Source organism: Thermococcus indicus, assembly GCF_006274605.1.
In the GTDB taxonomy this organism is placed as follows: Archaea; Methanobacteriota_B; Thermococci; order Thermococcales; family Thermococcaceae; genus Thermococcus; species Thermococcus indicus.
On the sequence record NZ_CP040846.1, the window covers coordinates 165332 to 392519 of the forward strand.

Consider the following 227188-nt stretch of genomic DNA (forward strand, 5'->3'; position numbering starts at 1 on the left):
AAAGACGAGTAGGAAGCTAGAGAGAATGCACGATAAAGCGAAACTTCAGGCGAAGCACTACATCAATACTGCCGTTAGACAGACGGTTAAGAAGCTCTACGATTTGGGAGTTAGCAGAATTGTCGTTGGTTATCCTAAAGGCATTGCAAGGAGCTCTGATAAGGGCAAAAAGCAGAATTTCCTCCTCTCTCACGTGTGGCGGTTTAATTACGTGATTAAACGCTTGACTGAGGTCGCGGGGGAGTATGGTATTCGGGTTGTGGTCGTGAATGAGGCTTTTACTTCTAAAACCTGCCCCGTTTGCGGGAAGCCCCATGAAGGGGCGAGGTTTGTTCGTGGATTATTTAAGTGTCCCGCAACGGGACTTATCTTCAATGCTGACTTGGTTGGGGCGTTTAACATTTTGAAGAAGGCTGTGAAAACTATAACCCCAAACTTGGGCGGTTTGTATGCCCAAGAGAGGGGTAATTGGCCTAAGACCGGGCCAGAGGGGTTGAAAACCCGCTTTTTAGTGGGTTTGAGTGAGACCCCTCAAACCTCCCCGCCAATGGCGAGGGGTTAATTCGTTGAAACCCAGCTTAAAGCGGGGAGGAGGTCAGAAGTGGTCGATAATCATAACCAGCGCCCACAACACCCGGACGCTTAAGGGGATGGACACCCTGGATGGCATAAAGCTGGCCCTCAAATCGAGCATAGAGGCCATGATGGCGGGGATGAGGTGGGAGTGAGGTCACTCCTCCGGCAGGATGTAGTACACGTAGTGGGGCCTGCTGGTTATCTCGTCTATGAAGACCACCGTCCCGGTCTTCGGCGGCTTTAGGTAGTGGACTTCCCCTTTCTTCGTCGTCACGGCCGCGAAGGCGTCCCCCCTCCTCACGCGGTTGCCGACGTTGGCTATGATGGTCTTTGTATAGCCCTCCACGGGGAGGATGAGCAGCTCGTCGCCCTTCTTCAGGTATATCCTGGTTCTCCCGTCGGGGAGGATCAGTATAGCGTCGACGAGCATCCTTCCCTCCGTTCCGTCCACGTAGAGGTAGAACCTGTCGTAGACCTCCTTCGCCAGGAACTTCGCTCCCTCTGCCTCCACGAAGTCGGGAACCCCTTCATCCTTTCTCAGCCAGACCTCAACGCTTCCCTGGATTATCACACAGTCCCTGGTGACCTTTCCATCTTTGATGCACTCCTCCGCGGGGGCCTCCACGTAGAGCCTCGGCATCTTCTCCATGCTACCACCCAAGGTTTACCTCGGGGTAAAAGCTTTTAAACCTGCCCTTCGTACGGCCTTTGATAAAAATGTCCATCAGGGTAAAATTCGCGGCACTCTACGCCCTGCTCTTCACATTGATGACCCTCATGATGGGGTACAGCGTTAAAAACTCCGGGCTTCAGCGGAGCGAGGCCTCCTCCTTCAGCGTTCTGCTGCTTGCGATCGTTGTCGCGTCCCTGCTGGTCATCCTACTCGTTCTTCTGAGCTGGAGGGACCTCTCGCCGGGCAAGAAAAAGTATCCCGTTAACGTCAGGTCCTACCTGATGGCCTGGGCGTTCGCGATAGCAGGCACGGCGGGGATACTCTACTACCTGGAAAGAACCCGCGCGGCTAATGTGCCTTCCAACCTCACGTTAAACCGCTCCCTCAACAACACGACCGCCGGTGTTGCCACTCCCCCCGCCCCCGTTTACCACAACGACACCGTTTCAGCCGCCCCTCCCTCGGGGGTCCCCTCGAGCTACGTCCTCTACGGCGCGGCGCTTCTCTTTCTTGCGGGACTCGTTTACTTCGCCGTCCTCTACTACCGCGAGGCCCTCAGAAGGAGGAAGCTCAGGGAGATGAGGCTTAAGGCGGAACTCTTTGACAGGAAGGTGGAGGAGCTGGGCCTGGATATGTTCAGCGACCCGCGAGAGGCGATCGTTGGAATATACAAGAACGCCGTCCTCTGGCTGGAGATACTCGGCGTTCCCTATCAGGAGAGCTGGACCCACCGGGAGCACGCGGAGAGGGTTCAGGTTTTCAGGGAGCCCTTCAGGGGCATAACGGGGCTCTTTGAGAAGGCAAAGTACGCCCCGGAGAAGGTTACCTGGGAGGACGCGAAGAGGGCGCTCGAGCTTTACAGGAAGATGAGAGGTGCGGTCGATGAGGCTTCATAAGGCCCTCCTGTTTATTGGCTCCGTCCTGCTGCTCGCGGCCACGCTGGCCGGCTCCTACCTGGTCAGGTGGCTCGCTGTGCTTTTCCTTGGAGCGGTGCTCGCGTTCTTCCTGTTCGGTGTCGAGATAAAGGTGGCGAGGCAGAGGATAAGCCGCGGAGTGAAGGTCGAGAGGAAGACCGACGTGGACAGAACCGTTTCCCTCCTTCGGAAGGCCAGGACTGGGCGGGTTGCACGCTCCCTGGTGGAGGAGAAGATAGTGGAAATCTACGCCACCCTGTCCGACGACTACAACCCTACATATCACTCCCTCCTGACGAACCCGAACGAGGCCGTAAGGACCCTCCGTGCGGAGGGGGATTTCCTCGACAACCTTGAGAAGGCCCTTGAGATTGTGGAGGCTGATCTGAATGAGAGTGGAGGAGATACACGAGAAAGGTAACGCCGTCCTTGAGGAGGTCAAGAAAGCGATAGTTGGAAAGGACGAGGTGCTGAGGCTTATCCTGACCACGATACTCGCCGATGGCCACGTCCTGCTGGAAGATTTGCCAGGACTGGCCAAGACCCTGATGGCCAAGAGCTTCGCGAAGGCCCTGGGAGTCCAGTTCACCCGCGTCCAGTTCACGCCGGACCTGCTCCCGAGCGACATACTTGGGGTGAGCGTCTTCAACCAGAAGACCCTAGAGTTCGAGTTCAGGAAGGGGCCGGTCTTCACGAACGTCCTCCTGGCGGACGAGATCAACCGCGCCCCGCCGAAGACACAGAGCGCGCTCCTCGAGGCCATGCAGGAGAGGCAGGCCACGATTGAGGGGAACACCTACTCACTGCCCAGGCCGCTCATAGTCATAGCCACGCAGAACCCGATAGAGCAGGAGGGAACCTACCCCCTCCCCGAGGCCCAGCTCGACAGGTTCCTCGTCAGGCTTCGCGTTGGTTATCCCTCCAAGGCGGAGGAGATAGAGATACTCCGCAGGAGAATGGCCAGGAAGAAGGAGGAACCGGACGTTCGTACCGTCCTGAGCGCGGAGGAAGTAGTCAAGATGCAGAGGACGGTCGAGGAGGTCTACGTCAGCGACGCCATACTGGAGTACATAACCGACATCGTGACGGCCACCCGGGAGGACAAGAGGGAGATAGAGATAGGCGCCTCTCCAAGGGGAAGCCTGGCCCTGCTCAAGCTCTCCAGGGCCTACGCAGCCCTCAACGGCAGGGACTACGTGATTCCGGACGACGTCAAAGCCGTGGCAGTTCCGGCCCTGAGCCACAGGCTCATCCTCAAGCGCGAGCTGTGGTACACCAAGGTGAGCCAGGAGAGCATAATGGAGAAGCTCCTCGAGCGTGTTCCGGTTCCTAAATTCGAGTGAGGTGAAACGGTGCAGCCGGTTCCCAGAACCCCAACGCCCGTTGAACCCGGGAATGGGCCTGATGAAGGTGCGGGGCCAGAGGGGAGAATGGTTCCAACCGAGAAGGCGGAAGAGCTTTTCCTGGCCCTCTGGCTTCTCGTCCTCATCGCCTTCCTCCTGCTCCGCTGGGAGCTTGTCTATCTCCTCCTGCCGGCCCTGTGGTTGGTCTTCGTCGCGGTGTTCTTCTTCAAGCCCAGGATGGACGTCGAGCTGGAGAGGGTGATTCCCCACAACCGCTTCCTCGAGGGCACCGAGCTGGAGATAGTGCTCAGGATAAGGGCCGGCGAGAGAATTCCGAGCCTCAAGGTGAGGGAGGACCTCCCCGGGGGGCTCGAGCTGATAGACGGGAGAACCGAGTGGGTGCTGTCACTCAGAAAGGGCGAGCTGAAGGAACTTCGCTACCGCGTTCGGGTTAAGCGCGGAATCCACGAGTTCAACTGGGTCGAGCTGAGCTACCGCGACCCCTTCGGCTTCTTCCACTTCACGAAGAAGTTCGACCTCTACACCGAGCTCATAGGCGTTCCCATAATAGAGGACGTTCCAACGCCATACTCCACGAGGGGAACCAAGATAACCGTCGGCTCCCTCCCGAGCCCCAGGGTAGGCGAGGGCGTGGAGTTCCACGCCATCAGGGAGTACCAGCCGGGGGATCCGCTCAAGATAATCAACTGGAAGGCCACCGCGAGAACGGGGAGGATAATGGCCAACGAGTACGAGAGCGAGCGCAAGGTGGACGTGATATTCATCGTCGATGCTTCCTACACCGGGGAGCTGGTCTTTGACAACCTAGTCCGCGCCGCCGCTTCGCTCATGCTCAACGCCCTCAACAGCGGAACCAGCTTCGGCCTCCTTCTTGCTGAAGAGGTTCCCCTCTGGGTCCGCCCGGACTACGGTAAGAGGCACTTCTTCAAGTGCATCGACTTCCTCAGCACGGCCAAGCCCGACAGGAACAACATGATAGCCTACCAGGTTGAGCACTTGATACGTTCCCACTTCCCGCCGAGGGCACAGCTGGTCTACTTCTCCCCACTCCTTACGGAGGAGAGCAGGGAAGCGCTCAGGATAATGGCCTCCTTCGGTTACAACGTCGTCGTCATCAGCCCGAACCCGTACACCGCAGTTGAGCCGAAGAACCGCGAGGAGGAGCTGGCAATAAAGCTGCTAGGCCTGCAGAGGAAAGCCGTCTTGCGGAAGATGGCCGGCTACGGCGTGATAATCGACTGGGACGTCAGGAAGCCGCTGAAGGCCGCGATAGCGGAGGTGATTCAGGTATGAGGATAAAAAGAAGGCTCTACTCCCTTGCTCCCCTGGTTCTGCTCTTTATTCTGCTCGCCCTGATCGACCGCCGCACTCTCCTCCTGCTTCCCTTAGCTCTGATGGGAGTTCAGTGGTACTTCATTGGTTCCCTTTTCCTCGTCTCCGTGGGGGCGTTCCTCATCTACACGAGGACAGGCGGTCTCTACGGCCTGGCCGTTATGGCTCTGGCCCTTCTGGCCATAGAGATGGGTCACCTCGACAGGGAGAATGCTCCCCTGGAGCACTACGCCGTCCTCCTGGCGGCGGTTGGCCTGGCCCTTCCGTCTTACCTGCTGATGGCCTCGGTCTCGCCACTGCTGCCCAGGCTGGAGGTCACGGCCCTGGCCGCTGTCCTGCTGGTTGTGCTCTACGTCTTCGTCAGGCTGGCGACGGACTAGATGCTCCAGCTCCCCTTCTTCTTAAGCACCTCCCTGGCCCGCTCCAGTCCGAGTTTTACGCAGGTCTCCATGGGCTCTCCTTTGGCGTAACCCGCCAGAAATCCGCCGGCGAATGCATCTCCGGCCCCTGTGGGGTCCACGATTTCATTTTCATTTATGGGGAGCGCCGGAAACTCCCTGAACTCCCCGTCGTAGAGGAGAACTCCCCTCTCGCCCCTGGTCACGACCACGATTCCGGCGCCCCATTCGTGGAGAGCCGCCGCGGCCTCCTCGACACTCCCCGCGCGGGTCATGACGAGAGCTTCTCTCTCGTTGGGGAAGACCACCTCGGCGCGCGAGACGATTTCCCTCATGAGGTCCGTTTTCTCCCGGTAGTCGGCCATGTACGTCGGGTTGAAGTCGAGGCTTATCCTCTTCCCCTCGAGCCTCTTCAGGGCCTTCAGCTGCTCCTCAGGGGGGATGGGGGCGATGTGGAATATTCCCGCGGCCAGGTACTCCTCTGGAATCGGGGTCTCACCCATGTTCACCGCAACACCCATATCCACCGGGGCGTCCACGCTCCCGTCCTCGTGGTAGATCATGTAGATGTGAATTGTCTTCCCGGGCAGGATTTGAACGCCCCTCACGTCCAGGACGGAGGAGAGCTTTTCGAGCCATTCTCCCGGAAAATCCTCCCCCACCCTGGTCACGAGGCCCACTTTTGCGCCGGCTAGGGCGGCGGAGGTGGCCACGGCGGCCGCCGCTCCGCCCGGCATGTTCACCCTTCTCCCGTTGGGAAAGACTATTGTGTCTATAGAGACGTGACCTATGACGACGAGCTCGATCATTTTATCACCCCATCTAATTCTGGACACTGTGTCATTGAAGTTGACCCATTTATGTTGCCCCTGGTTTTAAGCCAAGCGGTGGGTATGTGAGGTGCTGACCTCCCCCTCGCCCTGAAGGGTGAGGGTTCCAGCGAGGAACCCCCTACCCAATTAGCGGAGAGGTTTGAGGGGTCTCATTTAGACCCAAAATAAAGCGGGTCTTCGACCCCTCCGGCCCGGTCTTGGGCCAATTACCCCTCCTCTGAGCGTAAAGACCGCTCAGATTAGGGGTTATGGTTTCCACCACCTTCTTCAAAATGTTAAAGGCACCAACCAAGTCAGCGTTGAAGATAAGCCCCGTTGCGGGACACAAATAAAGACCACGAACGAAACGGGCCCCTTCATGGGGCTTCCCGCAAACGGGGCAAAGCTTAGAAGTGAAAGCCTCATTCACGACCAAAACCTGAATACCATACTCTTCCGCAACCTCGGTTAAGCGTTTGATAACCGTATTGAACCGCCAGACGTGAGAGAGGAGGAAATTCTGCTTTTTACCCTTATCAGAGCTCCTTGCAATACCTTTAGGATAACCAACGATGATTCTACTAACTCCCAAATCGTAAAGCCTTCTAACCATTTGCCTTACTGCCGTGTTAATGTAGTGTTTTGCCTGAAGTTTAGCCCTCTCGTGCATTCTTTTAAGTTTTCTGCTCGTTTTCGCCCCACTCCTGTTGAGTTTTGACTGATAATCAGCAATTTTTCTTCTCCAGTAGAAGTCGATGCTTTTGAGAGGCTTTCCGTTCACGAGAAAGCTTTCTCCATTCTCCACATAAACTGCCATCAAGTTGTTAATCCCCAAATCAATTCCCGCTGAGAGATTCCCTTTTGGAGTTCTTGGAAGTTCAATCCACTCCCCACCCTCAAGTTTTTCCTCGACTGTGAGGCTGACGTGAGCATACCACCTTTTCTTAACGTTGTCATAAGTTATCTCTAACCGCCCTTGCTTGCTCTTCAAGTGTATTCTGCCCTTGAATTGAATTTCCAAGCGTTTGAACTTTCCAAGGCCTTTGAGGATTAACTTGTTTCCTTCACTCTTGTACTGGTCGTTTCTCAAAACGATTAAGGGCTTTCTCTTCCCGTCTTCTTTCAGGTAGTTCGGTGGTTTTGGTTTGAGCCAGTTAGAGAGTTCTCCATTCCGCTTTTTCCGAAGGAGCGAAAAGAAACTCCGCCATGCTTCAGCATTCTTCCTCGCTATTTGCTGGACGGTTGCTGAGCCGATTTCCTGTTTAAACTCTTCATAAACGGTTTTCTCGGTTTTATTGAAGTCCACGATTCTGTCCTGGAAGAATTGTTGTCTTCTTAGGAAGTTCACTCTATTCCAGACTTTGGCTCCAATGTCGGCTAACTCAGAAAGGATTTTTGCCTGCTCTTTTGATGGTTGGAGTTTGAGCGTTACTGTTCTCTTCATTTCAAAGTATGGTATGGTTTTTGGGCTTTAAAAAAGATTGCTTTTCCTGCTTAATGGCTGTTGGGTTGTTTACTGCATCCCCGCCGTGAACGGCGAGGCTTGAGAAAGAAAAAATGTGATGGATTACCACCCTCATAATTTCAACCTATTTTGGAACTTTTGGGATGTTTTTAATGGTTTTGTTTAACCAAAAGGTTTTTATATGGCCGTTTAACTATTAGTAGTTGGTGATTCCTTATGTCGAAGTTTGGTCTGTGGTGGGTTAGGTGGGACGGGAATCTCAGAACTTACGCCTCGAGGATGACCCTTGGAGGAAAACGGCCAACTTCTTACGATGAAGCCGTCCAGTGGTTTAAGAACAGGGGTTTTGATAGGGTAGTCTTCCTCAGTGGAGAAGGAAAGGGAATCAACTATACTGGAAACGGTTATGATGATGGGCTTCGCATGGCTTTGTGGCTCTCATCAAGGATCGGCAGCATGGATTACTACGTGCCGATTCCGTTCTACAAGTATGGGAGTAAAAAACCGAGGGATAACCCGTCCGAGGGATTCAATAATTCTTACTGGAAGGACTGGATTGACGGTGTCCTTAGTGTTGTTGACAGCAACAGGCTCGGCTTCTACTGGAGTTACGAGAGTTGCCTTCAAACTACTCCCAATGATAGCACCGGTGTGTCTGTTGAATTCATTCAAAAGATGTCCAACTACGTTCACGACCACGAGCAGGAACTGATTTGGATTCCAGCAACGGGTGGCAGAGGCGTGTCTTATTTAAATGACCCAAAATATGATGGAATTCTCAAGATTGGTAGCTACTTTGACTACGTTTTTGTCCAGCCTAATTACTACCAGTACTCAAAGCTAGATGAAGAAGGAAACCATGGTTTACCCTACACTTACGAGAAACTCGTCGAGAAAATCCGCTGGATTCACGAAGAACTCCCCTTGAAAATCAAGGAGCAAAACCCCAACTCCACGACAAGGGTCTCAATAGAAATGGAAGCCGACAGGACAGTACTGGAAATTCATTGTACCTGCCCAAGAGACTGCCCAGAAGGCATGAACTGTGATTCTAATATTCACACTTGTTATGAACACTGCAGAGATAACCATCCCCAAAAAGCAATCAATTATGCTCTGGATTACGTTAGAGCACTTCAAGACGTTGGCTGGAACCCCCAGGACTTAGCATACTACTTCAGCATAGATTTCAAAGTGATAGACATCCTTCAGGGATACTGCAGGAGGGAATTCAATGAGCCGTATGTTTAGTCTTCGCCTTTTTCTTATCCTCTTACTTCTAATCCCTCCTATCTCTTTTCATGGAGCCACTGCTTCCAGCACACAAACGTTCCAGGCGTATCAAATCACAATTAAAGGCGTTAGACCCCCAAGCACTGGAATTTCACCATACTTCATCATCACTGTGAAGCCCCACTGGAGAGCAAACGGTTCATACCCCGGTGAATACCGCCTCCTCTACCTCGCGTACTCCTCGTATTATAACATCACCAACTGGACCCTCCGATACGTGAACATCACGAACCTGCCGGGAGTCACCCACAAGCTTGGGAACGTAACCCTGCCCTGGCCGACGAACCGGTTCGACGTGTTTGCCTACCACAACGACCCGGTTCTGCACTGGTGGGCCGAGAACAACACCACTTACGATTACTTCCTCAATATGGGAGTACCAGTAGTCGTCAAGTACAAACCGTCCAATTTTCAGTTGATTGGACGCGTGGAAGGGGAATACGTTGTGTTCAGGGGTTTTAACACGACTTTCAAGGTTCCGGTGGAGGAGCTTTTAAAATACTACCCCAGGCATTTTCTGAATGACCTCGGAGGGATATTGTATTTTGACGTGGTTGACATCTGGAACGCTACCAATGCCTCCTTTATAACTTATCACAGAAAATGCTTTATCATTTACCCTCTGCGTTTGAGTTATTGGGAGACTAATGGAAGGGTCTACGTGGGTGTTAATTTTTCAGAGGGCGTTGAGTTAAAAGTCAACCAGTCAATTCCAATCCTTCTCTATTTGAACAACGAAACGTTAAAGCCGATAGTGGACGTTTTGGGATTAATCACGCCCCAGGGCGACCCCCTCAGAAACCTGCCAAATCCAATCATCGCAACGATTTCCCAAACTTGGATAACCCCAACTCCCGCTCACGAGATTTTCTCTGAGTTTTTCGATGATGATAGGTATCCGCGCTATGTCTCGCTTTTTTATTCCGTGGTTTCGAACGGTAGTTCCGCGGTTCTCGTTGTCACGATGAAGGAACCCGGGTGGATACCCTATCATTACTCCTACCTCGTCGTGAACGGTGTTCCTAAGTTCTTCAACCTCTCGCCCACCTGGAGGAACACCAGCAAACCCTGGTGCTGGCATTGCGAGTACAAGTTTGGCGTCTGGAAGGGACATTACGAACTCCTCTGGGAGTCGTCGTACAATAAGGGTGTTTACGTGCTCAACGGAACCTGCTGGCGGCTGGTTTCAGAGTCCCCTAAGGGTTTCCATGCCTCCAACGGTTCCGTGGCGAGGGGAGTTGTTGAGGGTAGCTATATGGTCTTCCGCTTTAACGGGACGACCCTTAGAATTCCGCTCCGAGAATTGGAGGAGTATTATCCTCCAAGGGTGTGGGAGTGGCAACTCATCGCGGCAAAGGACGGAAATGGCTACCTGATACTCCCTGCCGTGTGGTTTTATTACGGGAATTATTATTATGCAGGGGGTTCTAGTTTTGGAGTGGTGTGGGGTCCGGGGGATTTTCTTTTACCGGTGGATAATTCTTCCGGTGTTTACGCGCTGTATTACGTGAATGGGACCTTGAGGCCGGCTTTTGATTTGCTCCGGCTTATGGGTCCCCAAGGGGATTGGATGAGGAATCTGCCTGGCTTTAGGGTTCTGCCCAACCAGTATTTCAATTCGAGCGTGACTTTTGGAGTCTGCAGTGCTGGAACACAAACGCAAGCGGAGCGCACGAACACCTCAACCCGGACAGTTGGGAGAACTACTACTCCAACTTCAACAGGCACAAAAGAAAAAAGCATCTGTGGACCGGGGTTTATGGTTTTGCTTGCGGTCGTTGGTCTTCTCGCAGAAAGAACACGTAAGAGGGGGTAACAATGTCCAGACTGATGAGTTATCTTTCCTTCCTCGTGCTGGCGCTCCTCCTGTTCTTCCCCTTAACCTCGGCCCAAGAGGTTTACGAGGTTAAGTATGCTGTGATGTCCAACGGAAGCGACGCACTAATTCCCCTTCAGGTTCTCACCTACGAGCCATACTGTCCTCCCCTCTCGGGAATCAACTGCGCCAACGCAACCACCGGGGAGGTTCTTGGGGGAGAGGAACATCTCTTCTACTTCAATGGCTCCCAGCTCTACTTACTTAACTTCACCCCCGCGTTCAGAGCCCTTTACCCAAACTATAGCACTCTCCTTGACCAGTCCAGGGCCCTTTACCACTACACTCTCGGCCAGTCTCTTAATGGTGCGCGCTTCATAAACGGGAGCTGGTACCTGGACCTCACGTTCTACCCTCCGATGACGCATGTCCATGGCATCTACCTCTTCAATCCAAAAAACTTATGCATTGAGCCGGTCAATGTTAGCTGGCTTAAGCTCCCAAAGGGAAAAATCAGCGACGAGATAAACGGCTGGCGGATTGAGCTTCAGTCCCCGAGCTTCAAAAAATGGGACTACGCGAACGTGAGCGACGTGTGGGTCACGATGAGCGAGAACGCGCTGAGGTGGTCTCCTGGCCCCACTGAAGTCGTCAATTCGAGCGTTTTTCCGATTTACTTCCTCCTCAAAAAGGAGGGCCACGTGAAGAACATCACCCTCGTTTACCTTAACATGAACGTTACAAGGGACGACTTCGTCCCGCCGAACACCCCCGTTCCAGGCTACTGGTTCCCGGACAGTGTTAAGATAGCCAACGTGACGGTCTGCGAGAAGGCGAGCGCGAACACTGGCAAGACGGGTGAGAACGTCACGGCGAATTCAACGGACACTCCTCACACCCCACCAATCAAAACCACTCCCTCTCATCCCACCAGCACAAAAGAAAACAGCAAAATCTGCGGGCCGGGGCTTGTAACCTTGCTTGCCGTGATCCCGGTGCTCATGGGGAGGTTAAAAAGACGGGTGGAGTGAATCATTCCAGCCCTCGTTTAGATGGGCATCGAAAAGATTAAAAGAACTGCTCCCGAAAATTCTTCAAAGTGATGTGGGGTGGTTGCCATGGAGAGCGTCTTCCAGAACGAGACGGTAAAGGAGATTCTCGGCAAGTACCGCAGGATATGGGCGATAAACCACGCCCAGAGCGTCCTTGGCTGGGACATGGAGGTCAACATGCCCGGGGAGGGAATCCTCGAGCGCTCGGTGGCCCAGGGCGAGCTTTCCGTGCTTTCTCAGGAGTTCCTCCTCAAGCCGGACTTCGTCGAGCTGGTTGAGAAAGCGAAGGGAATCGAGAACCTCAACGAGTACGAGCGCGGCGTCGTTCGCGTCCTCGACCGCTCAATAAGGATAAGCAGGGCCTTCCCGCCGGAGTTCCTCAGGGAGATGAGCGAGGTCACGAGCCAGGCCACCAAGGCCTGGGAGGAGGCAAAGAAGAGCGACGACTACTCCAAGTTCGAGCCCTGGCTCGACAGGATAATCGACCTGGCGAAGCGCGCCGCTGAATACCTCGGCTACGAGGACGAGCCCTACGACGCTTTGCTCGACCTCTTCGAGGAAGGCCTGACCACCAGGGACGTCGAGAGGATGTTCGACAAGCTGGAGAAGGAGCTCAAGCCGCTCCTTGAGAAGATCATGGAAGAGGGTAGGGTTCCCCAGAGCCACCCGCTCGAGAAGGAGAGCTATGAGCAGGCCCAGATGGAGCGCGTGAACCGCTGGATCCTCGAGAAGTTCGGCTTCCCGCTCGGTGTCCGCTCAAGGCTTGACGTTTCAGCTCACCCCTTCACGACCGAGTTTGGGATAAGGGACGTTAGGATAACCACCCGCTACGAGGGCTACGACTTCAGAATGACCGTCCTCAGCACCGTCCACGAGTTCGGCCATGCCCTCTACGAACTCCAGCAGGACGAGAGGTTCATGTTCAGCCCGATAGTCGGTGGAGTGAGCCTCGGAATCCACGAGAGCCAGAGCAGGTTCTGGGAGAACATCATCGGCCGCTCCAGGGAGTTCGCCGAGCTGATATACCCGACCCTCAGGGAGAACCTGCCCTTCATGGCCAACTACACGCCCGAGGACGTTTACCTATACTTCAACATGGTCAGGCCCGACTTCATAAGGACCGAGGCCGATGTGGTGACCTACAACTTCCACATCCTGCTCCGCTTCAAGCTAGAAAGAATGATGCTCAACGAGGGTGTTAAAGCCAGAGACCTCCCCGAGCTCTGGAACGACGAGATGGAGAACCTCCTCGGCATAATGCCGAAGACCTACCGTGAGGGAATCCTCCAGGACATCCACTGGGCCCACGGAACGGTCGGCTACTTCCCGACCTACAGCATAGGAACGCTCCTCTCAGCCCAGCTCTACTACCATATGAAGAAGGACATCCCGGACTTCGAGGAGAAGGTTGCAAAGGCCGAGTTCGACCCGATAAAGGCCTGGCTCCGCGAGAGGATCCACAGGCACGGAAGCATCTACCCGCCGAAGGAGCTCCTCAGGAAGGCCATCGGCGAGGAGCTGAACCCGGACTACTTCATCAGGTGGGTGAAGGAGAGGTATCTGTGATTCAGAGCTTTGCCACTCTTATTTTATCTTCATGAACGCTCACGATTTTTCCTTTGAAGTCAATATCCAGCCCTAAGACTGCACGGAGTTTTGAGTAAATGTACTCAATGCTCTTCGGTGGAAACCTCAGAAGGATAAGTCCGGGAATTGTGATGCTCTCAACAAAAATAATCATTCCAAAATCTTTGTCGAACGTTATAAGGATTCTGTCCTCCCTGTTGGCAATCTGGGCAACTTCCTCGTCAGTTATGCCTCTCTTGACTTCGTAGATGGATGTTATGTCAAAACTCTCTGCTCTTAAGCGTTTGACAACAGGATAGGGTATGTTCTCGTCAGCCAGAAACTTCAACGTACTGCTCCTCCTTTAATATCATACTGGCGTACCTTATAGCCGCGAGTATGTCCTCTTTTGTCAGCTGAGGGTAGCTCTCAAGTATCTCCTCAAAGCTCCAACCGTTGGCGAGGAGCTCCAGTATGAGGTAAACCGGAATCCTTGTCCCCTTTATCACGGGCTTTCCGCCCATCTTCTTGGGATCTATCTCTATTCTTTCGTCAATCATCATATTCCTATCTTGGGGGTGGAGCTTAAAACGGTTTCCGCAACTCCCTTAAACCTCAACCCCAAGTTTTCGCTGGTGACAGGCTTGGAGGAGAACCGCTGGGTGCTTGAGAAAATCTTTGGAATCCTGAGCGAGGAGGAGTATAAAGCCACCCTGGAGGCTCTTGAAGATGTTGAGAGGAGCTTTGAGGAGTGGGAGCACCGGCTCAGGAACTCACCCTAACGGTTCCCCAACCCACGCCACCGGCTCGACCTCTATCGCCGCCACCCCGTACTTCCTCTCCTTCTCCTCAGAGTAGAAGCGCCTGTAGACCTTAACGCCCTCCTCGATGCTCTCAACTCCGGGGAGAACGTTCTCAAGGCCCTCCTTCTCCAGCATCTCCATGAACGACGAGTAGACCCTCACGTCCTTCACGACGCATACCAGCTTGTTCTCGAAGACTATCTCGTCCCCCGGTTTTATCCCCTGCCTCTTCTCGTCGTATAAGCGGCCTTCAATCCTCTTCCTCCCCTCGGCTATCGCCTTGAGGTACTCCTCTTGGAGGCCCATCTTCCACCTTGCCATTCTCTCACCTCACACGAGGTAGCGAACGATGCTCGGGCTTATCCTTATTAGCTTTGCGAGGAGTTTCGGCCTCCTGAGTATCGCCTTCGCGGTCTTCACGTGGTCGTCGAAGTCCGCCTGGCTCTCTATGACCTCCCTCGCCTCCGCGCTTCCGAGGACCTCGAAGACCCTCTCGATATCCTCCTGGCTCATCCCCCTGAATATCTTCCTGAAGCGCAGTCCGAAGCTTATCTGGTTCTTGATCGCCCCGCAGAGCTTTTCATAGCTCTCGGGCTTCCCGGTCAGGAGGGCTTCCCTGAGGGCACGGGCGCAGAGCATCCCGAAGACGATTCCCCCCGCGGTGGTCGGCTTTATCTGCAGCGCCGCGTCCCCGAGCAGCGCCACGTTGCCCCTCACCCACGGCTTTCTCCAGCCAAAACCAACCGAACCCGCCTTGAACTCGACTATTGAAGTGGGCTTGAGCATCCTCACCCTGAGAAAGCGGTTGAGGGCCTCGATGCTCCCGAGTGTTCCGACTCTAGCTAGCCCCTCGTTCACCGGCGCCACCCACATGAAGAAGTCCCCGTTCATGTCCTTGTTAACCCAGACCTCGACGAAATCCCGCCTGAACTCGCCAACGACCTCGACCTCGTAGCCGCTCAGGAACTCGGCCATGGCTTTGGCCCCGATGGCCTTGGCAACGGCGCTGTTAACGCCGTCCGCCCCGACGTAGAAGTCCGCCCCAATCTCAAGCCTCTCCCCCAGGTGCTGGAGCACGGCTTTTCCGTTCCTGAACCCCTTGAAAGTCGTGGCCATGTAGTAATCCACGCCCTTCCTGACGGCCCTCTCAGCGAGGCTCTTCTCCAGGGCTTTCCTGTCCACCAGGTACGCCTGGGGGGTTTTCCTCTCTATCTCGAAGCTCTGGATCCGTGAGTAAAAAACGGCCCCGCGGAGTTCGTTCAGTACGGCCTCCTCCGGGAGGCCAAGCCTCTCGTAGTTAGCCGCCCCGATGATGCCCGTGCAGGCTTTGCCTCCAAATGCACCCTTCTTTTCGACCACGGCAACGCTGAAGTCCCTGGCGAGCAGGTTCGCGAGGTAGTTGCCCGAGGGCCCGCCGCCGATGATGAGAACATCGTACTTCATCCTCACCCCTCGTCCGAAGTAGTTTTTAAACCCTAAAAACCTAACCTTCCCGGTGATTGGAATGAAGGTTCTCATAACGGGTTTTGAGCCCTTTGGGGGAGAGGAGATAAACCCGTCGTGGGAGGCCGTTGAGAGGCTTCCGGAGAACATAGGCGGGGCGAGGCTGATAAAACACCGGCTGCCGGTGACCTTCAGGGGAGTCAGGGAGATTCTGCCGAGGCTCATCGTGGAGGAAAGGCCGGACGTGGTCATCTTAACCGGCCAGGCCGGTGGTAGGCCGAACGTAACCGTTGAGAGGGTCGCGATAAACGTGATGGACAGCAAGATGCCGGACAACGAGGGCTTTGCTCCCGAGGACGAGCCGGTCTTTGAGGACGCCCCGGCCGCGTACTTTGCGACCCTCCCTGTAAAGGCCATCGTTGCTGCCCTCAGGAGGAAGAACATACCGGCCGGGGTTTCAAACACTGCCGGAACGTACGTCTGCAACGCGGCTATGTTCACCGCCCTGCACACGATAGCCGTCGCTGGAATGGAAACCAGAGCCGGCTTCATCCACGTGCCCTTTATCCACGAGCAGGCCCTGGAAAAGCCGAGGCCCTCTATGGCCCTGGAAACCGTAACGCGGGCATTTGAGGTCGCCGTTAGGACCTCGCTTGAGGTCTGAAACCTTTTTAAATCCTCTTTCCTACCCCCTACAAAGCCCATGAGGGTGAGGCCTATTCTAATCCTCGGCATTGACGTGATAAGTGAGAACCCCAAGAGGTTCGCGGTGGTGAGCTGGTTCAACGGCAGGCTTGAGCGGAAGGGGGAGTTCACGCTATACCGTCTTATTCGCTTCATCCAGTCCAAGAGGCCCGACATAGTGGCCATGGACAGCGTTACCGAGCTGGGCGATGACCTGAGGAAGTTTCTCCGCGCCCTTCCGAGCGGGACGAAGCTGGTTCAGGTTACCGGCCGTCCGGGTGAGCAGAGGAGCTTGCAGAGCCTCGCGAAGGAGCACGGCATAAGGGCCTTTGATAGGTTCGACCCCTACGAGGAGGCCAAGCTTTCCGCACTCCTCGCGAGCAAGGGGGTCGGCTACGAGGTTCTCGCCTTCGAGGACGAGGTGATAATCAAGGTAACCCGGGGGAGGAGCCACGGAAAGGGCGGCTGGAGCCAGGACAGGTACAGGAAGAGGGTTCACAACCTCGTTCGGGACAAGGTGAGGGAGATAGAGGACAGGCTCAGAAGGGCGGACATACCCTTTGACCTTGAAACGGAGGAAAAGGACTACGGCCTGGCCAGGGGGGAGTTCCGGGTCTACGCTTCCAGGGAGGAGCTGGCCGGCCTTATAAAGCCCACCCGCGGCGGGGACGTTGAGGTGAGGATTCAGCCCGTCGAAAGGGCTGAGCTCGGCTTCGCCCCCCTGAAAGGGGAGGAGGCGATACGGGAGAGGATGAGCATCATAGTCGGCATAGACCCCGGCATAACGGTGGGCATAGCCGCCATAGACCTCGACGGGAACATCGTGGCCCTCCACAGCGAGAGGAACATGCCGGTCGGCGAGGTCTTCCGCTTCATCAGCGAGGTCGGTCACCCGGTCATCGTTGCCACCGACGTCTCCCCCGCCCCTGGCTTCGTCGAGAAGATAGCCCGCTCCTTCAAGGCGAACCTGTTCGTTCCCAGGGAGAGCCTCCGCGTTCAGGACAAGAACGAACTGCTGAGGGACCTCGGAATAACCGTCGAGGATGACCACCAGCGCGACGCCTTGGCGGCCGCCTACAAGGCATACCTCCGGCTGAAGCCGAAGCTGGAACACATCGATGCCAAACTGCGCGAGGCCGGTCTGATAAAGAAGTCCGACGAGGTAAAGGCCCTTGTCATACAGGGATACAACCTCGGGGAAGCCATGCAAAGGGTTACCCTCCGCGAGAGGCCGAGGGAGGAGGAGAAGCCCGGGGAGGCCAGAAGGCAGGGCCCGGACGTTGAGCACTACCTCAGGAGAATCCGCGAGCTTGAGAGGAGGATCGAGTTCCTGGAGAGGGAAAACCGGGAGCTTAAGGGGATCATCCGTGAGCAGAGGAAGACCATAGGCAGGCTCGAGAGGAAGCTCGTCGATTACGACGAGGAAATCAGGCGGAAGGTTCTCCGCGAGAGGGAGCTTGAGGCCAAGGTGAAGCGCATCGAAACCCTTGAGAGACAGCTGAGGGAGGCCAAGGCGGTCATAGAGCGCCTGAGCAGGGACCTGGTGCAGGTAAAGCGCATGAACGTCGTGGAGCTTCGCGGTAGCGCGGTTCCGCTCAAGGTGATGGAGGTTCTGAGCTGGCGCGAGCTTGAGAGGATTGAGCGTGAGGTCGGGTTGAGGAGGGGTGATGTGCTCTTCGTGATAAATCCGGCCGGGGCGGGGAGGGCCATAGCAGGGGAGCTGGTTGAGAAGGGGATAAAGGCGCTCATCACCGAGAAGCCCCTTCCGGAGCCGGTGAGGGAGGTTCTCCGCGAGGCCCACGTGCCATTCTTCACGGGCGAAGAGCTTGACGTCAAGCGCGTCGATGAGTTCGCGGTGGTTGAGCGGGAGACCCTGGAGAGGGCCATCGATGGGCTCCTGGAGAAGTGGAAAGCGGAGGACGAGGAGAGGGAGGTCGAGCGGATGCTCCGCCTGGTTGAGGAGTACCGGCTGGAGAGGAAGAAGGAGCTGAAAAGGAAGGCCGAGGAGGAGTCAAAAACGGAACATCGGAATGCTTAAGTAGTTTGAAAATCGCCGGGGGTGTTGAGTATAAACCTGGAAGAAAAGACAGTTCTGGTATCAATGTCCGTGCTCGTCATCGGATTTTTCACCGGCCTCTATTATCGAAGGGTTGACCACATACTGAGGACTTCGTGGATGATGGCCTACCTCCTCGCCGTCCTCTGGCTTCCCCGGAAGCACAAACGGCAGAGTGGAACCCTCGGAGTCCTTCTCAGCCCCTTCTACAATGAGGGCATCACCGCCATAACATCGGTTTTTCTCGCCGTTCACGCGTCCCTGGTAAACGTTCCGTTCACGAGCATTGACCTCTTCAACGTGGCCTTCCGGGACGTGGACATGATAAGCCACTTCCTCGGCGGACTCGTCATCTGGCTCTTCCTCGTGAGCATCCTCAGGGGGCTTTTAACAGAGACCCCGTGGAGGAGGGTTCTCATCCACTCCTTCACGCTCCTGCTGGTAATAGGGGTGGGCTGGGAGGTAGCCGAGTGGGCGGGAAGTCACTTCACGGAGGGCATACTGAAGGAAACGACGCAGAACAAGGTGAGGGACGTCCTGATGGAACAGCTGGGCGCCCTCTTCGGCCTCTGGATGGTCACGAAGAAGGGCTATCCTTTCAGTCCCCGGCGGGGATGAGTGATAGGATCTTTTTTAAGGCCCTCAGGTACTCCCCGGTTTCCTTTGCTCCCTTCTCCGTTATCCTAACGGCCGTCCTGGGTCTGTCGGCGAAGACCTTGTAGAGCTCGATGTAGCCGGCCTTTTCAAGGGCCTTAAGGTGTGAGTCGAGGTTTCCCGGCGTTACCTCGAGCACCTCCAGGAGGTCCCTGAAGAGGGCCTTACCCCTTGGCAGGAGGTAGAGCATTATTCCTAGCCTTATCGGGTTGCCCAGGACATGGTTCCTGCTCAGCTCCCGCAGGGCTTCCATGCTATCACCGCTCTATTGCCCTGAAGGCCGAGTGGAGGTACCACATCACGGTAAGGGTGAACCCCAGTCCCACGATGAAGCCCGCCCAGGCCATCGCCCCGGCTTCCATCCTCATTGCAATGGGTATTCCAGTGGCGGGGATAAGAAAAGCCGGAATTATTTCACGCTCGGCTCCCCCGTATCTGGCAAAAACCAGCCACATGGCGAACACCGAGAATGCTATGAAGCTTAGAAACCCCATGGCCAGGCTCGCTTCGGCGTTCACCCCGAGGTGCATCCCTGGAACAACGCCCCATCCAAGGATTATTCCCGCAATCCAGGAAAGGGCTATTAAGATCCCGCCGAAGGTCGATGCTTCGGCTTCCCTGCCGGTAACCCTTCCCAGCTTTTGAAGGCGCTTCCACACCCTTCCGGTGAATCCCATTGCCACCACAAAAGCTACCGGCCAGTAGACCAGGTTGAACTGCCAGGAAGGTCTGAACACACCTATGATGACGTAGTAGAACAGCATCACCGAGAGCCAGGCCCCAAAGTTCATCGCCCCGTACATCTTTCCCGCCGCTATCAGCTTGCCCTCGACCCTCTCCAGAACGGTCTTCAACTCCCTAACTTCTTCCATGGTATCACCATTTATAGATGGAACGGCCGGCTATTTATAACGTGAGGTTTTTCTGAATCGCAGAACATCCCCAACTTTGATACAGAAAGTGAAGAATAGTTTTAAATACAGCATTAAATAAAACATATTGGGTGATACCATGGAGCTTTTAAGCACCGGCATTCCTGCTCTCGACAGGGCCCTGGGGGGCGGTCTGCTCGAGGACAGCAACCTCCTCATCGTTTACGATACGTACTCCAAGGGATGGGCCATTGCCTTTGAGATACTCAGGAATCGTATTCGTGCGGGAGATTTTGGGGTGATAATTGACTCGGTTCTCCCGATATCATCACTGGAGATGGAGCTCAGGGCCGCCGATTTTGACATTGCTTCGGAGGGCACGGCGGGTAATGTCGCGGTTATAGATGTGTTCTCTTCCTTTTACGGAATCGAATATCCGTACGATTTTGTATACACCGATGGGACGATGGATGCTGGCACGTTTTTACCGAAGTACAGCAGGCTCTACCGCCGCCTGCTGACCGAGCGCATCGGGGACAGGAGGCCGGTGGGTATAGACGTCACCATAGATGGACTGGCATTCCTGTTTGGTAAGGAGAATTTCCTGTCGGTCTTCCAGCGTCTTATCGCGGATAAGGAGAGGGCCAGGATAACCGAAACCCGGAAGCGTCCGATAAATATCTTCCTCCTCAACAGGGGGAGGGCTTCTAGCGACCTTGTGGCGTGGGTTTCCCTCTACAGCCAGTACGTCCTTGAGTTCAGCTCCAGCAGTGCCCCCTTTGAGGAGAGGATGGTCATCAGAAAATCGCCCCTCCCCGAGTTCAACCCGCTAAAAAGTCAGTATAGCTTCAGGCTCTGGGGTGGAAAGATTGAACTCAGTCCAATTCAGTCTAAATGATACCCGTTAATCCTGTGGCCGCACAGTACCCCCCCATGACGAGATTCAGAACTAACCTCCCGCCCTCGCCAGGCGGAGCTTCTCCATGAAGCGCTCTATCTCCCTTTGCTCCCCCTTTATCAGAACCCTGCTGAGGGGTATACCGTTTCTCTCCGTCTTCCCGAGGAGGATTAATCTAACCTCCGCCCCGCTCTTCCTTTTTATATCCTCAAGCTCCTCCGGTGGAATCACGGTCTCGATAATCAAGGAGGAACCTCCACAGGGGTATTATTTCGATTCCGTCTGTTTTCTTCTCTATGTCCCACGTTATCAACTTTGCTTTTTCCCACCCGAAGAGTCGTTTTGCTTTTTTCAGAGCTTTGAGTTCCCTTTCTAGTGTCTCCGGCCTCGAAACGTCGTAGCTCACCTGAATCAACGTTTCCTCCTCTGGCAGAACGAAGTCCACCTCCCAGTTCTCGCCGGAGGCGTAGTTAACCTCCCTACCCCTCCTCATGAGCTCGATGAAGACCGTGTTCTCCATGAGCCTGCCGATGTTATCACTGAACTTTACACTCAGGAACGTGAGGAAAGCCGTGTCCACGAAGTATATCTTCTTGGGGTGCTGGATTCTCAGCCTGACCTTGGGGGAGTATACTTCCACGGGAAAGGTGAAGTAGCACTCGTTCAGGTAGCGGAGGTAGTTGGCCAGAGTTGCCTTGCTGACCGAATACCCGAGGCTTCTCATGGTTCTCTCAGCTTTACTCAGGCTGAAGTACTCTGAGTTGAGAAGCAACCTGAGAAGCGCCCTCAGCTCCTCTGGGTTCCGTACCCGGTACCTTTCGACAATGTCCAACGCAATAATCGTGTTGAAGTAGTCCCTGACTATCATCCCTTTTATTTTTTTATCGTTGGAGAGGACAACCTCCGGAAATCCCCCGTAGAGAAGATACTCCCTAAGGAGGTTTAGGAGCTGGCTCTTCTTCCCGCTGAATTCGACTCTTTGTGGTATGTCGAAGTTTTTGAAGCGGAGGAACTCCTGGAAGCTCAGCGGGAAGACTTCGAATGTGAGAGCCCTACCCCTGAGCGATGTGGGTATCTCCCTGCTTGATAGCTTTGAAGAGGAACCACTCAGGAAGAGCCTCACGTCTTTCCTTGAGTCATGTACCCGCCTGACCCATGAGTCCCATCCCGGAATATTCTGGATTTCGTCTAGAAACAGGTAAAGCCTCTCCTTCTTCCCAAATAGCTCTTCGATTGTGGGGATAAGCTCAGTCAGCGTTTCGGTTCTCTTCTCTATTCTCTCGTCCTCGAAGTTGATGTAAAAAATCTCATCCTGAGGTATTTTCTTAGAAAGCCCGTTTATCAGCTGGAACATTAGGTATGTTTTGCCTGTTCTCCTGCATCCGGCGAAGGTGATGATCTTTCTTGGTCTTTCAGGAATCAAGGAGAAGTCGAAGTCCCTTTCGATTAGTTCCGGCGTCCAGTTTTCCTGCCACTCAACAATGACTCGCGCGAGGTTCTCGTTCATGGTAACGTTTACTAACCCAACATTTATAAAGATTGTTCAGTATACTGAACAGCCTTTTATAAATACTCGTTCAGTTAATCCACCCGGAACGTGAGTCCCTTCTCTCTGGCCTTCCTCTCGACCTGAAGGCGGAACTGGCAGGCCTTGCATATCTCTCCCGTCGTCGGCTGGCCGCATATCTTACAGCGGTTCAGCTCGCTCGTCCTTTTGGTGTACGTCCTCGCTATGAGGGGGAATAGCTTGTCGTAGCTCCTCAGTATCTGATACTTCGTCCCCGGATGCCTCTCCTCCATCTCGTTGATCCAATCCCGAATTTCGGCCCTGAAGGCCTCAACGGCGTAGGGGCACTCGCTGAAATCAACCTCTATGTTGTTGAGGACCGCGTAGAGAACTATCTCCTTCTCGGGAATCTCGCGGAGGGGCTTTATCCTGGGGACCAGCTCTGGGTGTATCTCCTCGTAGTAAGGGCCGGTCCTTCCGAGGCGTGCCACATCGCCGCGCAGTATGTTCATGATGAACATCTGAACCTCGTCGTCGAGGTTGTGGCCGACTGCCAGTTTGTCCGCGCCCACGTCCTTCGCCGCGTAGTTTAGGAGCCAGCGCCTCCAGACGCCGCAGTAGGAGCACGCCCCGACTCTCTCTCCCTTTTCAAAGCTCCCCATAATCTCAACGGTCTCGTCCAGGGTGAAGCCCATGTACTCCTTGAATGAATAGACCCTGTGCTCTATGCCCAGCTTCTCGGCGTTCCTCCTAGCTATCTCGACACTGGGAGGCCTGTACCCGGCTATTCCTTCGTCAATCGTTACGGCCACGAGCTCGAAGGGAAACTTCTCGCGCAGCTTCGCCAGGAGGTGCATGAGAACGACGCTGTCCTTTCCGCCGCTCACGCCCACGGCTATCCTCTCACCCTTCTCTATGAGGCGGTACTTCTTCACCGTCTCCTTGAACTTCTTCTCCACCATCTCGTTGAAGTGTTTCCTGCAGTAGTACCGCCCGGTGTAGCGCGCGTGGTAAACGGCCGGGCGATTGCACTTGGAGCACTTCATCTTTTCACCCTTTCCGGGTTGAAAAAGGTATTAAAAAAGTTAAGCCTCAGCCGATGAGGTTCCTCAGTGCCGGAAGGATGTTGAGCGCCAGCAGGAAGAGGCCCACCCCTATGGTGAAGTACCTGACCGGCTTCGCGACGTTCTCCGGCAGGTAGCGCTTGAACACGTCGTCCAGCATCCTCCCGCCGTCCAGCGGGACGAGCGGGAAGAGGTTCATAAGGCCGATGCCTATGTTGAGCACGTATATCCAATAGAATGTGAAGAACAGCGAGAGCACCAGCCAGTCGGCTCCAACCTTTGAGACCACGTTCTGCGCGGGGTAGATTCCTATGTAGCCCTTCTCAGGGTTATCCGGATGCGCCCCGAGCCTCAGCTGGAGGTTAATCTCTTGGCCTCCCCTGAGGACCGTGAGCGTGACGGTCTGGCCGGGCTTCGTCCCGTTCATGAAGTTTATGAAGTTCTCCATGTCCCTTATCTGAACCCCGTCCATCGCCACTATCACGTCCCCCTTCTGGAGAACCCCGTAGGCCGGGCCGTCGTCGAGAACCCCTGACACGAGAATTCCCGAAGGCTGAAGAACGGGGGATATTGCGAAGTTAAGGATCAAAACAGCCAGGAACGCCGTTGTAACGTTGGCGAGTGAGCCGGCTCCGTAAACCCTCAGCCTGGTGCGCAGGGAGGCCCTCTCAAGCTCCTCCTCGTCCGGCTCGACGAAGGCACCGGGTATGACGGCTAGGAGAACCAGACCCACGGATTTCAGCGGCAGGTTCTCGGCCCTTGCCACTATCCCGTGGCTGAGCTCGTGGACCACCATCACGACGGCGAGGGCTATCAGGCCGTACCAGAGGGGTATGGTTATCCCGGGGATGACGAGCTGAACCCCCGCCTGCTCACCACCCGTTTGGATGGTCTGCAGGGCGGTTCTGAGGAGGGCATAGAAGACGTAGACCATGCCCATAAAGCCGAGGGCGATTCCGACATCCGCGTAGACCTTCCAGAAGCGTCTGCTCCTGCGCGCGAGACCGTCGATGAACCCGAGCAGTCTCTTCGTTCTCCACATGGCGATGAAAAGATCAACCGTTAGGCCCTCCTCCCTCTCTTCCCGTCTTCCGAAGAGGGCGTAGAGGATAACCCAGAATGCGGCTATTCCTGCGATGACTGCGATGAGGGTGGTGTTCATTTGGGTCACCTAATGGGACTTTTCTATGGGGGTTTAAAAATATAATGTGGAAGGCAATCCTTATATTTTAGAACCCGGATATGTTTTTGGTGGTAGAATAAATGGATAATTCGAAAAAGAGGGGCAGCCTTGTTGTATTTACTCAAACATTCCCGCCGGAGAAAGGGGGCAATGCTTCTCGAATTGGTGATCTGTACAGGTATTTGAGAGCTTTCGGTGTTAATGTAACCGTGGTATCGGCGATTGAGACTTATCCCTTTGGGAATTTTCCGCGGGAATTTAAGCTTGCAAAACGAGAGGGGAACGTAATCAGGCTCTTCACTTATCAGCCATCAGAAAACGCATCAAGCCTTGAGAGGGTTTTGTACTATACGATTTTCCCGGTTCTTGCGGTTCTCTGGTTGATTCTGCGAAGAAACGAAGTGGATGCCGTTATGATAACATCCCCCCCACCGCAGCTGTATCTTGTGGCCTTAACTGCAAAACTTCTGAAAAAAAAGGTTATAGTTGATGTCAGGGATCTGTTCCTTGATGTTAGTGTTGGTTTGGGTTTTATAAAGCATGGAACTGTAGTTGAAAAATTATTTAGATTTTTGGAGTATAGTGCTCTAAATTTTGCCGATGCTGTGACTGTGGTAACTCCGATGATACGAAAGCGGCTGGCGGAAACATATGGGATGAACCCCGAAAAATGTTATATCGTTCCAAATGGCGTTGATCTGGATCTTTTTGGGTGTGACAAGCCGAGAAAGTATCCCAGAATGGTTTATGCTGGATACTTCGGGCATGCTCAGGATTTTAAAACCTTCCTGGAAGCTTATTCCCGCCTGGATGAAAAAGATAGGCTACCCATTATTCTGGCTGGTAGCGGGGAGACCCTCCAGGATGTGCTTGCGATGATTGAGAAACTGGGGTTGTCGGGATGGGTCAGATATGCTGGCATGTTACCCAGGGAGGAGGTCGTTAAACTTTTATGCTCTTCCCTGATTGGTGTGGCTCCAATAAAAGCCAACGAGAGTCTGAAATATGCCATTCCTTCAAAAATATATGAGTATCTTGCGTGTGGCCTTCCCTTTGTTGGGGTGGGACGTGGGGAAATTGAGCGGGTTGCCCTTGAGAGCAAAGCAGGGTGCGTTGGGGAGAATCCCACGGAAGTCATGGCATGCATGCTTAAAATGCTGGATTCAAACCTGTATAAGGCGTCTGCCTTGGGAAGAATTTATGTCATTCAGTACAGTCGGGAAAGTTCTGCAAAAAGATTACTTCGTGTCCTTGATTTAATAAAATCCAGTGATATATAATTTTGCTTTCCTAAATTTATCTTGCCGTGGGTGTGTTTTCTCGAAAATGCGTGATTCTTATATACCTGTTGGGGGTCTTTTTCTTGGGGAACCATGAGAAGTACAAGAACCCGGAGCTACATACTTGTAACCCCGGCCAAAAATGAAGAGAAATCGCTCCCCTTACTTGCCAGGAGCGTGATGAATCAGACAGTAAGACCCAAACTTTGGGTTATCGTGAATGATAACAGCACTGATGGGACCGGGAAACTGATTAAAGAGTTGTCCTCTAATCATGGGTGGATAGTTGGTTATGAACTGAGGGATCAATTTTTTGAATATGATTCTACATTTAGGTACTCTGTTGTAGTCAGAAAAGGGTTTGAGGTTGCTCGAAAGCTTGCCCACGAGAAGGGCATCCCCTACGGGTTTATTGCTCTGGTAGATGCCGATTTTATTTTGGAAAGAAGGTTCTTTGAGAAGGTTTTAAGGCAATTCACGAAAAATCCAAGGCTTGGGATCGCAAGTGGTGGCGTGTACATCCTGCGGGAGAAAAAGTTAACCTGGGAACGTACCAATCCAAATTTTGCCCGGGGCAGTCCTCGAGTTTTTAGGCGGGAATGTTTTAATGATATCGGGGGATATAGGGAGTTCTATGCTCCGGATGTTCTCTCCAATTATATGGCCCGAGTAAAGGGTTGGGATGTTAGACAGATTGTCAATGCTATTGCGGTCCAGACGAGGCCGACTCAGGAGAGGTATGGGTACTACAAGGCCGCGATTCGGAGGGGATACGTTAATTATTGCCTTGGGACTCCTGTTCGTACGGTTCTTTTGTGGGCACTTTACATGGGTATAACCGGCAGCCCTATTAAAGCCTCCGGATTTTTGAGGGGATATTTAGAAAAAATGCTTACAAAAGAGCATTGTATTGATAACGTTCGGGTTAGGGCCTTTGTTAAACGTGACATGAGCATTTGGAATAACATTGTTAAAATAATCTTAACAGAGACCGTGAAATAACCGACTAGTTCCTGTGCTTTGGGGATTTCATGATAATAAGCTTGAAGAGATCCTGGGGCCTTTCTATGAGTTCTCCCGTGTTACTGCTGAAAAATCCATGATCTGAGTGGTCTCCACCGCGTGGGTCTCCCGGAACGGGCTCCATTCCGTGGTCGGAGATTATGTAGAGAACGTCGCCCTCGTCCAGCTTCTCGGAGACGAGCTTCGCCAGCTTGTTGAGGTCGAGGTAGAGGTTCATGAGCTTGAGCTTCTTCCCTATGAGGAAGTGGGACACCTCGTCGAGGAACGGGGTGTACCAGAAGATAAGCTCGTAATCCTCCTCCAGGGCCTCCATCAGTGCTTTCCTATCTTTTTCGTAAGTCTTCATTGCGTACTCTATGAGTGGTTTAAGGTTGCCTTTTACTGCTTCCCCCATGGTAGCTTTAACCTCCGGTGTTGAGACGTTTCTTCCGTAGGATGGGATACCATTGGTCCAGGTTTTGTCAAAGTAGTCGAAGATTGTTTTGTATCTCTTTGTCCTGAGAAGATAATCGTAGGTTTTTTCAAAAGGGTTAGGAGCCACTATGTCTCCGATTTTCCGCCTGACATTTTCCGGTAGTATTTTGGCCCCAATTTTAACATAGAGGGGCTTTTTAATGTTCTTCTCGATGGCAGTTTCTTGGGCTATAAATTTTTGCCTCCTGATGAAGGGTTTCTCTATTTCAGGAACTCTTCTGCCGGTAATCATGGATGCCCATATTGGGGGGGTAACTATGACCCTGAAGTCTGAAAGATCTGTCTTGGTGTAAGCCCTTTGTTTGATATGGTGTAAATCCCACTCTCTGACTAGATTATATTCCAGTCCGTCGATTCCTAATATGATTATCCTTTTCATTTAACTCACCTCATCCCACCAGAAGTTTATTTCTCCTTTTTTAATCCGGTTTCGGTTTGAGAGGGCGAGCCACATGGCTTCAATCATGTAGATGACCTTGATAGCTCTCTCCTTTTTGAAGCCGGAAGTCACTAAGAGTATAGAGTGGAGCAGGAGGTCTCCCATCCTACCGAGAATGTAGATGACTTTATTTTTGGTGTTCTGATCGAAGAGCTTGTAGAATAAATACAGATGATAGACCTGTTTCATAGTTTCAAACTGCTTTGATGAAAGCCTCCCGGTAGGGGCCTCTCGATGTACTAACCTTGCGTGGGGAGTCTGGTAGAGTGAGGCTGGAAATAGTTTGTAGACCCTATATGAGAAATCTTTGTCTTCCCCTATTGCGTATCTCTTGAGGCGCTCGTCGAATTTGAGGTCTTTAAAGACCCCACTTAGATATGACATATTAGTCCCACTGAGGCTTTCTCGTGTTATCACTCTAGTAACCCGGTAGGGGATGATCTCGGAGAGAGAGGGGAGTTGCCTATGAACATTGACTTCATAGTATCCTCGCTGGAGGAGCCACCAGAGGAACTTCAGAAAACTGAACCTGATGAGCGGGTTGTTTGGGTTTATCCTATTGGTTATAAAACCTTGAACACCCATAGCGTTTGGATATTCCTCATACACTTTGATTAGGTTCTTTATGTAGTCTCTCTCAAGAACGACATCATCGTCGAGGAATAGAAGTATATCTCCTTTCCCTAGCTTTGCCCCTGTGTTCCGGGCATGGGGCAGACTAGCACCTGGGAGGGGAATATGTTTCACAGCGATTCCAGCATCTCGCATTTTCTTGAAGATGTTCTTGAACTCCTTATTAACTGCCTCCCATGAACCATCGAAGCTGCCGTTGATGATTATAACCTCTGTGGGACGGACTGTCTGTTCAATTATGGACTCAAGACACTCTTTGAACTCTTCGGGACGCTTGTAGAGTGTTGATATGATGACCGATACATGCATGGCATCACTACCAAAATGAGAACTTTGAAATGATTTAAAAATATAGCTGGGCAGATGTCGCAAACTATTTAAGTAGCCCCCATTAACACATGTTTTGAGTGTCATCGGAGGGAGAAAGCTGATGGGGTCACTCTCGTTCCTTGCTTCTGGAACCAATTATACCCTTGATCTAATCACTGCACACCTACATAATTTTAAAACCGATGGCACCGTAGTAATCTCTGGAACTCCTCGTTCCGGCTCTACGTGGCTTATGGAGCTTCTGGAATCTCTTCCAGAATACAAATCCATCTTCGAGCCATTTCATCCCTCTTGGTATCCTGAGTTTAAGAAGCTTGGCATACCATACGAACCATATGTTCCTGCACAGGGGGACTACCCAAAGCTGAGGACATATTTGGAAAAAGTTTTCACTGGCCGTGCCTATGCCCGCTTTCCTTACATGCAGTACCTTAGATTGGGGACTATAATCCGCCGTTTCAAGGCATCCAAGCTCCTCGTTAAGTTTGTCAGGGCAAACACAATGCTTCCATGGATAGCAAATACGTTCAATCTGCGGGCTATCTACTTCATAATCCGCCACCCCTGCGCCACGATAGCCTCTCAGCTTGCCACGGGCTTCTTCTCAAAGATAACCGTAGGCCAGCTCCTGAACGAGGTTAACAAGGTTCCAGAGCTTGCGGAGGATGAAGAGCTTGTCACGCGTCTGAGAGGGATCAATTCCGAGATAGAGCGCCTGGCTACCATCTGGGCCTTTGAGAACTACATTCCTCTGGCCTCCGAGAAACCGTATCCATGGTACACTGTGATCTATGAGCGTCTCGTTGTGAATCCAGAGGAGGAGTTGAAGGTAATTTTTGGATACCTCGGAGAGGAAGTGCCGGAGGGAGCCGTAAAGCGGATACAAACGCCCAGCAGAGTAACCAGGAAGATCTACGGAAAGGAGCATATAGGAACTCCTAGACAGCTCCTCAAGTGGCGCGAGAAGCTGAGCGAGAGACAGGTTAGGGAGATACTTGAGGTTGTCTCATGGTTCGGCTTAGACTTCTACACCGCGGAGCCTGAGCCAGATTATGACGCCCTCGGGACGTGGGGTGTAGTAGTTGGATAATCTCCATACGATCTGCTCTTCACCGAACGAAGGTGCCTCACTCATCTGAAAGGAAGCGGGAGAGGAGTCTCTTGACCGGCCCGAGCTTTACCCCTGTCTTGGATTCAATGGCATCGAGAAGCTCGATGTCCTCCACTTCCACCGTTCTCAGGCCCAGTATGGTGGCCAGGTAAACGAGGTAGCCAGCAACGGTGACCGGGATCGCAGTGAGCAGGTTATCCCTCACTCCCATCGCCGTCATCGCCACGGTCAGACCCAGTCCTGGGGCCAGAACCTTGATGTAGTTCCTCCCGAAGGGGTGTATCCCCGTCTTCCTGTGGAGCCACCAGGTTCTGTACAGGTTGGCGGTGACGTACGATACGGAAGTCGCCACCGCTGCTCCTTCTATGCCGTAGACCAGTATCAGCAGGACGTTCAGGGCCACGTTGGCGGCCGACGCGAAGATGTTACCGGTCATGTTTGCCCTTGGTTCCCCGACTGCTATGAGGCTCATTCCGTTGAGGCCCATCATCACGTGGAACATGAAGCCCGCCGAGAGTATCCTGAGGGCGGTGGCGGCGTCGGTGTACTTGGATCCGAAGAACAGGTTGATGGCGCTCTCGGGAAAGGCGAAGACGAAGAGGAAGACCGGGAAGGTCAGTATGAAGACCCACCTGGTGGTGGTGCGGTACAGCTTCCTGAGCCCATCGATGTCCCCATTCGTGAAGAAGGCCGTTGCTATTGGCATGTAGAGGAAGCCCATCGAGTTCAGGAAGAGGGGTAAAAGTCTCGCTATCGGCGCCGCGCCGTTGTAGAGGCCAACCGTGTCGGGGTCGAAGTAGTAGCCGAGCATCAGCGAATCCGTCCAGCCCATCACGTAATCGAGGATTCCGGTGAGCATTAGTGGAAGGGAGAACAGGAACAGTTCCCTCGCTATTCTCCAGTCGAGGATCGGCCTCCTCGGCAGGAAGCCGAGGCTGAGGGACTCGCGGACGAGAAGGGCCGAGGAGAGCACCTGGGAGAGGACGTAGGCGAGGAACACGAAGGTAAAACCCGCCCCGGTCAGGAGTCCAGTCACGAGAATGATCAAAAACAGGAGGGGTGGCAGGACGTTGCGGTAATACAGGTTCTCGCGCACTCGCCCATAGCCTCTGGAAACTGCAACGAGGAGCGCCGTCATGACCATGAAGGGCAGCGCGGGAGCGGCCAGCCGCAGGGTTTCCCCGAGATAGCGGTCGTTGAGGAGGGGAGCGATGTGGGGGGCCATGTAGAGAGTCACCGCAGTCATTATTAGAGAGGCTGTTACTGCCATTAGCAGGCCGGTGGTGATGAGCGCGGGAACTTCTTCCCGTTTTCCCTTTAGATTGCGGGATATCTCCCGAGGAAGACCGCTCTGGAGGCCCAGGAGAGAGATGGTCACAGCTATGCTCAGAACAGTGAGGGTCAGGGTGAACGAGCCGTACTGATACCTGTCAAAGTGGCGCGCTATTATTGCCCTGCTCAGAAAAGTGAGGAGCATTGAGATTACCGTGCCAGCTAGGACTATGCCCATACCCCGTGCAACCTTCTGGAGTGCCTTCCCAGTCTCGTCCAAGCTGCTCACCCATCGGGAAGTGTATAGAACGCTACCAGCAAAAATCCTGCGGTCAGGACTTTTTAAGTTTCCTCTTGCCAGTTCTATCTGTTACACTATTAAGGGGGTTCCTTGGAAACAATTTTAAGCCCTCCCGAGAACTTCAGAACGCGATGATGAGTGATGGGCGAACCGATTGATGAGGACGGAAAGGTGATCTCTGAGCAATCCTTTTAAGGCCCATCTTCAACCTTTTCCGGGATGATGAGTTCAGCCTTGCCTGAGGCTCGTGATGATGGAGTGACGGACTGACCGTCGGCTTATTTTTATTGCTCTTTTATTAGGTTAGTCTAATAAAATTGGAAAACCTAATAAAGTTAAATATCCAAATAGGGGACGGTAAGGCTTAAATATTGTGTGCATATGCACAAAATTGTGGTGATACCGTGGAGGAGGTGTACCGGCCCATCTGGGTCAGCATCCTTGGCAACGTTCTCCTTTCCCTGCTCAAGCTAGCCGTGGGTTTCATGTATTCCAGCATCGCCCTGATATCCGACGGCGTCCACTCCTTAAGCGACGTTATCACGAGCGTCATCGGCTACGCGGGCATTAGAATATCCTCAAAACCGCCCGACAAAAGCCATCCCTTCGGTCATTCCCGCTTTGAACCTCTGGTGGCGTTTTTAATCGGCGAGGCGCTTCTCATAGTGGCCTACGAGATAGGCCGTGATGCCGTTTACAGGATAATTGAGGGTGGAGCCATAGAAGTCAACTCCATAATGCTCGGCGTCACCCTGCTTTCGATACTCTCTAAGGAGCTCATGTTCCGCTATTCTGTCCACATCGGCAGGAAGCTCAACAGCCAGATACTCGTCGCCGATGCATACCACCACAGGAGCGATGCACTGAGCAGCGTTGCGGTTCTAATCGGTCTCGGTGCCCAGGAACTCGGTTTTATGTACGGGGATTCCATCGCGGGCCTCGTCGTCGCGGTCTTCCTCCTGAAGGTCTCGCTGGACATAATCCTTGAGAACCTCCGCTATCTGACGGGGCAGGCCCCGTCCTTTGAGGTCTGCGAGGAAATAAAGGAGCGTGCCCTGGGCGTCCCGAACGTTCTCGGCGTCCATGACCTGAGGGCTCACTACGTCGGCAGCAAACTGCACGTTGAGCTCCACATAGAGGTTCCCCCGGAGCTGAGCCTCAAAGAGGCCCATGACGTCAGCGAGGAGGTGAAGAGGGTTATAGAGAGCCTCCCCGAGGTTGAGGTCGCCTTCGTTCACGTGGACATAAAGGGGGTTACGGAGTGATGTCTCAGTTTTAGTATCGCGATATTAAATATCGTGTTATTAACGTCCCAGCATGATCTCCCGCAAATCCCCCAGGAACTCCTCCAGATGCTCCCTCCTGACGTGGGGCATCATGACGATCCTGATGTATCCCCTGTGGGCGCTCACGCCCCAGCCGCGCTTCTTAAGCTCCTCCTCGGCCTCTTCCAGGTTCCCTGCCCCGAAGGAAACGATGTTGAGAACCGGCTCGCGGATTAGATAAACGCCCGGGATTTTTTTCAATTCCGCGGCGAACCACCTGCTCAGCTCCATCGCTCTCCTCACGATCTCTTTGTAGCCCTCGAATCCGAGGTGCTTTATCATCGCCCACACCGCCAGCGCCTGTGCTCCGGGTCTCGTACCCGTTATCGTCGCCTGCCAGACCTTGCCACCTGCCAGATACGGCGCGGGAACGCTTATCGCCTCCAGGAACCGCTTCTCGCGGAATATTATCCCTCCCGCCGGGATGGGAACCATCCCCATCTTGTGGGGGTCTATGGTTATGCTCTTGACGCCCCTCAGCCTGAAATCGAAGTCTGGGATATCGTAGCCGAGCGCCTTTGCGAAGGGAATGACAAAACCCCCGAAGGCTGCGTCCACGTGGAGGGGAAGCCCGTAGTCCAGGGCCAGATCGCTCAGGGCCGGAATGTCGTCCACAACTCCGAGCCCGGTGGTTCCGGCGATTCCAACGATGCCTATCGTGTTGGAGGTTATCTTTTCCTCAACATCCCTCACGTCAACGGAGTGGTCCTCCCGCAGGTCCGCCCAGACGAGCCGGACCTTCAGCATCTCGCTCGCCTTGAGGAAGGAGAAGTGGGCGCTTCTGGGAAGTATGAGCTCGGGGTTCTCCACATCCGCCAGGTTGCGGAAGGCTCTCACAGCTAAGATGTTCGCCTCGGTTCCCCCTGAGACTATGTTCCCGTAGCCCTTTTCGAGGCCAAGAAGGCTGGACAGCATTGCTATTGCCTCTCTCTCCACCCTCTGGCTTCCAACGTGCAGTCCGGGGTCGCCCAGATTCCTGTCGATGTAACGCCGCACCACCTCCGCGGCGAAGGGATGGGGATGGGTGCACATCGAGCCGAGGATTCTGCCTGAATCAAAGGTCAGGTCCTCCGACGTCTTCTCCTCCAGCTCCGCCAGAACTTCCTCTTCGCTCGCTCCTTTCTTCGGGAACATGGTCTCACCAGCCTGCCCCTAGTTTTATCCCCTGAATTTAAGCCTTTGCCCTCTTCAGGTAGCCCTTGAAGAACACCGGTGTTGTCAGCGCGGTGAGCATGGAGACCGCTATGACGCTCGCGAAGAGAACCTGATCTATGAGGCCCGCGGAGAGGCCGAACGTGAGTATGGCCAGCTCTAGGCTTCCCCTGCCACCCATTCCGAGGCCTATCGTTACTGCGTCCCTCCAGCTCAGGCCGAAGAGCCTCGCACCGAGGCCGCAGCCGATGAGCTTGCCCATCACCGCCGCGAGGTAGAGAGCCGCTATAAGGGCAAGGCTTATGTCTGCCAGGGGCGGGTTGAACATCAGTCCAACGTAGATGAAGAACAGGGGTATGAAGAACTCGGTGAGAACGACCTGGAGGTCGTTTATGAGTTCGTTGAGCTTTATTCTCGTCACGACGAGCGGGTCCTTCCTCTCGCGGAGGCGGCTTATCGTCAGTCCGGCCAGATATGCACCTATTATCTGGTTCAGGCCGACCTTCTCAGCTATGATCGCAAGGGCGAAGGTCAGGATGAGCGTGAAGGTGAAGAACACGTTGAGGTTCCTGACGATGGAGTAGAACCACCTGGCCCTCTTGAAGATGTACTCAGATACCAGAAGCGTTGCGGCTATGAACGCGAATATCTTGACCGTCAGTATTCCAAAGGAAGCCGCGTCGAGCCCCCCTCCCGCCAGGGCGGTGATTATGCCTATGAGGTAAACCGCCATTATGTCGTCGGCAAAGGCTGCCCCCATGAGTATTGAGGAGACCTCGCGCTTCACCCTCTCCCTGACTAGGACGCCGCTGGTTACCTCTATTGCGGTGTTTCCGAGGGTCACTCCTATGAATATCGCGGCCGTAGTCCCCTTGCCGAAGGCCTCGACCGTGAGAAAGCCCAGGGCGAAGGAGAACGCCACGCCAAGGGCCGCGACGACCACCGCCTTCTTGGTGTTCTGGGCTATGGCCGAGAAGTTGCTCGTCAGCCCCATGTAGAGCATCATCATTATCAGTCCGAACTCAGCTAAAACCGCCAGGTCCTCGGTCGGCTCGATGACCCCGAGAACGAAGGGCCCCAGGAGTATTCCCGTGAGGACGTGGGCTATTATCGGGTGTATCTCCACCCTCTCAAAGAGCCACTCTATGCTCTTAGCCGTGACGAGAAGAATTGCTAGAGCAGCGAGAAAGTCCACTTCACTCCCCCCTCGTCAGCAGGGCCGCAAGCAGCCAGAGCACCATGAGTATTATCGCCAGTACGGCCGCGATTCCAGCGGCCCCCCTGCTTGTTCCGAATATTATCGGAACCGGGCCTATCATTATCACTCCCCCGCCCTCGACCTCCCCTTCGCCGCCGAGGGCAGAGACAAGGGTGCCTATGAAGACCAGCATGAAGCCGATGAATATCAGCGCCATCCCGCTCAGTATCAGCGTTTTCCCATCCATACGGTATGGGCTTCCAGTTTATCTTTTAAAACTTAGCGCTGGTACCCAAAGGGTTAAAACGACCCGTGGGGATTCTTTAATATGCTTGTGCTCGTTGACCTCGACGACACGCTCTGCAACACCTGGGAGGCCGGCAGGTACAGCGTTCTCCGTCTCATACCCTACCTCCTTAGGCGGAGGAAGTTCAGGGCGTTCTTCTACATTCTCACAGCTAGATACCGCGAGCTGGAGCAGTCGCGGGAGATTCATACCCTTGACTTCGACAAGATGGTGGAGAAGGTGATGGGTAAGGTCTACGCCAGAATCAGCCCGGACGAGTTGGACGAGATAACGGAACTGGTTGATAGAGTGTTCTTCTCCAATCTGAAGCTTTATCCGGACGCGGTTCCTTTCCTGAGCGGTCTCAAGGCCATGGGTGCGAGGCTCGTTCTCATCACGGACTCCTCCACCAAGTGGCAGAGGAAGAAGCTGGAGTACCTCGGTATAAAGGACTATTTCGACGCACTGATAATAAGCGGCGAAACCGGCCACAGCAAGCTTGAACCCCACAACTTCAGACTCGCCAGGCGTCTCTTTCCGGACGAGGAGATATACATGGTTGGAGACCGGGACGAGACCGACATGAGGGGGGGCAAGGAGATTGGGGCGACGACGATACTGGTTCAGAGGGGCTACTTCAGGGGGAGGCTCGCGAGGCACGCGGATTACGTGGTTAAGGACCTCATCGAAGCCCTGGAGGTGATAAAGCGTGAGCATGAAAAGCGAACTGAAGCGTAAGTCCCTTCACATGACCGGCCTCCTCGTTCCGCTCTCCTACCATCTGTTCGGCAGGGAGCTTACCCTCACGCTCATAGGCATCTCGTTCTTCCTCTTCGTCGTCCTCGAGCCCTTCCGGATAATAGAGGAGTTGAGGGACAACATAAAGAGGAAGCTGAGGATATACGTCGATGAGGACGTCATCGGAAGGGTTGAGGTTCTGGAAAAACACATAGAAGAGATAACCCGCTCCCACGAGCGCTACCGCGTCGCGGCCCACATCTACTTCGCCGCGGCATCTTTCATAGTGGTGTATTTCTTCCCTATGGAGGTGGCCGTTGGTGCCATAACGGTCGCGACCGTCGGAGACGCCCTGGCGGCCATAGTGGGCAAGTCTCTCGGAAGGCACCGCTTCTCCAGCGGTAAGAGCCTCGAGGGTAGTTTAGCCTACTTCCTGGCAGGAGTTGCCATGCTCTGGCCCCTCGTTGGCCTCCCCCTGGCCCTGGTTGGTTCCATAGCCGGAACGGTGGCCGAGTTCTACAACCTTCCGCCCGACGACAACTTCTCCAACCAGCTGGCGGTGGCGCTGGCCGTTTACCTGGCGGGGTTCGTCATCTGATTCGGCTGAAAAATCCAGAAAAGGGGAAGAAACGGGCGGTCACTCTACCGTGACCGTCGCGAACTGGGTGAAGGTGTCCTCGTCACCCCACTCCTGTCCGGGGTCGGTGTCCTTGACGGCGTCCTGGAGCGGCAGTGAATCGACGGCCGAGTCTCCGGCACCCTGTCCGGTGACGTAGGCGACGATGTTTATCTCCCCTGGCTTGACGCCGAGGGCTTCCCATGGAATCGCTATCTCGAGGGTCTGGAGACCGTCTTTCTGGTTGCCCGTGTACGCGTAGAATCCGACCCACTTGAGGTCTTCGTACCGCCATCCGGTTCCGTTCCACAGGGCGAGCTGGGCGCTGGTTATGGTACTTGTTCCGGGGTCTCCGAAGAACTCCCCGTTCCAGAAGAAGTAGAGCTGTGCATCTATTCCCCTGTCAAAGCTCACCTTTCTGCTCCAGCTGTCCTGGCCGGTGGTGTAGCCGCCATCCTTGTAATCGAGGGCTATGCCGTAGGAGATCCTCCACGAGGCCCTGTTCTCGGTGGTTATCGCTATGTAGAGGAACTGGTCGTCGTAATCGACGTAGAGGGCCTTGAGGTTCGCTCCGTCCTGGCCGTAGCCGGTCTCGTCAGCGGCTATGGACTGGACGTCCCAGTCATCGAGGTTGCCGTCTATGGTCTTGGTGAGGTTCTTGGAGAGTTCCTTAAGGTACTCGAGCCTTTCAAGGTTGCCCTCCTCGACGATTTTCTTCAGCTCCTCCATCTCATGCACTACCTTTTTCAGCCCGGTGTACGCGCGGAATATCTTAATGGACGCCCCCAGAGCGGCGTTTCCGTTATCGATGTTCTCCTTCCCATCGTTGTAGAGTTTGAGGAGGTCGTTCACGGTGTTCTCGTATTCCTCAACCTTCTGCCTTATTTCCTCCGGCAGGGTGGCGTTCCTGAAGTATTCGTCGAGTTCGAGGTAGCGTCCGTAGTCGTTCTCGAAGTGCCACACTCCGTAGTACTTGTTGAGGGACACGAAACCCCTCCAGAACTTCTGCATCTGCATTTTCCTGCGGACGGGAGTGTAGTCCACATCGTTTGCCTTCTCGATCATGCCGTTGGTCTCGATGTGGATGTAATAGTCGAGGTATCCATCCCTAACCTCGTCCCGGGTGGGCTTGTCGCTGAGGACATCAACGGCGTCGCTGATCTCGTCGTCGCTGAAGGGCTCTCCGAAGTTCCATACCCCACCTCCCCAGCTCAGGCCGGTCGCGACCTGGAAGCTGAAGTCTCTGGCGCTGTTGAAGACCTCCACAGGAATCTTGACCTCGACGGTGTTCGCCGAGAGGTTAACCCCAACGGCGGCCCCGTTCACGGTGATGATGTTGTTGTCCGGGTCTATGAAGTACAGCATGGACTCAACGTTTTCGCCGGCGGGCTCTACAGCGGTCTTCCCTGTGCACCCTGAGCACTTGAGGTTCACCGCCATCTGGATGTCCCATTCTATGACCGACTTCATGTCCATGCTGCCGGCGAAGCCACCGGCCTTTCCGCCGTCCTTGTAGTCTATCGGGACGGCTATGAAAGTGGCTCCGTCCGCCCCAAGCTCCATGTTGCTCATGTTCCTGAACCTGAAGAGGAAGTAAACGTAGTGGTCGTCCTTCGTCACCGCCACCTCCGTGAGGTCGGCGTGGCTGGAGGTGTGGTTGGTTTTATCGAGATACCTGTCGTTGTCAGTTCTCTGGTCGTTCTCGGCGTCCCTCCAGATGAACGTTCCGTTAATGACCGTGTACGTGTCGTTGGCCAGGTCGGCAGACGGCCAGTCGTCCGGATTGCCGTCAACCTCTATATTTCCGACCCATTCCACGTTAACGTCCATCGTGACGACGTTGTTGTCCTCGTTGGCCTCCTCGATGAGGTTGTCCTCGTCCACCGTGACCTTCAGCACGTACCTGCCAGTTTCGTTTGGTTTCCATGTGAAGGTGAACTCTCTCTCCTCGCCTGGCCCGAGGTCGACCGTCCAGTTGGAGATGAGCGTATCGTTGACGTATGCCCTGACCCTGGCGTCGGAGGCCGGAAGGGAACCGAGGTTTTTCACGGTGACGCGGTATTCGGTCGTTCTGTTGAGTCCCGCGATAGCGGGGCCGGTTATGCTGGCGGTGAGTTCGGGCACGGGAATGAACATCTCGAAGTCCGCCATCTCGGTGATAACGTCCGTGTCGTCCCATTCGTCCGTACTGTCTTCGGCGACACTTTCCTGCGGGAGGACATCAACGGCGGAACCACCCTCCCCTGTTACCCATGCGGCGACCGCGAATTTGCTGGGCATTCCTCCGATGGCTGACCATGGTACTGCGACTTCGAGGGTTTTAATGCCCGTTGAACTGTCTCCAGTGTAGTTATACTTTCCACCCATATCGGTCAGGCTCGGCCAGCTCCAGCCGCCCTCGTACGGGTTGAGCTGCGCGGCGGTTATTGACGCGCTCCCGTCGTCCCACCAGAAATAAACTTCATAGTCCAGCGCGTATCCATTGGAGAATTCTATGCCCCGCCCCCATGCGTCTCCTCCTGCCGTGTAGCCGTTTCCTGTCCCGGGATCGATGTCAATTCCGAAACCGTACGCCATTCCTCCGTTCTTGGTGTTGTTGGTCTCAATGGCAAGGTAGAGGTACTGGTCATCCCAGGAGACGTAGAACTTGCTGAGGTTGCCCACGTCAACGCCCGTACCCGTGGTGTCCTCGGCCGCCAGTTCGTTCTCGCTCCAGTCACTCAGGTTTCCATCGATGGTCTTGGGGGCGACGTAGAGAACCGCCATGCTGGTGAATGTGTCGGTGTCCCCCCATTCTCCGCCTATGTTGGCGTAGTCTATGGCCGGATCCACAGGAAGACTGTCCACCGCCGAACCCCCGCTTCCAGTGACCCACGCCATTACCGCTATCTTCTCAGGCTTCCCACCGAGGGCGCTCCAAGGTATCTTTATCTCGATCATCTGGAGGCCCGTTGAGGTGTTTCCTGTGTATGTGAAGCTCCCTCCGACGCTGGAAATGCCCTTGTAATCCCATCCGCTCCCAGTCCACGTGTTGAAGTTGTCCGTGCCCATTCCGCTGCTATTACCCCACCAGAAGTAAACCTCGTAGTCAAGAGCAAAGCCGCTCGAGAACTCGATGCTCCTTCCCCATGAATCTCCACCGGAAACGTAGCCGTTTCCTGTTCCCGGATCGACGTCGATTCCTATTCCATATGCCACGTTCCAGCTCTGGGTGTTGTTGGTTTTGATGGCTATGTACAGGTAGTCGTCATCCCATGAAACATAGAGTCTGTCTAGGTTGGCTCCTTCAAGTCCAGTACCCTTGCCCACCGCAACCAAATCGCTTGGAGTCCAGTCACTCAGGCTGCCGTCGATGATTTTAGTGCCGTACATGGCGCTGACGAGGCCGCTAAACGTGGGCACTAAACCAAGCAACAGAACGAAGGTTAACACAACTGCCGCCGTTTTCTTCACATCATCCACCTCCAGTGGGGGTAAATCCCCAGGGGTGTACGGTAGTCACCCGTAGTGAGTATTACGAGAAAAAGGTTTATATGCCTTTCTTTCCATATCACTGGTAGTGATAACAGCTTTGGTGGTGGTTGTCAATGGTGAACTTCATCTTCGGGATTCACAACCATCAGCCCCTCGGAAACTTCGGCTGGGTCTTCGAGAGCGCCTATGACAGGTCTTACAGACCATTCCTGGAGACGCTTGAGGAGTACCCCAACATGAAGGCAGCTGTCCATATAAGCGGCCCCCTCCTCGAATGGCTCGATGCCAACAGGCCCGAGTACATCAAGCTAATCCGCTCACTGGTGAAGAAGGGCCAGCTGGAGATAGTCGTGGCAGGCTTCTACGAGCCGGTTTTAGCCGCCATTCCAAAGGAGGACAGGATAGAGCAGATAACCCTTCTGAAGGACTTCGCGAAGAAACTCGGCTACGACGCCAGGGGCGTCTGGCTCACCGAGAGGGTGTGGCAGCCCGAACTCGTTAAGAGCCTCCGCGAGGCGGGAATCGAGTACGTCATCGTCGATGACTACCACTTCATGAGCGCCGGCCTGGCCAAGGAGGAGCTCTACTGGCCATACTACACGGAGGACGGCGGGGAGGTAATAGCTGTCTTCCCGATAGACGAGAGGCTACGCTACCTCATCCCGTTCCGCCCCGTTGAGAAGACCGTTGAGTACCTCCACAGCCTTGACAACGGTGACGAGAGCAGGGTCGCGGTCTTCCACGACGACGGCGAGAAGTTCGGTGTCTGGCCGGGGACGTACGAGTGGGTCTACGAGAAGGGCTGGCTCAGGGAGTTCTTTGACAGGATTTCGAGCGATGAGCGGATAAACCTAACGCTTTACTCCGAGTACCTCTCTCGCTTTAGGCCGAAGGGACTGGTTTACCTGCCAATAGCTTCCTACTTCGAGATGAGCGAGTGGTCCCTGCCGGCAAGGCAGGCAAAGCTCTTCGTGGAGTTCGTTGAAAAGCTCAAGGGGCAGGGCCAGTTCGAGCGCTACCGCGTCTTCGTCAGGGGAGGAATCTGGAAGAACTTCTTCTTCAAGTACCCTGAGAGCAACTATATGCACAAGAGGATGCTCATGGTGAGCAAGCTCGTCCGGGATAGGCCCGAGGCGAGGCGCTTTATCCTCAAGGCCCAGTGCAACGACGCCTACTGGCACGGCGTCTTTGGCGGCGTTTACCTCCCGCACCTCCGCAGGGCCGTCTGGGAGAATATCATAACGGCCAACACCTTTGTTTCCACTGGAAGCTTCGTCCGCGACATCGACTTCGACGGCCGCGACGAGGTATTCATCGAGGACGGGAACTTCTACGCGGTGTTTAAACCCTCCTACGGGGGAGCGCTCTTCGAGTTCAGCTCCCGGGGGAAGGCGGTGAACTACAACGACGTGCTGGCGAGGCGCTGGGAGCACTACCACGAGGTTCCCGAGTCCGCCACCCCGGAGGAGGAAGACGGTGAGGGCGTGGCGAGCATACATGAGGTCGGCAGAAAGATTCCGGACGAGATACGGCGCGAGCTTGCCTACGATGACCACCTGAGGGCAATCCTGCAGGACCACTTCATTGACCCCGAGACGACACTCGAGGAGTACCGTCTCAGCAGGCACATCGAGCTTGGGGACTTCGTGACGGGTGCCTATGACTACAGCCTCTTTGAGGGCGGCGTCACCCTCGAGCGTGATGGAATAGTTTCGGGAAGGCCGGCGAGGGTGGAGAAGACCTTCCACCTGGCAGAGGATGGCTTCGTCGTTGACTACACCGTGAGGAGCGAGGCCAAAGCCCTCTTCGGTGTCGAGCTCAACCTCGCGGTTCACAGCGTCATGGAGAGTCCAGAAGAGTTCGAGGCTGAGAAGTTCGAGGTGAACGACCCCCACGGCATCGGAAGGGTGAAGATAGAGCTCGACAAAAAAGCGAGGGTGTGGAAGTATCCAATAAAGACCCTCAGCCAGAGCGAGGCCGGCTGGGACTTCGTGCAGCAGGGCGTCAGTTACACGGTCCTCCTGCCGGTTGATGGGGAGCTGAGGTTCCGGCTGGGGTTCAGGGAACTTTGATTTTCACATTTTTATCGTCATTCCCTCGAGTTTCGGGTCCACCGACTTCAGCACCCTGAACTCGGTCGCCCTGTCCTTTCTTGAGATCTGAATGACCGTGGTTGCGAGGTCCTCCAGGAGCCTGACGACCGGCTGCCTCATGCTGTCTATGACGTTTGCCTTCAGGAAGTGTACTGACAGCCTCCTCTCATCGCCAACGTATTTGGATATGGCGCTGATTATGACCTGAACGTTCTTCGGGGAGAACTCCGATGCCACGAAGAGCTTCTCAAGGCCCACCACCGCGGTGAGGGTTGGACTCTCTGATTCGAGGATCTGGGTGTAGGTTTCCATGAACTTCTTTGCGAGGATCACCGGCTCGGAGATATCTCTTATCCATCCGACGACTTCCCCGGTTTTTATCGTGCCCCCTATCTTGATGACCGTTACCTCGTTCAGAACCCCGTCATCCAGGCCGGCGAGCCGCGCCTTGGCCTTCAGGATGTGGAGTGAGTCCAGGATGTCGATGACCACGACCTTGTATCCCCTGCCCTTGCCCCAGTGTATCACCTGGTAGAATCCAAAGTACTGGTCCCCGCTGTCCGTCCTCTCCATGAGGACTATCTCGCCCATCCTTAGCGATTCCCAGAGGTTCATCATGAGGCCGTCGGGTACGTTCATTTTTATCACCCACCACTTCTGGTATCGAGGATGTAAGAAAATATTCCAGCTGGCTTTAAATAGTCTTTTGTCTTACTCCCATCCCTCGAAAGCTGTCCTTCGGAAGGGAGAGGGTCAGAGCCGGAAGTTTATCGGCTCCTCCCTGCGCCAGAACCGGCAGAAAGAACAGACCTCACCGCTCGACGGCATGCCGCAGACCCTGCACTCCCTGAGGTCGGCCTCCTGGAGCTCGGCCTCGAAGAGTTCCTTCTTCCTGAGGTAGCCCTTCACGAAGTTTATCTTCGTCCCCGGCCTCTTTTCCTCCATCCCGTTGAGGATTTCCTTGTACTCTATCGTCGTGGCCCCGACCGCGTGGGGGCATTCCTCGATGTGGTACTCTATACCGTTGGCGAGGGCGTAAGCTACAACCTCCCTCTCGGTCAGCTCGTAGAGGGGCTTTATCTTCTTCACGAGCTTTCCGTTGAACTGCGCCGGCGTTATTGGTCCCTGTTTTGCCAGGTACTGCGTGTTCCAGTTCATCAGGTTGGCGAAGATGAAGCTCGCCTCGTCGTCGAGGTTGTGGCCGGTGGCGACGGCATCAAAGCCGTTGTCGTAGGCGAACTTGTTGAAGATGTAGCGCTTGGTCAGGCCGCAGTAGGAGCAGGTCGGTCTGCGCGTTCTCACTTCCCCGATGCCCTTTTCGAGGAGTTCCTTAACCCTGACGATGTGGAGGGGAACCCCGAGCTTCTCGCACTGTTTCTTTGCGTACTCCTCGCTCTTCTCGGAGTACTCACCGATGCCCAGGTTGATGTGGAGGCACTCGATGTCGTAGCCGAGCTTCTTGAGGACGTGGGCTGTAACGGCCGAGTCCTTTCCCCCGCTCACCACGACCAGAATCCTCTCACCGGGTTTTATCAGCTTGTAGCGCTCTATCGTGCGCTTGACCTTTCTCTCGAAGTACTCGGTGAAGTGTTCGGGGCACAGGTACATCCTCGGGTAGTGGAGTTTTATAAACGCCGGCCTCTCGCAGAACTTGCACCTCATGGGCATTTTCTTCCACCGAAAATAGAAGGGGGCTGAGGCTTTTAACGTTAATCCATGTCCCTTGTGAGTTCGGCGTTTTCCTCATCCAGATTTGGAGATTTCCTTACCCGAACAGTCCCGTCGTTATCTACTGCAACGACCCTGGTGAACGCCTCCTCAAGGAGGGCGAGGTACCGCTCCTCGGAGAGTTCTCTGTTCACAAAGTAGAATGTTTTTCTTGAGGTATTGCCCAGAAAGGTTGAAGCCAGATCCGCCAGATTCAGTATAAAGCGTGGAGAGTTGTCCTGCAGTGGAATCAGTCTCTCGGGATTCATGACCACCGTGATGGTCCCCGGATTCCGTTTGTAGTAATCCCGGATTCCACGGACGAACCTGCTCAGGAATATCGCGGGGTCATTGTGCGGATTCACCTCAAAGATTATCTCCCCCCAGTTCGACGTTCCACCTGCCTTTACCCTCTTTAGCCGGGGGATTTCAGCTCCGGCCAGCCTCAGCCAGCGCAGGACGGGCAAGAAGGAATCTATCACATCAACCACAAGTATTCTCTCCCATCCATGGACATCGCCAATTGCGTGCAGGAGGACAGGGTACGGGGAAACCGATGTGTGCTCTATGAGTACGGTCTCGCCGGGCTTTATTTCTCTCATGTACTCCTTGAGGTTCATACCAGCACCCCCGGCCTTTTTACTGTTTTCAATTCCCCTTTGACTATCTGCAAAACCCAATCCGAGTCCTGTTCGAGGCTCTTTCTGAGGTAGCGGGAGGCAATGTCCACGTTGAGGAACAGGAAATGTACCCGGTCACGAAGCGGTAGGAACTTCCTTGTTATGGTCTCGAAGTACCTTTCGAGCTTTGGGGGATCGTCTAGGAAGGTAAGCGAAAACTTTTCGATTCCGAGCACTATGGTGTGTTTCCTGCTCTCCAGGGGAACTTTCCTGACTATCCTCGCATAGTTCGCGAGGTGGTAGTCAAAGTCTTCCACAACCTCCACCTTCCCGACGACATTCCCGACGTTTATGGCCCCCCTTTCCTTTATTACAGGCACGTCCTCCAGATTTACATCAACGCCGGCGTACCTAAGGTTCTGGACAAAGATGTTCAGCGTGTCGTTTATGTCAACGATCAGGGGTGTTACTCCCCTTTCCCGCCACCCGGCAAGAATCCCGGCGAAAATCCGCTCGGGGTGGTCTAGGGAGGAGTACTCAAGAAGCAGTATGCCGTCATCGAGATCCAGTATCTCTCCAAGGATATCGTCCATATTAATCCCCACAGAGTTTTTGGAATTTGGAGCTAAAATATTTTTCTATCCGGCATTGGAGTATGACGGATTTCCTTTTGCTGTACTGCGGCTGGCTTCCGCCTGGGGCCTGCTTTCGAAAGAAAATGTAATGGGGAAATGGAAAATCGCGTGCTCGGCGGCAGCGAAAACTGTGGAGGGTTCGGATGCACGATTTAAATTTCCATCTCTTCGATGCTCTTCTTCCAGTTCCCGGGCTTCCTGAAGTCTTTCTCCGTGTACACTCCCTCTTTCTTGAGTATCCCCCTAGCGGCGAGCAGTCCCGTTGCCGCTGCATTAACTATGTCCCTGCTCAGGCCGGCACCGTCGCCGGCGGCGAAGATGCCCTCTATGCTCGTCTCAAGGTTCCCATCAACCTCGACCTTCATGGCGTAGTACTTGATCTCCGGCGCGTAGAGCAGGGTGTGGTCGCTCGCAACGCCCGGAAGAACGCGGTCCAGCTTCTCAAGCCCCTCTATGATGTTGGTCACGACTCGGTGCGGCAGGGCCATCGCTATGTCCCCCGGCGTGACGTGCCTCAGGGTCGGCTCGACGTCGCTCCTCTTTATGCGCGCCCACGTGCTCCTCCTCCCCCTCCTCAAATCCCCGAGGCGCTGGAGGAGCGGTTTGCCGCCGCCGATCGTCGTCGCGAGCTGTGCTATGCTCTTCCCGTAGGCGGTGGTATCTTCCACCGGCTCGGTAAGCTCTATCCTCGTCAGGAAGGCGAAGTTGGTGTTGTTGCTCTTCTTCTCGTGCATCGAGTGCCCGTTGACGCCGACGTAGGAGTCGTACTTCTCCTCGACGACGAAGCCGTTCGGATTGGTGCAGAAAGTCCTCACGAAGTCGTCGTAGGTGTCGGTGTAGATATGGAACTTGGGGTCGTGGTTTATGCTCGTTATCGGCTCCATCACTATCGCCGGAACCTCGACGCGGACGCCAACGTCGATCGGCCCGTGCCGCGCCTTCAGGCCAATTTTCTGGGCGACGTTATGGAACCAGTCCGCCCCTCCGCGGCCGGGGGCGACGATTATGTAGCGGGCGTTGATCGTGAAGACACTCTTTCCCCGCTTCACCTTCACCCAGCCTTTCCCGAACTCCAGGGCTTTGGTCCAGAGGAGGAACTCGACGCCCTTGCCCTCGAGGTGCCTCTTTATGTCGGCTATGACCTCGGGCGTCCTGTCAGAGCCTATGTGGCGCTGGATTATGGGGATGAACTTCACACCCGCCTGCGCCGCCCTCTGCTCCCAGTAGCGGATCTCCTCCGGGTTTCCCCTAAACAGGTTTCTGGGCGACCTGTGGCGCAGGAAAATCCTGTCAACCTCCCAGACGAGCTGCCAGGCGTAGTTCTCATCGTCGGTCAGCTCGCTCAGGTCACCGCCTATGTCCGGGCGGAGATTTATCGTGCCGTCGCTTAAGCCACCTGCACCGCCGACGCCGCTCATTATGTGGCAGGGCTGGCAGCCGATGCAGTAGCCGAGATCGTACATCGGGCAGATCCTCTGCTCGACGTTGCCGCCTTCCTCTATCACCAGAATCCTAAAATCGCCCTTCTCCGCCAGCTCGTAGGCCGCAAAAAGGCCAGCGGGGCCGGCGCCTATAATCACGACATCGTAGGTCTTTCCGTTTCCTGCTTCAGAAACCATATTTCCCTTGCCGAGTTCTATGGTTTCGGCCTTAAAAAGTTTTTGGCAAGTTCTTGGTTAACCTGTTGGGGACGCGCGGTATTTTTGACACGTAACACTCAAAGAAATCCCCGAAATCTTTAAACACTTTCGCACATTAGTGTTTAAACGTGGGGCGTATGGACACTTTGAATGCCGGGGAAAAGTCCCGTGAGGCCAAGTCGAAGAAGATACGAATAATCCACAGCAAGAGACGGCTCCTCCAGCTCAAGAGGAAGGAGGAGCTAAGCCACAACATCCGCTACATCTCCAAGGTCCCGGTGAGGATCGTCATGGACCGGGATTTCCTCATCCTCCATCCGAGTGATCCCCTCTCCAGACTTGTCCAGGAGCTCCGGGGCGAAGAAAGCTCCGCGGTCGTCACGGACGAGGAAGGGCGCCTCATGGGCTTCATCACGATGAAGGACCTCCTCCACTTTTTCGAACCTCCCCGGCGGTACTCCATAGTTGGCGTTGGTCTCCTGAAGAAGTACTCCGTAAACCGTGCCTCCAACGTTGCGGACATAATGGTTCGGAGGCCCGTAACGATTCACGTTGATGAGAACCTCGGCAGGGCGATAAAGGTCATGATAGAGACCGGAAAGCACCATCTCCCCGTCGTTGATGATGAAAACCGCGTCGTTGGTCTGCTCGAGGTCAAGGACATCATAAGGTTGATACGCATAGTGTCCTCGTGAACCGCTCGAATCCAAAGCGTCTAAGGGATGATAATCATGGACGTATTCCTGGAGCTGGCGCTGATACTCGTGGTTGCGAAGCTGTTCGGCTACCTCACCCTTCGGCTTGATTTTCCAGCAGCACTTGGACAGCTCCTGGGTGGAATCCTCATAGGGCCGTCCCTGCTGGACCTTGTGTCCTACGATGAGGGAGTGAGGCTCGTTGCCGAGCTCGGGGTCGTCATGCTCCTTTTCCTGGCCGGCCTTGAGACGGACATCGAGGAGTTCAAAAACGTGGGCGTCCCCGCTTTCATAGTGGCGGTTCTCGGCGTCATAATACCCTTCGTTCTGGGCTACGTCGGCGCTTTGGCCTGGGGCTATTCGGACATTCAGGCGCTCTTTCTCGGTGGAATCCTCACGGCCACGAGCGTCGGCCTCACAACGAGCATACTCATGGAGATGAAGAAGCTGAGGAGCCGCGTGGGAACGACGATTTTAGCCGCGGCCGTCGTCGATGACGTCCTCGGCATCATAATTCTGACGGTTCTCGTCGCCATGAACACGAAGGGCAGCGTCTATCCTGTGGACGTCCTTATAATCCTCGGTGAGGTCACCCTGTTCTTTATCCTCGGCCTCCTCCTCGGCAGTCCCGCCGTAAAGGAGGCCCTCCGGGCGTCCGAGAGGATAAACCTGCCCGAGACCATAACGGCCTTCGCCATAGCCATAATGCTCATCTTCGCCTCCATAGCCGAGCGGTTCCAGCTCGCTGGAATAACAGGCGCCTACCTAGCCGGCCTCATCGTGGCGGGCAGTGCCGAGGCAAGGGAGGTGACGGGCAAGACACTGACCATCGGTTACTCCCTCTTCATACCCGTTTTCCTCGTCAGCATAGGTGTCGAGACCGACATCCACGTTCTGGCCCACATCGGAGCTTTTGCCGGACTTTACGCGGTTCTGGCGATAGCTGGAAAGATAGTCGGCTGCGGCATCGGTGGACTGCTGACCAGGTTCAAGGGCAGGGAGGCCCTTCAGATTGGAATGGGAATGGTTCCGAGGATGGAGGTCGCGCTCATCATGGCCAACATCGGACTGAGGGAGGGTGTGTTCGACAGGGGGACGTTTTCGATACCGGTCAGCATGGTGATAATAACAACGCTTGTTACGCCTTTCCTCCTCAAGTGGGCGTTCTCGAGGGAGTGATATGGAGATACTCCTCCTGATGGCCTTGATGCTGGCAACGGCCAAACTCGTGGGCTACCTCTTCGAGCGCCTCGGTCAGCCGGTCGTTCTCGGGCAGATATTCGGGGGTCTCCTCATAGGGATATTCTTCGACACCAACCCGGTAATCGGCCAGTTCGCCAACCTGGGCGTCCTGTTACTCCTCTTTATAGCGGGCCTTGAGAGCGAGCTTGAGGAGTTCAAGCGCGTGGGCAGGCAGAGCGTGGTGGTCGCGGGTCTGGGAGTCCTTGTGGCGTTCGTCTTCGGGTTCTCGGTTGCTTACTTTTTCGTTCCTCTCCACGAGGCGGTTCTTTACGGCGCCATGATGACCCCGACGAGCGTCAGCATAACGGTGAAGGTTCTCATGGAGCTGAGAAAGCTAAACACCCGTGAGGGGACGACGATTCTTGCCGCCGCGGTTGTCGACGACGTCCTTGGAATACTCATCCTCACCATTGCGATATCCATGATCAAGGGCGGCGAGGTCAACTACGCGGCCCTCCTCGAGGTTCTGGTCTCGGTCTCGCTCCTCCTTTTCTTCTTTCTCTACTTCGGACCCGGCCTCGCCGACAGGGCGTTCCGCTTCATCTCGCGCATAGACCTGCCCGAGGCAGATACTGCTTTCGCCCTGATATTTCTGATAGCCTTCGCCTTCCTTGCGGAGCACCTGAACCTCGCATCGATACTCGGCGCCTACCTCACGGGCCTCGCCCTCGGCCAGAGCTCCAAGAAAAAGTCGATAATGGATCACATGAACGTCCTCGGCTACTCCCTCTTCATCCCGCTGTTCTTCGTCGAGGTCGGCATGAGGATAGAACTGGGCTACATCCTCCACGCAGGGGCCTTCGCGGTCCTCTACACCCTCGCGGCAATCCTCAGCAAGGTGCTCGGCTGTGGCCTCGGTGCCAGAGCTTCTGGGTTTGACTGGAACTCCTCCCTCAGGATAGGCGTCGGCATGATACCCAGACTGGGTGTGGAGCTGGCGATGCTGGCCGTTGCCATAGCCAGCGGCATAGTCGGCCCCGACGCCCTGACGGTGGCGATCCTCATGGTATTCGTCACGACGGTGATAACGCCGCCCCTCCTCAAGTCCCTCTACACCAGGTAACCCGAGTGCACACTTTATGGCATAGCTTTATAAAACCCTCACCGCAGTGGCGAACATGAGCGAGTGGCTTTCGATACTGAGCTCCGCACTCTTCATGCTCATCATGATAGACCCGAGCGATAAGATACTCTTGGTCAGCCTCCTTCGTGAGGACTTCCACATAGAGGACATTAGAACCCTTATCGTCAGGGCCAACCTCATAGGCTTTCTCCTGCTCTTCCTGTTCGCAGTTTCCGGACAGATAATCCTCCAGCAGATATTCCACATCGACATAAACGCCCTCCGCGTTGCAGGTGGCTTCGTGCTCTTCAAGATAGGTCTAGAGGCCCTCGAGAGCGGCGGAATGCTCACGCTCAAGAGGGAGAAGAACATACTGGCTTTGGCCGCGGTTCCGGTTGCCACCCCCCTGATAGCCGGCCCGGCCGCGATAACGACCGCGATAACCCTGACTGCCGAAAAGGGCCTCTACCACGCCACCGCGGCAGTGTTCCTTGCCATCCTGATGACGGCCCTCGTCATGTTCGTGACGCTGTACCTGATCAAGAACGTCAGCAAAACGACCCTCGGCGTCTTCATCAGGATAATAGGTATGTTCACGATGGCTATTGGTGCCCAGATGATGGTTCAGGGCGTCGTCGGGATATACCTCCTGATGACGTCTGCTGTCTGACGCCCGGGGAACGGGCAGGGCCAAAACTCTTGGGCTAACCTTTTAACCCCTTGAGCTTTTCCAGGAAAGGAGGGTTGAGAATGAAGGTAAGGCTTGAAAAGGTTAAGGGAACGCGAGATTTGCTCCCGGAGGAGATGGCGAAGAGGAGATGGGTTTTCGAGAGAATCCGCGAGGTCTTCGAGCGGTATAACTTTCACGAGGTTCTCACGCCCACCTTTGAGTACACCGAGCTCTTCAAGCTGAGGAGCGGTGAGGAGGTGGTCGAGCAGCTCTACGCCTTCGACGACAAGGGCGGGCGGAACCTCTCGCTCCGGCCGGACATGACGTCCAGCGTCGCGAGGCTCTACGTCAACGGCTTCCAGAACGCCCCGAAGCCCGTTAAATGGTACTACATGGCCAACATGTTCCGCTATGAGGAACCCCAGAGCGGCCGCTTTAGGGAGTTCTGGCAGGCGGGGGTAGAGCTCCTCGGAAGCGATAAAGTTGAGGCGGATGCGGAGGTCATAGCGCTTTTCGTTGAGAGCTACCTGGCGACCGGGCTCGAGGACTTCACCGTGAACATAGGCGACCGCGTTCTCCTCGACGAGTTCGCCAAGATGCTCGGCGTTGAAGATGACATAGGCCTGATGAGGCTCATAGACAAGAAGGACAAGATGAGCCGGGAGGACTTCGCCGGCGCCCTGAGGGAGTTCGGGCTGGACGATGGGAGCGTTGAGAAGGTCCTGGCGCTCGTCGAGATTAAAGGGAAGCCAGAGGAGGTTCTTCCGAGGGCGGAAGAGCTCTTCACGAGCGAGAAAGCTAGGGAGGAAATCAAGCGCCTCTACGAGCTGGTCGATTTGCTCGACGCCTACGGCGTCTCGAAGTGGATAAGGATAGACCTCGGCATAGCGAGGGGCTTCGACTACTACACGAGCATTGTCTTCGAGGCAATAGCACCGAACGACCTCGGCATAGGCTCGATAGGCGGCGGCGGCCGCTACGACAACCTTATCTCCGTCTTCGGCGGAAAGCCAACTCCGGCGACGGGCTTTGCCATTGGAATCGAGCGCCTCATCCCGATACTCGAGTGGAAGGGGCTCATCCCGGAGCCGAAGCTCAGACCCGACGTCTACGTCGTGCCCATAGGGAAGGACGTCGAGCTGAGGCGGGCCGCCGTTGAGATAACGAGCGCCCTGAGGGCCGCGGGCGTCAAAACCGACTGCGAGCTAACTGGAAGGAAGCTCAGGAAGGCACTAGATTACGCCGGAAAGCTCGAGGTTCCGTACGTCGTCCTCGTTGGGAAGAAGGACCTGGCGGAAGGAAAGGTCACGGTAAGGGACATGGAGAGCGGCGAGCAGATAACGGTCTCAAAGGAGAAGGTTGTGGGGGAGGTTCTGGGCCTTTTGGGCCTTTGAACTCACTTCTTCACCTCCACCCTGAACTCCCGCGCCTTTCTCTTCATCCTCCACTCCTCGAGCTTCCTCACGAAGGGGCAGCGGGAGCGCCAGTGCAGGTAGGCCTTCTTCAGCCTCTCCAGCATTTTCATCACCTAATATCCTCTCCTGATCTCATCGAAGTAATCCAAGAGTGCCTCCGCAATCTCCTGGGACTCGATTCTAACGCTCACCTCGTGATTCCAGTCCAGCGCGGCCTCGCTCCAGTTGTGGCTTCCGATGTAAACCACCCCTCCGTCTATCACCACCATCTTGGTGTGGAGGGTTGTCGAAGGTGAATCAAAGACCACATCGACCCCGTTGGAGCGGAGGTAGTCGTAAGTAACTTTGTTGTCCTCGATGCTGTTTTCGAGTACCACGTGGACGCTCACTCCCCTCCTTCTTGCCTCCACCAGCGCCCTTATCAGGTCGTTGGCGTGGTCGTGGCCATCAGCCGGGTCGTACTTCATCAGGAACATCGTGACGTAAACGCTCTCCCGCGCACCGCGTATGTCCTCGATGAGGCTCCTGTAATACGCATCGTCCACCAGCAGTTCCATTGGGGGAAGGTTTTCCTCAGTCTTCGAGTCTTTCAGAAGGCAGTCGCGGTACTTCTCGCGGAGTTCGCCTAAACTTTCACTCGTCCTGTCAAGCGTCGCGTTCAAAAGCCTTAGATTCTCCAGGCAGGCTGTTAGGTTTTTCCTCAGCTCCGTTTCGGCACTGTGGTTTACGATGTACTCCGTCTCAGTTACGGTGACGGTTTTTGTAATGGTCTTGGTTCTTTCCGATGTTACCGTCTTTTCAACGGTGGTGCTCCCGAGACAGCCCGCCACCGCGAGCATCGCTGCCACCAGTATTGCCGCGAGGTAGGTTTTTGACCGCATGAAGGGTCGTGGGAGAGTAGCCTTAAAGCTTTAGCGGGTGAAACCTTATTAACGTCCTCCTCCTACCTCGGGTGATTGGGATGATGAGTCTGGAGCCCCCTGATCGGTGAGGAGGTTTCGCGGGGCTGACCGAGATGATAAGAGAACGCCTCTGCCGGGAGTACCTGGAGGAAATCGACAGGCTGGAGCGCTCGCTCCGGGAGCTGGAGGATGAGCTTGTAGAGCTGAGAATGCAGCTGAACCTCAAGGTGGACGAGGCCAACAGGCTCGCCATAGAGAACGCGAGTTTAAGGCACAGGATTGAGATGATGGAGCGGCGTGAGAAACGGCTGGTTGAGTTCCTCCGGAAGTTGAAGATTCCCCTGATATACATCGACGAGGAGAGATTTGAGGACGTTGATGTGGACCTCGGTCCCGATTCGAAGGACTGAGGAAAACCTTAATAGCCCAACTTCCTTTTCTACTTCAGTTTAAGAGGTGAGGCTAATGAGCATGGACATGACCACGAGGATGTTTAAGGAAGAGGGGTGGATAAGGAAGCAGTGCCCCAAGTGCGGCAAATTCTTCTGGACGCTCGACCCGGACAGGAAGACCTGCGGTGACCCGCCGTGTGACGAGTACTCCTTCATCGGAAAGCCCGGAATACCGAAGAAGTACACCCTTGAGGAGATGCGCGAGAAGTTCCTGAGCTTCTTCGAAAAGCACGGCCACGGGAGGGTAAAGCGCTTCCCGGTTCTTCCCCGCTGGCGCGATGATGTTCTCCTCGTTGGGGCAAGTATAATGGACTTCCAGCCCTGGGTCATAAGCGGCGAGGCCGACCCGCCGGCGAACCCGCTCACCATAAGCCAGCCCTCAATAAGGTTCACCGACATAGACAACGTCGGAATCACGGGCAGACACTTCACGATCTTCGAGATGATGGCCCACCACGCCTTCAACTACCCGGAGAAGCCGATTTACTGGATGGACGAGACTGTGGAGCTGGCCTTCGAGTTCTTCACCAAGGAGCTCGGGATGAAGGGTGAGGACATAACCTTCAAGGAGAACCCCTGGGCCGGCGGAGGAAACGCGGGCCCGGCCTTCGAGGTGCTCTACCGCGGTCTTGAGGTTGCTACCCTGGTTTTCATGCAGTATAAGAAGGCGCCAAAGGACGCCGACCCCGCTCAGGTTGTGGAGATCAAGGGCGACTACTACGTCCCAATGGAGACAAGGGTTGTTGATACCGGTTACGGCCTTGAGAGGCTCGTCTGGATGAGCCACGGAACACCAACTGCCTACGATGCCGTCCTTGGCTACGTCGTCGAGCCCCTGAAGAGGATGGCGGGTGTGGAGAAGATAGATGAGCGCATCCTCATGGAGAACTCTCGCCTCGCGGGAATGTTCGACATCGAGGACATGGGCGACCTGAGGTACCTCCGCGAGCAGGTGGCCAAACGCGTCGGAATCAGCGTTGAGGAGCTTACAAAGGCTGTGCGGCCCTACGAGCTGATATACGCCATAGCTGACCACACCAAGGCCTTAACCTTCATGCTCGCCGATGGCGTTATCCCGTCCAACGTCAAGGCCGGCTATCTGGCGAGGCTCCTCATAAGGAAGAGCATAAGGCACCTCCGCGAGCTCGGCCTCGAGGTCCCGCTGGCGGAGATAGTGGCCATGCACATCAGGGAGCTCTCGCCGACCTATCCCGAGTTCAAGGAGATGGAGGAGGTCATTCTCGACATCATAAACGTCGAGGAGAAGCGCTATCATGAGACCCTCAGGCGCGGAAGCGACCTCGTGAAGCGCGAGGTGGCCAAGCTCAAGAAGGCCGGCAGGGATGAGATTCCACTCGAAAGGCTCCTCCTGTTCTATGAGAGCCACGGACTGACGCCGGAGATAGTTGCAGAGGTTGCACAGAAGGAGGGAATCAGGGTCGAGATCCCCGACAACTTCTACACGCTGGTCGCTAAGGAGGCGGAGAAGGCGGAGAAGAAGGCCGCCGCTGAATACGCCGTTGACTTTGAGCTGGTCAAGGACCTCCCCGACACGAGGACGCTCTACTACGAGGATCCGTTCATGAGGGAGTTCGATGCCGAGGTTCTCAGGGTCATAGACGACTGGGTGATTCTCAACCAGACCGCCTTCTATCCGGAGGGTGGTGGTCAGCCCTACGACACTGGTGTCTTGGTCGTTGATGGTGAGGAAGTTAAGGTCACCAACGTCCAGAAGATAGGGAAGGTTATCCTCCACAGGGTCGAGAGGCCGGAGCCCTTCAAGGAAGGGGCCAAAGTTCATGGAACGCTCGACTGGGACAGGAGAATCCAGCACATGCGCCACCACACCGGAACCCACGTCCTCATGGGTGCCCTCGTAAGGGTTCTCGGAAAGCACGTCTGGCAGGCCGGTTCACAGCTCCACACCGACTGGGCCAGGCTGGACATAATCCACTACAAGCGCATAAGTGAGGACGAGCTCAGGGAGATTGAGAGGCTCGCCAACAGGATTGTGATGGAGAACAGGAAGGTGACCTGGGAGTGGCTTCCGAGGACCGAGGCCGAGATGAAGTACGGCTTCCGCCTCTACCAGGGCGGTGTCGTTCCCGGAAAGACGATTAGAGTCCTTAAGATTGAGGACTGGGACGTCCAGGCCTGCGGTGGAACGCACCTGCCCAACACCGGTCTAATCGGCCCAATCAAGATTCTGAGAACCGAGCGCATACAGGACGGTGTCGAGAGGATAATCTTCGCCGCCGGAGAGGCCGCGGTTGACTGGATGCAGGAGACCGAGAGGCTTCTCAAGAGAACCGCCGAGACCTTCCGCGTCCCGCCCGAGAAGGTGCCGGAGACGGCCGAGCGCTTCTTCAGCGAGTGGAAGGAGGCGAGAAAGGAGGTCGAGAAGCTCAGAAAGGAGCTGGCCAAGCTCCTCGTCTACGAGCTCGAGGGGAAGGTCGAGAAGGTTGGGGAGGTTGAGTTCATCGGAGCCGTCGTTGAGGGCGCGATGGACGACCTCCGCGAGGCGGCGAACAAGCTCAGGAAGGAGAAGCGCGTCGTCGTCCTCATCAGCAGGGAGGGCCACTTCGTCGTTGCCGTTGGCGACGGCCTGGACGTAAAGGCCGGGGAGCTGGCCAGGGCGGTAACGAGTGTCGCCGGCGGCGGCGGTGGCGGAAGGAAGGAGCTCGCCCAGGGAAGAATCAAGAACCCGCTGAAGGCCGAGGAGGCTATTGAGGAGGTTAAGAGGAGGCTCGGCTGAGCCCAGTTCTTTCTTCCCTTCTTCCATCAGGGGAGTGATTTGCATCAAGGTCAAAACCCTGACACGTCAAATCGTCGCGCTCGCCGATGAGCTCGGTTTGAATGCGGTTCCCGAATACAGAACGCCCGACGGCACGAGGATAGACATCGCGATCCTTCGGGATGGGCGAAAGCTCCTCGCGATAGAGCTTGAAGCTTCCTTTAAGTGGTTCCCTCAAAGGCTCCTCTACGACGTTGTTAAGGCCCACCGGGCGGGTTTCCCGGAGCTTTGGGTTGTCACACCCTTCCACGGCAGCCCTGGATGGGTTCGGGGGTACGCTGAGGAGCTCGGGCTGACCCTCAGGATAATGGGAGAAGAGGAGGCAATTTCAAGGCTCAGGACTTGCTCTCCTTGCGGTACTTGATGTATATGACGTCCTCCGCATGCCACATGGGTATCTTGTCGCCGGTTATCAGTATTTCGGCCTGGCCCTTCTGGTAAACTATCTCTTTGGTAAGTTCCGGTGGGAGCTGGAACTGTACGTAAACTTCACCGGGGAGGCCCTCCTTCTCGACCTGGATCCTGAATTCGTCGCTGCCCCTGTAGCTCATATCTCCGTAGCGCACTAGGTACGAGGTTCCCTTGGGAAACGCTATCTTCAGCTCAAAGGAGTCCACGTGGGGCTCTATTCTCATGGTGAACAATCCGACGCCGTCCTTCGTTACGAATGTGACACTCTGGTTGTCAATGTAAAATACCTCCTTGTACTCTATACTGGCGGGTGGTATCTGGGCGGTGTGGAACGCGTAGGCCACCAGGGCTATGGTGATGACCGCCATGATTACCAGTACCTTGTTCACGAGTATCCCCCTCCATAAGACTCTCCCGGAAGGTTATTAACACTTTTGTGTAGGTGTTTACGATGATAAAATGAAACGTGTCGGTTTCAAAGCCCCGTCGGCTCGTCTATGAAGAGAACCTCCACGTCAAACTTTTCTCTGAGGACCTGCATCAGGGCCCTAACTCCGAGAGTTTCCGTCTTGTAGTGGCCTGCGACGAGGACGCTCTGGGGCAGATCGATGGCCGTCAGGTAATCTGCATGCGTGAATTCACCTGTTATGAGGAGGTCTATGCCCTTTCTGTGGGCCTCCTCCAGGGCGAAGGCCCCGGCGCCGCTCACGGCACCGACCGTTTTTATCTCCCTCGCCCCGAACCCGTAGGTCTTCACGGTCGTTCCGAGCTTCTCGGCGATTGTCTGCGCCACCTTCTCGATCGGCTGCGGCTCAGTGAACTCCCCATAGAAGCCCACGCTCAGCCCCCTGTACTCGCCGAAGGGTCCCCGGGGCTCAATGCCAAGAAGGCGGAGCAGCTCGACGTTGTTGCCCACCTCGGGGTGGGCGTCGAGGGGCAGGTGGGCGGCGTAGAGGTTTATCCCGCTCTCCATGAGGGCCTTCAGGCGTCTGTAGTGTATCCCGGTGATGTAGCCGAGACCACCCCATATCATGCCGTGGTGGACCACCATCATGTCGGCCCCGGCCTTTGCGGCCCTCTCGATCGTTCTTAGTGTTGTATCAACTGCAAAGGCGACCCTTTCGACCTCCGCCTTTCCCTCCACCTGGAGGCCGTTGCTCGACTTGTCTGGATAAGCCGAAATCTGCAGGTACTCGTCGAGGAAGGCAACGAGCTCGTCGCGGTTCATCCTTCACCCTCCAGCAGGTTTTTTATCCCATTCTCATCGAGGGGTATAACGTTTTCCGGAACGTTTCTAAACTTCCTCGCGATTAGGAGGTAATAAACCTCTCCCCTCCAGCCCGTTAGTTCGACTTTTCTTCTGAGCTCCTGGAGGAGCTTTTCAGCGTTTATGGCCTTTTTTCTCCACTTACACTCGCCGAAGATGGCCCTTTTTCCTTCGGGGTCAAGGGCTACGATGTCAATCTCGTAGACTTTTCTCTTTCCCCCCTCCCTGTAATGACCCCAGTGCCTTCCAATCCTCGAAACCTCAATTGGGAGAAGCCCTCTTTCGCCAGCCAGCCTTAGGAGTCCCCTGCAGGCGAAATCGAACCGTTTACCCACGTAATCGGGGAGGCTCCCTTTAACGTCTTCCCATAGCTTTTCCCGGTTTAGTTCGTACTCGCTCAGCCTCGGCTGTATAAATCGGAACCAGAAGTTTAGGAAGGGATGATTTATGTAGAGGACGCTCCCTTTTCCCAGGACTGCCCTGTCGTAATCGACCAGGCGGAAGTAGTTCACGAGCTCGTGAAGCTGTCTCGTTATCGAGGTTTCCTTCCTGTTCAGGTAGCCGGCAATCTCGCTGGGCGAAGTTGAGCCGTTAGCTATCGCTTCAAGGATGTCGTAGTAAATCCCTGAGCGCTTTCCAAACACCAGTGAGAGTATTCTCGGAACTTCTTCTTCGAGGGGCGCCGAATAGCTGAAAATAAGCTCATCAATAATTCTCTCAGCTTTCTCGCCCTCAATCCCCTCATCTTCAATGGCCACCCAATATCGTGGAAAGCCCCCGAAGATGGAGTAGAGCGTGAAGAAGTCGTCGAGGCTTTCTATCTCAACCTCTCTCGCCATCCCGTAGCTTCCCATGATGTCGAGGGGTTCGAGGCGGAGTTCCCTCTTTATCCTTCCGTAGAAGGGCTCTTTGGAGTCTTTGAAGAGTCGCTCAACCATCCCAATCGTTGAGCCCGTGAATATGAGGAGTATTGGCTTTTCCTCGTTCTCGTCCATGAACCGCTGGAGCGCCGGGTAAACGGAGGGTTCGACGAAGCGAAAGTCTTGAAATTCATCGAAAGCTACCGCACCATTAAACCGCTCAAAGAGAACCTCGAAGAGGTCGTCCCAGCTTTTGAGTTCTTCCCTCTTGGAAAGAATGCCTTTTTCCCTGAGGATTTCTGAGTACTCCCTCAAGAGCGAGGTGGAGCTTTTGCCCCGGTTCACGAAGAAGTAGAGGTCGTTTTCACTCAAGAATTCCCGGAGAATCCTTGTTTTTCCAACCCTCCTGAGCCCGTAGATGGCAACGCTGTAGAGCCTTTTCCGGGAGCGTTCCCTGGCCCTCTGAAGGACGTTCATCTCGCGCTCCCTGTCCACAAAGCGCATTCTATTCACCAACTGAATTATTCACTAAGTGAATATAAACCTTCCGCATGGTGTGGTCTCGGAAAGTATTTAAGAGTTCTTAGTCTTCGTGCCATCGTGTGGGAAGGGAGTTTCATTGTTGACCTTTGGGAGAGAATTTTTAGGGCACTGTCAAAGATATCCTGGTTTTACCTGGTTAAGCGTTTCTATCTTCGAGGAAAGGTTACCCATGATTTCGTTGATAAATGGGTGCTCGCCAACACCGTACTGTCAATTTTGGGAATTCTTGTTCTATATCTCATCCCCTCTCGCTGGGTTGTCTATTCTTTCATTGTATACGGTTCGATCCGAATCTTTGAGGTGATTGTGTATCAGGTGAACGTTCTTCTCTTCGATCCATACCGGGCCTATCGCGCTGGAAAGGAGTACTCGATAAAGTCTCCCATCCGGACGGTTATACTACTTCTTCACAATCTCTTGGAAATCATAGCGTGGTATGCCGTCGTATACATGGGCATCGCCATCTTAAATAACGGGGCCCTAACCCATGGTCCGGCGTTCTACTTCATGGGGAGTGCACTCTGCATGACGACATTCGACCCATCAATAAGTTCTGAGATAGCCCCGGGTACCGCTCTATCCATCATTAAGACTGTTGCATTCTTTGAAGTTGAAACGGGGATAATTATGACCGTTATTTCCCTTGCGAGGTTCTTGGGTCTTCTCCCTGATGTTTCCCCAAAGTCTTGAAATGGCAACGGCAAACCCTTTTAAAACCGAGCCTCAACTCCAGCAGAGAGGTGTTGAGATGGGCGAGAAGTTCCGAAAGGCCGTTGAGGAGCTCGCGAGGGCCGTCATGAACGGCGAGATAAAGGGCCGTGAGGAGCTCAACAGGTATAAAATAGTCGTATCCAGGAAGTATCATCTATCAAAGATTCCCGGTAACTCGGACATCCTTAAGGCCATCCCAGAGGAGAGGCGCGAGGAGTTCAGGGACCTGCTCAAGAGAAAGCCGACGAGAACGATAAGCGGCGTCGCTGTAGTCGCCATGATGACCAAGCCCTTTCCGTGTCCGCACGGGCGCTGCATCTACTGCCCAGGAGGGCCCAGCGTCGGCTCTCCCCAGAGCTACACGGGAAAGGAACCCTCCGCCCTGAGGGCCGTTCAGAGCGCCTATCATCCCTACATCATCATGATGCGTCGCCTTAAGCAGCTCACAGACATAGGGCACGACGTGGACAAGGTGGAGGTCATAATCCAGGGTGGCACCTTCCCGGCCGTTGATCTGGACTACCAGGAGTGGTTCGTCAAGTGCGCCTTCAAGGCGATGAACGACTTTCCATACTTCAGGGACATCGAAAACCTCGAGGAGAAGCTGATAAGGTTGATTGTGAAGAAAGACGAGTCCGTCCTTGACGAGGATCCGAAGTTCAAGGAGGCGTGGCAGAAAACACACGCAAAGCCCTACTACTACCTCGAAGACGAGCAGAGGAAGAACGAGAGGGCCAAAGTCAGGATGGTTGGTTTAACCATCGAAACCCGCCCGGACTGGGCCTTCGAGAGGCACATAGACAGAATGCTGAAGCTCGGGACGACGAGGGTTGAGCTTGGAGTGCAGACGATATTCAACTTCATCCACGAGAGAACCAAGCGCGGGCACGGAGTTGAGGAGATAGTTAAATCCACGCAGCTCCTCCGCGATGCGGGACTTAAAATCAACTACCACATAATGCCCGGCCTGCCGGGAAGCAACTTCGAGAGGGACCTCTACACCTTCCGCGCCATCTTCGAGGATCCCCGCTTCCGCCCGGACATGCTGAAGGTGTACCCCACCCTGGTTACCGCCGATGCACCGCTCTACCGCTGGTGGAAGGAGGGTAAATACCGCCCCTACCGCACGGAGGAGGCCGTTGAGCTTCTCGTCGAGGCCTACAAGCTCTTCCCCAAGTGGGTTCGCGTCATGAGAATCCAGCGCGACATACCCGTCCAGCTCATCGTTGACGGGGTGAAACACTCCAACCTCGGCCAGCTCGTCTTCAACGAGCTCGTGAAGAGGGGCATAAGACCGAGGGAGATCAGGTTTAGAGAAGTCGGCCACATGATGGAGAAGTTCGGGGTTCAGCCCGAGATCGAACACATCGAACTCCTCCGCGAGGACTACGAAGCCGCCGGGGGAAGGGAGATATTCCTGAGCTTCGAGGACACAAAGAACGATGTTCTTATCGGCTTCATCCGCCTCAGGATTCCGAGTGAAAAGGCCCACAGGAAGGAGATAAACTGCTGTCCCTCCTCTATAGTCAGAGAGCTCCACGTGTACGGCCCGCTCGTGCCGATAGGCGGAAAGCCGAAGTACGAGTGGCAGCACAGAGGCTACGGAAGGGAGTTGTTGGCGGAGGCCGAGAGGATTGCCCGCGAGGAGTTCGACGTGAAGAAGATGCTTGTCATAAGCGGGGTCGGCGTCAGGAACTACTACAGGAAGTTCGGCTACCGGAAGAACGGGCCCTACGTGGCGAAGAGGCTCGATAGGGGCTACGCGGACTTTGAGACGGGAGGCCACTTCGACGGGCACCTGAACACGTAGAAATGGAAAGGGAGATCAGCGCCTTCCGTATCTCCTCAGCAGGAGCCCCAGTACCAGGAGCGCTCCGAGGATTATGGCCAGCCCCAGGTACGTCTGACCGCTTCCTTTGCTCACGGTAACCCTGATGCTGGTCTCCTTAGTTTTCTGGTCGCTGATGGCGTTGAGGGTGATGAGATAGTCCCCGGCATCCACGTTCTCGGGAACCGCCACCTCAATTGTGAACTCTACTTCGTCGTCCCTTTCCAGAGATGGCACTTTCCGCGGCTCCACCTTTACGTTCCATCCCTTGGGAGCCTTGACCTCCAGCCCGACATTGGTCAGCGGGCTGGTGCCCGTGTTATACACCCTGACCGTGGTCTTCGCCTCGTCTCCAGCGTTCACCTTCAAGCTGTACCGTTCTAGAGTCACCGTCAGTCCGTAGCTGCCGGTCAGTCTTGCGGTGAGGTTTATCTCCCGCTCTTCACCGCTCCCCGCTGAGGCCACCCGGAGGGTCGAGCGGTACGTTCCGAGTTCCGCCGTGTCCGGGGGTATCAGGAGCACGTAAAGTTTTTTCTCCTCCCCTGACCTGACGTATGCGCTGGTTATCCCAGTGTGCGATGATGGGTCCTCCACCACCATTCCGCCCCAGTCTTGCGGTACGCTCAGGCTCAGTGAGTACGTATCGTCCTCCCTTCCGAGATTTCTCAGGATCACTTCGTAGGTGAAGACCCTTCCGAGAACCTGGCTCTTCGACGGCTCGGGAACACTGATGTCCATGTAGTAAGGCAGTCTGCGCATTCTTACCTGGAGTTCCTTTTTCCTGCCTGCCTTTATCTCGACACTCCTCTCAACGTCGCGGTAGGATTCCTTCGAGACCCTCACGGTGTAGTGCCCCTCTGGAGCTTCGATTGAGGCGGTTCCATCGGAAAGTGTCTTTGCTTCCGTCACAGTCTTCCCGTCCTGAATGAGCTCCACCCTGGCACCGGCCACGTAGGTTCCCGAGTCCTCATCCGTGACCCTGACCGACAGTGTGCCGTTTTCACCGGCGTGGGTTCTGTTCACGTAGACCCCAAGCGTCTCCTCAGCATTCCCAGCCTTCACCGTAACGTTGTACATGCCCACTGGGGTATCGCTGGGAACGCCTATGACCAGCCTCACGGTGCTCTCACCGGAGACCCTCACCGCACGTACCGGCTCTCCCCCCGCGAGGAACTTTGCGCTCCATTTCTCTGGAATCTCTGCACTCAGGGAGACCACTGTGGGCGATGGAGAACTCAGACGGAGCTGGAATGATACACTCTCCCCGGCTTCCACTTCCTTCACCGGATAATCACACTGGATTCCGACGCCTCCCTCCTTTACCGTGACGGTGAGCTTCAGCTGGCTTTCACCGGCGTGGAGGAGAACATCAAACCTGCCCGTTTTCGTGGACGTTTCAATGGCCACGAGAACCTGGGCACTCTCTCCGTGCCGCAGGTAAATGCCGGTGATTTCAGAACTCCCCTCCGTTATCCTGGCTCCCCATCCGGAAGGGACTTCCACGGAGAGGGGGACGAACGCGTCTCCTCCGTTGTTCCTCACCGTCACCGAGAAGGTCACCTGTTCCCCGGGTTTGGCTACCTTGCTGGGGAACTGGGTTTCCAGTGCTATGCTGCCGGGAAGGCTTTCCACGCTAACGCTGTCTCCGGAGAGTATGATATGAACCTCACCCTCCTCCGGCTTAAGGCTGCCCACCGTCATGTTCAGGCCTTCCGTAACCTTCACGGTGTCCCCGAATAGGAGAACGTACGTGGTTCCGTTTATCCTGAAGGCGGCTCTCCCATCGCCTGAAAAGTCCGCGAACTCTATGGGAATCCCGTTGACCGTCACGCTCTGCCCCACGCGAAGGGTTAGGCTGATGGTTTCAGCGGATGCCGCGGGTACGGCCAGAAGGAGGAAAAAAATGACTGCCGTGAGGGCCTTCTTCATCTCCATCACCTTATTTCCGCCCGTACGAATCCAAGATATGCCGCGACAAATCCTATTATCAGATACGCCAGCAGGAAGACGATTTCCCTCTTGGCGAAGGACAGGCTCTCGGTCAGGCTGTACGTCGGCTGTTCTGGGCCCTCCATTCCGGCGGAATACATCGCGTCCTCCCAGGATTGTGCGTGCGGGTTAAGGACATACTGCGCTATCTGCTGGAAGTCCGCCCTTGGGGACAGGCTGCTGACCGTTTCGAGGGTGTCAAAGTATTTCTTGCTCCACTCCTGTATCTGTTCGTCGTACTCCTCCCACAGCTTTTCATACGCCTGCAGCTCCTCGATGGTCACGTTCTCGGAGTAGTCCATGAAAGCCCCCTCGGGTGGCTGGGGCTGTGGTCCCGCCACGTGATCTGCCACGATTGGCGCCACGGCTTCAAACACCACCGTGACGGCCAGGAAGAGAACCAGGGCGTACATCAGGGCGCTGCCGCTGGACTTGGAGTGTGCCGAGAACGCAACGGCTATCCCGAAGAACACCAGCAGGTACAGGTAGGCGAAAAAGAAGTACACCGCCAGTCTGGTGATTGAAGTGCCGTCCACAGTGACCCCCATCCACATCAGCGTTCCCAGAACGACGAGGAACGTTATCACCACCGCTACCGCCAGTGTCATGGCTCCCCCGAGGAGTTTTCCCAGTATCACCTGATCCCTGTAGACAGGATGGCCCATGAGGACCTTGAGAGTCCTGTTCTCCCTCTCACGGGTTATCGCGTCAAAACCGAGCGCGAGGGCGAATATTCCCCCGATGAGTCCAAGGTAGTATGTGACCCCCCACATGACTTCGTAGACCTTTGGACTTTCCCCTTCCATGCCCCTCCAGGACATTATGCCCGTTTTTACCTGTGCCAGTGCGAGCAGGGTTATGAGAAGCAGAAACCCGAACAGAACCAGAAACCGCCTGCTGGTCATATAGTCACGGAACTCCTTGCTCGCTATTGCCCCTATCATTCGTCCTCCCTCCCGTAAACCAGCTCGAGGAATACCTCCTCCAGCGTTGGTTCATGCAGGTGAACATCGATGACGGTGTAGCCCATGTCCGTTAGTTCCTCCACCAGCTCCTCTCTGATGTCCCGGGATGCGTAGACGGTCAGTCTGTTGCTTCCCGCTTTGCGCCACTCTATCACTTCTGTGTTCAGGTCATTAAGAGCGAGCGGCTGCTTTGTTTCCACCGTTATAAAGACCCTCCCCTCAATGAATTTCCGCTTTATCTCCTCCTGGCTGCCGCTTATGAGGAGTTTTCCCCCGGATATTATCCCTATCTCATCGCTTACCTCCTCGACCTCGGGGAGGATGTGGGACGAGAAGAACACCGTTTTTCCATCTTTCTTCAATCTGCGTATCAGTTCCCTCATTTCCACCGCTCCCCGGGGGTCAAGACCGTTGGTCGGTTCATCGAGGAAGAGAACCTCCGGGTCGTTCAGGAGGGCCTGGGCCAGCAGAAGGCGCTGCTTCATACCGGTGGAGAATCCCCCCACCTTTCTGTCCGCGGCGTCTTCGAGTCCCACGAGCTCGAGCAGTTCCTTTGCCCTCTTCTTGGCATCTTCTTTGGGAATCCTGTAGAATTTGGATATGTACATGAGGTTATCGAAGGCCGTCAGATTGGGGTAGAGTCCGCCCTCCGCGGGCATGAACCCGCTTATCCTTTTGACCTCCACCGGCTTTTCCTGAACGTCTATCCCTGCCACGTAGGCCCTGCCCTCCGTTGGCTGAATGAGGCCCAGGAGAAGAAGTATCGTCGTTGTTTTGCCCGCTCCGTTTGGTCCCAGAAATCCGTAGACGGTCCCTTTTTTCACGGTTAGGTTTAGGCGATCCACGGCGGCAATGCCGTCATAAACTTTCGTGAGGTTTTCAGTTTCGATTATGTTCATCTTAATCACCCAACATAGTAGGAAGCTCACTTTAATATAAGCGTTTTGGTTTGGATAGGTTAAGGTAAACAATACTTATTTCGTACGTTGTCTTTGTGATGCGTTGGTTTTGCTTTAGTGTTCCTCCGCAGGGACAAGATAAAACATTTTCAGTTCAGTAAACCTTTTAAGCACCGCTGAACAAGCATGGACTGGGGTGTGTCTGAATGGAGAAGGATGGTAAACCCCGATTATCGTACGAGACAACCTTCAGGGTGAAGGTTCTCATCCTGGCCCTCATCTTTGGAATAGCTATATTCATGATAGTCTATTATCCCATCATCTCCCACCAGGTTGACCCGTTTAAAGTTGAGTCCCCCCGGGGCCAGATACTGCTCGCCCAGAACTTCTCCGTTGCAGGGATCAACTACACGAACGCCGTTCCGTTCACCGCCAAGAACAACGCCCTCGTCCTGGGGGGAAGTGATGAGCTGGACGAAACCCTGACGATTACCGTGTCCACACCGCAGTGGTGCGCTGATCTGTGGGTCTGGGGAGGCTCGGCCAACGGGTGGGTGAGGAAGTACGAGTGTGCGAGGGAACTCCAGCTGAGCAAGTACGCCTTCAACAGGGTTCCAATCCACGAGGCCAAGGAGATGGCCCGCTGGAGCCTGGAGCCGGGATACGTCATTGTTTTCCACAAGAACGGCCCGGTTAGGAGATATGAGCTCGTCAACTTCACCGTGACCTACGGGGGAGAAAGGGATTGGGGAGCCTTCAAAGTGTCCTTTAAAAGCTCGTGAGGTGTTCTCATGAAACTCTCCTATGAAACTGCCTTCCGCCTCAAGGCCCTCTCCGTGGCGGTACTCTTTGGCCTGGTGATATTCTACATCGTGTACTACCCGATAATATCCTACAACCCGGTGCCGTACGGCGTTGCCTCGCCCAAGGGGCAGCTGCTGCTCATGAAGAACATAACGTTCGGCGGCATGGAATGGGAGAACGCCGTCGATCTGTACAACAACCTGGTTCTGAAGGGCGACGAGGACTACGGGGACTACGTGGTTCTTGAGCTCAAGACCCCCGGCTGGTGCATGGACGTGGTCGTTTGGAGCGGGACCGCTTATGTTAGAAAGGCAGAATGTGTTAGAAAGGTCACTATATCCAGGTACACCTTCCGCATACCCCCCGGCTCATACTGGTACCTCGACGGCTCCTACCACCTGATACTCTACAAACCTGACGATGTTCCAGAGAACTACGAGATGGTTAACTTCACCGTCACCTACGGCCCGAAGTCCGACTGGGGGGCCTTTAAGGCGGCCTATCCAAAGAAGTGACATCAAAGAGGGGGCAAAGGAAAGTTTTTCCCTCCTTTCGCTTTCCCCTGGCTCATGCCTGAGCCTCTGGTTCCTTCTTCGCGGACCTTGCCCCGAGGGACAGCGCTATAAAGCTCGCACCGGCGACTATAAGCTCAATCGCCACAAAGAGGCCTATGACTTTTCTCTTCTCACAAGCCTCGTCCTTTAGGGCGGGGTGCAGTGTTTGATAAATTGGCCCTCAACGAGGAAAGCAACACTCTTTTAAAGCATAAAACCCGTACCATACTTTGAAATGAAGCGAGCAGTAACGGTAAAACTACAACCGAGCAAAGAACAGGAGAAAGTCCTCTTCGAGTTAGCTCACGCTTCAGCAATAGTCTGGAACAAGCTCAACTACCGGAGGCTCAAACAGTTTAAAAAATTTGGCAAAATAGACTTTTCAACAACTGAAAAAGAAGCCTATCACGAGTTCAAAAACTGGATTGGCGGCTCAACAGTTCAACAATTAGCTCGAAAGAATGCAGAAGCGTGGCGAAGTTTCTTCACCCTCAATCGGAAGAAAAAGAGTGATGAATTACCAGAATGGTTCAAACCAAGACCACCAAAATTCGTCAGGGAAAAGAACGGCAGAAAACTCTTCGTAATCCCCTGAGAAACGACCAGTATCGGATTAATGGGAACGTTATTGAATTGAGACGTCTCGGCAAGTTTGGGAAACTCAAAATCCAGTTTAAGGGCAGAATACACCTGAAGGGCAAGCAAGGGCGGTTGGAAATAACCTACGATCCGGTAAAGCGGAAGTGGTATGCTCACGTGAGCTTCACGGTTAGTGAGAAACTCGAAAATGGCGGGTGGGTTTCACTCCCAAGAACTCCAAAGGGAAGTCTCTCGGCGGGAATAGACTTGGGAGTGAACAATTTAATGGCGGTCTACGTTGAGAATGGGGAAAGCTTTCTGGTCAATGGAAGACCGTTAAAGAGCATTGATTTTTACTGGCGGAGGAAGATTGCCGAATACCAATCAAAACTCAACAAGAGTGGAGCTAAAACGAGTAGAAAACTCAAAAGAATGCACGAGAGGGCTAAACTCCAAGCAAGGCATTACATTAACACGGCGGTAAGAAGAACAGTGAAAAAACTTTACGACCTCGGTGTTTCGAGGATTATTGTGGGTTACCCGAATGGTATTGCAAGAAATTCTGACAAGGGTAGCAAGCAGAACTTTATCCTTTCCCACGTGTGGAGGTTTAATTACGTGATTAAACGCTTAACCGAGGTTGCGGAAGAGTATGGTATTCGTGTTGTTGTGGTAGATGAGGCTTTTACTTCGCAAGTTTGCCCTCTCTATGGCCAACGCCATCCTAATGCTCGTTTTGTTAGGGGTTTATTCAAGTGCCACAGGGAGGGCGTTGTTATGAATGCTGACCTTGTTGGAGCGTTTAACATTTTGAAGAAGGTTTTGGAAACCATAACCCCGAACTTGGGCGGTTTGCTTGCCCAAGGGAGGGGTAATTGGCCTAAGACCGGGCCAGAGGGGTTGGAAACCCACTTTTTAGTGGGTTTGAATGAGACCCCTCAAACCTTCCCTCCAATGGTGAGGGGTTAATTCGTTAGAACCCTCGCCCTCAAGGCGGGGAGGAGGTCAGGAACGGCAGTATGCCGAGACCGACGATACCGAGAACGAGCAGAACGATTCCCAGAACCAGGTACCACTGCCAGTGCGCCATCAGGCTGGCCACCTGCTTCCTGGCCATCTCCTCCCTGTATTCCGCAGGGGTCATTGGCTCCTTCTCCTCATCCCCGGCGGGTTCTTTAATCTCATCCATGGGTATTACCTCCAAAACTCTTTTTTGCAAATATGGTGTACACTTCAAACTCATAAAAACATTTCGTCGAATAGTTTTCGGAAGCATCCGGTGCATTTTTAACCGGTTTTTTGAACGTATTTCTATGAGGTTCAAACCGAGGCCTTTCACGGAGCCGGTACCCTTCAGGTGTCTCTACTGCCTAGACTGCTGCAGGGGGAGGCACATCTATCTAACTCTGGATGATATAGAGAGGATAGCGAGGGCTGGTCATGACCCCCAGGACTTCGTGACGTTCTCCGTTGAGGGAAACAAAATACGCTTCGTCCTCGCGGTGAGGGAGTGGGACCTGGGCTGCGTCTTCCACGACCCGGAGACCGGAAAGTGCCGTGTTCACGATGCGAACCCGATAATCTGCCGCATCTATCCATTCATGGTCTCCCGCAAGCCCCTCGGTGTTGATGGAGAGATGCCCTTTGAGTACATGGGTCAGAGGCTGTGGCTCTACTACGACGATAGCTGCCCGGGAATAAACGCTGAGGAGCCGGAAACGACGATAACCCCCGAGGAGATAGCGGAGCTCGGCCTCCGGTTCGAGAGGGAGTTCGAGAGAACGGACATGGACGGCTTTGTGAAGTTGCTCGACGAACTCGAAAGGTAAATATACCCCGAGTCTAAAATTTGCATTATGAACCGGATTGCGAGTTACGCGCTTCCCCTCTGCTTCATTATTCAGGCGGTGCTCAACCTAGTTTTCTATGGCTTTCCCTCCCTTATGTTCTCCGTCCTGGTTCCCCACGGACTTTTCGGGTACATTGCATGGGCCCTTCCCCTTCTCGTGCTCGGTTACTTCGCGACCGGAGTCCTCTCACTCTACGCTCTGTCCTTCCTCAGCGCTCGCAGGGGGAAACAGTTTGGGGCGGCATATTTTGGGATCGGTTCCGTCGGTTCGGCCCTGGTTCTCGTGGATGGAACTTACGAAACTCCCATGTTGTTGATTATCTTTGCCCTCTGGCTCGTTCTCTCCCTGATCGGGATCGTTCTCCTCTTCAAGGGCGTTGAAACCAGCAGGGCGCTATCCATTGTGGCGATGGTTCTCCTAGCCATATCGGCCGTTGTTAGTGCTTCCCTGGCTCAGTGGGTCGTCGAGGACTACTACGCCCACGTCCACATAGGGGAAATCCCCGAAAACGCCACCGTTATTGTAGCCTACCCTGAAAACGTCAGTCCTCCGAACGGGACGGGCTAAGCTTTTAAGCTCGGTATCGAGGCTGGAATCATGGAGAGGAAACTCAGGTACAGACGCGCTTCCTCGTGGGAATATGATTTAATCCTCCGCGAGGCCGAGAAGTACGGCGAGCTCAGGCACCACTTCTTTGCCGTGGTTGAGGGGAAATTCCGCGACGTCTACGCGGTAAATGAAACGGTCTGGGCCGAGATTGAGGGGATGCCCCTCAAACCCTACGCCTACGGAACCTTTGTGGGCACGATAAAGGTGGACAAAAACCTGGTCGAGAAGTTCTATCCCAACGTCGAGTTCTTCTACTTCGTCGACGTTATGAAGAACTATGCCGTTCTAACACCCAAGGCGGGATTCCTCTTCACGACCGGTAAGGACGTGCCCAGGAGCGGCGTGAGGAGGTACGACTGGCAGGGGACGAAGAAGCTGGTGATCTACGACGAGAACGGGATTATTCTTGGTATCGGCAGGATAAACCCCAAAAGCGGGAGGAAGTTCATTCTGAACGTTACCGACATAGGAGAGTTTCTGAGGAGGAAGCGCTGATTCAACAACCTTCCTTAACCGGTTAGGGGGTTGTGTAGAGAAAAGAAGACTAAAATTGAAAAAATGGATGAACTCATTTCAACGTCACAACTATGGCATAGCCGTTGGTCGTTTTAAGTCCCGTCATCCTTATCGTTCCTTTTTTGGTGTTGGGCGCCACTCCAACGTTCCGAGGCCTTTGAGTACGCTGGCGGGTTATTCTGTCTACAATCAATAATTTATCACCTCCTTATTATGTTCTTCTTTAGTAAAATACTTTTGTTTAATGAAAAACTTTATATATTTTAATGACATTGTAATAATGAAAACCTTCGATGGGGGTGGTACGTACGAAAAAGCTCGTAAAACTAAGCTTGCTCCTCTGTCTCGTGAGTTTAGTTTCCATAGCCAGCGTGTCCGCGTGGACCTCAAAGACCGTCATCCCGTCGTCTGGATGCTGGAGAATGTACGACCACGATGCGGATACCCCTCAGTGGAGCCAGGATGAGTGGGTCTGGGCCGGCGTCTCTGGATGGCTGAACATCTGCGACGGAAGAATAACCGTCGACACTTCAACCGTGAAACATGTTGCGTACTGGTCTGGTGTCAAGGTGGACAGGTCCAAGGTGCAGAGATATACTGGGGCCCGAGTCTCCTTCACAAAGATACCCTACGAGAGGTATAACGGCGATCCAGGAGAGGCTTTCGCGTTAATCCCCCACTTCTACAAGCACTGACTTGGGTGACGTCGCGTGCGGGGTAAAATAATGCTAACCTTTTATGTTTTGATTTTTTATTTGGGGGCTACCGCAGTATCGGCCACGCCAACCTGGCTTGAACCCGGAACCTACGTTACCTACGCGGTCATCGTTCCGAAGGACGCGAGGTTCGGGACGAACAGCGTCATGGTCAAGCTCGACATGCTCAACGAGCGCTCCTTCGAGGCGCTCTATCCCTACCTTGTTAAGGCGGAGGGACGGAACGTCTCGCGGGACGAGAACTACGTTACCCCTCTCTGGCCGACCGGAACCTCCTACCTCACCTTCAGGGTCCTCTCCGTGGACAACAACACGGCCAAAATCCTCGTCAGGCTTGAGCTCCACGATGTGGCGATTGAAAGGCCCGACCTCGCGAACGCGAGCGTGCTCGTGCTTTCCGAGGTTCTCACCCTTGACTTGAGGACCGGCGCCTACGTTATAAACGGCACGCCCGTTGGCAGGCCGAGCTTCTTCGTAGACCCCTCCAATCCGCCGGGCCCCGGCGCCGTCCTCCTGAACGTCACGGTTCCGGAAGGTGGAAACTGGGTGATGGGAGTCAAAAACCTGAGCTACTCCCGTTACAGGGACTTTGAAGTCCTGACGCACCTGCGCGCCTTTCATCCGCCGTTCATCTACCTCGAATCTGACGTGGTGAGGTTCAACCTCCACGGCCCGGACTACAGCTTCTCAGGGGGCACGGGCTTCTCGGCCCTCTACGACCCCTCTACCGGCCTGATGATAGCGTCCGACATGTTCTCAACCCCTCCCGAACTCGTTCTCATGGGTGTGGTTAGCTCCACGATAGAGGACGTGAACGCCTCGCGGGCCCTCCGCAAACTCCTCGCCGAGAACTCTAAGAAACGCTGGCTTCAGGGCTGGAACCTCTACGCGACCAACGTGGAGTTTCGGGATGAGGGCCCCTTCGAGAGGCCCGGCAGTCCCCTCGTGTACTACTTTGCCCTCTCCGTCCTCATAGCCATCGCGGTTGGCATCAGGGACCTTTGGAGGTGGGTTCGATGAAAATCCTCTGCTGGGAGCTTGAAGACCCGCTCAACTTAGCCGTCTTCGCCTTTGGCTTCCTGCTCATCGGAACTTCCCTCTTCCTCAGGGGAATTCGGGTCTCAAATCACTTTATGGTGTCCCCGCCGAGCGAGGACTTCATAAGGGCTTTCTCTTGGAGAGCCATGGGCATCAGCGTTCCCCTTCTCTCGGACGAAGTTTACACCGCCTTCATGCTGACGGCGGTTCTCCTGGCATCGCTCGTCCTGCGGAACGACAGGGACACGCGCTTCGCCCTCTCGCTCTACTCCCTCCCCGTAGGGAGAAAGAGGCTTGTTCTCTCCAAGGTTTTAGCCGTTTTCATAATGCTCTTCGTTGCATCTTTCGTCCCGTTCCTTCTGACCGTTCTTTACATCTTCGGCGACACAGGAAACTTCTTTCTCACGGCCTTCCTCTCAAAGGGCCTCCTTCCCTTATACCTGCTTTACTGGACACTGGCCGTTCTCTACGTGGTCGCGGTTTCCTCCCTTGTTGCCATGGGTTCCCCCAACACCTTCGTCTCGGTGATGGTCGGGCTCTCGGTTCTCTACCTGCCCCACTCGTTCGGAGTCTCTTCGTTGCCCCCGGCGGTTCTCAACTCGGCGATATTCCACGCCTACACTTCAGGCGTTTCTCCTTCCGGATGGTCCATGGAACTCCTCTCGTCCGCTTTCCTCCCCTGCGTTCTTCTCCCCCTTTTCCTCATTGCCCTGACTCTTTACCTCGCTGAAAGGAGGGACGTGAGGTGAGGCTCATCAGGCTCATCCTCTTCCTCGTCGCGGCCTTCACGCTGGTGGCTTTCGCTGTTCAGCACGCCGAGCTCTCCAAGCCCTACTCGGACTTCGCAGTTGGAACCTCCTGCTCGGTCGTCCCGTCGGCGAGGGTTCTCGTTCTCAACATGAACGGGCAGGGCAACTACTCCGTAACCTTCTACGACCCGGTGGAGGGCAGAGTCCTCTACTCCTCCACGCTCTTCGGTTCTGGAGGAGCAATCGTAACGCTCAACCACTCGGGCCCCTACTGTGTCGTGGTATCCTCGGAGGCACCTGCTTCCGTGGCAATCTCCGGCCGGGGGAGCTACCCGTCTTCGAGGGCCCTCTCAATTGAGTACCTCGTAGGCGGCACCTCGGCGCTCCTATTCGCCCTCCTGGGGGTGAGGAGATGATAATCCGTGCAGAGCACCTCACGAAGCGCTTCGGCCACGTAACCGCGCTCGACTCGGTGAGCGTTGGAATCGGCGAGGGCGTAACCCTAATCCTCGGACCCAACGGTGGGGGCAAGAGCACTTTTCTTAACCTCTGCGCCGGAACTTACAGGCCGACGGCCGGAACCGTCAGGGTGTTCGGCGGAGACCCGTGGGCAGATGAGAGGGTTAGGGCGAAGTTCGGCGTTTCCTTCGACCCTCCGGCGCTACCAAGGCACAGGACGGGCCGCGAGTGGCTTGAGTTCCTGGCCGAAATCCGCGGGGGTTCAATCTCCGGTATCGTTGAGGCTTTCTCCCTTGGGGGCTTTCTCGACAGGAGGATTTCAACCTACTCTGCTGGCATGGCGAAGCGCCTGAGCATAGCCTCAGCCTTTGTGGGCACCCCCGAGCTGGTTCTGCTGGATGAGCCGCTTGCGAACCTTGACTTTGACGCAATACCCGAAATTGCCGGTCTGCTGAGGCACTTTGCCTCCGAGGGCATCTCAATGGTTGTAGTTTCCCACATATGGAAGCCCTTCGTCGAGTTCGCCGACAGGGCGGTTGTTATAGCTGGAGGGAAGGTGAAGCTCGATGGCAGCGTTGAGGAGGTTGTTTCTGCTCTCAATCTTATTTAGCATGCTGTTCGTACCGTTCGCGTCCCCAACGCCGGTGCTCTTTGAATTCAGCGGTCAAGTAAAGGTTGGGGATTTAAACGCGACAGCTCCGACCGTGCTGAACCTGAGCACCGGGGTGTGGCCGGTTGAGCTGTCCGCCGGGAACGTCACTCTAATCTTTAACCTGAGCATTGGCGACGTGCCCCTCGTTGTGAGGGTGGACGAGCCTCTCCTGGACGGGGCCCTGAGCGGATTCTCGACCGCGACCGTTTTCTTAGATGGGAGAAAAGTCCCCGCGCCGGAGTCCGAGGAAACACCGTGTATGTTGGCTCCAAACTGGACCGCCGGGGAGGGTATGGACTCGGCGATGGGGCCATCAAAGCCCGTCCCGATGGAGACGGTTCTCTTCGCATCGTGCCGCGTGAGGGACTACCTCCTCCTTCCCAGCGGCCTGCCGGTGGCGGTTGAGTACGCGGGCGTTAAAAAATACTGCCTCGTCAAAATTTCGGCGGAGGGGGGCGGCTGGAGCTCCTATGGGGGCTGTTCCCGCCAGCCAGTTGAGAACGCCGTGGTTCCTCTCCCCGTGAGAATCCTCTCGAAGCCGGCCAACGCCACCGTTTACGTCAACGACTTTCACCTTTTCGGGGAGTGGTTTACCCCGATGAGGCTCTACCTGCCCTTCACTCCAGAATTGAGCTCTTACAGCATCTCGCTCGGCGCTAACGGCTACCCCTTTGTCTCCGGCGTCGTGGCTTCGGAGAAAAATCTCACCGTCTTCGCAGATCTCTCAGCACTGTCACGGGTGGTTTCGGTTCATCCGGAGAAGGGAACCCTCAAAGTCTCGACGAGGCCCTCCAACGCAAGTCTGGCGATTTTTGCGGGAAATCGGAAGGTTTTCTCCGGCAGGAGTCCGCTCAGGCTGGCCCTTCCCGCCGGGACGTACACCGTCAGCGCCTCCCTCCCGGGCTACGGGGGGATTGTGGAGAACGTGACGGTTCCGGTCAACGGAAGCGTCTCGCTGAACCTGACCCTCAGCCCCCTGCCGGCTGAGCTCAACGTTACCACCGTCCCGTTGGGAGCGGAGGTGAGGGTCGGGAACAGAACGTGCACCTCTCCCTGCTCCCTGAACCTGACCCCCGGTGTTTACAACGTTTCGGCCTCCCTTCGGGGCTACCTTCCAAATTCCACTCTCGTTCTACTGTCCCCGGGGGATTTACGGAACATTTCACTGCAGCTCGTACGGAGGCCTATCCTCAGAATCCTAACGTCGCCAGGGGGTGCCACCGTCACGGTTGGCGAAAAGAGGTGCCTCACACCCTGCAACATCTCCCTGATACCCGGTAACTACAGCGTGACCGTGGAAAAAGAAGGTTACGAGAAAGTCTTTCTCATGGTTTCCCTTCACGTTGGTGACGTGACCATGGTTAATGTTTCCCTGAGGGAAAGGCTTCCCCTCACGTCGTCATCCGAAACGGCCTCTCATGAAACCACCGGGACGGTGCCACGGTCTGTGGGGGGAGATTGGGAACCAGTGCTGGCAGTTCTTGCATTGCTAATTGTTGCGGCTCTGTTTATTAAAATACGGAGGGGAGGCTAATCTTGAGTCGGAACAGTTCCCTAATTCCCCGTAACTTTTTTAAGGTCTTGCCCCCATGAACTAATTGATAACAAAAAGTAACTAAAGGGGGTGATGCCCGATGGTGGGGAGGGTGAGGACGGGCATCCCCGGGATGGACGAGGTTCTCCACGGCGGAATCCCCGAGAGGAACGTCGTTCTCCTGAGCGGCGGTCCGGGGACTGGTAAGACGATATTCTCACAGCAGTTTCTGTGGAGCGGCATTCAGAACGGCGAGCCCGGCATATACGTGGCACTGGAGGAGCACCCCCTTCAGGTCCGGGGGAACATGGCGGGCTTCGGCTGGGACGTGAGGAAGTACGAGGATGAGGGCCTGTTTGCGATGGTGGACGCGTTCACCGCGGGCGTGGGAAAGAGCAGGGAGTACGAGAGGTACATCGTCCATGACCTGACGGATATCAGAGAGTTCATAGACGTCCTGAGAACGGCTATCAAGGATATCGGCGCCAGGAGGGTGGTGATAGACTCCGTCACTACCCTCTACATCAACAAGCCGGCGATGGCGAGGAGCATCGTGATGCAGCTGAAGAGGGTTCTCGCCGGTCTCGGTGTTACGAGCATACTCGTGAGCCAGATAAGCGTTGGCGAGAGGGGTTTCGGCGGGCCCGGCGTCGAGCACGGCGTTGATGGCATAATAAGGCTCGACCTCGACGAGATTGACGGCGAGCTGAAGCGCTCGTTGATAGTCTGGAAGATGCGCGGAACTAGTCACAGCATGAGGAGGCACCCCTTCGAGATAACGGACAGAGGAATCGTCGTTTACCCCGACAAGGTTCTCAAGAGGAAGGGAGTAATAGAACTCGAATGAAAAACCTGGAATGGGGGTGAGGAAAGATGGTGGAGGTTCCCCTCAACCCCCTCGGGAGGGAAGAGATACACAGGCTTGAGAGCGTGCTCCTCTTCGCGACGCTCTTCAGGCCGGAGGTCATAGAGCTCATCAAGGACCCTGCGGAGAGGCTGACATGGGTGGACAGCTTAGCGGTAGCGGCCGGGGCGATAGCGAGGGAGAAGGCCGGCATGACCGTCAGAGAAATCGCCGAGGAGCTCGGCAGGACCGAGGCGACGATAAGGAAGCACCTCAGGGGCGAGACCAAGGCCGGTCAGCTCGTCAGGGAGACCTACGAGCTCATAAAGGGTGGCAAGCTCGATGAGCTCGTTAGGAACGTCGAGGTTTTGGCAAAAGGTGGTCAGCTGGTTGCACTTGAGGAGTACGAGAGGCTCAAGAGGGAGAAGGAGGAACTCGAGGGGAAGGTCAGGGCCCTCGAGGAGGAGAACAGGGAGCTGAAGGCGAAGCTTGAGAACGTCAAGAGAATCCTGGACGACGCGCTGGACAGGGTAAAAGAGATAGAAAAGCTTCTATGAGACCTCTTATCCCTTCCCGTTCTTTCTGAGGGCCTCTTCCCACGTCATTATCATGTGGGTGTAGGTGTCGTCGTCCTCCTCGATGCCTCTCTTTATCTCGCTGACGTGGGCGTATTTGGCTTTGAACTGCTCGAGTATGTAATCGACGGCCTTCTCGGGGTCGGCCTTGGTGCCGCAGGTGTAGACGTCCAGAGCGGCGTAGCCTCTTTCAGGCCAGGTGTGGACCGAGATGTGGCTTTCGGCGACTATGACGACGCCGCTGACACCGGTCGGGGAGAACTTGAAGAAATAGCTTGACTTGACCTCCATATTGCTGACCTTGGCCGCGTCGAGGAATATCTGCCTTATCCTGTCAGCGTCACCGAGAACCTCAGGATCGCAACCTGCCGCTTCGACAACGTAGTGGAACCCGATGGTCTCTATCTCGCTCATGGTCTCTCACCTCTTGTTGCTCCTATTACGTACCCTTTTTAAAGTTAAGCCCTTGAGCGGGGAACTATGGACGGGCCGTTCTGCCGTTGAACTGCTTTGAATTGGCCTGGAATGCATTGAACTGTTAAATTCTGGCTGTTATTGAAATTTTCCGAAAGCTCCTGGGGGATTGGGCTTAGTCCCGATTTGAAGGCTATTTCATTAATTAAGCCCCCTCTCCGCCCCCGTTTGGTCTGCTCATCGCTGGCCATTTCCAGGCATGAACCACTAATTTTAAAACTCATGCTTCCAACTAACGACAAGTTTTGCAAAAACTAACGACGGGGTGAAGGTATGTCGAAGCCTAAAACTAAGGCAAAGCCCACGGCCGGTGACGCCGTGAGGGCAAGGAAACGAAAGAAGCTTGGCTTTCTGGCCGAGATGGAATACAAAAGAATGATCCTGTATCCGTTGGTGGTATTCCTTGTGGCTCTGATTCTGCTCGCGGTTAACTTCCCCACGCTTGGAATAGACCTCCAGGGCGGTGTGGTCGTCACCGCCTATGGAATCGATGCGAACCCCGATGAGCTCGCCAAGACCCTGAGCGCCCAGCTGGGAGTGGACGTGAGGGTCGAGAGCTTCACCAGCGTTGATACCAGCGGTATCAGGGTTTACGCTCCCGTCGGTACTGATCCCACGGAGATAATAAAGATACTGAAGCACGACTATCCCAACGCGGAGTACACCCACAGCGAGGTTCAGCCCACCTTCGGTAAAATCGCCCAGCAGCAGGGAATACGGGCCCTCGTCTTCGCGTTCCTCGCAATGGCGGTGGTGGTGTTCCTGTTCTTCAGGAACCTCGTGCCGTCGATGACCATAATCTTCTCGGCCCTCTCTGACATGACCATAGCCGTCGCCCTCATGGGCCTCTTCGGCATTGAGCTGACAACGGCCACGATAGCGGCCCTGCTCATGCTCATCGGTTACACCGTTGACAGCAACATCCTCCTGACCACCAAACTCCTCAGAAGGAAGGAGGACAGCGTGGATGAAGCATACCTGAGCGCGGTCTCTACCGGATTCACGATGAGCACAACCACCCTCGGCGCCCTGCTCGTGCTCTGGATCATATCCACCAGCCAGACCATCGACAACATTGCCATAGTCCTCATCTTCGGTCTGCTCGCGGACTTCATGAACACGTGGGTTCTTAACGCCGGCGTGCTGAAGTGGTACCTCTCAAGCCCGGCAAGGGGTGGTAGCGAATGAAGAGAAGAACCAGGAACCTTCTCCTCAACTGGAGGATAATCCTGCTCACCCTGTTCCTCGTGGGCTCCGTGGCCACCCTGGCCTTCAAGCCCCTGACGTTTGGAATCGATATATCCGGTGGCGTTGCCCTCGTCGCCCAGACGGAGCACCCCGTTGACAGCGATACGATGCAGCTCGTCGTCAGCTCGCTCCAGAAGAGGCTCAACACCCTTGGACTGAGGGACATCACCGTCGAGGCGCAGGGAGACCAGATAGTCCTCATCAAGGTCGCCAACGTCAGCACCGCGGAGGAGGCCAACCAGATAAAGTCCGTCATCGAGAGTCAGGGTGTGTTCTACATGGAGTTCAGCGGAACCGTGTTCGGAACCGGTGAGGACGTTGAGTACGTTGGAATATATCAGATAAAGCCCGACAACAGCTGGGCCGTTCCGTTCAGGATATCCAAGGGTGCCGCCGAGAAGTTCGCCGAACTCGCCTACGGTAAGAAGGGCTGGCCCGTTGACATGTTCCTCGATCCCCCGGTCAACTCCCTGATGGTGGTTCCGGACTCGGTTTACAGGCTCATGAACAGCACCGACTTCAACGCCGAGGCCCCGAACGCCCCGACCCTCATGGAGAGGATCGGCCAGGCCTTCAACGTAACCGTCGTCGCCTACGCCAACCAGAGCGCGGATGAGATAGCCAAACTCGCGGAGGGCAAGGATAAGATAGTCCTCGTCGATGTCCCGCAGGACCTGCAGACCCGGCTCGAGGGAATGAACCTCACGGTTCGCTATGTTCCGAGGGCCCCCGGCGAGAGCGATCACGCACTTATAGTAAGGGTTCTCGGTCTCTACGGCCCCTACTCCCTCGGTGAGGGTCTCACGGTCGGTGAACCCCAGCAGGACGTTCAGATCACCGGAGCCGCCCCGGACAGGCTCACCGCAGAGCAGGAGGCCAGCACGATATACACCGTTCTCAAGAGCGGCTCGCTTCCGGTCAAGCTCAACGTCGTCGGCATGGAGTTCATATCCCCGCGCCTCGGGGAGAACTTCAGGACCCAGGCCCTCTACGCCGGTCTCGCCGCCCTGATAGCGGTGCTCCTGATCGTATACTTCCACTACAGGAACTGGAGGATTGCCATCCCCGTCGCGAGCACCAGCCTCTTTGAGGTTGTAATAATCCTCGGCTTCGCGTCCCTCATAAACTGGAACCTCGACCTCCCGAGCATCGCGGGTATCATCGCGGCGATCGGTACCGGCGTCGATCAGCAGATAGTCATAACCGACGAACTCCTCAGCGGTGAGAGAAGCACCAGGATAACCAGGCGCGCCAGCGTTCTCAGGAGGATGGGAAGGGCGTTCTTCGTCATCTTCGCCTCCGCGGCGACGACCATAGCGGCCATGAGCTTCCTGCTGGTTTACTTCGTCGGAACGCTCAAGGGATTCGCCTTCACCACCATACTCGGCGTCCTCATCGGAATCCTCATCACCAGGCCGGCCTACGCGGAGATAGCAAAATACCTGCTCGGTGAGGACTGATGTTCGTCGTGATAATGGGCGCGGGAAGGGTCGGTTTCCTCGTCGCCAAGATGCTCGAGGAGGACGGCCACGACGTCACCATAATCGAGATGGACAAGGCGAGGGCCAAGGAGCTCTCCCTCCTCATCAACGGTTTGGTTATCGAGGGCGACGCGACCGACCCGAAGACCCTCGAGGAGGCCAACATCAAGCAGGCGGACGCCTTCGCGGCTTTGACGGGCAAGGACGACGCCAACCTGCTGGCCTGCATACTGGCAAAGCACCTGAACCCCAAGGTGAAAACCTCCCTCAGGCTGGGGAACCCCAAGAACAGGCGCATCTTCGAGGAGGTAACCGACCTCAAGCGCTACTTCGACTTCGTCATCAGTCCTGAGGAGATAGCGGCGGAGTACATAAGCAGGAACATAGTCACGCCGGGCTTCGACCGCGTCCTTTTCCCGAAGGAGGGCGCCGAGATAGTCCGCTTCACCATCGACGAAAACAGCGAGATAGCGGGCAAGTACGTCCGCGACCTCAAACTGCCCAGGGATGCGCTCATGATAGCCGTTTACGACGAGAAGGGCAACCTGATAATCCCGTCCGGCGACACGAAGCTCCCGGAGAGGGGTCAGGTCATAGTCTTCGCCAAGAACAGCATACTGGACAGCGTGAAGGGTCTCCTCGAAAGGAGAAAACCCAACAATGAAAGTTAATATGACATTCTTTTCAACTTTTATGTCCATCTCTGTTCTTTCCTCGTCATATCTTTGGCGTGGATGCCAAAAACTATTTAAACCGGTTAGGGAAGCCAAAAGCGACGTGTGAGGAAACCTGTTTTCAGGGTCATTGGGGGGCTAATCATGGAGGACGTCATCAAGCAGATTGTTGATGCAGAGAAGCAGGCCGAGGCACGCATCGAGAAGGCCAAGGAGGATGCCAGGGAGATAGTGCTCAAGGCCCGCGAGGAGGCCAAGCTTCTCGAGAGGGAGATAATACAGAACGCTGAGACTCAGGCGGAAGCCCTCGTCGAGAAGGCCCGCGCTGAGGGCGAGGAGGAGGCCAAAAAGGTCCTCGAGGAGGGCAACGCTGAGATAGAGGAGCTCAAGGTGAAGGCCACCAACAACTTTGAGAGGGCCATCTCGGCTGGTATAGCACTCGTGAGAGGGAGCTGACGATGTTCAAGCCTGAAGAGATGGTCAAAATAGAGGTCATCACGCTCAACCGCTACAAGGACAGTCTTCTCACCTACCTCCACGAGAACGGCGTGATTGAGATAAGGGAGCTCAGCGTTGACGTGGCCCAGAAGGACTCGCCGAACGAGTACCACAGGAAGGCCGCCTCGTACAGCATAACCATATCCAGGCTCGTCGATTTCCTCAAGGTGTACAAGAAACAGACTGGGGGCGGCATAAGGGAGTTTATCTTCCCGAGCGAGAGGGCGAAGAAGAAGTACCGGTACGAGGGAGTGGAGAAGCTCATCAAGGACGTTGAGGCGTTCCTGGCCACGGTCGAGCCCGAGATAAAGGCGGTTGAGGGCAAGATAACCTCCACCCAGACCGAGATCGAGAGGATAAAGAACGACATCGCGATTCTTGAGCTGCTCTCCGCGCTCAACCTCGACGTTTCGTACCTTAAATCAACGGGCATGCTTGAAATAGTCGTCGGTACCGTTGACAGGAACAAGTTCAGGCCCCTCGTTGAGGAGGTCGAGAAGGCCACCGAGGGAAGGGCCGTCGTCGTCTCCAAGGAGTTCAAGGACAAGGTTTTAGCCGTTTTCGCCTTCCTCAAGCGCGACTACGAGAAGGCCAACCCGATATTAGCTAAGTACTCCCTCGAGAGGCTCGAGGTTCCCGAGGGGGAGGGAACGCCGAAGGAACTCATAGCGGTTTACGAGGAGAAGCTCAAGAAAAAGGAGGAAGAGCTTGAGAGCGCCAGGAAAGATGCCGAGATGCTGGCGGAGAAGTACTACGACGACGTCGTCTTCTACCAGGAGCTGATGGAGAACGAGCGCGACAAATCCACGGTGCTTCCGATGCTCGCCAGAACCAACATGACCTTCGCTTTGACCGGCTGGCTCCCCAGGGCGGATGTTCCCAGGGTTCTCGAGGGAATAAAGAGGGTTACCGAGGGCAAAGCTTACATCAACGTCCGCGAACCGAGTGCGGAGGAGCTCGACGAGATTCCGATAAAGCTCAGGAACCCCGGCTGGGCGAGACCCTTCGAGATGCTCACCGAGATGTACGGCGTTCCCAAGTACGACGAGATAGACCCGACCCCGATAATAACCTTCACGTACTCGTTCTTCTTCGGCTTCATGCTCACCGACTTCATGTACGGTCTCATCATAGCCATAATCGCGGCGCTCCTCGTCAAGGGACACAGGAAGTTCAACGACGGCACCTACAAGTTCTCCTACACCCTGCTCATCAGTTCGTTCTTCACCATGATCATGGGCGCCATCTTCGGCAGCTACTTCGGCAACGCCCTCGACCTCGCTGGATTCACCGTCCCGCGCGTCTGGGACACCTTCCAGGACGCCCTCGTGGTGCTCCAGCTCGCCCTCGCGATAGGCATAGCCCACCTCTTCCTGGGTTACACCCTGGGCTTCGTGGTCAAGTTCAAGAACGGCGACAAGAAGGGTGCAGTACTCGACCAGCTGTCATGGATGCTCATTATACTTGGAATAGTCACCCTCGTGCTCGGAAGCGGCAGCCCGAGCGCCGGAACCGCCGGCAAGGCGCTCTTTGGAATAGGTCTGGTGCTCTTCGCGATAGGAGAGGTAGTCAACAACGGCGGGCTGGCGGTGCTGCTGATAATCTCGGACTTCTTCGGCTTCGTGGGAAGCTGGCTCAGCTACGCGAGGCTGATGGCGCTGGCCCTGGCGACGGCAGGAATAGCGATGGTCATCAACATCCTCGTGCAGATGGTCTGGGGTGTAAGCATAGGCCCCGTTCCAATAGGCATAGTCATAGGTCTCATACTCTTTGCCGGCGGCCAGCTGTTTTCGGTCGCCATCAACGCCCTCGGAGCGTTCGTCCACTCGCTCCGTCTCCAGTACGTTGAATTTTTCGGTACGTTCTATTCAGGTGAAGGTAAACCCTTCGAGCCCTTCAGGGCAAAAAGAGAAGTTTCCGAGTTGGAGTTTGAAGCTTAAGGAGGTGCATGAAAGATGGACCCGATAGTTTACGTATCCCTTGGTGCGGCCCTTGCGGCCGGTCTCGCCGGAGCCGCTTCGGCCTTCGGTGTTGGTATAGCAGGTGCAGCAGCGGCAGGAGTCGTCGCCGAGGATGAGAAGAACTTCAAGAACGCCCTCATCCTTGAGGGTCTCCCAATGACCCAGAGTATATACGGCCTCATCACCCTGTTCCTCATCCTGATGGTCTCGGGAATCCTCGGTGGCGGCTTCAAGTTCACCGACCCGACCAACATGGACAACGTCGTTAAGAGTGCCATACTCCTCGGTGCCGGTCTCGTGGTTGGTCTCACCGGCCTCTCGGCCATCCCGCAGGGTATCATCGCCAGCGCCGGTATCGGTGCCGTCGCTAAGAACCCGAAGACCTTCACCCAGGGAATCATCTTCGCCGCTATGGCCGAGACCATGGCCATCTTCGGTCTCGTCGGTGCCCTGATCATGATAGTTACCGGAGTCGGCTTCTGACTCCGTCCAAAACTTTCTTTATAGCAGCGAGGAGGAAGGAGGATGGATGGAGCAGAGCTGATCATTCAGGAGATAAACAGGGAAGCGGAGCAGAAGATACAGTACATCCTCAGTGAGGCCCAGAAGGAAGCGGAGCAGATCAAGGAGGATGCGAGGAAGAGGGCCGAGGCTAGGGCTGAGTGGATAATGAGGAAGGCCCAGACCCAGGCAGAGATAGAGAAGCAGAGGATAGTAGCCAACGCCCGCCTCGAGGTCAGGAAGAAGAGGCTCGCCGTTCAGGAGGAGCTCATCCAGGAGGTCATCACCGCGCTTCGTGAGAGGCTTGCGGAGCTTCCCGACGAGGAGTACTTCCCGATGCTCGTTGACCTTGCGGTTCAGGCGGTTGGGGAGCTCGGTTCCGAGAGCGTCGTCGTTCGCTCCAACGAGAGGACTCTGAAGCTCCTCTCGGAGAGGGCCGATGAGTTCAGAAAAGCCCTCGGCGAGAGGCTCGGCAGGGAGATCGAGGTGAGCCTCGGCGAGCCGGTTGGCACCATAGGCGGCCTCGTCGTCGAGACCCCCGACGGCACAGTCAGGGTTGACAACACCTTCGAGTCAAGGATAGAGAGGTTTGAAGGCGAGCTCAGGGCGGAAATAGCCAAGGCTCTCTTCGGGTGAGGGCGATGGAACCAGGAGCGGTGAGCGGAATACTGGACACTACCCTCGCAGTGGTGTTCACGTGGGTGGGATACAAAACGGCCAGGATAATCTGGAAATACACCCCCTACTCTTACCCCAACGCCAGGATAAGGGCGATGGAGGCGAAGCTCCTCACAGAGCAGAGGTTCAACGAGCTGGCCGAGAGCAGGACGCTCCAGAACTTCGTCGTCGGTCTTGAGGACACCGACTACAGGGATTACTTCGCCGACCTCTCGGGCTACGACGTTGAATCCATAGAGAGGGCCCTGGAGAGAGCCCTGGCCGGAACCTACGAGCTGATGGTTAAAATCCTCCCGAAGAGGTCCGCCCCCTTCTTCAGGCTCATGCTTGAGGAGTGGGACGTCAGGAACGTGGCGAGCGTCGTCAAGGCCAAGCTGGCGGGGGAGCCAGCCAGTGATTACGTCATCGAAATCGGAACCATGCTCCCGAAGATCAAGGCCATCGCAGGGGCCAAAACCATGGAGGAGATACTCGTCGTGCTCGAGGGCACCCCCTACGAGGAGCCCTACCAGAAGCTCATCCTCGGCGAGATAACCCCCAGGGAGTTTGAGACCGAGCTCTACAGGATGCACTACGGCAAGCTTCTCGGCTACGCCCTCTCCAGGAAGGAGGATGAACGCGTTATCCTCGAGGAGTTCGTCAGGCTGAAGATAGACAAGCTGAACATCCTGACGGTCCTCAGGGCCAAGGCCGCTGGAATGTCCGCCGAGGAGATAAGGCCAATGCTCATACCCGGCGGGAGCGTTAAACTCGACCCGCTCCTGCACGTGGACGACCTGAGCATGGCACTGGCGGAGCTGGACTCCACCAAGTACGGCCCGGTCATCAGGGACGTCAGGGAGGAGGTTGAGAGGGACCTGAGCGTCCTTGAGAGGGCCCTTGAGAGGCACATCCTCACGCGGGTGAACGAGTTCAACAGGTTCTACCCGCTCAGCGTGGCCGCGCCGCTCGGCTACGTCCTTCAGAAGGAGCGGGAAGTCAGGAAGCTCAGGGCCATAGCCAAGCTCATCAGCGACGGCCTCGAGCCAGAGAGGATAAAGGAGATGGCGGGTGATGCCGCATGAAGATAGCCGTGCTCGGGGACAGGGACACGGCGCTGGGCTTCAAGCTGGCCGGCGCCCATGAGGTTTATTCCTTTGAGGACACGCCTCTCGAGCTTGAGAGGCTCAGGAACAAGCTCAGGGAGCTTATCGAGAGGGGCGACGTGGGAATAATACTCATAACGGAGAGGTTCGCCCAGAGGGTTGAGATACCCGAGGTTACGCTTCCGATCATCCTTCAGGTGCCGGACAAGTCCGGCTCTAGGTTCGGCGAAGAGGCGATTAAGGAGATAGTTAGGAGGGCAATTGGTGTTGAGCTGAAGAGGTGAAAGGAAATGGGAAGGATAATTCGTGTTACGGGTCCCCTGGTCGTCGCCGACGATATGAAGGGCTCCAAGATGTACGAGGTCGTTCGCGTCGGCGAAATGGGTCTCATAGGAGAAATCATCCGCCTTGAGGGTGACAGGGCTGTTATTCAGGTCTACGAGGAGACTGCAGGTATAAGACCGGGTGAGCCGGTCGAGGGAACCGGTGCCTCCCTGAGCGTTGAGCTCGGTCCCGGACTGCTCACCGCCATGTACGACGGAATTCAGAGGCCGCTTGATGCCCTCAGGGACCTCAGCGGAGACTTTATAGCCAGAGGTCTCACCGCCCCGGCCCTTCCGAGGGACAAGAAGTGGCACTTCACGCCCAGGGTCAAGGTCGGCGACAGGGTTGTTGGTGGAGACATCCTCGGCGTTGTCCCTGAGACCAGCATCATCGAGCACAAGATCCTCGTTCCCCCCTGGGTGGAGGGTGAGGTAGTCGAGATCGCCGAGGAGGGCGACTACACCGTCGAGGAGGTCATTGCGAAGGTCAAGAAGCCGGACGGGAGCATTGAGGAGCTCAAGATGTACCACAAGTGGCCCGTCCGTGTTAAGAGGCCCTACAAGAACAAGCTCCCGCCGGAGGTTCCGCTCATCACCGGGCAGAGGACCATAGACACCTTCTTCAGCCAGGCCAAGGGTGGAACCGCTGCCATCCCCGGTCCGTTCGGTTCCGGAAAGACCGTTACCCAGCACCAGCTCGCCAAGTGGAGTGACGCCCAGATCGTTGTTTACATAGGCTGCGGTGAGCGCGGAAACGAGATGACCGACGTCCTTGAGGAGTTCCCGAAGCTCAAGGACCCGAAGACCGGAAAGCCGCTCATGGAGAGGACCGTTCTCATAGCCAACACCTCGAACATGCCGGTCGCTGCCCGTGAGGCTTCAATCTACACCGGAATCACCATCGCCGAGTACTTCAGGGACATGGGCTACGACGTCGCCCTCATGGCCGACTCAACGAGCAGGTGGGCGGAAGCGCTCCGTGAGATTTCGGGCCGTCTCGAGGAGATGCCGGGTGAGGAGGGTTACCCGGCATACCTCGCCAGTAAGATTGCGGAGTTCTACGAGCGTGCCGGCCGCGTCGTGACCCTCGGAAGCGAGGAGAGGGTAGGAAGCGTTTCGGTCATTGGAGCGGTTTCGCCGCCCGGTGGAGACTTCAGCGAGCCGGTCGTCCAGAACACCCTCCGTGTCGTCAAGGTCTTCTGGGCCCTCGACGCCGACCTGGCGAGGAGAAGGCACTTCCCGGCCATCAACTGGCTCAGGAGCTACTCGCTTTACGTCGACGCCATCAAGGACTGGTGGCACCAGAACGTTGATCCGGAATGGAAGGCCATGCGCGACAGGGCCATGGAGCTCCTCCAGAAGGAGGCCGAGCTCCAGGAGATAGTCAGGATAGTCGGTCCCGATGCACTGCCGGACAGGGAGAAGGCGGTGCTCATCGTCACCAGGATGATACGTGAGGACTTCCTCCAGCAGGACGCCTTCGACGAGGTTGACACCTACTGCCCGCCCAAGAAGCAGGTCACCATGCTCAGGGTTATCCTCAACTTCTACGACAAGACCATGGAGGCCGTGGACAGGGGCGTTCCGGTTGACGAGATAGCCAAGCTCCCGGTCAGGGAGAAGATAGGCCGTATGAAGTACGAGCCCGAGCTTGAGAACGTCAGGGCTCTCATGGATGAGACGAACGCTCAGTTTGAGGAGCTCTTCAAGAGGTACGGGGCGTGATGCCGATGCCGGGAATGGAGTACTCAACCGTTAGCAAGATTTACGGGCCGCTCATGATAGTTCAGGGTGTCAAGGGCGTCGCCTACGGTGAGGTCGTTGAGATAGAAACCGAGAGGGGCGAGAAGAGAAAGGGTCAGGTCCTCGAGGCCAGGGAAGACATGGCCATCGTCCAGGTCTTCGAGGGAACCCGTGACCTCGACGTCAAAACGACCCGCGTCCGCTTCACCGGAGAGACCCTCAAGGTTCCGGTCAGCATGGACATGCTCGGAAGGGTCTTCAACGGCATCGGAAAGCCGATCGATGGCGGACCGGAGATCATCCCGGAGGACAGGCGCGACGTCCACGGTGCTCCCCTCAACCCGGTCGCGAGGGCTTATCCCAGGGACTTCATCCAGACCGGTGTCTCTGCCATAGACGGAATGAACACCCTCATCCGCGGCCAGAAGCTGCCCATCTTCAGCGGTTCCGGTCTTCCGCACAACATGCTCGCCGCCCAGATAGCCAGGCAGGCGAAGGTCCTCGGCGAGGAGGAGCAGTTCGCCGTCGTCTTCGCGGCCATGGGTATCACCTACGAGGAGGCCAACTTCTTCAAGAAGAGCTTCGAGGAGACCGGAGCAATAGAGAGGGCGGTCCTGTTCCTCAACCTCGCCGACGACCCTGCAATCGAGCGTATTATCACCCCGCGTATGGCGCTGACGGTTGCCGAGTACCTCGCCTTCGACTACGACATGCAGGTGCTCGTCATCCTCACGGACATGACCAACTACGCCGAGGCCCTGCGTGAGATTTCCGCGGCGAGGGAAGAGGTTCCGGGCAGGCGCGGTTATCCGGGTTACATGTACACTGACCTGGCCACCATCTACGAGCGCGCCGGTCGTGTCAGGGGCAGGAAGGGTTCCATCACCCAGGTGCCCATCCTGACGATGCCGGACGACGACATAACCCACCCGATTCCCGACCTGACCGGATACATCACCGAGGGCCAGATAGTCCTCAGCAGGGACCTCCACAGGAAGGGTATCTACCCGCCCATTGACGTCCTTCCGTCGCTCAGCCGTCTGATGAAGGACGGTATCGGTAAGGGCATGACCAGGGACGACCACCCGCAGCTCAGCCAGCAGCTCTACGCGGCCTACGCCGAAGGAAGGTCGCTCAGGGACCTCGTCGCCGTCGTTGGTGAGGAGGCCCTCAGCGAGACCGACAGGAAGTACCTCAAGTTCGCCGAGCGCTTCGAGAAGGAGTTCGTCGCCCAGCGCTACGACGAGGACAGGAGCATCGAGGAGACCCTCGACCTCGGCTGGGAGCTCCTTGCCGAGCTTCCGGAGAGCGAGCTCAAGCGTGTCAGGAAGGAGTACATCCTCAAGTACCACCCCAAGTACAGGAAGAGGGAGGGCTGACCTCCCCTCAATCTTTAGGTGGTCGAGATGGCAGAGCTGCTCAACGTCAAGCCCACCCGTATGGAGCTCCTGAACCTCAAGAGGCGCATTAAGCTGGCCAAGAAGGGCCACAAGCTCCTCAAGGACAAGCAGGATGCCCTCATCATGGAGTTCTTCACGATATACGATGAGGCGCTCCAGCTCAGGGAGGAGCTTGGCAGGAAGATGGACGAGGCCTTCAGGGCCCTTCAGGCGGCGGAGACAGACGTCGGAATGCTCCGCCTCAGGGAGATAAGCCTCAGCGTCGAGCCCAACAGGGAGGTCGAGATAAAGCGGAGGAACGTCATGGGCGTTCCGGTTCCACTCATAGAGGCGGAATCCTTCAGGAGGAACACGAATGAGCGCGGCTACGCCTTCGTCTCCAGCTCCGCCAAGGTCGACCTCGCCGCCGAGAAGTTCGAGGAGGTTCTCGACCTGGCCGTCCGCCTCGCCGAGGTGGAGGAGACACTCAAGAGGCTCGCGAGGGAGATAGAGGTCACAAAGAGGCGCGTTAATGCCCTCGAGTACATCATAATCCCCCGCATGGAGGCCACGGTGAAGTTCATCAAGCAGCGCCTCGACGAGATGGAGCGCGAGAACTTCTTCAGGCTGAAGAGGGTCAAGGCCCTGATAGAGGCCAGGAGCGGCTCCTGAGCCGTTTATTGCATTCTTTTTCCCTCCGGGCGTTTATGTAGGTGGTTGTGTAGGCAAATCGCTTAAATATTCCTTCTTCGTAACTATCCCCCGGTGGTGAGGATGGGGGAGTACTTCATCGAGCCTGGCCTTGACCCGAGAAAGGACCACGTTCTCTACAGGGATGACGAACACATGGTGGTCTATCTCGGCACTCAGGAAGGGGGAGAGGACGTCGATGTCAACAGCTACCTCATAGTCAGCAGGGGTAAGGGCATCCTCATAGACCCTGGAGGGTACAAGATATTCTCCAAGGTCCTTGCAAACGCCTCCAAGTACGTGGATCCGAGGGACATCGAGTACGTCTACATCTGCCACCAGGACCCCGATGTTGCGGGAAGCCTTCCCCTCTGGAGGGAGGTCAGCAACGCGAAGATCGTTACACACTGGCTCTGGACGAGGTTCCTGCCCCACTTCGGCTTCGAGGATGCCAGGGCGGTCACGCATGAACTGCCTGACGAGGGTGAATCGATGGCATTTGGCGCAACGACCCTCGAGTTCATCCCTGCTCACTTCCTCCACAGTCCTGGCCACTTTACCATATACGACAGGAGAAGCAGGTTCCTCTTTAGCGGGGACATAGGCATAGCAATTCTCGATGATCCATACATCGTTGTTGAGAGCATGGAGCGGCATATACAGGCGATGAAACCAGTCCACGAGAGGCTGATGCCGACGAGCAGGGCCATAAAAGCCTGGCTCGATCGCGTCAGCTACCTTGACGTCGAGGCAATACTGCCACAGCATGGGGCGATTATACCGAAGAAGTTCATACCGCGCTTTTACGACTTCCTGAGAAACCTCAAATGCGGTGTTGACCTCTACCGCTGAGGTGGTACCATGAACGTCAGAAGCATCGAGAAGGCATCGAGCGCGCTGGCCCAGTCCGTTCGTATAAAGACCTCCAGCAGGGAGTCCAGTAAAATCATCAGCGAACTGGCCGAGGAGATAAGCGGGCAGTTCACGGAAAACAACATGATAATAATCGAAAACATCGAGAAGCTGTCCCAGGTGATGAAGGAACTTGAGAGGTTTCAGGAGGAGTTTTTGCCCTTCTTCGAGCGCTTTGAGGTCTTTGCCAGGGAATTCAATACCCTGGTCGAGAACCTTGAGTACGTTTCAAGGATAAGCGACTCGATAGCGGGTGTCGCCAAGCAGACGAACCTCGTTGCCCTCAACGCGTCTATAGAGGCTGCCCGCGCGGGTGAAGCGGGTAGGGGCTTCGCCGTCGTCGCCGATGAAATCCGCAAGATGGCGGTTCAGACGATGAACCTCGCCAAGGAGATCAAGGATTTCAACACCCGCGTCATGAGCCAGCTTGAAACCCTCCGGGATGCCCTGGCGGTCATGGATAGGATCAAGGAGGGAACGGAAATACTCGGCAGGGACATCGAGACCATGGTCGAGATAAGCTCCGTTCTCGACGAGATTTCCAGGGAGCAGGAGGAGATAGTCAACGATATCAGACGGCTCAAGGGAATATCACTGGCGCTGGAGAAGTTCGCGGATATGCAGGACAGGTACAACAAGGAGCTCGCGTCCCTCCTTAGGATGATGGTTAGTGAGTACGCGAAGGAACAGGAGGAATTGGGTAAATCGTGAGGTGCTGGTTATGACGGAAAAGCTTTACTATTCGGATCCATATGTTAGGGAGACCACCGCGAAGATCGTTGAGGTTAAGGACTTGGGCAACGGTCTCGTGGAGGTTCTTCTGGATAGGACGATTTTCTACCCCGAAGGCGGGGGCCAGCCCTCCGACCGGGGACTCATAGAGGGGGAAGACTTTGTTGTGGAGGTAACGAGGGTTAAAGAGCGGAGGGAAATCTGGCATGAGGGAACCATCACAGGAAGGCTTCCCCGGGAGGGTGAGGAGGTACGGCTCAGACTGGACTGGGAGTGGAGATACGAGAACATGAAGAACCACACCGGCCAGCACATACTGTCTGCGGTTCTTAAGAGGCTTTACAACCTCGACACGACCGGATTTCAGATCTTCGAGAACTACAACAAGATTGAGGTTAATGGTGAACTCGACTGGGGGATGATAACTGCCGCTGAAATAGAGGCAAACAGAGTAATCCTGGAGGGAATCCCGGTTACGATTGAGGAGTTTAAGTACCTCCCGGATGATATCGCCGAGACCCTGAGGAAGCACGTGAGCAAGGTCACCGACAGGGTCAGAATAGTCACTATCGGGAACGTTGACAGAACCCCCTGCGGCGGAACCCATGTGAAAAACACCTCAGAGATTGGCTTCATAAAGGTACTTCGTTTCTATAAGAAGTCCCGGGACCTCTGGCGCATCGAGTTCGTCTGCGGGAACAGGGCATTAAATCACCTTAACGAGCTTCTTAAGGATTACTGGGAATCCCTGGACGAGATGCCCAACAAGAACCGCCCCCTGGTCGAGCGCGTGGGGGAGCTTAAGGCGGAGATGGAAAGGCTCGAGGGGGAGAAGGACGACCTGAGGCGGGAACTCTGGAGGTGGAAGGCTAAGGCACTTCTGGAAGAGGCCCGGGAAATCGGCGGGGTGAGGGTGGTCTCGTACATAGAAGACGCCCCCATGAAGGACGCCCAGGCCTTTGTGGTGTACCTCGTGGACAAGAACCCGAACACGGTGGCCCTGGTGGCCGGGGAGAACTACGTGATATTTGCCAAAAATGAAAACATTGCGGGAATCTCAATGAAGGAGCTGCTCGGGGAGGTTCTGTCAGAGGCCGGTGGCGGCGGGGGTGGCAGTGAAGTGCTCGCAAGGGGAGGCGGCTTCAGGGCATCGCCGGAGGAAGTTCTGGAGCTGGCCCTTGAAAAATTGAGGGGGAAGCTTTCGACCTAACGTTTCCTTTTATCCCCTCGACAGGAACCTCTCCTCCAGCTCGCGGTTTATCAGGACGAAGGCGAGGGCGAAGACCACGAGGGCAAGGCCGATGGGCACTATCATCCACCATGCCATGCTGTATATCGCGTTCTGGCTCAGCACCATTCCCAGCATCGTTCCCCAGTTGAACCCAGGCGCGACCCTGAAGAAGCCCAGTATCGATATCAGCGCGATGACCTTCGGTGCGAAGAGCGACAGCTGGTAGATTGAGTACGGCCCGACTATCTTCAGTATGTGCCTCCTCAGCATCCACTTCCTGTCGGCGCCCAAACTTTCGGCCGCGGCCACGTACTCCCTGTTGAGTTCGGTCCTGACTATTGCCCCCACGTTCCTGGCTATCTTCCCGAAGAGCAGAAACGCCAGCGCCGGCACGAAGGCCCACACGGGTATCGTTATTCTGGCGTTGTAGGACACGCTCCCGGTCAGGGGTATGAGGGCTATCATGAGGGGTATGACGGGGATTATGGTGGAGAGCTTCGATATGGAATCCACGGCCGTTCCGGCTTTTCCCCTCAGTGAGGCGGCGAGGCCGGCGAGCGTTCCAAGGGCCACAGCTACCACCGCCGTGAGGTAGACGAGGATTACCGTCTGCCTCGCCCCCCACAGGAATGCCGCCCCGACGTCCCTGCCATAGGTGTCGGTTCCCAGGATGCCGTAGGTGGCGCCTACTATTTTGACCGTTGAGTTGATTGCTCCCTCGACGGTTATCGTGTAAACCCCGTGCTCCGGAACGACCTCCCCGCTCCGGTTCACGAAGAACAATGGCTTAAGTCCCATTCTAAAGGCCGTGTCCTCCATTCTGAACTCCACTCCGCTGTCTTCAGCTATCTCCATCAGCACCCCCCACTGATAGGCGAGGGAGACTTCATCGGAGGTTCCCCTGTAGAACTGGTGGCTCTCCCCTGAGGGCGTCGTCACCGTTACCGTCACGGGCCTTCCCTCGGTTCTGTTGAACTTCACTATTATGTCCTGGGGTGGCTTTGAGTACCTGAAGTCGTACTCGAAGGCCTGAAGGCCCGGCTGACTCTTTACAGGGGGCAGTTCCTCCGTTGGAGGCAGGCTCTTTCCGAAGAGGTTCACCCAGGAGGGCGGGACGAGCTTGGGGTTGTCCTTCCAGTAGAGGCCGTTGTACCAGTTCTCTATCTTCTCCTCGTTCACGAAGTAGGGGGCGATGAACGCTGCGATGGTGTATATCACGATGATGGCCACTCCCAGCCTGAGCTTGTTGGTTCTCATTGCCTCTCCCCTCCCGAGCGCGGGTCCAGGTGGAGGTACAGGCCCTCCATGACTACGGCGTTGATGAAGTAGAACAGCATCATCACTGCCGTCGCGAAGAACAGGATCTCGGGTGCGTAGGCAAAACCGAACCCGTCCCCAATGCGGGTCAGCCCGAATGAAATCGCCATCAGATAGCCGAGGCCGTGTATGTTGAATATAACCTCGATGAGCATCATCCCCGTCAGTATCTCCAGGAAGTTGTACGTCGTGAAGGTTAGGAACGTCGGGAGCGCCGTCCTGAGGAGCTTGCGCATTATCCTCCCTTCCGGCAGTCCCCTCGCGACGTCGTAGAGCACATAGCTGCTGTTGCGTTCGTTCACTATCATGTTCCTGACGTTGAAGGCGTACTCCCACAGGCTCGAGAACACCAGCGTGAGCACCGGAAGGGCCAGGGCCCTGAGGTAGGTGCTCGTGGATAGGGTTCCGTGCACCTCCGCCCAGTTGATGGTGCCCTCGAAGTTGATGGGGAACAGGGAGAGTTTCCAGTAGAACAGAAACAGGAACACCACGCCTATGAACCAGGAGGGCATGGCCGAGAAGGTTGGGGCCAGCACGGAGACCACCTTATCGACCCACCCCCGGTAGTAGCCTGCCCTCAGCCCCAGGAAAAGTCCTATCGCAAGGAGGAAGACCTCGGTCAGCACGAGGAGGGCGAAGCTCTTGACGACAAAACTTTCCAGGCTCTCCCCCCTCACCTCCGGCGGATCCCTTAGGAACTTCCATGTGGCGTAGAAGTAGCCGCCTATAGTGTCCAGCAGGCTACTGTCGTTTTTCGGGTAGAACTTGTAGACCTTTCCGAGGTCGTTCCTTTCAATCCGCAGTTCTCCACCCGCTATGACGGTTCCGACCACGAGAAGGGCGAGGAACAGGATTAAAAGATTCCTCGTGATTATCCCGGCAACGGCTCCGGCTTTAGCCATGTTCCCACCGGGATTGACATCAGTGTACTATTTAAAACATTTACGAGCCTGAGTAATTTTCGTCCGGTGGAAGAAGGAAATATAAATCAACGGTTCCCGGAAAATTAAACCATCACTCCGGGAAGAGCGTATTAAGCCCCAATTTCCGGTATACGAACTTTTTCTGCTCCGCGGGTACCACAGGCCTTGAGGTTTCACTCTCGGCCTTCTCCCTGTCCATGAGGCCGTAGCGAACCAGGGCGGCTATTCTGCGGTGCTCGAAGCTGTGGCCGTGCTTCTCCCAGTAGCGCTCCAGGGCTGGGCCAAGGACGAGGCAGTTGGTGGTGTAGCCGGGAAGCTCCGGAAACTCGAAGGGAAGCCTCTCGAGGATTTCGAGCCTCTCCCTCTCCGTCATCATGGAGAGGAGCCTTATCTGGGTCACCCCACCGCTCATGAGCCTGTACGGATGGTGGCCGAAGGGAAGCTCGTGGCCGGTGATGATGTACTTATAGCCGTTTTTGAGTGCGTACTTCCTCAGCTTCTCCATCGTTCTCTTGGAGCAGCGTCTGCAGGGCGATTCCCCCTTGAGAAGGGCCTCGCGGAAGATGTCGGAGTAGTCGTAGCGGAGAACCTTGAAAGGAACGCCCAGTGCCCTGGCAGTTCTTTCCGCGTTCTCTATGGCTTCCCTCGCCATCAGGCCGTGGTCTACCATAACGGCCTCCAGCTCCGGAACCTTGTAAACCTCCTTCGCCAGGTACAGCGCTACCGTGCTGTCCTTTCCGCCGGAGTAGGCAACGATTGCCTGGTCCACGCCCTTCATGAGCTCCTCGAGCTCTTTCCTTATCCACTCCCTGTCCATCGGGTGCCTCAGATAGACCTGGCACTCCCTGCAGATAGGTTTTCCATCGATGATGTCTATCTTCGCCGTCCTCTCGTCGTGAATGCAGAGTGAGCACTTGAGCATGATTGGGGGAGAGAATGGTAGTTTAAAAAGTTATTTTCCCAGCTTTAGGAACTTAGAGCGAAGTTTTTCAGGGGCTTCCTTGGCCGTTTTGACTGTTTCTTCGGTTTTTCTCTTACCCTTCTTTGTAGCGAAGAAGCCCACGATGGTAATCGCGTTTCCCAGCAGTATTCCGCGGTTGTTCCTGGCTATGAACCAGCCGAAGAGCAGGCCAAACGCCAGACCCGCCAGCCAGAGGGAGAGAATGAAGGTGTTAGCGCCCATCCCGTTGGGGCTGAGGGTTACGGAAAAGGCTTTGTAGGCGAGGGCAAAGGCGACGACGAAGATAGTTTCGAGCAGTATTGACAGCTTGGTCGCCATTCCGATTATTCTCAGAACCGCGCTGTCCTCGGTGTACTCCTCTATGATCCTCTGGTCGTGGAGGCCGTAGACGAGGGTTCTCGTGATGTTTGCCCCGCTCCTGAAGGCGAGAACGGCAAAGAGTGCCGCGCTCCAGCTGGTCCCCCGGAGCTTCCAGAACGCCCAGGCTCCAATGGCTATCCAGACCAGCGTGTAAATCCTCTCAACGCCCTTCTTCTCGTTCTCCGGAACCTCGAGACGGAGAACCTTTCTCCAGGCCATTCCTGCGAGGCTTCCGAAGACCCGCATCAGCATCAGGGATAGGTTGATGAAGAGGAACGCCGTCAGGAAGAGGAATGCGAAGAGCTCCCTTATCATACTGCCCCCCAGAGATATTGGAGGTTGGGGGATAAAAAGGTTTATTCAATCTTCTTCCTCTTCATCGCCGGCGCCACGTCCCTCGCGACGCGCCTCGCGCTGAATAACGTCAGGGGGTCCATCGTCCTGTAGATTGCGAGCTGGCAGCCGCTTACCCGGACGTCTATGTACTTCTTCGCCTCCATCGCCGCCTTCAGGTACTCCCTTATGCTCTCGGCCCGCTCGAAGTCGAGGCCCGCCTTTCTCAAGCGTTCAACGTTCAGCTCATGGATCGTGAGGGGCTGGAGCATCATCTCGTCTATTCCAAGGGAAGCTGCCAGCTCGGCTATCCTGGGTATGTCTTCGTCGTTTATACCTGGCATGAATATAGTCCTTACAACCGAGCGGGCGCTCTTATCTCTTCCAACTATCCTCAGGGCGTTCACGACGTTTTCAAAGGTGTCGGCGTTGGTGATTTTGAGGTGCTTCTCCCTACTTGCTGCATCGAGGCTTATCATGACCAGGTCGAAGTCGAGTTTACTCCACAGCTCCTCGGTCAAGAGCGAGCCGTTGGTCTGAAGGTCGAGCCTCGCCTCCGGAAATCTCTCGCGGAGCATCTTGTTCACTTCAACTATGCGCGGGCTTATGAGCGGCTCGCCGTACTGTGAAACGGTTATGGCGTACGGCCTCTCCCATCCGTAGTAGCCGGGCTTTGGGGCCTTCCCGAGTTTCACAGCAACGTTCGAGTAGCAGAAAATGCAGTCGTGGTTGCAGGCCGGCGTTAGCTCGTAGCTCGGGTGGTGAACCGGATTTGGGTTGCTTAAATCAAGCCCCTGGCATCCCTGACAGTGGGTGGGGAACTTCAAATCCCTCACGAAATTCTTTAGCAGCCTCGCCTCCTTGTTCTCAAGCCTCTGGGGCTCGACGCCCATGCTCCTCGCGAACTCCTCCCAGCTCATCTTCCTCATTCTCTCACCGGCCGGAGCTGAGAAAAGGGGTTTAAAAAGATGACTGGTCAGAGCAGTCCCCTCAGCTGGAAACCATCGAAAACGGGCCCGTCGCGGCAGACGAGGTACTTCCCGAGGTTGCAGGAGCCGCAGACGCCTATTCCGCACTTCATGTAGCGCTCCGCCGAAACCTGGACGTTTTCATAGTTCATGACATGGAGGGCGGCCCTCAGCATCGGCTCCGGGCCGCAGGTGTAGGCCCGGTCAAACTCCCCCTTTCTCTCCGCCAGCACATCGGTTGGAAAGCCTTTCCTCCCGGCCGAGCCGTCGTCGGTGGTGATTACCACATCGTCCACGTAGTTCTCGATGTCCATCAGAGCCAGCTCGTCCTTCGAGCGGGCACCGTAGATGAGGGTTATCCTCTCAAACTTGCTCCGGTGCTGCCTCGCGAAGGCGTAGAGCGGTGGAATCCCTATCCCGCCACCCACGAGGGCGACTCTTTTCCCCTTCGGCCCGAAGCCTCTTCCGTACGGCCCGCGGATCCAGAGATAGTCGCCTTCCCTCAGCTCGAAGAGTCTGCTTGTGAATGGCCCGACCCTCTTGACGACTATCAAGTCCCTCCAGGCCAGGCTGAAGGGTTTCTCACCAACCCCCGGAAGCCATGCCATTATGAACTGTCCCGCCCTGAATTCGAGCTTCTTGTCGAAGCGGAAGGCCTTGACGTCCCTGGCAACGTCCCAAACTTCCCTAAGCGCTACCCTTTCCAGCATTTATCCTGACCCCCTCCGGCTTTCCCACGATTTCATCTTCCTCCATAACAACCTTTCCCCTGAGAAGGGTCATCACTACCTTTCCCTTCAGCTTTCTTCCCTCCCAGGGGCTCCATTTAGCCTTCGTGTAGAATTCCTCCGGCTTAACCGTCCACTCCCTCTTGAGGTCCACCACCGTAAAGTCGGCGTCTTTGCCAACTTCGAGACCCTTGTTCCTTATTCCAAATATTTTAATCGGATTGGCGTGCATTTTCTCCACGATGTCGGAAAGCTCGAGCATTCCCCTGTTCACCGCGTCGAGGAGAAGTGCTACCTCCGTTTCCAGTCCTGGTATTCCGGCCGCCCCCGATTCCTTCTCCTCCAGCGTATGGGGTGCGTGGTCGCTTGCTATTATCGGAATCCTGGAAAAGTCCCTCCAGAGTGCTCTCCTGTGTTCCTCTTCCCTTAAGGGGGATACACCTTGAGGAGGGGGTTTTTCTCGAAGTCCTTCTTCGTTAGGAAGAGGTGGTGTGGCGTAACTTCGAAGCTAACCCTGGGAAGGTTTCTCCGCAGTATCGCCTCGATTCCGCCCGCGGTTGATACGTGGCAGATGTTTAGGGGCCTTCTGAATCTTTCGGCGGCTTTCAGAGCGCGTTTTATGGCGATTGTCTCGGCTTCCGGCGGTCTTTCAGGTTTTTTCTGGATTATTTCGGCGTCCTCGGCATGAACGCTTACAATCCCCGGGGCGCAGGAATAATCCCCTTCAAAATCCTCCGAAAAGACTCCCCCCGTTGAGGCTCCCATGAAGATTTTGTAGAAGTCTGCACCGGCCTTCACCGCATCCCCGCAGTTGTTTCTTATCAGAAAACTCAGGGCGTAGTCGGAGTACGCTTCCCTCTTGAACAGCTCTTTCCTCCGTTCAAACGTCTCAACGTCCAGAATGGGCGGCTGGGTGTTGGGCATGTCGAAGACAGTGGTTATCCCCCCGTGTAAGGCTGCCATCGTGCCTGTTTTAACGGTCTCTTTTTTTCTCTGATCAAAATCCCTCAGGTGGACGTGCACGTCTATCAAGCCCGGGAGTATGACCTTTCCACGGCCAATTTGAATGGTTTCTTCTCCCTTCAGCTCGCCCGTTGAGACGCGCAGAATCCTGCCGTCAGAAACCCCTATGCTCCCTTCTATCAGTTTCCCATCCGTCAGGAACCGTCCTTTCAGAACCAGGTCGTACATAGTGCCCGCACGCGTTTTGATGGGTTGGCATTTTAAGTTTTTTGCCTCGCTCGATGGGATGGGGTTCCTCAAAAAGGCTGCTAACGATTTTTTGGGCTTTCCCCACATTTGTGTGCCCTTTTTTGGGAATTTTATTGGGTTTACTATTTTTTGATGGTAGTAGGCGGACGTACGGTGTCACAATTGGCTAGGGACCATATGATAACTTTATTGAGGGCGATTGGCCGTATGTTCTCTTGTTTTCATCGGCGTTACTTTTACAAGAACGTAACCCTTAAATAGGCTTTCAATGTATATCCTCATGCCATTATACACCACATATGGCAATATTGCCAAAAAGTGAAGGAGGCAGTGGAGTATGAAGAAGGCTTTGGGATTGTTTATTATGGGTTTGATGTTGTTTAGTTTGTTTGCCATCCACCCGGTCAGCGCGGCGGACTACACGCCGAAGGACATACCCCTGAACAGCGACGAGGCCAAGGCCCGCTTTAAGGCCGACCTCCAGTGGTACCTCAAGTACGGTCACTTTGTCATCAGCAACGGTCCGTACATCCTCTCGATGTACTCTCCCGAGAACCTTTACCTCAAACTTGAGAAGTTTAATGGAAAGAGGAACGTTTTCAATGATGATCCCAAGCTCCCGAAGGATGGTTATGCCGACGTTATCGAGTACCAGGGTGTCCAGAACGAGGAGACCATAATTCTCCAGGTCGCCAAGGGTGAGTTTGACATTGGTCTCTTCGCCTTCGGTGCCAACAAGTACCAGGGTCTTGGAAGCGATGTTCTCGCCAACCTCAACCTCTACAAGAGCGCCAGCTCCTCCGTCGAGCTGAGCATCAACCCGTACAAGGACCCCGACCAGGACGCCCCGATAGTTACCGTCGGCGACAACGTTTACTTCAACCCGTTCGCCATCAGGAAGGTCAGGTTCGCAATGAACTGGCTCATCAGCAGGAACTACATCATCCAGAACATCTACCAGGGTAGCGGTGCCGCCGCCCTCAGCGGTATCACCCCGAGCGACCCGGCCGCCAAGTACTTCACCCCGGTTTACGATGCACTCCACCTCACCGCCGACGGCAACGAGGACCTCGCCCTCAAGATGATAAGCGAGGCCATGCAGGAGGCCGCCCAGCAGGTCGCCGCTGCCGGCCACACCCTTGAGAAGAAGGATGACGGCTACTGGTACTTCGACGACCAGCCGGTTGAGGTCAAGTTCGTCATCCGTACCGAGGACGAGAGGAAGGACATAGGCCTTTACATCTCCGACCTCCTCGAGAAGAAGGTCGGATTCAAGGTTGACAGGATGCTCCTCGACAGGCAGAAGGCCAGTGAGATAGTCTTCAGGAAGCCGATTAGCAATTACGAGTGGAACCTCTACACCGGTGGTTGGGGTGCCGGTGGTCTCGGAAGCATGTACCCTGACTGGCAGATCTACTACTGGTACTCACCGCTCGGCTACTACCCGAACTTCAACGACCCCAGGCACCAGCCTGACGTCAACGTTGAGGACGCCCTCAAGTTCATAGGCGACGGCAGCGTTACCGCAGGTCTGCAGAAGCTCCAGACCAAGTACTACACCAGCGAGGAGAGCCTTGGCCCGATACTCAAGTGGACCAACAAGGAGATCGGTTACCTCCTCCTCATGACCCAGTACACTGATCCTGAGACCAACACCACCATCGTCCTCAACAGCGCTGACCAGTACTGGGACCTCCAGAAGATAGGTATCACCATGGGTATCATGGACAGCGTCAGGATCTTCCTCGTTGAGAACTGGGAGTTCTACCCGGTTAACAAGCAGAGGGTCACCGACATCATTAGTGACGACAGCGTTGGTATCGCCAGCAGGTGGAGCATAATGAGCGCCAAGACCCCGGACAAGCACCTCAAGGTCGCCCAGTTCGCCTCAACCGGTGCCCTCTTCATGAGTGCCATCAACCCGGTCGGCGGTATCACCGACGTTTACAGCACCAGGCTCTGGAACCTTATCCGCGATAGGGGTGGCGAGATCAACTTCGATGGTATCTACGTCCCGTACAGGTGCAAGTGGACCCTTGAGAGGGGTGAGTTCACTGTTCCGGACGATGCCGTCATCTACAACCAGACCCAGGGCTGGATTGCCGCCCACGCCGGCGAGACCGCTAAGGTCAAGGTCACCGTCACCTGTGACATGGGTGAGTGGCAGAACGGTGTCAAGATGACCGTTGACGACATCAAGTACTACATCGCCTTCTACTACACCTGGGCTTACAAGGACACCCCGGACGACCCGTACTACGACAGCGCCCTGAGTGACACCGCCGCCACCTACCAGACCTTCCTCGGCTTCCAGTTCACCGACAACGGCTACGTTGTCTACGGTAACTACGTCCACCCGTTCGCTGATGATGTTACTGCCGGCAACTACATCCTCTACCCGAGCATGCCGTGGGAGATGTACTGGGCCATGGGTGAGCTCGTCGCCAACGGCGACGCCTACGACGCCAGCAGCAAGTACTCCTTCAGCAGCAGCGGTGAGGGACTCCTCCAGCTCGACCTCCTCACCAAGCAGCACGTCGATGACCTCGCCAAGGTCATCCTCAAGATCTCCGGCCTCACCTGGGACGACATAACCAGCACCACGACCACCACCGAGACCGGTCCGACCACCACCGCTCCGAGCACCACCACCTCGGAGGCTCCGAGCGGAGGTGAAGGCGGCAACACCACCACCTATGTCGTCGTTGGCCTGGTGATAATCATCATCGCCGCGGCCGCATGGTACTTCACCAAGAAGAAGTGAAGTAGTTTCATTCTTTCCTTCCTTTTTTGAAATTTTACCCGCGTTTCTGACGGTTCTTTCCAGGTTCCATAGTGCACTTCTATGAAAATGTGCACATCTATGCAGTAAGATATATAAAGTCAGTTTTACAATGTTGAAAAAGATACATTAAACACGAGCAACCTACGTGGGGGTGAAAAAATGGGGTATCTAAAGTACCTGGTGTTTAGAATTCTGAACGCCATCCTCGTTCTGCTGATTGTGACGTTTATTATCTCGGCACTCTTTGTTAAGGTTGCGGAACAGAGCAACCTGGCAAAGATGAACGATGAAATGATGCAATGGGACAGGACCACCGGTCAGAATATCCTGAGAACACAGGGTCAGGATGTATATGAGAAGGCGAAGGCAGAGTATGAGCAGTTCCTCAGGGAAAAGTACGAGCTCAACCTCCCGTACTGGCAGAAGGTCTACAACAAGGCCGTACGTACATTGAAGCTTGATTTTGGAACCACCACCACGCCCATCTTCGGAACCAACAACGTCTCCGACATCATCAAGGTTGCCGTTCCGAGAAGCATCCTGCTCTTCACCACTGCCACGATAATCGTTATCATACTCGGTATCTTCCTCGGCGTTAGGGCCGCGAGGCACGCCGGCAGTGTTTTCGACAGGGGTCTGTCCATCTTCGCACTGCTCACCTACAGTCTGCCAATGTGGTGGACCGGAATGATGTTCCTTCTGATCTTCGCCTTCAAGCTCGGCTGGTTCCCGCTCAGCTCGATGTTTGACCCGCAGCTCACCGGCTGGGAGCACGTTAAGGACGTTATCTACAAGCTCGCCCTTCCGGTCTTCACCTACGTCTTCGTTGTCTTCGGCGGCTGGGCCTGGACGACCAGGAACATCATGATAGGCACCCTCCAGGAGGACTTCATCATGGCGGCGAGGGCCAAGGGTGTCCCCGAGCACAAGATCATCTACGGCCACGCCCTCCGCGCCGCCGCCCCGCCGATAGTCACCATGATCATCTTCGCCCTCCTCGGTTCGCTCGGCGGTGCCATCATCAGTGAGCTCGTCTTCAACTACCCGGGAATGGGCAGGCTCTACTGGGTCGCCCTCCAGCAGAACGAAACCAACCTCCTCATAGGTCTGACGTACTTCTTCACGGTGCTCTACCTTGCGGGAGTCGTCCTCGCCGACATGGTCTACGGATTCCTCGACCCGCGTGTCAAGGTCGGTGCTTCCGCCAAGATGTGAGGTGATTCACGATGAGATGGGTCGACGTCAAAGAAGGATTTAAGGAATTCCTCGAAGAGTTTAAGAGGGAGAAGACCGGCATAGCCGGTGTCATTCTCCTCATCCTCCTCGTCCTCGTTGCTCTTACAGCGCCTTACACCACTATACCTGACCTCCCCGATAAGTGGAGGAGCTCCGCCTACTGGGAGGACAACCCCAAGAACGTTCCGCCGACCTGGTACAACATGTTCACCTCCCAGAAGCTCGTTCCCCAGGTGGCCTACTACAGCGACGAGCTCTCAATCACCCACCCGAGCAACACCGAAATCCTGATTGAGGCCCCTTACAGCTTTTCGAAGGGCTACTACCTCGGTCCTCAGGGAATCATCATAAGGAACATAAACGTGACCCTTAACCTGCCGTCCGAGGCTCCGACGTACAGCCTGTACCTTGAGAGGCCCGATGGAAAGACCGTTCCCCTCGTGGACAACAAGCCCCTCACGAGTTCCACCACCATAGCCGTCGGTAGGGACGCGGCGATCTCCGCCAACATCTACGTGTGGCTCGTCAACGTCACCGAGGGAAGGGAGCTCGACCCGCTCCAGGCGCAGATGGACCCGATAGTTATCATGAACATCAACACCCTCGTGTCCACGGCCTTTGCCAGGGTCGAGCCTGGAATGAACGCCCAGGACATCATAAACAACCCCGAGCCACTCTGGGGCGACTACAAGCTCGTCCTCAAGATCGACAACCCTGCCCCTGACCAGAACAAGGTCATCATCGATGACATAAAGATCACCTTCCTCGGTAGGAGCTACGGAACCATGGGTACCGACTACCTTGGAAGGGACCTCTGGGCAGGCATCATCTGGGGTAGCAGGGTCTCGCTCGTCATAGGTATACTCGTTTCCGTCCTCAGTACCGTCATCGGTCTCGTCTACGGAGTTACAAGTGCGTACCTCGGTGGAAACGCCGACGAGTTCATGATGCGTATCAACGAGATCTTCGCTTCAATACCGAGCCTGCCGATACTCATCCTCATAGGTGCCACGGTGGGACACGTGACCCTGATGTTCATAGTCCTGCTGCTGGTCATCTTCGGATGGATGGGAATAGCGAGGATTGCGAGAAGTATGGCCCTTCAGATCAAGGAGCAGACCTACATCGAGGCTGCCAGGGCCCTCGGTGCCGGAAACGGAAGGATAATCTTCAAGCACATACTGCCGCAGCTCCTGCCCTACGCCTTCGCAGTTATAGCCCTCAGCGTTCCGGGTGCGGTTATCGCCGAGGCTTCCCTGAGCTTCCTTGGTATTGGAGACCCGACGGCCGTTACCTGGGGACAGATACTCAACGCGGCCCAGGCGCAGGCGGCGACGACCAAGGGTTACTGGTGGTGGGTCCTTCCGCCCGGGCTTGGCATCGCTGTCGTCGGCCTGACCTTCGTCCTCATCGGTACGGCCCTCGATAAGATACTCAACCCGAGGCTCAGGAAGCTGTGAGGTGGTGTAAATGGTCAAGAACGTACTCGAAGTTAAGAACCTCAAGATGTATTACTTCACCAACAAGGGTGTCGTCAAGGCCGTCGATGACCTTACCTTCAACCTCAAGAAGGGTGAGGTGCTGGGACTTGCCGGTGAGAGCGGATGCGGCAAGTCCTCCCTCGGTTTTACCCTTATGGGAATGCCCACCGCACCGGGTAAGATAGTCGGAGGCAGCATCAAGATCGATGGCAGGGAGATAGTCGGTCTCCCCGAGGACGTCCTCAGGAAGGAGGTCCGCTGGCAGAAGATAGCCATGATATTCCAGGGTGCCATGAACGCCCTCAACCCGGTTTACACCGTCGGTCACCAGATGATCGAGCCGCTCCTCCTCCACAAGGGCATGAGCAAGGACGATGCCATTGACAGGGCCCAGAAGTACCTTGAGCTCGTGGGTCTCGACCCCGAGATCGTCTACCGCTACCCCCACGAGCTCTCGGGAGGTATGAAGCAGCGTGTCATCATAGCCTCGGCCCTCCTGCTTGAGCCGGAGGTGGTCATAGCCGATGAGCCGACAACGGCCCTCGATGTCGTTGTCCAGGCCCAGATCATCAACCTCCTGAAGAAGCTCAAGAAGGAGCTCGGTCTCTCTATGATATTCATCACCCACGACCTCAGCATCCTCGCCGAGATCAGCGACCGCGTTGCCATCATGTACGCGGGCAAGATCGTCGAGATTGGAGACAGCGAGAAGATCTACTACGAGCCGGCCCACCCGTACACCCAGAAGCTCCTCTCAGCCATACCGAGGCTCCACGAGGACATTGAGAGGCTTGAGTTCATCCCGGGACAGCCGCCCAACCTCATCAACCCGCCAAAGGGATGCCGCTTCAACCCAAGGTGCCCCTACGTTATGCAGGTCTGTAAGGAACAGGAACCCGAGCTGAAGGAAGTTGATAAGGACCACTACGCCGCATGCTGGCTGCTGTGAGGTGTGAGAAATGGCCGAGCCGGTACTTAAAGTTGAAAACCTCAAGAAGTACTTCCCCATCAAGAGAGGCTTCGTGGACACCATCAAGGGTGCCCCGCAGAAGAAGGTTCACGCCGTTGACGGCATAAGCTTCGAGATATACAAGCAGCAGGTCTTCGCACTGGTTGGTGAGAGCGGCTGTGGTAAGTCCACCACCGGAAAGCTCATCGTCAAGCTCCTCGAGCCGACGGACGGAAGGATATACCTTGAGGGCAACGACGTCACCCACGTCAAGACCAGGGAGGAGATACTCAACTACCGCAGGCATGTGCAGATGATATTCCAGGACCCATTCAGTTCGATGAACCCGCGCTTCAGGATATTCGACATCCTCGAGGAGCCGCTGCTCATACACGGCATCGGTGAAACCAAGGCCGAGCGCGAGGAGCTCATCTACAAGGCCCTCGAGATGGTCAAGATAACCCCGCCGGAGGACTACGTCGGCAGGTTCCCGCACATGCTCTCCGGTGGTCAGAGGCAGCGTGTGGCCATAGCCAGGGCCCTCATCCTCAACCCGACCTTCGTCGTCGCCGACGAGCCGGTCTCGATGCTTGACGTGTCCATCCGTGCAGAGGTTCTCGAGCTGATGAAGGAGCTCAAGGAGAAGATGGGCGTCACCTACCTCTACATCACCCACGACATGTCCACCGCCAGGTACTTCGCCGACTGGATGGCGGTCATGTACCTGGGCAGGATTGTAGAGATGGGACCGGTAGAGAAGGTCATCGACAACCCGCTCCACCCGTACACAAGGGCACTGCTCTCCGCCGTTCCGGAGCCCAAACCGGAGCGCAGGAACGTCATCAAGGAGCTGCCCATCAAGGGTGAGGTTCCCAACGCCGTTGACATACCGCCCGGATGCCGCTTCCACCCGAGGTGCATCTACGCCCAGAAGGGACTCTGCGACACCAAGCACCCGCAGCTCGTCGAGTACGAGCACAACCACTTCGCCGAGTGCCACCTCGTCGGCAAGTACTGATCTTCTTCTTTTCTTTACTCTGGGTGATGCCTATGGGAACGTTCAGGGATGCCATGGAGTACCCTCTTCTCAGGGCCGGTCTGATAATGCTCGTCCTCGCCCTCGTCATATCCGCGGCGGGTTTCTACCGCGTTGGCAAGGTTTACTCTGCCAGCGGAACCCTTGGGGAGGGAATGCACTACCTGGGTGATGATAAATTCGAGACTGAGTACCTGTACCACAACAGAACGCTGATCCTCTCCTCTTCGGGTGCCAACCTCTCCCTGCTTCAGGGGACCGAAATGACCAACTACACGCTTGTGAACCGCGAGATAACGCTCCACCCGAGCGAGAGGCCGGTGATATACATTTTTAACGGGAGCGTGAACTATACTTACAGCGCGACGGCCGTTGACTACCCCTACGCCATCTACTCGGTGGTGGCCTTCGTGCTGATGCTTGTGGGAGTCGTTATGGCTTTCATGGGGTACTCCCAGCTGCTGAGGGACGTGAAGGAGGGTAGGAGATGAGGGAGCTTGATTACAGCGCCGTCATTGAGAGGATAACCGGGTTCATAAGGGAGAGCGTTGATGGAGCCGGCGCCGATGGCGTCGTCGTTGGTATAAGCGGGGGCATAGACAGCGCCACCGTCGCATATCTCGCCGTGGAGGCCCTCGGAAAGGAGCGGGTTCTTGGCCTGATAATGCCCTACTACGAGAACCGCGACCTTGACGACGCCCGGCTCGTCTGCGAGAGCCTGGGGATTGACTACAAGGTGGTCAACATAAAACCCATCGTCGATGAGTTCGAGAGGGCCGTTGGGGGGCTCGACACCAGGAGCAGGGGAAACGTGATGGCAAGGACGAGGATGGTCCTGCTTTATGCCCACGCCAACGCCAAAAACTACCTCGTCCTCGGAACCAGCAACAGGAGCGAGGTTCTCACGGGATACTTCACCAAATGGGGTGACGGTGCCAGCGACTACGCCCCGCTCATAAACCTCTACAAGACCGAGGTCTGGGAGATAGCAAAGCTCCTTGGAGTTCCGGAGAGGATAATCAAAAAGAAGCCGTCGGCCGGCCTGTGGGAGGGACAGACGGACGAGGACGAGCTCGGGATAAGCTACCGCCTCCTCGACGAGATACTCTGGCGCATGATTGACCTTGGAATGGAGAAGGCTGAAATAGCGAGGGAGCTTGGAATAAGCGTCGAGAGGGTCGAATACGTCGAAAGACTGGTAAAGGGCAGCGAGCACAAGAGGCGCCTTCCGGTTGGCCCTGCCCTCTGAGGTGAGTCCATGAGGAGGGGATACCTCTTAGTTTTTCTAGCCGCGTCTAGCTGGGGTACCCTTGGGATATTTGCCAAGTACCTCGACGGCTTCGGCCTCAGCCCGTTCACGATGGTCTTTTACCGCGTTCTCTTCGCGCTGATGCTCCTCGGTACGTACCTTGAGCTCAGGGGGATTGGACTGTCCATAGGGAGGGAGAGGCTGAAGTTCTACGCCATCTACGGATTCTTCAGCATCTTCCTCTTCTACACCCTCTACTTCTACACCGTGACCATCTCATCGGTCTCCTTCGCGGTTCTCCTCCTCTACACCGCCCCGGTGTACTCGATAGTCCTGGGCAGGTTGATCTTCAAAGAGCCCCTGAGGAGGGAGAAGCTCATCGCCCTCTTCATGGTCATGGCGGGCGTAGTCCTCGTCAACGGTTCCGGGGCCGAGTTCTCGACCCGGGCGCTCCTCTTCGGCCTCCTGACCGGACTGACCTACGCTCTCTACGGGGTTCTGGCCAAGCTCGCGGTGAGGAAGGAGGAGCCCGAGAAGGCCCTCTTCTACACCCTCCTGTTTGGACTCCTGTTCCTCCTTCCCTTCACTGACTTCAGCGTCCCAACGGCGGCGGTTCCGTATCTCTTCGCACTGGCGCTCTTCCCAACGTTTCTCGGTTACATCCTCTACAACCACGCGCTGAAGGAGGTTGAGGTCAGCAGGGCCAGCATAGTTGCCACCATAGAACCCGTGGTCGCCATAGTCCTGGCGTTCGTTCTCTTTGGCGAGAGGCTGAGTGCGGCACAGCTCGCCGGCGCCGCCCTGATCATAGGGGGCTCAATGATAGTGCACATGGGGGAGAAGGAGGGGCCGAAGGAAGCCCGCTAGACGTGGAAGTACCTCTCGAGCTCCCACTCCGTCACCTTCTTTGTTTCCGGGGGAATGTCCCGTGAGGCCAGGTACTCCAGGTAGTCTTCCCACTCGCGTTCTTTGTACTCCACGAAGTTCCCGTAGGCACCGCCCAGGGCCTCCCTGACGACCCGGTCCCTCTTCAGCTCGTCAAGGGCCTCCCCGAGGCTTCCGGGCAGGGTACCTATCCCGAGTCCGGCCCTCTCGGAGTCTTCCATCTCGTAGACGTTTGCCTCGGTGTACGCCTCCGGCTCCAGCCTTCTTTTTATTCCGTCGAGTCCGGCCATTAGAACCGCCGCGAATGCCAGGTATGGGTTGGCGCTGGGGTCCGGACACCTGTACTCTATCCTGGCTCCGTTGCCCCAGAACGCGGGGACCCTTATCAGGGTGCTCCTGTTGCGGTAGCCCCAGCTGATGTAAACGGGGGCCTCGTAGCCGGGGACGAGGCGCTTGTAGCTGTTCACCGTCGGGTTCGTGACGGCTGAGAGGGCCCTCGCGTGCTTCAGCAGACCGCCGAGGAAGTGCAGTGCGGTCTCACTGAGGCCGTCCTCCCCGATGAACGCGTTCTCCCCGTCCCTCCAGAGGCTTATGTGGAGGTGCATCCCGTTCCCGGGAAATCCGTGGATGGGCTTGGGCATGAAGGTCGCGTATAAACCGCGCATCTCGGCTACCGCTTTGACGATGTATTTGAAGCTGACTATGTTGTCCGCCGTTTTGAGGGCCTCATCGTAGCGGAAGTCTATCTCGTGCTGGGACTTCCCGACCTCGTGATGGAGAACCTCCGGGACGAGGCCAAAGGCCGGCATGTAGAGCGCTATCTCCCTCCTCAGTGTGCGGGCCCTGTCGAGGGTGACGAGGTCAAAATAGCCCCCGCTGTCGGGGATGTGGAGCTCCCAGGTTCCGTTCTTTTTGAAGAGGTAGAACTCCGGCTCCGGGCCGATGTATGCCCTGAATCCCTCCTTCTCAAGCCTCTCGATCGCCGCCCTGAGCACCCCCCTCGGATCCGCGCCGTAGGGGCTTCCGTCCTTGTAGATGTATCCGTAGACCCTCGCTATTCCCTCCCACGGAACCTCTGCGTAGGTGGTCGGATCGGGCTTCAGAACGAGGTCGCTGTCCTCTATTCCCTGGAAGCCCGGAATTGAGGAGCCGTCAAAGGCTATCCCCTCCGCCAGCGCGTCTTCGTATCTATCCACGGGTATCTCCATGCCCTTTGGAACCCCGTTGATGTCGACGAAGACCAGCTGGACGAACCCCGGAGACCTTGCCCCATGACCAATTCCAACCGTGGAAATTTCGTTCATTTTTATCACCATTAACTGCTTTAACGTTCAGTTTTTATGCCAAATTACTGAACGAACAATCTGATAAAAGCCTTTTTACTGGATTTTTGTCACTATGACGAGCGGGTGTGTGGGACTTTCCCCCTTTGACAGCAAAATGTTCATCCCATTGTCAAAATCAGCTGAAATTTACATTTTAATGTTAAACAAAGCTTTTTGTGCTCCGGCCGTAGCCATAAACATGACAAAAGCGGAGGACATACTGAACCGCGAGATAGCGAGGATGAACCTTCACCTTCCCGCGCTTCGTCCCACCCTTTCCCAGCTCCTGGCGGAGGGGGAGCCAGGAGTTAGGCTCCGCGACGGGAGCTATCACTACTTCCGGCGCTCCGAGCTCGAGTACCTGAGGGGCCTTGTGGACGGTGATGAGTGCGAGCGCCTCAGGGTGCCCATAGTCCTGGAGATAAGCACCCTCCACAGGGGCTACTTCAGGGTCAGGGGGCGCATTGAGGTCAAGGTCATAGATAAAGTCCTTGGTAACTACAGCATCCTTGAGGAAAAGGACGAGGAGCTTTATCCCCGCTACCTGCTCCCGAGGATTAGACGGGCTCTCCCGACCACCACAACCTACGCGTTCATAGCGGAGTGATGACCATGGACGAGGACACCAAGGTTCTCAGGGACTACCTGACCTTCACGGTGCCCCACGTCACCGTGCTGGCGGGGGCCATTCTGGGCGTCATGATGATTCTAGGGGTTCCCGTTAACCTTGCCCTGGGGATTTTTGCCAGCCTGTATGGTGCAATGCTCCTGATCCTCGGTATGATAATCCGCCCCCACGTCTCAGGTATCCGTGCGTACTGGCTTTTTATTGCGTTCACGGTTTTTCTCATCCTCTCCGGGTGCTTTCTGTCCCTGTACGGTAGGTAAATTTATATCCAATTGGACTTAATAATGACCGGTGAGGTTTATGAAAAAGGCGGGCGTTTTACTGCTGTCCCTGTTGCTGCTTTCCACCGCTCACCTTGTCTCCGCCCAATCCGGACTTGTGACCTCCGACGCAATTTCGGTTGTGAGGGGCGACTACTCCGAGGGGGTACTGACTCTCAGGAGCACCGTTGGATTCACCTATCATGTAGTTAGCTACAGGGGTTTCCTGGTGTTTGATGAGAACATGAACCGTGTTAACGGGTTCAATTTCACAATCTCTCCGTCAGTGTTCACCGACTGGCAGGGGGGCGATACCCACACCGTGCGCTATCGGCTGGAGTGCCCGCGCAACGTCTCCCCCGACAATTACACACTTCGGCTCAATTTTATTGCATCGACGCAAAACGGCCTCATATATCTTGTTCCGGTTGATGTGGCCCTTACCGTGATGGGCTCTTCCCTAAAGTTTGGCGACGTCGAGGCCTACGTTCAGGGCAGGCCAGGCTCATCCTATGTTCTGAACGGGGAGACCATAGCTGTTTTTTCCCACGTCACCAACATCGGTCGCGGGAACGTCTCCGCGGTGGGGCAGGTCTCCCTGGTCAGGGATGGAAAAACCTACTTCTTCGAGAACAGGACGCTGACCTTCGTACCCGGGGACAACCTCGTCCGGTTTGAGGTGCCCGTCGGATACGACCTTCCCCCCGGGACGTACCGGCTCCACTATCTCCTCATGTACGATGGGGGCACCTACCGGTACTCCAAGGACTTCCCCGTAAAGTTCGGGGTCACGCTGGTGGGGATGTCCCTGAAATCCGATGAGGTGAAGGTGAACGAGGACAACAGGGCGTACGTGACGGTTCTCTCCGAGAGGCTCATCGGAATGAACCTGACGGTTGAGGCCTACCGTGACGGGGAGCTGATATCGAGGGCCGTGGAGCCAAAGGAGATTGGAGGGGGTACGACGGTTCTCGAAGTTCCCCTCCCAACGAACGTATCGGGCTCCATCACGGCCGTCATAAAACTGACCTTCGGTGAACGCCTGATAGGAGAAGGCAACGTTACCTACACCGTTTCGGCTCCCCCGGTGCTTGCAAACGTCTCCTACGAGAGGACCGCCAGCGATGAGGTGCTCTTCAAGCTCGCCGTCGAAAACCCTGGGGACGGGAGTGTGAACGGCGTTCTCACCTACAGGATATCCTCGGACGATGGGGTGCTGTACAAGGACTCCATAGAGGAATCCATACCCCCTGGGACCAGCGAGATAACGGTGAAGTTTGAGGTCCCCGTGGGGAAGACCGTCTACTACGAGTTTGCCCTCACCGCGGCGGGGGAGACGAGCACCGCGAAGGGAGAGCTCTACCTGGAGCCCCCTGCGCCGACGACCACGACCTCGTCCCCCACGCCCACGACCTCCTCCACCGCACCATCAAACACCACTACCATCGGCGGTGGCAGTGGTTCCAGGGGCCTCTGGATCGGCCTCGTGGCGGTGGCTTTCATCCTCCTGGCGGTGGGTGCCTTCTACTACCTGAACCGCTCGGAAGGAGCCAGAAAGAAGCGCGTCAGGCCAAAGCCCAGGAGGCGCTCCCCCCTGGGCAGGTTCAAGAGGCCCAAGAAGCCGGAGTTTAAGGAGAACAGGGAGCTTCCAAAGAAGAAGTGAATACCAAACTTTTTTATTCCCCTCTTCTCCATTCCCCTTCAGGCGAGGGGGTCGGGGACTCTCGGGGTGCTCCCGAGGAAGTTCCGCCCACCTCACCGGGGCCGCGGTGCCGCGAGGCACCTCCCGAGAGGGAGGGCAACGGCGCAGAAACGACACGTCCCGGCGGGTATGGGGATGAAAGCGGCGAAGGACCCGGCGACGGGCTCCGAGCTAACCCGCAGACGACCCGTCGGGGACCGGTGAAACGGCCGTCCCGCGGGGTGCAAGGCCGAGGGAGGGGCGATGAAGTCCCGGTGCGAGCCCCGTGGTAGGCCGCTCAGTCGAATGTCCCCTTGAGACAGAAGGCGGGCTACGACCCCCTCGCCCTAATGTCCAGCAGGGATGCGAGGAGTATCAGGGCCCCTCCGAGTGCCGTTCTAACCCCTGGAACCTCTCCGAATATCAGAAACGCGTACACCACGCGCTCATTGGGTCTAGATAGCTCAGCAGGGCCGCCTCGTTGACCTCCACCTCTTTGAGCCCGTCCATGTAGAGGAACAGCGCCAGAACGGTGTGGACTCCGACGAGGACGAGAACCGCCCACCAGGCCGGCTCCCCAACGCCTGAAACCGCCATAAACGGGGCGAGCACGAGCGATGCTATCGCGAGCTGGAGGAACGTCAGCGTTTTGCCGTCGATCCCGCGCAGGAATCTCCCGAGATTCGGTATCAGGGCGTAGAAGAAGGCCGCCGTCAGGGCTAGTAAGATTCCGACGAAGTCTCTGTTGCCCAAATCGATGTTCTGACCGCTCATGATCAGGATAAGCCCCGTGAATGCGGTGCCTATGAGGAGCCAGCTCTTCAGGCTCAGTCTCTCACCGAGGAAGCGCCACGAGATAACCGTCGCTATTATCGGCGCTATATAATAGACGAGAACCGCGTTGGCTATGGTGGTGTAGTTGAACGCCGTGAAGAGGAAAACCCAGTTTAAGGCGAGGGAAACGCCCAGTGCCGGGAGGGGCTTCCATCTGGCCCTCAGGAGTGGGGGGAGCGATTGGAGCCATTCATTCTTTCCGGCAAGGATGGCGAGGAGCAGGAGGGCGCCGAGGGACACCCTGAAGAAGGCGACCCCTAGGCCGGATAGGTTTGAGAAGCGTGCGAATATCCCCACGCTGCCCCATATCAGCATCGCCGTGGCGATTTTTATCCTTCCGTTCACAGTGCATCCCCGTGCTCTTCCAGCCATTCTTCGTAGGCTCCCCTGACCTCCTCCTTCCTGAACCCCGGAACCGCGTCCTCGAAGGGGTTAAACCTTTCGAGCTTTCTTTCATCCGAGCCGATGTAGGTCGTCACGAGTCCGACCTTCGAGTGCAGGCTCGACGGGAGGCGGAGGATTCTCTTAACATCGACCGTAACGCGGCCGTCAAAGTAGGCCTTTGAGAACGTGCTCGAGAGGGAAAACAGCCTTGTCAGAGTTTTGTAGCCTATCCCCTGGGGAAACGCGGTTAAGAGCCCCTTCCGCACGAAGCCCTCGTATATCTCCTCCCTGCTTCCCAGGACCTTCTCAACCTGGCCCTTTTTCAGGCCTATGTTGAATAGGTGGTTCTCGTTGGCCCTCCTTACAAAGTACCCGAACCTGAGCCGGAAGACCCTGTAATAGCCGGAGGAAAGCATTATCCTCCTGCTCTGGATGTCATCGAAAGTTATCTCCTCCGCGGCACTGATGTATGCCAGAACCTTTTCCCTGGCCTTGCCGTCGAGCTTTAACGCCCAGTCGTCCAGAACGCGGATGTGATAGCCCCTGCCGGAATAGATTACGTGGACATCCTCGAAGCCAAAGTCCTCCTTGAGAACCACGAGGGTGTCCCTCGCCAGCTCCTTCGCATCCTCGAGGCATATCGGACACACCCGGCCGTGCTCATGGAGGTGGGAGCACCTCCGCAGGGGCAGGTCCTTGGCGTCTATGTCGAAAACGAGCTCGGCCCCGAGCCAGCCCTCCATCTCCTTGGGCTCCTCGTAGAGGGCGACGCTGGAATAGACCGCGTAGGGGGCGGTTGTCTTTACGTAGTCCTCCAGGTCGCGGACGTCGAGGAAGACGTTCTTCCTGTCGCTCGGCCCCTCGCCGGTGTGGTCGAATCCGAACTCCCTGTTCTCGAGGTTTCTGACGATGAAATCGGGCAATCTCTTCGCGCTCCATTCCCGTCTGTAGTAGAGCGCCCTCTCCTCCTTCGTCATCTCCCTGAGGAGCTCACCCATTTTCCTCACCGCCGTCCGTTTCTCCACCCTCGCCTTCTCCCTTCCTTTCGAGGTAGAGCTTCCTGAGGTAGTAGGTCAGGGGGTTCTTGATGTTCCTGCAGTCCCTGTCCGGCCTGCAGAGCTCCGGCGCGTTGGCCCGTATCTTGGAGCAGTTGGGCGGGAAGTACCAGGTTGAGTTCCCGCTGTCCTCAAGGGTAGGGCTGTCCGTGAGGCCGAAGCCGAGGTGGTACCAGATGTTCTTTACCTCGTGGGGCTGGTCCTCGAAGAGGGGCGGTGAACAGCGGTTGCCGGCCTCGATGATCACGGGCAGTATCTCCCTCTCCACAACGCCCAGGTCGCTCACGCAGTCCCTTATCCTCACGTCCCTCCTGGGGGGATTAGGGCAGAGCCGGGCATAGCTCAGGAAGCTCGTCAGAAGAACGGTTATGGCGTAGTTCCTGAGGCCCGAGGGAACGCCGCCCAGGGCAATCTTGACGCACGGCGGGAACAGGTCGAAGCGCAGCGGTTGAGCCTCCGCTGAGCCCATCCTTTCAAGCCTCTCCTTGTAGTGCTCCCGCGCTATTTCGCCGAGCTTCTCGTAGAGCCGGAGGTAGTAGTCGGGCAGCTCGTCCCTTATCTCGTAGAGCAGGTTCACCGCCCTTTCGAAGTTCCTCTCGAAGGAGCGCTTCCACAGCTCAGTGGCCCCCTCCTCCGTAAGGTACGCGTATCCGTTCCGCACGTAGACCTCTTTGAGGGAGCCCTCCCACAGCTCCAGGAACTTTGACAGGTGTATCCTGTATCCCAGCCGCAGCTTCCTTCTCTCGTCGGGGGACAGCTCCTTGTGGTGGGTTCTCTCGAGTATGGTTCTGTCCCTTTCGGGGATTTCGCCGCCGGAAACCGCCTCGAGGGGTGTGGAAACCCCCACGAGCGTCCCTCTCTGCAGTATCCTCCGGTGGTATATCCTCAGGTTGGCCTCCCTGACTACCTCCCTCTCGAGGCCGTAAGGTGAGAAGGCCAGCGCCCCAAGTAGTGCGTAGAACGTGAGCAGATCCCGTATCCCCTCCAGCTCAAGGATGCCCTCGGGTATTTCCCCGGACTTTATCCAGCTAACCCTCTCGAGGGCGGCATCGATCCCAACGTACGATGGTATTATCATGAGCAGCTCGGTTATTCCACCGAACTCATCTTTAACGAGCCGCCTGGCCTCGGGCCCGAATGGATCCAGCATGGCTTCACCTCTTCAGGGTATTGGTCTCGATTATTGCCAACGGGCAAAAAAATGTTTTGTTGGAAAGGTATCCCGTTTCTCAGAGAATCTTTCCCATGAAAGAAAAATCTTGGACTTTATCCCACCAACGGAGGAGTGACGTGGGTGGAATTCCAAAAGTTTTATATTCTTTTCAATCCAGAAGTTATATTAGAGTGGGTGATCGGGTCAAAGCATTGCCAACTAGCGTTCAAGGGTGATTTAAATGGGGAGATACGTGGTGGAGAGGGTGAAGAGCGGCATCCCTGGCTTTGATGACTTAATTCAGGGAGGCTTTCCCAAAGGTACTACCGTTCTGGTCACTGGTCCAACAGGTAGTGGGAAAACGACTTTTGCAGTTCAGTTTGCGTACAAGGGAGCCGAGCTGTATAACGAACCTGCCGTTATCGTTACCCTTGAGGAGAGAGCTCAGGACCTCAGGAAGGAGATGGCCACCTTCGGGTGGGATCTCGAGAGGCTGGAGCGCGAGAAGAAGATTGCCATCGTCGATGGTGTAAGCGCGGTCGTTGGACTTCCATCGGAGGAGCAGTACGTGCTTGAGGGCAACCTTAACACGGAGGACTTCCTTCGCTACATCTACCGTGTCGTCAAGGCAATCAATGCCAAAAGGCTTGTGATCGACTCAATCCCTTCCATCGCCTTCAGACTGCATGACGAGTCCAGGATAAGGGAGGTCCTGCTCCAGCTGAACACTATCCTCCTGGAGATGGGTGTTGCTTCAATACTGACCACCGAGGCTCCCGACCCCGGAAGGGGTAAAATAAGCCGCTACGGTATAGAGGAGTACATTGCAAGGGGTGTTGTCCTTCTCGACTTCGTTGAGAAAGAGGTCGAGCTGAAGCGCTACCTCCTGATAAGGAAGATGCGCGAAACCAAGCACTCGATGAAGAAGTACCCCTTTGAAATAACCGAGGAGGGTATAGTGGTCTACCCAAGCGGTGAGGTGTACTAAACCCCATCTCTCACAGTACTTGAAGTTGGAGTAAGTTTTTTAAGGTCTGGTGGTTACTTTTTATCATGGTTACTGACAAAAGACTTGCGCTTGTATTGCTGGTAGGCTCCGCCGTGGTTTTAACTGCGCTGGCGGCCATGGGTGAAAGCCGGGTCGAGTCCAGCGCGTTCGTTGGCCTCTGCGTATATTCGGAGGAGGGCTTCTCCATCCTGACCAACGGCACGGAGAGCATCGGGGTCTATGCCTCACTCGACGTTGGAATGGTTTACCGGGTTACTGGAGTCCCGCACAACTCAACCTCAGGTCCACGGGTGAGACCCGAGAGCGTGGAACCCACGGAACCGACGTTCCCCCTTGACTCGGTGACCGGGGCTTACTGGCCCTCGCGGGGATACTACCTCCTCACACCCTCAAAGATACGGCTTGCGCTCCCGATAGAAGTGGCCAAGGGCGAAATGGTCATCGCCGAGGGCCTCTGGCACGGCGGGAAGTTCTACCCCATCCGCTACCGGCGGCTTGGTCTCCCCGACGGCCCCGTCGATGGGATGCCCTGGGAAGTGGAGGGAACCGTCCTCTACTCCGGCAGGCGGATGCTCCTCTGGAACGGCAGCGAGGAGATAGCTGTCTACCCTCCCTACGGCCTGGAGCTTGAGCCGGGCCAGAGAGTCCGGGTTCTTGGAATCGTCAGGCTTTACTCCAGGGTCTCCCTCTTCGTTGATTCCCGGGAAGACATCCATGTACTCGGAACCGCGGAGAGGAAACCCATCCAGGGCGCGCGGATAGGTGATACAGCCGTCGGCAACTGCACCGTCCTCGGAACGGGCCGCTCCCTGAAACTCGACTGCGCCGACCTGAGGCTCTACGGTTTCTCCGCCAGGGTTGGGGATTTGCTCCGCGTCGAGGCCTTGAGGAGGCCCTCCTCACTGCTCTGCCTCAACTGCACGGTGATGATGCCTAGGGAACTGCTTCCGAACTCCATCTGTAACTTCTCGGAGGGGAGCTTCGCCAGGATAAGTGGAAACGTCTCGTGGGTTAGGGTTTACAGGAGCGGCTTCGGCCTGGCCAACGTGACGAGCGGTAACTGCTGGGTGCTCCTCAAGCTGAGGAAGTCCCTGGGAATAAGGCTGGATGAAAACGAAACCGTCACCGCCTACGGCTTTTTCGCGACCTATCGGGACATGCCGGCCTTTGAGGTCGAGTCGGGTGATGACGTGTGCTCCGGGAACTGCTGACCGGCATAGCGGGTGGAACGCTCAGCGGCGTTTCGCCGGGAATCCACGTCAATACCCTGGCAGCATTTCTTTCGAGCGCCGGGATTCGCGATAACCTCGTCCTCTTCGCCATGGGCCTTACCCATACTTTCCTCGATGTGATTCCCTCGGCCTTCCTCGGGGTTCCCGACGAGGGGACGGCCCTTGGAATCCTCCCTGCACACAGGCTCGTTCTCAGGGGGCGGGCGATGGAGGTGGTGAGGCTGGCCCTGTGGGCGAGCTTCCTGGCCGTTCTGATGGCGATTCCCGCGATGCCCCTGTACCTCCATCTCGCGCCGCTGTACCGCCCTGCTGTGGGTCGCTTCCTCGTTTTTCTGCTCGCGGTTTTTCTGGTGCTGACGGAGCCCGGGCTGAAGAGGTTTTTCGCCCTCCTCGTGTTCTTTCTCTCAGGGATTCTCGGAATGCTGACCTTCAGACTGGGGCTCTCCCAGCCTTTCTACCACCTCTTCACGGGCCTGTTTGGGGTCCCTGTTATCCTTCTTTCGATCCTGGAAGAGAGGACGCGCCCGATAGATGCCGGGGACGGGGAGATTCTCCTGGATAGGGGCCGCTTTCTGGGCTTCTCGGCCCTGGGAACGGCACTGGGCATGGTGGCTTCGCTGGTTCCGGCCTTCACGGCCTCTCAGGCGGCCCTCCTCGGTTCCTTCCTTTCGAAGGACGAGCGTTCCTTCCTGACCGTCGTGTTCTCCGTGAACACGGCCAACTTTCTCTTCGCCTTCGCCAATTTCCTCTCAACCGGAAGGAGGAGAAACGGTATCGTGGCGCTGATGTTCCCCTTACCTGGGGAGGCCATGGCCTTCTATCTCCTGGTGGCCCTCTTCGTTTCGATGGCGGTTCTCCTCTATGGCGAGCTCCTCGCCGCCCTCATACTCCGTCTGCTCAGGTGGGTTCCATACGGGGCGCTCAACTCCTCTGTCCTCGTGATCCTCGTGGTTCTTTCGTATCTATTTGATGGCGTCACGGGTCTGATTGCTCTCTCAGGGGGCGTGATTATTGGACTGCTGGCGATGGTGCTTGGAGTCAGAAGGACGAACTGCATGGGGGTGCTGATGCTCCCCATAATAATCGGATAAGAAGGGGAAGAGGTTCAGACGGATTTCTCCTTCAGAATCTTCTGGAGCTCAACGTAGTCGGTTACGATTTTCTTGCCGTCGAGGGTGGTGAAGTATGCCTTCTTGACCTTCACCGTCTTCATTTCAGTGTACTTCATCTCGGGCGGATCGTAAGAACCAGGTTCGACGACCTCGTCCTCGATGACGTACGTTTCGAGGTCCGGCTGGCCGACGTATTTCCAGACCTCGTAGAAGACCTCTGGCTCGAGGTGGATTTCGCCGTCAATCTCTATCCAATCCGCCCCGGTTTCCTCAAGAAACTCTTTCACTACCTCGAAGTGCATAGAATCACCAGCATAGTATAGGACGCTAAGGGTTATATACCTATCGCCGAACTTCCACCGGTGGTGAGAGATGGCGAAGGTTATAGTTGACGCTCAGGCTGCGAGAGCGATAGGCAAGGGTGCGATGATAGTTTTCAAGAAGGGGGTCGTGAGAACCGAGGGCGAGATAAGGCCGGGTGACATAGCGGAGGTCTACACGCGCGGGGGTAAGTTCCTGGGCAGGGGATTCATCAACCCGAACTCCAACATCATGGTCAGGCTCATAACCCAGGACGAGCACACGGAGGTTAACAAGGAGCTCTTCCGCGAGAGGATCATGAGGGCTAACGAGTACCGCAAGAAGGTTCTCGGCTACGACAAGGCATACCGCATGGTGTACGGCGAGGCGGACTATCTGCCCGGCCTCATAGTTGACCGCTTCAACGAGATTGCATCCGTCCAGATTTCGAGCATAGGCATGGAGAGGTTTAAGCTCGACGTTGCCGAGGCAATAATGGAGGCCGAACCGGAAATCGAGACGGTCTTTGAGAAAAACACAGGACGCTCAAGGCGCAGGGAGGGCCTGCCGGAGATAGAGAGGGTTCTGCTGGGAAAGGAGAAGTACCGCACCATAATCGAGGAAGGAAAGGCCAAGTTCATCGTGGACATGCGCGGTCAGAAGACCGGCTTCTTCCTCGACCAGAGGGAGAACCGCATCGCTTTGGAGAAGTACGTCAAGCCTGGGATGAGGGTTCTCGACGTCTTCACCTACACCGGTGGCTTCGCAATACACGCGGCTGTTGCTGGAGCTGACGAAGTTGTCGCCGTCGACAAGTCCCCTTGGGCGATAAACATGGTGAAGGAGAACGCCAAGCTCAACGGCGTGGATGACAGGATGAAGTACGTCGTGGGGAGCGCGTTCCAGGTCATGGAGGACATGATAAAGAGGGGCGAGAAGTTCGATGTCGTGATCCTCGACCCGCCCGCCTTTGTCCAGCACGAGAAGGACCTGAAGCGCGGGCTCAGGGCGTACTTCAACGTGAACTACGCGGGCATGCAGCTCGTTAAGGAGGGCGGCGTTCTGGTCACCGCATCCTGCTCCCAGCACGTCGATATGCAGGCCTTCAAGGACATGGTTATTGCGGCCGCCGCAAAGGCCGGCAAGTTCCTCCGGCTCCTTGAGCCCTACAGGACGCAGGCCCCCGACCACCCGATACTGATGGCCTCTAAGGACACCGAGTACCTCAAGGCGCTCTTCCTCTACGTGGAGGACATAAAGTGATGTTCGGGACGATGAGGAGAATGCACCTCCACTGAACCCGGCAGCTGAATGATGAGAAAAAGGGTCCGAGTCCCGACCGAAATCCTTTTTTATTTGGTCGTTTGAACGGCCGAAATCACGGGAGTTCTGGTCGCCATAACGACCGATTATAGCTCAAGCATCAAACTGTGCCTCCACCGCGTTCCGGCCCTGAACTTCACGTCCCTTACTGAGTAGCCTAACTCTTTCCCCTTTTCCTCTATGGCCTCTATCAGCGGCTTCTTGTCCGGAAGGAATAGGGCAGCCTTGCCGCCGGGCTTCAAATAGTCCAGAGCCTCCTCGATAAGCCTCACCGAGAAGGCCTCGCCGTGTTCCCCTCCCCCAACGCCTTCCCTCTCTGTCAAAACGCCCCTCGTCGGCCTCTCGTAGTAGGGCGGGGCGGAAAAGATTACGTCGAACTTTTCCCCTTCCGGGACCACTCCCCTGATTATTCCACCGTCGCTCTTGATCAGCCTGACCTTCGCTCCGTTTCTCCTTATGTTGGCCTTTGCGTAGGCGAAGAACTCCTCGTCGAGCTCCGTGGCGGTAACGTCGCAGTTGAAGAGCTTCTCAGCCATGAGTGCCATCATGGCGGTATGGCCGGTTCCAATTTCCAGAACCCTCTCGCCCCCACGCAGGAAGGTCTTAATGAAGAGGTATCGCGAAACTGGGGTAGTCACGAGCCCGCGCGGGTGGTACTCTATCTCCAACCCAAAGAGGGCCTTCGCTATGGCTTTGTTGTACAGTATCCTCGCTTCCCTGTTCGAGAGGTCAAGCCTTCCGCGCTCGTCGAGGTATTCTTTCAGCTCCGGAAACAGCTTCACGGCCTCTTTTACCGGCAGTCCCAGTTTTCCGTCCTTCCAGGCTGGCATGGAAAAAGTTGGAGATGGGGCTTAAAAGCTCATTCCCTCGGATCCACCAGCCTGCCCATGAAGAGCACCGCTCCGGTTTCCCTATCGATGATCAGGAACAGGAACGGGTGGTCTGCCCTGAAGACTTTGTACTCCGGCTCCTCCCTCGGTGCAGAGGCGGCGAAAACTATAACAGCCGTCGCCGCGGCCGCCTCGGTGCCGTTCTCGGCGACGCTTATGAAGGTCTTGTGTATCACGTCGCTTATAAAGAGCCTCTCGGCATCGGTGATTCCCGAGAAGTTCGCCCCGTCGCTGAAGGCCTTCTCCATGCCCATGTCGATGAGCGGCTTCTTTAACGAGTAGCTTTTCTCAAACCTGAACTTCGGAACCGTCACGTCAACGAACTCCGGCTTCATGCTCCCCCTGAGCTCCCGGATGAACTCCGGCGTGAGCTTCCCCTCGATGCCGGATGGGGAGTTATCCCTGGGCAGTATGATGAGCATGCTCAGCCTTCCCCCTTCGTAGGGCATCTCGAGGGCCTGGAGCTCGTCGTTCTCGGTGTAGTTGAAGGTTGCCCTCTGGTGCATCATGGGGGCGGTTATTTTCTCGCCCGAGGCGAGGGTGAAGCTCTCGTTGGCCGTGTCCCTCGGGTCGAACCTGCTCGACCAGTTTGCCTTAAAGTAGATTGCGTTCGTTATCACGAGCCTCGTGTACTCGTTCAGCGCGCCCCTTGGAATCAGGTCCCTTATCCTGCCCCTCGTCTGTTCCTCGGCCCAGCGGTTTATCTCCTCCGCCGCTCCGTCCGGGTCTTTAACGAAATCAACGCTCCTCACGTCGCCCGTGTAGAACTCCCTGATTATCCAGAGGTACCGCCCGTTCACCGGGTACTCCTTCTGCACCCAGAGCGCGTTGGCGGTGCTGAGGACGTAGGGCCCGTCCGATGGATTCAGGGAGAGCACCAGGTATCTGAAGCCCGTCCACCTAACCTCATCGTTCCCCGGCAGATGCAGGACTTTTTCCATCTCCTCCCTCGTCGTTCCGTTGGCTCCCTCGTAGGCCATCGCCAGGGCAACCTCCACGCTGTAGGGCGAGAAGAATACGTTCCCTCCCTCCGCGCTCAGCTCGCGGTAGAGTTCGAAGGCAAAGGCGTTCAGGCCCTCAACGACCGGCCTTTCCTGCCCCTCCTCCAGAACATCGTACTTGGTCATCGGGGGAGTGAACGTTTTGCTCGAGGAATCCGGAGGAACCGTTGACGTTCCACCGCCTCCATTGGCTATACAGCCGGACGCAACGACAATGAATATAAGAATGGCCGCCAGTACGTACCTCATGCGGTTCACCCTGGGTTATCTTGGGCGGGATGATATAAATGGCTGGCGATGGTTTCAATCGAGTTTGAAACAAAATGGGAAGAAGGGTCAGAGAAGAGCCAGGGCGGCCATGACCTTGGCGTCCTCAACCATGTTCTTTATCCAGGCGTACTCGTTGGGCTGGTGGGCGGTTTCATCGAGCGTCGCCCAGACGACGGCCGGAATTCCAAGCTTCCTGAAGTAGGCCGCGAAGGTTCCGCCTCCTATTCCTCCGACCTTGGCTTCCTTTCCGCGGAGCTTCCTGAGCGCCTCCTGGAGGAGCTTCACTATCTCGCTGTTCGGGTCGGTTGGGGTCGGGGCGTCCATGCGCTGGAGGATCTCGAACTCTATCTCCGGCAGAACTTCGCCGTCGAACTCCTTCCTGTACTTCTCCCTGACCTCCTCGGCCAGCCTCTCGGCGTCGGCAAGGATATCGTCTATGCTGTACCTCGGCAGAATCCTGCAGTCGAAGACGACCTCGTGCTCACCCGGTGCTATGTTCGGGCTGTCGGCCGGGCCGCGAACCATCGTCGGCTCGAAGGTGCTCTCCGGCGGGTCGAACAGCTCGTCCCTCTCGCCGTACTTCTCATGGAGCAGCTTGTCGAGGTGGTAGGCGAAGTCGAGGGCGACGCGGTGGGCGTTCAGGCCTTTGTCGGGCATGCTGGCGTGAACCTGCTTGCCCCTGACCTTGACCCTGAGCCAGAGGATGCTCTTCTCGGCGACTTCGATGAAGGTGCCCTCCTCGTTTCCGCCGTCCGGGACGAGAACCAGGTCGTCCTTCCTGAACAGCTCCGGGTGCTCCCTCATGAGCCACTCGACGCCGTACTTGCTCCCGGTCTCTTCGTCGCTGACGAAAGCCAGGATGACGGTCCGCTTCGGCCTTATCCCGAGGTTCATCATTGCCTTTACCGCGTAGAGGGAAGCCACAAGGCTCTGCCCGTTGTCCTCGCTTCCCCTGCCGTAGACCTTCCCGTCCTTGACGACCGGCTTGAAGGGCTCGGTGACCGTCCACTTGCTCATGTCCCCGGGCGGAACGACGTCTATGTGGGTGAGGATCCATATCCGCGGGCTCTTCTCACCGTTCTGGCCGTAGTAGTAGGCGAGAATGCTCGGTCTGACTCCATTTTTCGCCCTCTCATCTGGTGCGTTGTAGACCTCGACCTTGTCGAAGGGCCAGTCTTTTATTATCTCAAGCAGCTTCTGCGCCTTGTCGTACTCGCCCTCGTAGCCGTAGTCCGGGCTTATGGCGGGTATCTTGATCAGTTCGACGAGGGCCTTCACCATCTCGTCCTGGAGCTTCTCAATCTCCTGCGAGACCTTCTCAAGGGCTTCGCTCATGGTTATCACCACCTCACTCTAATTCATTCGTTCTTTTAAACTCAATCAGATATCTCTTCGCCAGCTCGAAAAGAAACGTCACCAGGCGCTCGTAGAGGGGCTCCGCGTTCTCCCCAAAGCGTGCCTTCAGGGCCTTGCCTATCTCCTTCACCGTTCTCCTGCCGTCACACAGCTCCCACGTGTAGGCCCCCATCTCATCGAGCTCTATCCTCCTGTAGTCCCCGTGGAGCCTCCTGGCCAGAAAGTCCAGCTTTGAGTCCATGGGAATCAGGAGGTAGTACCTCCCTTCGATCTTCCTCAGCTCGATCTTCTCGTTGCGCACTGGAACGAGGTTCATGTACTCTTCCATGCTCATTCCTCCGGCGTTCAAAATTTAAAGGTTGGGAAAGAAAAGGGGAAATCACTTCTTCCTGCCCGTCATGTAGAGCCAGAGCGCTATTCCTGCAAGGAGGATAACTCCCAGGATGTTGCTGCTGAAGCCCGAGCTCGGTGCCACGCCTGCAACGATGAGGGCTGCGAAGAATATGCCCATGAGGGCCTCACCGGCGATGAGTCCCGCGGCGCCGAGGACGCCCGGGTCGGTCGGGTTCTCCCCTTCTTCGTTCCTGGACTTGGTGACGAAGTGCTTGACGAGACCGCCGATGAATATCGGAACGCCGAGGCTGAGCGGCAGGTAGATACCGACCGCGACCGGCATGACTGGGGTCCTGAACTTGGAGCCCTTCATGGCGAGTATCTCGTCGAGGATTATGAGTGCTATGGCTATTCCAGCGCCTATGTATATCATGTTCCACTCGAGGTTGCCGGTGAAGACACCCTCGGTGACCTTGGCCATGAGGAAGGCCTGCGGGGCGGCGAGAGCGTTTTCCTTGGCGGTTGGGGTTCCCGCTATACCGTAGGCCTGGATGAGCAGGTTGAGGACCGGGGCCATGACGAGGGCGGCGAAGAAGGTTCCGACCATCTCGAATACCTGCTGCCTCTTGGGGGTGGCGCCGACCATGTAACCGGTGGCGAGGTCCTGCATGGTGTCACCTGCTATTGCTGCTGCCGTACAGATAACGGCCGCGACGAGTATGGTCGCCGCCATGCCCTCCATCCCGCTGAGGCCGAGGGCCTTGAGGGCGAAGGCGGTGAAGAGCAGGCTCATGATGGTGATTCCCGAGACCGGGTTGTTGGATGAACCGACGACACCCGCGAGGTAGCCGGCTATCGAGCTTCCGAGGAAGCCGACGATGAGGAGTATCACCGCCATTATTGCCGCGATTCCCACCGAGCCGATGATGTGGAAGTAGAGCAGGAACAGCGGGACGACGAAGGCCGCTATGAGCACCAGCACGTAGTTGAGCGGGAGGTCCTCCTCGGTCCTGAGGATTGCCTCGCCGGACTGCTTCCTCTTGGCGACTTCAAGGCCGGCCTTGATGCCCCTCCTTATCGGGTTCCTGAGCTTGATGAGGCTCCAGAGACCACCGACGACCATCGCGCCGACACCCATGTAGCGGATCTTGGTGCTCCATATGGTCCACGCGAGGTCGAGCGGGCTGAGGTCGGTGTGACCCATCTGGCCGGCATAGATTGGGATGGCTATGAACCAGGCTATGGCGCCTCCGAGGAAGACAAGGAAGGCTATGTTGAGGCCGACGATGTAGCCGACAGCGATGAGCGCCGCGGAGAGGTCGCTTCCAAGGTAGTAGACGCGGGAGCCGACCATCTTGGCGGCCTCAACGGTTCCCGACCAGAGGCCCGAGCTTCCGAAGAGCTTGAAGAGGCCTCCGAAGATTCCACCGTAGAGTATCGGTTTGGCGTGGCTTCCTCCCCTCTCGCCGGCTATGAGGACCTCGGCGCAGGCCATACCCTCGGGGTACGGGAGCTTCTCCTCGACTATGAACGCCCTCCTGAGAACGATGGTGAAGAGCGCACCGAGGGAACCACCGAGCGCCGCTATGATTGTCACTATGTAGTACGGGAAGGTCGTGTAGTAGCCGAGGACTACGAGCGCCGGGAAGGTGAAGATTACTCCCGCCGCTAGCGACTCACCGGCTGAAGCAGCGGTCTGAACCATGTTGTTCTCCAGGATGTTCCTGTCCTTGAAGGCGAAGAGTATCGCCATCGATATGACTGCCGCTGGAATGCTGGCACTGACGGTCATACCTGCGTACATCCCGAGGTATGCGTTTGCTGCACCCATCACTATCGATAAAATAACACCCAGAACAAAGGCCTTAACCGTGTACTCCGGCAGAGACTTTTCGGGCGGTATGTACGGTTTAAACTCCATGGCTGCACCCCCATGGGTTGAGCATAATTAACTGATTACTATCAAATTAAAAACATTTTGCCGAGTCCTTGTTTTTAAAATTCTAAAGTCGAACCTTTACATTTTTATATTGCCTAAGGTTATATGGACTTCCTGTATGTTCCCATCTGATGGACATTGTGTTCCAGTCGAGTTGTGTGGATCTGCAATCATACACATGTGGCCAGAAAGTGCATGGCATTGTAGGGCAATGCCTTATATACTCTTGGAGTGATACTCCTACGTCTGCAAAAGAAAGCGGGGGTGGCGGTTTGATAGAGATTACCTTCCTTGGCAGCGGTGGTGGAAGGTTCATCACCATAACGCAGTTCCGCTCCACCGGTGGGTTCCATATTCGTGCCAGCAAGAACATCTACGTTGACCCGGGGCCGGGTGCACTGGTTCGCTCCTGGAGATACAAGCTCGACCCGAGGAGGCTGGACGCAATATTCGTCTCCCACAGGCACGTCGACCACTGCAACGATACGGAGGTCATGATAGAGGCCATGACAGGCGGGGCTTTGAAAAAGAGGGGTATGCTCATAGCATCGAAGAGCGTCGTGTACGGCGATGAGACACACACTCCTGCGGTCAGCAAGTACCACATGGACGTCCTTGAGAGCATCCACATACCCGAACCGGGAAGCAAGATAGCCATCGGTGATGAAGAGCTGATAATAACCCCCACCGTACACTCAGACCCCACGACGATAGGATTCCGCATGAAGACCCGCTACGGTGACATATCCTACATCCCGGACACGGCTTACTTCGATGAGCTCGTAGAGTGGCATGATGGTTCGAAGCTTCTGATAGCCGCCGTGACGAGGCCTAGGGATATGGGGATACCCTATCACCTGAGCACCGATGACATCGTCATGATGCTCAAGAAAATGAACGAGAAGCCAGAAGTTCTTGTGATGAGCCACATAGGGATGAAGATGCACTTCGCGAACCCCTACAAGGAGGCCAAGTACATAGAAACCGTCACCGGCGTTAAGACGTACGTCGCTAAGGAGGGCTTCAGGGTCATGGTGGAAAAGAACGAAATCTCGGTGAGAACTCTCAGACCCGCGAGGTTCGTTTAGCCCCTCTTATTTTTCATGGCTTCTTCAACGGCCTTTCTGACGGTTCCGTAGGCCAGTTTGAAGAGCTCATCGCGCCTCCTCTCGCTGGGGGCCTCGACAACGACGCGAATCTTCGGCTCCGTTCCGCTCGGCCTCACAAGGACCCACGAGCCGTCCTTCAGCTGGAGGCGGTAGCCGGAGATCGTCAGGATTTCCTTAACATCAGCCCCCAGCTTCTCTTCGAGTACTCTGTATGCCCTCTCCATCGCTTCTCTCTTGTGTTCGTCCGGGCACTTCACGTTCTTCTTGGTGAGGTAGTAGGTCGGTATCTCCTCCCTGATTATCTGGGAGAGCGGCTTTCCGCGCTCGTCCATGAGCTTTATGAGAAGCCCCATGGTCACGAAGCTGTCTATCCACGGCCCGAACCTCGGGTGGACTAGCTTCCACGGTTCAGCCGCGAAGATTGCCCCGTACCTCTTTATCCCGTCGTGCGGCTGGCCGAGGGGAATCCTCACCACCCTACCGCCGGCGTTCTCAACGACGTGGTCTATCCTTGAGCCGGTGTCGATGGAAACGACGACCGTTCCCCCGCCGTGTTCCTCCACGTAGAGCTTCGCGAAGAGCGCTATAACAGTGTCCTCGTTGATGTAATTCCCCCTCTCGTCGAACACCGCTATCCTGTCGGCGTCGCCGTCCTGGGCGATGACGAGGTCAACTCCAAGCTCCCTCGCCAGCTCCCCTAGGTAGGCTATGTTCTCGTACCTCGGTTCCGGCTTCCTTCCAGGGAAGTGGCCGTCAACGTGGGCGTTCACGCTCATCACTTTCGCCCCCATCTCGCGGAGCAGATAGGGGGCCAGAACGCTTCCCGCGCCGTTGGCGCCGTCGTAGAGAACTTTGAGATTGGTCTCATGATTAACGAAGTCGAGAACGGCTCCAATGTAGTCATCGATGACATCGATGGCTTTTACGGTCTTTATTTCACTCCAGGCGGCCTTTCTGAAGTTTCCGGAGAAAACGAGTTCCTCAAGCTCCTCCTCCTGCTCGACGTAGAACTCCGTTCCATCGCCGTTGAAGACCTTTATTCCGTTGTCCGTCGGTGGGTTGTGGCTCGCCGTTATCATGACTCCCCCGTCGCCGTACTCCTGGGTTCCCCACGCTAAAGCGGGCGTTGGTATCAAACCGAAATCAAGAACCTCGGTTCCCATTGAGAGGAGTCCCGAGATGAGGGCGCTCTGGAGCATTACGCTCGACGTCCTGCCGTCCCTCGCAACCGCCACAGTTTTTCCGTTGATGTACGTGCCAACTGCCTTTCCGAGGTTCATCGCGAGTTCTGGGGTGACCTTCTCCCACAGGGTGCCTCTAATTCCAGCGGTACCGAAGAGCTTCATAACACCACCATGACTACTTGGGAGGCGGTTTAAATACCTTTGGCGGAGTATATCGCCAGCCCCCTGAAGTTGGTGAGCCTCATCGTCCTCGGCATGGTGTCCCCTGTGAGCGGGAGGATGTAAACGGGGACGTGGAGTTTCCGCCCGAGCCCCAGGATCGGCCGCACTATCTCCGGGGTCGGCCTCACGGAGTAAAGCGCCGCGACCCCCTCGTAGAGCTCCACCTTCGGGCTGAAGAGGTCGTCCCTGACGGCGTTCAGGCCGAGCTCCACCGCCCTCTCGACGGACGCCGGGTTCCAGTCAACGGCCAGAACGTCGTAGCCCAGTTCCTTGAGTCTGAGCGCCACTTTGAACTGGAAGCCTATTCCAAGCTCGGCTATCCTGCCCTTCGGCACCTCCCTGGCCAGAAAATCGGCGAAGTCCTCTATGCCCATGGGAGAAAATGGGAGAAGGGGATTTAAAAAGCTTCAGAATACCGCCTTTCCGCTTCCCTTCTCGAAGACGTGGACCTTGCGCATGTCGAAGACCACGTCAACCTCCTGGCCCTCCACGACCTTGGATTCCGAGCGGAAGGCGCCGAGAAAGTTTATGTCACCGATCCTCAGGTGGACTATCTTTTCGTTTCCTAGGTTCTCTATGATCTCCACCATGGCCCGCGCCATGTTCTCGCCCGGTATCTTTACCTGGGCGAACATCGCGTCGTAGAGGTCCTCGGGACGGATTCCAAAGGTAACCTCCTTTCCAAGGAGCCCCCTGTCCCTCAGAACCTCCACCTGGTCGGGGAGGAGCTTCAGCCTGAACTCGCCGAAGTCGGCGAAGCCGTCCTCCGTTACGGTGGCCTCGATGAAGTTCATCGGCGGGGCCCCGATGAAGCCCGCGACGAAGGTGTTGGCGGGTCTGTTGTAGACCTCGTCGGGAGTTCCGACCTGCTGGAGCACCCCCTGGTTGATGACCGCTATCCTGTCGCCCATCGTCATTGCCTCCACCTGGTCGTGGGTGACGTAGATGGTGGTGACCCCGAGCTGCTTCTGGAGCCTCTTCAGCTCGGCACGCATCTTGACACGGAGCTTGGCGTCGAGGTTGCTCAGCGGCTCGTCCATCAGGAAGACGTGCGGTTTTCTCACGATGGCCCTTCCGAGCGCAACACGCTGCCTCTGGCCGCCGGAAAGCTCCCTCGGCTTCCTCCTGAGGAGTTCGGTCAATCCGAGCATCTCCGCGACTTCCCTGACGCGCTGGTCGATTTCCTGCTTCGGAACCTTCCTGAGCTTGAGCGGAAAGGCTATGTTGTCATAGACAGTCATGTGGGGGTATAAGGCATAGCTCTGGAAGACCATCGCGATGTCCCTGTCCTTCGGGGGACGAAGGTTCCCTTCTCCGGGTCCGCGACCAGCCTGTCCCCTATGTATATCTGCCCTCTCGTCGGCTCCTCCAGTCCCGCTATCATCCTCAGCGTCGTCGTCTTTCCGCAGCCGCTCGGGCCGAGGAGTATCATGAACTCGCCATCCTTAATGTGTAGGTTCATCTCCCTCACTGCCGTGAAGTCCCCAAACTGCTTCCAGACGTTGATGAGCTTGACTTCGGCCATTCTATCACCTCAAAAATTTGAAATGAAAGGTCAGCGCCGCCTCCTGGCGAGGAGCGGCAGCAGGGCGAGTCCCACCAGGGCGGCAGGGCCGCAGATTCCTCCACCGCCGGTGGTTGTGGTGGTTGGACTGCTGGTGGTCGGAGTGGTCGAAGGCGAGGTAGTGCTTGACGGGGAAGTGGTGCTGGAGGGACTCGAGGTGGTGCTCGAACTACTCGTCTCACTGGTGGTGGTCTCGGTCGGGGTCGGCTTCTCCCCGCCGCTGCCCTCGACGAGCGGTATCATGAGCACGGTGGCGAGCTTCATGTTCTCGGCGTCGTAGCTGTTCAGCTGTTCCTCCTGGGTCGGCTTGAAGCCAGCTGGAACGAGCTCATCAACCACCCTCGGTGCCACTCCGTTTATGACCGCGTCTGCCTCGGCCCCTCCAAGCTTCCACTGTTCCGCCTCGACTGCAACCGGCCTCCACTTGTCTGGGCCGTAACCGTCCTGGGAGCCTGTGATGACAGCTGCATAGAGCCCGTACTCCCTAACGTTCGGCAGGTACTTCTTCGGAACCTTGACTATTATGGCGTTCTTGACTGGGTCGGCTGAAATCTGCATCTCACCCTGGTAAACGGTTCCGTTCGGGAGGATGATGAGGTTCCCGTAGTCCCATCCCGCGATTCTGAGGGCCACGTCCCACGGGTGGTGCGGGTCGAGCTGGACGTTGCTTCCGGGCCCGTCCGGGAACATCTTTATCGCCGAGATGTTTCCGCCGTCTCTGAAGTCGAAGTACGCTTCGATTATCTGGAGGCTGAAGCCGTTTGGACCGTTCCAGGGGTTGCCGCCGAGATCCCTGAAGTAGAATTCGAGGGTCCAGTCATCGTCGCCCTCGGTCATCTTGAACTTGAGCAGGTCGAAGACTCCCGGCTTGAAGACCCCGTCCGTTGGGTAGGTGTAGGTTCCCGGTCCGTGGTCGTCCCCCTCCGGGTCGCTCACGACTATGCCCTGCTTGAGGAGCGGAATGGCCCTGACCGTGGCGAGCTTCATGTCATTTGCGTCGTAGGAGCTTAACTGCTCCTCCTGGGTCGGTTCAAAGCCCTGCGGAACCAGCTCATCAAGGACGCGCGGGGTCACGCCGTTTATGACCGCCTGTGGGTCTGCGCCGCCGAGCTTCCACTGCTCTGCATCCACGGCCACCGTTCTCCACTTGTCCGGGCCGTAGCCGTCCTGCGAGCCGACGAGGACGTCTCCCCAGAGGCCGTAGTCCTCGTTTATGGCAATGTACTTCTTCGGGACTTTCACTATCACCGCGTTCTTGACGGGGTCAGCTGAAATCTGCATCTCACCCTGGTAAACGGTTCCGTTCGGGAGAATGATGAGATTTCCATAGTCCCATCCGGCAATCCTGAAGGCGACGTCCCAGGGATGGTTCGGGTCGAGGTTGACGTTGGCTCCGGGTCCATCGGGGAACATCTTAATGGCGGTGCTGTTGCCGCCGTCCTTGAAGTCCAGGTAGACCTCGATTATCTGGAGGCTGAAGCCGTTTGGTCCGTTCCACGGGTTGCCTCCGAGATCCTTGAAGTAGAACTCCATCACGTAGCTGTCAGTCTGCTCGAGCATCCTGAAGCGGAGGAGGTCAAAGGCTCCCTCGACGAAGACCCCGTCCGTTGGGTAGGTGTAGGTTCCCGGTCCGTGGTCGTCCCCCTCCGGGTCGGTTATGTCCGCTATGACGACTCCCTTGACCTCGGTCGGGAGCTTGAGCTCGACGGGGGTGCTTATGACCTCGAGCCTGTTGTCCTTGACGGTCGAGACCGCGAAGTAGAAGTCGCTCGGGTTCTCAAGGTACTCGAAGGGAACGATTACCTCCCTACCGCCCTCGACGTCCCTAACCGTCGGCTCTCCCAGCTTCTCGCTCTTCTCATAGTCGGTGGCCTTGTATATCTCGGCTTTGCCGTTCTCATAGACGATGTGCTTGGTTATGAGCAGTCCAACGCTGTCCGCTGAGAACGGGAACATCGAGTACCTGAGCTCGCTCGGCCTCTCCTGGAGCAGGGTGAAGGTGTTTCCAACGCGTTCACCCTTCTCCCAGATGCTCACCTCGAACTCGTTGAGGTCGCCCTTAACGATGAAGTGCAGCCCATCGCCGTCGAAGTAAACGCTCACGCCGTCCGATAGGGACGACATGCTGGAGTAGTTCTTCATTTCGCCCTCCTTAAGGCCGTCGAGGGCCCTGGTGACGTAGGGCTCGCCGTCCGGGAAGTAGTTGCCGAAGAGGTAGCTCGGCGGCTCGACTCCTGCCAGCTTGTACATCTCGTAGAGGTACGTCTTGAGGTAGCGGTCGAAGGTGTAGTCCTGGCCGCTGTTCTGGTCGCTTCCGTACCACCAGAACCAGTCGCTCGCCTCGGCGCGGAGCAGGTACTCGTGGGCCTTCTCCCAGTCCGCCTGGCTCATCTCACCTTTCTTCTCCATGAGGGTCTTTCTCGCCAGGTAGAGCAAGTACCAGCCGTAGTTCTCCTGGGGCTCTCCTATCCAGGTGGATAGTGTTCCGTCTATCCAGCTGCTCTCGGGCCACTGCATCTCCTCCTTAACGCCGATGGTGTCGTAGAGGTCGCCGAGGCTCTGGGCCTTGAGGAGGGCGTTAACTTTGTCGCCGGTGAGGTCAAGCCTCTCCATCATCTTTGGCGCGAGCTTGTTGGCCTCGTCCCCGTAGAGCTGGATGTACTCGCTCGGGGTGAGGGTCCTTATCAGCCCCTGCTCCTGGAGCTCGGTCAGCTTCTTGTAAAGCTCGTTCAGGAAGAGCTTGCCGTCGTAGGGGTAGTGCTCCCACGGGTTCTCACCGTCGAGCGTGACCACGTAAACCAGGGAACCGTCGTAGTTCTCCTTCTGGAGCTTGAGGAGCTCGTTCACGAAGTCATCAACGGCCTGGTACTGGTTCATTCCGGCGTAGGTGAAGCCAACGCGGTCGCTGAGAGCGTGGTCGCGCGGGAAGAGGTAGATCTTCTTCCCGTTGAACTCGGCCACCCAGGGCTTGTAGTAGTTCTCGACGGTCTTATCGACGCCGAGCCTGTCGAGGACGAGCTGGTCGGTCATGACCCAGGTCCAGCCGTTCTCGGCGAGTATTTCGAGAGTTTTGTCGTTGAGGGCACTCTCAGCGGCCCAGCCCCCGACCGGGACAGCGGTTCCGTTTCCGAGGTATTCCCTGTACAGCTCGTCCGCCTTCTTCACCTGGCCGTCGAAGTCGCTCTCCCAGCCGAAGTCGTTGAGTATCGGGCCTATGGGGTGGGCGTAGGGGACTACCGTAACTTCAACGTTGCCGTTGCCGAGAAGGAGGTTTATCTTCTCGTGCTCCTCGAAGGTGTGGTTGAGGAGCCAGAGCTGGGCGTCGAGAACCGTTTTAACGTCCTCCCTCGTGTAACCACCTTCGTCCACCTTGTCGTAGAGGGCCTTGAGCTCGGGGTTGCTCATTATGTAGCCGTAGTCTATCCAGGCGAGGTTGAAGAGAACCGCCAGGTCTATGTAGTCCTGCTCGGTGAACTCGTTGGTTACGGCCGCCTTCTGCTCCTCGAGCGGTAAGTTCGCGTATTTGGCCTTCGCGGCCTGCATCTTGTCCTTCAGCTCCGTGTAGCGGTTCCAGAAGTCCCTTATCGGGTTGCCGCTGGGGTCGGTTATCGGCTCACCGTTCCAGGGAATCGTGTGGTCGAAGAACCCTCCCGGTGCCTGGAGCATGAACCACTTCTCGTCAACGGTGAGCGGCTCGCCGCTGGCTATCTTCTCGGTGATTATCTGGTAGGTGTCCTTCTTGCCGTGCATGTAGTCTGCCAGCTGGGCTATGAGCGAGCCGGAGAGGTCAATGGTGGTGTGAACTTCGGGGTACTGGCTCAGGTAGTAGGCCATCTTCCAGTAGTTGTTGGCCGCGTGGAGCCTGACCCAGGGCCTGGTGTAGATGTCCTGGATCGGGTCGTAGTAGTAGGGCTGGTGCTGGTGCCAGACTATTATGACGTTGAGCGGCTTCGGCTCGGCCGCTCCAACGGTCTTGACGTTCGCTCCAATCAAACTTCCAACCATCAAAACTGCTAGGAGTAGGGCAACCACCCGCCTCATAATATCACCTCATTCCTTGAGACCTCCAACTGTAAGACCGCTCCTTATGTAGTTCTGGGCGAGCATGAACGCCACGAACACCGGCAGGGCGAAGAGCAGAGCAGCAGCTGCGAAGTAGCTCCAGTCTATTCCCCTGCCTATGCCGCCCAGGAGAAGGTATATCCACACCGACAGCGGCTGATTTGGCTCCGTGAGGAGCAGGCTTGCCAGTATGAACTCCGTCCAGCCACCTATGAAGGCGAATATCGACACGGTCGCTATTCCTGGAAGGGCCATCGGGAGGAGCACGTGCCTGATTATCTGAAGGTAGCTGGCGCCGTCCACCAGGGCAGCCTCGTCGAAGTCCGGGCTTATGGAGTCTATGTACCCCTTGAGCAGCCAGGTGTTGAAGGGAACGCTTCCCGCGGCGTAGATGAAGGACAGCACCGGCAGCTTGTCGTAGAGGCCCAGCTTGACTATCATACCGTAGAGGGCTATAAGGCCAGCTATTCCGAGACCGCCCGCCACCTGGGTAAACATCAGGTAGAAGTAGAGCACGTGCTCCCTGCCGAAGAACTTCATGCGCGAGAATGCGTAGGCGGCTGGGACGACGAAGAGCAGCGTCAGCAGCACCGTTATTGTGGCTATGATGAGGCTGTTCTTGAGGTAGCCGAAGAACTTGGAGTTCACGAACTTCCCTATGTTGGTGAACCTCAAGGTTCCGCTGTTCCTGGCGACGACGTACTTCTCCATCGGGCCCGAGACGTGGGTGCCCTCGATGGTTCCGCCCTTCAGTTCAACGTTCCTCATTATCGCGAAGCCCACGGTGCCGTCGTCGTTTATCCTTGTGAGGATGAAGAGTCCTTTGACCTCGCCCTTCAGCTGTCCCTGCGCGTTGACGTCCGTTGAAACGTCGAAAACCAGGTTTTTCACCGGGATCTCAAACACCAATCCTGTGAAGGGCCCGTACTTAACCTCACCCTTTATCGTCCCTTCCAGCAGGTACAGCCGGCCGTCCTGAACGTGGGCGCTTCCCTCGATGGTTCCCGTGAAGTTCTCGCTCAGCTTGCTTCCCGAGAATCCAAAGAGCACCTCCCTGTACGAGTCGAGGCTGACGTTCCTCGGTATGAGGTGGAACTCCGTGGTTGCGAGCGTTGAGCCGGGGCTTATTGAGACGACGAAGATGTAGTAGACCGGGAAGAGTATGATGAACATGACGAAGATAGCCAGCAGGGTCAGGAGGAAGCTCCTGACGACCTCCCCTTTGCGCCTTCCCATCATCCCTTGGCACCCTCCTGAAGCCTGGTTATCCTGACGTTAACGTACATGTACACGGCAAGCACGAGCGTGGCGATTATCATTATCGCCGCTGCCTTTCCGTAGTGGGGGCTGGCTCCGAAGGCCTTCCTGAAACCGTAGAGCAGTATGAACTTGTCCTCGAACAGGCCCGCGTTGTAGATGTAGGGCACCATGAAGTACTGGAAGCTGGCCGCGCTGGTGAGTATGGTCGCGAAGGCTATCGGTTTACCGACTATCGGGAGGACAACGTGCCTTACCCTCTGCCAGTAGCTGGCGCCGTCTATTATCGCCGCCTCAACGAGCGTGTCCGGCACGGACTGGAGCGCCGCCGTGATGACGGTTATCATGAACGGGTACGCGAGCCACACCTCGATTATGTTGAGCGCGAGAAAGCCCCACATGGGGTCGTTGATCCAGTTGGGGAGATTTTGAACCCCGATGGATTTAAGCAGCTGGTTTATCGGCCCGAATATCGGGTCGAACATGAACTTCCAGACGGTAACGGAGAAGAGGAGCGGCAGCGCCCAGGGGATTATCAGGAGCGAGCGGTATATCATCTTGCCCTTCACGTACCTGCTGTTGTAGAGCAGGCTGAGAACGATCCCCGCGAGAACCTTCAGGGTGACGCTGGTCACGACGAATATCCACGTCCACAGGAAAGCGCTCCTGAACGTTTTGTCGCCGAGTATCCAGCGGAAGTTCTCCAAGCCGACGAACTGGAGCTGCGGGGCGTCCGGGGCCTGAACCGGAAAGTTGCCGAGCTGGGCGTTGGTGAATGCGAGGTATATCGAGTATATTATCGGCCACAGGTTGAAAAACAGGAACGCTGCCATTCCAGGCAGGATTAGGAACAGAGCAATGGTCGTGGTCTTTTTCATTCCAATCCCTCCAAAAAGGTATGAAAAAGGAGAAAGGCTTCAGCCGTTCATGTTGTCGAGTATCTGCTGCTGGTACTTCTCGAGTATGGCCTTTATGTCGGCGTTCTCCGGGTCCTGGAGTATCTCGTTGATGGCTCCGTCAACACCGCCCCAGACGGCGCCCATCTTCGGGCTCTTGGGCATCAGGTAGGCGTGCTGAACGGCCTGCCCGAAGCCGTAAATGACCGGGTCGTTCTGGATGTCCGGGTCGTTGAGAACGGGGGTGAGAACGGGGATGTAACCGAGCTGGAGTGAGAGCTCCTTGATGACCTCCGGGCTGGTGGTGAACCACTTGACGAACTTCCAGGCGGCCTCCTTGTTCTTTATACCTGCCGCGAAGTAGATGTCCTTGACTCCACCGTAGGGCCTCGGCCAGTACTCCTTACCGTCCTTGGTTATCGGCGGGAGCGGAACAACGCCGAAGTCTATTCCGGCCTTCTTGACATCGCTTATGCTCCACGGACCGTTTATCATCATGGGAGCACGTCCCTCAAGGAATATGCTCTGCTGGGTTCCGTAGTCGGCGGTCGGGGCCATGTACGGCCAGATGTTCTGGAAGAAGAACTCGAATCCCTCCACAGTCTCGGGCTGGTCGAGACCGGGCATCTCACTCTGGTCGTCGAAGTAGTAGCCACCGAAGGCCTGTGCCCAGGCCGAGAGGAAGTAGGCATTGAGCGGATACGCTATTCCGTACTTCTCGTTGTCCGGGTCGTTGTACTGCTCCATTATCGCCTTCATCTCATCAAAGGTCTTGGGCGGCTCATTCACCATGTCCTTGTTGTAGATGAGCGCGACGGTCTCGGCCGCGAAGGGCATGGCGTAGAAGTGCCCCTTGTACTGCATGGCTTCCTGGGCCATCGGGGCGAAGCCGTTGAGGATATCGTCCGTGACGTATTCATCAATCGGCTCGAGCATTCCGGCGTCGGCGAACTTTCCTATCCAATCGTGAGCCCAGATGAAGAGGTCCGGCCCCTGGCCTGTGGGTATGGCGGCCTTGAGGGCGCTCTCGAGGTCAGGCTTCTGCTCGAAGGTTATGGTGACGTCCGGGCACATGGCCATGTACTCCTCGGCGAGGCTCTGGAAGACTTCCAGCTCGTTGGGCTGCATGGCGTGCCAGATGACAACCTCCCCGCTTCCGCACTCCGTCTCGGGCGGGGTAGTGGTGGTCTCAGTGGGGCTCGGGCTGGAGGTGGTTGAACTCGGTGAGCTCGTGGTGGTCTCGATTGGACTGGGGGAGCTGGTTGTCGTTGAACTCGGGCTCTCCCCTCCGGGGGATATACAGCCGCTGGCCACAACGCTAAGAACCAAAACCCCCACCAAAAGCAGGGCAAACAGTCCTTTCTTCATATCTTTATCACCCGCCTTGATTTTGGGTGATATAGTATCATCGACGGTGATATATATATCTTGCGCTTCTTTGATCAGAGTTGTTGGCCGTGCACATAGTTAGTCCCCCATGAAAAGGGTGGACCACAGGGAACGGGTCGGGGACAGGCTGTCTGTCCGTGGGGTGCCATCTGCCCCTTCCCCTTCATCCCCCGGGAGAAGACGTCAGGATGTCGTCACATGGAAGGCGCAGTCCTCAGGTTCCATCGAGTACCTGATCTCCACCCTGACCCTTTCGTCCCCGAGAACCCTCTCATATATCATTGTGCGTCCCTGGAACCTTACGGGCACGAACTCGCCGAGCTGAAGCGCTCTGCTCTTCCTTCTGAGCCGTATCAGCCGTTTCGTGGTTTCGAAAATCTCAGTGTCCCACTTCCCCCTGTCCCATACCATGGACGCCCTCCCGGCACTCAGGCCACCGTCCAGCCGCCCTCTGAGTCCAATTTCATCGCCGTAGAATATCGAGGGAATCCCCTTGTAGGTCATCAGGAAGGCCAGGGCGCAGAGGTATCTCCGCCCGTCCCCCACGAGGTCGAGGAAGCGTTCGGTGTCGTGGTTGTCGAGGAAGTTGTACATCGCGTACTCCGCGGGGCCTAAATGAATGCTCAGCAGCTCCAGGCCGTTGAGGAACTCCCCCGCGTCGATTTCACCCTCCACAAAGAACCTGAGAATGAGCTCGTAGAGGGGGTAGTTCATGGTGCCGTGGAACGCGTCGGGAACCCAGGGCCGGGGGTCATCCATGACCTCCCCGACGAGGTATGCCTCCTCTGGCATGGCCTTCCGCATCTCCCTCCACAGCTCCGGCGGAACGCCGTGGGCAACATCGAGACGCCAGCCGTCCGCTCCCCGCTCGAGCCAGTACTCCATTACCTCTCCGATGAATCTCCTTACCTCCTGGCTGTCGTGGTTGAGCCTCGGCATCAGCCACACCGAGTAGAAGCTCTCGTAGTTCCACCCTATCTCCTTCAGCCTCTGGTGCTTCTCTCTCGGAGAAGTCTTTGACCGGAGAACCTCCAGGAACTCATCTGAGACCACGGGGAAGCCGGTCACCCTGTAAAAGTCTTTGTAGTCACTCTCATTTCCTCTGGCTATCAAATCCTGAAAGTACGGGTGGAAGAAGCTCGTGTGGTGGAAAACCCCGTCGGGAATCAGCCTGATGTCCCGCTTTTTGAGTTCCCGCACCAGCTCCCTGAAGATCCCCCATCCTCCGAGCTTTCTGTCGATACTGAAGTAGTCGGTGACGTCGTAGCGGTGGTACGTCATGGACTCGAATATCGGGGTGAGGTAGAGCGCGTTTACGCCGAGTTCTTCGAGGTGACCCAGCCTCTTTATTATTCCAGCCAGATCGCCGCCGTGGAACTCCTCGCTCTGAAATGCCTCTCCCCTGGGCGTCCCAGGCAGGCCTCTCTCGAACCTGTCGGGCATTATCTGGTAGAATACCCTCTCGAAAACCCATTCGGGGGTCTCTGACCTGTAGGGTTCGGCATTAAACGGGCCGTATTCGCTGGTTTTCCCTTCGGATTCTATAAGAAAAGAGTACTCAATTGGTCCCTCACCGGAAAGAACCGCCTCGAAGTATTCGAAGAGGCCACCGTGGGCCTTGGGTCTCATCTCGGTTTTTCTGCCTCCGGCCCTTAGGACTACCCTTGAGACCTTTCCCCTCAGTGAGCGGAAAATCACGTGGGTCCTTCCGGCGAAGGAGTAAAGGTAGGTGGCGCTCGGCCTGTGGAAGAACTCCCCCTCCCCAATTATCCTAGCCACGCTCACTTTTTTCTCGAGCTTGTATGATAGCCTCTTGTAGGTTTCCCTTTCCTGATTTTCCGGGTCGGGCAGAAACTCCCCGTCCACCGAGAAGCAGTAGTGCCAAGTTCCCTCGGGGAGCTCCAGCAGTATACTCCATCTTTTTCCTTTCTGCCTCATTCGAAAGCTGCCCTCATTGAAGGCGTTGAAGTCCCCCACGAGGTACGCGTAGCTCCCCTCTTTCGGTATCGAGAACTCCATCTCTGCGACCCTGCCGAACCTCCAGTCAGGTTTGAACCCGAAAATTTTATACACCTTCCCCACCCAAGTATCACTACTGATGAATAAACTATGGCGAGTGAAACTTAAAAGTTTGGAGGTCTCGGTATGAAGGAAGAGGAAATCATTGAGAAACTTCAGAAGCTCGGCCTCACCAAGTACGAGAGCCTTGCCTACATAACCCTTCTCAAGCTCGGCCCGAGTAAGGCCACGGACATAACCAAGGAGAGCGGCATTCCCCACACGAGGGTTTACGACGTTCTGAGCTCCCTCCACAGGAAGGGGTTCGTTGACGTCATGCAGGGCTCCCCTCGCCTGTACAAGCCAGTCAACCCGGAGGTTGTTCTGGAGAGGATAAAGGAGGACTTCATAGAGGACGTTGAGAACCTTAAGGTTGCGTTTCTCGAGCTCTACCGCGAGGTTCACGGCGAGGATCTGCCCGAGATTTGGACCATCCAGGGCTTTGAAAACACCGTTGAGCGCGCTGAGTACGTTATTAGAACCGCCAAGCACGAGGTCCTGATAAACACCCCCTTTGAGTTCCTCCAGCTCCTCAAGAGCGAGATACGCGCGAGGAAGGACATAGTCTTCGTCATAATCAGCAACTTCGATGAGATACCCGACTGGCTCAAAGGGAACAACATAATCCTCGCGAGGAGCGGGGGCGCTCCGTGGCTCATGGCCAGCTGGATAATAGGCGACATCGACTACGCCCTGTTCTTCGGTGCCCTCCCGAAGGACAAGCGCCGCGAGAAGTTCTACTCCTTCTGGGCCAAGAGCCCCAAGATAATCCAGAACTACATGCACTGGTTCTACACCATCTACCTCGACAACAGCGAGATAATCAAACCCCTCAACTATGCCGCGGCACCGAAGCCCCTCTCCCTCGTCAACATCAGGACGCTCATAACCGTCCTCAAGTACCTTGAGCCGCCGAGGAAGATCGAGGTCATCGGGAGGCTCGTTGACACGAAGGAGCCGGTGACACTGGACGGGGAGATAACCGAATACGAGTACACCCCCCTCACCGCCAACATAACCGTGAATGCCGGCGGAAAGGAGTGGAAGATCGGCGGCATTGGCAGCTACTTCGAGGACGTCGAGGGCGAGAAGTTCATCCTCCTCGATTGAGCGGTTCTTTTCCCTCTTCATCTCCCATCCGCTGGTTCATGGGGTAGGTGGTGTCAATGAGGATTCTTATCCTTGGGTTTGAGTACCTGCCCGTCAAGGTGGGCGGCCTTGCAGAGGCGATAACCAGCATAGCGGAGGGGCTGAGCGAACTCGGAAACGAGGTCGTCGTTTTCACCCCAGATCACGGGAAGAACCTCGGCGAAGTCTTCGGCTCTTTCAAGGTCTCGGCCTTCGGCGGGGAAGTTTCGATAACCGTCAGAAAGCGTGAGCAGAACGGCGTTACTGTCTACTCCCTCGGTGGAGGACTTCTCAGCGAGTCCGATGTCTACGGCCCGGGCTGGGAGGGCCTGCTCAGGAAAGCGGTTCTCTTTGGGAAGGCCAGCGTGGGGCTTATGAACGAGCTGATTGAAACCTTCAAGCCGGACGTAATCCACGCCCACGACTGGCACACAGTATTTGCCCTTGGCCTTTTGAAGAAGTACTTTGGTATAAGGGGTGTCTTCACCGTCCACAGGCTCAACAAGGCGAAAATTCCGGCCAACTACTTCGGCGAAGCAAACCTCCCCGAACTCGCCCCTTACCCCGAGATAGACCCCGAGCACACCGCCGGATACATAGCGGACGCTGTAACGACCGTCAGCAGGAGCTATCTGTGGGAGGAATGGGGGTTCTTCAGGCACTTTGAGGGCAAGGTTACTCACGTCTTCAACGGCATAGACTGTTCCTTCTGGAACGAGGAGCTCATGGAGACGAAGGATATTCCCAGAGAGGAGCGGAGGAGGCGCGTCTTAGAGCGTTTCGGCCTGAGCGATGGGAAGGCGTTCATGTTCATAGGGCGCTTTGACAAGGCCCAGAAGGGAGTTGACACCCTTCTAAGGGCTATAGAGGTTCTCTCTGCTGATCCTGCCTTTAGGGAGATGAGGTTCATCATAATCGGCAAGGGCGATCCGGAGCTTGAGGCCTGGGCCAGAGCCGTGCAAAACCGCTTCCCCGAGAACGTCAGGGTAATTACCGAGCTTCTCAGCAGGGAGACCGTCAGGGAGCTCTATGGCTCGGTGGACTTCGTTATAATTCCGTCGTACTTCGAGCCCTTCGGTTTAGTTCAGCTCGAGGCCATGTGTCTCGGCGCAATTCCCATAGGCAGCTCCGTCGGGGGATAAAGGATACCGTAATAGACCTCAACTCCGACCCGGAGAATGCCACCGGAATCCTCGTCCCCCCGAGGGACGCCTTCGCCCTCGCCAGGGCGATGGTGTTCGCCAAGGAGCTGGACGAAGAGACCTTGAGAAAGCTCCGCGAGAACGGGAAGAGGAGGGCGAGGGAGGACTTCACCTGGGAGAACGCTTGCAGGAGGTACATGAGGGTTTACGAGGGGGCCGTTGACAAGGCCGTTCCGTTCCTTCGCTAACGCCATCCGTACTCTGCTAAAAATTTCTTTTTCAGCCTTTTTATCGTCCCGGAAACGCCGAGGGTTCTGAATATCGCCCTTGAGCCGTTTATGTGAGTTACCAGGGTCAGAGCAAAGCGCAGTTCCTCCACGTGCTTCCTGTCAACTCTCACAATCCCAGTCTGGCTCTTCTCATCGAACTTTATGAACCAGGGTTTGGCCTTGGCAGAACCGAGGGTTCCCAGCGTTGAGAGGCTCGCGTCCCATATGGCCCTCTTTACCTCGTCCTTCTTAAACGGCCTCTCCCCGATTACCTGGAAGGCTATGTAGCGGTGCTTGTCCCTCAGTGTAGGCGGCAGATACTTCGGCTTCTCCCTCATAGGCATCTGCACAACTTTGCCCGCCAACCTTTTTAAGCTCTCCCCCGCGTTTAGGGTTAGCGAGGTGAGTCGATGGTCTGGGAGACGCCTTACTTTTCGTACGCTGTGAGAGAGCCCCCCAAGGGCTGTCAGCTCTGCGTTAGGGGTGAGAAGCTCGTTCTCTTCACGACCGGCGCCTGTCCGAGGGACTGCTTCTACTGCCCGCTGAGCGAGACGCGGAGGGGAGACGTCGTCTACGCCAACGAGAGACCCGTAAAAACCCTTGATGACGTCAGTGAGGAAGCCCTTCTGATGGAAGCCAAGGGGGCAGGCGTCACTGGCGGTGACCCGCTGGTGAGGCTCGACCGGACGGTCGAGTATATACGGGTTCTCAAGGAGGCCTTTGGCAAGGACTTTCACGTCCACCTCTACACCACTGGCGCTTTAGCCACGAAGAAGAACCTGGAAAAGCTCTACGATGCCGGTCTGGATGAGATTCGATTCCACCCCGATCTCTTCAACCCGAACTCGAAGCTCTTCAAAGTTGAAATCGAGAACATAAAGAACGCCTTCGACTTCGACTGGGACGTCGGCGGCGAGATTCCTTCGATTCCTGGGCAGTTCGAGAGGATGAGGTGGTACGCCGAGTTTCTCGATAATCTCGGAGCGAAGTTCCTCAACGTGAACGAGCTCGAGTTCAGCGAGACGAACCTGAGGGCTATTCTCGACAGGGGATACAGACCAATAAGCGACGAGAGCGCCGCCATAAAGGGTTCCCTTGAGCTGGGCCTGAAGCTCCTTGAATGGGGCGAGGAGAACACCTCGCTGAGCTACCACCTGTGCACGGCCAAGCTGAAGGATGCGGTCCAGCTCAAGAACAGGCTGAGGAGGATGGCAAGGAACGTGGCCAGGCCCTACATGGAGATAACCGAGGACGGAACGCTCCGGTTTGGGATAGCGGAATACGACAACCTCGACGAGCTCTACGAGTTTCTAGTTAATGAGGCAGAAGTCCCGGCAGAGTGGCTGTACGTCAACAGGGCGAAGGGCCGGATAGAGATGCCTGAAGAGGTCGCCGTCGAGCTGGCCGAGGCAATAGAGGGCGACGTTAGGTTCTTCATAGTCGAGGAGTACCCGACCTTCGACAGGCTTGAGGTCGAGAGGGTTCCGCTTCCATAAGTCACCTGAGGGCGAGCTTTGCAAACGGGTCAGTGAGGTAGTACTCCCCATTTTCCTCCTCAATCCAGCCCATCTTCTTCAGGTTCTTCAGAAGCTCATAAAGTCTCGGCTCGGGGGTTCTCATTTTCTTGAGTTCTAAGTAGTCCCGTATAAGGCTCCACCTGTTGTAGCCCAGTGATATTGCCTTTAAGATTCCAACGTATCGCCTGCTCCGTCTTTCAAGCTCCGACAGCTCGCCAAGGAGGAGGCCTTTGGAGATGTTGAGTGTTGAGTCCATAGCCCTTTGAAAATCCTGGGTTTCGAGGTATTTTGACCCGAACAGGACGAGCCATCCTGGTATGCCGTCGAGTATGGAGACGGCCTTGTCAATATCTTCCTCCGGCACCTCAACCCCTGCCTCTTTAAATCCTGCCCGCAGGAATGCTTTTGATGTCTCGCCGTCGAAGGGTTTTACATAAATCTCTCCCCCTACCCTCCCGTAGAGCGGACTCTCGTAGTCGTCTATTCCAAGAAAATCGTGCAGAAGTCCAACCTCAGAGCCCGTCAGTATGATCCGTAGATTGGGCAGGCTGTCGTAGGCGTGGGCGAATAACGCCAGTAGTTCCTTTCCACCTCGCGAGCCGTAGAACCTAAGGTACTGGGCCTCGTCGAAGGCTATGATGAACTTCCCGGTTTTTTCTCCGAGTTCATTTAGCTCCCTGAATATCTCCCTGAGGGAGGCATCCCGGGGTTCAATATGCAGGAACCTCAGGTTCAGTTTTACCCTGAATCTTGAGGCGATTCTCTGGAAGATGCTTCCTTTCGACTGGAGTTCCCGGATGAGGTCGTCCTTGGTTATGTGCCCGCTCTCGGCGTAGAGTTCCCTGCAATCTATTAGAATCCCGGGGTTCTCGTTGAGGTAAGCCCTGAGGATGGAACTCTTACCGACGCGTCTTATCCCGAGGAGAAGCGTTAGTGGATACCTCCCGATGCTCTTCTCCAGTTCTCTGAACTCCCTTTCCCTATCGAAAATCTCCTCCCTCCTGCTCTTTGGCTTCAGATCGAACAGCACTTACGCCACCGTAAGTAACTTACGGGGGCATAAGTTATAAGGGTTTCGAAAAGGGTCAGCTGGTTCTATGTGAGAAAAGTTGGAAACTGACGGTTCTTCTCCTTCTAGCCATAATCGTTGCCCAGCTCTGGGTGGTGTAGAGGCTGGTTTTTGATGATGAGAAACGTTAAGTAATCGGGAGCCCAATTTTTGAACATGACGGGAAATGAGAGGTCCATTTCCAAGCGGAGAAAGGAGAATAGGAGCAACTTTGACGTTCTAATGATTGCCTTTGGAACAATGAGCGAGGAAGAGGTTGAGAGGCTGAGAAAAACGCTGGAAGAAGTTGAGGAATGGATGAACGAGTGGACACGCCCTGGTTGAGATATTCACGTATTTTGAGTTGCTTCAAAAATAGTGGATTGAAGGTGAAAGTTTTAGAAAAGTGAGGGTCTCACTCGACCCTCTCAATCCCTATCTTCGCCTGCACCTCTGGCCACTCGACCACGTAGCCCTTAGTCTCCTCAAAGCGGACCTCGACGGCCCTCGTCTCCTTCTTCACGTAGTCGAGGTTCTCCTTGAGCAGTTCGCGGTTTTCTTCGCTCGTCTCTATTGTAACTACAATTCTGTCGTTCACGTCCAAGTCAAGCCTCTTGCGCATCTCCTGTATTCTCCTGACGAACTCTCTGGCGAGGCCTTCAGCGAGGAGCTCCCTCGTGAGGGTCTTGTCGATGAACACCTTTCCGCCCTCAAACTCCTCGGCGACGAAGAAGTCCGGCAGCTTTTCCTCGATGGTCAGGTGCTCCCTCGTGAGGTGGAAGGTCTTTCCTTCGAGCTCGACGTCCATCTCTCCCTTCTCGTAGAGCTCCTTTCCGTGCTCGTTTATCCACGCTATCACGATCTTGGCGTCACCTTTGAACTCTGGACCAACTTTCGCGAAGTTGGGCTTTATGACGAGCTCCCTTTCTACTTTTCCGACGACGACCCCCTTGGCGTTGAGCTGGTCGCGCAGGATTCTGTTGAGCCTCTCGACAGCTTTTGCGACGGTCTCGTCCTCTGTCTCCACTATTATCCTCCTGACCGGGTAGCGGAGCTTTATCTTGGCCCTCTGTCTCGCCGAAGAGCCGGCCTCTACTATTCTCCTGACGTACTCCATCTCGCGCTCAAGCTCCTCGTCCCTTGCCTTCTCGTCCGCTTTGGGCCAGTCGAGCATGTGGACGCTCTCCACTCCGAGGAACGGCCTTAGCATGTTCTGGTATATCTCCTCGGCTATGTAGGGCGTGAAGGGCGCCATAAGCCTCAGCAGGACGTCGAAGACCTTCCAGACGGTGTAGTATGCCGCTAACTTGTCCGGGTCGTCCCCTTCAACCCACATGCGCTTCCTGATGAGCCTCACGTACCACCTGCTGAGGTCCTCGACGACGAAGTGGTATATTGCCCTGGTCGCTTTTGTGAGCCTGAAGGTCTCTATGCCCTCGGTGACTTCATCCACGAGGCTGTTGACCCTGCTGAGTATCCACCTGTCCTCCTCGCGGAATGGAAGTTCCTCCGGCTTGAGCTTCGTCGGGTCGAAGCTGTCGAGGCTCATGTAGGTGGCGCTGAGAACGTAGACGTTCCAGAGTATGTTGAGCATCCTCTTGACCTGTGCCAATCCCTTCCAGCTGAAGCGCAGGTTCTCCCATGGGTTCGTTGCCCAGAGCATGTAGAACCTGAAGGGGTCCCTGCCCTCCTTCTGGACGACTTCCTCCGGCCTTATGATGTTGCCGAGGCTCTTGCTCATCTTGTCGCCCTTTTCATCCAGAACGTAGCCGTGCATAGCCACGTGCCTGTATGGGACTGTGTCGAAGGCTATAACTGAAGCCGCCTGCTGGGAGTAGAACCACTTGGTTACCTGGTCCTCACCCTCGACTATGAAGTCCGCCGGCCAGAGTTTCCTGAAGTTCTCCTCAGTTCTCGGGTAGTCGAGGGAAGCCCAGCTCGCTATTCCGCTGTCGAACCAGACGTCAACGACGTCTTTAACGCGCCTCATCTCCTTGCCGTCCACCTTTATGATGAAGGCATCGACGTAGGGCCTGTGCAGGTCTTCTGGGCCAAGCTTCTCCTCTATGGCCTTGAGCTTCTCCTCATAGCTCTCCGGGAGCTCTATTCTCTCGCCGTTAACCTCTATCGCGACGCTGAGCTCCACCAGCTCCTTGAACGAGCCGACGACGTGTATCTCGCCGTCTTCGCTCTGCCATATCGGGAGCGGTATTCCCCAGTAGCGCTGCCTGCTTATGACCCAGTCGCCGGAGTTCATGACGCCGTTGTCGTAGCGCACCTTCACCCAGTCCGGATACCAGGTGACCTTCTCGTCGTTCTCCTTGATTATGAGGTCCTTGACCTTGCTTACCTTGAGGAACCACTGGTCTGTGGCGCGGAATATGAGCGGGGTCTTGCAGCGCCAGCAGTGCGGGTACTTGTGCTCTATCGTTCCGGCCTTCACGAGGTAGCCCTTGGCTTTGAGGTGCCCTATTATCTCCTGGTCGGCGTCCTTGACGTAGGTTCCCTTCCAGCGGCCCTCGGTGTAGCGGCCCTCGTCGTCGACCGGGCTGTATATCGGCAGGCCGTACCCTCTGCCTATCTCAAAGTCCTCCTCACCGTGACCTGGGGCGGTGTGAACAAGGCCGGTACCCTCTCCCAGCGTCACGTGCTCGCCGAGGATAACGCGGTGGGCCCACTCGTACCTTTCGCGGAACTCCTTCTGGATGGGATACTCGTCCATCAGCACGTGAACGTAGCGGAGCCCCTCGAGCTCCTCTCCCTTGAACTCCTCGACTATCTCGCCCTTAACGCCGACCTCGCTCAGAACTCTATCAACGAGGGCCTTCGCTATTATCCAGTACTCCTCGCCCTTCTCGGTCTCGACCCTAACCTTGGCGTAGTCGTAGTCCGCGTGAACGGTGACGGCGAGGTTGGCCGGGAGGGTCCAGGGGGTAGTCGTCCAGATGAGGAGGTACTCGTTCTCCTTCCCCTCGACCGGGAACTTGACGTATATGCTCGGGTCCTCCCTTACCTTGTACTCGCCGCGGACCTCGTGTTCGGCCAGGGCGGTCTCACAGCGCGGGCACCAGTGGAGGACGCGCTTGTCCTTCTCAAGCAGCCCCTTCTCGTGGGCCCTCTTGAGTGTGAACCAGCCCGATTCGATGTACTCGTTCTTTATGGTCATGTAGGGGTTGTCCCAGTCCATCCAAACGCCGAGCTGCTTGAACTGCTCGGTCATTATCTTGAGGTTGTTGAGGGCGAACTCCTTACACTTCCGTATGAAATTGTCGACGCCTATCTCGGTCTCTATGTCCTTCTTGGTCTTTAGGCCCAAAGCCTGCTCGACCTTGACCTCTATTGGCAGTCCGTGCATGTCGAAGCCCGGCTGCCTGCGGACGTTGTAGCCCTGCATGGTTCTGAACCTTATCACCATGTCTTTGATTATCTTGTTCCAGGCCGTTCCGAGGTGTATCGCACCGCTGACGTAGGGCGGCCCGTCGAGGAAGTAGTACTTCGGGCCGTTCTGGCGTGTGGTCTTCACCTTCTCGTAGGTGTTGTTCTCCTCCCAAAAGCGCTCGACCTTTTCCTCAAGCTTCCCTGGGGTGTACTCCCTAAACTCCGGTTCCTTTATCATGTCAAAACCCTCCAGAAATGATCTTTAGGATGGACTACCCTAGAACAGGGGGACTCAAGCCGCGAAACGGGCGAAGCGAAGGATAAAACACTCCCCCCTCATGGGCATCGGGGCAGAATTGGGAACTTCCCTTATAAGGTTTTTGGATGGAGAACTGCAGAATATATGCTATTGGTTTCTAATCTCGTTCCATATCCCCGCCATTATCAGCGCGGCGCCCAGGTAGCCCTTGACGCTGAGAACTTCCCCTATCGTTGCGAAGGCCGCTATGTGTCCGAAAATTGGCTCCGCGGAGTATATCAGCGCGGCTTTGTGGGCCTTTGTGTTCCTCTGGTGCTTCACCTGGAGGGTGAACGCTATAACCGTCGCGAAGACCGAGGTGTAGAGCACCCCCGCCCAGGGCAGCGGGTCTCTGGGAAACGTGAAGGGCTCGAAGAGCAGTGCAAAGCCCAGTGAGAAGACGAAGTTCCAGGTTATCTGCCAGAAGGCTAAGCTGAGGTAATCCTTCTCGCCAAAGCGCTGAACGAGGACTATCTGGAAGGCGAAGCTGAGGGCGCAGAGAACCGTAAGCAGGTCGCCGTAGTTGAAGTTCAGGCTCGCCCCGGAGATTAGGTAGAGACCTGTTAGGGCGATTGCAAGAGAGGCGGCATCCCTGAGCTTGAGCCTATCCCTGAGTATGAAATACGCTATGAAGGGAGTGAAGACGACGTAGAGCGACGTTATGAATGCCGAGTTCGAGGCCGTGGTGTACTTCAGCCCGACTATCTGGAAGCCGTGACCGAAGAAGAGTGTCAGTCCGAGGATGAAGCCCTCCTTGAAGGTCTCCCGCCTCAAAACCTTCGAGCGGAAGAGGAGGAGCATCAGGAGAGACGCTATGCCAAAGCGGTAGGCTAGGAAAAGTATCGGCGGCAGATAATCGAGGCTAACCTTCATAGCCGGGAAGGTAAAGCCCCATATCGCGGTGATGCCGAGGAGTACGAGCTCGGAGCGGTTCATCGCATGGATTAAGGGAGAGGATTTAAAAGATTATTCGCCGGGCCCGTGGACGCAGGACATGTTCATGGCTAGGAGCATCTCGACGTAGCCTGACTCAAGGTTCTCCTTTATTTTATCCGCCAGCCTCTTGAACTCCTCAAGGGTGAGCGGTCTTTTGTTCTTCAGCCACTTGATCTTCCCGTCGTTCTTGTCGAGTATTACTATCTCCCCCTCCGTGATCAGGGGCACGTAGTTCATCTTTATGCCGTAGAGCTCCTCGGCAAAGGCCAGCTTGGCCCTTACGAGTTCGAGGTAGTTCGCCAGATCCTCCCCGAGAATCAGCCTGAATTCGCGCTCCATCTTCCCACCGCTGGGATCTCAATGCACAGGTTTATTAATCTATCGGGCAGGTGTGGGTAAAAATGTCCTTTAATTCTTCCGAAATCCAAATAAGTGTCGGCGATGTATCACTCCCGGTGAGACAATGGAGATGAAGTACGCCCACCACTTCCACGCCTACCAGCCCGGCGACATAGTTTACGTTAAAGACGGCGACGGTAGCAGGTCCATCGAGTACGAGGAAAGGAAGAGCCCCGTTGCGATAAGAATCCGCGGGGAAGAAGTTAAGGGTGAGAACTGGACACGGGCGATGCTCTACTCCTACGAGCACATAGCAGATACCCTCTCCCGCATGAAGGGGGTCAGCATTGATATAGAACCCTTCACATTTCTGATGCTCCTCCGCTACCATAAAAACACCTTTGAGGACGCCGTTGAGCTTCTCCGTAGGTTCGACGCCGTTCCGACGACGCCTTTCCACCCGATAGTGCCCCACCTTGATGAGTTTGAGCAAAGGATCCTGGCGAGGGTTTCCTTCGACTTCTATGCTCCGCTGATTAAGGACAAGCCTGTACTCGGCTACTGGCTTCCCGAGGCTGTGATAACGAGAAGAACGGCTCAAATAATCGAGTCCCAGACGGACAAAAAGCTGGTCTTCCTCCTCGACGAGAGGCAGCTCCTCTATGACTTTCCCCAGGCGAAGCACTCCTGCAACCGCTACGGTAAATCCTTCGTCTTCGGAAGGGAGTGGGGCATAAGCGACGCCTTCGCCTTCAACACCCTCGACGTTCCCGGTCTGGTCTCGGCTACCCTATCCCACCGCGACGACCACAAGGAGAACCTCGGCGTTCCCTATCTGATCTTCACCGCGGGCGACCTTGAGAGCCTCCTGGGAAACCCGGCACAGCTCGACCGCTTTACGGCATGGATGGAAGGGCTTGAGGCGAACGGCGTCGAGAGGGTCTCGGCGATGGAGTTCGTGAGGAGGAAGCTCTCAGGGGAATATAGGCGCCTCAACGGCGAGTGCTCCTTCGGGATGGGGGTTAAGGACTACTCCGCCTGGAGCGACTACTTCGACCTGAGCCTTGATGGAAAGACGAGCGACTCCAGGTGGCTTGGCTATAGACGGGCCGACGGAAAGGTCTTCGCAAGGGAAGTGAACGGCAGGAAGATTTCCCAGCTCTGGAAGGTCGCCTTCACGAGGCTCTTTGGGGAGCTCAACAGAACCGTCAGACTGGGGGTTCTGAAGGGTCTCGCGGAGCTCGGGGCCAATTCCGAGGAGTTCTTAATCAGATACGCCAGGATTTTCTTCAGGGACTACTACGATTACTTCGGCATGGAAACCTCCCCCGATTACGCCCTTGAGCCGGCCAACGGCGACAGGAAAGCCCTAAAGCTTGGACGGGCCTACTACCTCATGCTCCTCGCCAACCACTCCTGCCCACGCTTCTGGGAAAACCTCGACACGCGCGTCGCCTTCGGCAACGTCTCGGTCATGGCCAAGGCCCTCATCGAGCTTATGGAGTATTTCGACGGCAGTGAACTCCAGAGTCTCTTCGTGGAGTCATACCTAAAACTCCTAAACTTCGAGGGTCTCTACCACCTCTGGAACCTTGGAGCGATGCCTTCCCGGGAGGGCTGGGAGACTGATGAGAGAGCGTGGCTCGATGCGTTGAAATCTGAGGTTCCCAACAGCAGGTACAACGTCGTCACGAGAGCTTCTCTTTACGTTGGGAAGCGTGACCTGGAGGGCGAGCTCAGGAGTCTAATCGAACCTTACAACCTCGACTGGGCAGTAGCGGATACCGGCCATATCCCGGGCGAGGTTCACGGGGAGTGGGAGAATCAGAGGTGGTGTGAACACAGGGGATGAGGGGCTGCCCCTCCCCTGACGTTTGGTTATCTAATTTTGCTAGCCTAACCTTTAAAACCGGTGTAACATAATACCGGGAAGACGATCCGGAGAGGGGGGATAAGGGTTGAAGAAAAAGAAACATCCGGGGGAGTTGTCAGTTCTCAGCACCATGCTGATGAAGCTCGGTGGAAAGGAGTACCTGAGGCTCAAGCGCATACTCAAAGATGCGGAGAAGAAGGGAGTGGGAAAGAAAACTCTACTGCTGGCCCTTCAGGTTCCACTTCTCTCTGCTCAGGAAGAGGTAGGCCTCGTCCTCCAGCTCCTTCGGAACGTAGTCTAGCATTATCCCGGCGTCCCTGATGTTTTCTCTAACGCTTTTTCCCATGGCAACCTGGTTCTTCTCCAGAAGTTCAACGATGACATCGATGACATCTTCCTTCACGGTCTTTTCCGCGAAGAGCCTCTTCCCGATGAGCCACACCCTCTCGTTCTTCCGGTAGAAGTCCCAGCCCCTCTCCGTGAAGAACTCCGGGCCGGGCTTTATTTTCACCCTCTCCCTTTCCCTGCGGTCCACCTCCAGCATTATGAACGCTTTGTTACCGCTATGCCCGACGTTCCAGCCAAGGACGCTGAAGCCTTCCCTCGAGAGGGCCCTCTCAAAGCCTCTCGCCGTTCTCTCCAGCTGGGGGAGCAGGATGTCCTCCACGAGCTCTGGAGCCTGAAAGACCAGCGTCACGAGGTGGGTTCCCTTCCTCCTAAGTTCGGAGAGGTAGCTTCCACTTCTCGTGGCTCTCCCGAAGAGGAACTCCTCGGAGGGGCTCTCCAGAAACTGATGTGCCTTGAAGTAGAAAAATCCATAGCGCTCCCAGCCCAGGTTTGCCGCGACGTTCCTCCTCGGGTCTACTGGGTCGATGACTATCAGGGGCCTGTCGGCCTCGGCCTCGCGCCTGACGGTCCTCATGGCTGTCTCGTACTCCCGCTTGAGCCAGTTTCCGGGGTCGATTATCTTCTGCCTCAGCATGAAGTCGGCGTTTTTGAGGACTTCGAGGAACGAGCCGTATTTGATAACGAGTATCTCGGCGAGGTAGCCGGAGAAGCCCCGGATGTATATCTCGCTCCCGTAGGCGTTTATCCCCTTCAGAAAGCGCTTGAGGAGCCTGACCTCGTCGTTCCTGCCCCGGAGGTTCTCAATGACCCAGCGGTTGTGAAGTATCGAGCGGTCCACCGCTGTTCTCACGTCCCTCCAGCTTTTCACATCGTAGCAGGGAACGAGGTCAACCTTTACCCCCTTATAGCTCGCCCTCACGTAAGGATGTTCCGCGTAGGCGATTTCGTAGAAGTCGAGCTTCTCCGCGATAGCTCTGCCAAGTTCTAGGCCTTTTTCCCGGAGTCCTTCGAGGGGGGTGTCTAGAGGGAAGGCCAGGAAAAGGTCGACGTCGTGGTCTCCGGCTAAATAAGTGTCCTTCGCGAGCGAGCCGACGAAGTGGGGCTTAACGTCGAGGCCCAGGCTTTCGATGGTCTCCTTCGCTATGCCCTCCAGTTCCCTCATCAGGCCCTCCACGAAGGCCCTCTCCTCATCCGTCGGGCGTATTTTCGGGAGAATCTTCTGGAGCACGGCCTCGACGTCCATTTCCACACCTCACTCTGCCAGCTCGAACCTCGCAACGGTCTCGTAAATCGGGCCCTTTGGAGTGAGCGTGCTCTTCTTCAGCTCTATGGCCTCGACATCGAACTCCCCGAAATCCTCGTTGGCGAGGTCTTTGAGGGCCATCGCCAGCTCCAGCTTGTCCCTGACGAACTTCACCCTGCCTATGGTTATGTGCGCCACGAAGTCCCTGTCCTTTTTGAAGCCGAGCCTCCTCATTTCCCGCTCGACGTCCTTTGCTATCGCCTTTATCCCATCGTCGTTCTCTATTCCAGCCCAGATTACGCGGACGTAGTTCGGGTTCGGGAAGACTCCTATCCCCTTGACCCTGACGCGGTGCTTCCTGTGCTTCTTCGCTATTTCCTCCAGGGCCCTCTTGACCTCCTCCGCTAAAACCTCGTCAATCTCGCCGAGGAACTTGAGTGTGACGTGGAAGTTCTCCCTCTCGACGAACTTTATCTTAGCGGATTTGCTCCCTATTCTCTCCTGGGCCTTTACGAGGTTGTCGCGGACTTCATCGCTAACCTCAATGGCTATGAACGCCCTCATACCACCACCGAGAAAAGTTGGGGGAGGGGGTTAAAGAGGTTTTGTGCTTGCCTACTGATCTAATTGGGTAGAAAATTACAAAAAGGAACGTGGTTGCTTAGGCTCGCTACTTTTGATTTATGAACCATGGATACATCTCAACGGTGAACTCTATTGGAGGGGCGTTCACTGCCTGTCTTGGATGTGAGACCCAGCATCCAAAACTTCCACATGTGGCAACGGTCTCCTCGTAAACAAAGGTTGCTTCTGCTCTCAGTTTCATCTCAACCATATGGAATGGTGTTCCTTTTTTCACAAAGGGGACAACTACAGGGTGTGTTATGAATACCCGACCCCATGCAGGGGAACTGCCAAACTGTTCCTTCCTTTCCAGGTCATAAAACTCGAACTCAATGTCTCTGTTGGCATCGATGTCGTCGGTGTACCATTTGAACCTGAGCCCTTTTGTGTATGTTTCACTGAAGCCTGCTCCTGCGTTTGGAAGTCCTGTTGTGTCAACACCAACGTTTAGGCCCCATGTGATGGTGGGCTCCGACGAAGAACCACTGCCTTCGGGCTTAAAGCTTCCCACTCCAAAATATGCCCGCTCGCGTGGGGGATTCAAGATAGTGGCTCGTTCCCTGACCTCTTTTACTGCAACTTTGAAGTCTGTTGGGAAGTCCCTCTCGTTGGGCACTTTTGCCTCATGGCTTATGTAGACGTAGTAGTAATATCCCATCCTTGCCTCAGCTACCCAGAAGTCCACTCCCATTTTGTTGTAGACGGTAACTTTGTCTCCTCTCCGTGTTGTGATATCCCTGGAAGTTGTTACCGTACTAATACGGCCTATTGGGTTCCAGTCTCTGGATGGCTCGTCTCCAAGCGCTCCTTTTACCTCAAGCGGAAGGTTTACGAACCTGATAGCTTCTGAATTGAACAGCTCTTTTATACTTTGTAAATTGGTGTGTCCGGAATCCCCGCTGGCAAAGTAGTAGAGTGGAGCGTACATTCCATTTGGAAGGGGCCTGAGGACTATCCCTACAAAAGTGCAGTTCCTGAACTCATCAAGGTCTATTCTGAGAGTTAGTTTGTCCCGATACTTCTGAAGGAACTCCTCCGCCATACAAGCGCTGGATTTTCCAGTAAATGTTCTCATAATGAGTTCTTTCTTGAGGATAGGTGAGATTTTGGGCTTTTCGCCTCGGGAAATGCTATTTTTTCCATTGTCCTGCAATAAGGCCGCAGAAACTATGCTCGCTACCATCAGTAGTCCCAACAGGACTGCGGACAGCGGCTTCCATCGCAAGTGGTTCACCCCCTTAAGCCGTCTGCAACACTCACTATGCAACTCTTGCTTATAAGTTTTTCCATCTACTCTTAGTAATTAATCTTCCTTTCGTTTTTTAGTATGATTTTATTCAGAGTGAATGTTTCCTTTTGGGATCGTCCAAAAGAAGCCTGAGTAAAGGAGTTGCATGGCGATGCAAAGAAAGTGCAAAAAAGAAACCTCATTCTCTCACGACAACCGGGAACTCCTCCCAGGGGAAGACTATCCACTTGTCGGTGCGGAAAACGTAGAAGTCCGGGACCACCTTCGTCCAGGGCTTCATGCTGAGGCAGGCCACTTTAACCTTCTCCGCCCCGGCCTTCTTGACCTCCTCGATGACCACTTCGAGGGTCTTCCCGGTATCGCTGACGTCGTCGACGATAACGACCTTCTTGCCCTCCAGCGAGCCGTGGAGGGGGATGGTTATGAGCGGCTTCTCCATCCTCTCCTCGATGTCCTTGTAGAACTTGACGTCGATGACCTTGACCTCCAGATCGCCGAGGATGTGACTGAGCCTCACGGCCGGGATGAGTCCGCCGCGAGCTATCCCAACGATTACATCGGGCATGAAGTTCTTTCTGAGCTCATCGGCGAGCGCGAAGATGGCCCTGTCAATCTGCCACCACGTGAGATAGACTTTGTCCATGACAACACCTCCGAATATCCAGTGTTTGGGTGAAACCTAATTAAGGCTTTCGTCTGAGTGGCAGAAGTTAAAACCTTTAGCTTAAAAATGATGTGTTGACACAAAAATGTTGAACAGAAAAATGGAATGAAACGGCTTCAGCTTATCACACACTTGCTCCACCCACACCTCGGGCAGGTGGCGCAGCCGCTCTCCATCTTCAGCTCCACCAGCTCCCCGTCCTTCTCATAGCATACCGGGCAGTACGCAATGCCCAGCAGTTCCTTTATTTTCTCCTCGGGAACATCGGAGGGTTCCGCGTGGTGGGGATGCTCGTGGGCCGCGGGTTTGGGCGCCGTGACGTGGGAGACCGAAAAGGTCAGCCCCACGCTCTCGGCCTTCTCCTTGCCGTTGGTTCCGTTGAGTATCGCTTCCACGTTGATGAACTTGGCCAGCCCCGGCTCCGCCTCGACGATGGTCCTGAGCCTCTCGACGGCGTAGCTGCTCGGCTTGGCCTTAACGCGCTGCTTCTTCTCTCCCTCGACGCTGTAGACCTGCACCGAGAGCGAGCCGTCGCGGTAGACCGTTATTCCCTTGCAGCCAAGCTTGTAGGCCAGGAGATAAGCTGCCTTGACGTCCTCGACGGTGGCGTCGTTCGGCATGTTTATGGTCTTGCTGGCGCTGTCGGTAAGCCAGAGCTGGATGTTGGCCTGAGCCAGGAGGTGGTCGAGCCAGTGGATGTCCATGGAGGTTACGAAGACGCGCTGGAGGTCCTCCGGAATCTCCTCAAGACCCTGGACCGAGCCGTAGTTGTCGCTTATCTTCTTGAGTATCTCGTCGCTGTAGAGGCCGCGCTTCTTGAGTTCGGACTCGAAGACAGGATCGACGTAGTAGAACTCGCCGACGGTGACGCTCTTCTTGTAAACGAGCGCGAATATCGGCTCGATTCCGCTGGAGGTGTCGGCTATCATGGAAACCGAACCCGTCGGTGGGCAGGTGGTGGTCATTCCGTTCCTAACTCCATGGCGCTTGATCTCCTCAGCCAGCTCGTCCCATGGCAGGTTCCATATCTCGCGGTGGTAGAAGCCCTCGACCGGGAGCTCACCGTCCTTGTATTTGCTCTTTTCATAGAGCGGGAAGGGCCCGCGCTTTTTGGCAGCCTCGACGGAGTATTTGTATGCGTAGAACGTGAGGTACTCGGTGGCCTTCCTCATGAAGTCGTAGCCCTCTTTGCTGTTGTAGGCTATCCCGAGCTTGAAGAGCGCATCCGCTAAACCCATCATTCCGACGCCTATTCTCCTCGTGAGCTTGGTGTTTCTGTCTATCTCGGGGAGCGGGAACTTGTTGACGTCGATGGCGTTGTCGAGGTACTTGGCGACCTTCTGGATGACGTAGGCGTACTCGTTCCAGTCGAAGTATGGCTGGCCCTCCTCGTCGTACTTCACGAACTTGGCGAGGTTTATGCTGGCCAAATTGCACGATTCGTAGTCGTAGAGCGGCTCTTCGCCACAGTTATGGCTCATGAAGCCGTTGCTTACGTAGCTGTGCTTTTCTGGGACGGTAAAGTCGTAAACCAGCTCCCTTCCGAGGATTTCAACGCTCTCGATGGTGACTACCGGCTCGTCCCGCTTGGTCTTCTTAAGGCTGAGCTTTTCCATCTTGTAGCCTTCAAAGCCAATCTTCTCCGCGAAGAGCTTCCTGCTGTAGTTGGCTATGACGAGCTCATGATAGCCCTCAGCCTCATAGGTTCTCTCCTCACCGTTCTTGGTGGTGTACTTGAACTCGCTTGGATATGGCCTCTCGTAGAGCTTGGAGAGAATTCCAAAGAGCAGGAGCAGGTCCTGGACGTCCCTGAGGAGCCCTCTGTCGCGGGAGGTCAGCCTTACGGCCATGTCGTTGTCCACGTAGCCGTCAGCGCTGAAGAGGCCGCGGAGGAAGGCGGATATCTCCCTGGGCTTCAATCTGTACACTAACTCTGGAACGCGTTTCTCGTTGGTCTTGACAACGCTTTCGATCCACTCATACGCTTTTCCGCGGACACCGAGCTTGATCTGGTTGCCGTAGCGGTGGGGTTCCGCCTTAATTCCAAAGTGCTTGGCCAATATCTCCCTGATCTTCCAGGCGATTTCTTCCTCCTTCTCGGCGTTGAAGTAGAACCAGGCTCTCTTGTCGTTTGTGTTGAGATAGCCGTCTCCGATGAACCATCCGAGGACAAAGGCGAGGTCTTCGCCTATGCTCTCGCTTCCGAACTCATCCTCAACCTCAAACCTGGGAAGGAGTATTTTGTCACCCTGTTTAAGCTCTTCAACTTCTCTCCAGCCCTCCGGTGTCATCAGCCTGTGGTCGAGTGTGGCGGTTATCTCGTAGCCTTCCTTAGTTTTGACCCTTGCAACGGTCTTCCTTCCGACCTTCCAAACATATGCTGGAACAGCTATCGGGTCGGCTATGACGAGCTCTTTGCCGTGGGCTGTTCTGTATTCGACCTTTTCCTCTCCCGGAAGGAGAACCTCGACTGAGTATGCGTACGGTTCGCCTCCTTCTGTTATACCCTCGACTGCAACTGCCTCCTTCTTTCCGCGCTCCTTTGCGAGACTGAAGAGCTCTTCCGCCTTTATGTAACCTTCCGGGGTCAGAACCCTGGTACTGCCAATGACACACGGATTTGTCGCGCGGATTTTCTCGCCCTTGGCTGGCTCCAGAACGTTTCTCCTGTTGATGACATCGAAGAACACCACTCCAGGATCGGCCTTCGCCCAGGCCATGAAGGCGAGCTCCTCGAAGAGGCTCTTGGGGTCTATCTCCTTGACCTTCTCGCCCGTCCTCGGGTTGATGAGCGGGTAGCGCTTGCCCTCCTTGAGGGCCTCCCAGAAGTCCTCCCAGATGCCGACGCTGATGTTGAAGTTGCTGAGCACGTTGGTTCCGACGTTCTTCTCCTTGGCGTGGATGAACTTCTCTATGTCAGGGTGCCAGACCTCGAGGATGCCCATGTTGGCTCCGCGCCTAACTCCGCCCTGCTTGATGACGTCGCTGACGGCGTCGATGAGGTGCATGAACGAAACTGGCCCCGAGGCGGCTCCGGTTGTTGTTCCGACCAAATCGCCCTCGGGGCGGAGTTTTGAGAAATTAATTCCAGTTCCCCCTCCGGCCTTTTGTATCATGGCTACATCGTGTGCCGCCTTCATGATGCTCTCCATGTCGTCCTCTATCGGGACGACGAAGCACGCTGAGAGCATTCCGAGCGGCCTGCCCGAGTTGATGAGCGCCGGGCTGTTGGGCATGAATATCTGGCCCGTCATCAGCCTGAAGTACTCCTCAATCTCGTCCTCATAACCGTCGAACGCGCCGTTCTCGAGCATCTTTATTACATCGTCGATCGGAACCTTCATCTGGCCCTTCCCGGCCAGCTCGCGGTAGAGGTTGAGGAGCCTCTCGAAGTGGTATTTGTTGAGCTTGAACCTTCCGATGGAGAGCTTCCCGCCGTACTCGTCAAGCATGTTCATGTAGTGTTCTACCCTGCCCAAATCCTGCTCGTGATTCCCCTCCTTGTCAAAAACGCGCTCGTCGTAGAGCAGGTCCGGGATGACGGCGAGAACGGCGACGCGCTCGAAGAGCTCCCTGGGGCTCTCAATTATCTCTCCCTTCTCGTTCTTTATCAGATAGCGTGAGGCAAGGACGCGGAGGGCGTTGATCGAGAAGCGCTTGTCTATCTCGTCCAGCCTGTTCTTGTTGAGTACCTTTTTCTTCTCCTCGCGTATCTCGGCCTTTCTCTTGCGGTAGAGTATGTAGGCCTTTGCCACGTCGAAGAGGCCGGCGCGCATGAGTTCGAGCTCGACTATATCCTGGATGTTCTCTATGTGGGGGGTTTGGCCGTCGTACAGCTCGTTGACCCTTCTAACGACCCTTCTAACGACTTTGTTTAGGAGCCTCTCATCGCGAACGCCGACTTCAAGCATTGCCCTCTGTATGGCCCACTTTATACGCTCCCTATCGAACGGGACGATTCTACCATCTCTTTTTGTCACTTTTTCAACTGGCATATAAACACCCCTGACATACAGTTATCTATCGTTGCCCCCTCTTAGTAGAAGCATCAGCGTGCCACTATGATGTGTGGGGTAAATATACCTTGCCCCGCTCAGTGTTGCCACGGTGACGAATTTATCCCTGTGACTTTGCCTCCGGTGTGAAGCGGTAGAAAAGGGAGACGTCGGATAATTTGTCCAAATATCAAAGGGGAGATGAAAAATAAAAGGGTGTTATGTTCCTGCGAGGGCGTTCTCCAGGAGTTTTACGGCCTTCATGAGGTTAAGGTACGCGTTCCTGAGGGGCGGTAGTACCTTTGGATTCGCAAGATTCAGGATGATCGGTCCGTAAGCCTCCGCCTGTGAATACCACCGCTCCGCGAGTTCTCTGTACTCAAGTGCTTTCTTTATGGTTTCGTTATCAACTCCACTCTCGTTGGCTTGGGCCAGGAGCTTCTCAAAGGTTGCGTTGGTGAGGGAGTAGTACCGGTAGTAAATGAAGTTCAATGTGGCTATACCACCGCCCGATCTGTGCTTGGGTGAGGCCTGCTCCCTGTTCACCACGGTCACCAGTGAGGACGCTTCATTGTTCGTTTCGTTACTCTCGGTAACCTGGTCGCCGTAGTCAACTACCGCCCTTAAAACGTAAGTCTTGTTCGTCGGCGGCTTCCACGAGAACTCTACCGTCCTGGTCTCCCCACTTCCAATGCCATCCACCTGCTTTATGTCCTGAATCGTCTCATCAACGTAGAGGGCAAGTTTGAACGGCTTCTCCGTTGGGCCGCCAAGGTTCTTGATGGTTACTTTAACCGTAGTATCCTCTCCCGCGTACGCTGTCGCGGGTGAAATGCTCACCACAGTCAGGTCGGGCAGTTTCACGGCCAGCGTGTACTCGCTCAGGTGACTGACGTTGGCCCAGACGTAGTTGCCCTCTTCGTCTCTTCCAAAACCAAAGACAGTTATGTTACCGTACGGGGAGTTGTCAGGTATCGTTTTTCCAACGCTTTCGCTAAGGTCTATCCACTCGCTTCCGTTCCAGTAGAACAGCGTTACTGCCGACTCCGGAATGCCGAGCCTCTTCAGGACGCTCTCGTCGTACGTGAGGTTCAGAATGACCCAGTTGTAGTTAATCGTCTCGTTCGTCTCGACCTTGACGTACTTGAGGTCCTCGTAGCCCTCCCCCTCCATCTTGAACTTTGCGGTGTCGTTCTCTATCTCTGACGAGACCGTAACGTTAACTGTGACCGACTTGTTATCGTTCGCGTTTATGGCTATTTCAGTCGTGTTGGCGACGTTTATCTCGTGGGTTTCATTGTTCTCAAGCTCCATTCTCTTCTCCTCCCTGACTCTTCCGAAGAAGTTGGTTATCCTGTATATTGAGTTGCCCCTGGTGTCGTTGGCCCAGACTTTCACCATGTAATCCTCGAGCGCCCTTATGGTGAAGTTGAACTCGTGGGTAACCTCCGAGTCGCCGCCGGCGGTTATCGTTTTGTTCAGTATGGTGTCCGTTATGTTGGTCACTTCCACCTTAACTGTGTCCACTCCGCTCGTGTCCCTCACGTCCAGGCTTATGGTGACGTTCTTCCCAACGTCCTGAACCTCAGGCAAAACCCTAAGGTCAATCGCCGGAGGCTGGGTGTCCTCTGTTACGCGTATCTCTATATCCTTTCCAAGACCCACGAAAGCGTACTTCTCCGTGACGAACCCGTAGGTTATGTCGTACCTGAACCATTCCTGCCCCGTCGGGACGTATATCTTGACGACGCCGTTCCCGTTCTCGTCGGTCTCGTTGAAGTAGAATCTGTATCCATCATTCCAGTATCTGACGAAGAACACGCCTTTGGATGGCAGTTTGACCGGTATCTCTATGAACCCCGTTCTGTCCGTGGTGTACCAGTCCTTCTCAAGGAAGGAGGTGTTCTCCGGGAATACCGTCAATATCCTGTGTGTGAATAGTCCTCCACCCTTGCCGGCACGGCCTTCTTTTAGGCTTAGCCATTCGTTGGGTAGCACTCTTATCTCGTAGATTCCCGGCTTGAGGGTAACCGTCAGGTTGTCTGAGGAAGTTAGGTACTTACTTAGGATAATCCCTGTGTGCTCCCGATCATGGTAGTCCCAATCCCAGTAGTTAGTGCCCGCTTTCATAACTTCTACTACAGCGGGTGCGCTTCCACGGATTTTGCTTATCCACAGTTCGTTTTCTGCCAGTCTGGCAGCTACAGTGTCCCTGTGGATTGTTATTCCTGCTGTGTCCCACGCCCCGGATTTGTGAATAGTTAGAACATACTGTTTTTGTGTGTCCCCATCTATGGAAAATGCAATTGGGAGATCCTTGTCAATGTTTGCTGGAACCTCCTTTCTAAAGTACCCCCATTCGTTGGTTCTTACAATTGTGGTTCCGTTCCAGTAGAAGATATGGACCGTTTCGTTGGTCAGTGGCTTGTAGTACTCCGCCCACTCTTTCCACCAGTCTTTCGTTCTGTTGGTGAGGGCGCCGCCGATAATCGTATTGTTCTCTACCTGAAACGTGTGTGTGGTTTCGTTGTACTCTGCGGGTATGCTGTATCCCCAGGCCCATAGGGTTGGTTTAGGTATATACACCCTTGACCTTGCATTCCCGAGGGTTATCTCTCCCCAGTAAGCGTTCTCCGGGACCTTTATCCTCCTCATAACCTCGTTCCGGTCCCCGAAGTAAACCTTGGTCTCGTTGGAGCTCAAGTGAATCCTTCCCCATCCACGGCCGTCCCATGCCCACCATTCTATACGCATGGTGTAATTGCCCTTTGGCGGCGAGTTGTCCGTCGTGTTGTATCCACGTATCACGAGCGTTATTGACTGTCCAGGATAGGCTATCTGTTTTTCGGGCTCTATCTCGAACCTGACCTCTGGAATCTTGCCTTCTAGTTCTGGTTTTGGATTTACCCATACGTGGAATCCTCCAGGGAGTTCAACTCCTCTTGTGTAGATGTCTATGTACCTTGTACCGTTCGTGTTGAGGTTCACCACTGCATAGCCGTCCCTGACGTTGATTTCCCTGGTTTCTGAAACCCTGCTCCAGTTTTTGAGTGTGTATTCAAATGTGATGTTGACCTTCCCCGACAGCGGCTGGAGGGTGAAGGGGTTGTAGAGGAAGAGAACCACCGTTGCGTTGTCTCCTTCCTTTACTTCACTTGTTCCCGTTATGTGGGCGGCTTTTTCCTCTTTGACCACTCTAATGTTTGCGGCTTCCCTTCCGTCAAGGTACACCCGGAGCCATGTGGATGTTGGTGACAGCTCGCTCAGGTTGAGGGTATAGGTTACCGTGCCGTTCTTTGGCGTGAGCTTCTCCTCCACATCCAACCCGGATATCGTCAGGTTAACCGGCTTGGAGTACGGAATCCTTGTGAAGGGCTCTATGAGGGTCCACTTCAACGTTACTGTGGAGTTCGGCGTGGTTATAATGTTCTTTGGTGTGAAGTAGTAGTCCTCCACCTTCACAACCTTGAAGTCCCCGTTCCATCTGTCAGAGCAAACGTTGCCGTAGCATGCTTGGACTATATATCGCCCGGTTTCCTCGGGCTTGAACGTTGCCTTTGCGAAGCCGTTCGCATCGGTTTCCAGGGTGAACTCCTTGACGGGTTCCTCCCAGGTGTCCTCATAGTACACCTTTATCGTTACCTCGGCACCCTGGATGGGCCCCTTATTTATTCTCCACAGCACCGCGAATACCGTGACGTTGTCGCCGAGTGCGTACACGTCCCTGAAGCTTCCTCCGAAAACCTGTATTCCCTGCTCGCTCTCAAATCCAAAACCGATACTGGCGCTCGCCGGGATGGCACTCCCCAGCAGAACGGCCAGGATTATGGAGGCCAGTACCGCTCTGCGTCTTATCATGGTATCCCCTCCGGAGGTTTACTCACGATTCCTGACCTCCTCCCCGCCCGGAAGGGTTAACCCCTCTCCAAAGACGGTTCGGTTTGGGTTCAGCCCGCAGGCCCGGTCTCGGGCCCATTACCCCCACCGGCGAACCCGGATTGGGGGTCTTGCCTAAAGGCCACCTTTAGAATTTCCGACCGCCATGATAGGCAGTCTTTTGAAAGACGCCTAACGGCGTTAGTCCTCCTGCCGGAGGTAACGTGAAACCCTTGATCACATCGGATTGTTTCACGGTGGCCTCTTCAGGACCTTATTACGATGTCGGGGCTTAAAAGGGTTTTCGTTGATATTTTTCTTTTGTTCAAACCTCGCCCTTCAGGACGGGGAAGAGGTCAGCGCATTCCGCCGTGAACTGCGGGGTTTTCGGGAGAGAATGTATTAGGGCATTTCGTCAGGGGTCATAATCCTTCGTAGATCAGTTTAAGCCGGTAGGCGTGTTTTAGCTCCTCCCCGGCCATCATTTTGAATATATGGCTTAAGGAACCGTCCAGGATCTCTGCCAGCCTTGTGTAGATCTCGTAGGCGTGCTTCTCCCTCACGAGGGCCTCCAGAATCAGCTCCTCGAGGCTCTCGGGTTTTGCCCTCCCATCACCCAGCATCGGCTCGAGGGACAGGGAATCGAGGTAGTCTATGACCGCGGTTCCCTCCAAACTGCCCTCGGCGAGCATTGCCTCGAGGGTTCTCCTGTGCCTCAGCTCCTCCTCAGCCATCAGCTGAAACGTCTCTACCAGATCGGGCCTCCCGAAGGTGGCGAAGGTCTCGCCGAGCTTGTGAAGGTTGTAGAGCTCGTTCTCCTGCCATATGAGCCTTTCAAGGAGTTCCCCGAGTCTCATTCCGATGCCCCCACGAAGGTCTTCAGGTAGTCGAGGAGTTCCTTAACGCTGGGGAGGACGAGGTCTGGTTTTATCCCAGTTTCTTCAATGTCCTTTAGCGTGTTTACGCCCGTCAGAACCATCACCGCCTTCATGCCGAAGCGTTTGGCGAAGACGATGTCGGTGTCGAGCCTGTCGCCGACCATCCATATTTCACCAACGTCCCCGAACCCCATCAGCCTCTCCCTGGCCACCTCGAAGGCAGGTTCGTTTGGCTTGCCTATTATCAGGGGCTCGACGTCGGTTGAGGCCCTCAACGCGGCTATTATCGCCCCGGCCCCGGGGTGAATACCGTCCTCCGCGGGGTACGTTGTGTCGGGGTTGGTGCCTATGAACCCGGCGCCGTTCCTTACCGCCAGCGTGGCGTACTTTAGCTTCTCGTATGTTAAATTCGGATCGAGGCCGACGACGACGTGTTTGACCTCTCTCCATCCTCCGTTTCTGGCTTCATCGACGCCAACGATCCCCCATCCGAGGCGCTCCATTTCCCTGAGCAGCCCTTCCCCGCCGATGACGAAGATTTTCCCAGGTTTGAGGTGCTTTTCCATGTAGAGCCTCGTTGCCAGGCCGGAGGTTACTATCGCCTCCTCGGGGACGTCTATGCTCATCGAGATGAGCTTTTCCCTGTACATGGAGGGGTCCCTTGTGGAGTTGTTGGTGAGGAAGATGAACGGAATGCCCGCCTCCTTCAGGAATTCTATCAGCTCCCTTGCACCGTCAACCGGTTTGTTTCCCCTGTAGAGAACGCCGTCCATGTCGAAGATCAGGCCGATTTTTCTCCGCATGAAAAAAGAATGGAGTTGGGGTTTAAAAGCTCACTGCTCCGCGCTTACCGTCAGGTTCACCTTTACCCCGTCCGTCTGGCATTCGTTCCCAACGGTCTTGGGCAGGGCGAAGCGTATCCTTATCCTCATGGTTTGTCCCGGGGTTAAGGAACCCCTGAAGATTGGGATACTCTTCCCGCTCAGCCTGGCTAAGCTTACCCCCGCGGCTTCCCTCACAGTTTGCTCGCCGTTTGGCCCTTCAACGGTCATCTCCACCACGATGATATTTCTGCTCAGCTCCCCTTCGTCGGGGGTATCATCGATGGACCTCTCGGCGGGAGAAAGCTCGCCCACCTCGTAGTCTTGAACGTGGAACGTCAGGGACACCTTCGATACCGGCACGTCTCCCCTGTTCTTCACGGTGAGAATCACGGTTTCTTCGTCTCCCGGCTTCATGTCGGAGAACTCAAATGCCTTCACGTCCCTGTAGAACCTCGACCCGTCTTTGCTTATCCCTATCGAGAATTCGCCCGTCTCTATGGTTCCCCTGGACGTTACCGCGTCAGTAAAGAGTGCCTTCCCCGCGGTTGTGGCTATGAGGACGGCCAGGATCCCCAAAATAACGATGGCCTTTGGTTTCATACTGACCACCAATAATGGTTATCGCTGGATTTTCGATGGAATTGCTTATAAGACTTTCTATCAACAAAAGAAAAATCGAGATTATTAGAGGTCGTCAGCTGACGCGGACGTTCAGTTTTAAGCTCTGCACTGTGCCGTTTATTGCCTCCAGGATAAGGTTCTTTGCATCCGTTTCTGCGTAGTTTCCGTCGGGCGGCGCGGGGGGAAGCTCTGGAGGTTTATCTTTGAAGAGGAGGAACCAGACCTGCCACTGGCCGGGTTTATCGATGCTGAAGGTGTAGTTGGTCTCGAACTGCGGCGTCCAGTTGCCCTCTATGTTCACGGGGACGTTCGGCAGTGTCACGTTGAACCAGCCTGGCATGGGGTACATCTCGTGGATTAGGGTGGTGTTGGTCGTGTTGTCCCAGGTCAGGTTGACCAGCCAGATCTGGACGTAGTAGGTCACGTTCCTGTGCTCGTGGTTCACTATGCCGATGATTACCGTCCCGTTCTCCCCGACGAACAGGTCTGTGGGGTAGTTGTCAGCTATCCCCTCCGGTCCGAGGATGTAGAACTCGGTGAACGCTTCGCCGGGCTTTGGGTGCGTAACCACGTAGGCGAGGGTCCCGATGGAGGTTATTATGGCGATTATCAGGATGACGGTGAGGGCCTTGTCGAGTTTGCTTGACTCGTCCCATTCGAGTTCTTCCTTTATCTTTTCAATGGTTATCCGGGGTATCCAGGGTTCGATCGCGGTCTCCCTGCGGTAGATTGCGGCGAGGGCGAAGGCGGTGTTGAAGACGGTTAGGCTGACGAGGATGGGGGTGAGCCTTATGCCCCAGGGTGTGTAGTTTAATGCTAATCCTATGAGCGGGACGATGGCTATGCTAAGGCCGAAGCTGAGGGCGAGCCTTTCGAGGTTGTCTAACTCCTTCTTTTCGGGGAATAGTGCGGTTATGAAGACGTAGCCCGGGAAGAACAGAACGAACGCCAGGCCGAGGGCTTTTCTAACGATACTGTCCGGAAAGAACACGATGAGGAAGTCCAGGAACAGTGAGAGGATGATTATTGTGAGCGTGTCCCAGTGTTTTCTCCACTCCATTTCATCCACCCGCTGCTTTTATGGTTTCAACCATCGTGTTAGCCCGAGAGCACCTCGTAGACTTTCTTCAGCACTATGAGGGCGAACAGGAAGATCAGCAGCTCCACGATGGGCTTTATCTCCCCTTTCTTCTCCCTGCTGAGGAAGAGGCCGCCCACCTCGAGCGTCACGAGAAGGCCTATAAGGGTGAGCGTTATGAACACGTCCACGGATTTGACCGCGAGGGCGCTGATCAGGATCCACAGGGAGATGAACAGCACTACCCCGTCCTCTACATCCATTCTTCGACTCCCCCGAGCGTTCTTGCCTGGACTTCGACTCCATACTCCTTCCGTTCGATGCTCTCGGTGACCACGAGCCTGCCCGTTGCTTTGGCCAGTGAGAGCATTATCGAGGAGCAGACTGGACAGGCCACTTGGTCGCAGCCCTCTGGACTGCACTGGAACGCTGGCCTTACCACGACCCTGAATCCCTCTTCCTTTTCCTCGATGTAGACGGTTTTGGCGAGGTTAAGCGCCCTCAGGACCGAGCCAGCGACACTCTCCACGACCTCGGCTCCCGTCCCCTCAAGGGAACCCTCGAAGAAGTCCTCGAACTCCCTCACAAGCTCTAGCCCAGTGGGCCTTATTGAGAGACCCATCTCCCGTTCGTTGCTCACGTTCGTGAGGAAAACCGTCTCGCTGTCCAGCTTTCCAAGGCTGGGTTCGAAGTCCTCGCGCAGGGGAATGAAGGTTCCGCCCTCCGGGAGGTTCTCGTAAGGGGGTATGTAGACGGCCTTTCCCTCCAGGCCGAGATCCTCGACCATCTTGAGGAGGAGCTTTCTGTAGGATTTCATGACCGCCTCAAGACTCTCCCTGTGGACGTAGCCGGGGCTTTTGAACGTGAAGACAACTGCCCCGAGGAAGAGGCCCGCAAGACCTATGTTTATGAGCCCCACTTCTCCCCCGATCGCACCGGCGATGGCCGTTGCCCCGCCGATCACCGCGAGGAGGGCGCTTGCGGCGTTCTTTTCGTTGAGCTCCAGCTCCATCTGCTCACCTCTTTCATCTCCGGGCAAAAATTTAAAACGTTTACCAATCGACGGTGATTGGGGACAATGAGGCGGTTAATAATCCCTGCCCTAATAATCGGTCTGCTTCTTCTAACCTCGCCCCTTGGGCTAGCCCTGGAAAGGCAGGTGCCCGTTGAGGAGTCCCAGCCCAGCGATGGCGGGATTTACGACTTTCTCTCTGTCCTGATCGACCTTTCTGAGTCCCTGACCGGCGCGGTTCTCGATGAGAGCAACGCTTCGCTGGGATACCTTGAGAGGCTGGGGTTTGCGGTCAACGAGACCTCCCGTGAGATGCTGCTCTACAGGGAGAGGGGGGTGAGCACGAGGCTCGATGAATACTTTCCACCTTTCATTGATCTCTACATCGCCATGGTTGATGTTGTTGAGGGTCAGCTTAAGTTCGCTCGGTACTTTCCTATGGTAACCGATGGCAACTCAAGCGCCTACCTCCCGGCGCTCCATGGTGTTGAGCTTGGAATGGAGGGGGTTTCAAGTGCCAGGGATGCCCTGAACGAAATAGCCGGACTCTCCTTCAGAACGTCCTCCGGCAACGTCACCCTGGACACATCGAGACTGGCGGGGAACCTAGACGAAGTGGAGCGGCTGTTCGAACGCTATGAAGCCCTTCTCAGAAGGTACCAGCCCCCGGAGAGCCCGCTCGTTCTCTACGTTTCGGACGACACCCCTCCCGTTGGCTCCAACGTCACCGTCTACGGATTGGCAAGGGGAATGGGCTCGGTCACCCTCCACATGGTTTCCCCAAGCGGTTCCGAGGACATAGCCGGCGTCCTCGTCAGGGACGGTTCCTTCAGCAGGGCCTACACCCTGAGAGAACTGGGCCTTTACATGGTCTTTGCCACGGGCTACCTCAACGGGAGCCCCGTCCGCTCCAACACCGTCGAGATAAACGTAACACGCATTCCAACTAGGATAGTGGCCGGCAACGGGAGCGCCTACATAGGAAGGCCCTTCCAGGTGACGGCGGTTCTTCAGGATTACCTCGGCAGGCCGATCCCCGGGGAGAAGGTCTTTGTTAGAATTCCCGGCGGCACAACGACCCTGCGGACCGACCGGCTTGGCTATCTCCGCTTCAACGTCACCAGCGGTGTGGAGGGTACCCTACACGTTGTCCTGACGTACCCGGGTTCCGAACTCTATGCTCCGAGCAGGGCTAATGTTTCCATCTTCTTCACCCGGTATCCGCTCAGGATAAACCTGGTGGGGCCCGAGAGGGTCAGGGTCGGGCGGAACTTTACAGTTACGGTTAACCTCACCCCCGTTCATCCGGTTCTCATCCGTGTACTCGTCGACAACTCGACCTATGCGGTCGTGAACGCCTCGGCCCCGTTCAACGTCTCCGTGGTTCTCAGTGACGAGGGAACCCACACCATAGCCGCGGTTTTTTCGGGGGACTCGCTCTACGCTCCCTCCCGCTCCAACGTTCTCTCGGTTGAGGCCGTTCCGGGACCGCCCTACCTGCGGTTTGTTCTTGTGGTTGTTGCGACGGTTGGGGCACTGCTCATCTACCGCAGGCTCTCGGGTGGAAAGATCGGTGGGGAGGGCATCACCGACGAGGAGCTGGTGGCCCTTCTCCGTGCGGAGGAGGAAGGCAAAAAGCGCGGCAAGAGACTTAACGAGTACTACCGGCACGTGTACCTCCGTTTGTTGTCCCGCTACAACCTGCGGAGGAGTACCACACCAAGGGAGCTTCTGACGTTCGTCCGGGGAGAACCCTTCGAGGGGCACCTTGAGTCGGCCACCGACTACCATGAGCGCTACACCTACGCGGGGAGGAGGCTCACCGCCGAGGAGATAGTGGACTTCATCCGCTCCACCGCCAACGTTCTCCTTAAGCTCTTTGTGGGGGATGAGCTGTGAGGCGAGTAGTTTACGCGGTACTGCTGGTGGTCGGCCTGTTCCTCGTCATCGCTCCCCTCTCGATCCCCGTGTTCACCAGCAATACCCCGTTCAGCGTGCTCAACACCGGCTGGGACGGTTGTTCCAGGTTTGGAAAGCTCCTCTACGGCACCGCGGATGGGAAGATAGTACCGGTGTTCTCGCCCTTTGATTCCTTCGGGCTGTCCGGCAAAAGGGGAACACTCCTGATCATCGGTCCGGATATGGGATACAGCTCTGCGGAGATAGACGAGATACGGGAGTTCCTGAAGAACGGCGGTACGCTCGTGCTGATGGACGACTTCGGGACCGGGAACGAGATACTCGTCGGCCTGGGCCTGAGCGCTCGCTTTTCGGGCAAGCCCTACCGGGACGTGTTCTACTACAAAAACGAGAACTTTCCGGTTCTGGTGAGGATACTCGACCCTGCCCTGGCCCAGAACGTCAGCGGTGTTATCCTGAACGTGCCGTCCGTTCTCCAGGGCGTTGGGGGTGAGATTTACACGAGCAAGGTGGCGGTGGTGGGGAGCGACTTCTCCCAGTATCCCGTTATGGCGGAGGTTGGTTATGGGGAAGGTAGGGTTATTCTTTTCTCTGACCCGAGCGTTTTCATAAACGATATGTACGGGCTGAATGAGAACTTTATACGGAACTTCGCCGACTACGCCTTTTCGGGGCCGGTCTACATCGACGAGGCCCACCACTCCAACTTCAACCTGTATCAGAGGGGGTACATTACTGTGAGGAGGAGCGCGGACAGTGAGACGATTTTCTACGTCTTCCTGTTCGTTGCGCTCATTGCCCTCTTTGTGGAGAGCGGGCTTGCCTGGCTCGTGGTTGAGAAAACTCTGGCCCTGGTTTCCCGCCTCCTTCCGTCTGAGGCCGGTGAGCCCGTAGAGGCGGTGGTTCGGCGCCTCTCCGAGAGGGGGTACCGTGAGGATATACTCTTAAAGATGGTCCGCGAGATTGAGACGGGTAGAAAACTGGGTGGTGGAAAATGAAGGGTACCGACTTCCTCGAGAAGCTCAAAGATGAGATGCACAACGCCGTTGTCGGCAAGGATGACGTTATAGAGATGCTCGCGATAGCCCTACTGGCGGAGGGCCACGTTATACTTGAGGGAATCCCCGGGGTGGCCAAGACCACAATAGCCAAGAGCTTTGCCCAGGCCATTGGACTGAAGTTCTCCAGGATTCAGCTTACCCCGGATCTGCTTCCCGCGGATATAATCGGAACCGTCTACTACAATCAGAAGACGGGCGAGTTCAAGATAAAGAAGGGCCCAATCTTCGGCAACGTCGTGCTGGCGGACGAGATCAACCGCGCCCAGCCCAAGACCCAGTCCGCGCTGCTCGAGGCCATGCAGGAGGGGCAGGTGACCATAGAGGGCCGCACCCTTAAGCTCCCGCGTCCGTTCCTGGTTATAGCCACGAAAAACCCCCTGGAGTTCGAGGGCGTCTATACGCTTCCGGAAGCCCAGCTCGATAGATTCATGATCAGGGTTAAGGTGGGCTATCCCGACAGGGGGGAGGAGCTTGAGATGCTCCTGAGAAAGGACAGGGGCAAGTTCGTTGAGGTCAGACAGGTCTTCACGGCCAAGCAGGTTCAGGCCCTCATATTTGAGGTCAGGAAGGTCGGCACGAGCGAGCCGGTTCTTGAGTACCTGTACGAAATAATCTCGCGGACGAGGAGCGACGACAGGCTGCTCATCGGTGCCTCCCCCAGGGCTGGTGAGCATCTCCTCTACGCGTCAAAGGCCAGGGCATTCCTCCAGGGCAGAACGTACGTCATACCCGACGATATAAAGGCCGTTGCCGTTAACGTCCTGGCCCACAGGCTCATAGTGAGGGCCGAGTACGAGCTGGAGGGCCTCAAGCCGGAGACCGTCGTCAGGGAGATACTTGACTCCGTTGAGGTGCCTGTATGAAGCGGGAGGACGTGCTGTGGACGCTCGCGGGACTGGGCTTCGTTCATGCCTACCTCACTTCCAACGTCTTCAGCGCGATGTTTGGGATGGGGTTAGTTGCGTACATTCTCCACCACGACTCATCGTTTTCCCCCTCCCTGGAGGCCTCCGTTGAGGTTCCCGGCGAGGTGGAGGAGGGGGAGGAGTTCAGGATCAGAATCCGGCTCAAGAACACCGGGGGCCCGGTGGGGGTGGAGGTCTTTACTGAGACCCCCCGGAAGTCGAATCCCGTCCGGTCCGGCTTTTCCTCGGTCGGGGGGAGTCCAGGGTTGTGGATTATCCCGCCCGGGCCTCCATGAAGGGCATCTACCGCGTCTCGACTGTCCTTCGCCTCTACGATCCGAGCGGCATGTACTTCGAGGAAATCGGGCTGGGGAAGGGGGAGCTGAGGGTATATCCGTCGGTCGATTCGATCCGAGAGGCCGCGAGGGAGGAGGCCAACATCAGGATCGCCCGGAGGATGAAGAAGGGTATCACCTCCGGTATCGACAGCATGGAGGTTCACGGCCTCAGGGAGTACTATCCCGGCGACGACCTCAGGAAGATAGACTGGAAGGCCAGCGCCAGGCTGGGCGAGCTGATAGTTAGGGAGTTCCTCCGCGAAACGGAAAGCCCGGTGTACATAGTTCTCGACGCCACCAGAGGCATGCGGCGGCGCGTGAAGAGGGCCAGGATAGATTACGCCACCAGCCTGGTCCTCTACCTCGCCACGCTCCTGGTGATGAAAAACCGCCGCGTCGGCCTGGTGGTGTACTCCGAGGACGGATTCAGACTCGTTCCCCCCTCCGCTGGGAAGGAGCAGGTAAACCGCATTCGGAACGCTCTGGAGTTCAGACCTGCCCGGGGGAGACCGGGCTTCAGAGCCAGGCTTGGCGAACTCTCCCCCCGGGGCAGGCGCTTCCTCTCGCTCATCTTTCCCCGCAGGAGGGCGGGCCTGGCGGAGGCTCTCCTGGGCATCAAGGGGTCGGCGCATCTCCTCTTAGTTACCGACCTCATGAGCGACACGTCCAGGCTCTACAGGCTGGTCTCAATGCTGAAGAAAAAGCACACAATAGCCATCCTCTCGCCAAACCCGGTGCTCTTCCACCCCGGCCCCCTGGATGAGGAAACCCTTAAAATCCTCTACGAAAGGTACCTTGAGAGGGAGGAACTGATCAGGAAGTTCAACTCCCTGGTACCAACCCTTGATCTCGGGCCCGGGGACTACGCAAGGGAAGTCGTGAGGGAACTGAGATGATGTGGCTCTTCGTTGCCCTCCTCGGTGGACTGGCACTGGGCGCCAGATCGGTTCTCCTGCTGCCCTTGGCCTACCTGGCCTCGTGGAAGCGGCGGGACTGGGGCCTGGCGGTCTACTTCCTGTTCGGTGTTCTGGCCCTCAACGAGGTGCGCATCGGGGACGTCCTCTCCTACGCGGCCGTTAAGGCGGTTTTCTTCCTCATCCTGCCATCCTTCATGGCCCTGCGTGAGATGATGTCCTGGACTTCCCTTCCGAGTCTTCCGAAGGACTACCGCGAGATCAGGCTGGAGAATGCGGTTCCTGCCGTCCTGGTGCTCCTTGGGATGGTCTACTGGCCCCTCTTCCTCGCGGGCGTTCCTCTGCTCCTGTTCTCGGGCGGCGATATGAAGGATTTGATGCCCTCAATACCGCTCCTTGTTGTGGTGACCCTTCCCCTGCTGGCGCTGGCCGCTCTGAGGGTGCTGCGTAATGAACTCTACACGCCGGAGACCCAGGTCGCGCTGCTGGCGGCGTTCTCAATCTTTGCCCTCCTATGGCGCTGGAGGGAGAGAAAAAGGGTGGATTTCAGGCTCTACGGGGATTCGATGTGATGGAGGAGCTCCCGCACCGTTCTCTTCACGGCCCCGTAGCTGTTGAGCCTTGGCCTCCAGCCGGTTTCCTTCGCCTTCTCTATGCTCAGGCGCATGAATTTGACGTCCCCCTTCCAGCCGCGGCCGCCGTCGACGCCGCCGGTGAAGCGGAACTCCGGCTCTAGTCCCATCCCCTCGCTGACTATCTCCGCTATCTCCCTCACCGTTATCCAGTCGTCGTTGCCGAGGTTGTAGAAATCGACCGTTTTATCGCTCCCCCTGAAGTGCTCGAAGATCTTAAGCATTCCATCAACGGTGTCGCTCACGTGGAGGTAGCTCTTCCTCTGGGTTCCATCTCCAAGTATCTCAAGCTCCTCCGGGTTCTTCCTGAGCTTGTTTATGAAGTCGTAGATGACCCCGTGGTTGGAGCGCTCGCCTATGATGTTGGCCAGGCGGAATATCAGAGCTTTGAACCCGAAGGTATGGGTGTAGCCGCTGATTAAAGCTTCGGCGGCCAGCTTTGCCCCGCCGTAGACGCTTATCGGCTCGAGCGGGGCGTAGTCCTCGGGCGTTGGAATCACAGATGCGTCGCCGTAGACCGTCGATGAGCTCGTGAATATGAGGTATTTGGCCTTTGAGTCCCTCATCGCGTTGAGCAGGTTGTAGGTTATCAGCACGTTTGTCTCGTAGAGCAGCTCCGGGCTCTGGGAGCCTATTCTAACCTCGGGGTTCGCCGCGAGGTGGAAGACGGCATCGACGCCCTCAACGGCCTCCTCAACGATCCCCGGGTCCCTCATGTCTCCCTCGATGAACTCAAAGCGCTCGTGGTTCAGCCACCGCCTTATGTTTTCCAGACTGCCCGCACTGAGGTCGTCGAGAACCCTGACCTCCCAGCCAAGCTCCATGAGTTTATCCACCAGGTGTGAGCCTATGAACCCGGCACCTCCCGTTACCAGGACCTTCATTCGTACCACCAAACCTATTGATGTGGTCAGGCTATTAAACTTTGGGGAAAGTTTTTTGTATCCTTCCAGCGGAGTTAACCACATGAAAGTGTACCGTCTCTCGATTCCGGAGCGGGATGCCCTCAAGGAGCGGATAAGGGCGTGCCTTGCGTCCAGGGAGGAGGTTCTCTTCGCGTACCTTCACGGTTCTTTCCTGGAGAACCGTCCTTTTAGGGATATAGACGTTGCGGTTTTTGTGGGGTCAAAACCGGGCCGATTTTATGAGATGGAGCTTGAAGATGAGCTATCAAGGTTAACCGGATTTCCGGTTGATGTGAGGCTGCTGAACGATGCCCCCGTGGAGTTTAGGTTTCATGTTATCGGCGGGGAGCTCATCTTCAGCAGGGACGAAAAGGCCAGGTGTGACTTTGAAGAGAGGACTATGAGGGAATACCACGATTATTCCCACTACCTCGAACTGTACCGGAGGGAGGCCCTTGGAATATGATACCGAAAAGGTAACCCGGCTCATGGTGGAAGCCAGGAACGCACTGGATGCCCTTTATGAGCTTGCGAAACTCCCCCGGGAAGAGTTCCTTGGCAGCAGGCATTACGTTTCGAGTGCCAAGTACAACCTCCTGGTTGCGATCGAGGCGTGCATTGATATAGCGTACCATTTGATTTCAAAAAACCGCATGAGGCTTCCAAGGGATTATGCTGACTCTTTCAGGGTTCTTCAGGAGAACGGAATCCTCGACGGGGAGCTGACCAGACGGCTCATTCTGATGTCCCGCTTTAGAAATCGACTGGTGCATATATATTGGGAAGTTGATGACGAGGTTATCCATTCGATAATAAACGAGAACCTCGGGGACATTGAGGAGTTCCTCACGCGGATTGTGGAAATAATCAAATGATCAACGGGGGGTGTGAAATGAAGATCCTCATAATGGCCGGCGGCTACGCGACGAGGCTGTGGCCCATAACCAAGGACAACCCGAAGGCCCTGCTTCCTGTCGGGAACAGGGTAATCCTCGACTACATCCTTGAGAACGCCATGGAGCTTGGACTCGAGACCTACATCTCCACGAACCGCTTCTTCGAGGCTCACTTCCGCCCCTACGCGGAGGGGCGGGGGGTTGAGCTCATCGTCGAGGACACCCTTCACGAGGAGGAGAAGCTCGGCACGATAGGGGCCATGAAGAAGGCCGTCGATGAGCTGGGCCTTGACGACTACCTCGTCATCGCCGGCGACAACCTCTTCTCCTTCTCCCTGGCTGACTTTCTCAGGGCCTACGACGGCAGGACGCTGATAGCGGTCTACGACGTCGGCGACCTCAACCTGGCGAAGCGCTACGGCGTGGTAGTCCTTGAGGGCGACAGGGTGATTTCCTTCGAGGAGAAACCGGCCCAGCCGCGCTCGACTCTCATAAGCACCGGCGTCTACGTCTTTCCAAAGGCCGTCATGGAGCGCATCGATGAGTACCTCTCCAACGGCAACCGCGATTCCCCTGGCTACTTCCTCCAGTGGCTCCTCTCCAAAGGTGAGCCGGTAAAGGCCTACCGCTTCTCCGAGTACTGGTACGACATAGGCTCCGCCGACAGCTACCTTGAGGCCCTCAAGACCCTCCTGAAGGAGAGTCACGTCGAGGAGATTCAGATAAGCCCCTACGCGAAAATAATCCCTCCGGTCGTCATAAAGAGGGGCGCCAAAATACTCGGCCGCTCCATAATCGGCCCCTACGCCTACATAGGCGAGGGCTGCGTCATCGAGAACTCGGACATAAGCGACTCGATAGTCTTCAGGAACACGGTCATCAGGAACTCGACGATATGGCGCTCCATCATCGACGAGAAGTGCGAGATAAGGAACCTCGAGCTCAGGAAGAGCCTCGTCGGCGGGCACGCGAAGATACAGAGGGGTGAGTGAGACCCTACCCGTTTCGGGTGGGGTCTAATGCTTTTTTGGGAAAGGAATACATCATCTTTCAGACGTGATGTTTTCAGACGACGTTAGAAGGAGTGAGGAGTGCCCCGTCGGAAAGGCTGGAGTTAAGTTCCACTCTTTACGGGCCTTCGCCATTAAATGCAATCCACGACCCCTCACGAATCATGGATCGCGTTTCAGTTCCGGTCCGCAGCCGGGTGAAGCTTTCGCTTCAGTCTCCCCGCGGGACACTCCTCAAATACATGTAGGGTCTTTAACTATATAAATCTTTGCTTTTAATTAAAACAAAATTTTTTTGAAATAATTCGAAATAATTCTGTCCCCGCTGGACCCTTTCCCCACGCTCAACGGAGGTGGGTAACTCATCCGGTGGTTGCGCAACGCTTTTATTACTCTGTGATGGTAGTGAACTGGAGGATAAATTACCGCGAGAGGGGAACTTTAATGGGACGGTGGTTGAGATCTGAAACGGCATCCTTTCTTTACCGGAAGCTCATCGAGCCGAAGTTCGCGGCCACCATCATAGCCGTTATCGCCCTCGTTCTCAGGCTCCTCCCCATGCGCTTTAAGTACCTCCTCGGCTACGACCCTTACTTCCACCTCGCCTACATCAGGTACTCCCTTGAGCGGGGGGAGTGGGTGAACTTCATCACCTACGCTGGGGGGCCGTGGGGGTTCCGGATCACAGGATTCCATCCCTTGGGCCTGTGGATGGCGCCGGCTTATGTTTACAAGTTCCTTTCGGTCTTTGGCGTCTCGCTCTACAACGCCTTCAGGATAACACCCGTCATCTTCGGCCTTCTCACCGTACTGTTCACGTACTTCGCCGTGCTGAGGCTCCACGGCAAAAGGGAGGCCTTCCTCTCTGCCTTCCTCCTGGCGGTGAGCTTCGGCCACGTCTTCCGCTCGATGGCCGGCTACTACCGCGGCGACAACTACATGCTCTTCTGGTACAGCGCGGCGCTCCTTGGAATCGCCGTTCCTCTCTCCCTCAGGGGCCCCCGGTGGAGGAACGCCCGGCTGACCATCTACATCCTTCCGGGAATCTTCGCCGGCCTTTCCGCGGCCTTCTGGCAGGCTTACTACCCAATATTCGCCATCGTTACCGCCAACGCCCTGCTCATCGCGGTTGGTGGCTTCCTTCTCGGGAGGGACAGTTACCTGAGGGACGCGCTGGTTCTCGTAGCCTCCCTGGCCGCCGGCGCCCTTCTGGCAAACTCAATAGGCTCCCACCTCGGGTACGGCATGGTGGGCTCAACCCGCTGGCTCGGGAAGAAACTGGCGGAGGAGCTCGGGGTTCAGTTTGGATTTATCGGGGACCTCTTCCTTTTGCTGTACCTTAAATACATCATTCCCCTAACAGCTGCGGCGGTTCTTGCCCTCCTGGCTCTTTCCAGGCTGGTTCGCGGCAGACGGGCTAGGGGCGCGGTGGTTCTTCTTGGAGCCGCCGCCTCCATCTGGCTTGCTTTCAGATACTACGGCGTCATAAACGATGCCTTCCTCCGTCTGTTCCCCACCAGCCCGATAGCCGAGACTCAGAGAACCTCCTTTGGGGATTGGTGGGAGGCCTACGGCATCGCAGGACTGCTCGTACCGCTGTTCTTCCTGCGCTTCCTTAAACGGCCGAAGATGGGGGATTTTCTCCTCCTGGGCACTGCCATCGTCATGATACCGATGGCCGTCGTCTGGACGAGGTTCCTCTTCATATCCTCCCTCGCAGTAGCCACCATGGCCGGCATCGGGCTGGTGGCCCTCTATGATACGGCGGGTGCTTTGATTGAGGGTGTCCTTGAGAACAAACGAAGATGGCTCTCCGCTGCCCTCCCCCTGCTTCTGGTTGGCGTTCCTGCCATCTCGGCCTATCAGGGAACCAGCACGACCATGGCCGTTCATCCGTTTGTGACGGAGGAGGGGGAGTCCGCGCTGACTTACCTGGGTGAAATCTCCAGCCCCAACGACGTCGTCCTGACCTGGTGGGACCAGGGACACTGGGTGACCTACTACTCGATGAGGCCCCCCGTTGCCCAGGGCGGCCCCAGCGGGTGGGTGGCCAAGTATTATCTGGGACTGGTGAATGAGAAGGGCCTGATGAACGCGGGCGTTGACTACGTCATCGTCTCCTACGACACCCTGACGAAGTTCGGGGCGGTCGTCGATACCGCGGGTGTCTCCTCCGGAGACTACGTCCTGATGGTTCTCCCCTGGGCGGGTTCCTACGGCAACCTCATGGTATTCTCCAGCGGCTCTTACTCGGTCATGGCCGCCCCCGGCGGAGGGGAGTGGGACGTCAAGGTTCGTGCAGGGAAGGGCGTCGTGATACCCGGGAGGGTGTTCGTTGAGAGGGGGGACGTCGTTAGGGAGGTGAACGTCTCGGGAACGCCAAAAGCCGATGCCTACGTTTACATCAACCTGAACTACGGCTACGCCGTTCTGATGAACGGAAAAGCCTTCGACACCCCCCTAGCGCGGCTGATGTTCACCGACGATTACCCAGGGAACTACACCCCCGTGTACTCGGACGGTGGTTACGTTAAGATATTCCGCTTTGAGCACCCGAACGTTGCCGTTGCCGCGGAGAACGGTTCCATCGTTCTCAGGTTCACCAACGCCACCGGAACCGGCCTCGGGATCTACGGCTACCTCGACAACGGCACGCTCGTCTTCAAGAGGTGGTACGGCGTCGGTGGAAAGGATGCGTTTGTGCTCCCGGCTGACATCAACGGGAGCGTCGTCGTGAGGTACGTCTACGTCCGGAAGAAGACGGTGCTGGATAGGGGGGTTTTCAGGATAGACGATGTACTATTTGGTGCAGGTGGTACGGATTAATGTTTCTGATTCCACTATTTTCCGAAATCTTTATATTGTATGTCCCTGCTTAATTAAATGTCATTAAATATAATTAAAACTGGGGTGTTTGCCATGGCTGAGGAGAAGAAGTACACGACTGTTTCCATACCCAAGCCCCTCTACGACAAGATAAAGGCCAGGATAGAGGGTACGGGCTTCACTTCGGTCTCGGACTACGTCACCTACGTCCTCCGCGAGGTTCTGGCGAGCCTCGAAGAGGAGGAGAAGGAGGAAGTCTTCACCGAGGAGGAGGAAGAGAAGGTTAAGGAGAGGCTTCGCGCCCTCGGCTACCTTGACTGAGGCCTTTCCTTTTTGAGGTGATACCATGGTCTCAAAGCCCCACGGAGGCAGGCTCGTCAGAAGGCTCGTTGCCGAGAGAACCCGCGAGAGGATTCTGGGCGAGCAGAAAGAATACCCCCGCGTCCAGATCGAGCATGGTCGCGCTATAGACCTTGAGAACATCGCCCACGGCGTTTACTCGCCCCTCAAGGGCTTCCTCACAAGCGACGACTTCGAGAGCGTCCTCGACCACATGCGCCTGAGCGACGACACGCCCTGGACGATTCCGATAGTGCTCGATATCAAAGAGAAAACCTTCGACGAGGGCGACGCGATACTCCTGTATTATGACGACCTGCCGATAGCCAGGATGCACGTCGAGGAGATTTACACCTACGACAAGAGGGAATTCGCGGTCAAGGTCTTCAAGACCGACGATCCGGCCCACCCGGGTGTCGCCAGGGTTATGAACATGGGCGACTACCTCGTCGGCGGCGAGATTGAACTCCTCAACGAGCTCCCGAACCCCTTCGCGAAATACACGCTCAGGCCAGTTGAGACGAGGGTTCTCTTCAAGGAGCGCAGATGGAAGACGATAGTCGCCTTCCAGACGAGGAACGTTCCCCACCTCGGCCACGAGTACGTCCAGAAAGCTGCTCTTACCTTCGTCGACGGCCTCTTCATCAACCCCGTCCTCGGGAGGAAGAAGAAGGGCGACTACCGCGATGAGGTCATAATCAAGGCCTACGAGACGCTCTTCGAGCACTACTATCCCAAAGATGCGGCAACCCTCGCCACAGTCCGCTACGAGATGCGCTATGCCGGACCAAGGGAAGCCGTTCACCACGCAATAATGAGGAAGAACTTCGGTGCGACGCACTTCATCGTGGGAAGGGACCACGCAGGCGTTGGCGACTACTACGGGCCCTACGAGGCATGGGATATGTTCAGCAACTTCCCCGACCTAGGCATAACTCCGATGTTCATCCGTGAGTCCTTCTACTGCAGGAAGTGCGGCGGCATGGTCAACGCGAAGATATGCCCCCACGACAGGGAGTTCCACATCCACATAAGCGGTACCAAGCTCAGGAAGATGATAATGACCGGCGAAAAGCCGCCGGAGTACATGATGAGGCCGGAGGTCTTCGAGGTCGTGAGGAGCTTCGAGAACCCGTTTGTGGAATGAAGCAAAACGTTATTACATTTTCAGTTTATTTTCTAGTGGTGACGAAAATGGAGGAAGTTGAGGTAGTTTACGAGAACGGTGTCTTTAAGCCCCTGAAAAAGGTTAATCTCAAGGAAGGCACTCACGGAAAAGTAATCCTCGAGCTTGGGTTAGCTGACATCATTGAAAAATTCGGCAAGAAGGTAGAGAAAGATGCCCTCAGAGAGTTCCTGGAGGAGCGGAGATGATAGTGGTAGATACCTCCGTCTTCATCGACGCTATCTTTGAGTACAGAGAGGAGAGAACAGCCATTGCAAGGAAACTTTTCAGAACTCTCCAGGAGGCAAAGACTCAGGTCTTAGAACCCGATGTTTTCAAGATAGAATTGATAGGACAGCTAGTCCGGAGAATGGAAGTTCAAAAAGCCATGAACCTGTACGAGCTCCTGATTGGGAGAGTCGAGACCGTGAACACGGCCAAGTTAAAGGAAGTGGCGTTTGAAATCGCACTCAAAACCGGGTGCAGGGCCATCGACTCGTTCTACATAAGCGTTGCCCACTCCCGAAACGCCATCTTGGTCTCCAATGACAGGTTTCAGGTTGAGAGCGCCTTAAAATACGGAATCAAGGCGTTTTATCTACTTGAAGAATGGCAAGAGTTAAATAAACTTCTGAAAAATCGGGTTGGGTGAGTTAGGTGAACCTAATCGTCCACCACTGGGACACCGACGGAATAACCTCGGCGGCGCTTCTCGTGAGGGCACTGAAGCTCGATGAGTTCACCAACATGACGGCACCGATAGGCGAGTTCCGCTTTGACGGGCGGATTTGGGAGGCAATTGAAAAGGCCGAGAGGCTCTATGTCCTCGACTTCAACGTTCCAGGCGAGGTTGAGAAGGTCAAGGTTCCGACTCTCTTCATCGACCACCACACCCAGCCTAGAATAGGGAATCCGCTCGTCGAGCAGATAAACCCCTCCCTGAACGGGGAGTACTGGCCGGCCAACTCCCTCGTCGTCTCGGAGCATTTTGGAATATGGAACGCCTGGAGCGCCCTCGGCGTCGTTGGGGATATAGGGGAAAAGGCCTTCGAGCTGGAGGGGGTCAGGAAGCTCCTTGATAGGGAGGGACTACCGCGGGAAGGGGCTTTAAGGCTCGTCGAGCTTATCGATTCAAACTACATAACGATGGACAGGGGAGCGGTCGAGGAGGCCGTTTACGTCCTCCTGGGACACGATGTCAGGGAACTCCTCGAATACGAGCCGTGGGTACGGAAGGCGGAGGCCATAAGGGAGGCCATTGAAGAGGCCGTCTCAAGCGCCGAGGAGCGGAACGGCTTCGCCATCGCTCACTTCGAGAGTCCCTTCAACATAATCTCAAAGGTTGCCAGAAAGCTCGTCTGGGAGCTAGGTTACAGGGGTGCGGTGGTCATCAACGGGAACTTCCAGGGAAAGGGGCAGCTCTACTTCAGGATCTCCGGCGAGGAAGCGGAGAGAATAAACATGGGAGAAGTCATCGAACGCATTAAAGCCCTCGGAACCAACGCCGGCGGCAAGAGAGAGGTTTTAGGCTGCGTCTGCGGGAGGGATAAAATCGAAGACGCGCTCAAGATCGTTGAAGAATACCTGAGGTGAGGGAAATGGAGTTTGAAAGGAAGGTTAAGGAGGGAATGGAGCGGACGAAGAAGGTGCTCGTCATAGGCCTCGACTCCGCCCCGCCGGAGCTGCTCTTCAACCGCTTCATCGACGACATGCCTCACGTGAAGAAGCTCCTCGGAAAGTCCGTCTACGGCCCGATGCAGACGGGAATTCCGGCGATAACCATTCCGATGTGGATGGTGATGGTCACCGGCAAGACGCCGGGCGAGCTCGGCCTCTACGGCTTCAGGCACAGAACCGGCTATTCCTACACAGACTACTGGATAGCCCACAGCAAAAAGGTCAAGGAGCCGACCCTCTGGGACTACCTCGGCGAGCGCGGAAAGAAGTCGATAATCGTCGGCGTTCCTCCGACCTACCCGCCAAAGCCCATAAACGGCCACCTCGTGAGCTGCTTCATAACCCCTGATGCCAGCGTGGACTACACATACCCAAAGGAGCTCAAGGGCGAGATCGAGCGCCTGGTCGGCGAGTACATCTTTGACGTCCCCTTCAGGAGGGAAGCCAAAGACGAGGTCAAGGAAGGCATCTGGGAGATGACGGAAAAGCGGTTCGAGGTCATCCGCTACCTCATCCAGGAGAAGGAGTGGGACTACTTCCACTTCGTCGAGATAGGCCTTGACCGGCTCCACCACGCCTTCTGGCGCTACTTCGATGAAAACCACCACCTCTACCCGGGTAAGGGGAACAGGTACGAGAGCGTCATTCCGGACTACTACAGGCTCTTGGACAAGGAGATAGGAGAGACGCTCAAGCTCGTAGACCTCGACGAAACAGCCGTCTTCATAGTCTCCGACCACGGGATAAAGGCCATGCACGGCAACTTCGCGGTCAACCAGTGGCTGGCGGAGGAGGGCCTGCTGAAGGTCAGGAACCCCTCCGCTCTGCACGACGGGAAGGTCAAGCGCTTCGAGAGCCTCGACGTGGACTGGAAGGAGACCATCGCTTGGGGATGGGGCGGCTACTACTCAAGGGTTTTCCTCAACGTCCTCGGCAGGGAGAGGGAAGGGAAGATACCGCTCTCCAGGTTCGAGAAGGTAAGGGACGAGGTTGCCGAGCAGATACGCTCCATACGCGGCCCGAACGGCGAGAGGTGGGACACGAAGGTGTTCTACCCCGAGGACATCTATCCGATAGCGAAGGGAAGCAAGCCGGACATAATGGTCTACTTCGACAACCTCAACTGGCGCGCGGCAGGAACCGTCGGCCACCCAAGCAACTATCTACCGGAAAACGACACCGGGCCTGACGACGCGAACCACTCAGAGTTCGGAGTGTTCTCTATGTACTTACCTGGCTTCGACGAGAGCAAGGCAACCCGGCTCACCATCTACGACTTTGCCCCGACAATGCTTAGGCTCTTCGGCATAGAGGAGCCACTCGCTGGAATGCACGGGAGGAGCATCCTCTGACTTTCAATCTTTCGCCTTCCAATCAACGGCTGAAGCGAGGTGGATGGAATGGACGAGCTGAAGAACCTTGAGAAGGGATTCACCATCTGGCTCACGGGGCCGAGCGGTGCCGGGAAGACAACCCTGGCCGTGAAGCTCGCGAGGAAGCTCAGGGAGATGGGCTACCGGGTTGAAATACTCGACGGGGACACGATAAGGAAGACCCTCTATCCGAACCTCGGATTTTCCAAGGAAGCCAGGGAGATGCACAACCGCGTTGTCATTCACATGGCCAAGCTCCTCAGCAGGAACGGGGTCATAGCCATAGTCTCGCTGATCTCGCCCTACAGAGCGGTGAGAGAGTACGCGAGGAAGGAGATAGGGAACTTCATGGAGGTCTACGTCTACGCCCCCCTGGAGGTGAGGATCCAGCGCGACCCCAAGGGGCTTTACGCGAAGGCGTTGAGGGGAGAGATAAAGGGCCTGACCGGCTACGATGGCGTCTATGAGGAGCCTGAAAACCCCGAGGTAAAAGTGGACAGCTCGAAGATGACGCCCGAGGAGGAAGTCGCGGCTGTAATAGAAAAGGCCCAAGAGCTCGGTTACCTACCGTGAACGGGGGGTAAGGCCTTGAACCCGCTGACCTTCGTAGGACTGGGCTTCCTCGTCGGCTTTCTCGTGGGCCTAACGGGGGTCGGCGGCGGGGCTCTGATGACCCCTTCCCTCATATTTCTCGGTGTTGAACCCCTAACGGCAGTTGGAACCGACCTGCTCTACGCCACCGTCACGAGAATCTTCGGCGTTTTCTTCCACGGGAGGAAGGGCAGGATAAGGTACGACATAGCGCTCCGCCTCCTCGCTGGAAGCGTCCCGGCGGTAATCCTGGGTGGGGTAATCCTCCGCGGGATAGATAGGAACGCCCTCAACGATTATCTAACCCTCCTCCTGGGTGTTATTCTGGTCGTCAGCGCGGTTCTGAGCCTCCTCAAGGGCGAATTCAGCTTTTCTGTGAGGCCAAGGTGGGCCTACGTTTACCTCCTAGGCTTCATCGTTGGCCTGACGGTTCAGTTCACCTCCGTCGGTGCCGGCGTTATAGTGAGCTTCACCCTTATGAACGTCGCCAGGCTCGACCCGAAGGACGTGGTTGGGGTGACGATAACCTACGGGTTAGCGCTTTCTTCCCTCAGCTTCCTGAACTACGCGGGAATGGGAAGCGTGGACTACCACCTCGCGGGAACCCTTATCCTCGGAACGATCCCCGGGGTTTACCTCGGCACTCACGTGAACCGTGCAACGGACAGGGAGAAGCTTAAAAGGGCCATGAACGTGATAATCCTGCTGATCGGACTGTTCACGCTGCTGGGCGGGTGAGGGGCTTGGCGCGCTCTGGGGGTACTCTGCCGTTTCTCTCAAAAAGAACAGTTAACGGAGGCATTCACCTAGAGGTATTCCCTCTTCGTTAGATACTCCCTCAGCCCCCCTTTCCAGTGCGGCATCTTCAGGCCAATTTTGTGGAGTTTTCTGTTTTCAAGAGCCGAAAACCTCGGTCTCCTCGCCAGCCGGTTGAGCTCGCTTGACTTTATAGGCTTCACCTCAACGTCCCAGCCTAAGATTTCAAAAATTGCCCTGGCGAACTCGTACCACGAGCAGTGGCCTTCGTTCACCATGTGGTAAACTCCCCACTCCGGCTGAATTTTCAGAAACTCCTTCAGAGTCCCCGCGACGTCCACAGTATAAGTCGGGCTCATGAACTGGTCGTCCACTATCCTCAGCTCCTCCCCGCGCTTGGCCTTCTCGATGACCCAGTTCACAAAGTTGCCTCCCTTCCCGCTCGCGCCAGCCCTTCCGTAGAGGCTTGCCACCCGGATGATGTAGTGCTTTGTCGAATAGTTCCTCGTGAAGATTTCACCAGCGTACTTGCTGGCACCGTAAACGTTTATCGGATTCGGGACGTCTTCCTCAGTATAGGGCTCACCTTTCTTGCCGTCGAAGACGTAGTCCGTGCTGATGTAGACGTTGATTGCGCCGATTTCCTCGGCAATCCTCGCGATGTTCAGAGCACCTATAGCGTTGACCGCAAAAGCTTTCTCCGGGTAAAGCTCGGCATCATCCACTCTAACATAAGCAGCCGTGTTGATGATTACGTCGGGCTTTAGGTTCCTTAGGATCTTCAGGGTCTTGGGAGCTGTGACGTCTAAATCCTTGTGAGTCAAGGGGATGACCCCAAAAAACGGATCTCCTCCAAAGACCTTTACCAGGTCGGTTCCGAGCTGGCCGTTGGCACCGATTACAGCGACCCTCACAAGGCATCACCAAGTTTAGATATCTCCTCCGGATCACTGATAAGAGATATACCCTCACTTTCACAGGCGTTGGCAAAATCGCTGTCAAACGAAATCAGGTATTTAACGTCGTAGAACTTGCAGGTTGCGAGAATAAGGGCATCGTTCGGAAGCAGGCCGTATTTTATCATATACTCCACTGCAAGGGTTTCAATAGCTCTGTTTATTTCAAGATCGAGGAAAAGCTCAAAAAGCCGTGAGAAGTCCAAGAGATCCTCCCTCAGATTTCTGATAAGAGCGGGATTGTGTTTTAGTGTATATGGCCTTTCACCTGTTAATGCCCTCATGTACACCATAAGCGCCTCGCTGAACACTATGCTGTTGGAATACAGAACATTAAAACGCTCCCTTAGGTCGAGGAGGTCAATGTTACCTTTTAAATGTTCGATTATTACGTTTGTATCCACAAATGCCGCTAGATGGCCCATTCCTCCTCGACCTCTCTGAGGAGTTTTTTAAGGTCAAGGTCCCTAAACTTTCCGTGAAGCTTTTGGACACTGTGCTCTACAAGGATCTCCCTCTCAACCATCCGTTTCAACCGCTTGAGGTCAATCGTCTTCAGGATTTCGTCAGGAACGTTAAGTTCAATGGCGATTTTTCCCATATCCAATCACCGCCGGTGTATTTTTATCATGTGGCTATAAAATGTTTTTGCGATGTAGTGTCTCAGAACACCCATCCCCTTTCAACCGCTTCCCTCAGCGTCGGCCACTTCCCGTCCTTCTCCGAGACTATGGGGTCGTCAATCGGCCAGTCTATGTCTATCTCCTGGTCATTCCAGATTATTCCTCCCTCGTAATCAGGAGCGTAGACGTTGTCCACCTTATAGACGACCTCTGCAACGTCACTCAGCACAACAAACCCGTGGGCAAAGCCCCTCGGGATGTAGAGCTGGTATTTGTTGTGCTCCGAGAGTATTACCCCCACCCACTTCCCGAATGTTGGTGAGTTCCTCCTCAAATCCACGGCGACGTCGTAGATGACCCCCCTAACGGCCCTCACGATCTTGGCCTGGGCGTAGGGCTCGCGCTGGAAGTGAAGACCTCTGAGCACGCCGTACTTGGAGCGGGAGTGGTTGTCCTGGACGAAGTCTCCTTTGATCCCAGCCTTCTCAAAGTCAGACTTCTTGTAGGTCTCCATGAAGAAGCCGCGCTCGTCCTCGAAGACTTTGGGCTTAATCAGGATAACATCGGGAATCTCTAAACGTCTGAACGTGAATGGCATCGTTATCACCCCATTGCCTGAAGTGGCGTGATCCTGCCGATATCGGTTGCATCAAAATCCGAATCGTAGCTGACTATGCGGAGACCGTATTTACGTTTTTCTTTTGAAAGCCTCGCCGTTCACGGCGGGGATGCAATAAACCACCCAACAGCCATTAAGCAGGAAAGCACAAAATGTTTAAACCATGAAGCAAACCATACATTAAGGGATTCACAATGAAGCTAGAAACACCAACTCTCTCAAGAACAAGACATGCAAAACACTATTTAGCCTACCACTTCGTCTGGATACCAAAATACCGGCAGGACATTCTCGTCGGAAAAGTTGATGAAAGGCTAAAACAAATGCTCAAAGAGTATGCCGAGGAAATTGACTGTGAAGTTATCGCCCTCGAAGTAATGCCCGACCACGTGCACGTTTTTCTCAGGCAAAACCAAATCTCTCCCCGGCCAAAATAATCAACCACTTGAAGGGCAAGACAGCCAGAAAACTCCTCCAAGAATTCCCCGAGTTGAGGGCAAAGACCACCAATGGTCGCTTATGGTCTCGCTCTTATTTTGTCGCCTCAGTCGGATACGTAACGGACGAGATTGTCAAACACTACGTCGAAACCCAATGGGAGCGTGAGTTAAAACGAAAAGGACTGTAACCATCAAACTCCAACCCTCAAAGGAGCAGGCGAAAATCCTCTCCAAGTTAGCCGACGCTGGAGCCAAAGTCTGGAACAGAGTAAACTTTCTCAGACGACAACAATACTTCAAAGAACAAATCGTGGACTTCAATTCGACCGAGAAAACCGTTTATGAAGAGTTTAAGAGGGAAATTGGTTCTGCTACAGTCCAGCAAATAGCGAGAAAAAACGCTGAAGCTTGGCGGAGTTACTTCTCCTTATTAAGGAAAAAGCGGAATGGAGAACTCCCCAATTGGCTTAAACCTCAACCACCAAACTACCTGAAAGAAGACGGGAGGAGGAAACCCTTAATCGTTCTCAGAAACGACCAGTACAAAATTGAAGGGAACAAGCTTATCCTCAAAGGTCTTGGAAAGTTCAAACGCTTGGAAGTTCAATTCAAGGGAAGAATACACCTGAAGGGCAAGCAAGGGCGGTTGGAAGTAACCTACGACCCCGTAAAGCGGAAGTGGTATGCTCACCTAAGCCTCATAGTCGAGGAAAAACTTGAGGGTGGAGAATGGGTTAAACTCCCAAGAACACCAAAGGGGGACCTTTCAGCGGGAATTGATTTAGGGGTAAACAACTTGATGGCCGTTTATGTCGAGAATGGGGAGAGCTTTCTGGTCAATGGAAGGCCCCTCAAGAGTATTGACTTCTACTGGCGGAGGAGGATTGCTGATTACCAGTCAAAACTCAACAAGTCGGGCTGTAAAAAGAGTAGAAAACTCAGGAGAATGCATGAGAAGGCCAAACTTCAGGCGAAGCACTACATCAACACGGCGGTAAGACAGACTGTTAAGAAACTCTATGAGCTTGGAGTTTCTAAAATCGTCGTGGGTTATCCGAAAGGCATAGCTCGGAATTCTGATAAGGACAAAAGGCAGAATTTTATCATCTCTCACGTGTGGCGGTTCAATACGGTTATTAAACGTTTAACCGAGGTTGCTGAGGAGTATGGTATTCGAGTTTTGGTTGTTAATGAGGCTTTCACGTCTAAGCTTTGTCCCGTTTGCGGGAAGCCCCATGAGAGGGCTCGTTTTGTTCGGGGTTTATTTAAGTGTCCCGTGACGGGGCTTATCTTCAACGCTGACTTGGTTGGAGCGTTTAATATTTTAAAGAAGGTTGTGGGAACCATAACCCCGAGCTTGGGTGGTTTGTATGCCCAAGGGAGGGGTAACTGGGGGAAGACCGTCCCAGAGGGGTTCGAAGAACCCTCTCTGAGGGTTGCCCTGATGAGAACCCCTCAAACCTCCCTGCCAGTTGGGTAGGGGGTTCCCCGCTGGAACCCTCGCCCTTCAGGGCGGGGAGGAGGTCAGTAAGAGGGCGATATGTTTTTAATGCCACATGTTCACAATCTTTATGGTGTGAGAAATGAATGAAGTTCTAGTTTCCTTTCCCCAAGATCTGGCGAGAATTTTAAGGGTTAGTGGAAAGGAGCTCCCTAAGACTGTTAGAATTTACCTTGCCCTTGAGCTTTACCGTGAGGGCATAGTCAGCCTCGGCAAAGCTGCGGAGATTGCAGGGGTGAGCAGGTGGGAGATGATGGAGATTCTAGCGTCAAAAGGAATACCCCTCCAGTACAGCGAGGATGACTTGAAGGAGGACATTGAGACCCTGGAGAGGTTGTTATGATAGTTGTCTCTGACTCGGGGCCGTTAATAGCACTGGCCAAGGTCAGGAAACTGAACATTCTTAATGAGCTTTTTGGAGAGGTTATAATTCCGAGGGCAGTCTGGGTTGAGGTTGTGGAAAGAGGAAAAGGAAAGCCCGGCTCTGAGGACGTTGAGAGCGCAACCTGGATTAGAGTTTTGGAGGTTAAGGATAAGCTGAGCGTTGAAATCCTCACGCGGGAAATTGAAGTCGGAGAGGCCGAGGCGATAGTCCTCGCTAAAGAACTCAATGCTGACCTGATAATTCTGGATGAGAAAATCCCCCGGATTATTGCCAAGTCTCTCGGGCTGAATGTTGCTGGGAGTCTGGCTCTTCTCTTTATTGCAAAGAAGAAGGGGATAATAAACGAAGATCTGGAACTTATAATAGGGGAGTTAAGAGCCAGGGGTGTTCGTTTCAGTGATAAAGTCGTTGAAGAGCTGAAAAGAATGTACAATACCAGTGATGCAAAAATGAAGCAATAATGATGCAAAAGATGCAAAAAGGTGACTCCCATGAGTGAGGCAAGCCAGGCTTTGCAGAAGATTGCCAGGGGGACGGGGGTTGTTTTTTTCTCCATTAATGCTGAAAAGCTTATTAACTGATTACTCCCTCAAAATGTTAGGTGGGCTGTATGAATGTTAGTGACCTGCTTAAGAAAGGCGAGAGCGAAACCAGTGAGTTTAAGAGGGAGCTGAATGATTCCGTGTATAAGACACTGTCAGCCTTTGCTAACACCCACGGTGGAATTTTGCTTCTCGGTGTTGGCGATGATGGAAAGGTTTTTGGCTTTTCTGGGGACTTAGACAGTCTAGCCAGGTCAATAAGGCACAACCTCGGGATAAACCCATCCATAAAGGTTGAAGAGATTAGTGGAAAGAGAGTCGTCATTATTGAGGTCCCCCAGTCACCCATCCCGGTTTCTTTTAGAGGGCGCTACTACAGGAGGGTCGGTGCCCAGACCGTTGAGATGGGCTGGGAGGAGTTGGGGAGGTTTTTCCTTAAAAAATCCGGAGTTACATGGGATTCCTTGCCATCTTCCGCAGCGTTAAAAGACCTGGATGAGGAAACGATTAGAAAGTTTGTCCGTATGGCTAAGAACAGGCTGCCGTACATCAATGAAAACGAGGACGTCGAGTCAATTCTGGATAAGCTGGGACTTCTGGAAGATGGAAAGATAACCAACGCCGCACTGCTGCTCTTTGGAAAAGAGCCGCAGAGGTATTATATCCAGGCTAGGGTTAGAATAGGCAGGTTTAAAGACCCGATGACTATCATAGACGACAAGGAGATTGAGGGAAATCTCTTTACACAGGTTGAAGAGGCTATGAAGGCGATAATGGGCCATATTGGAGTCAGGTATGAGTTTGAGGGAGAGCTGAGGAGAAGGGAAATCTGGGATTATCCATTGGATGCCCTCAGGGAGGCCATAATAAACGCCCTGATTCACAGGGACTACACCGACCCGAGCAGTATACAGATTAAGATCTTTGATGACTTCATCTGGATCTGGAATCCCGGGAAGCTGCCGGAAGGGATTAGCCTTGAAGACCTGAAAAAGGAGATGCACCCATCCAAGCTGAGAAACCCCACGATTGCCCAGGTCTTCTACTACGCCGGACTGATCGAGAGGTGGGGAACAGGAACGTTTAAGATGGTTCGCCTCTGTCTGGAGAACGGCTTACCCGAGCCCGAGTTTAAGGAAGAGGCCGGGGGATTCCTGGTTCTTTTGAGAAAGGATATTTATACTGAGGATTACCTGAGAAAGTTAGGTTTGAATGACAGACAGATTAGGGCAGTACTCTATGTGAAGGAGAAGGGGAGGATAGGGAATAAGGAATATCAGGAGCTGTTCGGGGTTTCAAAACCAACCGCTTCCAGGGAATTAGACAGTCTTGTTAAGAAAGGAATCCTGGCGAGAATCGGGGCCACGGGGAGGGGTACTCATTATGTGTTAAAGGGCTCAAAGGAATCATAAAGGGCTCATAAAGGTATCATAAATTGAAAAAGGTGACCCCCATGAGCGAGGCGAGCCAGGCTTTGTAGAGGATTGCCTGGAATGCGGTTCCAACCTAATTTAAAACCTGAAAAGATAAAGTTATAGACAAAATGGCATTTATGGGTGAACGGAGGAAGTATTTATGTGCGACGTTGAAAGGTTAATATCCACCGGTGAGAACGAAGAGATTGAATTCAAGGAAAACTTTGACTTTAACGGGATATTGGAAACGGCGGTTGCTTTTGCTAATAAAAGGGGTGGCGTGATATTAGTCGGAGTCAGGAACAATGGGGCCGTCGTTGGGGTTCAAATAGGCAGGGAAACACTGAGGGACTGGGCCAACAGAATTTCCCAAAATACCGATCCGCCGGTGATACCTGAGCTTGAGGTTGAAGAGGTTAATGGCAAAAAAGTCCTCTGCATAAAGATTGATGAATATCCAGTAAAGCCGGTCATGTTTAGAGGCAGGGCCTATCTAAGGGCCGGCAGTTCAAACAAAAGGTTGAATGCCAGAGAAATAGCAGAGCTTTACTATAGAAGTATAAGGCACAGCTGGGATTATATAACGGTCAATGCGGGTTTGGATGAGGTTGATTTCGGAGTGGTCGGGAAATTTGTTGAGGCCGCAAAAAGCAGGGGCAGGCTTAATGTTCCTGATGGGGAAGATTTAGAGACAGTTCTGGAAAAACTTGAGCTTGTTCGCGACGGGGAACCAACAAGGGCCCTGATTCTCCTTTTTGGAAATGATCCCCAGAAATACTTCCCACATGCCGTTGTGAGGATCGCCAGATTCAGGGGAAGCGAGATTGAAGATGATATAACAATCGATGGAAACCTCGTTAATCAGGTGGATGAAGCTTTGAAGTTCATAAGGAAGCACATAAACGTCAGGTTCAGGATTGGGGGGAAAGCGCAGAGAGAAGAAGTCTGGGACTATCCTCCAGAAGCGCTGAGGGAAGCCGTGATTAATGCCGTTGCGCACCGGGACTATGCGGAGCCTGATGAGGTACAGATAAAAATACTCGACGACAGGATAATATTCTGGAATCCGGGTAAGCTGCCCTTTGAACTGAAGGTTGAAGACCTGTACAAACCCCACCCCTCAAAACCGAGGAACAAGCTTATTGCCAAGGTCTTCTACTACTCCGGCCACATTGAGAAGTGGGGCAGCGGCATAGGGAGGATTCTGAGGGCACTGGGGGAGTATAACCTGCCGGAACCCAGGTTTGAGGAGGTTTTTGGAGGATTCCAGGTTACATTTTACAGGGACGTTTACACCGAGGATCACCTGAGGAACCTGGGGCTGAATGACAGACAGATTAGGGCAGTACTTTATGTGAAGGAGAAAGGCAGTATAACTAATAAAGAATATCAGGAGCTGTTTAAAGTTTCAAGACAAACAGCGACAAGGGATCTTGGCAGTCTGGTTAAACTGGGAATTTTCGAGCGTGTTGAAAAAGGTAAGTATAAACTAAAGACTCAACATGAGTCAAATATGAGTCAACCATGAGTCAAATGAGTCAAAAGGTGACTCCCATGAGCGAGGCAAGCCAGGCTTTACAGAAGATTGCCAGAGGGACGGGAATAGTTTTTGCCGGGACGGTTATTTCGATGTTCTTCGGGTTCCTGAGCAGGGCGGTTATAGCGAGGTATTTTACGACTTCAGAGTACGGGGTGTTTAATTTAGCTTTGACCGTTCTGAGCATCGCCCTCGTTATAGCCACGCTTGGCTTCCAGAACGCTCTACCCAGGGAGGTTGCCTTCTACAGGGAGAGGGAACCTTCAAGAGTCGGGGATTTGGTTTCAACGGCTCTGGTGATTGTTGCGGTGAGCACTATGAAGAGTGATGTTCACAGAAACATGATGGGCACTTAAGCCCCTGCAGGAACTCCGAAGAGAATACCTTTTAAATGAAAAATACACAGTCAGAACGGTGCCATCGCGATAAAGGAGTTCAATTTGGGGAGAGGATATGACGGTGTTGCAGTTGATTAAAAATGAAATCAAGAACCTCAAGAGTCCCCTTTACAGGAATTCCTTGTATATAACGTTAGCCATGTTCACTACTGCCGTTACAGGTTTTGTGTTCTGGAATGTTGCCTCAAGGATTTATTCCCCTGCTGACGTTGGTGTGGCGTCTTCTTTGGTGTCAATTCTTAACCTTATCTTTGGAGTCTCAATGCTTGGTCTAAACACTGCGCTGATAAGATTCTATCCTGAGTACAGGGAGCGTGCCGTAGGAAGTGCCCTTGTTGTCTCGGCGAGTTTTGCCTTTATTGTTTCAGGAGCTTACGTTTTAATTGCCAGAAACTCTGAGGACTTCTCCGAGGTGTTCTCTTTAGAGTTCACGCTGGCCTTCATTGCATTCTCAGTTATAGGCACATCCTCCAATATTCTTGGAACTGCAGCGATAGCAATGAGAAAAGCGAAGCACAGATTCATTCAGAACCTTCTTTTTGGGTTTCGATTTGTTTTATTGTATTTTCTTGTTTCGCTTGGTGTGTCTGGTATAATTGGATCATTTGGTCTGGGTTTATTGTTAGCACTTATTTATGGAGTGATGGTTCTTAAAGATTACATCTCACTTTCAGTCGATAGGGAGTACCTGTCAAGTGCATTCAGATTCTCTCTTGGTAACTATATAGCGAACATCGCCAACATAGCTCCCAATTATTTGATGCCTTCAATTGTATTGACAATGCTCAGTAAGGAAGAGGCGGCATATTTTTTCATAGCTTTTACTATTGGGAATCTACTGCTCATAGTTCCCAACTCTATAAACATGTCCTTTTTTGTGGAGGGAAGCCATGGGCTGGCTAACATGAAAAGGGCACTGAAGAAGGCGATAATTTTTAGCTACGCCTATCTTGCAGCTATTTCCATTTTTATATGGTTTTTTGGCAGGTTTATTCTTGTCTTTTTCGGGTCTGAGTACGTGCGGGGACTCGATTTGTTAAGGATTGTAACGCTCTCTGGGTTCTTGGTTGTTGTGGTGAATTTCTATGTTACCATTCTGAACATCCAGAAAAGGGTCAGAGAGGTTGCAACGATATACATACTGAAGGCCATCCTTTTCCTTGGGCTGAGCTATTTGCTAGTACCGAGGTTTGGGATTGTTGGAGTGGGATGGGGGTGGTTAGGTGCGTATCTCTTAATATTCTCTGGAATACTCATTATTAATACCATATAATTACACTTTTTGTAGTGTATATCGTGTCTTTTGTTAAGTAACCTTCTTTGAGGACATTAGACACATCTCTTCCCAAGGGCATGTACTGTCTCTTTCCCCAGCGGGGACCTAGCTCAAAGAGTCTATCTTGGGTGAGGTCTTTTCTAAATACAAATAGATAACCATCGCTTTCAAACACTTCTGAGAGACTTTTTGGGAATTTAGCATTTATAACCCATCCAATATCTCCATATTTTGGGGGATTAGATGGTAAACTATCTCTAAAAGTCCACATTAAGTTATTTAACTCGGCTATATAATCCCAGTCAGAGGCTACTGCATAGTCTCCCATATTGTGTAATAGGAATAAACCAGCTTGAATCTCCGAGTCAAACCATCCGGTTCTTATTGAATATGTTTTTATGAGTGGATTGTCATCATTAGAAATAGATGCAACAAACATCAGCCAAGAAAGCAAGAGCACTACTACTAAGACGATGATTCGTCTAAGTTTCTTTGGGCTCATCCAGATTTCATGAAGTAAATAAGCCACAAAAAGGCTTCCAAGTATCTCGCCATAGTACCAGAATCTGTGTGCAATTTCTGGCCATATTAAAAATGTGAGCGATCCAAAGCCAACAAAAAATGCGCTACTAATTACAACGTTCGATTTAATCATGTCAAACTGTTTGAATCTTGTATTGAAATAGTACCACAAGAGTCCAATTCCAGAAATTCCAAAGTACACGAGCATTCCTAACCTAGAAAACAAAACAAACTTGAAAGGTACCATTAGTGATGATTCATATCCTTGTATGTTTAGACCTTGAACTAATCTCTCAGCTAAAATAATAAACACTGTCAAATAATGAAGTGAGATAAATCCCCACACTAAAATTGCAATAACCCATATAAACGCGTAATAGAATACCAAGCTTGATAGATGAATTTTATCTCGTAATAAAATCGCTAGAACAAGAATAAATGTCGCCTGAATTATCATAAACATGTAACTTACAGTATGCATGAAAGCTAAACTTATAATAAATATCCCAACCAAAATTTTGAATTTGATTGAACCGCTTTTCTTTAGAAACATGTAAAAAATTAAGAGAACAATGACAATCCCAATTGAATTTGGAAATATAGTTTTTCCTGTTTTGTCTAAAACGTTATCGGAAATTGCTAAGAATAAGATAGATACTAGAGCTACTTTGCCATTATTGAAGACATATTTTCCCAGTTTATATATGACTAATATTTCTATGATTAAGGTAGTCATCCCAACTGAAATATATGACGCCCATTTGTATGTTACATTTCCAATCAACATTAAAGTGCTTATCCATAAATGAAAATTTGGTATCCAGACATAGGGAGTTTTTATTTGTTCATATGTTGGGATATTATAATTTTTCAAAATTTGAGCAATCAAGGCTCCATGAGTCCAGGGGTCTCTCCCTAGCACTGTTTTATAAAGTGCCTGTTGGGTCAATGTAAAACTTATAGATATAAGAATTATCTCAACAAACACTATTACTTTTTCTAGTTCATTATCGTTATTGATAGTGAGAATCTGATAGAATACAATAACTGCCATCAAAGAAAGAATGTAAAAGTAAAAATCAGGTCTAATGTATATATCGTGTCTGAAATAGTACATTGTGTTGGATATAAGAGACATTATAAAGAATAACATTGAAAAGAATATTGTTTGTCTATTTGTGTTCATCTTCATGGAGACCCCGCCTCTGATATTATCCGGTGGTAGATTTGAGTCTTCTGCTCGAGACAACTGCCTCCAAGAACTTTATAACTGACCGTTTAATTTCTGGATTACTTAGTCCTTTAGGGTGTTCAAATTTCCAGTCAGTCACATTAAATATAGCTTTTTCTCCTCGTGTATACACTGCGATTCTGTACTTCTCCAAAGAGTTAACGTATTCCTGTTCTTCCCTATTTGTTGGTCTTATTCGTTCTGGGATACCATACGACTCTGCGAATACTGTTGGGGAATACAATATTGAATCATCTATTGTATCATTATGCACTGCCTGAATGACCAGGGGTTTTATTTTTGTTAGACTTATATAATCAGTATCTTCTTGTTCGTTAATGATAACTTTTCTATTCTCTGGATATTTTATTGCCAAAGGGACTCTTAGTAGTTCATCGTATAGATATGTCCCATGACCTATGATGCCATGTTCTCCGAGCATTTGACCATGGTCACTAGTAACTATAATAAGTGAGTCGTCAAATAATCCAAATTCCTCGAGAAGTTTCATGATTTCAATGAGTTTATCTTTTAAGTATTCCACTTGTTCTGGATATCTACGTTGCCATCTCCTGGTAACTCTGTCTGATGGAACATGCCCTTTCCTGTTACTTTCTCGAAGTTTTGAGACATTTTCACCCTTGACGTATGGCTCATGGACTTCGAGTAGGTTAATCATGACAAATAATGGAGTCTCCTGTGAGTTGACTGCTAACAAATCTTTTAAATGATGAACTGTGTTTATGGCACCTTTGTCTTTTGGCCATCTTAGTCGTTTTAAACTGTAACCTGCAAACACCTTAAAAAATAGTCGTGGATGCTTTTCTTTCAAAACAGCCTTGATTGTGGGGAGTATTTTCGTGTTAGTCTTGTAAATAATTTTTGAAAATTCCTCAACGTCTTTCTCATTTAAAATTCTAGGTATAGAAGTGTCAATAAATTTATTAAACCCCCTAAATCCAAAATATGGACTTACATAGATATTTGGACTTAAAAGAAAGCTTTTGTAGCCTTTATCTGAAAGGGTATTTACAAAACTAAACTCATGTTTCTCCAATTTTATTCTGATATCTTTCTTTTCTTTGGTCTCGTGAGCTCCGTGGAATGCAGGATATAATCCTGTAACCATAGAAGCATGAGAAGGAGTTGTCCATGGAGCGGTAGCTATGGTATTTTGATATGTTATAAATCCAAACCTACTCAATTCCTTGATTATTGGTGTCGCATAGTCCTCTCTGAGGGTATCCAACACTATCAAAAAGATATTTGGAGAATTTATATTGTTCATTGCAGAATCACCTCCTTGTATACTTCCAGCACTTTCTTCGCAATATTCTCCCATGTAAACTGCCTAGCATATTTTCGTATTTTCTCTCTGTCCCACTCCTTCTCAAGAGCTATTAAAATTTTCTCTGCCAGACATTCTGGGTCTTTCGGTGGACAGAGTAGACCATAATCTTCGGAGGTTATTACTTCCTCACTACCCCCGTTTATCGTTGCTACTACGGGGATACCAACTGCCATTGCTTCTATCTGGACAATTCCAAAGCTCTCGCTCAAGCTCGGTAAAACAAACAGGTCAGCCGCATTCACCCACAAAGCTAACTGGTCATCTGGAACGAAGCCGAGAAGTTTCACGTGCTCCTGAAGGCCGAGCTTGTTTATCTGCTCTTGGAGCTTCTCTTTGAGTGGGCCACTACCCCCGATAAAACACACAATGTCATCCCTCTCTTTCACAACAATGGACATGGCATCAATGAGGTATCTATGCCCCTTGTATGGAAGGAGGCGAGCCAAATTAAATAAAATCTTTACATCTTGGGAAAGTCCAAGCTTTTTCCTTGCTTCACTTTTTGGAATTGTCCTAATTCTATCCTGGTTATATCCATTTGGAATATGATAAACCTTTAAACTTGGACAAAACTCTTTTATAAGGGGAATATCTCGTTTGTTGACCCTAATTAGGGCGTCAGTATTCTTCCATGTCCACTTTAGTGTCCTATCTTTTCTCTCAATCATTTTCCTCAATGTTATATGAGTGTGTTCCGTAATAACCACGGGAACACCAAATTCCTCCTTCAACCTAACGGCAACCGCACCAGAAGGCCAGGAGTAATGAGCATGAATCAAATCGAACTCAATGCCCTTCTTCTTGATGAACTTCGAGACTGCCCTCGATTCTACCCATATCCACTCATCCTTAAGTTTAGAATACGCCAAGGGAAACAGGGGATTGTTATATTTCACAAAGTGAACATGAATTTTGTGCCCGATAATATAATTTTGATAACTCGTTTTTCTTTTTAACTCAATCCCTCTTGGGAGAGGAACAACAACGTTTATCTCATCCACGAACTTCTGAATAGCCTTTAGTTGTTCCTTCACGAAGATGTTCGCTCCATATGAGTTATCCTCGTTTGGGAAATCATTGACTATTACCAGCAACTTCATTATCTTCACCTCCAACTATGGAACACTTTGCCCTTTTTAGACACCATTCAGCCACAATACCGTGGAATTCAGAGAATGAATATTTTCTGTTTAACTCACGTAAGATTGGTGTAGCGACTACCTTCATGTTGTTCTCATCTGGCCACACAAAATCCCTTAGTGGCCGCTTAATTTGATATGGAAGGTGTAATTCAGCGAAATATCTTAAATTCTTAAAAATTCCCTTTGCCTTGAATACTCTGCGGTAAAATTTTTCCCGTAGAGTGAAGGCTTTTTCATCCTGCTTTATTAAAACCCCCATTGGTTTGAAGATACGATTTTCAAGCACTTCATTATACAACACCCTAGTATATTTTAATTCTATAGGCAACCTTCTGAAAAACTCTACAAGCTCAATGTCCCATAGGGGGACAGCATGCTCGTATCCGAAGAACTCATAAGCCCTGTTTGAGTTTATTATAAATTTTGCCTGCCTCTCTACCATGTTCCAGTTATCATCCAGGGAGTACACCAAAACATCGTCTGGGTATCTGTTCAGATATTGCCAGAACTTGTCCCTTACGGAATTGGGAAGTTTTATGTGTTCGTTTAAGATATAGTGCATAGCTAAAGCTCTTTTCCACACATCCTCTCTGCTCTTTGGAAGGAGCAACTTTCTCAGATGAGAGCCACCTAAAAAGTCGCCACTATGCCCGGGGACAACAATTGCCTTGTTCGGGATAAGATCATTGTCAATCAAATGTCTAAACACAAAAAAGTCTTGGAGATGAATCGTTGAGACGTGATTAAACGCGAACTTGTAAAATTCAATGAACCAATCTTCATAGGGATAACCTGAAGGAACTATTTCATCCGTTATCTCTACGTAAATCCACTCGCATCCAAGAACCCCTGCAACATCTTTGGCAGTATTAACCTCCGAGCTATCTCTCCTTCCGTAGGTGTAACAGATAACATCGTCGTAGCCTTTTTCTGTTAATAATGTGGCGATAACTCTCGAATCATAACCCCCGCTCAGGGGTATCACGATTGTTCTACCGTTAGCATAGTCAATAAGCCTGTCTATCACGCGGTTTAAAATTGTGTATAACTCCTGCGATAGTTTATCAACTGGTTTAGTGGTTATTTCATGTCTTTTTACAGTATAGTCATAATAAAAATGCCCACTAATATCACCACTCTGAGAAAGATGAACTATCTCCCCAGCTTGAACTTGGTAAATTCCATCGAGTAGCGTGTATGGTCCTGTTACATACAGGCACCTAAGAAACTCAGCGCAAAAATCTGGATTAAATTTGGCGTTTAGCTTGTCCCTCAGATAAAAGGTGTCATCGGTGATTATTATGTCATCTCCTGCTTTTGCATAGAAAAGAGGGAACGTTCTTGTTATGTCCTCAATTAAATATATGTCTCCGTCTTTCTGTATCACAAGGGCAAAAATTCCCTGTAACTTGGGCATTATGCTATCAATGTTTTCAAAATCCTCAAGCTCCAAAAACATCTTTATCAATTGTTTACCAGTATAAAGTTCTCCATTTAAAAATGCAAATCCTTTGGCATAGTTTCCCTCATACTCTTCCCATTTATATCCATAGTCGTTTTGAAGCTTTATCGAAATACCCATTTATACCCCCCCAGAGGCTCCGGATAACTCAATCTTTCGCGGAAGAAGCATTTCTGTAAAATCCTTGATAAAAAATCTATAGAACGGGGCGATTGTTAGGATTTTCATTGAATCCCACCTCGTTTCCCAAGTTCCATGTTAGCCCTTAACCACCCTTCCAGTGTCCCAACGTCATATCTTTGTCCCAAGACTTCTTTTGCAACTATCCGTTGTCCTTTACGTAACAGCAATCCCAGTGCGTCTGTGAGTTGTACCTCTCCTCTGGAATCGGGGGGAACTTCCCTCAATGCATCGAATATCTCCGGCTCAAGGATGTATCTTCCAATTATTGCCACGTTGCTTGGGGCTTCCCCTCTTTTAGGTTTTTCTATTAGGTTGTTGACCTCATAGATACCATCTTCAATCTGGTTTCCAGAAATAATCCCATATTTCTCAACATCTTTCCAAGCAACCTTCTCGACTCCCAACACGGTACACTTGAACCTTGAATAGACGTCCATCATCTGTTTCATCGCGGGTTTTTCGCTTGTGACTATATCATCTCCAAGGAGAACCGCGAAAGGTTCTCCGTTCACATGTTTTTCCGCATACCTTATAGCATCCCCGAGACCTAAGGGCTTCTTCTGCCTAACATAATAAATATCAACCATCTCCCCTATCTCTTCAACAACCCTCAGCTCCCTATCTTTGCCCCGCTCTTTTAGGTAGTACTCCAGCTCAAAGTTCCTGTCGAAGTAATCCTCTATCGCCCTCTTGCCCTTCCCAGTTATGATTAGGATGTCATCAATACCCGCCCTGATGGCCTCCTCAACCACGTAGTGAATGACGGGCTTAGTGCCCACAGGTAGCATTTCCTTTGGCATTGATTTCGTTATTGGGAGCATTCTCGTTCCCAAGCCAGCCGCCGGAATGACGGCCTTTCTAATCCTCACCAGCACACCCCCTCATAGACTTTTGCCGTTTCTTCAGCCTTTCTCACACGTCTCCCGTCAATTACAATCTTTCCAGAATAATCCAGCTCCTCAAACTCACTCCACTCGGTCACGATGAGGACTGCGTCACTCCTATTCAGGACTTCCTCACCAGAACTCGCGTACTCAATATTCTCGCCGACATCCGGGTAAAACCTCTTAAAATTCTCCATCGCCTGCGGGTCGTAAGCAATAACCCTTGCCTCCTCTTCGAGCAGCTTTTTAACCACCACGTGGGCCCTCGTCTCCCTAACATCATCCGTGTCCGGCTTAAAGGCCAGTCCAAGGACACCAATAGTTTTTCCCTTCAACTCAGGGATGTGCTTCTTGAGAAGCTCGATTAGCTTCAAAGGCTGCCTCTCGTTTACCTCAACGACGGCCTTTAGGATTAAAGGCTCCTCTCCAAGCTCTTCGGCCTTCCTAATGAGTGCCCTTGTATCCTTCGGGAAGCAGGAGCCGCCCCAGCCAATTCCAGTCCTGAAGAAGTGGGGACTAATCCTGTGGTCGAGGCCAACTCCTTCAAACACCTTCCACGAGTCTATGCCGAGTTTCTTGCAGATGTTTCCAATCTCGTTGGCGAAGCTTATTTTTGTGGCTAAAAAAGCATTCGAAGCGTACTTAATCATTTCGGCGGTTTTAATGTCCGTGAAGAGCTTTGGAGCGTTTATAGGAGCATAAAGCTCTTCAAGAACTCTCTTTGCCCTCTCATCCTGAACTCCAATCACAATCCTGTCCGGGTTGAGGAAATCACTCAGCGCAATGCCCTCGCGGAGAAATTCAGGGTTCATGGCAAGTCCAAAGTCCTGAAAGGCCTTCTTGTCAGAATAATTCTCGAGAATTGGTTTCACAATCTCCTCAGTGGTGCCTGGAAGGACAGTGCTCTTGACGACGACAACGTGGTAGTTTTTCTTTTCTCTTAAAGCTTTCCCAAGTTCCTTGGCAACTTGTTTAACATAGGTTAAGTCGATTGAACCGTCTTCTCTTGATGGTGTTCCAACGCAGATGAAAGTGACATCAGAGTTTAGAATTGCCTTGCGGTAGTCTTTTGTCGCGTGATACTTGCCTTTGAATTGTTTCATTAACTCTTCGAGGCCCTCCTCGTAGATCGGGGGCTGAGCGTTGTTTATCATCTCGACCTTCCTCTCATCAACGTCCACGAAGATTACCTCGTTTCCGAGCTTGACGAAGCCCGTGCCTGTCACAAGGCCAACATAGCCAGAACCAATCACCGAAATCTTCATATCGGCACACCTCCTCCAGAAGCAATCCTCTCAGTTAGAATTCTTATCAGCCGGGGGGAATAAGCTCTTACCGGTCTTGGCTTAGCGTTTAACTCAAGGGCATCCAATATTGCCTGCCCAAGATGTTTTATTTCGTATACTGGTATTACCAGCCCTTGCTGTTCCAAGGCTCTTGTAAATCTCCAGTTGATGGTCATCTATATGTTCTTTAAATTTTCTTAGACGAGGGGCTACTATGGGTGTTTTGCCTAGGAGCAAAATGTCAAGGATTGTTCCAGCCCCCGCATGAGTTATTATTACATCTGCCTTTTTGAAATACTCCATCATTGCCTCATAACTGGCATATCTGAACCATTCACAATTTTGGGGTATATAGGAACTTGACCCAATCTGCATTATAACTTCATAGGGCAATTTAGGTGCGAGTGCATCCATAGCCTTTATTAATCTCTCAAATCCTATGTTTGAATTTCCTACGGTTACAAAGATCATAGGATCCCTCCAAAGTATTTTGCTTTCTTGCCGTACTTCTCTAAAAGTTGTGGCCACTGAACTATGAAGATGTCTGAAAGATAATATAGAATTCTCCCACTGTCTGACTTTTTTGTAACTCTTGACCAGGAATGTATGTAAATCGTCGGTATCCTAAACACAAGTTTCGCAAGGATAAATGTGGGAATAGAAACCCATCCTGCAGTGGATAAAATCACCTCTGGACGCTCTTTTTTCAAGATTTTGGCGATTTCAAAAAAGACGGATGGACTGAACGCATGGAGGTATCTTAGATACTTGTTTTTATGTTTGCTCATTTCCAGGAGGTACACCTTGACGAAGATATCATCACCCGAATCCCGAGTTCTAGTGCTGTCTTCTGTAACAAGGACAACATTAAGGTCGCTTTTTTTGGTTAATTTAATCTGCTTTAATATGTGGATCATTTGGGTCAGATGCCCTCCACTCTCGCATGCCGCAAGTAGTTTCATAATGCCCCCCCACAACTAGGTAGTTACCGTGCCATCTTTGGGCCTATGTACCCGAGACCGAGGACTGAGATTTTCATAGGTTTCGCCTCCATAATGTCTTACTCCAGGGGTTTTGTTTTCGACCCTACTTCCCGTATCTCCCTCTTCAAATCCGCCATGCTCTTGAAGATGTACCCCATGATGAACCCGAAGATCACCATGTTAACCCCAGTGATCACAAACATCGACGTCAGCGGCGCCATGAGGTAGTGGGTCACTCCCCTCTGCCACTCCCGGACAACATATACCCCCATCACAAGGCCAATAAGGAGCGACAGAAAGCCGAGCAGGTAGAGGTACCTCCCCGGGTTGTACCTCACCAGCAGTTCAATTATCGTCTTCCCTATGTGGAAGCCGTCCTTTATCGGGTGGAGGTTTGCTTTGCCCTTTCTTCTATAGTAGTTTATTGGAACCTCTGCTATTCTGAAACCTTTCGCTATCGTTTCAACCGTTAATTCTGTCTCCACCTCAAAGCCGTGCTTCTCCAGTTCCACATTTTTATATAACTCCTTCGTCAGCGCCCTGTAGCCGGTAAGCAGGTCGTGAACCTCAACGCCATACATAAAGCGGAAGAGGGCGTTGAAGATCTTGTTGCCTATCAAGTTCAACCTGGTAAAAGCTCCTTTCTCAAAGTTGATTAGCCTGTTGCCTATTATGTGGTCCGCGATTCCTCTTCGTATTGGCTCAAGCACCATCTCAATATCGTTCGGGTCGTAGGTTCCATCGCCGTCAATCATAACGACGACATCCGTATCAATGAGCTTAAATGCCTCAGCAACGGCCTGTCCCTTCCCCTTTCCAGTCTGGAGCACGACCATGGCACCCTTCTCTTTGGCGATTTCTCTGGTTCTGTCCGTGCTGTGGCCATCTATGACTAGAATGTTATTATAGCCCAGCTTTTTGAACTCATCAATAACCCACCCGATGCCGTCCTCCTCGTTCTTCGTTGGAATCAGGATTGTAACATCCTGGGGAGTAATTACGCGCTCCATTATTCAGGACCTCCTCGCCCCCTATGGCGGAACGGTTCTAAGTCATCACTTCGGCATCAACGACTATCATCGTCTTTCCTCCAGGAAAGTCACCAGGGCATCCTCTTGAACCTTCTTTCTGTGCTTTCTGGCGAATTCCACGAGTTCCTCGCCGGAAGTTAGAATAACAACCCCCCGCGCTCCCTCCCTGACGTGGACTTTCTTTAGGGGGACAAAGACCCCGTCCCTGTAAACCACCTCAATTCTCTCCAAAGCCGCCACCTCGAGTCCATTTTCAAAACATCCCCGTACTTCCTGGCGAGGGCAACGACTGACCCGATCGTCAGCTCCTCGTTGTAAGCTGGAATCACCACCAAAATCCCCTGCACCATGATTTTCACCGGTTTCCTTGTTACACCGTCCCCATGGTCTGTGATTTAAATCATTCTGGGGATTACTGCATCACCCTGCAGGTTCCATCGCGTATTATTGGGATTTTGCTCTTAAATCTTTCTAACCATCGTGGGTACTCCGGTTTGTACAAGGGGCGTTAGTCTTTGTTAAATCGGCAGGGAGTGGTATAAATTGTAACGGCTATCGCCTTCGATGTTCTGTTGTGTGTTTTGTAAATAGCCGGGCTCCCCGCTCTGTTCCATTTTGCGTCTGGTGACCATCTTGGGCCGCGACCTCCTGACTCGACCGAAAACTTTTTAAACCCTCCCGCCTCCCTAATCTCGGACACGCCCCGGTGGTGTAGCCCGGTCAATCATGCGGGACTCTCGATCCCGCGACCCGGGTTCAAATCCCGGCCGGGGCACCAGAATCCTTCTCCTGGGCCCGTGGCTCAGCCTGGTCAGAGCGCCCGCCTGATAAGCGGGAGGTCCGGGGTTCGAAGCCCCGCGGGCCCACCACAAGAAACTTTGCGCAAGCAAAGTTTCATCAAAGTTCGTAGCTCTTTCTAAAGTGCTATCGCTCGATTGTGATTCTCGAATTATGGCCCTCACTGATGGAATCCCTGAAAAAGGCTTTTGCTATGGAGCTTTCTCACACTCGACGCCCTTCGGGCGTCTAAAAAAGTTGAACTCAAATTTATATGGGCAATTGGCTGGAATTCACTACTATTTTAATGATTACTTTTGGATGGGAATGTCTGTGTCCTAAGCTTGGAAATGAGGGTTTAACTCTTTTCGCGAGCCTTTTCCCAAAGGTTCGTTCGCTTCACTGTACCTATTTCCTCATGTGTTCCACCTCTGTATGAATCTTCAATGGCGAGGATGAGTCCTGGATGAAAGATACGATTGAGAGGTTTATTGACGGTTAAGCCCCGCAACTCTTATATACATCTTTGGACATCCCCCATAATGGGGTGTGTCCAGACATGTTGTTTGATGTCCAGCCAAAGACGTCAATTGACGAACTGTTCGGGAGAAGAGCGGAGTATTTGAGCTTTCTTGACGCTATCGAGAAGAGGAGGAACTTCTTCATAATCACCGGGCCGCGCAGGATAGGAAAGACGAGCTTTCTCTACGCCGCGCTCAACGAGCTTGAAAAGGAGTACGGTATTCCATACGCCGTGATTGACGCGAGGGCCGCCACATCCCTAAACTCAAAGTACCCGCAGAGGGTCATTGCCGAGCGTCTGTACAAAGCTATCGCGAGGAAGGGCTTCGTTGGGGGTGTAATCTCAAGGATAAAAGGGATCAGAATCAGCGGCATTGAAGTTGAGCTGCAGGAAAAGGGCTTTGACATCATAGATGTTCTCTCGGCGATAAACGAGGGGAACGAGCTCGCTGTGATAGCCTTTGATGAGGCCCAATACCTCCGCTTTTCGAATGAAGACCTCACAAAGCTCTTTGCATGGGTTCTTGACAGCCTTCACAACATAGTGCTCGTGTTTACTGGCTCCCAGGTGGGCGTTCTTGAGAACTTCCTTCGCCTTGATGAGGGGGACTCCCCTCTTTTCGGGAGGTACGAGGTGAGGATAAGCTTACCGCGCTTCAACCCCTCGGAGAGCCTTGAGTTCCTGAGGAGGGGCTTTGAGGAGTACGGGATCGACGTGAACGAGCGGGAACTCCTTCCGGTGGTGAACACTCTCGATGGGGTTCCAGGGTGGCTTGTTCACTATGGGGCCCACAGAATTGATGGGCTTACTAATGAAGAAGCCATTGAGAAGGTTTTGGAAAAGGCCATGAAGTACGTGCAAACGGAGTTTGAAGAGTTGGACAAGCTCTCTCCTCGTTATCGTGTTGTGGTAAGGGCGATAGCACGGCTGAGCGAAGGAAAGGGTTATGCAAGGTGGGAGAGGATAAAGGGACTTGTTGAGGAGGAATTGGGGGAGAAAATGGATGAAAAGGCAATAAGGGGGTACTTATCAAAGCTAATGGACTATGGCTTCGTGGAGACGATTGGGTACGGAAAGTATAGAATCCCTGATCCGGTTATGTACCGAGTCTTCAGGAGAATGTGAGAGTATGTACTATTTTGGACGTCCCCCATAATGGGGGACCTCTCATTTCTCCGAGAACATGCACCACTGGGGATGTCCTCCCTAAAGAACAGGGGAGATAAGGTAAACCTCTGGGGTGTGGGGGCGTTAGCCCCCCAGCAACCTTTGCCGGGCAAAGGTTGACCAAAAGTCTTAACTGCGTAATCTGCTAAAGTGAATTTGTGTGTCTTCTATTAAGATTTGAGAGTTTTGACTGGGTTTTATTTCAATAAGTCAATTTTGTTTTTGGTTTTCCTATTGTTTTAGCGCCCGGAGGGCGCTGTTGGAGTGAAACCATGTGAGAGTGAATGTTATGTGGATAAACCCTTTGGAGAAGACCATCAACGAGGACACACGAACTTTGATGAAACTTTGCGCAGACAAAGTTTCTTGCAGGGGCGAAGCCCCTGCATTCCACCGTATCAAGAATTGTGTAGTGTCCATCCCTTTAACCTCTCCCGAAAATTTTATTAAGAAAGTTACTATAATGGTCACTATATGCAGAAAAATTACTACCTCACAAAAACTGAACAGGACATAATGAGGGTGATACGGGGAGCGGATATTGTGAGTGCTGACGAGATTAGAGAGCTCCTTCCCGGTCTCAGTAGGGGAATGCTTAAAAAGGTCCTTTGGAGCCTCTCGAAAAAGGGCTACCTCACAAGGCTGAAGAAAGGCCTCTACCTCGTCAATGAACATCCTGGAAAGCCCTCAATAAAAAACCCTTACAGGATAGCCCTCGCCATATTCCCGGGATACATAGCCTTCTCTTCCGCCCTGAGACTTTACGACCTACTCGACTACGAGCCGTTCACAATATTCGTGGCCACACCGAGAAAATCCGGTGAGAGGGCCGTTGGGGAGTACACGATCAAGGCCATTGCCTTGGGGGAAAAGGCCACAGGAATGACGCTTAAGGATGGAGTTTACACTTCCACCCTTGCAAAGACTTTCTTCGACTGCTTCTACAAGCCGAGATACTGCGGAGGCTACCCCGAGATAACCAAGGCCCTCTACGAGGCCGAAAAACTCGACTGGGATGAATTCTTGAGCTACTTCGAACGCTTTGCCAGCGACTCCCTCTGCCAAAGGACTGGCTACGTTCTGGAGCTCCTCAAGGACGAGTTGGGGGTCGACATCCCAGAGAGAGTTCTTGACTATCTAAGGGGCAGGGTTAAAAGCTGGACGAAGCTCGTTCCAACTTTTCCCTCCTGCGGAAGGGGCATTGGGGGGTGGAAAGTGATAGACAACCTTGGAAAGGAAAAGATACTGGGGTGGGTCTATGGATGATACGGAAATTTTGAAGCTCAGAATTGAAGAACTGGGTCGAGTGCTTTCATTGTAGTTCGCGCCTTTCCCCAGAGAAAGGTTTATAAGCCAACCCCCGCAATGCCCACCAGTGATTAAAACCACCTTTCTTGGAGGTGTTCGCAGTGGAAGCCAAGTTCGAGATACCCGTATGCACATCATGCGGAAAGGAGATAACCCCTAGGGAGCACGCCACTCACTTCGTCTGCCCGAACTGCGGCGAGGAGATAATCTGGCGCTGCGAAAGCTGCAGGGTCCTCTCAGTCCCCTACAAGTGCCCCAAGTGCGGCTGGGAGGGGCCGTGAGTTAGGCTGATTTGGAGGTGAAAAAGATGAGCGACTTCAACCTCGTTGGTGTCATTAAGGTCATGCCGACCGATCCGGATGTCAACCTCGACGAGCTCGAGGAGAAGCTGAAAGCTGTCATCCCCGAGAAGTTCGGCCTCGCCAAGGTCGAGCGCGAGCCCATAGCTTTCGGTCTCGTCGCCCTCAAGTTCTACGTCCTCGGAAGGGACGAGGAGGGCTACTCCTACGACGCCGTCGCCGACCTCTTCCGCGAGGTCGAGAACGTCGAGAGCGCGGAAGTTGAGACCGTCTCGAGGATCTGAATTCTCTTCTCTTCCTTTGATTTGGATAGTTGCTGTTTTCCTGTTCTGTACTCGCAGTATCTACCATTGCTTGTTATGAACGCTGTTGGATGGTGTCCTCATTCCGAGGTAATGTGCCAAAAATCAAAAAGTTTTTATAAAACCTTTAACAATTTTGGCACGATGGTTAGCATGCTAACCAGGGCAGAGCTCAGGGTTCTCTCAGTCCTGCATGGGCCGACCACTCTCAAAGAACTCTCTGGGCAGCTCGGGGTTTCCCGCTCTCGCCTTTCGATAATCGCCCGTTCCCTAGAACGAAAGGGCCTTATTGAGCGGCAGAAAGACGGAAAGGAGATTCTACTCATTCCTTCCAGCTCCAAGCCCCTTGAACTCTTCCACGAGCTTCTAACGAGGTTTCCCCATGTTGACTCCATCTCTCTCTTGGCAGGTAGAAAGCTTAAGGTCATAGGCGGAATGGCCGTTGAGGAGCCTAGGCCGGTGTGGGAAATCTCCCTGAGATCCAACGTTAACCGCTACACAGTGCACCACGTCCTAACGGAGCTGATGGAAAGGCTCATCGTCGGGAAAAACGAGAAGGGGTACTTTATTGCGGAACGGTTTTCTCTCGTCAAAGAGTTCGCCGACGAATACTTTCGCCTGCAGAACTCAATAAAGGCAAAGAGCTTCAGCCATGATTCGGTAATCCTCTGGAACGGCGTTAATGAGTTCATCCTTGCTACGAGAAGCTTCAAGGGCTTGGCGGTAGATTCCTTCCAGCTTACCGGCCTCTCCCGCTTTTCAAGCTATGGTCTCAGCGTAATCTCAGGGGGAGTTTACCACTATTACTGGCCTTCCAGGGAGATAACGCTCGAAGAGGTCATTGTTCATACACTGGCAGTTGGAGCTGGCGCGAGGGAGCTCCTCTACGTCGTAACCATCCTAAAGGTCAGAGGATTTAACGTTGAGCGGCTCAGACGTCTGGCCATTAAGTTTGATGTCCTCGGAGTCGTTGACGATATTATTGAGTATCTTGGCGGAAAAGAGAAAGGCTATCCGTTCCCTTCCAGGGATGAAGTTGAGGAGCTCTGCCGTCAGTACTTTGGAGGCCCCAAAAATGATAACGAGGGAAAGATTGGTTGAAGAGTTTGCCCTGCTGGACGAGAAAGCAACTCTATTGGCCTCTCGGGGAGTTATTCCCGAGGAAATAAGGCTTTACCTTATAGGTGGTGGCAATCTTGCTTTGAGGGGCATAAAAGACGCCACTGCAGACGTAGATGTAGTGGTCGAGAACGTTCGAGTTCTGGGGTCCCTTGATGAAGTTCTTACGAATCCCTCGCCTGAACTTAAAGTGGGCCCGGGTGTCAGGGTTATCTACGTGAAGACGGTTGAGCACGGATACAAAGTTAAACTGGGGGCCGTTTCGGTTTATAAAAAGCTTGACCCGGAGATGCGTGATTTCAACATGGATGTCTTTGTGAAGAGAGTCCTAAGAGGGCTCACACTGTCGGAGGGTATGAAAAACCGCTCGGTACTTCCCGGCGAGTTTGAGGATTTCGAAACCCTTAAGGTTAGGCTGGTGTCCCTTGAGGACATTTTCCTGTTCAAAGGAGTTACCTCTCTCGGCAGAGCCAAGGACGTTGATGATCTGCTTCGCCTGCTTGAGCATGGTGTTGATTTTGAGGTAATGCTTGGTGAGCTTAATCATCAAAGAACGATCATTGAGCCGGAGAGATTTGAATGGCTTGTGGGGCTTCTTCACGAGAAGGCGGTGATCCTCAGAAAGATACTCGCGGAAAAAGGACTCAGAAGCAGGGCCTTGGATAAGTTTATTAAGGAGCTGGAGCTCTCTTTTGTTTAAATGAAAAAGAAACTCAGAGCCCCAAGCTCAAACTCAGCTTCGGCCTCTTCCACTCGTCGAGTATAGCTTTTAACTCCTCGTTCTCCACCCTGGAATACAGCTCATCAAAGCGCTCCTTCGCACCCTCTTCTCCAGCCTTCCACCGCGCCAGTTCTCCTATGGCTCTGAAGAAGTACACCGTATCGTCCTCAAAGAGCTCTGCAAAGGCCTCCATGTTCTCCGCTACAACGCCGTAGGAACCCTCGTTGAAGAGCCCCTCTATGAAGTCAACCAACGTGTCAAAGACGAGGCCGAAAATCTCGTCGCTCGTATCGACGGCCTTAAGGAGCGCGTCCCTTATGGCCCTGAAGGTCTTTCCGTACTCCTCCCTGCCCGCGAATATCTCCGCCTCCACCAGCCTGGCATTGACCTCTATCTCGTCCTCCCGGGGTTTCCTGAGAACCTCTCCTATCAGCGCCTCTGCAGCATCGTAGTCGCCGAGCTCGTATCTGAAGTGCGCCAAGTCGAGCAGGCTTATCATGTGGTTCTTCTCGTCGTTGAGCCTCTCGAAGATCTCCCTCGCGCGCTCCATGAGCTTTATAGCCTTCTCGGTCTCGCCAATCTCGTCGTAGTTCACCGCAATGTTGGCCAGCGTAAGCGCTATCTCCCTCTCGTTCTTGAGGACTTCCTCCTCCAGCTTGAGGAGCTCCTCGTAGGTCTCTATCGCCTTCTCCGGCATGCCGAAGTGCTCGTAGGCATCGGCCAGGTAGTAGAGAGCCGTCGCGTACTCCTCCGGGTCGTCCTTCCTCCTCTCGGCTATCCTCCTGTAAAGCCATATCCCCGCATCGGTATCATCAAGGTGCGCGTAGACGTGGGCTATCTCATGGACAAGCTCGTAGGGATCATCGCAGTCGACAACAACCCCCTCAAGCCTCCCCAGCTCGCGCCTGAGAACCTCCTCATCTTCGATGGCCTCAATGTAATCGTCAAAGAGCTCCAGGAGCCTCTCACAGTCCTTCGCGGTGAGGGCATTCTCCCATTCGGCCTTGATGTCGCCCATTTTCACATCACCGGGTTTAGGTTCGCCGAACGGGTTAAAAAGCTATGCTATCCCCTCGGTGGGACCTCACTGAATTTCGTCATAATTTGGCTGTCTTGTTTGAACATGCGACAGTTATCTGGCACATTAACCCGAGGTATCCACATTCGTTGTCATTTTGATTGCCTTTCGACCAAAATATTCGAACAAAATTTGAATTTTAACCGTTTGCCTGCAGTGGCTATGGATAAAATGTCCAGTAATTCAAGGGGAAGGGTTATAGACCACGAACCCAATCCAAACACCTGGACAATTTATCCAGGTGATGCCCATGGAGACGGTAAAAAAGGACATCATTCAGGAGTACGCGGGCTGGAGCAGTCTTGACGTTTTAGAGAACGCCAACCGATACCCCGGCCCGACGGGTTTCTTCGCCTACGTGATGGAGGAGGCGCTGAAGGAGGGCCTCTCCCTGATTCTCGAGGGGGGAAGGGAGGCCCACTTCTCGGGTGACATCTACATCCACAAGCTCCCCTACAGCCTCTACATCCCCTACTGCACCGGCCACAGCACGGCGAGACTCCTTAAGAAGGGCCTCAAAACCCCGACGATAGTTTCGAGGCCGGCAAAGCACTTCGACACCTACGTTGACCACATAGCCAACTACCTCATAACCATGCAGCACTACTTCAGCGGCGCCCAGGCCCTCTCAAGCGTCGAGTGGTACGCGGGGCCGTTCATAAGGAAAGAGGGCCTCGACAGGAGGAAGATACGGCAGAACATTCAGAGACTGGTTTACAACCTCAACTACCCGAGCAGGGTCGGGATGCAGACGCCCTTCACCAACTTCACCGTGACTCTAGATGCTCCGAAGAAGATGCTCGAAGGCGACCACGCGGTTTACGATGGCAAAAAAGTCGAGCCCCTCGGCGAGTACGAGAAGGAAGCCAAGGAGTTCTTCATAGCCCTCACCGAGGTTCTGCGCGAGGGAGATGCTTTGGGTCAGCCCTTCACCTTCCCGATTCCAACGCTGATGGTTACGGCAAAGATGCTCTGGAACGACCCGGAGGTCTTCGAGGCCGTCTTCGGGACGGCTTCAAAGCGCGGGAGCTTCTACTGGCTCAACACCAACGTTGTGAATCCGGACGCGAGCTACGCGATGTGCTGCCGCATAAATATCAATAAAAACGAGTTTATGTACGCTTTTAGCTTCAATACGGGTGGTATTAAAGAGCAATGGCTAAATGAAGTTGAGAGACAGCGCTTTGGCGGTCTCTGGGCGATGCCCGACGTCACCGGCTCCGTGAACGTCACCACCGTGAACCTGCCGCGGCTCGCCTTAAAAGCTAAGGGCGACGACGACAGGTTCTGGGAGGAGTATGAGAGGACCCTCGAAGTCGTGAAAAAGACCACGGACTGGTTCAGGGAGCGCTACGTGGGGCTGATAACGAACTACCGTCAGGTGTACCAGATGATTCACCTCTATCTTGAGGAGTTTCCGAGCAGCCACTTCAACACCGTCGGAATCCTCGGCCTTCCGGAAGCTGCCTCGATTTACCTCAACAAGCCGAAGCTCTGGGAGGAAGGAAGCAGAAGGGACTGGCTCAAAGCCGCTGAACTCATGAAGGATATGGTCGAGTTCGCGACGGCCAAGGCAAGGGAGTGGATGAAGGAAACCGGAACGCCCTGGAACGTCGAGGAGGTCCCCGGTGAGAGTGCCGCGGCAAAGCTCGCCATAAAGGACCTGCGCGAGTTTCTTGAGCTTAAGGAGTACCTCAGCGATCCGGAAAACCCGATTTACTCAACGAGCATAGCCCCATACTACGGTGCGCTTGAGCTGGCCGACAGGATAAGGATTGAGGAGAGGGTTCAGAGGAGCTTCACAGGGGGAGTTATGATGCACATCTTCCTCGGGGAGGAGCCCGACCCTGAGGCCCTGGCGAGGCTCACGAAGAGACTTATGAGAACCGAGCTGGTTTACTGGAGCTACACTCCTGCAATAACCGTCTGCAACTCCTGCGGCTACTCAACCACGGGTCTTTACACCCATTGTCCAAGGTGCGGAAGCGAGAACGTCGAGGTATGGAGCAGGATAATAGGCTACTACCGCCCGCTCAGGAACTGGAACCCCTTCAGGAAGAGGGAGTTCTGGACGAGGAGGCACTACTCCTCCTGATTCCTTTTTTGGAGGTGGTTGAATGCTCACGAGCGGCTGGAAGAGCGTAAGCATGGTGGACGTCCATGGAAAGGTCACCTTCACCCTCTGGCTCTGCGGTTGCAACCTCAGGTGCCCCTTCTGCCACAACTGGACAATAGCTGAAGGCCTCGACTGCTTCCCCCTCGACAGGAGGACCCTCCTCGATGAACTAGAATCCGGTGTCTTTCTCGTTGACTACTTTCATGTTACCGGCGGCGAACCGTTGATGCAGTGGAGAGAGTTAATCTCCCTTTTCGCAGAGGTTAGGCTTTTGGACGTTCCTATAAGCCTTAACACGAACCTGACCATTATTGGGCCCCTTGAGAAACTCCTTGGTGCGGGCCTGGTGGACCACGTAGCCACAGACCTCAAAGCACCGCCCGAGCTGTACGGTCTCCCTACCGGGGCTACTGAGAGGCTCTGGAATCTCTTCCTGAGGGGTCTTGAGCTGGTATCCGACTACGGACTCCCGCTTGAGCTCAGGATTCCCGTGGCGAAGGGGCTCAACCAGTGGCCCCACATTGAGGAGGGTTTGAGGAGACTGGGCACGGACTTCTACGTTGTGCTGAACCCCCTCGTCGGGAAGCCCCTAACGAACCCGAGGGACGAGGAATGGTGCTCGAAGCACTGCTGGCCGGGGGCGGAGGTTGGGGAGCTCAAAAGGAAGCTCGAAGAGCTTGGTGTGGGCGTTTACGTTAACAGCTTTGGAGAACTCCTCAGGGAAACGCCACGGGGGTTAGGGGATTTGACCAAAAAATTTATAAATAGTCCAAAGGAACCATAAACCGGAAACACTAATTGTAACTAAAAGTCCTCAATCTGTAAAAACAAAAACGGGCGGAGGTGGGAGGAGATGGCCCAGCTCGCTGGACAGCCGGTTGTTATTCTGCCTGAGGGAACCCAGAGGTACGTTGGTAGGGACGCTCAGAGGCTGAACATTCTCGCCGCGAGGATCATAGCCGAGACCGTTAGGACCACCCTCGGCCCGAAGGGTATGGACAAGATGCTCGTCGACAGCCTTGGAGACATCGTCATCACCAACGACGGTGCCACCATACTCGACGAGATGGACATCCAGCACCCTGCTGCCAAGATGATGGTTGAGGTTGCCAAGACCCAGGACAAGGAGGCTGGTGATGGAACCACTACCGCTGTCGTCATCGCCGGTGAGCTTCTCAGGAAGGCTGAGGAGCTCCTCGACCAGAACATCCACCCGAGCATAATCATAAAGGGTTACGCCCTGGCCGCCGAGAAGGCCCAGGAGATACTCGACAACATGGCCAGGGAGATCGACGTTGAGGACGCCGAGATCCTCAAGAAGGCCGCGGTCACCTCCATCACCGGTAAGGCCGCCGAGGAGGAGCGTGAGTACCTCGCCGAGATAGCCGTTGACGCCGTCAGGCAGGTCGCCGAGAAGATCGACGGCACCTACAAGGTCGACCTCGACAACATCAAGTTCGAGAAGAAGGAGGGCGGCAGCGTCAGGGACACCAGGCTCATCAGGGGCGTCGTCATCGACAAGGAAGTTGTCCACCCCGGCATGCCGAAGAGGGTCGAGAACGCCAAGATAGCGCTCATCAACGAGGCCCTTGAGGTCAAGGAGACCGAGACCGACGCCGAGATAAGGATCACCAGCCCGGAGCAGCTCCAGGCCTTCCTTGAGCAGGAGGAGAAGATGCTCCGCGAGATGGTTGATAAGATCAAGGAGGTTGGGGCCAACGTCCTCTTCGTCCAGAAGGGTATTGATGATCTCGCCCAGCACTATCTGGCCAAGTACGGTATCCTCGCCGTGAGGAGGGTTAAGAAGAGCGACATGGAGAAGCTCGCGAAAGCCACCGGAGCAAAGATCGTCACCAACGTCCGCGACCTCACGAGCGAGGACCTCGGCGAGGCCGAGCTCGTTGAGCAGAGGAAAGTGGCTGGAGAGAACATGATATTCGTCGAGGGCTGCAAGAATCCGAAGGCGGTCACCATACTCATCCGCGGCGGCACTGAGCACGTCGTCGACGAGGTCGAGAGGGCGCTTGAAGATGCCGTCAAGGTCGTCAAGGACATCGTCGAGGATGGCAAGATACTGGCAGCGGGCGGTGCCCCGGAGATCGAGCTCGCCATCAGGCTCGACGAGTACGCCAAGGAGGTCGGCGGCAAGGAGCAGCTCGCAATCGAGGCCTTTGCAGAGGCCCTTAAGGTCATACCGAGGACTCTCGCCGAGAACGCCGGTCTCGACCCGATCGAGACCCTCGTGAAGGTCATAGCAGCGCACAAGGAGAAGGGACCGACCATCGGTGTCGACGTCTTCGAGGGCGAGCCGGCCGACATGATGGAGAAGGGCGTCATCGCCCCGGTCAGGGTCACCAAGCAGGCCATCAAGAGCGCCAGCGAGGCGGCAATAATGATCCTCAGGATCGACGACGTCATCGCCGCCAGCAAGCTCGAGAAGGACAAGGGCGGCGAGGGCGGAGGCAGCGACTTCGGAGGCGACCTTGACTGAAGGCCTTTAACTTCTTCTTTCCTTTAAATACCTCCGAAAAGCATTTTTAGTCCAACGGGAACTTTTCTTGTATGTCCTCCATTGAGGTAAGGGACCTCTCCAAATGGTACGGCTCAAAGAAAGCCCTCAGCGACGTTTCCTTCACCGTGCAGGAGGGCGAGATAGTCGGAATAATCGGGCCGAATGGAGCGGGAAAGACGACGCTTATAAGGGTTCTGAGCTGTCTCCTGAAACCCGACTCCGGTGAAGTGAGGATTTTTGGGAAGAAGCCCTGCGAGGCAAAGGACCTCTTCGCGCTCCTCCCCCAGGACGTTAAGGCCCACTTCTACACGCTCACCCCGAGGGACTACGTCTACCACTACCTCCGGATGAGGGGGCTCGGGAGGGAGGAAGCCAGAAGGACTGCGGATGACGCCATGAAGCTCTTCGGAATAGACTACTCAGACGAGCCAATGTCCACCCTTTCGGGAGGCATGGTCAGGAAGGCTCTTCTCGCCATGGTTCTCTCGGCCGATGCCAAGCTCTACTTCCTCGACGAGCCGACCGTTGGCCTTGATGTCGAGAACAGGCTGAAGCTGTGGGAGGTTCTCCGGGAAAAGGCGGAAGAATCAACGATAGTCCTCACCAGCCACTACCTCAACGAGATATCGAGCGTCTGCGACCGCGTCCTGCTCCTGAAGGGCGGTCGAGTGAGGGCCTTCGGAAGGCCTGAAGAGATAGCCCGGGAATACCTGAGCGGACTTCACTCGAAGATTGTCGCCTTTGGAGGCGTTAAGCTTGAGGGCTTTCTCGTCAAAAAGGCCGGGAGAAATGCCTACATCTACACCCGCTCGAAAGCTGAGGAGAGAGAAGCCGTTGAGGCCCTTGAAAAGGCCGGCGTGCCCTTTAAAGTTGAGGAACTCACAATAGAGGACGTTTTCATCGCGGGTGGTCTCGATGATGGGGATCGTTGAGTACTACGCGAGGGCCCTAACACGGGGAAGGTTCTCCCTTATCAGCTTCGCCATCCAGCCGCTCTCCTTCATCTTCATAGTCTACGTCGTGAGCGGGGGCAGGTTTTTGAACACTGCTTTGGCTGGAGCAGTCGTCAGCTTCATAGTCGGGGTCGGGGTAGCGGATTTGGCAATAGAGCTGGTCGGGATGAAGACTCGTTCGAGGTTCTACGACATCCTCATCTCCCTCCCGGGAAGCGGCTGGAAGAAGCCCCTTGGAATTTCCATAGGGATGAGCGTTCCTGCCCTGCCCTACGTCCTTCTCCTCACGATTCTCCTCCTCACGCGCCTTGGAGTCCGGGCACTCCCCGGAATGGTTCTTGGAATAATATCTCTCTGGCTGTGGGGTGCGGGGATAGGCTTCCTCCTCGGCGTTAGAGGAAAGGAGTCGGTTAGAACGATGCGGCTCTCGAACATACTCGTGACCGGCCTCACGGTGTTCCCGCCGGTCTACTATCCCCCGAGCGTTCTGCCCGATGGCCTTGCCAGAGTCCTCATGCTCCTCCCGACGGTGAGCGCCTCACGGCTGATATACGGGAACGGCGATCCCGGGAATCTCCTCGTGACTGCCTTCTGGGGGCTTACGGGCCTGATCTTCCTGGCCAGGTTCAAAGGGCTTGAGGGGTAATGCGTGTGGGCGGTTTTAGCTCCGATGATTTGTCCTCAACTGTGTGCATTGTTAGTACTTTGACCTAAAGAGTTTTATTTTTTCAATTTAGCAAAAAACTTCTTGGTGGTCGCTGTGAGGTGGAGAGTCTTCCGTGAGATTGTCGTTTACCCGATGGTTCTTGGCGTTCCCCTTTTTGCTTTCGTCTGGATAAAATATGGTGGCATGACGCGTGAGTGGGTCTTTGAGGTAATTATTCTTTCCCTTCTCACGATCGCTTCAACAGCCTTCTTTCTCGCCCGAATACTTGAGAAGCACGGGTACAGCAAGAGGGACATCAAAAGGCTTTTTGAGATTCTTGAGGAGCACTGGAATGAGCCGTGGGATTCAGGATACCTGAAGCACGACGTGCAGGAGTGCGTAGCCCATCACCTCATTCTTTGGGGAATTTTCAGTACATTTCTCCTGGGTTTTCACGATGTTTTTCTTGCCATAATGGCGTTCGTTGGCCTGGCTTTTCTTATGGTGGCGATGTATCCAGTCTTCGCCACGATGGTGGTGTGGATTTTAGCTCTCCCCTTCTACTTCCTTGGGAACGAGAGGGCTGAGGATGCCTTTGAGTTCGTCGGTAAAACGTCCCTTGCCTTGACCATTGCGATTCCGGTTATATGGGCTGTTTCCTCTTACGTTTCAACCAAAAACTACCCGGAAGATGTTTTGAGAATGTTCAATGCAGTGGTTAAGAACGCCGAGTGGTTTTTGGTTCTCTCGGTTTTGAACACCCTGTTTGGCTTTCTGGGAGTTTACCTCTCGCGCAGAGTTGGGAGGAGAATCCTTACGATTGTTCTGCTCTCTCTTGCGATGGCCATGCTCTTCGTCCTCTGGGAGTTGTTGAAAGGTTAAAGGCTGGGGAATTTAAGATGGAGCCCGGGAGGAAGCGTTCTATTTTCGTCCGCGCGTTCCGGCTCAGAAGATGACTACCAAAATTTCCGGCCTGATAACAGCCAGATGCATTCTCCTTAGGTGCAAGTGGCGTTGTTATAACTTCTCAATCTCTTCTTCCAGCCTCTTCAGCTTCCCCTTGAAGCGCCTCACCTGGGAGTTGGCAATGGCGACGATTCTCTTGATGTACTCCTCGCTCACCCACAGCTCGCCGTTTTCGCCGAGCGGAACGTCCATTCTCTCGGTGGAGCGTATCTCAACGAGGAGTTTCTTGTGGCTCACGCTCTTTATGCTGGAATACTTGAAGCCCAGTCCGATGGCGAGGTTGAGTAATCTAACCGCATCATCCATGGTTCGCGCGCCAACGTGCAGAATCGGACTCCTCACGAGGAACCAGAGCTGGCCGGAGCGGTGCCTCCCGATGGCCTCAAGGACTTCCTCAACGGAAACCTCCCTGTGCCACTTGCCGAGCCAAACGGAATTGACCTTGTCTCCGAAGTGGGGCATCTCCATGACCGAAATCCTGCCGGAGCACGAGGAGGTGGTGAAGTAGTTCTCCAGCGCGTTTATTTTTTCGAGCAGCGAAACTATGTCTTCGTCCACTTTATTCTCGGCCAGCGCCTTCCGAAGGCTCTCCATGGCTTTAGCCTTCTGCTCGTCGAAGTTCTTCGTGTGGAGGAACATGATTTTGGGTTGTGGATGGAGTTTAAAGGCTTAACGTTCAAGGAGAATCAGCCTTAGAGAGGAGATCTTGGCTATCTCCACGAAATCAGAGTCATATGTTATTAACTCCTCTCCCCGGTTGATGCAGATGGCAGCTATGAGTAAATCCGCAAAGCCCCTTGGACTGCCCCTCTTGAGAAGTTTTTCCTGAAGCTCGTGGGCGAGAAGGTAATCGTCAAGATTTGGAAACAGGACATCCCCTTTGAAACGGGAATATCTCACAATTCTTGGAAACTCCACGAAGGTAACTCCAGTTATGCTCTCCTCTATTTCCTCTCCCTTCCTGAGACGTTCTATGGCAACGTTTGTGTCTATGACAGCCATTTAATCCGCTCCTTGTCCTTTTTCCTTACGTTCTCAACCTCTTTGGGAACTTCAATTTCGTCTTCGGTCTCTTCAATTCCGAGTAACTTCCTGAGCTCCTCTATGCTCAGTCTCTCAGGGGTGCTCTCCAGTAGTGCCCTCATAAAGGCCTCCTTGAACCTCTTCTCATCGACCCAGTCAGGAACGGAAAGAGTTATGATTTTGCCCATCTCAACACCTGTTAGGACTTTTGTTTTTGGAGGATTTTAACCTTTCTCCTTAGATTCTCTCAACGTGGCAGCATCAACCACCTTTCCATTTCCCCCCACGAACTCAACCAGCTGTTTATAAGTTGAATGGGCACTCAGAGTCGAGGAATCACCTATCAAAATCAGCTTCATCTTCGCCCTCGTCAGCGAGACGTTTAAGCGCCTCAAATCCTTCAGGAAGCCGAGCTCGTCCCTCCTGTTGGAGCGGACGAAGGAAAGAACTATAACTTCCTTTTCCCTGCCCTGGTAGCCGTCAACGGTTTTAACCTCGGCCTCCTCCGGCAGGAGCGAGCTTATTAAGTCGCGCTGGTCGTCGTAGGGGGTAATTACCCCAATCCACTCCGGCTTAACACCGAGCTCTAAAAGTTTCTCAACGGTCTCCTTAACGAGCCTCGCTTCCAGCGGATTCTCCCTGCTCTCGCTCCCATAGCGCTGCCTCTCGAAGCGGTCTTCCCTTCCAGAGGTGTCCACGAAGACCAAGACGTTATCCGGCCTCAGAACTTCGCCCCAGAAATCGCCGAGCGCGGGACCCTTAACGCCCAAATCGGCCAGCGTTATGTTTTTCACCCTCTCATCCGCCACAACCCTTCCGCCGTAGAACTCCCTGCTCGGGAACTCCATGAGCCTTTCGTTCATCCTGTACTGGACGGTGAGCATCTCGCTCTTCCAGGGATAGCGCTCAATCAGCCCCTCGAAGAGCGTCTTACTCAACTCCTTGGCCTTCTCGCTGAGTATCGTCGGGGGCAGCTGCTTATGGTCGCCGGCCAAGACGAAACGCCTCGCCCTGTTTATCGGTATCAAAACGCTTGGAATCGTCGCCTGCGTCGCTTCGTCTATTATCGCCACGTCGTAGGAGCCGTAGTCGACGACATCGAGGCCGGCAGAGGCGTTCGTTGTGAGAACAACGTCGGCATCGCGGATGATCTCCCTCGCGATTCTCTCCTCAAGTTTTTTAGCATCTTCAAAGGTCTTCTGCACCTGCTCGTTGATTTTGAGCCACTGGGCCATCTCCCTGATCAGCCTCGCCGGAACGCCCCTCGTTCCAATACCCTTCGAGGCCAGCCTGAGTATCTCCCTGTCGCTCAGCCCGCGCCGGTACTTCGGGGCTGGCTTCGTGAAGGTGTCGCGCTTCTCCTTCAGGTTCTCGCCTATAACGCGAAGCTCCCTCAGCTCGCCGTAGAGTTCATGCTGAGTTATGAGGTAAGCCAGAGTCGTCTCGTGAAGGCTCCTTGAGACCCTGCTCGGGTGGCCTATTCTCACGACCCTCAAACCCGAATCGACGAGCCTCTCCACGAGGTTGTCCACCGCGACGTTGCTTTCGGCCGTTGCCAGAACCTTGTTGCCCCTCTCCACTTCCTGCCTTATCAGCTCGGCCAGGGTTCTCGTCTTGCCCGTCCCGAACGGCCCGTGGATGAGGAAGAAGTCCGGGCTTCCGAGGGCTTTCGCTATTGCCCTCCTCTGGCTCGCGTTTAGGCTCCTGTCAAAGGGTGTGAACTCAAGGGGCTCACTCCCTTCCGGCTCCCCAAGGCTCAGGTAGAGCTCCAGCGCTTTCCTCCCGCTCTCGCGAAGGGCCTCAAGGTTCTCAAGCCAGCGCTTGAAGGTTATATCGTTGGCATAGAGGTCTATCCTAACGCCCTTCAGGGCCCACTCGGGAACGGTTTCAAGGGCGACCGTTATGAAGCGCTTCCCCTTCTCAACGACCGTTCCAACCAGGTCGCTCTTCAGCGGGTCCCGCCTGCTCACGACGACGAGGTCGCCAACGCTTATCTCCGTCTTTATCTCTCTATCGCGCCCGTATTTTACCAGGAAGTAGCCCAGCTCCTCCCCAACGACCTTTCCGTTGAGCCCAAGAACGGCCCTGCCTACCTTCTCCCTCTCTCTTCCGGAGAACCTTCTCATTTCTAAGCGCATCGCCTCTATCTCGGCCCTGCGCTCCATCTCGACGAGTTGCTTGAGATGGGAGACGAACTTTTCCAGCCTCTCGTTTTTCTCCATCTTTCCTCACGACTCTGGCTTTTGATAATGCCTTTTAAGTGTTGGGAAAGGTTTTTATCCTGTCGGACAAATGGAGACATAGGTGGACAAAATGGCGACAACCGTTAAGGTCTCCGCGAGGATACCGAAGGGGCTTGCCGAGAGGATGGACAGGCTAATTGATGAGGGAATTTACTCGAACAGGAGTGAGGTAATAAAAGAGGCCCTCAGGGATTTTCTGCTCAGGCGGGGGCCTGTTGGGGACTTGGAGATTGAGGGCTATCTCAGAGCCGTTGAGGAGGTTCTAAAGGAGGACTGGGAGAGCGAGGCTGACGAGTACTGGGATGATGTTGGAGGCGTCCCCTATGAAGCCAAGAGGTGAGCTTTCCCAGTGGGAGATAGTTCTCATTGAGTTTCCTTTCGTTGATTTGAGGAATCGAAAGCTTCGACCGGCTCTCGTTGTTTCAAACGATGAACTCAACAGGATTTCAAACGCCGTGGTAGTTCTGCAGATAACGTCCAATCTCGGGAGCGGCTTCGTCGAATACAACGTCGTGATAACCGATAGGGACGTTGTCCGTTATCCCGGGACGAAACCGATAAAACCGAGCGTGGTGAAGCCCTACGTGGTTTTCGCCCTTGACAAAAGACTCGTGAGAAAGCGTCTTGGAGTTCTGAATGAAAAGAAGGTTTTGGAAGTTAAAGAAGGCCTCAGGAAAACCTTTGGCCTTTAGGTCAGCCCATGCGAGTTTCCTCACCGCTCGGACGAAACTTCCCTCATCATCCCAGAAGGAGTAGGGAAGAGGGGTTAAAAAGCTAAGCCCTCTCGGAGGAAACCACTGAGACTATGTCCCTGTGGAAGGATTTCAAAGCCTTCCAGTGCCGCTCGTCAATCTCATCGCTCCATGAGACCCGCTTGTAGAACCTTTCCAGATCGTCGAGTAGGTACTTCAAGTATTCCCTGCGTTCACCTTCCACACCGATGCCGTTGCTCAAGAGCTTGCCCCTCAGAAACGGCATGACCTCCGACGGCCGGCCGAGGGCCGCCCAGAAGAGACCTTCCTTCAGTATTTCACCCAGCAGCTCCTCAAAACCAAATCTCTTTCCCTCAGATTTTGCCCTATGGATGGGTTTGGTACTCCCCCCTCATAGCGGAATCACCGAAAATAGGAGAACTTTGAGAGTATTTTAGTCTTTCGAGCCATTTTTTGTCAGTTTGTCAAAATTGAAAAGAAAAACGGCCAAAGTTTGGATGATCGTCAAACAATGAAATCCAATGAGAGATTATCGTCAAGCGAGGATTAGGACGAGGACCACTATGGCAATGGGAGCCACGTGGGCCAGGGCCTTTGCGAGGTTCATGGACACCACCGCTGGGGAGGAGTGTCTTGAGTTTAAAAGCTTTACGTTTGTAAAATTCAAATGAATACAGTTGGAAGTTCGGAGTTTTGCCCTGGGAACCGATAACGGTTCGGTTGAAGAAGTGGGAAACCCTTAAAAACCCATGTCAGGTTCATGTTAAAAAGGACGTGGAGGTCCGAAGATAATGGGAAAATTTGAACATAAACTTGTTAATGCACTCAAAGGATACACCTTTGACGACGTTCTTCTGATACCGCAGGCGACCGAAGTCGAGCCCAAGGACGTCGATGTCTCGACCCGGATAACCCCCAACGTGAAGCTCAAGATACCGATCCTCAGCGCAGCGATGGACACCGTTACAGAGTGGGAGATGGCAGTTGCGATGGCCAGGGAAGGCGGCTTGGGAGTCATCCACAGAAATATGAGCATCGAGGAGCAGGCCGAGATGGTGAGGAAAGTCAAGCGCGCCGAGCGCTTCATAGTCGAGGACGTCATCACCATAGGCCCCGATGAAACCCTCGACTACGCGCTCTTCCTCATGGAGAGAAACGACATCGACGGCCTTCCGGTCGTTGGTGAGGACGGCAGGATAGTCGGCATCGTTACCAAGAAGGACATAGCGGCGAAGGAGGGCAGCCTCGTCAGGGAGGTCATGACCGGCGAAGTCATAACCGTCGGCGAGGACGTCTCGGTCGAGGAGGCCCTCGATACGATGGTGGCCAACCGGATAGCCAGGCTTCCGGTCGTCGATGAAAACGGCCGCCTCGTGGGAATAATCACAATGAGCGACCTCATGATGAGGAAGAAGTACAGGAACGCCGTTCGGGACGAGAACGGAGACCTGATAGTTGCGGCCGCCGTTGGTCCCTTCGACATCGAGCGCGCCAAAGCCCTTGACCGGGCAGGTGTTGATGTAATCGTCGTTGACACGGCTCATGCCCACAACCTCAAGGCGATAAAGGCTATGAAGGAGATAAGGAAGGCAGTGGATGCCGACCTGATAGTCGGAAACATAGCAAACCCAAAGGCCGTTGACGACCTCACCTTTGCCGATGCGGTCAAGGTCGGAATCGGTCCGGGAAGCATATGCACAACCCGCGTAGTTGCCGGTGTCGGCGTCCCGCAGGTTACGGCAATAGCCCTTGTGGCCGACAGGGCCCAGGAGTACGGGCTTCATGTCATAGCCGATGGCGGAATCCGCTACTCCGGCGACATAGTCAAGGCGATAGCAGCTGGTGCAGATGCGGTCATGCTCGGCTCCCTATTAGCCGGAACGAAGGAGGCACCGGGCAAGGAGGTCGTCATCAACGGCAGGAGGTACAAGCAGTACCGCGGAATGGGTTCGCTCGGTGCGATGATGAAGGGTGGGGCTGAGAGGTACTACCAGAAGGGCCACATGAAGACCAGGAAGTTCGTCCCGGAGGGAGTTGAGGGGGTCGTGCCCTACAAAGGACCGGTCAGCGAGGTTCTCTACCAGCTCGTCGGAGGCCTCCGCTCTGGAATGGGCTACGTGGGGGCTTCAAGCATAGCCGAACTCAAAGAGAAGGGCGAGTTCGTGATCATAACGCAGGCCGGCGTCAAGGAGAGCCACCCGCACGACATCTTCATCACCAACGAAGCTCCCAACTATCCGGTTGGGAAGTGATTCCTTCCCTTTTTTGAAAACCTTATAAGGCGTTTCTCCCAGTCCAGCCTGGGGAGAGCTATGGCCAGCGTTGGAATCATCGGGAGCGGTGCCGCGGGATTAACTGCCGCGATAGCCCTGGCAAGGCGCGGCTTCGACGTGACGGTCATCGGTAGGGGGATACGGGAAAGCAACTCCTACCTCGCTCAGGCTGGAATAGCCTTTCCCATCCTCGACGGCGATTCTCTCAAGGCTCACGT

Annotated in this window: 219 protein-coding genes, 2 tRNA genes, 1 other RNA gene and 5 pseudogenes (2 of these 227 cut by a window edge); 129 read left to right on the plus strand and 98 right to left on the minus strand. The window is 54.7% G+C overall.

Going from position 1 to position 227188, the window contains the following annotated elements; genetic code table 11:
* Both FH039_RS00900 and FH039_RS12095 read left to right on the plus strand, forming a co-directional pair.
* Positions 1-562 carry the 3' end of an RNA-guided endonuclease InsQ/TnpB family protein gene (locus FH039_RS00900; RefSeq protein WP_139679843.1) on the plus strand. Its footprint begins 749 nt before the window's first position, so only the last 562 of its 1311 coding nucleotides appear in the window; its start codon lies off the left edge, out of view; it ends in the stop codon at positions 560-562.
* 4 nt (positions 563-566) lie between these two features.
* Positions 567-728 (plus strand): hypothetical protein, encoded by a 162-nt coding sequence (locus FH039_RS12095; RefSeq protein ID WP_168188347.1) that lies wholly within the window; start codon positions 567-569, stop codon positions 726-728.
* 2 nt (positions 729-730) lie between these two features.
* On the opposite strand, the gene FH039_RS00905 is transcribed toward FH039_RS12095, so the two are convergent.
* Positions 731-1225 carry a DUF2118 family protein gene (locus tag FH039_RS00905; RefSeq protein ID WP_139679844.1) on the minus strand — a complete coding sequence of 165 codons (495 nt, stop codon included), beginning with the start codon at positions 1223-1225 and terminating at the stop codon, positions 731-733.
* Between the two features lie 68 nt (positions 1226-1293).
* Here FH039_RS00905 and FH039_RS00910 point away from each other — a divergent pair, with 68 nt between their 5' ends.
* From FH039_RS00910 to FH039_RS00930, 5 genes are read left to right on the plus strand one after another with little or no spacing between them, the layout of a single operon-like run.
* Positions 1294-2145 (plus strand): DUF4129 domain-containing protein, encoded by an 852-nt coding sequence (locus FH039_RS00910; RefSeq protein WP_139679845.1) that lies wholly within the window; start codon positions 1294-1296, stop codon positions 2143-2145.
* The gene (locus FH039_RS00915) at positions 2132-2584 is read left to right on the plus strand and encodes a hypothetical protein (protein ID WP_139679846.1); all 453 of its coding nucleotides are present in this window, start codon (positions 2132-2134) and stop codon (positions 2582-2584) included. The genes FH039_RS00910 and FH039_RS00915 overlap by 14 nt, the downstream gene beginning before the upstream one ends.
* A complete protein-coding gene (locus FH039_RS00920; protein ID WP_139679847.1) occupies positions 2553-3506 on the plus strand; it encodes an AAA family ATPase in 954 nt (317 codons plus the stop codon). The genes FH039_RS00915 and FH039_RS00920 overlap by 32 nt, the downstream gene beginning before the upstream one ends.
* Positions 3507-3515: 9 nt before the next feature.
* Positions 3516-4820, plus strand: coding sequence for a DUF58 domain-containing protein (locus FH039_RS00925; RefSeq protein ID WP_139679848.1), 1305 nt, complete (start codon positions 3516-3518; stop codon positions 4818-4820).
* Positions 4817-5239 carry a hypothetical protein gene (locus FH039_RS00930; RefSeq protein WP_139679849.1) on the plus strand — a complete coding sequence of 141 codons (423 nt, stop codon included), beginning with the start codon at positions 4817-4819 and terminating at the stop codon, positions 5237-5239. Before FH039_RS00925 ends, FH039_RS00930 begins: the two co-directional genes overlap by 4 nt.
* Here FH039_RS00930 and FH039_RS00935 read toward each other — a convergent pair.
* Positions 5236-6066, minus strand: a complete 831-nt coding sequence (locus FH039_RS00935; protein ID WP_139679850.1) for a carbohydrate kinase family protein — start codon at positions 6064-6066, stop codon at positions 5236-5238. The two genes, FH039_RS00930 and FH039_RS00935, sit on opposite strands and share 4 nt — an antisense overlap.
* Before the next feature lie 142 nt (positions 6067-6208).
* On the minus strand, positions 6209-7513 hold the full coding sequence (locus FH039_RS00940; protein WP_139679851.1) for an RNA-guided endonuclease InsQ/TnpB family protein: 1305 nt from the start codon (positions 7511-7513) through the stop codon (positions 6209-6211).
* Positions 7514-7750: 237 nt separating this feature from the next.
* Here FH039_RS00940 and FH039_RS00945 point away from each other — a divergent pair, with 237 nt between their 5' ends.
* From FH039_RS00945 to FH039_RS00960, 4 genes are all read left to right on the plus strand, one after another.
* The gene (locus FH039_RS00945) at positions 7751-8785 is read left to right on the plus strand and encodes a DUF4855 domain-containing protein (RefSeq protein WP_139679852.1); all 1035 of its coding nucleotides are present in this window, start codon (positions 7751-7753) and stop codon (positions 8783-8785) included.
* Positions 8769-10643 (plus strand): CGP-CTERM sorting domain-containing protein, encoded by a 1875-nt coding sequence (locus FH039_RS00950; protein WP_139679853.1) that lies wholly within the window; start codon positions 8769-8771, stop codon positions 10641-10643. The genes FH039_RS00945 and FH039_RS00950 overlap by 17 nt, the downstream gene beginning before the upstream one ends.
* 2 nt (positions 10644-10645) lie before the next feature.
* On the plus strand, positions 10646-11674 hold the full coding sequence (locus FH039_RS00955) for a CGP-CTERM sorting domain-containing protein (RefSeq protein ID WP_139679854.1): 1029 nt from the start codon (positions 10646-10648) through the stop codon (positions 11672-11674).
* An 87-nt stretch (positions 11675-11761) separates the two neighbouring features.
* Positions 11762-13261 carry a carboxypeptidase M32 gene (locus tag FH039_RS00960; protein ID WP_139679855.1) on the plus strand — a complete coding sequence of 500 codons (1500 nt, stop codon included), beginning with the start codon at positions 11762-11764 and terminating at the stop codon, positions 13259-13261.
* 1 nt (position 13262) lies between these two features.
* Here the strand turns inward: FH039_RS00960 and FH039_RS00965 are convergent, their stop codons facing one another.
* Entirely contained in the window at positions 13263-13610 is a 348-nt protein-coding gene (locus FH039_RS00965; protein WP_139679856.1) for a DUF5615 family PIN-like protein, read from the minus strand.
* Positions 13594-13824, minus strand: coding sequence for a DUF433 domain-containing protein (locus FH039_RS00970; RefSeq protein WP_139679857.1), 231 nt, complete (start codon positions 13822-13824; stop codon positions 13594-13596). Before FH039_RS00970 ends, FH039_RS00965 begins: the two co-directional genes overlap by 17 nt.
* A 72-nt stretch (positions 13825-13896) precedes the next feature.
* Between FH039_RS00970 and FH039_RS12100 the strand changes: the two genes are divergently transcribed.
* Positions 13897-14043, plus strand: coding sequence for a hypothetical protein (locus FH039_RS12100; protein ID WP_168188354.1), 147 nt, complete (start codon positions 13897-13899; stop codon positions 14041-14043).
* On the opposite strand, the gene FH039_RS00975 is transcribed toward FH039_RS12100, so the two are convergent.
* Positions 14035-14385: an ASCH domain-containing protein gene (locus FH039_RS00975; protein ID WP_139679858.1), complete on the minus strand. Its 351-nt coding sequence runs from the start codon at positions 14383-14385 to the stop codon at positions 14035-14037. The two genes, FH039_RS12100 and FH039_RS00975, sit on opposite strands and share 9 nt — an antisense overlap.
* 9 nt (positions 14386-14394) lie before the next feature.
* Positions 14395-15507, minus strand: a complete 1113-nt coding sequence (locus FH039_RS00980; RefSeq protein ID WP_139679859.1) for a geranylgeranyl reductase family protein — start codon at positions 15505-15507, stop codon at positions 14395-14397.
* Between the two features lie 61 nt (positions 15508-15568).
* Here FH039_RS00980 and pcp point away from each other — a divergent pair, with 61 nt between their 5' ends.
* The 3 genes from pcp to FH039_RS00995 are packed head-to-tail and all read left to right on the plus strand — an operon-like array spanning position 15569 to position 18865.
* Positions 15569-16171, plus strand: a complete 603-nt coding sequence (gene pcp, locus FH039_RS00985) for a pyroglutamyl-peptidase I (protein WP_139679860.1) — start codon at positions 15569-15571, stop codon at positions 16169-16171.
* A 39-nt stretch (positions 16172-16210) separates the two neighbouring features.
* Entirely contained in the window at positions 16211-18229 is a 2019-nt protein-coding gene (locus FH039_RS00990; RefSeq protein WP_139679861.1) for a DUF460 domain-containing protein, read from the plus strand.
* Positions 18230-18250: 21 nt separating this feature from the next.
* Positions 18251-18865 carry a hypothetical protein gene (locus FH039_RS00995; protein ID WP_139679862.1) on the plus strand — a complete coding sequence of 205 codons (615 nt, stop codon included), beginning with the start codon at positions 18251-18253 and terminating at the stop codon, positions 18863-18865.
* Here the strand turns inward: FH039_RS00995 and FH039_RS01000 are convergent.
* Positions 18846-19154, minus strand: a complete 309-nt coding sequence (locus FH039_RS01000) for a transcriptional regulator (protein WP_139679863.1) — start codon at positions 19152-19154, stop codon at positions 18846-18848. The genes FH039_RS00995 and FH039_RS01000 overlap by 20 nt on opposite strands.
* Before the next feature lie 4 nt (positions 19155-19158).
* Entirely contained in the window at positions 19159-19773 is a 615-nt protein-coding gene (locus FH039_RS01005) for a hypothetical protein (protein WP_139679864.1), read from the minus strand.
* A 139-nt stretch (positions 19774-19912) separates the two neighbouring features.
* On the opposite strand from FH039_RS01005, the gene FH039_RS01010 reads away from it, so the two are divergent.
* Positions 19913-20671 (plus strand): hypothetical protein, encoded by a 759-nt coding sequence (locus tag FH039_RS01010; RefSeq protein WP_139679865.1) that lies wholly within the window; start codon positions 19913-19915, stop codon positions 20669-20671.
* A 51-nt stretch (positions 20672-20722) separates the two neighbouring features.
* Here FH039_RS01010 and FH039_RS01015 read toward each other — a convergent pair whose 3' ends face one another.
* From FH039_RS01015 to FH039_RS01030, 4 genes are all read right to left on the minus strand, one after another.
* Positions 20723-20917 carry a TIGR04140 family protein gene (locus tag FH039_RS01015; protein ID WP_139679866.1) on the minus strand — a complete coding sequence of 65 codons (195 nt, stop codon included), beginning with the start codon at positions 20915-20917 and terminating at the stop codon, positions 20723-20725.
* Positions 20880-22178, minus strand: a complete 1299-nt coding sequence (locus tag FH039_RS01020; protein WP_139679867.1) for an ATP-binding protein — start codon at positions 22176-22178, stop codon at positions 20880-20882. Before FH039_RS01020 ends, FH039_RS01015 begins: the two co-directional genes overlap by 38 nt.
* 74 nt (positions 22179-22252) lie before the next feature.
* On the minus strand, positions 22253-23224 hold the full coding sequence (locus FH039_RS01025) for a TIGR00269 family protein (RefSeq protein WP_139679868.1): 972 nt from the start codon (positions 23222-23224) through the stop codon (positions 22253-22255).
* A 46-nt stretch (positions 23225-23270) separates the two neighbouring features.
* Positions 23271-24404, minus strand: a complete 1134-nt coding sequence (locus FH039_RS01030; RefSeq protein ID WP_139681532.1) for a site-2 protease family protein — start codon at positions 24402-24404, stop codon at positions 23271-23273.
* Between the two features lie 101 nt (positions 24405-24505).
* On the opposite strand from FH039_RS01030, the gene FH039_RS01035 reads away from it, so the two are divergent.
* Positions 24506-25705 (plus strand): glycosyltransferase family 4 protein, encoded by a 1200-nt coding sequence (locus FH039_RS01035; RefSeq protein ID WP_139679869.1) that lies wholly within the window; start codon positions 24506-24508, stop codon positions 25703-25705.
* 93 nt (positions 25706-25798) lie between these two features.
* On the plus strand, positions 25799-26707 hold the full coding sequence (locus FH039_RS01040) for a glycosyltransferase family 2 protein (protein ID WP_139679870.1): 909 nt from the start codon (positions 25799-25801) through the stop codon (positions 26705-26707).
* Between the two features lie 4 nt (positions 26708-26711).
* Here the strand turns inward: FH039_RS01040 and FH039_RS01045 are convergent, their stop codons facing one another.
* Complete coding sequence (locus FH039_RS01045) at positions 26712-27581, minus strand: alkaline phosphatase family protein (RefSeq protein WP_139679871.1); 870 nt, start codon at positions 27579-27581, stop codon at positions 26712-26714.
* The gene (locus FH039_RS01050; protein ID WP_139679872.1) at positions 27582-28583 is read right to left on the minus strand and encodes a glycosyltransferase family 2 protein; all 1002 of its coding nucleotides are present in this window, start codon (positions 28581-28583) and stop codon (positions 27582-27584) included. It abuts the gene before it with no gap.
* Positions 28584-28677: 94 nt separating this feature from the next.
* Here FH039_RS01050 and FH039_RS01055 point away from each other — a divergent pair, with 94 nt between their 5' ends.
* Positions 28678-29694 (plus strand): sulfotransferase, encoded by a 1017-nt coding sequence (locus FH039_RS01055; protein ID WP_240703237.1) that lies wholly within the window; start codon positions 28678-28680, stop codon positions 29692-29694.
* Positions 29695-29731: 37 nt separating this feature from the next.
* Here FH039_RS01055 and FH039_RS01060 read toward each other — a convergent pair whose 3' ends face one another.
* Positions 29732-31276 (minus strand): flippase, encoded by a 1545-nt coding sequence (locus FH039_RS01060; protein WP_240703238.1) that lies wholly within the window; start codon positions 31274-31276, stop codon positions 29732-29734.
* Positions 31277-31692: 416 nt separating this feature from the next.
* On the opposite strand from FH039_RS01060, the gene FH039_RS01065 reads away from it, so the two are divergent.
* Positions 31693-32553: a cation diffusion facilitator family transporter gene (locus FH039_RS01065; RefSeq protein ID WP_139679874.1), complete on the plus strand. Its 861-nt coding sequence runs from the start codon at positions 31693-31695 to the stop codon at positions 32551-32553.
* A gap of 39 nt (positions 32554-32592) precedes the next feature.
* Here FH039_RS01065 and mfnA read toward each other — a convergent pair whose 3' ends face one another.
* The 3 genes from mfnA to FH039_RS01080 are packed head-to-tail and all read right to left on the minus strand — an operon-like array spanning position 32593 to position 35210.
* Complete coding sequence (mfnA, locus tag FH039_RS01070) at positions 32593-33747, minus strand: tyrosine decarboxylase MfnA (protein WP_139679875.1); 1155 nt, start codon at positions 33745-33747, stop codon at positions 32593-32595.
* Between the two features lie 37 nt (positions 33748-33784).
* Positions 33785-34960: a cation:proton antiporter gene (locus tag FH039_RS01075; RefSeq protein WP_139679876.1), complete on the minus strand. Its 1176-nt coding sequence runs from the start codon at positions 34958-34960 to the stop codon at positions 33785-33787.
* Between the two features lies 1 nt (position 34961).
* Positions 34962-35210 (minus strand): TIGR00304 family membrane protein, encoded by a 249-nt coding sequence (locus tag FH039_RS01080; protein WP_139679877.1) that lies wholly within the window; start codon positions 35208-35210, stop codon positions 34962-34964.
* An 81-nt stretch (positions 35211-35291) separates the two neighbouring features.
* On the opposite strand from FH039_RS01080, the gene FH039_RS01085 reads away from it, so the two are divergent.
* Positions 35292-35987 carry an HAD family hydrolase gene (locus FH039_RS01085; protein WP_139679878.1) on the plus strand — a complete coding sequence of 232 codons (696 nt, stop codon included), beginning with the start codon at positions 35292-35294 and terminating at the stop codon, positions 35985-35987.
* A complete protein-coding gene (locus tag FH039_RS01090; protein ID WP_168188355.1) occupies positions 35959-36585 on the plus strand; it encodes a diacylglycerol/polyprenol kinase family protein in 627 nt (208 codons plus the stop codon). Before FH039_RS01085 ends, FH039_RS01090 begins: the two co-directional genes overlap by 29 nt.
* Before the next feature lie 39 nt (positions 36586-36624).
* On the opposite strand, the gene FH039_RS01095 is transcribed toward FH039_RS01090, so the two are convergent.
* Positions 36625-40056 carry a CARDB domain-containing protein gene (locus tag FH039_RS01095; protein WP_139679879.1) on the minus strand — a complete coding sequence of 1144 codons (3432 nt, stop codon included), beginning with the start codon at positions 40054-40056 and terminating at the stop codon, positions 36625-36627.
* A gap of 128 nt (positions 40057-40184) precedes the next feature.
* On the opposite strand from FH039_RS01095, the gene FH039_RS01100 reads away from it, so the two are divergent.
* On the plus strand, positions 40185-42149 hold the full coding sequence (locus FH039_RS01100; protein WP_206206157.1) for an alpha-amylase/4-alpha-glucanotransferase domain-containing protein: 1965 nt from the start codon (positions 40185-40187) through the stop codon (positions 42147-42149).
* A gap of 3 nt (positions 42150-42152) precedes the next feature.
* On the opposite strand, the gene FH039_RS01105 is transcribed toward FH039_RS01100, so the two are convergent.
* From FH039_RS01105 to FH039_RS01125, 5 genes are all read right to left on the minus strand, one after another.
* Positions 42153-42809: a DUF257 family protein gene (locus tag FH039_RS01105; RefSeq protein ID WP_139679881.1), complete on the minus strand. Its 657-nt coding sequence runs from the start codon at positions 42807-42809 to the stop codon at positions 42153-42155.
* 114 nt (positions 42810-42923) lie between these two features.
* Entirely contained in the window at positions 42924-43832 is a 909-nt protein-coding gene (gene ttuA / locus FH039_RS01110) for a tRNA-5-methyluridine(54) 2-sulfurtransferase (protein ID WP_139681535.1), read from the minus strand.
* A 47-nt stretch (positions 43833-43879) separates the two neighbouring features.
* Entirely contained in the window at positions 43880-44497 is a 618-nt protein-coding gene (locus FH039_RS01115) for a DUF257 family protein (protein WP_139679882.1), read from the minus strand.
* Positions 44494-45090: a DUF257 family protein gene (locus tag FH039_RS01120; RefSeq protein WP_139679883.1), complete on the minus strand. Its 597-nt coding sequence runs from the start codon at positions 45088-45090 to the stop codon at positions 44494-44496. The genes FH039_RS01115 and FH039_RS01120 overlap by 4 nt, the downstream gene beginning before the upstream one ends.
* Positions 45091-45284: 194 nt before the next feature.
* The gene (locus FH039_RS01125) at positions 45285-46751 is read right to left on the minus strand and encodes an NAD(P)/FAD-dependent oxidoreductase (protein WP_139679884.1); all 1467 of its coding nucleotides are present in this window, start codon (positions 46749-46751) and stop codon (positions 45285-45287) included.
* A 158-nt stretch (positions 46752-46909) separates the two neighbouring features.
* On the opposite strand from FH039_RS01125, the gene FH039_RS01130 reads away from it, so the two are divergent.
* The 5 genes from FH039_RS01130 to hisS all read left to right on the plus strand — a co-directional run bounded on the left by FH039_RS01130 (position 46910) and on the right by hisS (position 51836).
* Complete coding sequence (locus FH039_RS01130; protein ID WP_139681536.1) at positions 46910-47467, plus strand: CBS domain-containing protein; 558 nt, start codon at positions 46910-46912, stop codon at positions 47465-47467.
* A gap of 36 nt (positions 47468-47503) precedes the next feature.
* The gene (locus FH039_RS01135) at positions 47504-48646 is read left to right on the plus strand and encodes a cation:proton antiporter (protein ID WP_139679885.1); all 1143 of its coding nucleotides are present in this window, start codon (positions 47504-47506) and stop codon (positions 48644-48646) included.
* A 1-nt stretch (position 48647) separates the two neighbouring features.
* Positions 48648-49772, plus strand: coding sequence for a cation:proton antiporter (locus FH039_RS01140; protein WP_139679886.1), 1125 nt, complete (start codon positions 48648-48650; stop codon positions 49770-49772).
* Positions 49773-49827: 55 nt separating this feature from the next.
* Positions 49828-50442, plus strand: a complete 615-nt coding sequence (locus FH039_RS01145) for a MarC family protein (protein ID WP_139679887.1) — start codon at positions 49828-49830, stop codon at positions 50440-50442.
* An 80-nt stretch (positions 50443-50522) separates the two neighbouring features.
* Complete coding sequence (gene hisS / locus FH039_RS01150; RefSeq protein WP_139681537.1) at positions 50523-51836, plus strand: histidine--tRNA ligase; 1314 nt, start codon at positions 50523-50525, stop codon at positions 51834-51836.
* Positions 51837-51838: 2 nt separating this feature from the next.
* Here hisS and FH039_RS12460 read toward each other — a convergent pair whose 3' ends face one another.
* Entirely contained in the window at positions 51839-51967 is a 129-nt protein-coding gene (locus tag FH039_RS12460; protein ID WP_276607316.1) for a hypothetical protein, read from the minus strand.
* Positions 51968-51970: 3 nt separating this feature from the next.
* Positions 51971-52738, minus strand: coding sequence for a phospholipase D-like domain-containing protein (locus tag FH039_RS01155; RefSeq protein ID WP_240703239.1), 768 nt, complete (start codon positions 52736-52738; stop codon positions 51971-51973).
* A gap of 134 nt (positions 52739-52872) precedes the next feature.
* Here FH039_RS01155 and FH039_RS01160 point away from each other — a divergent pair, with 134 nt between their 5' ends.
* The 3 genes from FH039_RS01160 to FH039_RS01170 are packed head-to-tail and all read left to right on the plus strand — an operon-like array spanning position 52873 to position 56369.
* Entirely contained in the window at positions 52873-53169 is a 297-nt protein-coding gene (locus FH039_RS01160) for a DNA replication initiation control protein YabA (RefSeq protein ID WP_139679888.1), read from the plus strand.
* Positions 53170-53224: 55 nt separating this feature from the next.
* Complete coding sequence (gene alaS, locus FH039_RS01165) at positions 53225-55966, plus strand: alanine--tRNA ligase (protein WP_139679889.1); 2742 nt, start codon at positions 53225-53227, stop codon at positions 55964-55966.
* A gap of 34 nt (positions 55967-56000) precedes the next feature.
* Entirely contained in the window at positions 56001-56369 is a 369-nt protein-coding gene (locus tag FH039_RS01170; protein WP_139679890.1) for a hypothetical protein, read from the plus strand.
* Here FH039_RS01170 and FH039_RS01175 read toward each other — a convergent pair.
* The 3 genes from FH039_RS01175 to FH039_RS01185 all read right to left on the minus strand — a co-directional run bounded on the left by FH039_RS01175 (position 56341) and on the right by FH039_RS01185 (position 59047).
* Positions 56341-56805: a hypothetical protein gene (locus FH039_RS01175; protein ID WP_139679891.1), complete on the minus strand. Its 465-nt coding sequence runs from the start codon at positions 56803-56805 to the stop codon at positions 56341-56343. The genes FH039_RS01170 and FH039_RS01175 overlap by 29 nt on opposite strands.
* Before the next feature lie 86 nt (positions 56806-56891).
* Positions 56892-57644 carry a Nif3-like dinuclear metal center hexameric protein gene (locus tag FH039_RS01180; protein ID WP_139679892.1) on the minus strand — a complete coding sequence of 251 codons (753 nt, stop codon included), beginning with the start codon at positions 57642-57644 and terminating at the stop codon, positions 56892-56894.
* The gene (locus FH039_RS01185; RefSeq protein WP_139681539.1) at positions 57641-59047 is read right to left on the minus strand and encodes an ATP-binding protein; all 1407 of its coding nucleotides are present in this window, start codon (positions 59045-59047) and stop codon (positions 57641-57643) included. The genes FH039_RS01180 and FH039_RS01185 overlap by 4 nt, the downstream gene beginning before the upstream one ends.
* 96 nt (positions 59048-59143) lie before the next feature.
* Here FH039_RS01185 and FH039_RS01190 point away from each other — a divergent pair, with 96 nt between their 5' ends.
* Positions 59144-59776: a hypothetical protein gene (locus tag FH039_RS01190; protein WP_139679893.1), complete on the plus strand. Its 633-nt coding sequence runs from the start codon at positions 59144-59146 to the stop codon at positions 59774-59776.
* Positions 59777-59834: 58 nt separating this feature from the next.
* Positions 59835-61607 (plus strand): tRNA uridine(34) 5-carboxymethylaminomethyl modification radical SAM/GNAT enzyme Elp3, encoded by a 1773-nt coding sequence (locus tag FH039_RS01195; RefSeq protein ID WP_139679894.1) that lies wholly within the window; start codon positions 59835-59837, stop codon positions 61605-61607.
* Positions 61608-61622: 15 nt separating this feature from the next.
* On the opposite strand, the gene FH039_RS01200 is transcribed toward FH039_RS01195, so the two are convergent.
* Genes FH039_RS01200 through FH039_RS01210 form a run of 3 tightly spaced genes read right to left on the minus strand, consistent with a single transcriptional unit; the run spans position 61623 to position 65478 of the window.
* Positions 61623-63560, minus strand: coding sequence for a COG1470 family protein (locus FH039_RS01200; RefSeq protein WP_139679895.1), 1938 nt, complete (start codon positions 63558-63560; stop codon positions 61623-61625).
* On the minus strand, positions 63560-64558 hold the full coding sequence (locus FH039_RS01205; RefSeq protein ID WP_139679896.1) for an ABC transporter permease: 999 nt from the start codon (positions 64556-64558) through the stop codon (positions 63560-63562). Before FH039_RS01205 ends, FH039_RS01200 begins: the two co-directional genes overlap by 1 nt.
* On the minus strand, positions 64555-65478 hold the full coding sequence (locus FH039_RS01210) for an ABC transporter ATP-binding protein (RefSeq protein ID WP_139681540.1): 924 nt from the start codon (positions 65476-65478) through the stop codon (positions 64555-64557). Before FH039_RS01210 ends, FH039_RS01205 begins: the two co-directional genes overlap by 4 nt.
* A gap of 206 nt (positions 65479-65684) precedes the next feature.
* Between FH039_RS01210 and FH039_RS01215 the strand changes: the two genes are divergently transcribed.
* The 3 genes and pseudogenes from FH039_RS01215 to FH039_RS01225 all read left to right on the plus strand — a co-directional run bounded on the left by FH039_RS01215 (position 65685) and on the right by FH039_RS01225 (position 68384).
* Positions 65685-66260 carry a hypothetical protein gene (locus tag FH039_RS01215; protein WP_139679897.1) on the plus strand — a complete coding sequence of 192 codons (576 nt, stop codon included), beginning with the start codon at positions 65685-65687 and terminating at the stop codon, positions 66258-66260.
* Positions 66261-66269: 9 nt separating this feature from the next.
* Complete coding sequence (locus FH039_RS01220) at positions 66270-66797, plus strand: hypothetical protein (protein ID WP_139679898.1); 528 nt, start codon at positions 66270-66272, stop codon at positions 66795-66797.
* A 274-nt stretch (positions 66798-67071) separates the two neighbouring features.
* Positions 67072-68384: pseudogene (locus FH039_RS01225) on the plus strand (RNA-guided endonuclease InsQ/TnpB family protein).
* A 19-nt stretch (positions 68385-68403) separates the two neighbouring features.
* Here FH039_RS01225 and FH039_RS01230 read toward each other — a convergent pair.
* Positions 68404-68604, minus strand: a complete 201-nt coding sequence (locus FH039_RS01230; RefSeq protein WP_240703240.1) for a hypothetical protein — start codon at positions 68602-68604, stop codon at positions 68404-68406.
* Between the two features lie 124 nt (positions 68605-68728).
* Here FH039_RS01230 and FH039_RS01235 point away from each other — a divergent pair, with 124 nt between their 5' ends.
* From FH039_RS01235 to FH039_RS01285, 11 genes are all read left to right on the plus strand, one after another.
* Positions 68729-69244 (plus strand): YkgJ family cysteine cluster protein, encoded by a 516-nt coding sequence (locus tag FH039_RS01235; protein WP_139679899.1) that lies wholly within the window; start codon positions 68729-68731, stop codon positions 69242-69244.
* Between the two features lie 27 nt (positions 69245-69271).
* Positions 69272-69832 (plus strand): hypothetical protein, encoded by a 561-nt coding sequence (locus FH039_RS01240; protein WP_139679900.1) that lies wholly within the window; start codon positions 69272-69274, stop codon positions 69830-69832.
* Between the two features lie 30 nt (positions 69833-69862).
* Entirely contained in the window at positions 69863-70369 is a 507-nt protein-coding gene (locus FH039_RS01245; RefSeq protein WP_139679901.1) for a PUA domain-containing protein, read from the plus strand.
* A 314-nt stretch (positions 70370-70683) separates the two neighbouring features.
* On the plus strand, positions 70684-71085 hold the full coding sequence (locus FH039_RS01250) for a hypothetical protein (protein WP_139679902.1): 402 nt from the start codon (positions 70684-70686) through the stop codon (positions 71083-71085).
* Positions 71086-71145: 60 nt separating this feature from the next.
* Positions 71146-72126, plus strand: a complete 981-nt coding sequence (locus FH039_RS01255; protein ID WP_139679903.1) for a hypothetical protein — start codon at positions 71146-71148, stop codon at positions 72124-72126.
* Positions 72123-72893 carry an ABC transporter permease gene (locus tag FH039_RS01260; protein ID WP_139679904.1) on the plus strand — a complete coding sequence of 257 codons (771 nt, stop codon included), beginning with the start codon at positions 72123-72125 and terminating at the stop codon, positions 72891-72893. Before FH039_RS01255 ends, FH039_RS01260 begins: the two co-directional genes overlap by 4 nt.
* Entirely contained in the window at positions 72890-73309 is a 420-nt protein-coding gene (locus tag FH039_RS01265; RefSeq protein ID WP_139679905.1) for a hypothetical protein, read from the plus strand. Before FH039_RS01260 ends, FH039_RS01265 begins: the two co-directional genes overlap by 4 nt.
* A complete protein-coding gene (locus FH039_RS01270) occupies positions 73306-73962 on the plus strand; it encodes an ABC transporter ATP-binding protein (RefSeq protein WP_206206158.1) in 657 nt (218 codons plus the stop codon). Before FH039_RS01265 ends, FH039_RS01270 begins: the two co-directional genes overlap by 4 nt.
* Positions 73919-75538, plus strand: coding sequence for a PEGA domain-containing protein (locus tag FH039_RS01275; RefSeq protein WP_139679906.1), 1620 nt, complete (start codon positions 73919-73921; stop codon positions 75536-75538). Before FH039_RS01270 ends, FH039_RS01275 begins: the two co-directional genes overlap by 44 nt.
* A gap of 100 nt (positions 75539-75638) precedes the next feature.
* A complete protein-coding gene (locus FH039_RS01280; protein WP_139679907.1) occupies positions 75639-76385 on the plus strand; it encodes a KaiC domain-containing protein in 747 nt (248 codons plus the stop codon).
* Between the two features lie 29 nt (positions 76386-76414).
* Positions 76415-76939, plus strand: coding sequence for a hypothetical protein (locus tag FH039_RS01285; protein ID WP_139681542.1), 525 nt, complete (start codon positions 76415-76417; stop codon positions 76937-76939).
* Positions 76940-76945: 6 nt separating this feature from the next.
* Here FH039_RS01285 and speD read toward each other — a convergent pair whose 3' ends face one another.
* Positions 76946-77371: an adenosylmethionine decarboxylase gene (speD, locus tag FH039_RS01290; RefSeq protein ID WP_139679908.1), complete on the minus strand. Its 426-nt coding sequence runs from the start codon at positions 77369-77371 to the stop codon at positions 76946-76948.
* A 333-nt stretch (positions 77372-77704) separates the two neighbouring features.
* Here speD and FH039_RS01295 point away from each other — a divergent pair, with 333 nt between their 5' ends.
* The 15 genes from FH039_RS01295 to FH039_RS01365 all read left to right on the plus strand — a co-directional run bounded on the left by FH039_RS01295 (position 77705) and on the right by FH039_RS01365 (position 92546).
* The gene (locus FH039_RS01295) at positions 77705-78619 is read left to right on the plus strand and encodes a protein translocase subunit SecF (protein WP_139679909.1); all 915 of its coding nucleotides are present in this window, start codon (positions 77705-77707) and stop codon (positions 78617-78619) included.
* On the plus strand, positions 78616-80139 hold the full coding sequence (locus FH039_RS01300) for a preprotein translocase subunit SecD (RefSeq protein WP_139679910.1): 1524 nt from the start codon (positions 78616-78618) through the stop codon (positions 80137-80139). The genes FH039_RS01295 and FH039_RS01300 overlap by 4 nt, the downstream gene beginning before the upstream one ends.
* Positions 80139-80831, plus strand: coding sequence for a potassium channel family protein (locus FH039_RS01305; RefSeq protein WP_139679911.1), 693 nt, complete (start codon positions 80139-80141; stop codon positions 80829-80831). Before FH039_RS01300 ends, FH039_RS01305 begins: the two co-directional genes overlap by 1 nt.
* A 147-nt stretch (positions 80832-80978) precedes the next feature.
* Complete coding sequence (locus tag FH039_RS01310) at positions 80979-81290, plus strand: V-type ATP synthase subunit H (RefSeq protein WP_139681543.1); 312 nt, start codon at positions 80979-80981, stop codon at positions 81288-81290.
* Positions 81291-81292: 2 nt separating this feature from the next.
* Positions 81293-83272: a V-type ATP synthase subunit I gene (locus FH039_RS01315; protein WP_139679912.1), complete on the plus strand. Its 1980-nt coding sequence runs from the start codon at positions 81293-81295 to the stop codon at positions 83270-83272.
* Between the two features lie 15 nt (positions 83273-83287).
* Positions 83288-83776 (plus strand): V-type ATP synthase subunit K, encoded by a 489-nt coding sequence (locus FH039_RS01320; RefSeq protein WP_139679913.1) that lies wholly within the window; start codon positions 83288-83290, stop codon positions 83774-83776.
* A gap of 42 nt (positions 83777-83818) precedes the next feature.
* Complete coding sequence (locus tag FH039_RS01325; RefSeq protein WP_139679914.1) at positions 83819-84430, plus strand: V-type ATP synthase subunit E; 612 nt, start codon at positions 83819-83821, stop codon at positions 84428-84430.
* 5 nt (positions 84431-84435) lie between these two features.
* Entirely contained in the window at positions 84436-85536 is a 1101-nt protein-coding gene (locus tag FH039_RS01330) for a V-type ATP synthase subunit C (protein ID WP_139679915.1), read from the plus strand.
* On the plus strand, positions 85533-85841 hold the full coding sequence (locus FH039_RS01335) for a V-type ATP synthase subunit F (protein WP_139679916.1): 309 nt from the start codon (positions 85533-85535) through the stop codon (positions 85839-85841). Before FH039_RS01330 ends, FH039_RS01335 begins: the two co-directional genes overlap by 4 nt.
* 6 nt (positions 85842-85847) lie before the next feature.
* Complete coding sequence (locus tag FH039_RS01340; RefSeq protein ID WP_139679917.1) at positions 85848-87605, plus strand: ATP synthase subunit A; 1758 nt, start codon at positions 85848-85850, stop codon at positions 87603-87605.
* Positions 87606-87610: 5 nt separating this feature from the next.
* On the plus strand, positions 87611-89002 hold the full coding sequence (locus FH039_RS01345; RefSeq protein ID WP_139681544.1) for an ATP synthase subunit B: 1392 nt from the start codon (positions 87611-87613) through the stop codon (positions 89000-89002).
* 27 nt (positions 89003-89029) lie between these two features.
* Entirely contained in the window at positions 89030-89674 is a 645-nt protein-coding gene (locus tag FH039_RS01350; protein WP_139679918.1) for a V-type ATP synthase subunit D, read from the plus strand.
* A 102-nt stretch (positions 89675-89776) separates the two neighbouring features.
* Positions 89777-90544 (plus strand): oxygen-binding di-iron domain-containing protein, encoded by a 768-nt coding sequence (locus tag FH039_RS01355; protein WP_139681545.1) that lies wholly within the window; start codon positions 89777-89779, stop codon positions 90542-90544.
* 9 nt (positions 90545-90553) lie between these two features.
* Positions 90554-91315 carry a methyl-accepting chemotaxis protein gene (locus tag FH039_RS01360; protein ID WP_139679919.1) on the plus strand — a complete coding sequence of 254 codons (762 nt, stop codon included), beginning with the start codon at positions 90554-90556 and terminating at the stop codon, positions 91313-91315.
* 10 nt (positions 91316-91325) lie between these two features.
* On the plus strand, positions 91326-92546 hold the full coding sequence (locus tag FH039_RS01365) for an alanyl-tRNA editing protein (protein WP_139679920.1): 1221 nt from the start codon (positions 91326-91328) through the stop codon (positions 92544-92546).
* Positions 92547-92555: 9 nt separating this feature from the next.
* Here FH039_RS01365 and FH039_RS01370 read toward each other — a convergent pair whose 3' ends face one another.
* From FH039_RS01370 to FH039_RS01400, 7 genes and pseudogenes are all read right to left on the minus strand, one after another.
* Positions 92556-93824 (minus strand): ABC transporter permease, encoded by a 1269-nt coding sequence (locus tag FH039_RS01370; protein WP_139679921.1) that lies wholly within the window; start codon positions 93822-93824, stop codon positions 92556-92558.
* Positions 93821-94786: an ABC transporter permease subunit gene (locus FH039_RS01375; protein WP_139679922.1), complete on the minus strand. Its 966-nt coding sequence runs from the start codon at positions 94784-94786 to the stop codon at positions 93821-93823. The genes FH039_RS01370 and FH039_RS01375 overlap by 4 nt, the downstream gene beginning before the upstream one ends.
* 112 nt (positions 94787-94898) lie before the next feature.
* The gene (locus tag FH039_RS01380) at positions 94899-95729 is read right to left on the minus strand and encodes a DUF7411 family protein (protein WP_139679923.1); all 831 of its coding nucleotides are present in this window, start codon (positions 95727-95729) and stop codon (positions 94899-94901) included.
* A gap of 30 nt (positions 95730-95759) precedes the next feature.
* A complete protein-coding gene (locus tag FH039_RS01385; RefSeq protein ID WP_139679924.1) occupies positions 95760-96443 on the minus strand; it encodes a hypothetical protein in 684 nt (227 codons plus the stop codon).
* A 41-nt stretch (positions 96444-96484) separates the two neighbouring features.
* Entirely contained in the window at positions 96485-97390 is a 906-nt protein-coding gene (locus FH039_RS01390) for a radical SAM protein (protein ID WP_139679925.1), read from the minus strand.
* A 47-nt stretch (positions 97391-97437) separates the two neighbouring features.
* Entirely contained in the window at positions 97438-98139 is a 702-nt protein-coding gene (locus tag FH039_RS01395) for a dihydroorotate dehydrogenase electron transfer subunit (protein WP_139679926.1), read from the minus strand.
* Positions 98117-99348: pseudogene (locus tag FH039_RS01400) on the minus strand (dihydroorotase). The gene FH039_RS01395 and the pseudogene FH039_RS01400 overlap by 23 nt, the downstream one beginning before the upstream one ends.
* 394 nt (positions 99349-99742) lie before the next feature.
* Between FH039_RS01400 and FH039_RS01405 the strand changes: the two are divergent.
* The 8 genes from FH039_RS01405 (at position 99743) to FH039_RS01440 (ending at position 108972) form a co-directional block, all read left to right on the plus strand.
* Positions 99743-102133 carry an ABC transporter substrate-binding protein gene (locus FH039_RS01405; protein ID WP_240703241.1) on the plus strand — a complete coding sequence of 797 codons (2391 nt, stop codon included), beginning with the start codon at positions 99743-99745 and terminating at the stop codon, positions 102131-102133.
* Positions 102134-102313: 180 nt separating this feature from the next.
* A complete protein-coding gene (locus FH039_RS01410) occupies positions 102314-103369 on the plus strand; it encodes an ABC transporter permease (protein WP_139679928.1) in 1056 nt (351 codons plus the stop codon).
* Between the two features lie 11 nt (positions 103370-103380).
* Positions 103381-104850 (plus strand): ABC transporter permease, encoded by a 1470-nt coding sequence (locus FH039_RS01415; protein WP_139679929.1) that lies wholly within the window; start codon positions 103381-103383, stop codon positions 104848-104850.
* Between the two features lie 10 nt (positions 104851-104860).
* On the plus strand, positions 104861-105820 hold the full coding sequence (locus FH039_RS01420; protein WP_139679930.1) for an ABC transporter ATP-binding protein: 960 nt from the start codon (positions 104861-104863) through the stop codon (positions 105818-105820).
* Between the two features lie 10 nt (positions 105821-105830).
* Positions 105831-106838 (plus strand): ABC transporter ATP-binding protein, encoded by a 1008-nt coding sequence (locus tag FH039_RS01425; RefSeq protein WP_139679931.1) that lies wholly within the window; start codon positions 105831-105833, stop codon positions 106836-106838.
* Positions 106839-106870: 32 nt separating this feature from the next.
* Positions 106871-107347 carry a hypothetical protein gene (locus tag FH039_RS01430; RefSeq protein ID WP_139679932.1) on the plus strand — a complete coding sequence of 159 codons (477 nt, stop codon included), beginning with the start codon at positions 106871-106873 and terminating at the stop codon, positions 107345-107347.
* Entirely contained in the window at positions 107344-108105 is a 762-nt protein-coding gene (locus FH039_RS01435) for an NAD+ synthase (RefSeq protein WP_139679933.1), read from the plus strand. Before FH039_RS01430 ends, FH039_RS01435 begins: the two co-directional genes overlap by 4 nt.
* Before the next feature lie 9 nt (positions 108106-108114).
* Positions 108115-108972: an EamA family transporter gene (locus tag FH039_RS01440; protein ID WP_139679934.1), complete on the plus strand. Its 858-nt coding sequence runs from the start codon at positions 108115-108117 to the stop codon at positions 108970-108972.
* Here FH039_RS01440 and glnA read toward each other — a convergent pair.
* Entirely contained in the window at positions 108969-110294 is a 1326-nt protein-coding gene (gene glnA, locus FH039_RS01445; RefSeq protein ID WP_139679935.1) for a type I glutamate--ammonia ligase, read from the minus strand. The genes FH039_RS01440 and glnA overlap by 4 nt on opposite strands.
* Positions 110295-110514: 220 nt before the next feature.
* Here glnA and FH039_RS01450 point away from each other — a divergent pair, with 220 nt between their 5' ends.
* The 4 genes from FH039_RS01450 to rnpB all read left to right on the plus strand — a co-directional run bounded on the left by FH039_RS01450 (position 110515) and on the right by rnpB (position 113230).
* Positions 110515-110922 carry a DUF61 family protein gene (locus FH039_RS01450; protein WP_139679936.1) on the plus strand — a complete coding sequence of 136 codons (408 nt, stop codon included), beginning with the start codon at positions 110515-110517 and terminating at the stop codon, positions 110920-110922.
* Positions 110922-111203: a hypothetical protein gene (locus tag FH039_RS01455; RefSeq protein WP_240703242.1), complete on the plus strand. Its 282-nt coding sequence runs from the start codon at positions 110922-110924 to the stop codon at positions 111201-111203. Before FH039_RS01450 ends, FH039_RS01455 begins: the two co-directional genes overlap by 1 nt.
* 40 nt (positions 111204-111243) lie before the next feature.
* Positions 111244-112866: a hypothetical protein gene (locus tag FH039_RS01460; RefSeq protein WP_139681547.1), complete on the plus strand. Its 1623-nt coding sequence runs from the start codon at positions 111244-111246 to the stop codon at positions 112864-112866.
* Positions 112867-112908: 42 nt separating this feature from the next.
* An RNA gene (rnpB, locus tag FH039_RS01465) (RNase P RNA component) lies at positions 112909-113230 on the plus strand.
* Positions 113231-113307: 77 nt separating this feature from the next.
* Here rnpB and FH039_RS01470 read toward each other — a convergent pair.
* The 3 genes from FH039_RS01470 to priL are packed head-to-tail and all read right to left on the minus strand — an operon-like array spanning position 113308 to position 116307.
* Complete coding sequence (locus tag FH039_RS01470) at positions 113308-114063, minus strand: DMT family transporter (RefSeq protein ID WP_338064603.1); 756 nt, start codon at positions 114061-114063, stop codon at positions 113308-113310.
* Entirely contained in the window at positions 114060-115100 is a 1041-nt protein-coding gene (gene priS / locus FH039_RS01475) for a DNA primase catalytic subunit PriS (protein ID WP_139679937.1), read from the minus strand. Before priS ends, FH039_RS01470 begins: the two co-directional genes overlap by 4 nt.
* The gene (gene priL, locus FH039_RS01480; protein ID WP_139679938.1) at positions 115093-116307 is read right to left on the minus strand and encodes a DNA primase large subunit PriL; all 1215 of its coding nucleotides are present in this window, start codon (positions 116305-116307) and stop codon (positions 115093-115095) included. The genes priS and priL overlap by 8 nt, the downstream gene beginning before the upstream one ends.
* A 244-nt stretch (positions 116308-116551) precedes the next feature.
* Between priL and FH039_RS01485 the strand changes: the two genes are divergently transcribed.
* The 3 genes from FH039_RS01485 to FH039_RS01495 all read left to right on the plus strand — a co-directional run bounded on the left by FH039_RS01485 (position 116552) and on the right by FH039_RS01495 (position 119642).
* A complete protein-coding gene (locus tag FH039_RS01485; protein ID WP_139679939.1) occupies positions 116552-117298 on the plus strand; it encodes an ATPase domain-containing protein in 747 nt (248 codons plus the stop codon).
* 65 nt (positions 117299-117363) lie between these two features.
* Positions 117364-118530, plus strand: coding sequence for a hypothetical protein (locus FH039_RS01490; RefSeq protein ID WP_139679940.1), 1167 nt, complete (start codon positions 117364-117366; stop codon positions 118528-118530).
* A complete protein-coding gene (locus tag FH039_RS01495; RefSeq protein ID WP_139679941.1) occupies positions 118512-119642 on the plus strand; it encodes a tripartite tricarboxylate transporter permease in 1131 nt (376 codons plus the stop codon). Before FH039_RS01490 ends, FH039_RS01495 begins: the two co-directional genes overlap by 19 nt.
* Positions 119643-119656: 14 nt before the next feature.
* Here the strand turns inward: FH039_RS01495 and FH039_RS01500 are convergent, their stop codons facing one another.
* Positions 119657-119965, minus strand: a complete 309-nt coding sequence (locus FH039_RS01500) for a DUF5748 family protein (protein ID WP_139679942.1) — start codon at positions 119963-119965, stop codon at positions 119657-119659.
* 70 nt (positions 119966-120035) lie between these two features.
* Here FH039_RS01500 and FH039_RS01505 point away from each other — a divergent pair, with 70 nt between their 5' ends.
* Positions 120036-121226: a class I SAM-dependent rRNA methyltransferase gene (locus FH039_RS01505; RefSeq protein WP_139679943.1), complete on the plus strand. Its 1191-nt coding sequence runs from the start codon at positions 120036-120038 to the stop codon at positions 121224-121226.
* 146 nt (positions 121227-121372) lie between these two features.
* Here the strand turns inward: FH039_RS01505 and FH039_RS01510 are convergent, their stop codons facing one another.
* The 5 genes from FH039_RS01510 to FH039_RS01530 all read right to left on the minus strand — a co-directional run bounded on the left by FH039_RS01510 (position 121373) and on the right by FH039_RS01530 (position 127057).
* Entirely contained in the window at positions 121373-122116 is a 744-nt protein-coding gene (locus FH039_RS01510; protein ID WP_139679944.1) for a methyltransferase domain-containing protein, read from the minus strand.
* Positions 122117-122145: 29 nt separating this feature from the next.
* Positions 122146-123426: a serpin family protein gene (locus tag FH039_RS01515; RefSeq protein WP_139679945.1), complete on the minus strand. Its 1281-nt coding sequence runs from the start codon at positions 123424-123426 to the stop codon at positions 122146-122148.
* An 87-nt stretch (positions 123427-123513) separates the two neighbouring features.
* Positions 123514-124782: a M20 family metallo-hydrolase gene (locus tag FH039_RS01520; RefSeq protein WP_139681548.1), complete on the minus strand. Its 1269-nt coding sequence runs from the start codon at positions 124780-124782 to the stop codon at positions 123514-123516.
* Between the two features lie 13 nt (positions 124783-124795).
* Entirely contained in the window at positions 124796-125131 is a 336-nt protein-coding gene (locus tag FH039_RS01525) for a PqqD family protein (RefSeq protein ID WP_139679946.1), read from the minus strand.
* 51 nt (positions 125132-125182) lie between these two features.
* Positions 125183-127057, minus strand: coding sequence for an OPT family oligopeptide transporter (locus FH039_RS01530; protein ID WP_139679947.1), 1875 nt, complete (start codon positions 127055-127057; stop codon positions 125183-125185).
* Between the two features lie 290 nt (positions 127058-127347).
* On the opposite strand from FH039_RS01530, the gene FH039_RS01535 reads away from it, so the two are divergent.
* Entirely contained in the window at positions 127348-128163 is an 816-nt protein-coding gene (locus tag FH039_RS01535; protein ID WP_139679948.1) for an MBL fold metallo-hydrolase, read from the plus strand.
* On the opposite strand, the gene glmM is transcribed toward FH039_RS01535, so the two are convergent.
* The 8 genes and pseudogenes from glmM to FH039_RS01575 all read right to left on the minus strand — a co-directional run bounded on the left by glmM (position 128160) and on the right by FH039_RS01575 (position 140831).
* Complete coding sequence (glmM, locus tag FH039_RS01540) at positions 128160-129530, minus strand: phosphoglucosamine mutase (RefSeq protein ID WP_139679949.1); 1371 nt, start codon at positions 129528-129530, stop codon at positions 128160-128162. The genes FH039_RS01535 and glmM overlap by 4 nt on opposite strands.
* A 29-nt stretch (positions 129531-129559) precedes the next feature.
* Positions 129560-129964, minus strand: coding sequence for a UPF0146 family protein (locus FH039_RS01545; protein WP_139679950.1), 405 nt, complete (start codon positions 129962-129964; stop codon positions 129560-129562).
* Between the two features lie 33 nt (positions 129965-129997).
* Positions 129998-131115: pseudogene (locus tag FH039_RS01550) on the minus strand (ABC transporter ATP-binding protein).
* Between the two features lie 30 nt (positions 131116-131145).
* Positions 131146-135195, minus strand: coding sequence for a glucodextranase DOMON-like domain-containing protein (locus FH039_RS01555; protein ID WP_139679951.1), 4050 nt, complete (start codon positions 135193-135195; stop codon positions 131146-131148).
* A 9-nt stretch (positions 135196-135204) separates the two neighbouring features.
* On the minus strand, positions 135205-136455 hold the full coding sequence (locus tag FH039_RS01560; protein ID WP_139679952.1) for an ABC transporter permease subunit: 1251 nt from the start codon (positions 136453-136455) through the stop codon (positions 135205-135207).
* Positions 136452-137351 carry a carbohydrate ABC transporter permease gene (locus tag FH039_RS01565; RefSeq protein WP_139679953.1) on the minus strand — a complete coding sequence of 300 codons (900 nt, stop codon included), beginning with the start codon at positions 137349-137351 and terminating at the stop codon, positions 136452-136454. Before FH039_RS01565 ends, FH039_RS01560 begins: the two co-directional genes overlap by 4 nt.
* A gap of 39 nt (positions 137352-137390) precedes the next feature.
* Positions 137391-138737, minus strand: coding sequence for an extracellular solute-binding protein (locus FH039_RS01570; RefSeq protein ID WP_139679954.1), 1347 nt, complete (start codon positions 138735-138737; stop codon positions 137391-137393).
* Positions 138738-138941: 204 nt separating this feature from the next.
* Positions 138942-140831, minus strand: a complete 1890-nt coding sequence (locus FH039_RS01575; protein ID WP_139679955.1) for an alpha amylase N-terminal ig-like domain-containing protein — start codon at positions 140829-140831, stop codon at positions 138942-138944.
* Between the two features lie 72 nt (positions 140832-140903).
* On the opposite strand from FH039_RS01575, the gene trmBL1 reads away from it, so the two are divergent.
* Both trmBL1 and FH039_RS01585 read left to right on the plus strand, forming a co-directional pair.
* Positions 140904-141926 carry an HTH-type sugar sensing transcriptional regulator TrmBL1 gene (trmBL1, locus tag FH039_RS01580; RefSeq protein ID WP_139679956.1) on the plus strand — a complete coding sequence of 341 codons (1023 nt, stop codon included), beginning with the start codon at positions 140904-140906 and terminating at the stop codon, positions 141924-141926.
* Between the two features lie 56 nt (positions 141927-141982).
* Positions 141983-143334 (plus strand): annotated as a pseudogene (locus FH039_RS01585) (glycogen/starch synthase).
* Here FH039_RS01585 and FH039_RS01590 read toward each other — a convergent pair.
* Positions 143331-143693: a ribonuclease P protein component 2 gene (locus tag FH039_RS01590; protein WP_139681549.1), complete on the minus strand. Its 363-nt coding sequence runs from the start codon at positions 143691-143693 to the stop codon at positions 143331-143333. The pseudogene FH039_RS01585 and the gene FH039_RS01590 sit on opposite strands and share 4 nt — an antisense overlap.
* A 72-nt stretch (positions 143694-143765) precedes the next feature.
* Here FH039_RS01590 and FH039_RS01595 point away from each other — a divergent pair, with 72 nt between their 5' ends.
* Entirely contained in the window at positions 143766-144851 is a 1086-nt protein-coding gene (locus FH039_RS01595; protein WP_139679957.1) for a radical SAM protein, read from the plus strand.
* A 1-nt stretch (position 144852) separates the two neighbouring features.
* On the opposite strand, the gene FH039_RS01600 is transcribed toward FH039_RS01595, so the two are convergent.
* On the minus strand, positions 144853-145902 hold the full coding sequence (locus FH039_RS01600; protein WP_139679958.1) for an AAA family ATPase: 1050 nt from the start codon (positions 145900-145902) through the stop codon (positions 144853-144855).
* A 195-nt stretch (positions 145903-146097) separates the two neighbouring features.
* Between FH039_RS01600 and FH039_RS12105 the strand changes: the two genes are divergently transcribed.
* A complete protein-coding gene (locus FH039_RS12105) occupies positions 146098-146265 on the plus strand; it encodes a hypothetical protein (RefSeq protein ID WP_168188356.1) in 168 nt (55 codons plus the stop codon).
* Positions 146266-146335: 70 nt separating this feature from the next.
* On the opposite strand, the gene ileS is transcribed toward FH039_RS12105, so the two are convergent.
* The 3 genes from ileS to FH039_RS01620 form a co-directional block, all read right to left on the minus strand.
* Entirely contained in the window at positions 146336-149536 is a 3201-nt protein-coding gene (gene ileS, locus FH039_RS01605) for an isoleucine--tRNA ligase (protein WP_139679959.1), read from the minus strand.
* Between the two features lie 168 nt (positions 149537-149704).
* Entirely contained in the window at positions 149705-150532 is an 828-nt protein-coding gene (locus tag FH039_RS01615) for a DMT family transporter (RefSeq protein WP_139679960.1), read from the minus strand.
* A 30-nt stretch (positions 150533-150562) separates the two neighbouring features.
* On the minus strand, positions 150563-150871 hold the full coding sequence (locus tag FH039_RS01620) for a hypothetical protein (RefSeq protein ID WP_139679961.1): 309 nt from the start codon (positions 150869-150871) through the stop codon (positions 150563-150565).
* Positions 150872-150995: 124 nt separating this feature from the next.
* On the opposite strand from FH039_RS01620, the gene FH039_RS01625 reads away from it, so the two are divergent.
* Together FH039_RS01625 and FH039_RS01630 are read left to right on the plus strand one after the other, a co-directional pair.
* Entirely contained in the window at positions 150996-152723 is a 1728-nt protein-coding gene (locus FH039_RS01625; protein WP_139679962.1) for a glycoside hydrolase, read from the plus strand.
* A 106-nt stretch (positions 152724-152829) separates the two neighbouring features.
* Positions 152830-153045: a hypothetical protein gene (locus tag FH039_RS01630; RefSeq protein ID WP_139679963.1), complete on the plus strand. Its 216-nt coding sequence runs from the start codon at positions 152830-152832 to the stop codon at positions 153043-153045.
* Here FH039_RS01630 and cca read toward each other — a convergent pair.
* The 12 genes from cca to FH039_RS01690 form a co-directional block, all read right to left on the minus strand.
* Positions 152962-154335: a CCA tRNA nucleotidyltransferase gene (gene cca, locus FH039_RS01635; RefSeq protein ID WP_139679964.1), complete on the minus strand. Its 1374-nt coding sequence runs from the start codon at positions 154333-154335 to the stop codon at positions 152962-152964. The genes FH039_RS01630 and cca overlap by 84 nt on opposite strands.
* A gap of 9 nt (positions 154336-154344) precedes the next feature.
* Entirely contained in the window at positions 154345-154899 is a 555-nt protein-coding gene (gene thpR, locus FH039_RS01640) for an RNA 2',3'-cyclic phosphodiesterase (RefSeq protein WP_139679965.1), read from the minus strand.
* A gap of 106 nt (positions 154900-155005) precedes the next feature.
* Entirely contained in the window at positions 155006-156142 is a 1137-nt protein-coding gene (locus FH039_RS01645; protein ID WP_240703243.1) for a hypothetical protein, read from the minus strand.
* Positions 156143-156386: 244 nt separating this feature from the next.
* The gene (locus FH039_RS01650) at positions 156387-156851 is read right to left on the minus strand and encodes a phosphoribosyltransferase (protein WP_139679967.1); all 465 of its coding nucleotides are present in this window, start codon (positions 156849-156851) and stop codon (positions 156387-156389) included.
* 137 nt (positions 156852-156988) lie between these two features.
* Positions 156989-160867, minus strand: a complete 3879-nt coding sequence (locus FH039_RS01655) for an adenosylcobalamin-dependent ribonucleoside-diphosphate reductase (protein ID WP_139679968.1) — start codon at positions 160865-160867, stop codon at positions 156989-156991.
* A gap of 219 nt (positions 160868-161086) precedes the next feature.
* The gene (locus tag FH039_RS01660) at positions 161087-164725 is read right to left on the minus strand and encodes a CARDB domain-containing protein (RefSeq protein WP_139679969.1); all 3639 of its coding nucleotides are present in this window, start codon (positions 164723-164725) and stop codon (positions 161087-161089) included.
* A gap of 440 nt (positions 164726-165165) precedes the next feature.
* A complete protein-coding gene (locus FH039_RS01665) occupies positions 165166-165600 on the minus strand; it encodes a ferritin family protein (RefSeq protein ID WP_139679970.1) in 435 nt (144 codons plus the stop codon).
* Positions 165597-166424, minus strand: coding sequence for an HAD-IIA family hydrolase (locus tag FH039_RS01670; RefSeq protein WP_139679971.1), 828 nt, complete (start codon positions 166422-166424; stop codon positions 165597-165599). The genes FH039_RS01665 and FH039_RS01670 overlap by 4 nt, the downstream gene beginning before the upstream one ends.
* Positions 166425-166454: 30 nt before the next feature.
* Positions 166455-167045 (minus strand): methyltransferase, encoded by a 591-nt coding sequence (locus FH039_RS01675; RefSeq protein ID WP_139679972.1) that lies wholly within the window; start codon positions 167043-167045, stop codon positions 166455-166457.
* 94 nt (positions 167046-167139) lie between these two features.
* On the minus strand, positions 167140-168126 hold the full coding sequence (locus FH039_RS01680) for a DUF1616 domain-containing protein (protein ID WP_139679973.1): 987 nt from the start codon (positions 168124-168126) through the stop codon (positions 167140-167142).
* Positions 168127-168164: 38 nt separating this feature from the next.
* The gene (locus FH039_RS01685) at positions 168165-168407 is read right to left on the minus strand and encodes a hypothetical protein (protein ID WP_139679974.1); all 243 of its coding nucleotides are present in this window, start codon (positions 168405-168407) and stop codon (positions 168165-168167) included.
* The gene (locus tag FH039_RS01690) at positions 168398-169156 is read right to left on the minus strand and encodes a hypothetical protein (RefSeq protein WP_139679975.1); all 759 of its coding nucleotides are present in this window, start codon (positions 169154-169156) and stop codon (positions 168398-168400) included. The genes FH039_RS01685 and FH039_RS01690 overlap by 10 nt, the downstream gene beginning before the upstream one ends.
* A 66-nt stretch (positions 169157-169222) precedes the next feature.
* On the opposite strand from FH039_RS01690, the gene FH039_RS01695 reads away from it, so the two are divergent.
* From FH039_RS01695 to FH039_RS01715, 6 genes are read left to right on the plus strand one after another with little or no spacing between them, the layout of a single operon-like run.
* A complete protein-coding gene (locus FH039_RS01695; protein WP_139679976.1) occupies positions 169223-171055 on the plus strand; it encodes a hypothetical protein in 1833 nt (610 codons plus the stop codon).
* Complete coding sequence (locus FH039_RS01700; protein WP_139679977.1) at positions 171052-172074, plus strand: DUF4350 domain-containing protein; 1023 nt, start codon at positions 171052-171054, stop codon at positions 172072-172074. The genes FH039_RS01695 and FH039_RS01700 overlap by 4 nt, the downstream gene beginning before the upstream one ends.
* The gene (locus FH039_RS01705) at positions 172071-173000 is read left to right on the plus strand and encodes an AAA family ATPase (protein WP_139679978.1); all 930 of its coding nucleotides are present in this window, start codon (positions 172071-172073) and stop codon (positions 172998-173000) included. The genes FH039_RS01700 and FH039_RS01705 overlap by 4 nt, the downstream gene beginning before the upstream one ends.
* Entirely contained in the window at positions 172997-173338 is a 342-nt protein-coding gene (locus tag FH039_RS12300) for a hypothetical protein (RefSeq protein WP_240703244.1), read from the plus strand. Before FH039_RS01705 ends, FH039_RS12300 begins: the two co-directional genes overlap by 4 nt.
* A complete protein-coding gene (locus FH039_RS01710) occupies positions 173335-174276 on the plus strand; it encodes a DUF58 domain-containing protein (RefSeq protein ID WP_240703245.1) in 942 nt (313 codons plus the stop codon). The genes FH039_RS12300 and FH039_RS01710 overlap by 4 nt, the downstream gene beginning before the upstream one ends.
* On the plus strand, positions 174273-174866 hold the full coding sequence (locus FH039_RS01715) for a hypothetical protein (RefSeq protein WP_139679979.1): 594 nt from the start codon (positions 174273-174275) through the stop codon (positions 174864-174866). The genes FH039_RS01710 and FH039_RS01715 overlap by 4 nt, the downstream gene beginning before the upstream one ends.
* Here FH039_RS01715 and FH039_RS01720 read toward each other — a convergent pair.
* Positions 174848-175810, minus strand: coding sequence for an NAD-dependent epimerase/dehydratase family protein (locus tag FH039_RS01720; protein ID WP_139681550.1), 963 nt, complete (start codon positions 175808-175810; stop codon positions 174848-174850). The genes FH039_RS01715 and FH039_RS01720 overlap by 19 nt on opposite strands.
* Positions 175811-175892: 82 nt before the next feature.
* Here FH039_RS01720 and mntA point away from each other — a divergent pair, with 82 nt between their 5' ends.
* From mntA to FH039_RS01780, 12 genes are all read left to right on the plus strand, one after another.
* Positions 175893-176297, plus strand: coding sequence for a type VII toxin-antitoxin system MntA family adenylyltransferase antitoxin (mntA, locus tag FH039_RS01725; protein WP_139679980.1), 405 nt, complete (start codon positions 175893-175895; stop codon positions 176295-176297).
* Positions 176287-176706, plus strand: a complete 420-nt coding sequence (gene hepT, locus FH039_RS01730) for a type VII toxin-antitoxin system HepT family RNase toxin (protein WP_139679981.1) — start codon at positions 176287-176289, stop codon at positions 176704-176706. Before mntA ends, hepT begins: the two co-directional genes overlap by 11 nt.
* A gap of 17 nt (positions 176707-176723) precedes the next feature.
* The gene (locus tag FH039_RS01735) at positions 176724-177719 is read left to right on the plus strand and encodes a sugar phosphate nucleotidyltransferase (protein WP_139679982.1); all 996 of its coding nucleotides are present in this window, start codon (positions 176724-176726) and stop codon (positions 177717-177719) included.
* A 417-nt stretch (positions 177720-178136) separates the two neighbouring features.
* Positions 178137-180563, plus strand: coding sequence for an STT3 domain-containing protein (locus tag FH039_RS01740; protein ID WP_240703246.1), 2427 nt, complete (start codon positions 178137-178139; stop codon positions 180561-180563).
* A gap of 93 nt (positions 180564-180656) precedes the next feature.
* Positions 180657-180884: a ribbon-helix-helix domain-containing protein gene (locus tag FH039_RS01745; RefSeq protein ID WP_014788819.1), complete on the plus strand. Its 228-nt coding sequence runs from the start codon at positions 180657-180659 to the stop codon at positions 180882-180884.
* Between the two features lie 25 nt (positions 180885-180909).
* The gene (gene sat / locus FH039_RS01750; RefSeq protein ID WP_139679983.1) at positions 180910-182049 is read left to right on the plus strand and encodes a sulfate adenylyltransferase; all 1140 of its coding nucleotides are present in this window, start codon (positions 180910-180912) and stop codon (positions 182047-182049) included.
* A gap of 47 nt (positions 182050-182096) precedes the next feature.
* The gene (locus FH039_RS01755; RefSeq protein ID WP_139681552.1) at positions 182097-182276 is read left to right on the plus strand and encodes an antitoxin family protein; all 180 of its coding nucleotides are present in this window, start codon (positions 182097-182099) and stop codon (positions 182274-182276) included.
* Positions 182273-182719, plus strand: a complete 447-nt coding sequence (locus FH039_RS01760; protein WP_139679984.1) for a type II toxin-antitoxin system VapC family toxin — start codon at positions 182273-182275, stop codon at positions 182717-182719. The genes FH039_RS01755 and FH039_RS01760 overlap by 4 nt, the downstream gene beginning before the upstream one ends.
* Positions 182720-182724: 5 nt before the next feature.
* Entirely contained in the window at positions 182725-183660 is a 936-nt protein-coding gene (locus FH039_RS01765; RefSeq protein WP_139679985.1) for a DHH family phosphoesterase, read from the plus strand.
* Positions 183661-183665: 5 nt separating this feature from the next.
* On the plus strand, positions 183666-185096 hold the full coding sequence (locus FH039_RS01770) for an alkaline phosphatase family protein (RefSeq protein ID WP_139679986.1): 1431 nt from the start codon (positions 183666-183668) through the stop codon (positions 185094-185096).
* A gap of 48 nt (positions 185097-185144) precedes the next feature.
* Entirely contained in the window at positions 185145-185690 is a 546-nt protein-coding gene (cysC, locus tag FH039_RS01775) for an adenylyl-sulfate kinase (protein ID WP_240703247.1), read from the plus strand.
* 15 nt (positions 185691-185705) lie between these two features.
* Positions 185706-186446: a sulfite exporter TauE/SafE family protein gene (locus FH039_RS01780; RefSeq protein WP_139679987.1), complete on the plus strand. Its 741-nt coding sequence runs from the start codon at positions 185706-185708 to the stop codon at positions 186444-186446.
* A gap of 68 nt (positions 186447-186514) precedes the next feature.
* Here the strand turns inward: FH039_RS01780 and rfbD are convergent, their stop codons facing one another.
* The 4 genes from rfbD to rfbC all read right to left on the minus strand — a co-directional run bounded on the left by rfbD (position 186515) and on the right by rfbC (position 188641).
* Positions 186515-187378, minus strand: coding sequence for a dTDP-4-dehydrorhamnose reductase (gene rfbD, locus FH039_RS01785; RefSeq protein WP_139679988.1), 864 nt, complete (start codon positions 187376-187378; stop codon positions 186515-186517).
* On the minus strand, positions 187375-187845 hold the full coding sequence (locus tag FH039_RS01790) for a type II toxin-antitoxin system VapC family toxin (protein ID WP_139679989.1): 471 nt from the start codon (positions 187843-187845) through the stop codon (positions 187375-187377). Before FH039_RS01790 ends, rfbD begins: the two co-directional genes overlap by 4 nt.
* A complete protein-coding gene (locus tag FH039_RS01795) occupies positions 187833-188021 on the minus strand; it encodes a hypothetical protein (RefSeq protein WP_139679990.1) in 189 nt (62 codons plus the stop codon). Before FH039_RS01795 ends, FH039_RS01790 begins: the two co-directional genes overlap by 13 nt.
* 62 nt (positions 188022-188083) lie before the next feature.
* Positions 188084-188641, minus strand: a complete 558-nt coding sequence (rfbC, locus tag FH039_RS01800; RefSeq protein WP_139679991.1) for a dTDP-4-dehydrorhamnose 3,5-epimerase — start codon at positions 188639-188641, stop codon at positions 188084-188086.
* 215 nt (positions 188642-188856) lie between these two features.
* Between rfbC and tnpA the strand changes: the two are divergent.
* From tnpA to FH039_RS01845, 8 genes and pseudogenes are all read left to right on the plus strand, one after another.
* Positions 188857-189290, plus strand: a pseudogene (tnpA, locus tag FH039_RS01810) (IS200/IS605 family transposase).
* Positions 189291-189292: 2 nt separating this feature from the next.
* Positions 189293-190582 (plus strand): RNA-guided endonuclease InsQ/TnpB family protein, encoded by a 1290-nt coding sequence (locus FH039_RS01815; RefSeq protein ID WP_276607312.1) that lies wholly within the window; start codon positions 189293-189295, stop codon positions 190580-190582.
* A 103-nt stretch (positions 190583-190685) separates the two neighbouring features.
* Positions 190686-190946, plus strand: a complete 261-nt coding sequence (locus FH039_RS01820) for a UPF0175 family protein (RefSeq protein ID WP_139679993.1) — start codon at positions 190686-190688, stop codon at positions 190944-190946.
* The gene (locus FH039_RS01825) at positions 190943-191449 is read left to right on the plus strand and encodes a DUF3368 domain-containing protein (protein ID WP_139679994.1); all 507 of its coding nucleotides are present in this window, start codon (positions 190943-190945) and stop codon (positions 191447-191449) included. The genes FH039_RS01820 and FH039_RS01825 overlap by 4 nt, the downstream gene beginning before the upstream one ends.
* 149 nt (positions 191450-191598) lie before the next feature.
* Positions 191599-192942: an AlbA family DNA-binding domain-containing protein gene (locus tag FH039_RS01830; protein ID WP_139681554.1), complete on the plus strand. Its 1344-nt coding sequence runs from the start codon at positions 191599-191601 to the stop codon at positions 192940-192942.
* A 163-nt stretch (positions 192943-193105) separates the two neighbouring features.
* Positions 193106-194473, plus strand: a complete 1368-nt coding sequence (locus tag FH039_RS01835; RefSeq protein WP_139679995.1) for an AlbA family DNA-binding domain-containing protein — start codon at positions 193106-193108, stop codon at positions 194471-194473.
* A gap of 26 nt (positions 194474-194499) precedes the next feature.
* Positions 194500-194838, plus strand: a complete 339-nt coding sequence (locus FH039_RS01840) for an oligosaccharide flippase family protein (RefSeq protein WP_139679996.1) — start codon at positions 194500-194502, stop codon at positions 194836-194838.
* A gap of 97 nt (positions 194839-194935) precedes the next feature.
* Positions 194936-196153: a lipopolysaccharide biosynthesis protein gene (locus FH039_RS01845; RefSeq protein WP_240703248.1), complete on the plus strand. Its 1218-nt coding sequence runs from the start codon at positions 194936-194938 to the stop codon at positions 196151-196153.
* Here the strand turns inward: FH039_RS01845 and FH039_RS01850 are convergent.
* From FH039_RS01850 to FH039_RS01895, 10 genes are all read right to left on the minus strand, one after another.
* The gene (locus tag FH039_RS01850; protein WP_206206160.1) at positions 196140-197732 is read right to left on the minus strand and encodes a hypothetical protein; all 1593 of its coding nucleotides are present in this window, start codon (positions 197730-197732) and stop codon (positions 196140-196142) included. The genes FH039_RS01845 and FH039_RS01850 overlap by 14 nt on opposite strands.
* A gap of 157 nt (positions 197733-197889) precedes the next feature.
* Positions 197890-199197, minus strand: coding sequence for a sulfatase-like hydrolase/transferase (locus FH039_RS01855; RefSeq protein ID WP_168188357.1), 1308 nt, complete (start codon positions 199195-199197; stop codon positions 197890-197892).
* Positions 199194-200360 carry a glycosyltransferase family 4 protein gene (locus FH039_RS01860; RefSeq protein WP_139679999.1) on the minus strand — a complete coding sequence of 389 codons (1167 nt, stop codon included), beginning with the start codon at positions 200358-200360 and terminating at the stop codon, positions 199194-199196. The genes FH039_RS01855 and FH039_RS01860 overlap by 4 nt, the downstream gene beginning before the upstream one ends.
* Positions 200335-201984: an asparagine synthase-related protein gene (locus tag FH039_RS01865; protein ID WP_139680000.1), complete on the minus strand. Its 1650-nt coding sequence runs from the start codon at positions 201982-201984 to the stop codon at positions 200335-200337. Before FH039_RS01865 ends, FH039_RS01860 begins: the two co-directional genes overlap by 26 nt.
* 104 nt (positions 201985-202088) lie before the next feature.
* Positions 202089-202916: a UTP--glucose-1-phosphate uridylyltransferase GalU gene (galU, locus tag FH039_RS01870; RefSeq protein ID WP_139680001.1), complete on the minus strand. Its 828-nt coding sequence runs from the start codon at positions 202914-202916 to the stop codon at positions 202089-202091.
* On the minus strand, positions 202913-204196 hold the full coding sequence (locus FH039_RS01875; RefSeq protein ID WP_139680002.1) for a UDP-glucose dehydrogenase family protein: 1284 nt from the start codon (positions 204194-204196) through the stop codon (positions 202913-202915). Before FH039_RS01875 ends, galU begins: the two co-directional genes overlap by 4 nt.
* A gap of 93 nt (positions 204197-204289) precedes the next feature.
* Positions 204290-204688 carry a glycosyltransferase gene (locus FH039_RS01880; protein WP_139680003.1) on the minus strand — a complete coding sequence of 133 codons (399 nt, stop codon included), beginning with the start codon at positions 204686-204688 and terminating at the stop codon, positions 204290-204292.
* Complete coding sequence (pssD, locus tag FH039_RS01885) at positions 204685-205179, minus strand: PssD/Cps14F family polysaccharide biosynthesis glycosyltransferase (protein ID WP_139680004.1); 495 nt, start codon at positions 205177-205179, stop codon at positions 204685-204687. The genes FH039_RS01880 and pssD overlap by 4 nt, the downstream gene beginning before the upstream one ends.
* Before the next feature lie 98 nt (positions 205180-205277).
* Positions 205278-206210 (minus strand): S-layer glycoprotein N-glycosyltransferase AglJ, encoded by a 933-nt coding sequence (gene aglJ, locus FH039_RS01890; RefSeq protein WP_139680005.1) that lies wholly within the window; start codon positions 206208-206210, stop codon positions 205278-205280.
* Between the two features lie 66 nt (positions 206211-206276).
* Entirely contained in the window at positions 206277-206462 is a 186-nt protein-coding gene (locus FH039_RS01895) for an antitoxin family protein (protein WP_139680006.1), read from the minus strand.
* 469 nt (positions 206463-206931) lie between these two features.
* Between FH039_RS01895 and FH039_RS01905 the strand changes: the two genes are divergently transcribed.
* The 8 genes from FH039_RS01905 to FH039_RS01940 all read left to right on the plus strand — a co-directional run bounded on the left by FH039_RS01905 (position 206932) and on the right by FH039_RS01940 (position 212426).
* Positions 206932-207009: transfer RNA gene (locus FH039_RS01905), tRNA-Glu, on the plus strand.
* 13 nt (positions 207010-207022) lie between these two features.
* A tRNA-Ile gene (locus FH039_RS01910) sits at positions 207023-207100 on the plus strand.
* 467 nt (positions 207101-207567) lie between these two features.
* Positions 207568-208656, plus strand: a complete 1089-nt coding sequence (locus tag FH039_RS01915) for an AAA family ATPase (protein WP_139680007.1) — start codon at positions 207568-207570, stop codon at positions 208654-208656.
* Between the two features lie 516 nt (positions 208657-209172).
* Positions 209173-209964 (plus strand): type IV toxin-antitoxin system AbiEi family antitoxin domain-containing protein, encoded by a 792-nt coding sequence (locus FH039_RS01920; protein WP_139680008.1) that lies wholly within the window; start codon positions 209173-209175, stop codon positions 209962-209964.
* 143 nt (positions 209965-210107) lie between these two features.
* Entirely contained in the window at positions 210108-210287 is a 180-nt protein-coding gene (locus tag FH039_RS01925) for a zinc finger domain-containing protein (protein ID WP_012572828.1), read from the plus strand.
* Between the two features lie 26 nt (positions 210288-210313).
* Positions 210314-210589: an elongation factor 1-beta gene (locus FH039_RS01930; RefSeq protein ID WP_014012768.1), complete on the plus strand. Its 276-nt coding sequence runs from the start codon at positions 210314-210316 to the stop codon at positions 210587-210589.
* Between the two features lie 162 nt (positions 210590-210751).
* Positions 210752-211708 (plus strand): MarR family winged helix-turn-helix transcriptional regulator, encoded by a 957-nt coding sequence (locus tag FH039_RS01935; protein WP_240703249.1) that lies wholly within the window; start codon positions 210752-210754, stop codon positions 211706-211708.
* Entirely contained in the window at positions 211683-212426 is a 744-nt protein-coding gene (locus tag FH039_RS01940; RefSeq protein WP_139680009.1) for a hypothetical protein, read from the plus strand. Before FH039_RS01935 ends, FH039_RS01940 begins: the two co-directional genes overlap by 26 nt.
* Positions 212427-212439: 13 nt before the next feature.
* Here the strand turns inward: FH039_RS01940 and FH039_RS01945 are convergent, their stop codons facing one another.
* Positions 212440-213465, minus strand: a complete 1026-nt coding sequence (locus tag FH039_RS01945; RefSeq protein WP_139681557.1) for a tetratricopeptide repeat protein — start codon at positions 213463-213465, stop codon at positions 212440-212442.
* Positions 213466-213775: 310 nt separating this feature from the next.
* Here FH039_RS01945 and FH039_RS01950 point away from each other — a divergent pair, with 310 nt between their 5' ends.
* From FH039_RS01950 to FH039_RS01975, 6 genes are all read left to right on the plus strand, one after another.
* Positions 213776-215620: an anaerobic ribonucleoside triphosphate reductase gene (locus FH039_RS01950; RefSeq protein WP_139680010.1), complete on the plus strand. Its 1845-nt coding sequence runs from the start codon at positions 213776-213778 to the stop codon at positions 215618-215620.
* Positions 215621-215642: 22 nt separating this feature from the next.
* Positions 215643-216425, plus strand: a complete 783-nt coding sequence (locus tag FH039_RS01955) for an anaerobic ribonucleoside-triphosphate reductase activating protein (protein WP_139680011.1) — start codon at positions 215643-215645, stop codon at positions 216423-216425.
* A 69-nt stretch (positions 216426-216494) separates the two neighbouring features.
* Positions 216495-218132 carry a thermosome subunit beta gene (gene thsB, locus FH039_RS01960; RefSeq protein WP_139680012.1) on the plus strand — a complete coding sequence of 546 codons (1638 nt, stop codon included), beginning with the start codon at positions 216495-216497 and terminating at the stop codon, positions 218130-218132.
* A gap of 71 nt (positions 218133-218203) precedes the next feature.
* The gene (locus FH039_RS01965) at positions 218204-219085 is read left to right on the plus strand and encodes an ABC transporter ATP-binding protein (RefSeq protein ID WP_139680013.1); all 882 of its coding nucleotides are present in this window, start codon (positions 218204-218206) and stop codon (positions 219083-219085) included.
* Positions 219069-219752: a multidrug transporter gene (locus FH039_RS01970; RefSeq protein WP_139680014.1), complete on the plus strand. Its 684-nt coding sequence runs from the start codon at positions 219069-219071 to the stop codon at positions 219750-219752. Before FH039_RS01965 ends, FH039_RS01970 begins: the two co-directional genes overlap by 17 nt.
* A 105-nt stretch (positions 219753-219857) precedes the next feature.
* Positions 219858-220634 (plus strand): hypothetical protein, encoded by a 777-nt coding sequence (locus FH039_RS01975; RefSeq protein ID WP_240703299.1) that lies wholly within the window; start codon positions 219858-219860, stop codon positions 220632-220634.
* A gap of 135 nt (positions 220635-220769) precedes the next feature.
* On the opposite strand, the gene taw3 is transcribed toward FH039_RS01975, so the two are convergent.
* The 4 genes from taw3 to FH039_RS01995 are packed head-to-tail and all read right to left on the minus strand — an operon-like array spanning position 220770 to position 223963.
* Positions 220770-221357 (minus strand): tRNA(Phe) 7-((3-amino-3-carboxypropyl)-4-demethylwyosine(37)-N(4))-methyltransferase Taw3, encoded by a 588-nt coding sequence (gene taw3 / locus FH039_RS01980; RefSeq protein WP_139680015.1) that lies wholly within the window; start codon positions 221355-221357, stop codon positions 220770-220772.
* A gap of 30 nt (positions 221358-221387) precedes the next feature.
* Positions 221388-221720: a PIN domain-containing protein gene (locus FH039_RS01985; protein WP_139680016.1), complete on the minus strand. Its 333-nt coding sequence runs from the start codon at positions 221718-221720 to the stop codon at positions 221388-221390.
* Positions 221708-221929 carry a hypothetical protein gene (locus FH039_RS01990; RefSeq protein ID WP_139680017.1) on the minus strand — a complete coding sequence of 74 codons (222 nt, stop codon included), beginning with the start codon at positions 221927-221929 and terminating at the stop codon, positions 221708-221710. Before FH039_RS01990 ends, FH039_RS01985 begins: the two co-directional genes overlap by 13 nt.
* Positions 221930-221965: 36 nt before the next feature.
* Positions 221966-223963: an IGHMBP2 family helicase gene (locus tag FH039_RS01995; RefSeq protein ID WP_139680018.1), complete on the minus strand. Its 1998-nt coding sequence runs from the start codon at positions 223961-223963 to the stop codon at positions 221966-221968.
* 91 nt (positions 223964-224054) lie between these two features.
* Between FH039_RS01995 and FH039_RS02000 the strand changes: the two genes are divergently transcribed.
* Together FH039_RS02000 and FH039_RS02005 are read left to right on the plus strand one after the other, a co-directional pair.
* Entirely contained in the window at positions 224055-224324 is a 270-nt protein-coding gene (locus FH039_RS02000; RefSeq protein WP_139681559.1) for a ribbon-helix-helix domain-containing protein, read from the plus strand.
* Positions 224308-224676: a type II toxin-antitoxin system PemK/MazF family toxin gene (locus FH039_RS02005; RefSeq protein ID WP_139680019.1), complete on the plus strand. Its 369-nt coding sequence runs from the start codon at positions 224308-224310 to the stop codon at positions 224674-224676. Before FH039_RS02000 ends, FH039_RS02005 begins: the two co-directional genes overlap by 17 nt.
* An 82-nt stretch (positions 224677-224758) precedes the next feature.
* Here the strand turns inward: FH039_RS02005 and FH039_RS02010 are convergent, their stop codons facing one another.
* Positions 224759-224962 (minus strand): hypothetical protein, encoded by a 204-nt coding sequence (locus FH039_RS02010; protein ID WP_240703250.1) that lies wholly within the window; start codon positions 224960-224962, stop codon positions 224759-224761.
* A gap of 526 nt (positions 224963-225488) precedes the next feature.
* On the opposite strand from FH039_RS02010, the gene guaB reads away from it, so the two are divergent.
* Both guaB and FH039_RS02020 read left to right on the plus strand, forming a co-directional pair.
* Positions 225489-226949, plus strand: coding sequence for an IMP dehydrogenase (gene guaB, locus FH039_RS02015; protein ID WP_139680021.1), 1461 nt, complete (start codon positions 225489-225491; stop codon positions 226947-226949).
* Between the two features lie 60 nt (positions 226950-227009).
* A protein-coding gene (locus FH039_RS02020; protein ID WP_139680022.1) for an L-aspartate oxidase crosses the window boundary here: on the plus strand, positions 227010-227188 show its 5' end (the start). 1222 nt of this gene lie beyond the right edge of the window; 179 of the gene's 1401 nt are visible here — the first part of the coding sequence; it begins with the start codon at positions 227010-227012; the stop codon falls past the right edge of the window.

Coding starts and splice junctions, on each gene's coding strand:
- FH039_RS01660 (WP_139679969.1), bottom strand. CDS start 164,725: ATGATAAGACGCAGAGCGGTACTGGCCTCCATAATCCTGGCCGTTCTG.
- ttuA (WP_139681535.1), bottom strand. CDS start 43,832: ATGAGGTGCAAGTTCTGCGAGAGGCCGGCGTTTATAAAACTCCACTAC.
- FH039_RS01920 (WP_139680008.1), top strand. CDS start 209,173: ATGCAGAAAAATTACTACCTCACAAAAACTGAACAGGACATAATGAGG.
- FH039_RS02005 (WP_139680019.1), top strand. CDS start 224,308: ATGAAGCCAAGAGGTGAGCTTTCCCAGTGGGAGATAGTTCTCATTGAG.
- priL (WP_139679938.1), bottom strand. CDS start 116,307: ATGCTGGATCCATTCGGGCCCGAGGCCAGGCGGCTCGTTAAAGATGAG.
- FH039_RS01425 (WP_139679931.1), top strand. CDS start 105,831: ATGGCCGAGCCGGTACTTAAAGTTGAAAACCTCAAGAAGTACTTCCCC.
- FH039_RS01050 (WP_139679872.1), bottom strand. CDS start 28,583: ATGCATGTATCGGTCATCATATCAACACTCTACAAGCGTCCCGAAGAG.
- FH039_RS01720 (WP_139681550.1), bottom strand. CDS start 175,810: ATGAAGGTCCTGGTAACGGGAGGTGCCGGGTTCATAGGCTCACACCTG.
- FH039_RS01145 (WP_139679887.1), top strand. CDS start 49,828: ATGAGCGAGTGGCTTTCGATACTGAGCTCCGCACTCTTCATGCTCATC.
- FH039_RS00990 (WP_139679861.1), top strand. CDS start 16,211: ATGAGGGTGAGGCCTATTCTAATCCTCGGCATTGACGTGATAAGTGAG.
- FH039_RS01565 (WP_139679953.1), bottom strand. CDS start 137,351: ATGAAAAAGACCACGACCATTGCTCTGTTCCTAATCCTGCCTGGAATG.
- FH039_RS12460 (WP_276607316.1), bottom strand. CDS start 51,967: ATGAAAATGCTGGAGAGGCTGAAGAAGGCCTACCTGCACTGGCGCTCC.
- sat (WP_139679983.1), top strand. CDS start 180,910: ATGGTCTCAAAGCCCCACGGAGGCAGGCTCGTCAGAAGGCTCGTTGCC.
- glmM (WP_139679949.1), bottom strand. CDS start 129,530: ATGAAGCTCTTCGGTACCGCTGGAATTAGAGGCACCCTGTGGGAGAAG.
- FH039_RS01375 (WP_139679922.1), bottom strand. CDS start 94,786: ATGGCTAAAGCCGGAGCCGTTGCCGGGATAATCACGAGGAATCTTTTA.
- FH039_RS01315 (WP_139679912.1), top strand. CDS start 81,293: ATGTTCAAGCCTGAAGAGATGGTCAAAATAGAGGTCATCACGCTCAAC.
- FH039_RS01350 (WP_139679918.1), top strand. CDS start 89,030: ATGGCAGAGCTGCTCAACGTCAAGCCCACCCGTATGGAGCTCCTGAAC.
- FH039_RS00920 (WP_139679847.1), top strand. CDS start 2,553: ATGAGAGTGGAGGAGATACACGAGAAAGGTAACGCCGTCCTTGAGGAG.
- FH039_RS01760 (WP_139679984.1), top strand. CDS start 182,273: ATGATAGTGGTAGATACCTCCGTCTTCATCGACGCTATCTTTGAGTAC.
- FH039_RS01115 (WP_139679882.1), bottom strand. CDS start 44,497: ATGAACCTCAAGGAGTACATGAGAGAAATAAAGCCCGGCGAGACCGTA.
- trmBL1 (WP_139679956.1), top strand. CDS start 140,904: ATGAAGGAAGAGGAAATCATTGAGAAACTTCAGAAGCTCGGCCTCACC.
- FH039_RS01590 (WP_139681549.1), bottom strand. CDS start 143,693: ATGAGGGAGAAGCCGAAGTATCTGCCGCCTACACTGAGGGACAAGCAC.
- taw3 (WP_139680015.1), bottom strand. CDS start 221,357: ATGTTCCTCCACACGAAGAACTTCGACGAGCAGAAGGCTAAAGCCATG.
- FH039_RS02010 (WP_240703250.1), bottom strand. CDS start 224,962: ATGCCGTTTCTGAGGGGCAAGCTCTTGAGCAACGGCATCGGTGTGGAA.
- FH039_RS01045 (WP_139679871.1), bottom strand. CDS start 27,581: ATGAAAAGGATAATCATATTAGGAATCGACGGACTGGAATATAATCTA.
- FH039_RS01180 (WP_139679892.1), bottom strand. CDS start 57,644: ATGAACCGCGACGAGCTCGTTGCCTTCCTCGACGAGTACCTGCAGATT.
- FH039_RS00905 (WP_139679844.1), bottom strand. CDS start 1,225: ATGGAGAAGATGCCGAGGCTCTACGTGGAGGCCCCCGCGGAGGAGTGC.
- rfbC (WP_139679991.1), bottom strand. CDS start 188,641: ATGCCATTCACGTTCAGACGTTTAGAGATTCCCGATGTTATCCTGATT.
- FH039_RS01680 (WP_139679973.1), bottom strand. CDS start 168,126: ATGGAGTGGAGAAAACACTGGGACACGCTCACAATAATCATCCTCTCA.
- FH039_RS01915 (WP_139680007.1), top strand. CDS start 207,568: ATGTTGTTTGATGTCCAGCCAAAGACGTCAATTGACGAACTGTTCGGG.
- FH039_RS01140 (WP_139679886.1), top strand. CDS start 48,648: ATGGAGATACTCCTCCTGATGGCCTTGATGCTGGCAACGGCCAAACTC.
- FH039_RS01160 (WP_139679888.1), top strand. CDS start 52,873: ATGATAAGAGAACGCCTCTGCCGGGAGTACCTGGAGGAAATCGACAGG.
- FH039_RS01320 (WP_139679913.1), top strand. CDS start 83,288: ATGGACCCGATAGTTTACGTATCCCTTGGTGCGGCCCTTGCGGCCGGT.
- FH039_RS01695 (WP_139679976.1), top strand. CDS start 169,223: ATGAGGCGGTTAATAATCCCTGCCCTAATAATCGGTCTGCTTCTTCTA.
- FH039_RS01335 (WP_139679916.1), top strand. CDS start 85,533: ATGAAGATAGCCGTGCTCGGGGACAGGGACACGGCGCTGGGCTTCAAG.
- FH039_RS01845 (WP_240703248.1), top strand. CDS start 194,936: ATGACGGTGTTGCAGTTGATTAAAAATGAAATCAAGAACCTCAAGAGT.
- FH039_RS01860 (WP_139679999.1), bottom strand. CDS start 200,360: ATGAAGTTGCTGGTAATAGTCAATGATTTCCCAAACGAGGATAACTCA.
- FH039_RS01230 (WP_240703240.1), bottom strand. CDS start 68,604: ATGGATGAGATTAAAGAACCCGCCGGGGATGAGGAGAAGGAGCCAATG.
- FH039_RS01525 (WP_139679946.1), bottom strand. CDS start 125,131: ATGGAAGAGTACATGAACCTCGTTCCAGTGCGCAACGAGAAGATCGAG.
- ileS (WP_139679959.1), bottom strand. CDS start 149,536: ATGATAAAGGAACCGGAGTTTAGGGAGTACACCCCAGGGAAGCTTGAG.
- FH039_RS01200 (WP_139679895.1), bottom strand. CDS start 63,560: ATGGAGATGAAGAAGGCCCTCACGGCAGTCATTTTTTTCCTCCTTCTG.
- FH039_RS01825 (WP_139679994.1), top strand. CDS start 190,943: ATGATAGTTGTCTCTGACTCGGGGCCGTTAATAGCACTGGCCAAGGTC.
- FH039_RS01790 (WP_139679989.1), bottom strand. CDS start 187,845: ATGGGCCATCTAGCGGCATTTGTGGATACAAACGTAATAATCGAACAT.
- FH039_RS01530 (WP_139679947.1), bottom strand. CDS start 127,057: ATGGAGTTTAAACCGTACATACCGCCCGAAAAGTCTCTGCCGGAGTAC.
- FH039_RS01985 (WP_139680016.1), bottom strand. CDS start 221,720: ATGGCTGTCATAGACACAAACGTTGCCATAGAACGTCTCAGGAAGGGA.
- priS (WP_139679937.1), bottom strand. CDS start 115,100: ATGGGTGAGCTCCTCAGGGAGATGACGAAGGAGGAGAGGGCGCTCTAC.
- FH039_RS01670 (WP_139679971.1), bottom strand. CDS start 166,424: ATGCGGAGAAAAATCGGCCTGATCTTCGACATGGACGGCGTTCTCTAC.
- FH039_RS01935 (WP_240703249.1), top strand. CDS start 210,752: ATGGTTAGCATGCTAACCAGGGCAGAGCTCAGGGTTCTCTCAGTCCTG.
- FH039_RS00960 (WP_139679855.1), top strand. CDS start 11,762: ATGGAGAGCGTCTTCCAGAACGAGACGGTAAAGGAGATTCTCGGCAAG.
- FH039_RS01330 (WP_139679915.1), top strand. CDS start 84,436: ATGGAACCAGGAGCGGTGAGCGGAATACTGGACACTACCCTCGCAGTG.
- FH039_RS01245 (WP_139679901.1), top strand. CDS start 69,863: ATGGAGAGGAAACTCAGGTACAGACGCGCTTCCTCGTGGGAATATGAT.
- FH039_RS01945 (WP_139681557.1), bottom strand. CDS start 213,465: ATGGGCGACATCAAGGCCGAATGGGAGAATGCCCTCACCGCGAAGGAC.
- FH039_RS01735 (WP_139679982.1), top strand. CDS start 176,724: ATGAAGATCCTCATAATGGCCGGCGGCTACGCGACGAGGCTGTGGCCC.
- pssD (WP_139680004.1), bottom strand. CDS start 205,179: ATGAAACTACTTGCGGCATGCGAGAGTGGAGGGCATCTGACCCAAATG.
- FH039_RS01130 (WP_139681536.1), top strand. CDS start 46,910: ATGGACACTTTGAATGCCGGGGAAAAGTCCCGTGAGGCCAAGTCGAAG.
- FH039_RS01485 (WP_139679939.1), top strand. CDS start 116,552: ATGGGGAGATACGTGGTGGAGAGGGTGAAGAGCGGCATCCCTGGCTTT.
- FH039_RS01490 (WP_139679940.1), top strand. CDS start 117,364: ATGGTTACTGACAAAAGACTTGCGCTTGTATTGCTGGTAGGCTCCGCC.
- FH039_RS01390 (WP_139679925.1), bottom strand. CDS start 97,390: ATGAGGAAGATGAGCTGGGAGGAGTTCGCGAGGAGCATGGGCGTCGAG.
- FH039_RS01380 (WP_139679923.1), bottom strand. CDS start 95,729: ATGCTCAAGTGCTCACTCTGCATTCACGACGAGAGGACGGCGAAGATA.
- FH039_RS01710 (WP_240703245.1), top strand. CDS start 173,335: ATGAAGGGCATCTACCGCGTCTCGACTGTCCTTCGCCTCTACGATCCG.
- FH039_RS01880 (WP_139680003.1), bottom strand. CDS start 204,688: ATGATCTTTGTAACCGTAGGAAATTCAAACATAGGATTTGAGAGATTA.
- FH039_RS01505 (WP_139679943.1), top strand. CDS start 120,036: ATGGCGAAGGTTATAGTTGACGCTCAGGCTGCGAGAGCGATAGGCAAG.
- FH039_RS01510 (WP_139679944.1), bottom strand. CDS start 122,116: ATGCCAGCCTGGAAGGACGGAAAACTGGGACTGCCGGTAAAAGAGGCC.
- FH039_RS01325 (WP_139679914.1), top strand. CDS start 83,819: ATGGATGGAGCAGAGCTGATCATTCAGGAGATAAACAGGGAAGCGGAG.
- cysC (WP_240703247.1), top strand. CDS start 185,145: ATGGACGAGCTGAAGAACCTTGAGAAGGGATTCACCATCTGGCTCACG.
- FH039_RS01560 (WP_139679952.1), bottom strand. CDS start 136,455: ATGATGGGAAGGCGCAAAGGGGAGGTCGTCAGGAGCTTCCTCCTGACC.
- FH039_RS01410 (WP_139679928.1), top strand. CDS start 102,314: ATGGGGTATCTAAAGTACCTGGTGTTTAGAATTCTGAACGCCATCCTC.
- thpR (WP_139679965.1), bottom strand. CDS start 154,899: ATGAGGGCGTTCATAGCCATTGAGGTTAGCGATGAAGTCCGCGACAAC.
- FH039_RS02000 (WP_139681559.1), top strand. CDS start 224,055: ATGGCGACAACCGTTAAGGTCTCCGCGAGGATACCGAAGGGGCTTGCC.
- alaS (WP_139679889.1), top strand. CDS start 53,225: ATGAGCATGGACATGACCACGAGGATGTTTAAGGAAGAGGGGTGGATA.
- FH039_RS01705 (WP_139679978.1), top strand. CDS start 172,071: ATGAAGGGTACCGACTTCCTCGAGAAGCTCAAAGATGAGATGCACAAC.
- mntA (WP_139679980.1), top strand. CDS start 175,893: ATGAAAGTGTACCGTCTCTCGATTCCGGAGCGGGATGCCCTCAAGGAG.
- FH039_RS01195 (WP_139679894.1), top strand. CDS start 59,835: ATGGGCGAGAAGTTCCGAAAGGCCGTTGAGGAGCTCGCGAGGGCCGTC.
- FH039_RS01360 (WP_139679919.1), top strand. CDS start 90,554: ATGAACGTCAGAAGCATCGAGAAGGCATCGAGCGCGCTGGCCCAGTCC.
- FH039_RS01755 (WP_139681552.1), top strand. CDS start 182,097: ATGGAGGAAGTTGAGGTAGTTTACGAGAACGGTGTCTTTAAGCCCCTG.
- FH039_RS01025 (WP_139679868.1), bottom strand. CDS start 23,224: ATGAAGTGCTCCAAGTGCAATCGCCCGGCCGTTTACCACGCGCGCTAC.
- cca (WP_139679964.1), bottom strand. CDS start 154,335: ATGGACGTCGAGGCCGTGCTCCAGAAGATTCTCCCGAAAATACGCCCG.
- FH039_RS01365 (WP_139679920.1), top strand. CDS start 91,326: ATGACGGAAAAGCTTTACTATTCGGATCCATATGTTAGGGAGACCACC.
- FH039_RS01515 (WP_139679945.1), bottom strand. CDS start 123,426: ATGAGGTACGTACTGGCGGCCATTCTTATATTCATTGTCGTTGCGTCC.
- FH039_RS01005 (WP_139679864.1), bottom strand. CDS start 19,773: ATGGAAGAAGTTAGGGAGTTGAAGACCGTTCTGGAGAGGGTCGAGGGC.
- FH039_RS01270 (WP_206206158.1), top strand. CDS start 73,306: ATGATAATCCGTGCAGAGCACCTCACGAAGCGCTTCGGCCACGTAACC.
- FH039_RS01555 (WP_139679951.1), bottom strand. CDS start 135,195: ATGAGGCGGGTGGTTGCCCTACTCCTAGCAGTTTTGATGGTTGGAAGT.
- hisS (WP_139681537.1), top strand. CDS start 50,523: ATGAAGGTAAGGCTTGAAAAGGTTAAGGGAACGCGAGATTTGCTCCCG.
- FH039_RS01020 (WP_139679867.1), bottom strand. CDS start 22,178: ATGAACGAGAACCTCGCGCGAGTCATTGTTGAGTGGCAGGAAAACTGG.
- FH039_RS01940 (WP_139680009.1), top strand. CDS start 211,683: ATGATAACGAGGGAAAGATTGGTTGAAGAGTTTGCCCTGCTGGACGAG.
- FH039_RS01340 (WP_139679917.1), top strand. CDS start 85,848: ATGGGAAGGATAATTCGTGTTACGGGTCCCCTGGTCGTCGCCGACGAT.
- FH039_RS01345 (WP_139681544.1), top strand. CDS start 87,611: ATGCCGGGAATGGAGTACTCAACCGTTAGCAAGATTTACGGGCCGCTC.
- FH039_RS01155 (WP_240703239.1), bottom strand. CDS start 52,738: ATGCGGTCAAAAACCTACCTCGCGGCAATACTGGTGGCAGCGATGCTC.
- thsB (WP_139680012.1), top strand. CDS start 216,495: ATGGCCCAGCTCGCTGGACAGCCGGTTGTTATTCTGCCTGAGGGAACC.
- FH039_RS00950 (WP_139679853.1), top strand. CDS start 8,769: ATGAGCCGTATGTTTAGTCTTCGCCTTTTTCTTATCCTCTTACTTCTA.
- FH039_RS01135 (WP_139679885.1), top strand. CDS start 47,504: ATGGACGTATTCCTGGAGCTGGCGCTGATACTCGTGGTTGCGAAGCTG.
- FH039_RS01355 (WP_139681545.1), top strand. CDS start 89,777: ATGGGGGAGTACTTCATCGAGCCTGGCCTTGACCCGAGAAAGGACCAC.
- FH039_RS01770 (WP_139679986.1), top strand. CDS start 183,666: ATGGAGTTTGAAAGGAAGGTTAAGGAGGGAATGGAGCGGACGAAGAAG.
- FH039_RS01595 (WP_139679957.1), top strand. CDS start 143,766: ATGGTCTGGGAGACGCCTTACTTTTCGTACGCTGTGAGAGAGCCCCCC.
- FH039_RS01645 (WP_240703243.1), bottom strand. CDS start 156,142: ATGGTAGCGAGCATAGTTTCTGCGGCCTTATTGCAGGACAATGGAAAA.
- glnA (WP_139679935.1), bottom strand. CDS start 110,294: ATGAACGAAATTTCCACGGTTGGAATTGGTCATGGGGCAAGGTCTCCG.
- FH039_RS01420 (WP_139679930.1), top strand. CDS start 104,861: ATGGTCAAGAACGTACTCGAAGTTAAGAACCTCAAGATGTATTACTTC.
- FH039_RS01385 (WP_139679924.1), bottom strand. CDS start 96,443: ATGATAAGGGAGCTCTTCGCATTCCTCTTCCTGACGGCGTTCCTCTTC.
- FH039_RS01010 (WP_139679865.1), top strand. CDS start 19,913: ATGGAGCTTTTAAGCACCGGCATTCCTGCTCTCGACAGGGCCCTGGGG.
- FH039_RS01105 (WP_139679881.1), bottom strand. CDS start 42,809: ATGAACGTACCCGACGGCCTCATGATGAACCTCTGGGAATCGCTAAGG.
- FH039_RS01865 (WP_139680000.1), bottom strand. CDS start 201,984: ATGGGTATTTCGATAAAGCTTCAAAACGACTATGGATATAAATGGGAA.
- FH039_RS01620 (WP_139679961.1), bottom strand. CDS start 150,871: ATGGAGCGCGAATTCAGGCTGATTCTCGGGGAGGATCTGGCGAACTAC.
- FH039_RS01215 (WP_139679897.1), top strand. CDS start 65,685: ATGGAGAAGGATGGTAAACCCCGATTATCGTACGAGACAACCTTCAGG.
- FH039_RS00970 (WP_139679857.1), bottom strand. CDS start 13,824: ATGATGATTGACGAAAGAATAGAGATAGATCCCAAGAAGATGGGCGGA.
- FH039_RS01990 (WP_139680017.1), bottom strand. CDS start 221,929: ATGGGCAAAATCATAACTCTTTCCGTTCCTGACTGGGTCGATGAGAAG.
- FH039_RS01430 (WP_139679932.1), top strand. CDS start 106,871: ATGGGAACGTTCAGGGATGCCATGGAGTACCCTCTTCTCAGGGCCGGT.
- FH039_RS01210 (WP_139681540.1), bottom strand. CDS start 65,478: ATGAACATAATCGAAACTGAAAACCTCACGAAAGTTTATGACGGCATT.
- FH039_RS01675 (WP_139679972.1), bottom strand. CDS start 167,045: ATGAAACCAAAGGCCATCGTTATTTTGGGGATCCTGGCCGTCCTCATA.
- FH039_RS01830 (WP_139681554.1), top strand. CDS start 191,599: ATGAATGTTAGTGACCTGCTTAAGAAAGGCGAGAGCGAAACCAGTGAG.
- FH039_RS01875 (WP_139680002.1), bottom strand. CDS start 204,196: ATGAAGATTTCGGTGATTGGTTCTGGCTATGTTGGCCTTGTGACAGGC.
- FH039_RS01615 (WP_139679960.1), bottom strand. CDS start 150,532: ATGAACCGCTCCGAGCTCGTACTCCTCGGCATCACCGCGATATGGGGC.
- FH039_RS01035 (WP_139679869.1), top strand. CDS start 24,506: ATGGATAATTCGAAAAAGAGGGGCAGCCTTGTTGTATTTACTCAAACA.
- FH039_RS01685 (WP_139679974.1), bottom strand. CDS start 168,407: ATGGATGTAGAGGACGGGGTAGTGCTGTTCATCTCCCTGTGGATCCTG.
- FH039_RS01950 (WP_139680010.1), top strand. CDS start 213,776: ATGGAGACGGTAAAAAAGGACATCATTCAGGAGTACGCGGGCTGGAGC.
- FH039_RS01545 (WP_139679950.1), bottom strand. CDS start 129,964: ATGGGCATAGAGGACTTCGCCGATTTTCTGGCCAGGGAGGTGCCGAAG.
- FH039_RS01205 (WP_139679896.1), bottom strand. CDS start 64,558: ATGATAGGGGCAATAGCGAGCAAGGAGTTCCGTGACTATATGACCAGC.
- FH039_RS01080 (WP_139679877.1), bottom strand. CDS start 35,210: ATGGATGGGAAAACGCTGATACTGAGCGGGATGGCGCTGATATTCATC.
- FH039_RS01030 (WP_139681532.1), bottom strand. CDS start 24,404: ATGAACACCACCCTCATCGCAGTCATCGCAGGAATAGCCGCATTCTGG.
- FH039_RS01740 (WP_240703246.1), top strand. CDS start 178,137: ATGGTAGTGAACTGGAGGATAAATTACCGCGAGAGGGGAACTTTAATG.
- FH039_RS00930 (WP_139679849.1), top strand. CDS start 4,817: ATGAGGATAAAAAGAAGGCTCTACTCCCTTGCTCCCCTGGTTCTGCTC.
- FH039_RS01820 (WP_139679993.1), top strand. CDS start 190,686: ATGAATGAAGTTCTAGTTTCCTTTCCCCAAGATCTGGCGAGAATTTTA.
- FH039_RS01930 (WP_014012768.1), top strand. CDS start 210,314: ATGAGCGACTTCAACCTCGTTGGTGTCATTAAGGTCATGCCGACCGAT.
- FH039_RS01405 (WP_240703241.1), top strand. CDS start 99,743: ATGTTGTTTAGTTTGTTTGCCATCCACCCGGTCAGCGCGGCGGACTAC.
- FH039_RS01855 (WP_168188357.1), bottom strand. CDS start 199,197: ATGAACAATATAAATTCTCCAAATATCTTTTTGATAGTGTTGGATACC.
- FH039_RS01120 (WP_139679883.1), bottom strand. CDS start 45,090: ATGGACGATATCCTTGGAGAGATACTGGATCTCGATGACGGCATACTG.
- FH039_RS01520 (WP_139681548.1), bottom strand. CDS start 124,782: ATGAGCGAAGCCCTTGAGAAGGTCTCGCAGGAGATTGAGAAGCTCCAG.
- aglJ (WP_139680005.1), bottom strand. CDS start 206,210: ATGGAGCGCGTAATTACTCCCCAGGATGTTACAATCCTGATTCCAACG.
- FH039_RS01435 (WP_139679933.1), top strand. CDS start 107,344: ATGAGGGAGCTTGATTACAGCGCCGTCATTGAGAGGATAACCGGGTTC.
- FH039_RS01835 (WP_139679995.1), top strand. CDS start 193,106: ATGTGCGACGTTGAAAGGTTAATATCCACCGGTGAGAACGAAGAGATT.
- FH039_RS01655 (WP_139679968.1), bottom strand. CDS start 160,867: ATGCCAGTTGAAAAAGTGACAAAAAGAGATGGTAGAATCGTCCCGTTC.
- FH039_RS01450 (WP_139679936.1), top strand. CDS start 110,515: ATGACAAAAGCGGAGGACATACTGAACCGCGAGATAGCGAGGATGAAC.
- FH039_RS00975 (WP_139679858.1), bottom strand. CDS start 14,385: ATGGCAAGGTGGAAGATGGGCCTCCAAGAGGAGTACCTCAAGGCGATA.
- FH039_RS01955 (WP_139680011.1), top strand. CDS start 215,643: ATGCTCACGAGCGGCTGGAAGAGCGTAAGCATGGTGGACGTCCATGGA.
- guaB (WP_139680021.1), top strand. CDS start 225,489: ATGGGAAAATTTGAACATAAACTTGTTAATGCACTCAAAGGATACACC.
- FH039_RS01625 (WP_139679962.1), top strand. CDS start 150,996: ATGGAGATGAAGTACGCCCACCACTTCCACGCCTACCAGCCCGGCGAC.
- FH039_RS12105 (WP_168188356.1), top strand. CDS start 146,098: ATGACGGGAAATGAGAGGTCCATTTCCAAGCGGAGAAAGGAGAATAGG.
- FH039_RS01220 (WP_139679898.1), top strand. CDS start 66,270: ATGAAACTCTCCTATGAAACTGCCTTCCGCCTCAAGGCCCTCTCCGTG.
- FH039_RS01235 (WP_139679899.1), top strand. CDS start 68,729: ATGAGGTTCAAACCGAGGCCTTTCACGGAGCCGGTACCCTTCAGGTGT.
- FH039_RS01240 (WP_139679900.1), top strand. CDS start 69,272: ATGAACCGGATTGCGAGTTACGCGCTTCCCCTCTGCTTCATTATTCAG.
- FH039_RS01370 (WP_139679921.1), bottom strand. CDS start 93,824: ATGAGAACCAACAAGCTCAGGCTGGGAGTGGCCATCATCGTGATATAC.
- FH039_RS01970 (WP_139680014.1), top strand. CDS start 219,069: ATGATGGGGATCGTTGAGTACTACGCGAGGGCCCTAACACGGGGAAGG.
- FH039_RS01965 (WP_139680013.1), top strand. CDS start 218,204: ATGTCCTCCATTGAGGTAAGGGACCTCTCCAAATGGTACGGCTCAAAG.
- FH039_RS01995 (WP_139680018.1), bottom strand. CDS start 223,963: ATGGAGAAAAACGAGAGGCTGGAAAAGTTCGTCTCCCATCTCAAGCAA.
- FH039_RS01690 (WP_139679975.1), bottom strand. CDS start 169,156: ATGGAGCTGGAGCTCAACGAAAAGAACGCCGCAAGCGCCCTCCTCGCG.
- FH039_RS00945 (WP_139679852.1), top strand. CDS start 7,751: ATGTCGAAGTTTGGTCTGTGGTGGGTTAGGTGGGACGGGAATCTCAGA.
- FH039_RS01310 (WP_139681543.1), top strand. CDS start 80,979: ATGGAGGACGTCATCAAGCAGATTGTTGATGCAGAGAAGCAGGCCGAG.
- FH039_RS01260 (WP_139679904.1), top strand. CDS start 72,123: ATGAAAATCCTCTGCTGGGAGCTTGAAGACCCGCTCAACTTAGCCGTC.
- FH039_RS01840 (WP_139679996.1), top strand. CDS start 194,500: ATGAGCGAGGCAAGCCAGGCTTTACAGAAGATTGCCAGAGGGACGGGA.
- FH039_RS01275 (WP_139679906.1), top strand. CDS start 73,919: ATGGCAGCGTTGAGGAGGTTGTTTCTGCTCTCAATCTTATTTAGCATG.
- FH039_RS01000 (WP_139679863.1), bottom strand. CDS start 19,154: ATGGAAGCCCTGCGGGAGCTGAGCAGGAACCATGTCCTGGGCAACCCG.
- FH039_RS01500 (WP_139679942.1), bottom strand. CDS start 119,965: ATGCACTTCGAGGTAGTGAAAGAGTTTCTTGAGGAAACCGGGGCGGAT.
- FH039_RS00935 (WP_139679850.1), bottom strand. CDS start 6,066: ATGATCGAGCTCGTCGTCATAGGTCACGTCTCTATAGACACAATAGTC.
- FH039_RS01300 (WP_139679910.1), top strand. CDS start 78,616: ATGAAGAGAAGAACCAGGAACCTTCTCCTCAACTGGAGGATAATCCTG.
- FH039_RS01085 (WP_139679878.1), top strand. CDS start 35,292: ATGCTTGTGCTCGTTGACCTCGACGACACGCTCTGCAACACCTGGGAG.
- mfnA (WP_139679875.1), bottom strand. CDS start 33,747: ATGTTCCCGAAGAAAGGAGCGAGCGAAGAGGAAGTTCTGGCGGAGCTG.
- FH039_RS01795 (WP_139679990.1), bottom strand. CDS start 188,021: ATGGGAAAAATCGCCATTGAACTTAACGTTCCTGACGAAATCCTGAAG.
- FH039_RS12300 (WP_240703244.1), top strand. CDS start 172,997: ATGAAGCGGGAGGACGTGCTGTGGACGCTCGCGGGACTGGGCTTCGTT.
- FH039_RS00940 (WP_139679851.1), bottom strand. CDS start 7,513: ATGAAGAGAACAGTAACGCTCAAACTCCAACCATCAAAAGAGCAGGCA.
- FH039_RS01665 (WP_139679970.1), bottom strand. CDS start 165,600: ATGAGACTCGGGGAACTCCTTGAAAGGCTCATATGGCAGGAGAACGAG.
- FH039_RS01395 (WP_139679926.1), bottom strand. CDS start 98,139: ATGCTGGAAAGGGTAGCGCTTAGGGAAGTTTGGGACGTTGCCAGGGAC.
- FH039_RS01460 (WP_139681547.1), top strand. CDS start 111,244: ATGAAAAAGGCGGGCGTTTTACTGCTGTCCCTGTTGCTGCTTTCCACC.
- FH039_RS01295 (WP_139679909.1), top strand. CDS start 77,705: ATGTCGAAGCCTAAAACTAAGGCAAAGCCCACGGCCGGTGACGCCGTG.
- FH039_RS00980 (WP_139679859.1), bottom strand. CDS start 15,507: ATGAAGTACGATGTTCTCATCATCGGCGGCGGGCCCTCGGGCAACTAC.
- FH039_RS00915 (WP_139679846.1), top strand. CDS start 2,132: ATGAGGCTTCATAAGGCCCTCCTGTTTATTGGCTCCGTCCTGCTGCTC.
- speD (WP_139679908.1), bottom strand. CDS start 77,371: ATGAGCGAGATAGAGACCATCGGGTTCCACTACGTTGTCGAAGCGGCA.
- FH039_RS01280 (WP_139679907.1), top strand. CDS start 75,639: ATGGTGGGGAGGGTGAGGACGGGCATCCCCGGGATGGACGAGGTTCTC.
- FH039_RS01715 (WP_139679979.1), top strand. CDS start 174,273: ATGATGTGGCTCTTCGTTGCCCTCCTCGGTGGACTGGCACTGGGCGCC.
- FH039_RS01040 (WP_139679870.1), top strand. CDS start 25,799: ATGAGAAGTACAAGAACCCGGAGCTACATACTTGTAACCCCGGCCAAA.
- pcp (WP_139679860.1), top strand. CDS start 15,569: ATGAAGGTTCTCATAACGGGTTTTGAGCCCTTTGGGGGAGAGGAGATA.
- FH039_RS00910 (WP_139679845.1), top strand. CDS start 1,294: ATGTCCATCAGGGTAAAATTCGCGGCACTCTACGCCCTGCTCTTCACA.
- FH039_RS01570 (WP_139679954.1), bottom strand. CDS start 138,737: ATGAAGAAAGGACTGTTTGCCCTGCTTTTGGTGGGGGTTTTGGTTCTT.
- FH039_RS01650 (WP_139679967.1), bottom strand. CDS start 156,851: ATGGACAAAGTCTATCTCACGTGGTGGCAGATTGACAGGGCCATCTTC.
- FH039_RS01415 (WP_139679929.1), top strand. CDS start 103,381: ATGAGATGGGTCGACGTCAAAGAAGGATTTAAGGAATTCCTCGAAGAG.
- FH039_RS01125 (WP_139679884.1), bottom strand. CDS start 46,751: ATGGTTTCTGAAGCAGGAAACGGAAAGACCTACGATGTCGTGATTATA.
- FH039_RS01440 (WP_139679934.1), top strand. CDS start 108,115: ATGAGGAGGGGATACCTCTTAGTTTTTCTAGCCGCGTCTAGCTGGGGT.
- FH039_RS01305 (WP_139679911.1), top strand. CDS start 80,139: ATGTTCGTCGTGATAATGGGCGCGGGAAGGGTCGGTTTCCTCGTCGCC.
- FH039_RS01185 (WP_139681539.1), bottom strand. CDS start 59,047: ATGCGCTTTGTGGACAGGGAGCGCGAGATGAACGTCCTTCAGAGGGCC.
- FH039_RS00955 (WP_139679854.1), top strand. CDS start 10,646: ATGTCCAGACTGATGAGTTATCTTTCCTTCCTCGTGCTGGCGCTCCTC.
- FH039_RS01745 (WP_014788819.1), top strand. CDS start 180,657: ATGGCTGAGGAGAAGAAGTACACGACTGTTTCCATACCCAAGCCCCTC.
- FH039_RS01455 (WP_240703242.1), top strand. CDS start 110,922: ATGACCATGGACGAGGACACCAAGGTTCTCAGGGACTACCTGACCTTC.
- FH039_RS01250 (WP_139679902.1), top strand. CDS start 70,684: ATGGGGGTGGTACGTACGAAAAAGCTCGTAAAACTAAGCTTGCTCCTC.
- FH039_RS01850 (WP_206206160.1), bottom strand. CDS start 197,732: ATGGCAGTTATTGTATTCTATCAGATTCTCACTATCAATAACGATAAT.